Source organism: Streptomyces sp. NPDC088097, from assembly GCF_044741845.1.
Lineage (GTDB): Bacteria > Actinomycetota > Actinomycetes > Streptomycetales > Streptomycetaceae > Streptomyces.
Genome location: NZ_JBIUTJ010000013.1, coordinates 1 through 178,909, shown reverse-complemented (window position 1 = coordinate 178,909; position 178,909 = coordinate 1). Strand labels below are relative to the sequence as shown.

Here is a 178,909-nt window from a genome sequence, read left to right as displayed (position 1 = left end):
TTGATTTTTGGCACGCTGTTGAGTTCTCAAGGAACGGACGCTTCCTTTGTACTCACCCTCAGTAACACTTACTGGGGCTTTCCTCCGGGCTTTTCGTTCTGTTCTTGCGTTTCCGACTCTATCAGACTCTTTCGTGTCCGACTTCCTCGGTGCTTTCCAGGTTATTCGCTTTCGCGTTTTCCCTTTCCGGCGATTCCGACTCTATCAGATTCTTTTTCCCTGCCGTTCCCGGCTGGATTGGAATTCCGACGGCCTTCGGAGGGCCTTTCCCTTTCGGGCGAATCAAACTTTATCAGGTCTCCCTGAGTGCTGATTCCCGCCCGCTCGCACGCGCCAAGGGACACACATGTGTGCCCGGGTCTGTGCGAGGTGGAGACGTAAACGTACTGGAGCGGGGCCCCCGGATGCAAATCCGGTTGCCCCGCTCCGGTGTGGTCGCTACGGGAGTCGAGGTCAGACCTCGACGACGACCGGGAGGATCATCGGGCGGCGACGGTAGCCGTCCGAGACCCACTTGCCCATCGTGCGACGGATGAGCTGCTGGATCTGGTGCGGCTCGGCCACGCCGTCCGCGCCGGCGCGGGCGATGGCTTCCTCGATCTTCGGCAGGATCGCGGAGAACGCCGAGTCCTCGATGCCGGAGCCGCGGGCCTGGATGTTCGGGCCGCTGACGACCTTGCCCGTGGTGCTGTCGACCACGACGAAGACCGAGATGATGCCCTCGTCACCGAGGATCCGGCGGTCCTTGAGGGAGGCCTCGGTGACGTCGCCGACCGAGAGGCCGTCCACGTACACGTAGCCGGCCTGGACCTTGCCGGAGATCCGGGCCTTGCCGTCGATGAGGTCGACGACGACGCCGTCCTCCGCGATGACGATGCGGTCCTTCGGAACACCCGTCAGGGCGCCCAGCTCGGCGTTGGCACGCAGGTGGCGCCATTCGCCGTGGACCGGCATCAGGTTCCGCGGCTTGCAGATGTTGTAGAAGTACAGCAGCTCGCCTGCGGAGGCGTGGCCGGAGACGTGCACCTTGGCGTTGCCCTTGTGCACGACGTTGGCGCCCCAGCGGGTCAGGCCGTTGATCACGCGGTAAACCGCGTTCTCGTTGCCCGGGATCAGGGACGACGCCAGGATCACGGTGTCGCCGGGGACGATCCGGATCTGGTGGTCGCGGTTGGCCATGCGCGACAGGGCCGCCATCGGCTCGCCCTGGGAACCCGTGCAAACCAGGACGACCTCGTGGGCCGGCAGGTCGTCGAGGGTCTTCACGTCCACGACGAGACCCGCGGGGACCTTCAGGTAGCCCAGGTCACGGGCGATGCCCATGTTGCGGACCATGGAGCGGCCGACGAAGGCGACCCGACGGCCGTACTCGTGGGCGGCGTCCAGGATCTGCTGGATGCGGTGCACGTGGCTGGCGAAGCTCGCCACGATGATCCGGTTGTTGGCGTTCGCGAAAACCGTGCGCAGGACGCCCGAGATCTCGCGCTCGGGCGGAACGAACCCCGGGACCTCGGCGTTCGTCGAGTCCGAGAGGAGGAGGTCGATGCCCTCTTCACTCAGACGCGCGAAGGCGTGCAGGTCGGTGAGGCGGTTGTCCAGCGGCAGCTGGTCCATCTTGAAGTCGCCGGTGCAGACCACCATGCCGGCGCCGGTGCGGATGGCCACGGCCAAGGCGTCCGGGATGGAGTGGTTGACGGCGATGAACTCGCAGTCGAAGGGGCCCAGGGCCTCGCGCTCGCCCTCCTTCACCTCAAGGGTGTAGGGGCGGATGCGGTGCTCCTGGAGCTTCGCCTCGATGAGGGCCAGGGTCAGCTTGGAGCCGATCAGCGGGATGTCCGGCTTCTCCCGCAGGAGGTACGGAACGGCGCCGATGTGGTCCTCGTGCCCGTGGGTGAGGACGATGCCCTCGATGTCGTCGAGCCGATCCCGGATGGACGTGAAGTCCGGCAGGATCAGGTCGATGCCCGGCTGCTCCTCCTCGGGGAAGAGGACGCCGCAGTCGACGATCAGCAGACGACCGTCGAACTCGAAGACGGTCATGTTTCGGCCGATCTCTCCGAGACCGCCCAGGGGGGTGACCCGGAGGCCGCCCTTGGGGAGCTTCGGCGGCGGGCCCAGTTCAGGGTGCGGATGGCTCAAAAGTATCTCCTTCACCACGCGCGCCACGTGCCGTGAGGGCACGTGGCGGGCGTGTCAATCGTGCACTTGCCGTTGTCTGTTTTTACGCTCTTTTGTGCTTGTTCAGTTGTGAAGTCTGTTGTCAGAGCTGTACCCCGCCGGCGGCAAGATCGCTCTTGAGCCGTGCCGTCTCTTCGTCGGAAAGACCGACGAGGGGGAGGCGGAGCGGTCCGGCGGGCAGGCCCTGGAGGTTCAGCGCGCCCTTGGTGGTCATGACGCCCTGCGTGCGGAACATGCCGGTGAAGACCGGGAGGAGCTTCTGGTGGATCTCGGTGGCCTTCTGCACGTCGCCGCCGAGGTGGGCCTCCAGCATGGCGCGCAGCTCGGGGGTGACCACGTGGCCCACCACCGAGACGAAGCCGACCGCGCCGACCGACAGGAGCGGCAGGTTCAGCATGTCGTCACCGGAGTACCAGGCCAGACCGCTCTGCGCGATGGCCCAGCTGGCGCGGCCGAGGTCGCCCTTCGCGTCCTTGTTGGCCACGATACGGGGGTGCTCGGCCAGGCGGACGAGGGTTTCGGTGTTGATCGGGACGCCGCTCCGGCCGGGGATGTCATAGAGCATGACCGGCAGCTCGGTGGCGTCCGCGATGGCCGTGAAGTGCTGGAAGAGGCCTTCCTGCGGCGGCTTGCTGTAGTACGGGGTCACCGCGAGCAGGCCGTGGGCACCCGTGCGCTCGGCCTGGCGGGCGAGCTCAAGGGTGTGTCGGGTGTCGTTGGTGCCGATGCCGGCCACGACGTGGGCGCGGTCGCCGACCGCTTCGAGTACGGCTCGTACGAGGTCGTTTTTCTCCGCGTCGGTGGTCGTCGGGGACTCACCGGTGGTGCCGTTGATGATCAGGCCGTCGTTGCCTGCGTCCACCAGGTGGACGGCGAGCCGCTGCGCGCCGTCGAGGTCGAGTGCGCCATCAGCCGCGAAGGGCGTGATCATGGCGGTGAGGACCCGCCCGAAGGGGGTCTGCGGAGTCGAGATCGGAGCCATGGGTAACACGCTACTCGCTGCCACGCTCGTGGTGTCCCCTCGGGGGACGTCAACGGGTGATCCTCCCGGCGGCGGCCGGGAGGGGGTGTGGAGCCCGGCACTGCCTGCTCGGGGGTTCAGGCAGTGCCGGGTCCGTTTGATCAGCCTAGATGAACTTTACGAAACGCCGCAATACGGACACTTGGGACTTGTTCCCGTACATCTGTACGCCGCGCGTGCATCGGGCCTTACGGGGCAACGCGACCGTTGCCGTTGAAGGCCGAGTAGGTCAGCGGCATGAGCTGCGCCCAGTGCTGCTCCATCTTCTCGCCGACCATCTCGATCTCCCGCTGCGGGAAGGACGGAACCGTCGCCAGCTCGTGCTGGGTGCGCAGGCCGAGGAAGTGCATCAGCGAGCGCGCGTTGCAGGTGGCGTACATCGAGGAGAACGTGCCGACCGGCAGGACCGCGCGCGCCACCTCGCGGGCGACACCCGCCGCGAGCATCTCCTGGTAGGACTCGTAGGCCTGACGGTAGGAGTCCTCCATGACCCGGCCCGTCAGCTCCCGCTGGGCGTCGGTGCCCTCGACGAAGACGTACTTGCCGGGGCGGCCCTGCTGGACGAGCTTGCGCTCGGCGTCGGGGACGTAGAAGACCGGCTGCAGCTCCCTGTAGCGACCCGATTCCTCGTTGTAGGACCAGCCCACCCGGTGACGCATGAACTCGCGGAACACGAAGATCGGGGCGCTGATGAAGAAGGTCATCGAGTTGTGCTCGAAGGGGCTGCCGTGGCGGTCGCGCATCAGGTAGTTGATGAGGCCCTTGGAGCGCTCGGGGTCCTTCTGGAGCTCCTCCAGGGACTGCTCGCCGGCCGTGGAGACCCGGGCGGCCCACAGGACGTCGGAGTCGGTGGCGGCGTGCTTCACCAGCTCCACCGTCACGTCACTGCGGAAGCTGGGTTTCAGGTCTGATGCGGCGGTGTCGCTCACACGGGGTCCTTCCGAACGGTCTTACCTGGGGCGCGCCCACTCTACGGCGCGGGCGGGTACGCGCCCGACAGGTCCCGGCGCCGGCGCGGGGGCGCGCATCTCACCCGAACAGCTGACGGACAGCCACGAAAATTGGTCGATTCCCCGGATTTCGGCACCGATCGGCGGCTCCGTTCGTCCTAACCGGTAGAGCATCGTCCATTCCACCGCCACCGCTCGGGTGGCCCCACCGTGAGGAGAGTCGCTCCCATGTTTCGCCGACGCGAACCCGTACCGTTCGCCTTCGTCGCCGAGGCCGACCGATTTCGCAGTAACGTCACTCCGCCGCCGCGCGAGAGTCTGAGCAAGACTCAGATCGCCGCCCGTAGTCTGGTCGGACTGACCGTGGTGGCGGGGCTCGTCGGCTCGCTGCTCTTCGGGATGCCCGCACTGCAGCCGCACAAGGCGACCGACAAGGCGCAGCAGTCGGAGGCCTCCGAGGGGCGGTAACCTCACGGCACCGCCCAACCGAACGTGCATGTGAGTGAGGTCCAGCCGTGCCCCTGCCCTTCTTGACGGCCGACGGCGTTTTCGACGCGGACGAGGACGAAGCCCTCCCGCACGGGGACCCCGAGCGCTGGCGGCGCCCCTACCGGCCCGGGCCCTGGCGGGTGGCCGCCGCGGCGATCCTGCTGCTGCTGGCCGCCTTCATGTTGCTCGCCACCGTGATCATCGCCTTCGCCGGTACGTGGGCCGGAGCCGCCGCGGCCCTCGTGCCCTCCCTCGCCGTGATCGGCGCGGCCCTCCAGATCCTGCGTGCGGGCGTCTGGGTGAGCCCGTCGGGGCTGCGGAGGGTCGGGTTCTTCCGGACCCGGTCGATCCCCTGGAGCGAGGTCGACGGGATCCGTACCGTCCAGCAGCCCGTGCGCTGGCTCGGGCTGCCGAGGACCGTGCAGGGCCAGGCGCTGACCGTCGCCGCGCGCGGCGGGGCCCCGCTGCCTGTGCTGCTGACCGACCACAGCGCCGACTTCCTGGCGCGCGGTGAGGCCTTCGACCGGGCCGCCGGTGTGGTGGAGGCCTGGGCCGAGGAGTACCGGGCCGTACCGGCCTAGAAAGAGCCGGCCCGGGCCGGGCGTGTCGCGGGCGGGGCCCGTACGGGATCAGACCCGTACGGGCCCTTCCTGCTATCCGGGGGTGGCCGTGTGCAGGGCGATGGCCCGCTGCATGGCCTTGCGGGCCCTCGGGGTGTCGCGGGCGTCGTGGTAGGCGACGGCGAGACGGAACCAGCTGCGCCAGTCCCCCGGCGCGTCCTCGGTCTCGGCCTTGCGGCGCGCGAAGACCTCGTCGGCGGAATCCCGCAGGATCCGGCCGTGCGCGTCCCGTTCCAGTTCGTCGACGGGCAGGCCGCCCTCGGCCTCCAGCTCGTTCGCCAGCCGGTTGGCCCGGGTGACGAAGCGGGTGTTCATCCAGAGGAACCAGATGCCGATGACCGGCAGGATCAGCACGGCCACGCCGAAGCTGACGGTCAGCCAGGTGCCCTGCTGGAGCAGCATCAGGCCGCGGCTGCCGACGAGGACGAAGTACACGACCAGGACGGCGGCCGTGAGGAAGTAGGTGATCTTCGCGCGCATGGGACTACTGCCTGCTCATCAGCCGAGTTCGAGGAAGTTTTCCAGGCCGAACGTGAGGCCCGGGGTCTGCGACACGCGGCGTGCGCCGAGCAGGATGCCCGGCATGAAGCTGCTGTGGTGCAGGGAGTCGTGACGGATGGTCAGGGTCTCGCCCTCACCGCCGAGCAGCACCTCCTGGTGGGCCAGGAGGCCGCGCAGGCGGATGGCGTGCACCGGGACGCCGTCGACGTCGGCGCCGCGGGCGCCGTCCAGGGCCGTGGCGGTGGCGTCGGGCTGGGCGCCGAGGCCGGCCTCGGCGCGGGCGGCGGCGATGAGCTGCGCCGTACGGGTGGCCGTGCCGGAGGGGGCGTCGACCTTGTTCGGGTGGTGCAGCTCGACGACCTCGACGGACTCGAAGTAGCGCGCGGCCTGGGCCGCGAACTTCATGGTGAGGACGGCGCCGATGGAGAAGTTCGGGGCGATGAGCACCCCGGTCTCCGGGGAGGCGGCCAGCCAGGTGTCGAGCCGGGCGAGGCGGTCCTCGGTCCAACCGGTGGTGCCGACCACTCCGTGGATGCCGTGGCGGACGAGGAACTCCAGGTTCTCCATCACCGAGGCGGGGGTGGTCAGCTCCACGGCGACCTGGGCGCCGGCCTCGGCCAGCGTGTCCAGCTTGTCGCCGCGGCCGAGGGCGGCCACCAGTTCCAAGTCCTCGGCGGCCTGGACGGCCTTGACCGCTTCGGAGCCGATGCGGCCCTGGGCGCCGAGGACGGCCACGCGCAGCTTGCTCATGTCGCTTCCTTACGTGCAGACGGGCGGGGTTGCGGATGGGGCTATGCGACCGCTTCGTCGAGGCGGGCGGCCTGCTTCTCCTTGAGCGGGCCGATCACCGCGAGCGAAGGGCGCTGGGCCAGTACATCGCGGGCGACTTCGCGGACCTCGTCCGGGGTCACCCGGGAGATGCGGCCCAGCATGTCGTCGACCGACATCTGGTCGCCCCAGCACAGCTCGCTCTTGCCGATGCGGTTCATGATCGCGCCGGTGTCCTCCAGGCCGAGGACCGTGGAGCCGGAGAGCTGGCCGATGGCGCGCCGGATCTCGTCGTCGGTGAGCCCGTCCGCGGCGACCTTGTCCAGTTCGTCGCGGCAGATCCGCAGCACGTCGTGGACCTGGCTGGGCCGGCAGCCCGCGTACACGCCGAAGAGGCCGGTGTCGGCGAACCCGGAGGTGTACGAGTACACGCTGTAGGCCAGGCCGCGCTTCTCGCGGACCTCCTGGAAGAGCCGGGAGGACATGCCGCCGCCCAGGGCGGTGTTCAGTACGCCCAGTGCCCAGCGGCGCTCGTCGGTGCGGGCCAGGCCGGGCATGCCGAGGACCACGTGGGCCTGCTCGGTCTTGCGGTTGACCAGCTCGACGCGGCCGGCGGTGCGCAGGCGCTTGGTGCCGGTGCGCGGGCCGACGGGGACGGCGTCGGTGTGCCCGAGGGCGCCGGCCTTCTCGAAGGCCGCGCGGACCTGGCGTACGACCTTGTTGTGGTCGACGTTGCCCGCGGCCGCCACGACCAGGCGGGTGGGGTCGTAGTGCTTCTTCCAGAAGCGGCGGATCCGATCGGCGCCGAGGGCGTTGATCGTCTCGACGGTGCCGAGGACGGGGCGGCCCAGCGGGGAGTCGCCGTACATGGTCTGCGCGAACAGGTCGTGCACCATGTCGCCCGGGTCGTCCTCGGTCATCGCGATCTCTTCGAGGATGACGCCGCGCTCGGCGTCGACGTCCTCCTCGCGGATCAGCGAGCCGGTGAGCATGTCGCAGACCACGTCGATGGCGAGCGGCAGGTCGGTGTCGAGCACCCGGGCGTAGTAGCAGGTGTACTCCTTCGCCGTGAAGGCGTTCATCTCTCCGCCGACCGCGTCGATCGCGGAGGAGATGTCGAGGGCGCTGCGCGTGGCGGTGCCCTTGAAGAGGAGGTGCTCCAGGTAGTGGGTGGCGCCGTTGAGAGCGGGCGTCTCGTCGCGCGAGCCCACGTTGGCCCAGATGCCGAAGGTGGCGGAGCGTACGGAGGGCAGCGTCTCGGTGACGACGCGCAGCCCTCCGGGCAGGACCGTGCGGCGGACGGTGCCGACGCCGTCCTGGCCCTTGAGCAGTGTTTGGGTACGGGCGACGGCCCGCCCCTCCGAAGAGGGGCGGGCCGTCACACGCGAACTACGCGACGTCACTTGTCGGAGTCGTCCTTGTCGGTGTCGGAGTCGGCGCCGGCCGCTTCACCGTCGATCACGGGGATCAGGGAGAGCTTGCCGCGCTGGTCGATCTCGGCGATCTCGACCTGCACCTTGGTGCCGACCGCGAGCACGTCCTCGACGTTCTCCACACGCTTGCCACCGGCGAGCTTGCGGATCTGCGAGATGTGCAGCAGACCGTCCTTGCCGGGCATGAGGGAGACGAAGGCACCGAAGGTGGTGGTCTTGACGACCGTACCCAGGTACCGCTCGCCGACCTCCGGCATGGTCGGGTTGGCGATCGCGTTGATCGTGGCACGGGCGGCCTCGGCGGCCGGACCGTCGGAGGCACCGATGTAGATGGTGCCGTCGTCCTCGATCGTGATCTCGGCGCCGGTGTCCTCCTGGATCTGGTTGATCATCTTGCCCTTGGGGCCGATGACCTCACCGATCTTGTCCACCGGGATCTTGACGGTGATGATCCGGGGGGCGTTCGGGGACATCTCGTCCGGCGTGTCGATCGCTTCCATCATCACGTCGAGGATGTGGAGGCGGGCGTCGCGGGCCTGCGTCAGGGCCGCGGCCAGGACGGAGGCCGGGATGCCGTCGAGCTTGGTGTCGAGCTGGAGCGCGGTGACGAACTCCTTGGTGCCGGCGACCTTGAAGTCCATGTCACCGAACGCGTCCTCCGCACCGAGGATGTCGGTGAGGGCGACGTAGTGGGTCTTGCCGTCGATCTCCTGGGAGATCAGGCCCATGGCGATACCGGCGACGGGGGCCTTGAGGGGCACACCGGCGTTCAGCAGCGACATGGTCGAGGCGCAGACCGAGCCCATGGAGGTCGAGCCGTTGGAGCCGAGGGCCTCGGACACCTGACGGATCGCGTAGGGGAACTCCTCGCGCGTCGGGAGGACTGGCACGATCGCGCGCTCGGCGAGCGCGCCGTGGCCGATCTCGCGGCGCTTGGGGGAGCCCACGCGGCCGGTCTCGCCGACGGAGTACGGCGGGAAGTTGTAGTTGTGCATGTAGCGCTTGCGGGTCACCGGGGAGAGGGTGTCCAGCTGCTGCTCCATGCGGAGCATGTTGAGGGTGGTGACGCCCAGGATCTGGGTCTCGCCACGCTCGAACAGCGCCGAGCCGTGCACGCGCGGGATGGCCTCGACCTCGGCGGCGAGGGTACGGATGTCCGTGAGCCCGCGGCCGTCGATGCGGACCTTGTCCTTGATCACGCGCTCGCGGACCACGGCCTTGGTCAGGCTGCGGTAGGCGGCGGAGATCTCCTTCTCGCGGCCTTCGAAGGCCGGGAGGAGCTTCGCGGCGGCGATCTCCTTGACGCGGTCCAGCTCGGCCTCGCGCTCCTGCTTGCCCGCGATGGTCAGCGCCTTGGTGAGCTCGCCCTTGACCGCGGCCGAGAGGGCCTCGAACACGTCGTCCTGGTAGTCCAGGAAGACCGGGAACTCGCCCTCGGGCTTGGCGGCCTTCGCGGCCAGGTCGGCCTGGGCCTTGCAGAGGGCCCTGATGAAGGGCTTCGCGGCGTCCAGACCGGCGGCGACGACCTCTTCGGTCGGCGCCTCGGCGCCGCCCTTGACGAGGGCGATGGTCTTCTCGGTGGCCTCGGCCTCGACCATCATGATCGCGACGTCGCCGTCTTCGAGGGTGCGACCCGCGACGACCATGTCGAAGACGGCGTCTTCGAGCTCGGTGTGCGTCGGGAAGGCCACCCACTGGCCGCGGATCAGCGCGACGCGGACGCCGCCGATCGGGCCGGAGAAGGGCAGACCGGCCAGCTGGGTGGACGCGGACGCGGCGTTGATCGCGACGACGTCGTACAGGTGGTCCGGGTTGAGCGCCATGATCGTCGCGACGACCTGGATCTCGTTGCGCAGGCCCTTCTTGAAGGACGGGCGCAGCGGGCGGTCGATCAGACGGCAGGTGAGGATCGCGTCCTCGGAGGGGCGACCCTCGCGGCGGAAGAAGGAACCGGGGATCTTGCCGGCCGCGTACTGGCGCTCCTCGACGTCCACCGTCAGGGGGAAGAAGTCGAGCTGGTCCTTGGGCTTCTTCGACGCGGTGGTCGCGGAGAGCACCATCGTGTCGTCGTCCAGGTAGGCAACGGCGGAGCCGGCGGCCTGGCGGGCCAGACGGCCCGTCTCGAAGCGGATGGTGCGGGTGCCGAAGGAACCGTTGTCAATGACGGCCTCGGCGTAGTGGGTCTCGTTCTCCACTAGCGTTTTCTCCATTTTCGTCGTCTCCGTCCGCCACCCGTGTGGTGGTGGACGGTTGCGGAGAAGCGCTCCTGGCGTGCGGGCCGGTCTTCGATCGAAGCACCCGGTTTCTGGGCCCCGTCGCGGGGCTTTCCGGATGCCACTACCGAGGACCGGCGGCATAGGGAGGGCGCTCCTCCTCTTCGGTCGTGCGGTTCCCAGACTACAAAGCGTCGGGTACGTCGCGCACGTACAGCAAAGGGAGCGGCCCCATCGGTGTGGGAACCGCTCCCTTCACAGCGTCTTTACTTGGCGCCGGCCGCACCGCGGCGGATGCCGAGGCGCTCGACCAGGGCGCGGAAGCGCTGGATGTCCTTCTTGGCCAGGTACTGCAGAAGGCGGCGACGCTGGCCGACCAGGATCAGCAGACCACGACGGGAGTGGTGGTCGTGCTTGTGGAGCTTCAGGTGCTCGGTCAGGTCCGAGATGCGGCGGGACAGCATGGCGACCTGGACCTCGGGGGAGCCGGTGTCGCCCTCCTTGGCACCAAACTCTGCGATGAGCTGCTTCTTCGTTGCGGCGTCGAGCGGCACGCGTACTCCTCGTAATAGGTCTTCGTTGCCACCGAGTGCCCCAGGTCGAATTCTCTGGGGAGCTTCCGTTACTCGGGAGGCGGGGTCCGCTGAGCGCAGTCCACAGACCCTCTGTCGAGGAGTCCGGGGGACGCGTACACAAACGGCCGTCACACAGCGTACCAGGCTGCCGGGTCGCGGATCTCAGCTGGTGAGAGAGCGGGCGCGGCCGTAGACGTCCAGCACGGCGAGGGCCAGCGGGACCAGGCTGAGCAGGACCGCGGCCTCGGTGAGGTCGAGGAGCCTTCCCCAGAAGGGTGACAGGCCCTTGCGGGGAATGACAAGCGAGATTCCCACGAGGAGGGCCGCGCCGGCGATCACGGCGGCCGAGAGCCAGATCGTACGGAGGTCCAGGCCGCCGCGGTCGTGGTAGCGGACCAGCTCGAACAGGAGGTCGGCCGGCGGGTTCAGGGCCAGGCCCAGGATCAGCAGGCCGACGGAGGCCAGGCCCGCGGCCAGGGCGCAGACCACCTGCGAGGTGTAGCGGAAGAGCCGGGAGCGCAACAGCATCGCCAGCCCGGTGGCCAGGGCCAGCAGCCGGCCCCAGGTGTCGTCGGAGAAACCGAGGACGGCGGCGGAGCCCACGGCGACCGCCGCGCAGCCGCCGACGAGCCCGAGCAGCATCTCGTGGCCGCGGCGGGCCTGGGCGGCGATCCGGTCGGCGTCCAGGGGGGTGCCCGCCTCCGGGGCCTCGGCGTGCTCCGGGTCGAGGGCGCCGTCGTGGCGGTCCGGGGTCTCGTAGCCCTCCACGGCGCTCTGCGGGGCGGCGTACCCGATGGGGAGCCGGGCGAAGCGGGCGGAGAGGCCGGGCAGGAAGGCGACGAGCCCGATGGCGACGGGGGCGCAGACGGCGGCGGTGGCCGTGGCGGAGCCCCCTGAGGCGATGGCCGCGAAGGTGGCCAGGGTCCCGGTGGCGGCGAGGAAGGTGGCGGCGACGAAGGGGGCGTCGCCCTGCGGGGTGAGCGCGACCAGGGCGACGGAGGCGACGAGGACGCAGGCGCAGCCCAGCAGGAACTGGAGCTTGCCCGGTCCCTGGCCCGCCCCGGCGGCGACGAGCCCGGAGCCGGCGATCAGCAGGTGCGGGAGCGCGGCGAGGCCGAGGGCGACGGCGGAGCCCCGGTCGCGGTAGACCCGGGCGCGCACCCCGGCGGCGGCGGTGAGCAGGACGCCGACGGCGCCGGCGATGACGCCGGGCAGGCCGTGCATGTCGTGGTGGACGGGGTCGGCGTACCAGAGGACGAAGCCCAGCAGGACCAGCAGGACGGCTGCGCCGGCCAGGCCCGCCCCGCGGAGCATGTCGTCGCTCCAGCGGTGGCGGTCGCGGACCACGGCGGAGGCGACCGCGTCGGAGACGTCGTCGAAGACGGCCGGCGGCAGGGACTCGGCGAAGGGGCGCAGGCTGAGCACCTCGCCGTCGAGGACCCGCTGGGCGGCCAGGGTGCGGGCGCCGTCGAGGACGGTGCCGGAGCGGCGTACGAGGTGGAAGCCGGTGGGGGCGCCGACGGGCTGGGTCTGGCCGGTGAGGCGCAGCAGTTCGGGGTAGACGTCGGCGACGGCGATGTCCTCGGGGAGCGCCACGTCGATGCGGCTGTCGGGAGCCACGACGGTGACCCTGCAGAACCCCGTCGCCTCGGCCGTACTCACCTGTGTGACTCCCCTGGTTGGCGCCCGTGGCGGCGGCCGATTCGCGGATGCGCATGCTGCGCGCGCCACCCTACCGGGCATATGGCGGACTGTCGGCAAGTAGGATCACCGTCGCGCGGTGGAGACCCCCTCCGCGCCCGGGACTTGGGGGCGCCGGTTGCGACGTCCCGTCCGCTTTCGAGGGATTGATGCTCCGGTGAGCCAGATCGTCGTCAAACGCCCGCCCCGGTCCCTGCCGCCCGAAGTGCCCTCGGACGAGCTGAGGCTGGAGGCACCGCCCGAGCTGCCGCGCGGTCAGCAGGAGGGCATGTTGATGCAGCTCCTGCCGATGCTCGGCATGGGCTCATCGGTCGTCTTCTTCTTCATGCCGGGCGCGCATCCGTTCATGCGCATCATGGGCGTGCTGATGCTGGTCTCCACGGTGGGCATGGTGATCGCGCAGTTGGTGCGCCACCGGCGCGGTACGCAGGGGCAAATGGGCGATGCCCGGCGCGACTACCTCAAGTACCTCGCGCAGACGCGCCGTCAGGTCCGCAGGACCGCGCGGGCGCAGCGCGACGCCCAGTTGTACCTGCACCCGGCGCCGGAGCAGTTGTGGTCCGTGGTCGCGGAGGGCTCGCGGCTGTGGGAACGGCGGGTCGGCGATCCGGACTTCGGCCAGGCCCGACTGGGCTTGGGGGCGCAGCGTCTCGCGACCGCGCTGGTGGCGCCGGACACGGCCCCGGTGGACGAGTTGGAGCCGTTGTCGGCCGGTGCGATGCAGCGGTTCCTGAAGGTGCACTCCTCGCTCGACGGGCTGCCGGTGGCGGTGTCGATCCGCGCCTTCTACCACGTGACGGTGTCCGGGGAGGCGGAGTCGGCGCGTTCCGCGGCGCGGGCGCTGGTGGCGCAGCTGGTGACGCTGCACTCCCCCGAGGACCTGGCGGTGGCGGTGGTGGCCGCGCCGGGCGCCGTACCGGCGTGGGACTGGGTCAAGTGGCTTCCGCACGCGCAGCTCTCGGGTGTGGCCGACGCCTACGACGGCGCGGGCACGAAGCGGCTCTTCGGCGATGACCTGGGTGAGCTGGAGGGGCTGCTGGGGCCCCGGCTGGAGGGGCGGCCGCGGTTCGGTCGGGAGTCCTCGCCGGTGTTGGACCAGCCGCACCTGGTGGTCGTCCTCGACGGGGGGATGGTGCCGCCGGACTCCGCCTTCGCGGCGGCCGAGGGCCTCCAGGGGGTGACCATCGTCGAGGTGGTCCCGGGCGAGCTCGACGAGCGGCGCGGTGGGCTGTCGGTCGTGGTGCGGCCAGGCCGGCTGCGGTTGGAATCGGGCTCGGGCGTCGCGTACGAGGGCGTCCCGGACACCCTGTCGCTGCCGGCGGCGGAGGCCCTGGCCCGGCAGTTGGCGCCGTTGCGCACGGGCGGCGGGGACGACGACGAGCCGCTGTTGGCGAACCTCGACTTCACGGACCTGTTGAACCTGGGCGACGCGGCCCAGGTGGACGTCTCGCGCACCTGGCGGCCCCGGTCGGCCGGCGAGCGGCTGCGCGTGCCCATCGGGGTGGGCGAGGACGGCGCCCCCGTGATGCTGGACCTCAAGGAGGCCGCCCAGGAGGGCATGGGCCCGCACGGGCTGTGCGTCGGCGCGACCGGCTCGGGCAAGTCGGAGCTGCTGCGGACGCTGGTGCTGGGGCTGGCCGTCACGCACACCTCGGAGACGTTGAACTTCGTGCTCGCCGACTTCAAGGGCGGCGCGACCTTCACCGGCATGGGGCAGTTGCCGCACGTGGCGGCGGTCATCACCAACCTGGCCGACGACCTCACGCTCGTCGACCGCATGGGCGACTCGATCCGCGGCGAACTCCAGCGCCGTCAGGAGCTGCTGCGCTCGGCGGGCAACTACGCCAACATGCACGACTACGAGAAGGCCCGCGCGGCGGGCGCCCCGCTGGAGCCGTTGGCCTCGCTGGTGCTGGTCATCGACGAATTCTCCGAACTGCTCACCGCGAAGCCCGACTTCATCGACATGTTCATCCAGATCGGCCGCATCGGCCGTTCGCTGGGCGTGCACCTGCTGCTGGCCTCGCAGCGGCTGGAGGAGGGCAAGCTGCGCGGCCTGGACACCTACCTGTCGTACCGGGTCGGTCTGCGGACCTTCTCGGCGGCGGAGTCCCGCACGGCGATCGGCGTGCCGGACGCCTACCACCTGCCCTCGGTGCCCGGCTCGGGCTACCTGAAGTTCGGTACGGACGAGATGACCCGCTTCAAGGCGGCGTACGTCTCGGGGACCTACCGCTCGGGCGGGCGGGACCTGTCGGTGGGGGTGTTCCCGGTCGAGCGGCGACCCGCGCTGTTCACGGCGCTCCCGGTGCCGGTGGTGTACGCGGCCCCGGACCCGGCGTACCTGGCGGCGGCGCAGGAGGCACGGGGGGACGACGCGCTCGCGGACACGGTCCTCGACGTGATCGTGGGCCGACTGGAGGGGCAGGGCGTGCCCGCGCACCAGGTGTGGCTGCCGCCCCTGGACCAGGCCCCGCCGCTGGACCAGCTGCTGCCCGCGCTCGCGCCGAGCGAGGCGCGGGGTCTGCACGCCGAGGGGTACACGCGGCCCGGCGGGCTCGTCGTCCCGCTCGGTCTGATCGACAAGCCCTTCGAGCAGCGCCGGGAGGTGCTCTACCGGGACTTCTCGGGTGCGGCGGGCCACATGATGGTGGTCGGCGGTCCGCAGTCGGGCAAGTCGACGCTGATGCGGACGCTGATCTCCTCCTTCGCGCTGACGCACACCCCGCGCGAGGTGCAGTTCTACGCGCTGGACTTCGGTGGTGGCAGCCTGTCGTCGCTGTCGGAGCTGCCGCACGTGGGCGGGATCGCCTCGCGCCTGGACCCCGAGCGGGTCCGGCGCGCGGTCGCCGAGGTGGCGGGCATCCTCAACCGCCGCGAGGAGTTCTTCCGGGCGAACGGCGTCGACTCCGTCGGCACCTACCGGCGGCGGCGGGCGGCGGGCGACCTGCCCGGCGAGGCCTGGGGCGACGTGTTCCTGATCGTCGACGGCTGGGGCGGTTTCCGCGCCGAGTACGAGGGCCTGGAGCCGGTGGTCAACGACATCGCGGCCCGCGGCCTGGGCTACGGCATCCACGTGGTGGTCACCGCGGCCCGGTACATGGAGGTCCGCTCCTCGCTCAAGGACCAGATGCTGAGCCGGCTGGAGCTGCGCCTGGGCGACGTCATGGACTCCGAGTTCGACCGCAAGGTCGCGGCGAACGTGCCCACGGGCATGCCTGGGCGCGGCCAGGTCCCGGAGAAGCTGCACTTCCTGGGCGCGCTGCCGCGGATCGACGGCTCGCACGACCCGGAGACCCTCTCGGAGGCGACGGCGGAGTTCGTCGCGGCGGTCCGCGCGGGATGGTCGGGGCCCGCGGCTCCGGGCGTACGGCTGCTGCCGCGGCTGCTGCACGCGGACCGGTTGCCCAAGGGCGGGGAGTTCCCGGAGCGGGGGATCTCGATCGGCATCGACGAGACGGCCCTGGAGCCGGTGTTCGTGGACTTCGAGACCGACCCCTTCTTCGTGGTGTTCGGCGAGAGCGAGTCGGGCAAGACGAACCTGCTGCGGCTCATCGCCCAGCAGATCGCACAGCGGTACACCCCCGACCAGGCCAAGCTGGTCGTCGGCGACTACCGGCGCGGGCTGCTGGGGGCGCTGCCCGAGGAGTACCTGCTGGAGTACGCGCCGATGGCGAACTCGCTCCAGACGCACATGGAGGCCCTGGGCGGGGTGTTCTCGCGGCGCCAGCCGCCCGACGACGTGACCCCACAGCAGTTGCGGGACCGCAGTTGGTGGACGGGCCCGGACGTGTTCATCATGATCGACGACTACGACCTGGTCGCCACCAGCCAGGGCAATCCGCTGGCGCAACTGGTGGAGTTCCTGCCCTTTGCCCGGGACACGGGCGTGCGGTTCGTCATCGCGCGCAGCTCGGCGGGTGCCTCCCGGGCGCTGTACGAGCCCTTCATGCAGCGGATCAAGGAGCTGGGCGCGCAGGGCGTGGTGCTGTCGGGCGATCCGTCCGAAGGCGATCTGCTGGGCAACGTCCGGCCGCGGCCGATGCCGCCGGGCCGGGGCTCCTACGTGTCCCGCAAGCGCGGTACGTCGCTGGTCCAGCTGGGCCGGATGCCGGGGCTGTGAGGCGGAGGCTGTGAGGCGGAGGCCGGCGCCGGGCGGTCCCCGGTGGCGGTGTCGGGAAACCCTCCCGGCGGCGGCGCGCAGCATCGATAATCGTCGGGGAAGATCGCGGGAGCACCGCACCGCCGAGGGAAGGGCCGCACATGGGCACCCAGCAGGAGAAGGACGAGCTGTACGCGCTGGACATCAGCGGCGTCGAATGGCAGGGCCCGCCCGGGACCAGCCCGGACGAGGAGCGCGTCGAGATCGCCAAGCTGCCCGAGGGCGCGGTGGCGATGCGGTCCTCGCTCGACCGCGAGACGGTCCTGCGCTACACGGCGGCCGAGTGGGAGGCGTTCGTACTCGGCGCCAGGGACGGGGAGTTCGACCTCACCTGAGGCGGTCGGACGAGGCAGTCGTCGGACGGGGCCGTCGTACGCGTAAGGGGGCGCGCCCGGTGCGGGCGCGCCCCCTTCGTGCGCGGTGCGCGGTGCGGGCTCAGTAGGCCTCGGTGAACAGGCGCGAGGCCTTCACGTCGGTGGCGCGGTAGGAGCCCTTGCCCTGCTCGATCTTCACCGCGGTGTCGGAGAGCTGGCGCTGCATGGTGTCGGCGCTCGCGTGGTACTTGCGCTGGAGGTCGACGTACGCGAGGTGCGCCTCACCGTCCCAGGTGTCGGTGACCACCTTCACCGCCGCCTCCATCTCCTCCAGGTCCTTCTGGATGTTGTTGGAGACGATGCGGATGCGGTCCGCCATCTGCTGGACGCTGTCGTACCGAACCCGGGTGCCGCCGTCGTTGCCCGACATGCTCTTCTCCTTCGCGCTGGGGTGGTGGGGGTGTGGGTCGGACGGGATCAGATGCCGTCGAGGCCCGAGACGCCGCGCGAGAACGTCGCGTTGACCTCGTCGTCCTGGGCGTTGGTGAGGTTCTTGGTCTGCACGACCGCGTTGTGCAGGACGCCGAGAAGCCGGCGGATGTTGTCGTGGTTCTCGTTGAGCTGGGTCTGGGCGACGGCGAAGCCGTTGGCGCCCACACCGGTCCAACCCGCGCTCGCGGTGGCCAGGATGTCGGCCAGCTCACGGGCCTGGGTGGTCACCGCCTCCGAGGTCTCGGAGATCTTGTTGGCCGCCTTGACGACCGGATCGTCCGCAAGTCCGAAATTGTTAGTCATCCGAAGCTCCTCACTTCTCAATTCCCCGTCAGAGCCGGTGGATTGGGTAGCGGAGCGGATGTTCCGGGGGCGGAAACGAGCCACGCCCCCCGGGAGTTCCCCCTCCGCCTCACGCCCATCCCCGATCACAGTCGTGAAGCCTGCCGCCACTCTAGCCAGTTCGTCTGACAGGCCCAACACCGGTCAGGCGCCACTGCGGACGGAGCCCGCCCGTTCACTGCAAACGGCGCCGGCGGGAACGGGCCTCGCGGACCACCGTGGCCGTCCCCGCGATGACCGCGATCAGTACGCCCGCGATGCCGAGGGCGTACGTCCCGAGCCGCTCCTCGCGCTCCTGCGCGCTCTCGGTCAGCGCGAGCCGCGCCACCTCCGGGGCGGCCGCCGGCGGCGGGCCCGGGTCCGGGGTGGGGGGCCTGGGCTTCTCACGGTCCTGGGTGACGGCCCGCACCGGGTCGACGACGCCCCAACCCACATAGTCGTCACGACCGTTGACCGACCGCTCGGCGGTGTTCTGGATCTGCCAGACGACCTCCTGCGGGGACCACTCGGGGTGCTCCGCGCGCAGCAGGGCCGCGACCCCGGCGACGTAGGGGGCCGAGAAGCTGGTCCCGTTGTCCACGCACTGGCCGAAGCCCGGGACGGTGGAGACCATGTCGACGCCGGGGGCGGCGATCCCGATGAAGTCCCCGGGCTGGGAGAAGGCGGCACGCTCGTTGTTGCGGTCGGAGGAGGCGACCGCGAGCACGCCGGGGAACGCGGCCGGGTAGGTCCGGCGCTTCTGGCCGCCCAGACCGTCGTTGCCGGCGGAGGCGACGACCACGGCCTTGGCGTCCAGGGCCCGCCGCACGGCCTTGCCGAGGTCGGAGTCGGGGGCCAGCGGGACGTCGGTGTCCTGGGAGATGTTGATGACCTGGGCACCCTTGGCCACGGCGTGGTCGATGGCCTGGATCAGCGTGTCGACCTTGCCGTTGCCCTGCCCGTCGTTCTGCCGGACGGGGATGATCGTGGCTTCGGGGGCGAGGCCGACGAAGCCCGTGCCCTCCTGGGGTCGCGCCGCGATCAGCCCGGCGACCTTGGTGCCGTGCCCGACGGTGTCGTTGGTGCCGTCGCCGCCCTTGGGATCGAGGAAGTCCCGGCCCGCGCCGATGTCGAGGGCCCCGGACAACTGCGGGTTGGCGCGGTCGACGCCGGTGTCGATGACGGCGACCCGTACGCCCTTGCCCTTGGTCCGCGCCCACAGGGCGTCGAGCATCAGCCGCTGGAGGGCCCAGGGCCGGTCGGCGATCTGCTTCTTCATCGGAAAGGTGCACTCGCCCGCGCCGTCGAGACCGAGGGCGTACGGGGACGGGTGCGCCGGCTGTCCCGCGGCCGCCGCCGGGGAGGCGCCGGCGCACAGCGCGGCGAGGGCGAGGGCGGCGCCGAGCCGGGCGGGGGCCCGGAGGATCCGTACGGGTTCCATCGGCGGCCTCCTCACGAACCCTGCGGCTGCCGGGCCGCGTTGGTGTCCAGCCGGGGGCCCTTGGAGAGGAACTCCGACCAGGCGATCGGCACCATGGCGGGGACCACTTCCCCGTAGCCGAGCCGGATCTGTGCCTGGCTGGCCTCGGGCCGGCCGTCGCCGGCGCCCTGCGCCTGCGGGTCGGACGCCCCGATCTTCGACTGCTGCGCGTCGCTGTCCCCGTTGGCCTGGACGGCGTAGCGCAGTCCCGTGTCGGTGACGAGGAACAGGGCGCCGCCGGCGGTGGTCTGGCGGCCTTGGACCTGGGTGTAGAGCAGGCCCGAGCCGGGGGTGACGTAGGAGCTGGTGCCGCTGGCGGTGATGTCGACGGGGAATCCGGTGCCGGCCCACGTGCTCAGCGTCTGGCCCCCCTGGCCGTCGACGGAGCGCAGCACGTTGCAGACGGTGTCGCGGCGTTCGGCGCCCTGTGCGGCGCCGGGGGTGTCCGCGACCCGGTTGACCTGGGCTCCGCGCCGGCGCGGCCACTTGGCCTCGTCCTTGAAGGGGGTGGCGTCGGGGTTCAGGGCCTGGAGGTCGACCTGGCGGGCCTTGCCGTGCATGTTCAGGGTGTCGGTGGCGGGCGCGGAGATCAGCAGCCAGGCGACGAACTCCGAGACGGGGGCGACCCGTCCGGGCAGCACCACGTAGTGCTGGGTGCCGGAGCCGGTCTCGGCGGTGAGCACCATGCCGACCTTGTTGTCGGCGCTGCCCAGGCCCTGGACGTCGGCGTTCGCGCCCGCGGCGCCGGGCAATTGCGGGAAGGCCAGGTCGTCACCCCGGTTGAGGGTCGCGAGCCACTCCTCGGTGACGGGCTGCGGGGTGGCGCCCGTGCCGACGAGCGCCGTGGTGAGGGTCCCGGAGTCCGGCTTGCCCTCGGGGAACCGGTACTTCCTGCCGGCCGCGTCGACCAGGTAGCGCTCCTTGGCCCCGCCGGTGCTCTGGACGTACAGCACCTGGGTGTCGGAGGTGCGCCGCGCCTTGTCGTCCATCAGACCGGCTTCGCGGTCGGCGAGGACGAAGGCGGCCGTCTGCACACCGCGTCCGTTGCCGCCGGGCTGCTGGCAGACCGCCCAACGCTTGGCCTTCGCCGCGTCCTTCGGGGTGGGGAGGCGGTCGGGGGCGTACGGGATGCCGATGATGGGACCGCGCGGGGGGTTGCCCCCGTCCAGGACCTTGTCGTCGATCTGGACGACCTTGAACTTCTTCGGGTCGAGCAGGAGCCGCGCCGAGGCCAGGTTCAGCACGGGGTGCAGCCGCTTCTGGTCCTTGCCGTTGACCTTCGTCGACAGGACCACGTAACGGGTCGTCGACTGCTTGCCGACGATGACGGCGGTCCCGGGCTCGGACCAGCCCTTGGGCGCCTGCGGCTTGAACATCCCCAGGGCCCCGAAGCCCGCCAGCACCAGCGCGCCCGTCACCAGGCTCGGCAGGACGGCGCGCAGCGGTCTGGGGGCGCCTTCCTCGGACCCCGTGGCGGACGGCTGGAGGAACGCGGCCACGGTGCGCCGCTTCGCAAAGGTGTACGCGTTGAGTTCATCACGTCGTGATGCCATGACCGCCTGCTTCTCCCCGCACGGCCCGGTCGGTGGGGCCGCTCCCCGGGCCTTGGATGTCGGACCGGGGACCTACTATGCCTCTTGACGGACGGTCGACAGGGGGCGGGTAGGCTGCGGTTGCCTGCCGGCGTCTCCTCAGTTCCTTCCGGACCGGGGTAATCAGGGCTTGTCGGGGTGGATCGGGGGACCTTCCGGGGCCGGGCGGCGGTCGCCGCGCGGTGGCGGGACCGGCCCGAACCACCCCCCAGAAGGGGAGGTGCGCGAGTGAGTGCCACCGAGACGGAGCAGCGGGCGACCGAGGCCCCCGCGCCACCCGCGCGGGGCGGGGTGACGCCGCATCCGCAGTCGAGCCCGGGGCGGTTCGGCCCGTTCCGATTGCAACAGCTCGTCCTCCTCCAGTTGGCCGCCGCCGCGCTGCTCGTGGCCTGGGTCGTGGACCGGATGCTGTTGGTGCCGGCCGCCGTACTGGCCGTGCCGCTGGTGCTGTTCGCCGTCGTACGCCGCCACCGGCGCTCGCTGCCCGAGTGGGTCGGCGGTGTCCTGGCCCTGCGCTCCCGCAGGCGCCGGGCCGCGTCCGCGACCCTTCCGGTCGGCACCGAGCCGGGCCTCGCCCCGCTGGTCGAGGCCGAGCCGGCGCTGCGGACCCTCACCTTCGGCGACCGCGATCGGCGGCCCGTCGGCATGGTGGGCGACGGGACCTTCCTGACGGTGGTGGTCCAGGTGGACACGGACGCCACGGCGCTGAGGCCGGACCGCGGGGCGCGACCGCTGCCGCTGGGCCTGATACGGGACGTCCTGGAAGTGGACGGGATCCGAATGGAGTCGGCGCAGTTGGTGCAGCACACGCAGCCCGCTCCGGCGCCGCACCTGCCGGCCCGCTCGATGGCCACCCTCAACTACGCGCCGCTCCAAGCCCGGACGGGCACCCCCGCGGTACGACTGACCTGGATCGCCCTCAAGCTCGACCCCGAGCTGTGCCCGGAGGCGGTCACCGCGCGCGGTGGCGGCCTGGCCGGGGCGCAACGCTGTGTGGTGCGGGTGGCGGACCAGTTGGCGAGCCGGCTGACGGGGGCCGGGTTCAGGGCCACCGTGCTGACCGAGCAGGAGTTGACGGGCGCGCTGGCGACCTCCTCCTGTGCGAACCCGATGGCCATCACGCAGGCCGGGCGCTCGGCGAGCACCGGGCGGCGGACCGAGGAGACCGCGCGGGCCTGGCGCTGTGACGACCGGCGGCACACCACGTACTGGATCGGGCGCTGGCCGCAGTTGGGCGGCTCCGGGGCGGCCGGGCTCCCCCAGTTCGTGGCGCTGCTGACCTCGCTGCCGACCCTGGCCACGAACTTCAGCCTGACGATGGCCCCCGCCGAGCGGCAGGGGGTGACGCTGACCGGGCACGTCCGGGTGACCGGGCGCAGCGACGAGGAACTGGTTTTGGCGCGCCGGGAGTTGGAGCGCACCGCGCGCGGCGTGCGGGCCGGGCTGGTCCGGCTCGACCGGGAACAGGTGCCGGGGCTGCTGGCCTCACTGCCGCTGGGAGGAACGCGATGAGGAACTCTGCCCGGGAGACGGCGCGGGGACCCGCGCGGGGCACGGCGCGCGCCTCGGTGCGGGGTGGTTTCGGCCTGATCGGGCCGCGGCGGGAGCGGCACGTGGTGCCGGCCGCGGACCTGGGCGAGCTGGCGCTGCCCGTCGGCGACGACGGGGTGGTCATCGGCGTGGACGCGCAGGGCGCCCCGGCCGTGCTCGGTGTGAACCGGCCGACGCCGTACGAGATCACCTTGATCGGCGGTCTGTGGACGGCGCAGGTGCTGGCGTTGCGCACGGCGGCGACCGGGGCCCGGATCGCGGTGGAGACCGGACGCGGGGCCGTCTGGTCGGGACTGGCCCAGGCGGCCGGTGGCGGCCAGCAGTGCGTGACCCTGCACGACGTGGGCCGGGTGCCGCCGCAGGGCGCGTCGGCGGGCAGTCCGGTGCTGGTGGTCCGCGACTGCGGGATGCGGCCGCCCCGCGGTCGGGTCGTGGCGGGACCCTGGCAGTCGGTGCTGACCCTGCTGCCGTACCTGAGCCCGGCGGCGCCGCGGCTGGTGCGGAACTCCGCGTTGGTCGGGGTGCAGCGGGTGTCCCCCGACGAGGCGGAGCGGATCGGCGCGCTGATGCGGCTGCCGAGGGCGGCGGTGGACTCGTTGCCGACGCTGGGCGACGGGGTGACCCTGTGGTGCACGCCCCGGGACCGTACGTTCGTGATGACGCAGGGCACGGAGACGGAGACGGGCCTGTTGGGCGCGGCACGGCGCATCGACTGAGACGTGACGGCCTGGCGGGCGGTCGGTTGAGGTGCGGCGCGAACGGGGCGGCGTGACCTCGGGAGCCGTGGCCGGCCGGGCGCGATTAGGCTGAGTGAGGGCGCGGCGCCGAGGTGGGCGCCTGACCGGTGTTCGACGAACCAGGAGGACCAGTGAGCGGCGATCGGAACGAGAGGCGCGGCGGGACGTGGGACGTCCCGACGGACGATCAGTCCGACGCGGAGTCCGATGTGACGGGCGAGTTCACCATCGACTACACCCCGCCGGCCTGGTACACCCAGGGCGCTCCGGCGCAGGCCGGGCCCGTTCCGGGGGTGCCCGGGCTGCCCGAGGGCAGCGGCTTCGAGCCGCACCGTGCCTCGGACGTGGAGTCGCCCCCGACCATGCGGATCACCCCGCCGGCCTCGCAGGCTCCCCGCCCGCCGGCCGCGCCGTATGCCGCCCCCCAGGCCCCGACCCCGATCCCGGCGCTCCCGCACCAGGCCGCCGCGCCGTACGAGGCGCACGAGCCTGTGACGGGCTCCGGCGCGGCCCCGGCCGCCCCGGAGCGGACCCAGGACCCTTACGCGGCGCAGGAGCCCGCGGCGGGCCCCGGGCCCGTCCCGGCCGCACCGGACTCGGCGCGTGCGCCGTACGCGGCGCAGGAGCCCGCGGCGGACCCGGGTCCGGCCCCGGCCGCACCGGAGCAGGTTCAGGACTCTTACGCGCGGCCCGCCGCCCCGGCGGAGGTGCCCGCGCCCTTCGGGGAGCAGCACCGGGCCGCCGAGGCCCCGTTCGCCGGGAGTGCGCGGGCGGAGGCATCGGCGGAGGCCCCGGAGCCGGTTCCGGTTCCGGGCCCCGTGCAGGCTCCGGTTTCGGGCCCCGTGCAGGCTCCGGTTTCGGCTCCGGTCGAGGTGGCCGCTCCGTACGCCGCCCGGGAGTCGACCGAGGACCCGTACGTGGGTACGGCCCCGGCGGAGGCCGAGGCGCCCCCGGTACCCCACCCCTTCGAGGGACGCGAGCCCGCCGGGGCCCCGTTCGCGGTACCGGTCGTCGCGCCGATCAGCGCGCCCGCGTTCCCGGTGGAGGACGCCCCGCCGGCGGCCGAAGCCGTACGCACGCCGACGCCGCCGCAGGGCGTTCCCCTGCCGGAGCGGCCGCCGGCGGCAACGCCCTTCGCGGCCGCCGACTCCGCCGAGCTGCCGTTCGGCGAGGTCCCGCCGCCGGCCGCCCCCGTGGCGCCGCCCGCGCCCCACCCCTTCGAGGGACACGACCCCCGCGCGGGGGAACCCGTCCGGACTCCCCCGCAGGACTCCCCCGCCGCGGAGCCGGCGCCCGAACTGCCGCCGCCTCCGTACGCGTTCCCCGCCTCGACCCCGCCCCAGGGGTACGGCTTCCCGCCCGTCGACCCGGGTGCGCCGCAGCCCCCGCAGGGGTACGGCTTCCCGCCGGTCGGCCCGGACCAGGCTCCGCAGCCCCCGCAGGGCTACGGGCAGGGATACGGGCTCCCCCAGCACCCGCCGGCGCAGCAGCAACCGCAGGCCCCCGCGCAGCCCGGCCCGGGACAGCCCCCTCAGGGCTACGGGTTTCCGCCCGTCGGCCCCGGCGCACCGCAGCCCCCGCAGGGCCACGACTTCCCGCAACACCAGCCGCCGCCGCAACACCAGCCGACGCAGCAGCAACAACCGCAGCCCCCCGCGCCGGCCCAGTGGCAGCAGCAGGCCCCCCACGCGCAACAGCCCGGCCAGGGCCCCGGCGCGCCGCTCGGGTACACCGCCGCCGTCGAGCTGTCCTCCGATCGCCTGCTGCGCAACAAGCAGAAGCCCAAGCCGACCCGTTCGGGCTTCCGCTTCGGCGGCAAGGCGGCCGAGGCCGACCGGCAGCGCAAGCTGGAGCTGATCCGCACCCCGGTGATGTCCTGCTACCGGATCGCCGTCATCAGCCTCAAGGGCGGCGTCGGCAAGACCACGACCACCACCGCCCTCGGCGCCACCCTCGCCACCGAGCGCCAGGACAAGATCCTGGCCATCGACGCGAACCCCGACGCCGGCACCCTCGGTCGTCGTGTGCGCCGCGAGACGGGGGCGACGATCCGGGACCTGGTCCAGGCGATCCCGTACCTGCACTCGTACATGGACATCCGGCGGTTCACCTCACAGGCGCCCTCCGGGCTGGAGATCATCGCCAACGACGTGGACCCGGCGGTCTCGACCACCTTCAACGACGAGGACTACCGCCGCGTCATCGAGACGCTGGGCCGCCAGTACCCGATCATCCTCACCGACTCGGGCACCGGTCTCCTCTACTCCGCCATGCGCGGGGTCCTGGACCTGGCCGATCAGCTGATCATCATCTCGACCCCGTCCGTGGACGGCGCGAGCAGCGCGAGCACCACCCTCGACTGGCTCTCCGCCCACGGGTACGCCGATCTCGTCTCGCGCTCCCTCACCGTCATCTCCGGGGTCCGCGAGACCGCAAAGATGATCAAGGTCGAGGACATCGTGCAGCACTTCGAGACCCGCTGCCGCGGAGTCGTCGTGGTCCCGTTCGACGAGCACCTCGCGGCCGGCGCCGAGGTGGACCTCGACCTCCTGCGCCCCAAGACGCGCGAGGCGTACTTCAACCTCTCCGCCCTGGTCGCGGAGGACTTCGTACGGGCCCAGCAGCAGTCCGCCCAGGCCCACTGGGGCGCCCCGCAGCAGCCGCACGCACCTCAGCAGCCGCAACAGCCCCACCAGGCACCCCCGGCACCCCCGGCGCCGCACCAGCCGCAGCCGCCGGCCGGTCCGTACCAGCAGCAGCCCCCGCCGCCGTACGGACAGTCCTACCCCCAGCCGGGACAGCCCTGGCAGCAGCCGCAGCAACCGCAGCAGCCCCCGTACGACCCTCGCCTCGGCTGAGCCGGGGAACGCCGAAGGGCCCGTACCGTCCGGAGACGGTACGGGCCCTTCGCGCGAGCGGTCCTGCCTCCTGCCGAGGCTTCGGCGCCGGCGGCGGCGGGTCAGCGCTGCGCGTCGTAGGACTCGGTCAGCGTCCGCGCCTGCTTCACGTCGTCGGCGATGGCCTCCAGCAGCCCGTCCAGCGACTCGAACTTCGCCATGCCCCGCACGTACGCGAGGAAGTCCACGGCCACGTGCATCCCGTACAGGTCCAGACCGACCCGGTCGATGGCGTACGCCTCCAGCGTCCGCTCGGTCGCGTCGAACTGCACGTTCGTGCCGACCGAGATGGCCGCCGGCATGCGCTCGCCGTCCGCCGTCAGCCAGCCCGCGTACACCCCGTCGGCCGGGATGGCGGTGTGCGGCTGCGTCTCGACGTTCGCCGTGGGGTAGCCGAGCTCGCGCCCGCGCTGGGCCCCGCGCACCACGACGCCCTCGACCCGGTGCGGCCGGCCCAGGATCTCGGCGGCGCCGTCCATGTCGCCCTCGGCGACGAGCCGGCGGGCGAGGGTGGACGAGAACGGCACTCCGCCGCCCGCCTCCCCGCGCTCGACCAGGTCCACGACCTCGACCTCGTAGTCGTAGGTGGCGCCCAGCTCGGACAGGAACGCGACGTTACCGGCGGCGCGGTGGCCGAAGCGGAAGTTGGGGCCCTCGATGACGGCGCGCGCGTGCAGCTTGTCGACGAGCACCTTCACGATGAAGTCGGCCGGGGACAGCTGCGAGAACTCCGCCGTGAAGGGGAGGATCAGCAGCGCGTCCACTCCGAGACCGGCCATCAGTTCGGCCCGGCGGTCGTACGGGGCCAGGATCGGCGGGTGGCTGCCGGGGCGCACGACCTCGCTCGGGTGCGGACTGAAGGTCACGACCACCGACGGGACGCCCAGCTCACGGGCCTTCGCCACGGCGCGCCCGATGATCAGCTGATGACCCCGGTGCACGCCGTCGTAGGAGCCGATGGTGACGACGCTGCGTCCCCAGTCCTGGGGGATGTCCTCCAAGCCACGCCAGCGCTGCACTCTGACCGCTCCTCGCCCGAACCCTTGTAGGCCTTGTACCGATTGCCGATTGCCCATTGCAGGTCTAAGACTGCCATGCCCGCGGCCGGGGCCCCGCATCGGCTCCGGCTCGCCTCCGCCCCGCCTCAGGTCACGTCCGGGGCGGCCCTGCTGAGGGTCTCCACCGTACGACGGGCCCCCGGTCCGAGGAGGGCCGCCGCCTCCGCCCGCGACCCGGCCAGCCAGCGGGCGACCAGGGCCCCGAAGACCGGATCGGCCCGGCTCAGCTCCACCGTGCGGTGCTCGAAGACGGCCGGCCCGCCGGGGACGCGCAACAGTTGGCGGCCGGTACGCCGCAGCAGCTCGCGGGTGCGCTCCTCCGGGCGGGTCGGCGTGGCGGCTGCGAGCGCGTCGAGGAAGGCCCCGAGGACGGCCGGGTCGCCCTCCTCGCGCAGCAGTACGCCGGCCAGCTCGCCCCGCAGCGGCTGCGAGGACTCCGCGCCGGGCAGGGCCAGTACGCCGGCCAGCGCGGCCCGAACCCCGACCGGGGCGCCACGCAAAAGGTCCAGGACCAGCGGGCGCAGCACGGGCCCGGCGGCGGGGCCCTGATCGAGGCGCCGGTCCACGAACGCGGCGGCGTGCGCGGCGTCCTCGGGGCGACCCGCCAGGTGGTCCCGTACGAGGTCGGCGGCGCGGCGGGCCAGCCCGGGGGTGGTCAGCGCGGCCAGTGCCCGGAGCACCTCGGCGCCGGCGCGGGCCCGCAGGGCGTCGAACACCGGTTCCGGCTCCGGCAGTACGGGCAGCGCCGCGACCAACGCGGAGGCGGGCGGCGGGGAGCCGCGCCCCGGGTCGCGGAAGCAGGCCAACGCCTCGGGCAGGCAGCGGGCCCGCTCCTGGGGGTCGCGGAGCAGGATCCCGAGGGCGCTGCCGTGCAGGGTGGAGTCCCCCGGGCGGGCCAGCAGGGCCCGGGCGGCGAAGCGCAGCAGCTCCCGGTCGGCGGGGGTGCGCACGTGGGGCGCGGTGGCGAGCCCGTACGCGGCGGCGGCCACCCGACGTCCGGGCCGCTCGTCGTGGGCCCAGCGGTCCACGGCCCGGGCCAGGGCCGAGGGCTCGTCCTCCGCGAGCACGCCGAGCAGTTCGTCGGCGCGCGGGTGGGCGGCGGAGACCAACGCCTCCGTGAGGTCGTCCACGGCGAGGGCCCGGTGGGTGTGCAGGAGGGCCTGGGCGGCGGTGGCCACGGTGGCTCCGGGGCGCCCGCGCAGTCGGCGCTCGTCGGCGAACCAGGCGCAGAGCAGCGGCTGGACGCGCTGCGGGGCCCGGGCGAGGCGGCGGCCGGCGGCTTCGAGGTAGAGGTGGTCGCAGGGCAGGAGCCGGCGCAGCAGGTCGAGGCGGTCGGACTCGGGCAGCCGCAGCCTGTTCCAGAACCAGCCGCCGAAGTCCTGGGAGCCGGCCCGTGTCACGTGCTCGGCGAGGGCGTGCAGGACAGGCAGGTGGGGGCGGGCGTCGGGAGCCGCGAGGAGGGTGGAGCGCAGCAGCCGGGAGGCCCACCAGACCCGGTCGGGGTCCAGGGGGCCTACGGGGCCCGCGGGTTGCGCGGCGGCTCTGCTTTCGACAGCCCCGGTTCCGGCAGCTCTGCTTTCGGAACCGGGGCTGTCGGCAGCTCCCCCTGGCTGCTCGGCGAACTCGTTCAGGGCGTCGACGAGCCGGGTCAGCCGGGTCCGGGTCTCGTCCGTAGGGAGCCGGCGCACCGCCTCCGTGACGGGGCCCGCGCGGTGCCGGGGCACGGGTGGGCCGGGGGCGGCCCGGCCGGAGTGGACCAGGGCGTCCAGGGCGGTCGGGACGTCGAGATGGCCGGCCTGGAGCCAGTCGGACAGCTCCTCGTGGGCGAAGCAGTAGCCGTCTCCGGCGGGGACGAGCAGCCCCTCGGCGAGCACGGCGGAGCCCCAGCCGGCACGCCGGGGGAACAGTTCCTCGAAGGCGGCCCGGTCGAGCCGGCCCTGGCCGGGGCCCAGACACTGCCGGGCGGCCCGGTGCACCCGCCCGGCCACCCGTGCGGCGAGCCTGCGCACACCGGGGCCGTGCAGGGTGCGGCGGCTCGGAGCGGGGTCGAGGGCGTGGGCGGGGTCGAGGGCGGGAGCTGCGGCGGGGGCGCTGGCCGCGATGCGGACGGCCACGCGCAGGGTCACCAGGTCCAGGTGCGCCGAGAACACCTCGTCACGGCCGGGGCGGCCGGCGGTGACCCCGGCGGCGCGGATCCCGGCGAGCAGGGTGAGGGTGAGGGGATGGCGCGCGTCGGCCTCCCTCACAGCGCCTTCGGGGATGCCGAGGCGGGCCCGGGCCGTCTCGGCCTCGGCCGGTGTCAGGTCCCCGATCGGCAGCGCGGGCGGGAGTCGGCGGGCCGGGTGGGCCGGGGTGTGCAGGGCCCCGGGCGGGTACAGGGCCCCGGCCCCCTCCCAGAACTCGGGGCGGGCGGCGACGACCAACCGGGCCCCGGTCGCGCGCAGCCAGCCGACGGTGGCCGTGGTCCAGGGCCCGAGGTGCCGCGCGAGCCGGGGCGGCATCGCCTCGGGGTCGTCCAGCACCACGAGGAGGCCCCGCCCGACGCCGCCCGCGAGCCGGGCCACCCGGTCCGCGGTCCCCTCTCCCGACCCCGCCGACGCCGACCCGCCGACGCCGGACGCCTCGGGCGCCGGGCGCGGGCCCGGGACCACGAGCCCGGCAGCTCCGTACGCCGCTTCGCGCACCGCCGCTTCCCGCACGGAGCCGTACCCCGCCGAGGTCCCCGAGCCGTACCCCGTCGAGCCCGCCAACGAGCCCGCCAGCGCGATGCGCTCCGCCTCCACGAGGGCCCGCTCGGCGGCGTCGGCCAGCGAGTGGTCCCCGTCGCGCAGGTCGGCCCCGCGCAGCCACAGCGTGGGCGCGGGGCGGGGGCCGCGCGCCCGGTCGGCGGCCAGGACGGCCAAGGCGGTGGTCCGCCCGGTACCGGGGTTGCCGACCAGCCCGAGCACGGGCCGCTCCCCGGCGGTGAAGACGGCCAACGCGGCGGCGAGCCCGAGACGCTCAACGGGCTCCGGGCCACCCCCGCGCCCCGAACCCCCGACAGGCTCCGAGCCCGCCACTCGCTCCGGGCGCTCAACAGGCGCGGAGGCCCCCATAGACTCCAGCCGCCCTCCAGGATCCGAGGCCCCTACGCGCCCGGAACCCCCGACAGGATCCGAGCCCGCCACTCGCTCCGAGCGCTCGACAGGCTCCGGCCCACCGACACGCCCCGGAGACCCGACGGGCGGCAGGGGCCCCACGGTCTGGGAGGGTCCGACGGGCCTCGGCGCCACAACAGACCTCGACGGCTCAACAGGACCGGGCAGCCCAACAGCCCCCGACCGTTCACCAGGCCCGGAGGGCCCACCATCCCTCGACGGATCACCAGGCTCAGAGGGCCCATCAGCCCTCGACGGATCACCAGGCCCTAGGGGTTTAGCCGACGTCGACGGATCAACCGGTCGCACGGCCCCGGCAGCCGCCGGATGCCCGACGCGCCCCAGCGGGTCCTCTCGCTCCCCCAGCCCGACGCGCTCCGACGCGCCGTCGGCGCCCCGCGATCCGACCGAACCCCGCCGCCCGACGGATCCCCACGGCTCGCCGGCCCCCTCCGACCCACTGGACCCACCAGACCCACCGGACCCCCCAGAACCCCCGGACCCCCCCGACCCACCCGACCCCCGAGCCCCACCCCGCAACGCCGCCCCACCGGGCGTGGGCTCCGACGGCGGCGCAAGCGCGGGAACGGCGGATTCGACGGTGATGCCGGTCAGTTCCAGCGCGCCCGCGAGGTTGAGGTCGACCCCGTGGCCCGGGACCGTGGCGCCGTTGAGTTCCAGCAGGGCGGCGAGGGGGCCGCCGGGGGACGCGGCAGCGGCCGCGCGCAGGGGTACGGCGAAGCTTCCGCGACGGTGCTCCGTCTCCAGAGCGGTGCCCAGGACCGCGAGCACCGCTCCGGTCTCCGCGTCCAGGACCGGCCCGCCGCAGGCTTCCCCGCCGAGCCTGAGGGCGTCCCGGCCGTCCGTGCCGATGGCCAGCTCGACCGTGGCCGGCAGGACGTGGAGGTGTCCGCCCGTGGTGTGGCCGACCTCCGCCCCCGCCCCGAGCACCCGCGCCTGGCGCCAGCCCCGCGCGGGGAGCCGGACGTACGTCCCCGGAGGGATCACCTCCGCCATCGCGACGGGCAGCGGTCGTACCCCGAGGCCTTCGGTCCGCACGAGTGCCAGACCCAGCTCGGGAAGGGCGGTCACCGCGTCGGCCCCCGCCGACCAGGTCCGCTCCCCGGGGGCGTGCAGCACCACCCGGGTCAGCCCGTCGACGGCCTCGTGGCTGGTGATCACCGTGCCGCGGTGGTCGGCGACGAAGCCGCTGCCGCGCGGCCGGCCGGCCGCGTCGCAGATCCTCACGAGCTGCGGCGCCCGCAGTACGCCCAACGCACCCGGCGCGCCCGGCTCACCCGGCACGCCAGGCGGCCCGGGCACGGCGTCCGCCATGCCCGCGGTACCCGTCCCGCTCCTGACCTCGTACGTGACTCCGAAGCCGACCTCGTTCACCATCGCCGCACCCACTCCCCCGTCGAGGGACCCGTGGTCACGACGTTAGGCAAGTGAAGATCGGCAGGAGAAGCACGCGAGGCGAACGCGCCCCCTTACGCTCCCTCCATTCACTCCGAGCGCCTGCTCGGACGGGTGAATAAGGGGCTGCGGGTGGATAGAGACCTACCCGAGGGGGGTCGTGGAGCGGTGAGCAGCAGACTTCGTGCGCTCACCGCTCCACGTCAATGCCGTTCGACGTCCGCCACCCGCCGCCCGCCGCCCGCGAGGCGGAACGACGCGAGGCGGAACCGGGCGGGCGCAACGACGCCGACGGAACCGGTTCAGACGAAGACCGCCAGGGACTTCGCCTTGCCGCCCTTGCTCTCCACGAGCCCGAGCAGTTGGCCCTGCGGGCCGTACACGGCGACCGTGCGCCCGTCCGGGTACTCGGCCGGCATCTCGATCCGGACGCCGTTGGCGAGCAGCGACGCCCGCCGGGTGTCGAGGTCCCAGCGCGGGAACGCCGCCGCGGCCGCCTCGCCGATCGGCATGACGGTCAGCTCCTCCTGGAGCTGGTCGAGCGTGCGCGCCTTGTCGATCTTGTACGGGCCCACCCGCGTGCGCCGCAGCGCCGTGAGGTGGCCGCCCACGCCCAGGTCGGCGCCCAGGTCGCGGGCGAGGGCGCGGATGTACGTACCGCTGGAGCAGACGACGGAGACGACGAGGTCGACGACCTTGGTGCCGTTCTCGGCCTCTGCTTCGCGCATGTCGTACACCTGGAACGACGAGATGGTCACCGGTCGGGCCGGGATCTCGAAGTCCTCGCCGTCGCGGGCGCGCTTGTAGGACCGCACGCCCTTGATCTTGATGGCGCTGACCTTGGACGGGACCTGCATGATCGCGCCGCTCAGCTTGGCGATCCCCGCGTCCACGCCCTCGCGGGTCACCGCGGAGGCGTCGGTGGACGAGGTGATCTCGCCCTCGGCGTCGTCCGTGAGGGTGTACTGCCCGAGACGGATGGTCCCGAGGTACTCCTTCTCCGTCAGCGCGAGATGGCCGAGGAGCTTGGTGGCCTTCTCCACGCCGAGGACGAGGACGCCCGTCGCCATCGGGTCGAGCGTGCCTGCGTGGCCGACGCGGCGGGTCTTGGCGATCCCGCGCATCTTGGCGACCACGTCGTGCGAAGTGAAACCGGACGGCTTGTCGACAATGACAAGGCCGTCCGGAGTCTTCCCTGCTTCGGTGCTCATTCCGCGGTTGCGTCCTCGTCGTCGTCCTCGTCGCCCGGCTTCTTGTACGGGTCGGCCTCGCCGGCGTACTGGGCGCCCGAGGAGACCTCGCGCACCTGGGCGTCGGAGGAGCGCGCCTTGTCGAGGAGGTCCTCGATGGTCTTGGCGTTCTCCGGGAGGGCGTCCGCGACGAAGGTCAGGGTGGGCGTGAACTTGGTTCCCGCCGCCCGGCCGACCGCGGAACGCAGTACGCCCTTGGCGCTCTCCAGGCCCGCTGCGGCGCTGGCCCGGTCCTCGTCGTCACCGTAGACCGTGTAGAAGACCGTGGCCTCCCGCAGGTCGCCGGTGACCCGGGTGTCCGTGATGGTCACGTGCGTACCGAGGCGGGGGTCCTTGACTCCGCGCAGCAGCTTCTCGGCCACCACCTCCCGGATGAGGTCCGCCAGCTTCTTCGCCCGCGCATTGTCGGCCACTGGTCCTTCTCCTTCTTCCTTGCAGACAAGCAATCAGTCTTCATCACCGTGCAGCCGTCGTCTCACGGACAACAGCTCCACTTCCGGACGCGCCGCGACCAGCCGCTCACAGCGGTCGAGCACGTCCGATACGAACCCCGCGTCCCCACTCACCAGGGCGATCCCTATACGGGCCCTGCGGTGCAGGTCCTGGTCTCCCACTTCGGCCGCGCTCACGCTGAACTTGCGTTGGAGCTCGGCGACGATGGGCCGGACGACGGAGCGTTTCTCCTTCAGCGAGTGAACGTCGCCGAGGAGGAGATCGAAGGACAGAGTCCCCACGTACATGCAGTTCCGGATGTCCCGCCGGTTCGGGTTAGGTGGCCCGCCGGGCCCTCGCCCGGAAGGTTCACCCGACCGTGTGCGGCCGGGTCACCAGAACCGTACACGCAACGGCCGGGGCCGATCGACGGATATTCCGCCGACCGGCCCCGGTACTACGAGTTACGACACGGTGCGAACCGCCTCGCGCTTACGCGCGGGGCTTCTCGCGCATCTCGTACGTCGCGATGACGTCGTCGATCTTGATGTCGTTGAAGGAACCGAGGTTGATACCGCCCTCGAACCCTTCGCGGATCTCGGTGACGTCGTCCTTGAAGCGGCGCAGACCGGAGATGGTGAGGCTCTCGGCGATGACCTTGCCATCGCGCAGGAGCCGCGCCTTGGTGTTGCGCTTGACCTCGCCGGAACGGATGAGAACACCCGCGATGTTGCCCAGCTTGGACGAGCGGAAGATCTCGCGGACCTCCGCCGTACCGAGCTCGACCTCTTCGTACTCCGGCTTGAGCAGACCCTTGAGGGCCGCCTCGATCTCCTCGATGGCCTGGTAGATCACCGAGTAGTAGCGGACGTCGACACCCTCGCGGTCCGCCATCTGCGCGGCGCGACCGGCCGCACGGACGTTGTAACCGATGACGATGGCGTCGGAGCCCATTGCCAGCGAGATGTCGGACTCGGTGACCGCACCCACACCGCGGTGCAGGACGCGGATGTCGACCTCTTCGCCGACGTCGAGCTGGAGCAGCGAGGACTCGAGGGCCTCGACCGCACCGGACGCGTCGCCCTTGATGATGAGGTTGAGTTCCTGGACCAGACCGGCCTTGAGGACCGAGTCGAGGTCTTCCAGGGACACCCGGCGAACGCGCTTGGCGAAGTTGGCGTTGCGCTCACGCGCAGCACGCTTCTCGGCGATCTGACGGGCGGTGCGGTCCTCGTCGACGACGAGGAAGTTGTCGCCGGCGCCGGGGACGTTGGTGAGACCCAGGACCAGGACGGGGGTCGAGGGACCCGCTTCCTCGACGTTGTTGCCCTTGTCGTCGAGCATGGCGCGCACTCGGCCGTAGGCGTCGCCCACGACCATCGTGTCGCCGACGCGGAGGGTACCGCGCTGGACGAGGACGGTGGCGACGGCACCGCGGCCGCGGTCGAGGTGGGACTCGATCGCAATACCCTGAGCGTCCTGCTCCGGGTTGGCACGCAGGTCGAGCGAGGCGTCGGCGGTGAGGACGACGGCCTCCAGCAGGGAGTCGATGTGCAGACCCTGCTTGGCGGAGATGTCGACGAACATCGTGTCGCCGCCGTACTCCTCGGCGACCAGACCGAACTCGGTGAGCTGACCGCGCACCTTGACCGGGTCGGCACCCTCGACGTCGATCTTGTTGACCGCGACGACGATCGGGACGCCGGCGGCCTTGGCGTGGTTGAGCGCCTCGATCGTCTGCGGCATGACGCCGTCGTTGGCCGCGACCACGAGGATCGCGATGTCGGTCGACTTGGCACCACGGGCACGCATGGCGGTGAACGCCTCGTGACCGGGGGTGTCGATGAAGGTGATCTTGCGCTCTTCACCGTTGACCTCGGTGCCCACCTGGTAGGCACCGATGTGCTGGGTGATGCCACCGGCTTCGCCCGCGACGACGTTCGTCTTGCGGATGGCGTCGAGGAGGCGGGTCTTACCGTGGTCGACGTGACCCATGACGGTGACGACCGGCGGACGCGGCATGAGGTATTCCTCGCCGCCCTCGTCCTCGCCGAACTCGATGTCGAAGCCCTCGAGGAGCTCGCGGTCCTCTTCCTCCGGGCTGACGATCTGAACGATGTAGTTCATCTCGCCGGCCAGCATTTCGAGGGTCTCGTCGGAGACGGACTGCGTGGCGGTGACCATCTCGCCGAGGTTCATCATCACGGCGACGAGCGACGCCGGGTTGGCGTTGATCTTCTCCGCGAAGTCGGTGAGGGAGGCACCGCGCGACAGGCGCACGGTCTCGCCGCCACCGCGCGGCAGCATCACGCCGCCGACGGACGGGGCCTGCATGGCCTCGTACTCCTGGCGCCTCTGACGCTTGGACTTGCGACCACGACGGGCCGGACCACCGGGGCGACCGAAGGCACCCTGCGTGCCACCACGGGCACCGGGACCACCGGGACGACCACCGAAGCCGGGACGACCGCCGCCACCGGCACCGGCCGGACCGCCGCCGAAGCCGCCGCCACCCGGACGCGGGCCGCCGAAGCCGCCGCCGCCCGGACGCGAGCCCGGACCGGCCGGACGACCGGCGAAGCCGCCGCCCGCGGGACGACCGGCGCCACCGGGACGGGCACCGCCCGCACCGGGACCACGGCCACCGGGGCCGCCACCAGGACGGGGACCGGGACCACCGGCAGCGGGACGCTGCGGCATCATGCCCGGGTTGGGACGGTTACCACCGGGAGCACCACCGGGACGCGGGGCGCCGCCCTGCGGACGGGGCATGCCGCCCGGGGTCGGACGACCCGCACCGGCACCCTGCGGACGCGGAGCGCCACCGGGGCCACCCTGCGGACGCGGAGCGCCACCCTGGCCGCGGTCGGCGCCGGGGGCGCCGGGGCGGGGAGCGCCGGCCGGACGGGGCGCCTGCGGGCGCGCCATGCCGGTGGAGCCACCAGAGGTGAAGGGGTTGTTGCCCGGACGGGGACCGGCCGGACGGGCGCCCTGGGGGCGCGCGGACTGGGCACCACCGGCGGCGGGACGCTGTCCCTGGCCACCGGGGGCGTTGCCGGCCGGACGCGGGGCGCCGGGACGGGCACCGCCCTGGCCACCCTGACCCTGGGCCGGACGCTGCTGCTGCGCCGGACGCGGGCCGGGAGCGGCCGCGGCGGGACGCTCGGTGCGCGCCGGGGCGGGGGCGGCCGGAGCCGCCGCCTGCGCGGCCGGAGCCGCCGGAGGCGCGGAGAACTCGGTCGCCACGGGAGCCGCCGGAGCGGGCTTCGGGGCGGCCGGGGCCTTCGGGCCGGGACGCGGGCCGGATGCGGCCGGAGTCACCGGTGCGGGCGCCGCGGGGGCGGCCGGAGCCTCGGCGACGACCGGCTTGGGGGCCGGTGCGCCGGGCTTCGGGGCACCGGGGCGGGCACCCGGGGTGGGAGCCCCGGGCTTTGCCGGCGCGGCGCTACGGGGCGCGCCCGGCTTCGCAGCGGACTTGCCGGCGTTGCCGCCGGGCCCCTGCAGTGCGTCGGTCAACTTGCGTACGACCGGCGCCTCGATGGTCGAGGACGCCGAACGGACGAACTCACCGAGTTCCTGGAGCTTGGCCATGACGACCTTGCTCTCAACTCCGAACTCCTTGGCGAGTTCATATACCCGGACCTTAGCCACTTCGCTCCTTTTAGGTCCGGGTTACGCCGGACCGTCGCTACTTCATGGGCGTACTCATCGCGTACTCATCGAGTGCTCATCGCAATCTCGACCTACTTCCAACTCGCGAGGTACCTGACCGCACGGGAACCCGTGCCGTTCTTCTTGCTGCTTACGGTGCCGCCTCGGCCGGTACGGCCAATGCGCTGCGCAGTCCCGCCGTGTCGAGCGCTCCGGCGGACCGGAGGGCCCGGGGGAACGCGCGGCGGCGGACCGCCTGGTCGAGGCAGACCTCGGCGGGGTGCACGTAGGCACCCCGGCCGGGCAGCGTACCGCGTGGATCAGGGACGCATTCGTCCTCGATCGCCACGATGCGCAGCAGATCGCTCTTGGCCGCTCGCTCCCGACACCCCACACAGGTTCGTTCGGGGCATGCGCGGGCTTGCGTCCGGCCAGACACGCTTAAGTCTACCTCCCCGTAGCGACCTCACCCCTTCAGGTGAAAAATCGAACGGATGTCGTTGTGATCCTGCGGGGACTCCGGTGTTTCGGAGCCCCTGTCTACCGGCCGGCAACCACCGGCCGGTACCGGTTTATTCCCGACCGCGGCCGTGGTCGCGGCCGCCATCACGCCCCGCGTCGCGGTCGGAACCGCGCCCCGCGTCGCGTTCGGCGGGACGTTCGGCGCCGCGTTCGGCACCTCGGTCGGAGCCGCGGTCACGGTTGCCGGCCCCGTCGGCCCCGTCGGCGTCCGGCTCGGTGTCGGGCCGGATGTCGATGCGCCAGCCGGTGAGGCGGGCGGCGAGGCGGGCGTTCTGGCCCTCCTTGCCGATGGCCAGCGACAGCTGGTAGTCGGGCACGGTCACCCGCGCGGAGCGGGTGTCCCAGTCCACGACGTCGACCGCGCTCACCCGTGCGGGCGACAGGGCGTTCGCGACCATCTCCGCCGCGTCGTCCGACCAGTCGACGATGTCGATCTTCTCGCCGTGCAGCTCGGCCATGACGTTGCGCACGCGGCTGCCCATCGGGCCGATGCAGGCGCCCTTCGGGTTCAGGCCGGAGCGGGTGGACCGGACGGCGATCTTGGTGCGGTGGCCGGCCTCGCGGGCGATGGCCGAGATCTCGACGCTGCCGTCGGCGATCTCGGGAACCTCCAGCGCGAAGAGCTTCTTCACCAGGTTGGGGTGGGTGCGCGACAGGGTCACGGACGGACCGCGAACACCCTTCGCCACCCGCACGACGTACGCCTTGAGGCGCAGGCCGTGGGTGTACTCCTCGCCGGGAACCTGCTCCTGCACCGGCAGGATGGCCTCCAGCTTGCCGATGTCGACGAGGACGTTCTTGGGGTCCTTGCCCTGCTGGACGACGCCGGTGATGACGTCGCCCTCGCGGCCGGCGAACTCACCGAAGGTCAGGTCGTCCTCGGCGTCGCGCAGACGCTGGAGGATCACCTGCTTGGCGGTGGTCGCGGCGATCCGCCCGAAGTCCGACGGGGTGTCGTCGAACTCCTTGGGCTCCTGTCCCTCTTCGAGGTCCCTCGGGTCCTCGGTCGCCCACACGATCACGTGACCGTTGGCACGGTCGAGCACGACGCGGGCGCGCCGGAAGCTTCCCTCGGTGCGGTGGTACGCGATGAGGAGGGCCGACTCGATCGCCTCGACGAGGAGGTCGAAGGAAATCTCCTTCTCCCGGACCAGACCCCGCAGGGCACTCATGTCGATGTCCACGATTACGCCTCCTCTTCTTCCTGAATGCCGTCGTTGATGCCGTCGTTCTTGTCTTTGCGGTTGAACTCGATCTCGACACGCGCCTTGGCGATGTCGGTGAAAGCGATGCGGCGGGCGGTGGCCTTGCGGCCCTTCACGCCCGGGACTTCGAGGTCGAGCCCCTCGTCGTCCACGTCGAGGACGCGGGCGATGAGTTCCCCGGCGTCGGTCAGCTGGAACTTCACGAGACGGCCGATCGCCCGAACGTAGTGACGGTGCTCGGTGAGCGGGCGGTCGGCGCCCGGGGAGCCGACTTCGAGGACGTACTCGTCCTCACCCATCACATCGGACGCGTCGAGCAGGTCGGAGACCTCACGGCTCAGCTCGGCGCAGACGTCCAGCTCGACACCCTCGTCGGAATCCACGACGATCCGCAGCATCCGGCGCTTGCCCGCCTTGGACAGCTCGATCTCTTCGAGGTCCAGGCCCTTGCCGGCGGCGAGCGGCTCCAGCAGTACGCGCAGCCTGTCGCTCTGGGTCGTGCTCATCCGGGTGACTCCTCGGCCGCGTGTGCTGTTGTGATGTCCGCTGTGTGTTTCAAAGGGTATCCGGTCGCGGAGGGTGTTGGCGCCCATGCCCCGGTCAGGACCCCCGGGTACCGTGATCACACCTGCCCCGACATCACCCCCGAGGACGTCGCCGTGCCCTGGACCCAGCCCTTGAGGCCCTCGCGAAGGAGCCTGCTCACCGGAGCGGCCGCAGTGGCGGGGGGCACGCTGCTCACCGGGTGCACCGGTGGGGGCGATCCGGCCGACGCAGGCCGCGGGATTCCACTCGAACGGCGGATGCGGGAGGCGGCCGTTCGTGACAGCGAACGACTGCTGGAACGTTACGACGCCACCCTCGCCGTCCATCCCGGCCTCGCCGGGCGCCTCGCGCCGCTGCGCGCCGCCGTCGCCGCCCACACCGCCGCCCTCGCCCTCCCGGCCCCCTCCGGCTCCGGCGGGCCCTCCGGCTCGCCCGGTCCGGCCGCGCCGTCCGCCGGCCCGAGCGGTACGCCGTCAGGCGCGCCCGCGGCCGGTCGCGACGCCGTACCGCCGAAGCCGGAGGAGGCACTGACCGACCTGGCCGACTCCGAGCGGAGCCTGTCCGAGGCCCGGAACGCCTCCCTGGCCGGGGCGCCGGGCGAGCTGGCCCGAATGTTGGCCTCGGTGGCGGCCTGCGGCGCCGTCCACGTGTACCTGCTGACCACGAACCCGGGAGCCCCCTCGTGAAGCCCGAACCGTCCGCCGCCGGCAACCCGCTCCAGGCCGCCCAGGCCGCCCTGGCCGCCGAGCACGCGGCGGCTTACGCCTACGGGGTGATCGGCGCCCGGACCGCGACCGCCCGGACGGGCGAGGCCCGCGAGGCGTACGGCGCGCACCTGGCCCGGCGTGACGCCCTCACCCGTACGGTCCGGGAACTGGGTGGCGCGCCCCGGCCTTCGGAGGCCGCGTACGCCCTGCCCTTCGAGCTGCGCACCCCGGGCGACGTGGAGCGACTGGCAGCCGAGGTCGAGGACCGGGTGGCGGGCGCGTACTCGGACCTCGTCCGGGCGGCGGACGGCCGCTTGCGCCGCGAGGCGGCCGACGCGTTGGGCGCCGCCGCCGTGCGCGCGGCGCGCTGGCGCGGGGGCGGCGTAGCCTTCCCTGGGCTCGCGGAACGCGCCGAGCGGGCCCGGACCAGCTGAAAGGGATCACCCACGCATGGCTTTCGAACCGCCGCAGCGGCTCGTACGGGCGCTCGGCGAACTGCCGGAGACGGCCCGCGACGACGCGTGGCTCGGGCGGTTGCCCGGGCTCGCCGAGGAGGCGCTCGCCCGGCGGGACGTGGTGGCCCAGCGGGTCCAGGCCCCGGGCGGCCGCAGCAGTCTGGTGGTCCTCGTCCGGTACGCCGACGGCACCCCGGCCGCCCTCAAGCTGGCCCCGCCCGCCACCCGGCCCGACCGGGAGCTGGCCGCACTGGCCCACTGGGGCGGCTTCGGGGCCGTACGGGTCCTCGACTCGCGCCACCACGAGGAGGACGGGGCGCTGCTGTTGGAGCGCCTCCACCCCGAAGTGTCGCTGCGCTCGCTGCCGGAGGCGAAGGCCCTCCTGGAGGCGAGCGGAACGCTGCGGCGGCTGTGGGTGGAGCCGCCGGCCGGGCACGGCTTCGAGACGGTGGCCCAGCGCACGGCGCGCGAGGGCGAGGCCATGGGCGCGGCGCCCGAGGAGCTGCGGCCGCTCGTCGACACCGCGCTGGCGCTGCGCGCCGAGCTGACGGCCGCCCCCGCCGAGGAGCTGCTGCTGCACGGGAACTTCCGGCAGGGCAAGGTCCTGGCCGGGGAGCGGGCCCCGTGGCTGACGGTGGGGCCGGAGCCGCTGGTCGGCGAGCGGGCCTACGACCTGGCCCGACTGGTGCGGGACCGGCTGGAGGACCAGGTGGCCACCTCGGCGGGGGCGGCCGGGGCCAGGCGCCGGGTGAACAAGCTGGCCGACTCCCTGGAGGTGGACCGCGACCGGTTGCGCGGCTGGACGGTCTTCCGGGCCGTGGAATCGGGTCGGCGCGCCCTCGCCGCCGGACGGCGCCGGGACGCGGAGCTGCTGTTGGAGTTCGCGGCCTGGCTGTAGGGGCATAACCCCACCAGGACGAAAAACTCCGGCAGGGGGTGGCCGTCATGATCGAGGAACTCCTGACCGCGGGCGCCGCGGCGGCCGCGGGCATCACGGTGTACCTGGGCGCCGCGTCCCGGGTGGTCAAGCAGTACGAGCGGGGCCTGGTCTTCCGCTTCGGCCGGCTGCGCACGGGGGTGCGCGGGCCCGGTTACACGACGGTGGTGCCGTTCGTGGACCGGTTGTACAAGGTGAACATGCAGATCGTGACGATGCCGATCCCCGCGCAGGAGGGCATCACCCGGGACAACGTCACCGTGCGGGTGGACGCGGTGGTCTACTTCAAGGTCGTGGACCCGGCCGCCGCGGTCATCGAGGTGGAGGACTACCGCTTCGCGGTCTCCCAGATGGCGCAGACCTCGCTGCGGTCGATCATCGGCAAGAGCGATCTGGACGACCTGCTGTCCAATCGGGAGCAGCTCAACCAGGGGCTGGAGCTGATGATCGACAGCCCCGCGGTGGGGTGGGGCGTACAGATCGACCGGGTCGAGATCAAGGACGTGTCCCTCCCCGAGACGATGAAGCGCTCGATGGCCCGCCAGGCGGAGGCGGACCGGGAGCGCCGCGCCCGGGTGATCAACGCGGACGCGGAACTCCAGGCCTCGAAGAAGCTGGCCGAGGCGGCGGAAGTGATGTCGGAGCAGCCGGCGGCGCTCCAACTGCGGCTGCTCCAGACGGTGGTGGCGGTGGCCGCGGAGAAGAACTCCACGCTGGTGCTGCCGTTCCCGGTGGAGCTGCTGCGCTTCCTGGAACGGTCCACACCGGCCGCTCCGGCTCCGGCGGGCGCCCCGACGGCGCCCGCTCCCGGGGTCGTTGCCCGGGCGGGCCCCCCGCCGGAATCCCTGCCGGAGCCCCCGGCGGACACGGCGCCGGAGCTCGCGCCCGAACCGCCGCCCGAGCGCTTGCCCGGTCCTCCGCCGGTCCCGCCGCTGCCGCCCGGTCCGGACGGGTAGCCCCGACGGTCAGACCAGTCGGCTCAGGGCCTCCTCCAGCGGGAGTTCCTCGCGGGCCCCGGTGGCGCGGTGTTGGAGTTCGACGATCCCGTCGGCGGAGCGGCGACCCGCCACCAGGATCCAGGGCACTCCGATGAGTTCGGCGTCGGTGAGCTTGACGCCCGGGGACAGTCCGGGCCGGTCGTCGAGCAGGACCCGGCGGCCGGCCTCGGCCAGTGCCCCGGCGGCCCGCTCGGCCAGCGCGAGCGGTACGGCCTTGCCCGCCGCCACCACGTGGACGTCGGCCGGGGCCACGGCGGCGGGCCAGCACAGGCCCCGCTCGTCGGCGCTCTGTTCGGCGAGGGCGGCCACGGCGCGGGAGACGCCGATGCCGTAGGAGCCCATCGTGACGCGGACCGGCTTGCCCTCCCTGCCGAGGACGTCGAGGCCGAAGGCGTCCGCGTACTTGCGGCCGAGCTGGAAGATGTGGCCGATCTCGATGGCCCGGTCCAGGCGCAGTCCGGCCCCGCAGTTGGGGCAGGGGTCGCCGGGCCGGACGACGACCACGTCGAGGTGGCGGTCGACCTCGAAGTCCCGGCCGCAGACCACGTTGCGGGCGTGGGTGTCGGGCCGGTTGGCGCCGGTGACCCAGGAGGTGCCGGGGGCGACGCGGGGGTCGGCGATGTAGGTGACCTTGTCCAGGCCCTGCGGGCCCACGTAGCCGCGTACGAGGTCGGGGCGGTCGGCGAAGTCCTCGGCGGTGACCAACTCGACCACGGCCGGGGCCAGGTGCTCGCCCAGCTTGCCGAGGTCCACCTCGCGGTCGCCGGGCACGCCGACGGCCGTGATCTCCCCGTCGACCTTGACCAGGAGGTTCTTCAGGGTGGCGGAGGCCGGTACGTCCAGGAGGGCGGCCAGCGACTCGATGGTGGGGGTGTCGGGGGTGTCGAGTTCCTCGACGGGCGGGTGTTCCCCGGCGACGGGGGTCAGGGCGAAGGTGACGGCCTCGGTGTTGGCCGCGTAGTCGCAGGAGGGGCAGTCCACGAAGGTGTCCTCGCCCGCCGCGGCCGGGGCGAGGAACTCCTCCGAGGCGGAGCCGCCCATGGCTCCGGAGACGGCGGACACGATCCGGTGGTCGAGGCCGAGCCGCTCGAAGATCCGTACGTAGGCCGCGCGGTGGAGCCGGTAGGACTCGGCCAGGCCCTCGTCGGACACGTCGAAGGAGTACGAGTCCTTCATCTGGAACTCGCGCCCGCGCAGCACCCCGGAGCGGGGTCGGGCCTCGTCGCGGTACTTGGTCTGGATCTGGTAGAGCATCACCGGCAGGTCCTTGTAGGACGTGCACTGGTCCTTGACGACGAGGGTGAAGACCTCCTCGTGGGTGGGGCCGAGGAGGTAGTCGGCGCCCTTGCGGTCCTTGAGCCGGAACAGCAGGTCGCCGTACTCCGTCCAGCGGCCGCTGACCTCGTACGGCTCCTTGGGCAGCAGCGCCGGCAGCAGCACCTCCTGGGCGCCGATGGCGTCCATCTCCTCGCGGACCACGCGCGAGACGTTGTCCAGGACCCGCTTGCCGAGCGGCAGCCAGCTCCACACGCCGGCGGAGCTGCGCCGGACGTAGCCGGCCCGGACGAGGAGGCGGTGGCTGAGGGTCTCGGCGTCGGCCGGGTCCTCGCGGAGGGTCTTGGCCATGAGCCGGGACATGCGCTGGACGTGTTGCGTAGACATGCCGGGAGGCTACCGGGACCCGCCGGGCCGCCGGAAACCGTTTCAGCGGCGGCGGCGCAGCGGCAGCTGCGCGCCCATCACGGCGTACGGGAGGCTCGCGCTCGGGAAGAGGACGCGGCGGGCCAGGTCCCGGTAGCCGAGGGCGGCGTAGAGCCCGCGGGCCGGGCTGTCGGTGTCGATGGCGGAGAGGATGGAGCGGGTCTCCTCGGCGCCGTCGGTGATCTCGGTGATGAGGGTGCGGCCGACCCCGCGGCCCTGGAAGCCGGGGTGGACGTGCAGTTCGGTGATGACGAAGGAGCCGTCGAGCCACTGGTCCTCGCCGCCCGCGCGCAGGTGGGGCTCGACGATGGTGGACCACCAGTGGGAGCGGTCGTTGGGCATCCCGTAGACGAAGCCGGCCAGGGCGCCGTCGTCGGTGTAGGCACCGAGCGCGCGGGCGCCGGGGCAGGTCATGTGGCGCTGGACGATGTAGCGCCGGATGCCGACCTCCTCCTCGCCGAGCCCGAAGGCCACCGCCTGCACGCGCAGGGCCTCGTCCACGCGGGCGGCGAGGTCGAGGGGCCCGATGCGGAGTCCGGCGGGCCGTTCGGGGTCGTCTCCCCCGGGAGTGGGCAGCAGCATGCCGTGACCTTACTTCGGGGTAGGGCCGGGGCGGTACGCCCCGTGGGACGGAAGCCGGACGCGGATCCGGGCTGACCGCCGCGATCCGGAAGGGACGCCCTAGAAGAGCACGCTCATGAAGGCGCCGACCTCACGGAAGCCGACGCGGCGGTAGGAGGCGCGGGCGGCGGTGTTGAAGTCGTTGACGTAGAGGCTGACCACGGGGGCCACGTCGCGCAGGGCGTACTCGACGACGGCGGCCATGCCGGTCTCGGAGTGCCCGCGGCCGCGGAACTCGGGGTCCACCCAGACTCCCTGGATCTGGCAGGCCCGGTGGGTGGCGGCGCCGATCTCGGCCTTGAAGACGACCCTGCCGTCCTCGACGCGGGCGAAGGAGCGGCCGCCGCCGACCAGCTCGGTGACGCGGGCCTGGTAGAGCATCCCGCCGTCCCCGGCGAGCGGGGAGATGCCGACCTCCTCGGTGAACATGGCCACGCAGGCGGGCATGATCAGTTCCACCTCGTCCCGGCGGATGCGCCGGACCAGGGGGTCCGGCCTGACCGTGGCGGACGGTGCCTCGATGGTCATCAGCGGCTGGCGGGAGCGCACGTCGCGGGCGGGTCCCCAGGAGGGTTCCAGGAGCTGCCACAGCAGCCGGGTGGCGTCGGCGGGGCCGACGATGGAGGAGCAGCGGCGGCCGGTGCGACGGGCCCGGTCCGCGAAGGCCCGTACGGCGTCGCGGTCGGCGCAGACCGGCACCAGGTTGGCGCCCGCGTAGCAGAGGGACCGGAGCTCGCCGTCGGCGTAGAAGCCCCACATCTCGCCGCCCAGGCGCCAGGGGTCGAGCCCGGCGATCTGGACCCGGGAGGTGACGAAGGCGTTCTGCACCGGCTCGCGTCCGAGGATGTCGAGCGCGGCGTCGAGATCACTGGGTTCAAGGACCCGGGTGGTGGTCTGCGTCAACACTGGGGCCTCACCATGCAAGTCTGCTGATCTCCGCACTGTACCCGGCGGCGCCGGAGGATGCCTCGTCCCCGGGTCGGGCAAAACCGCAGGCCCCGCCCCCCAGCTGGGGGAACGGGGCCCGGGCGGGTGGAGGGAGTCCTCAGACGCCGATGGCGACGGTGGGCTCGCCGGACGGGATGCCGTCCTTCTCCATCTGCTCGGCGATCTTCATGGCCTCTTCGATGAGGGTCTCCACGATCTTCGACTCGGGGACGGTCTTGATGACCTCGCCCTTCACGAAGATCTGACCCTTGCCGTTGCCGGAGGCGACGCCGAGGTCGGCCTCGCGGGCCTCGCCGGGGCCGTTGACCACGCAGCCCATGACCGCGACGCGCAGCGGGACCTCCATGCCCTCCAGGCCCGCCGTGACCTCCTCGGCCAGCTTGTAGACGTCGACCTGGGCGCGCCCGCAGGAGGGGCAGGAGACGATCTCCAGGCGGCGCGGCTTGAGGTTCAGCGACTCCAGGATCTGGATGCCGACCTTGATCTCCTCCACCGGCGGGGCCGACAGCGAGACGCGGATGGTGTCGCCGATGCCCTCGGAGAGCAGCGCGCCGAAGGCGACGGCGGACTTGATGGTGCCCTGGAAGGCGGGGCCGGCCTCGGTGACGCCGAGGTGCAGCGGGTAGTCGCAGGCGGCGGCGAGCTGGCGGTAGGCGTTGACCATCACGACCGGGTCGTTGTGCTTGACCGAGATCTTGATGTCGCCGAAGCCGTGCTCCTCGAAGAGGGAGGCCTCCCACAGCGCGGACTCGACCAGCGCCTCGGGGGTGGCCTTGCCGTACTTCTTGAGCAGGCGCGCGTCCAAGGAGCCGGCGTTCACGCCGATGCGGATCGGGGTGCCGGTGTCCTTCGCGGCGCGCGCGATCTCCTTGACCTTGTCGTCGAACTGCTTGATGTTGCCAGGGTTCACGCGGACGGCGGCGCAGCCGGCGTCGATGGCGGCGAACACGTACTTCGGCTGGAAGTGGATGTCGGCGATGACGGGGATCTGCGACTTCTTCGCGATCACGGCGAGCGCGTCGGCGTCGTCCTGCGTCGGACAGGCCACACGGACGATGTCGCAGCCGGAGGCGGTCAGCTCGGCGATCTGCTGGAGCGTCGCCCCGATGTCGGACGTCCTGGTGGTGGTCATCGACTGCACGGAGATCTGTGCGTCGCCGCCGACGGCCACCTTGCCGACCTGGATCTTGCGGCTGACCCTGCGGTCGGCAAGCTTCGTCGGCACGGGCGGAATTCCGAGAGAGATGGCAGTCATCTGCGGTGCAACCCCAAGGTGTGGATCAAGGTCCCGAGATCGGCGGGCTCCAGGCTTCGAGATTACGCCAACCCACGCGTGCCCCTCGCATCCGAGGGGGTGTGCCACCCGAACGTAGGGAGCCGGACACGATGTGTGTCCGGCTCCGCATCCCGTGGTGTAGCGGCCCGCGGGGGCCGCCGGACACTAGGTGATCTTGATCGGGTTGACCACGTCGGCCACGAAAACCAGCAGCGTGAAGCAGACGAAGACACCGGCCACCACGTACGCGGCGGGCATCAGCTTGGCCACGTCGAAGGGGCCGGGGTCGGCGCGCCGGAAGAGCCGGGCCACCCGGCGCCGCAGGGACTCCCACAGCGCGCCCGCGATGTGCCCGCCGTCCAGGGGCAGCAGGGGCAGCATGTTGAACAGGAACAACGAGAGGTTGAACATGCCCAGCACGTTCAGCAGGATCGCCATCTTCTGCTCGCTCGGCAGTTCCAGGGCGGCGATGTCGCCGCTGATCCTGGCCGCTCCGACGATGCCCATCGGGGAGTCGGGCTCGCGCTCTGCGCCGCTGAAGGCCGCGTTCCACAGGGCGGGGACCTTCGCGGGGAGCTTGACCAGACCCTGGACGCTGCTCTCGACGATCTCGCCCATGTGGTCGACGGACTCGCCGAAGGAGAGCGCCGCGATCTCGTTCTTGGGGCTGAAGCCGAGCCAGCCGGCCGTCACGTACTCGCCCTTGACGTAGCCGCCGTGCCCGTCGCTCTTGGCGACCTGGTTGCCGATGAGGGTCACCGGCACGGTCACCTGCCGGCCGTCGCGCACGACGGTGACGGTGGCCGGTCCGAGGGTGTCGCGGATGTGCTGCTGGAGGGAGGCCCAGTCGGCGATCTTCTTGCCGTTGAAGGCGACGATCCGGTCGTCGGCCAGCAGGCCCGCGGCCTTCGAGGGAGCGACCGGGTCACCGGGCTTGCAGACGTCGCGCTTGTCGGTCTGCTTGATGACGCAGGGCGAGACGCTGGCGATCTCGGTGGTGGTCCGGTTGATCCCGAAGGTCATCCAGACACCGAAGAAGAGCGCCAGCGCGAGCACCAGGTTCATGAAGGGGCCCGCGAACATCACGATGACGCGCTTCCAGGGCTTGCGCGTGTAGAAGAGCCGCGACTCGTCGCCGGGCTGGAGCTCCTCGTAGGCCGCCGAGCGGGCGTCCTCGATCATCGACCGGAAGGGCGAGGTGGAACGGGCGGTGACCTTCCCGTCCTCGCCGGGCGGGAACATCCCGATCATGCGGATGTAGCCGCCCATGGGGATCGCCTTGATCCCGTACTCGGTGTCGCCCTTCTTCCGCGACCAGACCGTCCGGCCGAAGCCGACCATGTACTGGGGCACGCGGATGCCGAAGAGCTTGGCCGTGGAGAGGTGGCCCAGCTCGTGCCAGGCGATGGAGAAGAGCAGCCCGACGACGAAGACGAGTACGCCGATCAGGGTCAGCAGCAGGGTCATGCGCTCGCCTCCACGGCGGCACGCGCCGCCAGCTCCCGTGCCCGGGCCCGGGCCCAGGTCTCCGCTTCGAGGACGTCCTCGACCGTCAGCGGGGTTCCCGCTTCCGGTGTGCCGTGTTCGTCCACCACGGCAGAGACCGTATCCATGATTGCTGTGAACGGCATCCGACCGGCCAAAAACGCCTCCACGCACTCCTCGTTCGCCGCATTGAACACGGCGGGCGCGGTCCCGCCCAGGGTGCCCACGTGGCGGGCCAGGCCGACGGCCGGGAAGGCCTCGGTGTCCAGCGGGAAGAACTCCCAGCTCGACGCCTTGGTCCAGTCGAAGGCCGGCGCCGCGTCCGGGACCCGCTGGGGCCAGCCCAGGCCGATGGCGATGGGTCCGCGCATGTCCGGCGGGGTGGCCTGGGCGAGGGTGGAGCCGTCGGTGAACTCGACCATCGAGTGGACGTAGGACTGCGGGTGGACGACGACCTCGATGCGGTCGAAGGGGATGTCGTAGAGCAGGTGCGCCTCGATGACCTCCAGCCCCTTGTTGACCAGGGTCGCGCTGTTGACCGAGATGACCGGGCCCATGGCCCAGGTGGGGTGGGCGAGGGCGTCCGCGACGGTGACCGCGGCCAGCTCCGCGCGGGTACGGCCGCGGAAGGGCCCGCCGGAGGCGGTGACGACCAGCTTGCGGACGTCGGCGCGGGTACCGGCGGCCAGCGCCTGGAAGAGCGCGGCGTGCTCGGAGTCGACCGGGATGATCTGGCCGGGCTTCGCCAGGGCCTTCACCAGCGGACCGCCGACGATCAGCGACTCCTTGTTGGCGAGGGCCAGGGTGCGGCCGGCGCGCAGCGCGGCGAGGGTGGGCGCGAGGCCGATGGAGCCGGTGATGCCGTTGAGGACGGTGTGACAGGGGGAGGCGGCGAGTGCGGTGGCCGCGTCCGGTCCGGCCAGGATCTCCGGCAGCGCCTCGGACGGCCCGTACCGCTCGCTCAGCGCCTCCTTGAGGGCCGGTACGACGTCCTCGCGCGCGACGGCCACGGTGTTCACCCGCAGCAGCCGGGCCTGCTCGGCCAGCAGCCCGACGCGCCCGCCCGCGGCGGACAGGGCGGTGACCCGGAACCGGTCCGGGTTGCGCACGGCCAGGTCGATGGCCTGGGTGCCGATGGATCCGGTCGACCCGAGGATGACGATGTCCCGGCGGCCGGCCGCGGCGTCGAAGAGGAGGTGCGGGTCGGCGAGGGGGGCTGGACTGTCGCTCATGCCCCCCATTGTTGCCGCAACTCAGGGGCGCGTGGACACGGAGTCCCCGTCGGTGACCCGCAGGAGGAGGTGCGGGAGCGTACCGGCGAAGTCGGGGAGCGTACGGACCACCCGCCACCAGGCCTCAGGGTCCTCGCGCAGGGCCAGCGCGAACAGCCGGTCCGCCTCCGCCCGGGCGGCCAGCACGGGGCCGGCCCAGTCGTGGCGGTCCGCGGCGTTGCTCGCGCCGTGGTCCCCGAGCCACTGGTCCTCGTCCAGCGCCCAGCAGGCGGGCACCTTGTGCCGGATCACGTCCACGCCGCTGATCAGCCGGTTTCCGAGGCAGCCCCGTATCCAGCGGATGTCCTCCGCGACGCTTTCCATCGGCACCCCGAGGCTCACCAGGGCCAGCTCGCGCTCCACGTCGTCCGGCGGCGCGGGATCGTAGCCCGGGGCCAGCGAACGAACCGCCGCCTCCAGACCGGGGGGCTCCAGACCGGGGGGCTCCGGGCTCTCCGCCGGCTCGGGCAGGGTGGCGGCGCCGGCCGGGGTGGCGCCGGTCAGGGCCGCCACGAGCCGCGGCAGGGAGAGCGGGGAGGTCCGGGCCCGGCGGAGCAGCTCGGCCCAGAGCCGGGGGTCGTCGCCGAGGGGGCGCAGCGCCCGGGCGACGGCCGTGCGCATGCCCGTCCACTCAGGCAGGTTCCAGCGCAGGCCCCTGCGGAACTCGGGCGGGTAGGCGAGGGTCAGGGTCCGGTGCGCGGGGGCGACGTGGGCGACGAGCTCGTCGAAGGTGAGCAGCCCCATGCGGACGGCCCGTACGGCGGGGCGGTGCCAGGAGCGCCGGTGGTGCTCCTGTCGGCCGGTGTCGAGCAGCGCCCGCCCGGTCTGCGGCGTCAGCCCGCCGACGAGCAACAGGGCCTCGACGGCCCCGGGCGGCAGCGGCGAGCGGGCGTGCTCGCGCAGCACGGTCTCGGGGTCGAGGGGCTCGTGCGGCATGCGCAGCAGGGTGAGGGGGATCCGGGGACGGCCTCCGAAGCGCCGCAGGAGCGCGAGCAGTTCGTCGGGGTCGAAGGGGCCGGGGCCGATGTCCGCCAGCAGCTCGGGCGAGGGGCCGGGGCGGGCGGCGTAGCGCGCCGGACCGGGCAGGCCGGGCAGCGGCCGGCCGAGGACCCGGGGGTTGCGCGCGACGTAGTGCCGGTCCTGATCGGTGCCGTGGCGCAGCAGGAGCGTCACGGTCGAGGCGGGCAGCCATTCGTCGCGGCAGAGGTACTTGCGGGTGGGGCCGTCGAGCCGGCCCAGGAGGTCGAGGGCGATGTGGTCCGGTGCGTGGCGCAGGACCAGCGCCACGCACGGGGCCAGACGCCGGCTCGCACGGTCTTCCATGGCCGTAGACATCGCAGCCCACCTCGCGTTCGTACCCGTACCCGTGCTCGTACATCCATCCGACTGCTGCCGATGATCGCAGGTCAGCGCAGCGGACGGTGCACGTTTTCGTGCGTGGAGGGGCCGGGGGCGGCGTCCGCGATCCAGGGGCCGTCGCCCGAGGGGTCGAGGATGCCCTCCTCCAGCCAGGTGTAGGTGCCGGACATGACTCCGGCGACGACCTTGCGGTCGAGGTCGTCGGTGTTGTCCCAGAGCCGGCCGAAGAGCTCCTCGACGCGCAGCCGGGACTGCCGGCAGAAGGCGTCGGCGAGCTGGTAGGCCTCGCGTCCGTGCTCGCCCGCGGCCCGCAGGTGTTCGGCGCGCACGCAGGCGGCGCTCATCGCGAACAGTTCGGCGCCGATGTCGACCACACGGCCGAGGAAGCCCTGTTTGGTCTCCATGCGGCCCTGCCAGCGGGACATCGCGTAGAAGGTCGACCGGGCGAGTTTGCGGGAGCCGCGCTCGACGTAGCGCAGGTGGGTGGCGAGGTCGGGGTGGTCGTCGGGGTGGAACGCCCGGTAGGTGCCGGGGACCTGGCCGGCGCCGGTGGCGAGCTTGGGCAGCCAGCGGGCGTAGAAACCGGCGGCGCGGGCGCCGGCCTTGGCCTTGTCGCCCAGTGCCTTGTCGGGGTCGATGAGGTCGCCGGCCACCGCCAGGTGGGCGTCGACGGCCTCGCGGGCGATCAGCAGGTGCATGATCTCCGTCGAGCCCTCGAAGATCCTGTTGATGCGCAGGTCGCGGAGCATCTGCTCGGCGGGGACGGCCCGTTCTCCCCGGGCGGCGAGGGACTCGGCGGTCTCGAAGCCGCGTCCGCCGCGGATCTGGACCAGCTCGTCGGCCATGAGGCAGGCCATCTCGGAGCCGTAGAGCTTGGCGAGGGCGGCCTCGATGCGGATGTCGTTGCGTTCCTCGTCGGCCATCTGGGAGGCCAGGTCGACCACGGCCTCCAGGGCGAAGGTGGTGGCGGCGATGAAGGAGATCTTGGCGCCGACGGCCTCGTGCCGCGCGACCGGTCGGCCCCACTGCTCGCGTGCGCCGGACCATTCTCGGGCGATCTTCAGGCACCACTTCCCGGCGCCGACGCACATCGCGGGCAGCGACAGCCGGCCGGTGTTGAGGGTGGTCAGCGCGATCTTGAGCCCGGCGCCCTCGGCGCCGATGCGCTGGTCGGCGGGGACACGGACCCGGTGGAAGCGGGTGACGCCGTTCTCCAGGCCGCGCAGGCCCATGAAGGCGTTGCGGTGCTCGACGGTGATCCCCGGCGAGTCGGCCTCGACGACGAACGCGGTGATCCCGCCGCGGTGGTTCTCGCTCTTGGGGACCCGGGCCATCACCACGAGGAGGTCGGCGACGACCCCGTTGGTGGTCCAGAGCTTCACCCCGTCGAGGACGTAGGCGTCGTCGCCGTCGGGGACCGCGGTGGTGGCCAGGCGCGCCGGGTCGGAGCCCACGTCGGGCTCGGTCAGCAGGAAGGCGCTGATGGCGGTGGTGGCGCAGCGCGGGAGGTAGGCGTCCTTCTGTTCCTGGGTGCCGAACATCTTCAGCGGCTGCGGGACGCCGATCGACTGGTGCGCCGAGAGCAGGGCGCCGATGGCGGGGCTGACGGAGCCGACGAGGGCGAGCGCCTTGTTGTAGTAGACCTGGGTCAGCCCGAGGCCGCCGTACTTGGGGTCGATCTTCATCCCGAGGGCGCCCAGTTCCTTGAGCCCGCGCACGGTCTCGTCGGGGATCTTGGCCTCGCGCTCGATGCGCCGCCCGTCGATCTCGTTCTCGCAGAACTCCCGCAGCCGGGCGAGGAAGGCCTCGCCGCGCCGGACGTCCTCGGGGGCGGGGAGGGGATGGGGGTGGATCAGGTCGAGCCGGAACCGCCCGAGGAAGAGCTCCTTGGCGAAGCTGGGCCTGCCCCAGTCCTGTTCCCGGGCCGCTTCCGCGACCTGGCGCGCCTCGCGCTCGCTGACCTTGGGCCGCACGGGCTGTGTCGCTGACATCCGGGTGCTCACCTCGCCGTATCGGGGGACTGCCGATCGGTGCTACCAGTGAGTCGTACCCGCTCGGGGCCCCCGGGAAAAGGGGCCACGCGGGAAGCGTCCGGGAAATGGGGGACGGCCGGAGCCCCCGCACAGTAGGCTCCGGCCGTCGGTCTGGGACCGTACGAGCAGGTCAGATGGCGAGGCCCGTGAGGACCAGGACGCGCTCGTAGGTGTAGTCGTCCATCGCGTAGCGGACGCCCTCGCGGCCGACACCGGACTGCTTGACGCCGCCGTAGGGCATCTGGTCGGCGCGGTAGGAGGGGGCGTCGCCGATGATCACGCCGCCGACCTCCAGCTCGCGGTGGGCGCGGAAGGCGACCTGGATGTCACGGGTGAAGACGCCGGTCTGCAGGCCGAACTTCGAGTCGTTGACGGCGGCGAAGGCCTCGTCGGTGTTCTCGACGCGCAGCAGGGTCAGGACCGGGCCGAAGACCTCTTCGGTGGCGAGCTTCACGCCGGCCGGAACGTCCGCGAGGACGGTCGGCTCCACAGTGGCGCCTTCGCGCTTGCCGCCCGTGAGCAGCTTGGCGCCGGCGGAGACGGCTTCCTCGACCCAGGTCTCCACGCGCCGGGCGGCGACCTCGGAGACGAGGGGGCCGACGTCGGTGGCGTCGTCGGACGGGTCGCCGGTGACCTGGGCGCGGACCTTCTCGACGATCTTCTCGGCGAGGCGGTCGTAGACGGAGGCGTCGGCGATCACGCGCTGCACGGAGATGCAGGACTGACCGGCCTGGTAGTTCGAGAAGGTCGCGATACGGGTCGCGGCCCAGTCGAGGTCGGCCTCGGAGGACCAGTCGGCGAGGACCACGGCCGCGGCGTTGCCGCCGAGCTCCAGGGTGCAGTGCTTGTGGGGCACCGACTGCTGGATGGCGTAGCCGACGGTGTCGGAGCCGGTGAAGGAGATGACGGGCAGGCGGTCGTCCTTGACCAGGGCCGGCATCTTCTCGTTGGCGACCGGCAGGACCGACCAGGAACCGGCCGGGAGGTCGGTCTCGGCGAGCAGCTCGCCGAGGATCAGGCCGGAGAGCGGGGTGGCCGGGGCCGGCTTCAGGATGATCGGCGCGCCGACGGCGATGGCGGGGGCCACCTTGTGGGCGCACAGGTTCAGCGGGAAGTTGAACGGCGCGATGCCGAGGACCGGGCCCTTGACGAAGCGGCGGGTCAGGGCCAGGCGGCCGACGCCACCGGCGTCGGTGTCCAGGCGCTGGGCGTCTCCGCCGTTGAAGCGGCGGGCCTCTTCGGCGGCGAAGCGGAACACGGACACCGCACGGCCGACCTCACCGCGGGCCCACTTGACGGGCTTGCCGTTCTCCGCGGAGATCAGCAGGGCGATCTCCTCGGTGCGCTCGGCGAGCCGCTTCGACACGTGGTCCAGGGCGGCGGCACGCACGTGCGCGGGGGTCGCGGAGAACTCCGCCGTCACGGCGTGCGCCGCGGCCACGGCCTCTTCGACCTGGGCGTCGGTGGGGACGCTGACGGCGGCGACCAGCCGGCCGTCCCACGGGTTGTGGACGTCGAAGCTGTCCTCGCCGGTGGCCTGGCGGCCGGCGAGCCAGAAGGCGTGGGTGGAAGTCATGCGAATCCCGGCCCTTCGGGTTGTGCGGTGGGGTCCTTGTCCCCACCACCGTAGGACTCCGCGGGGGTTTCGACGTTTGTCCGGCATGGAGCGACACGGGCCGGCGGTTCGCCGCTTTGTCAGTGTCGCGACTCCCGCCGCACGTGCGGGAGCGCCGGTGCGGGCCCCGGCCGAACGTGCGGGAGCGCCGGTGCGGGGCTCAGGGCGTCTCGGGCGGGCTGGCCTTGAGGGCGAGCCACAGCTCCATGCGGACGTCCGGGTCGTCCAGGGAGCGGCCGAGGATCTCCTCGACGCGCTTCATCCGGTAGCGCAGGGTGTGCCGGTGGACGCCCAGGTCGGCGGCGGCGGCGTCCCACTGGCCGTGGCGGGAGAGCCAGGCGTGCAGGGAGGCCACGAGGTCCCCGCGTCCGGTCGCGTCGTGGTCCCGCAGGGCCCGCAGGGTGCCGTCCGCGAAGGCGCGTACGGCGTCGTCGGCGAGCAGCGGGAGCACGGATCCGGCCGCGAGGTCCTCGTGCTCGACCAACGGGCGCCCCCGGCGCCGGGCCACCGCGAGTGCCTGGTCGGCCTGTTTGAGGGCCGCCGCCACCCCGGTGGGGACGGCGGGCGCCGAGAGGCCGATCACCAGCTCGTCCGGTTCGGGCCCCGTGGAGTCCCTGCCGCGCCGGGACTCCAGCGCCTCGGCGTGGTCGGCGCAGGCCTGGACGGCGGCTCCGCCGTCGGCGGCCAAGACCACGAGCCGTCCGGGCTCCGGCACCACGAGGAGGGTCTCCCCGGTGCGGGCCGCCGCCGACTCCACCGCGTCGGCCAGCAGCGCGAGGCCCTCCGGCTGGGCCGTCCCGGGCAGGGCCGGTTCGGCGACGACGATCCGGAACGGCGCCTCCAGCAGGGCCCCGTACAGGTCACCGGCGACGGCCCGGGCGTGCTCGGCCTGCCCCTCCAGCAGCATGCGCAGCACGGCCGCCCCGAGGCGGGACTCGGCGTCGTGCAGGGAGCGGGAGCGTTCCGTGGTCAGGGTGAGCAGGGCGACGGCGGAGTGCACGGCGTAGCGCTCGGCGGTGCCCAGCGGGGCTCCCGTGCCCACGGCCAGCGCGCCCCGGGGCCGCCGGCCGGTGCCGAGGGACTGCAGCTCGACCCGGTCCTCGGAACCGCCGACCACGGCGCTGGCCGGGGCGGGCCGCTCCCGCAGCCGCTCCACGTCGGGGGTGAGCCGGGCGGCCCGGCGGGCCGCCCAGTCGGGGGCGGCGGCGACCACGGCCCCGGAGGTGTCGTAGAGGGCCGCCCAGCCGTGCACGTGCGCGGCCAGCTTCGTCAGCAGCTCGGCGGGCCCGTCGGCGGAGAGGGCGGCCCGGGTCAGTTCCCGCTGGGCCTCGAAGCCGGCGGTGACGGCCCGGTACTGGTCGGCGGCGAGGGCGGCGGAGACGGCCTTGCTGATCGCGAGGAACGGGGTGCGCCGGGGCACCTCCAGCAGCGGCAGGTCCTCCTCCCGGGCGGCGGCCAGGAGGGCCTCCGGGACGGCCTCGTAGTTCACGCCGATCGCGAAGCCGATCCCGACGACGCCCGCGGCCGCGAGGCGACGGACGTAGCGGCGCATCTCCTCGGGGTCGTCCGCGTCCAGCTTCATGGCGGTGACGAGCAGCAGCTCGCCGCCCTCCATGTAGGGGACGGGGTCGGCGAGCTCGCTGACGTGGGCCCAGCGCACGGGGGTGTCGAGACGGCCCTCCCCCGCCCGGACGCTGAGCTTCAGCGCCGAGTGCTGGACGAGCGAGGCGAGGGTGAGCGGCATCGGGTACCAGCGGCCTTAGACGGGAGGAAGGGGCAGGGCTTACGGGACCACGGGGGCCCCGGGGGTTTTTCGCCGTGTCGTATGAACGGCCCCTCTCGATTCTGCCACCCCGTACGGGTCCGCTCAGCCCGTTCCGGCCAGTCGGACCAGCAGCGGGGCCGCCCGCTCCCCGCGTACCGAGGTCAAGGACAGCACCGCGCAGCCCGCCGGCACCGCGTGCGCCAGCTCGGAGGCCGACCACCGCTCGCGCTCGACCTGCCGTACGGTCACCGCGTCCGTGGTCACCGCCTTGCCCGTGACGAGCTTGCGGAAGGCGTGGATCGCCCGGGTCAGCGGTTGGTCGGCGAAGACGGTGCGGTGGGTGACGTCGCGGGTCTCCACCCATTCGGTGCCCCAGGCCTCGGCGAAGCGCTTGCCGTCCCAGGTGGTGACCCCGGCGAAGGCCATCCGGCAGCCCACGGCGCCGAGCAGCGGGGTGCGCAGGGCCTCCGGTACGTCGTCCAGCGTGCGCAGCGTGAGCAGCACCCCGGCATGCGCCGAGCGCAGCCGCTGGACCCCGCGCACCGTCTCTGGGGTGAGGGTGTGGGAGGCGTCGTCGAAGGCGAGGAAGGCGAAGAGCGAGCGGTCCGCGCGGGCCGCGGTGGCGGCGTTGAACTGGGCCAGGAGCAGCCGGGCCAGCATCCGGGAGGCGTCGGCGTGGCCGCGTTCGGGGAGGTCGACGCGGACCCGGATGGGGTGTTCCAGGGCCCGCATGGAGAAGGGGCGCCCCTGGCCGGTGGGGTCGAAGAAGCCGGCGAAGGCGGGCCGGTCGAGCAGGGCGACCCGGTCGGCGAGCATCGGGCCGGGGTCGCCGGGGGCTCCCTGCTGGCGCAGGCGCGCGTCCAGCTCGCGGAGCATCGACTGCCGGCCGGTGCCGTCGAGGGCCTGGCGGAGCGTGGTGAGGGCGGAGGGGACCTCGTCGAGCAGCTCGCGCAGCTCGGGCACGGCGGGGAAGCGGCCGTAGGCGGCGCGGAAGGGTCCGAGCAGCTGGGCGAGGGCGGTGGTGGCCCGGCGGAGGTCGAGGCCGGGGACGTCGCCGACGAAGGCCTCCGCGAGGAGGGCGGCGGCCTCGTCCGCGTCGGCGGTGCCGCCGTAGAGGTCGAGGTCGTGGACGGACTCGGGGTCGCCGACCCTGACGACCACGTCGAAGCCGGCGTCGGGGCCGAGCCCGGCCCCGGCGGCGCCGACGGCGATGACGGCGGCCTGACCGGCGAGGGCCTGCAGCGCGAGGGACTCGACGACGGGCCGCACCAGGCGGGCGGTCTTCCCGGTCCCGGAGGGCCCGACGGCCAACAGGGAGGTCCCGAGGACCTCGGGGTCGAGGGCGAGGTCGGTGCCGCGACGGGCGTAGGGGTTGCGCTCGCCGTCCTCGACGGTGCCGAGGAGCACCTGCCGGGCGAGCAGATCGTGCCGGGCGGCCCGCACGGGCAGGTCCCGGTCCCCGGAGGGGTGCACGCAGGCCCCGCCCCCCTTGGCCCGCACCGCCTCCCCGAAGGCCTCCCGCCGGGAGGGATCGGCCTGCACGGACTCCCAGGCCCGCCGGATCCGCGCGTAGTCGACGTCGTTCATCCGCCCGCCGAAAACCTCCCCTTCCAACCGGTCGGCAACACCCCCCATCCCCACGGCCCGCACCTCGGACCACGCGACGGGGTCGGGCCCCGCGGGCTCCTGCGCGGCGCGCGGGATCCTCGGCTTCTCCGCGGAGGCGGGCTTGCGCGCGAGACGGACGAAGAAGAGGAGGACGGGAATGGTGACGACCAGGTACACGAGGTACGTGACGAGGTTGCGCGTCTCCACTCCCATGTCCTCGTAGGGCAGGTGGTCCCCGACGAGGCCGAGGAGGGTCAGCGTGTTCGTGAAGATCAGCATCATGACGAAGAGTGCGCCCACCATCGCCCCCAAGGCCCGGGCCCCCGGACCGCGCGCGGCGACGAGCCGGTCGAAAGCCTGTCCCCAGGATCCGAGCCGGCTGAACCACACCACCAGCGCCACGGTCACCAGCAGCATGTAGGCCTGCAGGGCTGCGGCCCCCCGTCCGTCCACCGGGTCGCCCAGCTTCCACCAGTCGTTCGGTGTGAAGAGCTTGAGGGGCACGTCGATGTAAGGGATGTAGCGATTGGTGACCAGCGACCACAGCAGCACGCACGCCAGGAACGAGATCGCCGCCCCGGTCAGCAGGGAACGGGCTGTGGCCGGGTCGGCCTCGTCGGCGCGGCGCGGCCGGTAGCCCAGGCGCCAGATCCCCGGGTCCGCCCGCGGTCGCGGGGTCCGCACCCAGTCGGCCAGCGGGGACGCCGCCCCCTGGGCCGGGACGTGGGGTGCGGTCGTCGGCATCGGGGGGGCCGTCGGTGGCATCGGCGGAGGGCCCGCCGGTCGCGGGACGTGACCCGCTCGGGTCGGTTGTCCGTCGTACGTGCCCTCGGTGTCCATGAACCCCTGCCCCCTGCCCGTGCGAAGCCCTGCGGCGCTCAATGTAGTGCCCGACCCCGCCCACGACCCCGCACCCCGTCGTGATCCACGAGACACGCCGCCCTCCCTTCCTATGGCCGTCACGGACAAGGACGCGCGGGGACCACTCCCGAACGGCGCATGCCCTACCCCCTCCCCCGGGCCTAGCCTGCGGACAAAGACACAAGTGCGTCCGAAAACACCCCCCAGGAGCCCCCTATGACCTCTGTCCCGCAGGAGCGCCGCATCGTCACCGCGATCCCCGGCCCCAAGTCGCAGGAGCTGCAGGCCCGCCGCCTCGGTGTGGTGGCCGGCGGCGTGGGCTCCGTGCTCCCCGTCTTCACGGCCCGCGCGGGCGGCGGCATCATCGAGGACGTCGACGGCAACCGCCTGATCGACTTCGGCTCCGGCATCGCCGTGACCTCGGTCGGCGCCTCCGCCGAGGCCGTCGTGCGCCGCGCCTCCGCGCAGCTCGCCGACTTCACGCACACCTGCTTCATGGTCACCCCCTACGAGGGCTACGTCGAGGTGTGCGAGGCCCTCGCGGAGCTGACCCCTGGCGACCACGCCAAGAAGTCGGCCCTGTTCAACTCGGGCGCCGAGGCCGTCGAGAACGCCGTCAAGATCGCCCGTTCGTACACCAAGCGCCAGGCGGTCGTCGTCTTCGACCACGGCTACCACGGCCGTACGAACCTGACGATGGCGCTGACCTCGAAGAACATGCCGTACAAGCAGGGCTTCGGTCCGTTCGCCCCCGAGGTCTACCGCGTCCCGGTCGCCTACGGCTACCGCTGGCCCACCGGCGCCGAGAACTGTGGCCCCGAGGCCGCCGCGCAGGCGATCGACCAGATCAGCAAGCAGATCGGCGCCGACAACGTCGCCGCGATCATCATCGAGCCGGTGCTCGGCGAGGGCGGCTTCATCGAGCCGGCCAAGGGCTTCCTGCCGGCCCTCGTGAAGTTCGCCAACGACAACGGCATCGTCTTCGTCGCCGACGAGATCCAGTCCGGCTTCTGCCGCACCGGCCAGTGGTTCGCGTGTGAGGACGAGGGCATCGTCCCGGACCTGATCACCACCGCCAAGGGCATCGCCGGCGGCCTCCCCCTCGCCGCGGTGACCGGCCGCGCCGAGATGATGGACGCGGTCCACGGCGGCGGCCTGGGCGGCACCTACGGCGGCAACCCGGTGGCCTGCGCCGGTGCGCTCGGTTCCATCGAGACCATGAAGGAGCTCGACCTCAACGCCGCGGCGAAGAAGATCGAGTCCGTCATGAAGACCCGCCTGACGGCCATGCAGGAGAAGTACGACATCATCGGCGACATCCGCGGCCGCGGCGCCATGATCGCGATCGAGCTCGTGAAGGACCCGGTCTCCAAGACCCCCTTCCCGGAGGCGGCCGGCGCGCTCGCCAAGGCCTGCCACGCCGAGGGCGTCCTCGTCCTCACCTGTGGCACCTACGGCAACGTGCTCCGCTTCCTCCCCCCGATCGTCATCGGCGAGGACCTCCTCAACGAGGGCCTGGACGTCATCGAGGCCGCCTTCGCGGCCCTCTGAGCCGACCCCGGCTCGACGCCCGGCTCGGGCCCACGAGTCGACGTACGGAGCGACGTTCGAAACGACTCCGGACCGACGTCCGGTTCGAACGACGGGAACAGGTGCTCGCGGCACGCTCGATCGCTACCAGCGGTAACGGTCGGGCGCTGTGAAGAAGCTGTGGGGGGCCGATGGCGGGAGCGCGTTCCCGCTGTCGGCCCCCCGCCCGTTGGCGTACGGTTTCTGCAGATGAGTGAAACAGACCGCTCCCGGGAAACCGTGAGCGATTCCGGTACCGGGCTTCCCCAGCGCCGCACTGGGCATGCGTTCGCGCACACTCTTCTCCGATCGGACGGCCGTTCGCCCCAAACCCCCCGGGGCGCACGGCAACCCGATCCGGGCGGCCGTCCCGGAACCACCCCCCCTGTTCCGGGACGGCCGGCCACTCTCTCCCGCCTCGTGGGCGTCGCCTCCCTCTGCTGGGGCCTCTTCGCGCTGATCACCTGGCAGGTCCTGGCGTCCGGCCCGCTGTTGACGCCCGATCACGCCCTTAGCCGGATCCTGGTGCGCACGGTCCCGGACTCCGTCACCGAGCGCCTCGCGGACCTGGGCAACATCCCGATCGCCGTGCCCGTCCTCGCCGTGGCCATGGCGTACGCGGCCCGACGCGGCCGGTGGCGCGCCGCCCTCGCGGCAGGGGCGGCCCTGGCCCTCGTGCCCGCGCTGATCGTCCCCCTCAAGGAGTGGACGGGCCGCCCGGGCCCCCTGGAACCCTGGGCCGCCGGCTACTACCCCTCGGGCCACACCGCGACGGCCCTGGTGGCCTACACGGCCGCGGCGCTGCTGGTACGCCCGTACGCCCGCCGCCCCTGGCCTCTGTGGCTCGCGGCCGCCCTCACCACCCTCACCGCGAGCGGCCTGGTCCTGCGCGGCTTCCACTGGCCCCTGGACGTCCTGGCCAGCCTCCTGCTGTGCGCCCCCCTGCTGCTCGCCGTCGGCCGGGCCACCGGTCACCGTCGCCCTGCCGGACCGTAGGAGGGCCGCGTCGGCGACCCCGGTGACCTCGCGCGCCGACCCGGTGCCCGCCGCACGCGGGCCGCGGCCGGGAGGCGGCGGCCCGCGTGCGGCGGGCGGTGGTCAATCAGCCGCCGAAGTAGCCGTCGAAGTTCCGGCTGAACTCCCAGCCGCCGAAGCGGTCCCAGTTGATCGACCAGGTCATCAGGCCGCGCAGGGCGGGCCAGGTGCCGTGGGTCTGGTAGGTGCCGCAGTTCTGCTTCTTCGTCAGGCAGTCCAGGGCCTTGTTCACCTCGGCGGGCGCGGTGTGGCCGTTGCCCGCGTTGGTGGTGGCGGGCAGGCCGATGGCCACCTGCTCCGGGCGCAGCGGCGGGAAGACCCGCGAGGTGTTGCCCGCGACGGGGAAGCCGGTGAGCAGCATGTCGGTCATGGCGATGTGGAAGTCGGCGCCGCCCATGGAGTGGTACTGGTTGTCCAGGCCCATGATGGAGCCGGAGTTGTAGTCCTGGACGTGGATCAGGGTGAGGTCGTCGCGCAGGGCGTGGATGACCGGGAGGTACGCGCCCGCGCGCGGGTCCTGGCCGCCCCAGGGGCCGGAGCCGTAGTACTGGTAGCCGAGCTGGACGAAGAACGTCTCGGGGGCCATGGTCAGGACGAAGCCCGCGCCGTACTTGGCCTTGAGGGTCTTCACGGCGGAGATCAGGTTGACGATGACCGGGGTGGTGGGGGCGCGGAAGTCGGTGTCGCCGGTGGCCAGGGAGAGGGAGTGGCCCTCGAAGTCGATGTCGAGGCCGTTGAGCCCGTACTCGTCGATGATCTTACTGACGGAGCTGACGAACGTGTCGCGGGCGGCGGTGGTGGCGAGTTGGACCTGGCCGTTCTGGCCGCCGATGGAGATCAGCACCTTCTTGCCGGCCGCCTGCTTGGCCTTGATGGCCGCCTTGAACTCGGCCGGGGTCTCCACGCCGGGGCATTCGGAGACCGGGCAGAGCTGGAAGCGGATGTCGCCCGAGGTCACCGAGGTGGGTTCGCCGAAGGCGAGGTTGATGACGTCCCAGGAGGCGGGGACGTCGGCCATCCGGAGGTAGCCGGAGCCGTTGGCGAAGCTGCTGTGGAGGTAGCCGACGAGGGCGTGCGGGGGCAGTTGGCCGCCCCCGTCCCCCGGGCCTCCGGGGTCGGTGGGCCCGGTGGTGGCTGTGACGACGGCCGACTTCGGGGACTCCCCCGCGGCGTTGGTGGCGCTGACCTGGAAGCCGTAGGTGGTGGCGGGGGTCAGTCCGGTCACGGTGGTCGAGGTCCCGGTGACCGAGGCGACCAGGGTGTCGCCCCGGTAGACGCGGTAGCCGGTGGCGCCCGCGCCGGGCTGCCAGCTCAGCGGGACGGAGGTGGAGGTGGGGGTGGCCGCGGTCAGGCCGGTGGGGGCGGCGGGCAGTTGGACCGAGCCGCCGGGGTCGGGGCCGACGAGGCTGACGTCGTCGGTGAGGTGGGCGGGCTGTCCGTACCAGCCGTTGGTGTAGACGGTGACGGAGGTGGTGGCGGCGCCGGTGCGGAAGCTCGTGGTGAGCTGCTTCCAGGCGCCGGGGGTTTGGGCCCAGGTGGACACGTCGGTGGTGCCGGTGCCGGTCGCGCCGAGGTAGACGTACGCGCCCTGCACCCAGGCGGTGAGGGTGTACGTCGAGTCGGGCTTGACGGTGACGGCCTGGGAGCAGCGGCCGTTGTCCTGGCCGGCCGGGGTGGCCTTGAGGGCGGACGTCCCGCCGTGGACGGGGGTGGTGACGACGGCTCCGCTGCCGGCGGAGCAGCTCCAGCCGGTGAGGCCGGCCTCGAAGCCGCCGTTGCGTACGAGGTCGGCGTCGGCCGCCGCGGCGGGCGGTCCGGCGGCGAGGAAGCCGGCCGTCGCCAGGGCGGCGGCGGTAAGGATGGACCAGGCTCTGCGCACAACTGCCTCCGGGGCATGGGGGGATGGAGGGGGTCAGCGGCGCCAAAGATGGTCCAGACCAATGCTCTTGTCAAGGCTTCCGACCCTCCTGCGCCACCACGTGCGCCGCCGCCTCGTGCATCGCGAGCTCCAACACGACCGGGTCGGTGAGCGTGCCCAGACCGTCCGGGGTGACCAGCCAGCGCACCCCGCCCGTCGCCCGGCCGGGGTACGGGACCACGATCCAGCTGCCGCGCCCGGCTCCCCGTACGCCCGTGCCGATCCACCGGGACGCGGTGCCCGCCGGGACGAAGAAGCCCAGCCGGGAGTCGCCGAAGTCGGCGAGCACCGGCCCCGGCCGGTCCAGGAGCAGATGCAGTACCTCGAGGGTGGCGTGCCCCAGCCCGCCCGGCAGGATCAGCACGTCCCAACTCCGGCCGGCGGGCAACAGGGTGACCCCGAGGGGATTGCGCTCCCACTCCCACCGGCAGGCCTCCGGGTCCGGCGCCACCGACACCAGCCATTCCACTGCCGTTTTACTGCCCGGGTACGTCATCGCCCGGCCTCCGTTCGTCTCGTGTGCGGTGAGGAGTCCTCACCGGGAGAGAGCGGGGCCGGGCGCGGTTATGACGCGGGTTTCGTTACTCCATGGTAGTGAATCGGGTCACGCGGTGATCACGGGCGTGCGCCGGGCGCACCCGGCCGCCGGGGCTCCTCAGCTGTCGAAGCCGAGCCCGAGGCGGTCCAACGTCCGCAGCCAGATGTTGCGGTGTCCGCCGCGTGCGTCGGCGCGGGCCAGCGACCACTTGGTGAGGGTGATCCCGGTCCAGGCGAAGGGCTCGGGCGGGAAGGGCAACGGCTTGGAGCGCACCATCTCCAGGCGCGTGCGCTCGGTCTCGACCCCGTCGAGCAGGTCCAGCATCACGTCCGCGCCGAAGCGGGTCGCGCCCACGCCGAGGCCGGTGTAGCCGGCGGCGTAGGCGACCTTGCCGGCGTGCGCGGTGCCGAAGAAGGCCGAGAAGCGCGAGCAAGTGTCGATGGCCCCGCCCCAGGCGTGGGTGAAGTTCAGGCCCTCCAGCTGCGGGAAGGCGGTGAAGAAGTGCTCGGCGAGCTTGAGGTAGGTCTCGGGGCGGTGGTCGTACTCCGCGTCGAGCCGGCCCCGGTAGGGGTAGATGGCGTCGTAGCCGCCCCACAGGATCCGGTGGTCCTTGGTGATGCGGAAGTAGTGGAACTGGTTGGCGCTGTCGCCGAGCCCCTGCCGGTTCTTCCAGCCGATGGCGGCGAGCTGCTCCTCGTCGAGCGGCTCGGTCATCAGCGCGTAGTCGTACACCGGGACGGTGAACGGGCGGATCCGCTTGACCAGCGACGGGAAGATGTTGGTGCCGAGCGCGACCCGACGGGCGCGGATCACCCCGTACGGGGTCCGTACCGCCATCCCGGGCCCGGACGGGGCCATCTTCAGGCCGGGGGTGTTCTCGTAGATCCGTACACCCAGCTCCAGGCAGGCCCGCTTGAGGCCCCAGGCCAGCCTGGCCGGGTTCAGCATGGCGACGCCGCCCCGGTCCCACAGGCCCGCGAGGAAGGTCGGGGAGTCCACCTCGGCGCGCAGGGCCTCGCCGTCCAGCCATTCGGAGCCGTCGGCCAGGCCGAGGCGGAGCGCCTCCTCGTGGAGTTCGCGCAGCTCCTCGACCTGGTGGGGTTCGGTGGCCACGTCGATCTCGCCGGTGCGCTCGAAGTCGCAGTCGATGCCGTAGCGCTCGACGGCCGCCTCGATGGCGTCGAGGTTGCGGGCGCCCATCTCCTCCAGCTTCTCCAGCTCGTCGGGCCAGCGGGACAGCCCGTTGGAGAGGCCGTGGGTGAGGGAGGCCGCGCAGAAGCCGCCGTTGCGGCCGGAGGCGGCCCAGCCCGCCTCCTTGCCCTCGATCAGGACGACGTCCCGTGCGGGGTCGCGCTCCTTGGCCAGGAGCGCGGTCCACAGGCCGCTGTACCCGCCGCCGACGACCAGCAGGTCGCAGCGCTCGTCCCCGGTGAGCGCGGGCTGCGCGGCGGGCTTGCCGGGGTCGTCCAGCCAGTACGAGACCGGCTTCGCTTCGGAAAGGGATTTCGCGACACTACGCATGGCGACTGGGGCCATGTCTTCCAACTCCCTACGGAACTGAACTGATTACTTCGGTTGTGCCTTCTTGCGGCGGTTGCCGACCCACTGGCCGGCGAGGACCACCAGCACCGCGATGACGAACATCGCCGTGCCGATGACGTTGATCTGCACGGGCGTCCCGCGCTGGGCCGAGCCCCACACGAACATGGGGAAGGTGACGGTGTTGCCCGAGTTGAAGTTGGTGATGATGAAGTCGTCGAAGGAGAGCGCGAAGGAGAGCAGCGCGCCCGCCGCGATGCCCGGGGCCGCGATCGGCAGGGTGACCCGCACGAAGGTCTGCACCGGTCCGGCGTACAGGTCGCGGGCGGCCTCCTCCAGCCTCGGGTCCATCGACAGGACCCGCGCCTTGACGGCGGCGACGACGAAGCTGAGGCAGAACATGACGTGCGCGATGAGGATGGTCCAGAAGCCGAGCTGGATGCCCATGTTCAGGAACAGCGCGAGCAGGGAGGCGGCCATGACGATCTCGGGCATGGCCATCGGCAGGAAGATCAACGAGTTGACCGCGCCGCGCCCCCGGAACCGGTAGCGGACCATCGCGAAGGCTATGGCCGTGCCCAGCACGGTCGCTCCGATGGTGGCCCACAGGGCGATCTGGAGGGAGAGCGAGAGGGAGCCGCACAGGTCGGCGACCCCGCAGGGGTCCTTCCACGCGTCGAGGGAGAACTCCTGCCAGGCGTAGTTGAACCGGCCGGTGGGGTTGTTGAAGGAGAAGACCGTCACGACGACGTTCGGCAGGATCAGGTACGCGAGCGTGCCCAGTCCCGCGATGACGACGAAGTTGCGGCGAAGCCAGGCAAGGGGCTTGTTCATCAGACCAGGTCCTCCGTCCCCGCTCGGCGGATGTAGATGGTGACCATGATCAGCACGATGGCCATGAGGATGAACGACAGCGCGGCCGCCGTCGGGTAGTCGAGGATCCGCAGGTACTGCGACTGGATGACGTTTCCGATCATCCGGGTGTCCGTCGAGCCGAGCAGTTCGGCGTTGACGTAGTCGCCGCTCGCCGGGATGAAGGTGAGCAGGGTCCCGGAGACCACGCCCGGCATCGAGAGCGGGAAGGTCACCTTGCGGAACACCGTGGCGGGGCGGGCGTACAGGTCGCCGGCCGCCTCGTGGAGGCGGGTGTCGATGCGCTCCAGCGAGGTGTAGAGCGGCAGGACCATGAAGGGGAGGAAGTTGTACGTCAGACCGCACACCACCGCGAGCGGTGTGGCGAGGACGCGGTTCCCCTCGGTCATCCCGAGCCAGCTGGTGACGTCGAGGAAGCCGACCGCGTCGAGGGCGCCGACCACCGGGCCGCCGTCGGCCAGGATCGTCTTCCAGGCCAGGGTGCGGATCAGGAAGCTGGTGAAGAACGGGGCGATGACGAGGACCAGCACGAGGTTGCGCCAACGGCCCGCCTTGAAGGCGATCAGGTACGCCAACGGGTACCCGAGCAACAGGCAGAGCGCGGTGGCGGTACCCGCGTAGAGCAGGGAGCGCAGGAACTGGGGGTAGTAGTCGGTGAAGGCGTCCCAGTAGGTCTGGAAGTGCCAGGTGACCTTGAATCCCTCTTCGAGGGAGCCGGTCTGCACCGAGGTGGAGGCCTGGTAGACCATCGGCAGCACGAAGAAGACGAGCAGCCACAGGATGCCGGGGAGCAGCAGCCAGTACGGGATCAGGCGCTTGCGCAGGGACGGCTTGTGCACCGGCGGTTCGGCGGGGGCGACGGCGGCGGGCGCCCCGGTCGGCGCCGCGGTGGCGCTCACGCGCCCTCCTCGACCGTCTCGATCCCCGCGTCGATGTCCTGGGCGGCGTCGAGGCCGAAGGTGTGGTCCGGGTTCCAGTGGAGTACGACCTCGGCGCCGGGCACGAGGCGGGCGTCGCGCTCGATGTTCTGCGCGTACACCTCCAGCTCCGGGCAGACCGGGCTGTCGATGACGTACTGGGTGGAGACTCCGATGAAGGAGGAGTCGGCTATCCGGCCCGCGATCTTGTTCCGGCCGGCCGCGATCGTGTGCTCCTCTTCGACGTGGACCAGGGAGATCTTCTCGGGGCGCACGCCGACCAGCAGCTTCCCGCCCGCACGGGGTGTGGTCGAACATCGCTGGGCCGGCAGCCTGAGCCGCGTCCCCGCGGAGCTGACGGTGACCTCCGCGCCGGTGGCCTCCACGACCTGCGCCTCGATGAGGTTGGAGGTGCCGAGGAAGTTGGCGACGAAGGTGGTCCCCGGGTTCTCGTACAGCTCGGCGGGGGCGCCCAGTTGCTCGACGCGACCGCCGTTCATCACGGCGACCGTGTCGGCCATGGTCATGGCCTCCTCCTGGTCGTGGGTGACGTGCACGAAGGTGATGCCGACCTCGGTCTGGATCCGCTTGAGCTCCAGCTGCATCTGCCGGCGCAGCTTGAGGTCCAGGGCGCCGAGCGGCTCGTCGAGGAGCAGCACCTGCGGGTGGTTGATCAGGGCGCGGCCCACGGCGACGCGCTGCTGCTGGCCGCCGGAGAGCTGGTGGGGCTTGCGCCGGGCGAACTGCCCGAGCTGGACCAGCTCCAGCATGTCGTCGACCTGCTTCTTGACGGACTTGACGCCGCGACGGCGCAGTCCGAAGGCGACGTTCTCGTAGATGTCGAGGTGCGGGAACAGGGCGTAGCTCTGGAAGACGGTGTTGACCGGGCGCTTGTACGGCGGCAGGTGGGTCACCTCGCGCTCGCCCAGGCTGACCGTGCCGGTGGAGGGCTCCTCCAACCCGGCGATCATGCGCAGGGTGGTGGTCTTCCCGCAGCCCGAGGCGCCGAGCAGGGCGAAGAAGGAACCTTGGGGAATGGTGAGGTCCAGCGGGTGCACGGCGGTGAAGGAGCCGTAGTGCTTGCTGATCCCGGCGAGCCGGACGTCGCCGCTCGCGGTCTTGTCAGTCATGGGCCTGGGCCTTCGGTGGTGTGTCGTCGGAAGGGGGAACGGGGCGCGGGTGCGGGACCGGGCGCCGTGCGACGCGGGGAGGGCGTCAGGCTCCGATGAGCTTGGCGAACTTCTCCTCGTACGCCGTCTCTTCCTCGCTGGTGAGGGAGCGGAAGGCGTGGGACTTGGCCGTCATCGCCTTGTCCGGGACGATCAGGGTGTTCTCCGCGAGGGCGGGGTCGATCTTGGCCAGCTCGTCCTTGACCCCCTCGACGGGGCAGACGTAGCTGATGAAGGCGGCCAGCTGCGCGGCGACGGGGAGTTCGTAGTAGTAGTCGATGAGCTTCTCGGCGTTGGCCTTGTGGCGCGCCTGGACGGGGACCAGGAGGTTGTCGCTGGAGGTGATGTAACCGGCCGCCGGGATCGCGTACTTGATGTCCGGGTTGCCGGCCTGGAGCTGGATCACGTCGCCCGCCCAGGCGAGGCAGGCCGCCAGGTCCCCCTTGTCGAGGTCGGCGGTGTAGTCGTTGCCGGTGAAGCGGCGGATCTGCTTGGTGTCGACGCCCTTCTGGAGGCGGCCGACGGCTCCGTCGTAGTCCGCGTCGGTGAAGTTCGCCGGGTCCTTGCCCTGGTCGAGGAGGGTCATGCCGACGCTGTCGCGCATCTCGGTGAGGAAGCCGACCCGGCCCTTGAGGGTGGGGTCGTCCAACAGCTGGGTGACGGAGTCGACCTTCCTGCCGCCGGTGGCCTTGGAGTTGTAGGCGATGACGGTGGAGATGCCGGTCCAGGGGTAGCTGTGGGCGCGCCCCGGGTCCCAGTCGGGGGTGCGGAACTGCGGGGAGAGGTTCGCGTAGGCGTGCGGGAGGCGGGCGGGGTCCAGCTTCTGGGCCCAGCCGAGGCGGATGATGCGGGCGGCGAGCCAGTCGGTGACGACGAACAGGTCGCGGCCGGTGTCCTGGCCGGCCGCGAGCTGCGGACGTATCTTCCCGAAGAACTCGACGTTGTCGTTGATGTCCTCGGTGTACTTGACCTTGATCCCGGTCCGTTTGGTGAACTCCTCCAGCGTCGGACGGGACTTCTCGTCGTCGCTGGTGTCCATGTACTCGGTCCAGTTGGAGAAGTTGATCTCCTTCTCCCGGTCCGAGTGGTCGTCGGACGCCTCCGCCTGCCCACCCTCGCGCTTGGCGGGCGGGATGCCACAGGCGGTGAGGGCGGAGAGGCCGCCCAGGGTGAGCGCCCCGACTCCGGAGGCCCGCAGCAGCGAGCGGCGGGTGAGGGCGCCGCGCCCGCTGGTGAGGCTGCGCCGCATCGCGGCGAGTTGCGCCGCCGAGAGGTGGTCGGGCTCGAACTGCTCCATGCGCGTTGCCCTTTCGGGATGGGTGTGCCGCCGGTCGAGCGGACTGTTCTATCGGTCCCCGAAGATCGTGCGGTGCCAGTCCTTCGCGGCTACCGCCGTGTTGTCGAACATCACGTGCTTGACCTGCGTGTACTCCTCGAAGGAGTAGGAGCTCATGTCCTTTCCGAAGCCGCTCGCCTTGTAGCCGCCGTGGGGCATCTCGCTGATGATCGGAATGTGGTCGTTGACCCAGACGCAGCCCGCCTTGAGCTCGCGGGTGGCGCGGTGGGCGCGGTAGAGGTCGCGGGTCCAGGCGGAGGCGGCGAGCCCGTAGGGGGTGTCGTTGGCCAGCGCCAGGCCCTCGTCGTCGGAGTCGAAGGGCAGCACGACCAGGACCGGGCCGAAGATCTCCGACTGGACGACCTCGCTGTCCTGGGCGGCGCCGGAGATCAGGGTCGGCCGGTAGTAGGCGCCCGCCTCCAACTCGCCGCCGGGGATCTCGCCGCCGGTGACCACCGTGGCGTACGCGCGGGCGCGCTCGACGAAGGCGGCGACCCGGTCGCGCTGGGCGTGCGAGACCAGCGGGCCGAGGTCGGTGCCGGGCGCGAAGGGGTCGCCCAGGCGGACGGTGTCCATCAGCTCGGCGACCCGGGCGACGAAGGCGTCGTGCAGGGGGCGCTGGACGTAGGCGCGGGTGGCCGCCGTGCAGTCCTGGCCGGTGTTGATCAGCGAGGCGGCGACCGCGCCGTGGGCGGCGGCCTCCAGGTCGGCGTCGTCGAAGACCACGAAGGGGGCCTTGCCGCCCAGTTCCAGGTGGAGCCGCTTGACGGTGGCGGTGGCGATCTCCGCGACCCGCTTGCCGACGGCGGTGGAACCAGTGAAGGAGGTCATGACCACGTCCGGGTGGCCGACCAGGTGCTCGCCCGCGTCGCGGCCGGCGCCGGTGACGATGTTGACCACGCCGTCGGGCAGGCCCGCCTCCTTGGCCGCCTGGGCGAACATCAGGGAGGTCAGCGGGGTCAGCTCGGCGGGCTTGAGGACGATCGTGTTGCCCGCGGCGATGGCCGGGAGGATCTTCCAGGCGGCCATCTGGAGCGGATAGTTCCAGGGGGCGATGGAGCCGACGACGCCGATGGCCTCGCGGCGTACGTACGAGGTGTGGTCCCCCGAGTACTCGCCGGCGGCCTGGCCCTGGAGGTGGCGGGCCGCGCCCGCGAAGAAGGCGGTGTTGTCGATGGTCCCCGGTACGTCGAACTCGGTGGACAGCTTGAGCGGCTTGCCGCACTGCAGGGACTCGGCGTACGCGAAGTCCTCCGCCTGCTCGGCCAGTACGGCCGCCAGCCGGTGCAGGGCGTCGGAACGCTCGCCGGGGGTGGCCGCCGACCAGGCCGGGAAGGCCCGTCGGGCGGCGGCGACGGCTTCGTCCACGTCCGCGGTGCTCGCCAGTTCGTAGGTGAGCACCTCCTGTCCGGTGGCGGGATCGACGACGGTGTGCGACCGTCCCGAGGTACCGGACCGAAGCCGGCCGTCGATGTACTGCGCGCCGTCTGCGAAGCGGTCCTTGACCTGGAAGCGGTTACCCATCACGCTCTCACGCTCTCCGTAGCTACAGCTCGAATTGAGTGCCGATCCTGGCAGAGGCATAGGCCCCAGCCAAGGGATTCCGTTGTTGCCTTTTGATTACGCGACGGAATCGGTCGACCATGTGTCGAGGCTCGCACGAAATCCCGTACGAAGTGTCAGTGGTGGCTGCCAGACTCGCGTGCATGGAGCTGATCGAGGCGTTGATCGGGCAGGTCAACCGTGGTGAACGGGTGAAGTACCTGCCCTTCTGGGGGCACCGGCCGAAGGCCGACGGGACGCTCGGACCGAGCTGCATGAGCCAGTGGTGGCCGTCCGCGTTCACTGTGGGTGACGACCGCTACGCGACGGCCGAGCACTGGATGATGGCCGGCAAGGCACGACTGTTCGGGGACCCGGAGGCCGAGCGCGCGGCCCTGGAGGCGCCGAGTCCGGCGCAGGCGAAGCGGGCCGGGCGGCTCGTGCGCGGCTTCCGGGACGAGGTGTGGGAGCGGGAGCGGTTCGCGCTGGTCGTGGAGGGCAGCGTGCACAAGTTCGGCTCGGATCCGGCCCTGCGGTCCTACCTGCTCGGTACGGGCTCGCGGGTGCTGGTCGAGGCGAGCCCCCTGGACCGGATCTGGGGCATAGGCCTCGCCGCCGACGACGAGCGCGCCCTGGACCCGGCGCGCTGGCAAGGGCTGAACCTGTTGGGCTTCGCCCTGATGGAGGCCCGCGAGCGGCTGCGCGAGCAGACCGCGTGAGCCCCGGGGGCGGGGAGGGCGCCGGAGGTCCGGACGACTCCGGGTCGCGGCCCCGGGAGCGGCGCCGGCGCGTGGCGGCCGTCATCGTGCGCGAGGGGCGGGTCCTGATGGTCCGCGAGCGCGGCAGGGGCCCCTCCGGGCTCCACGACGGGGCCTCGTACTGGACCCTGCCGGGCGGAGGGGTGGAGCCCGGGGAGGACCTGGAGGCCGCGGTGCGGCGGGAGGTCGCCGAGGAGACCGGGCTGCGGGCCCTGGAGGTGCGCTTCGCCTACGAGGCGCCCTATCCCTCGGGGTGGACCTCCTGCTTCCGGGTGGAGGTCGCGCCCGGGGAGCCGCGGCTCGGGGTGGACCCGGAGTTGGAGTGCGACTGTCCGCGGATGGTGGGGCTCGTCTGGGTGCCGGTGGCGCGCGACGCGGTGGACGGGTCGTACATGGTGGCGACCCTCTTGTCGGCCGTCCCCGCCTGATCCGATCCGTCGGGCCGGGCCCGGGCCCGGCCCTCGCCGGGCTGGGCGGGCCGGCGCGGCGCCCGGTTCCGGGTCGTGGGTGAGCGCCGGGTCAGACCCTTTCGCGGGGCTGGTCGTCGACCCGGGAGATCGAGGGCGGGCCGTCGTCGTCGTGGGTGTCGTCGAGCGAGGAGCCGTAGAACACGAGCAGCGTCGTGACGGCGCCCAGCATCAGTCCGACCGAGCCGACGATCATGCCGGCCACGGCCATGCCACCGTTCGTCGCCTCGCCGCGGTTGACCCGGCGTTGGCCCAGGGCGCCGAAGACGATCGCCGCGATGCCGAGGGCGACGGAGCCGACCATCAGGACGCAGCCGACCACCGAGATGATGCCGAGCACGAGGGCGGTGATCCCGAAGCCGTTGCGGGCGGGGTACGGGGACGCCGGGTGGCCGGGGTAGCCCGGATAGCCCGGGTACCCCACGAAGCCGGGATGGCCTCCGGTCTGGAACCCGGGCGGTACCCCGGGACCGCCCGGGTACCCGTACCCGGCCGGATCGGGCTGCGCGGGGTAGCCGTAGGCGGGGGTTCCCGCCGGGCCGGGCGCGGGCGCCGGTATCGGGGGCGGCCCGTACGGCGGGGCGGCGGGAGCGGGGCCCGGGGCGGGCTGCGCGGCCGGGAGGCCCGTGACCGTCTGCTGCTCGTGCGCGGGCGCGGCGCCCGGCGGCCCCCACGTGCCGGGCGCGGCCGGGGCGGGTCCGGTCTTGCCCAGGTCCACCGCCGGCTGCTCGGGCGGCGCCCACGGGTCCCTCGGCTCGGGGCTCTGGTCGGTCATACGGCGCCCCCCTCTCGTACGGCCATGCTAAGCGGTGCCACCGACAGGCTCCGGGCTCTGCCTACGATGAAGCCGACCTGACCGCACCCGTGTCCCACCGGAGGCAATCCATGCCCGACCTGCACCCCTTCATCGCGGGGCTGCCCAAGGCCGAACTGCACGTCCACCACGTCGGCTCCGCCTCCCCCCGCATCGTGGCCGAACTCGCCTCCCGCCACCCCGACTCGAAGGTCCCCACCGACCCCGAGGCGCTGGCCGACTACTTCACCTTCACCGACTTCGCGCACTTCATCGACGTCTACCTCTCGGTCGTCGACCTGGTCCGCACCCCCGACGACGTGCGCACCCTCACCTACGAAGTGGCCCGCGACATGGCGCGGCAGAACATCCGCTACGCCGAACTCACCATCACCCCCTACTCCTCCACCCGCCGGGGCATCGAGGAGAAGGCCTTCATGGCCGCCATCGAGGACGCCCGCCTGGCCGCCGAGTCCGAACTCGGCGTGATCCTGCGCTGGTGCTTCGACATCCCCGGCGAGGCCGGCCTGGAAGCCGCCGCCGAGACCGCCCGCCTCGCCGTGGACCTGCGTCCGGCGGGCCTGGTCTCCTTCGGTCTGGGCGGCCCCGAGATCGGTGTCCCGCGCCCCCAGTTCAAGCCCTACTTCGACGCGGCCCGCGCCGCCGGCCTGCACAGCGTGCCGCACGCCGGCGAGACGACCGGCCCGGAGACGGTCTGGGACGCCATCCGGGAGCTGGGCGCCGAGCGCATCGGCCACGGCACCAGCTCCACCCGGGATCCTGAGCTCCTGGCCTACCTCGCCGAGCACCGCATCGCGCTGGAGGTCTGCCCGACCTCCAACCTGGCCACCCGCGCGGTCGCGAACCTCGACGAGCACCCCGTCAAGGAGATGGTGGCGGCCGGCGTGCTCGTCACCATCAACAGCGACGACCCGCCGATGTTCGGCTCGGACCTCAACAACGAGTACGCGGTCGCCGCCCGCCTCCTCGACCTCGACGAGCGCGGGCTCGCGCAGCTGGCCAAGAACGCGGTCGAGGCCTCCTTCCTGGACCCGGCCGGCAAGGCGGCGCTCACCGCCGAGATCGACGCCTACACCGAGGGCTGGTTGGCGCGCTGATCACCCGTCGGTGACCTCGTCCCCCGAGAATGGGGGCATGAGCACCCTTACCGTCGTCGGCCACCGCGGCGACGCCTACCGAGTCCGTGAGAACACCCTCGCCTCCGTCCGCTCCGCCTTCGCCCTCGGGGCGGACGCGGTGGAGGTCGACGTCCGGTTGACCCGCGACGGAGTGCCGGTCCTGCTCCACGACGAGGACCTCCGGCGCCTGTGGGGCTACGACGTGCGCCTGGACGAGGTCACCGCCGCGCAGCTCAAGGAGCTGACGGAGGGCGGTGTCCCGACCCTGCGGCAGGCGCTGGCGGAGGCCGGGGCCGGTCGGCTGATGCTCGACCTGCCGGGGGCGACGACCGAGTCCGCGCGCGCCGTCGTCGGCCTCGTGCGGGAGTGCGGGGCCCGCGAGCGCACGTACTACTGCGCCGGGCCGAGCGCCATGCTCGCGGTCCGCGCCGCCGACCCGGGCGCCGAGATCGCGCTGACCTGGACCACGCTGAACCCGCCGCGCCGGGTGCTCGTCGACGCGCTGGGGCCGCGCTGGCTCAACTACCGCTTCGGGCTGGTCACCCGCGAGTTGACGGACGCCCTGCACGACGAGGGGCTGCTGGTGTCGGCCTGGACCGCGGACACCAAGCGCTCGATGCGGGCGATGATCGCCGCGGGGGCGGACGCCGTGACCACCAACCGCGTCGACACGCTGGTGGCGGTGCGGGCCGAGGCCGGACGGTGATACGCGCCCTGGCCGGGCGCGTCCGCGGGGCGGACCCGCGGTGGCGGGACCTCGGGCTGACCCTGCTGGTGCAGCTTGCCGTCACCATGCCGTTCGTCGTGCCCCGGCCCGCCGACCTGCCCGCCGCCACCTGGGCCTCGTACGGGATGACCACCCTCGCCGTGCTCCCGCTCGTCTGGCGGCGCCGGGCCCCGGTGCTGACCCTGGCCGCGGTGCTCGCCGCGGGCGGGGCTTACCAGGTGGCCTTCGAGGGTCCGGGGCAGCCCCTTCCGTACGCGGGGCTCATCGCCTTCTACACCGTCGCCCTGTCGTGCCCCGCCCGGATCCGCGTCGGGGTGGGCATCGCCGCGTCGGGGGTGGTCGCCCTGTCGGTGGCATGGGACACCGGGACACCGCGGGAGCTGCTCTTCGTCCTCTTCGTCTCGGGCGCGGCCTACGCCCTGGGCCGGCTCCAACACACCCGGCAGGCCTACACCGAGGCCGTCGAGGCGCGGGCGGCGCAACTGGAGCGGGCGAACCGGTTCGAGGCCGAGCAGGCGGCGGCGCGGGAGCGGGCCCGCATCGCGCGGGAGATGCACGACGTCCTCTCGCACGCCGTCAGCATCATGATCGTGCAGGCCGAGGCCGGTCCGGTGGCGGTGCGCCGGGCCCCCGCGCGGGCCGAGGCCGCCTTCGAGGCGATCGCGGAGACGGGTCGGGACGCGATGGCGCAGTTGCGCACGATGCTGGGGGTGCTGCGCACGGACGAGGAGCCGGCCCCCCGGACGCCGCAGCCCGGGATCGCGGGGGTGCCGGCGCTCCTGGACCGGGTGCGGGCGAGCGGGACGCGCGTGTCGTACGCGCGGGCGGGCGAGGTGCGCGAACTGCCGGCCGCGTTGGAGGCGACGGTGCACCGGGTGGTGCAGGAGGCGTTGACGAACATGGTGCGGCACGCGGGAGCCTCGCGGGTGGCGGTACGTCTGGAGTACGGGCCGGACGCGCTCACGGTGACAGTGACGGACGACGGGCGGGGGCCCGCGCCGGGGCGGGGGCCGGCGTCGGGGCGGGGGCCGGCGTCGGGCGGACACGGGCTGATCGGGATCCGCGAGCGGGCGGCGGCGCACAACGGGACGGCGCTGACCGGCCCGGGGCCGGGCGGGGTCGGCTACGCGTTGCGGGTGGTCCTTGTAACCTCGCCGCTGGAGGTGGGGAGTTGACGATCCGTGTGGTGGTGGCCGACGACCAGGAACTGGTGCGCAGCGGGTTCGCGATGATCCTGGACGCCCAGGAGGACATCGAGGTCGTGGCGGAGGTCGGGGACGGGGCGGCGGCGGTGGAGGCCGTGGCCCGGCTGGCTCCGGACGTGGCGCTGCTGGACGTGCGGATGCCGGTGCTGGACGGGATCGAGGCCTGCCGGAGGATCGCGGCGGGCGGCGGCTGTCGGACGGTGATGCTGACGACCTTCGACTCGGACGAGTACGTGTACGAGGCGCTGCACGCGGGGGCGAGCGGGTTCCTGCTGAAGGACGTGCGGCGGGACGACCTGGTGCACGCGGTACGGGTGGTGGCGGAGGGCGAGTCCCTGTTGGCGCCTTCGGTGACACGGCGGCTGATCGAGGAGTACACGGCGGCCACGGCCGGGCCGCCCGCGGCGGCGCGGGAGCTGTCGGCGCGCCGGCTGGAGGTGCTGACGGTCCGGGAGCGGGAGACGTTGCTGCACTTGGGACGGGGGTCGTCGAACGCGGAGATCGCGGTCGCTCTGACGGTCAGCGAGCACACGGTGAAGTCGCACGTGGGCAACGTGCTGGCGAAGCTGGGGCTGCGGGACCGGATCCAGGCGGTGATCTGCGCGTACGAGACGGGTCTGATCGCCGCGGGTACTCCCTCTGGAAAGTGAGGGGGCGGCGTGTCGCCTCCCCCGCGCCGGCGAGTTGTCGTACCGGTAAAGACCCCTCTTGACGGTGATCCGCAAGCACCCCTGTGACCGGCAACATTGCGGTCATCGGGGCGGTGGGCCCCGCGGACCGCACACAGGGGGATCACCACCATGAAGGCTCGCACCCGCACGTGGATCGCCGCCGCCGCTCTGGTTCTGGGAGTCGTCACCGGACCGGTGGCGGTCGCCGCGGCCGCTCCGTCGCCGGCGCCCGTCTCGATCGGCGTCGCCCCGCCCGTCTTCTCCTCCCCACCCGACGCCCGGGCCCTGCGCGACGCGATCGCGGGCGTGGGGGCTCACGACGAGCGCGCCACGGCGGCTCTGGTCCGGGTCGGCGGGACGAGCGGCGGGTGGCACGGCCATGCCGGTGTCACGGACATCCGCAAGGGACGCGAGGCGATCGAGGACGGCCGGTTCCGGGCCGGTTCGGTGACGAAGACCTTCACGGCGGCGGTGGTGCTCCAGCTGGCCGACGAGGGCCGGCTGGACCTGGACCGGCCGGTGCAGGAGTACCTGCCGGGGCTGTTGCCCGGTGGCGAGGGAGGCTTCCTGCCCATCAAGGTAAAGGAGTTGCTGAACTACACGAGCGGCTTGCGGTCCCCCGACGGGCCGGGTGACGCCGCCTCGGGGGACGCGTCGGGTGATGCCTTCTCCGACGCGTACGCCCACCGCTTCGACGTGGTGGACCCGCACGCCTTGATCGCCGACGCGGCGGCCCAAGGGCCCGCCTTCGACCCCGGCACAATGCAGGACTACGGCAACATCCATTACACGGTCCTGGGCCTGTTGATCGAGAAGGTGACGGGCACGACGTACGAGAAGGCCGTGGCCGCGCGGATCCTCAAGCCGCTGGGCCTGCGCCACACCTCGTTCCCGGCGCGGACCCAGACCTGGATCGCGGGTCCGCACAACCGCGGCTACCAGGCGGTGCGTCAGGCCGACGGGAGCAGCTCGCCGGTCGACGTGACGGAGTGGAACTCGACACCCAACTGGGCGTCCGGGGACCTCATATCGACGACGGCCGATCTGGAGCGTTTCACCGTGGCGCTGTTCGGCGGGGAGGTGGTGCCGAAGCCCCTGCTGGAGGAGATGTTCACCGTGCCCGAGGTGTCGATCTACCAGCCGAACGTCCCTTTGGACCAGCAGGACGGACCTCCGGCGGACCAGACGGCCGGCTTGAAGAGGTTCGTGCTGCCCGGGGGGAAGGTGGCCTGGGGGAAGACCGGTGGGCGTTACGGCTACAACACCGTCATCGGCGCCACCCGCGACCTGTCCCGAACCCTCGTCTACTCGGTGAACTCCACCGATGCCAAGGGGCGGGAGATGAACGAGGTGGCCCAGGCCATTGTCCTGGCGGCCTTCGCCGAGTAGCGGGGCACTCCCCGAGGAGCGGGGCCGACTCAGGCCGGCAGGGCTTCCAGGCGCTTGATCATGCGTCGCAGGATCAGCAGCGGGATCACTCCGAAGACGCCGAATGAGATGTCGATCAGCGACCACCCGACGGGGATGCCCCGGAGGGGGCCGCAGATGAGGGCCAGCGGGACGATCCCGGCGCAGGCGACCATGCCGGCTTCGACGATCCAGATGTTGCGTACCGGGTCGCGGTGGACGCCGTAGAAGAAGACGGCGATCACCAGGTGGGCGAAGGCGAGCCAGTCGGTGCCGTAGAGGAGGAAGGGGTACTCGGCGTCGGCCCGGTCGAGCCCGTCGCCCACCCGCCGCAACCAGTCGTTGGAGACCAGCGTGTTGAGCCAGTGCACTTCGCCGACCAGGGGAAAGGCGGTGAGTCCGCTCAGTACGAGGCAGACGAGGAACAGGGCAAGCCAGGCACGGATCCGCCGCAGGAGGGCGCTTCTCTCGCTCATGGAGGGAAGCGTACGCCGAGGAACTGAACACGTTCAGCCAATTCTCTGAACATGTTCAGTTCTGTGTCCGGACCGTGATCACAACCCGACGATGGCGTTCCAACGCTTGGCGAAGGACTGCCGCTCGGCCGAGGAGATGTCCCGGGCCACGACGAGGTGCTCGCGCATGTCGTCGTCGGGGAAGATCAGGGGGTTCTCCGCCAGTTCGGCGGTCTCCTTGTCCGGGGAGGCGGCCAAGACCTCGCGGGCGGCCGGCACCGGGCAGACGTAGTTGACGGCGGCGGCCAGCTCGGCGGCGACGGCGGGGTCGTAGTAGTAGTCGACGAGGGCCTCGGCATTCGCCTTGTGACGGGCCAGGTTGGGGATGAGCAGGCTCTCCGCCCAGAGTTCCGCGCCCTCTTCGGGAACGACGAACTCGATGTCGGGATTGTCGGCCTGGAGCTGGATGACGTCGCCCGAGTAGGCCTGGCAGGCCAGGACGTCGCCCTTGCTGAGGTCGGAGGTGTAGTCGTTCCCGGTGAAGCGGCGGATGTGCCTCTTCCTCACCATGCTCTCGACCTGGTCGCACATCCGGTGGAAGTCGGATTCGGTCCAGCGCGTGACGTCGACGCCGTTGCCCTGCATCAGCAGGGCGAAGGACTCGTCGAGCCCGGAGAAGAGGGTCACCTTCCCCGCGAGGTCCGGCTGCCACAGGTCCTTGACGGACTTGATCTCCCGGCCCAGGGCCTTGCGGTTGTAGGCGATGCCGGTGATGCCCGACTGCCAGGGCACGGTGTGCAGGCGGCCCTCGTCGAAGGCGGGGGAACGCAGCTGCGGGTCGAGGTTCCCGGCCACGTTGGACTGCTTCGAGCGGTCCATCTTCTGGGCCCAGCCCAGGTGGACGAAGCGGGCCGCCATCCAGTCGCTGACCACCACGAGGTCGTGACCCGTCGTCTGGTGGTTCATCAACGCCGGGCTGATCTTGCCGAAGAACTCGTCGTTGTCGTTGATCTCCTCGGTGTAGCGGACCTCGATGCCGGTCCGCTCGGTGAACGCCGCCAGCGTCGGCCGGCGCTCCTCGTCCTCCTCGTCGGTGTCGATGTAGAGCGGCCAGTTGGAGAAGGCGAGGCTTCGGTCCCGGCCGGAGAGGTCCTGGCCCTGGCGGCGCTCCTCCGGGACGTAGGCGGCGGGGACACCACAGCCGGCGAGGGCGGCCAGCAGGCCCGCGGCACCGAGGCCGCGCAGCGCCGCGCGGCGGGAGAAGGCGAGTTCAGGCATGGGCACAGCCTCGGACAACGCGAAGGGGCGGGCAATAGACAAGGTGTCTACTGCCCGCCCCTTCAAGGCCCTGCGGTGGTCAGTGCGCGGAGCACCTCACCGCCGCCGCCCGCTCAGCCGTCGAGCGAGGTCATCACGTGCTTGATGCGGGTGTAGTCCTCGAAGCCGTAGGCGGAGAGGTCCTTGCCGTAGCCGGACTTCTTGAAGCCGCCGTGGGGCATCTCGGCGACGAGCGGGATGTGGGTGTTGATCCACACGCAGCCGAAGTCGAGGTTCTTGGACATCCGCATGGCGCGGCCGTGGTTCTTGGTCCACACGGAGGAGGCGAGGGCGAACTCGACACCGTTCGCGTACTCCAGGGCCTGGGCCTCGTCGGTGAAGGACTGGACGGTGATGACGGGGCCGAAGACCTCGTTCTGGATGATCTCGTCGTCCTGCTTCAGGCCGGAGACCACGGTCGGGGCGTAGAAGTACCCCTTCTCACCGACCCGGTGGCCGCCCGCCTCGACCTTGGCGTGGGCGGGGAGGCGCTCGATGAAGCCCGCGACCTGCTTGAGCTGGTTGGGGTTGTTCAGCGGGCCGTACAGCACGTCCTCGTCGTCCGGCTGCCCGGTCTTGGTGTCCGTGGCGGCCTTGGCGAGCGCGGCCACGAACTCGTCGTGGATCGACTCGTGCACCAGCACACGGGTGGCGGCGGTGCAGTCCTGGCCGGCGTTGAAGTAGCCGGCGACCGCGATGTCCTCCACGGCCTTGGCCAGGTCGGCGTCCTCGAAGACCACGACGGGGGCCTTGCCGCCGAGCTCCAGGTGGACGCGCTTGACGTCCTTGGAGGCGCTCTCGGCGACCTGCATGCCCGCGCGCACCGAGCCGGTGATGGAGGCCATCGCCGGGGTGGAGTGCTCGACCATGGCCCTGCCGGTCTCGCGGTCGCCGCACACGACGTTGAAGACGCCCTTGGGCAGGATCGAGTCGATGATCTCGGCCATCAGCACGGTGGAGGCCGGGGTCGTGTCCGAGGGCTTCAGGACGACGGTGTTGCCCGCGGCGATCGCCGGGGCGAACTTCCAGACGGCCATCATCATCGGGTAGTTCCACGGCGCGACCTGGGCGCAGACGCCGACCGGCTCACGGCGGACGATCGAGGTCATGCCGTCCATGTACTCGCCGGCCGAGCGGCCCTCCAGCAGGCGGGCGGCGCCGGCGAAGAAGCGGATCTGGTCCACCATCGGCGGCAGCTCCTCGCTGGCCGTCAGGCCCAGCGGCTTGCCGGTGTTCTCCGACTCGGCGGCCACCAGCTCCTCCGCGCGCGCCTCGAAGGCGTCCGCGATCTTGAGCAGGGCCTTCTGCCGCTCGGAGGGGGTGGTGTCGCGCCAGCCCGGGAAGGCCGCGGCGGCCGCGGCCATGGCGGCGTCGACATCGGCCTGGCCGGACAGCGGGGCGGTCGCGTAGACCTCGCCGAGGGCGGGGTTGACCACGTCGGTGGTCCGCCCGTCGGCGGCGTCCTTGAACTCTCCGCCGATGTAGTTGCGCAGACGACGCAGTTCGGTGGTCACTACAGCCACTCTCCTGATCACATGTCCAACGATTGAGACAACCACTCAAGCCTAGCCCCTCGGCCGACGCTTTCGACAGAGCGGGACAGCCTGAACTACGAAATCCGTTCTCCCGGATCCCTCGAACAACGGATTTCATCGCTCAAGGGTTGCGGAACAGACGACTCCTCGTGCACAGTGAGGTCGTGGTCAGTCGAAGCGCAGATTCCAGGAACAGACAACCGTCCCCTTCGGTCGATGCTGTGTCCCTGGCGATCATCGAGCAACTGCAGGAGGACGGTCGCCGTCCCTATGCGTCGATCGGCAAGGCCGTCGGCCTGTCCGAGGCAGCCGTACGTCAGCGCGTCCAGAAGCTCCTCGACCAGGGCGTGATGCAGATCGTCGCCGTCACCGACCCGCTCACCGTGGGCCTGCGACGCCAGGCCATGGTCGGCATCAACGTCGAGGGCGACCTCGACCCGGTCGCCGACGCACTGACCAACATGGCCGAGTGCGAGTACGTCGTGATGACCGCGGGGTCCTTCGACCTCATGGTGGAGATCGTCTGCGAGGACGACGACCACCTGCTGGAGACGATCAACAAGAAGATCCGCACGCTCCCCGGCGTGCGATCAACCGAAAGCTTCGTTTACCTGAAGCTGAAGAAGCAGACCTACATGTGGGGAACCAGATAACCGTGAGCCAGGACCTCTCCAAGACCGCGTACGACCACCTGTGGATGCACTTCACCCGCATGTCGTCCTACGAGAACTCGCCCGTCCCCACCATCGTCCGGGGTGAGGGCACCTACATCTGGGACGACAAGGGCAAGCGCTACCTGGACGGCCTCGCGGGCCTGTTCGTGGTCAACGCCGGTCACGGCCGCAAGGAACTGGCCGAGGTCGCCTACAAGCAGGCGCAGCAACTCGCGTTCTTCCCCATCTGGTCGTACGCGCACCCCAAGGCCGTCGAGCTCGCCGAGCGCCTCGCCCACTACGCCCCCGGCGACCTGAACAAGGTCTTCTTCACCACGGGTGGCGGCGAGGCCGTCGAGACCGCCTGGAAGCTCGCCAAGCAGTACTTCAAGCTCCAGGGCAAGCACACCAAGTACAAGGTGATCTCCCGCGCGGTGGCCTACCACGGCACCCCGCAGGGCGCCCTGTCCATCACCGGTCTGCCGGCCCTGAAGGCCCCCTTCGAGCCGCTGGTCCCCGGCGCGCACAAGGTGGTCAACACCAACATCTACCGCGCCCCGATCCACGGAGACGACCCGGAGGCCTACGGCCGCTGGTGCGCCGACCAGATCGAGCAGGAGATCCTGTTCGAGGGCGCCGACACCGTCGCCGCCGTCTTCCTGGAGCCCGTACAGAACGCCGGTGGCTGCTTCCCGCCGCCGCCCGGGTACTTCCAGCGGGTGCGCGAGATCTGCGACGAGTACGACGTGCTCCTCGTCTCCGACGAGACGATCTGCGCCTTCGGCCGTCTGGGCACGATGTTCGCCTGTGACAAGTTCGACTACATCCCGGACATGATCACCTGCGCCAAGGGCATGACCTCGGGCTACTCCCCGATCGGTGCCTGCATCATCTCGGACCGCCTCGCGGAGCCCTTCTACAAGGGCGACAACACCTTCCTGCACGGCTACACCTTCGGCGGACACCCGGTGTCCTCCGCGGTGGCGCTGGCCAACCTCGACATCTTCGACAAGGAAGGCCTGAACCAGCACGTGCTGGATCAGGAGGGCAACTTCTTCAACACCCTGAAGAAGCTGCACGACCTTCCGATCGTCGGCGACGTCCGCGGCAACGGCTTCTTCTACGGCATCGAGCTCGTGAAGGACAAGGTCACCAAGGAGTCCTTCACGGACGAGGAGACGGAGCGCGTGCTCTACGGCTTCCTCTCCAAGGCGCTCTTCGAGAACGGCCTGTACTGCCGCGCCGACGACCGTGGCGACCCGGTCATCCAGCTGGCCCCGCCGCTGATCGCGGACCAGGGCACCTTCGACGAGATCGAGGGGATCCTGCGCTCGGTGCTCACCGAGGCGTGGACCAAGCTGTAGGCACAGCACTGAACGAGGCCCTTCCAGGCCTCGCGCACGTCCGACCAGACGGCCCGGATCCTCCGTTCGAGTGAGAACGTGGGGGTCCGGGCCGCGTGCTGTCACCATCCAAGACGTTCATCTCTTTACATCTCATTGCGGCGCCAGTGACCGAAAGGGCTCCGCTTCGTTCCCCCGGACGGAGGTGTACGCCATGGTGGCTCCGGACATTGCCCCACCCGACAGCGACGATGTCCTGTGGGCGCGGTCCCTTCACTACTCCCACAACGGTTCACCCGGCCTCATCGGAGTCTCAGCAGGAGTCCGCAAGGGCGAGATCGTGGCCGTCACCGGCCCGCGCGGCAGCGGGAAGACGACCCTGCTGCGCTGCCTCAACGGACAGCTCGTCCCCGAACAGGGCGAGGTCTCCTTCGCCGGCATCCCCGTCCACACCCTGAGCGCGGTGGCCCGCGATCGCCTGCGACGCGACCGCTTCGCCTGGATCGGGCCCGAGCCGCAGCTGCTGCCCGAACTCAAGGTCTGGGAGAACGCCGCCCTGCCCCTGCTGATCGCCGGGGTCCCCCACCGGGCCGCCCGCAACGCCGCCTGCGAATGGCTGGAGCGCCTCGACATCGGCGCCTTCGCCCGCAAGCGCCCCGGCGCCCTCACCCGCGGCGAGTCCCAGCGGGTCGCCCTCGCCCGGGCCCTGGCCGGACAGCCCGCGGTGCTCTTCGCCGACGAGCCCACGGCCCCGCTGCACCGCGCCGAGCGCGCGCTGCTGCTCCGTACGCTCACCACGGCCGCCCGCTCCCACGAGATCACCGTGCTCCTCGCCACCCACGACGAGGAGACCGCGGCCGCGGCCGACCGCAGCCTGCCCCTGCTCGACGGGCGCCCGGACACCTCCGAGGCCGCCGTTTCCCCCCGGACCACGGAGGACCAGGCAGCGTGCTCGCTCTCCGCCTAGCCCGCGGCTCCCGGCCCCTGGTCCAGGTGCGCCGGCTGCTCGTCGCCGCCGCCGCGGCCGGTACCGGATTCCTGCTGCTGTACGTCCTCGCGGAGGCGACGGCCCGGCCCGCCGGATCGTTCCCCCGCCTGTTGTGGGCCCTGGTGCCGCTGGCCGCCACCATCCACCTCGCCGTGGCGGTGGCCCGGACCGACCCGGCGACCCGCCCCCGCGAGGGGATGGACGCCGTCGGGCTCGGGCCCGTGGGCCTCGGTCTGGTCGCGGCCGTCTCCACCGCCGTGGCCTGCGCCCTCGGGGCCGCCCTGGCCCTGGCGGCGTTCCTGCACCTGCGCGGCGACCTCGCCGGGCTTCCCTTCGACGGCGCAGGAGCCCGGCTCCTGCACGCCGACCAGCCCCTTCCGGTGGCCGGCGCCCTCACCCTGCTGACCCTGATCCCCCTCACCGCCTCCGCGGCGACGGCCTTCGCGGTACGCCCCCGGCCCGCCCCCCGCACCGCCCCGTCCCCCCAGACGGGCGTGCCGTGGGGGGTGGCGCTCACCGCCAGCGGGCTCACCGTCGAGGCGTACGCCGGACCGGACGGCGCCGCCATGCCGGCCGGCTGGGCCCTGATCGTGGCCGGCCTCGCCCTCGCCGGTCCCGGACTGGCCTACGCCTGCGGAGCCCTGGTCCAGGCCGTCCGCCCGGGCGCGCTGCGGCTGCTGGCCGGGCGGGCCCTCCAGGAGGAGGCGCCCCGGCTCGGCCGGCCGCTCGGGGTGCTCTGCGCCATCGGCGCGGCGGCCCTGACCGCCGTGGCCCTGCGCGAGCGGGTCGGACCCCTCTCACCGCTGGGCCCGCTCACCGGGCCGGCCGCCGTCCTGGTGGCCCTGTGCGCGGCCGCGACGTTGCTCACATCCGCGGTCGAGGCCCGGCAGGAACGCTCCTCCGCCCGGGCCATGCTGCTTGACCTCGGCGCACCCGGAACGGTGCTGCGTACGGCGGCAACTCTGCGTGCTTCTGCCCTGCTCGCCGTGTGCGTACCCCTCAGCTGGGGTGTGGCGCAGCTGACGTCGCTGGCGCTGACCCGCTGACCGGATGAGCCCTTAGTGTGGGCCGAATGGTCAACGCAGACATCGAGATCGAGACGCTCGCCGAATTCGACCGCGTGGTCGCACGCGGTTCGCTGAGCGGCTACCGCGTCCAGTCCCTCAACCTGCTGGAGCGGACCTTCGCCCTGCTGTCCGCGGACACCTCCGCGGCGGTGTTCCTCGGCTGCGCCATGGAGCCGGACGCCTCGGTGAAGGTCCGCGCGGACGGCGCCCTCGTCTTCCCGCCGGTCCCCGACCTGCCGTTCGACCCCTACCGGGGACTGCTCTACTCGCCCGAGGACCTGTTCGCGGGCCTGGCCGACGGCTACGAGGCCACCCCGGACGCCCAGGCGTACGCCTGGTTCCAGGAGACTCAGGCCGACGGGGACGTCTACTCCTCGATGCTGCGCTCCCTCCACGACGACTCCGTCTCCGACGCCCTCGACGAGCACCTCGTCGGCGCCCGTGTGGTGGGGGTCATGGGCGGCCACGCCATGGTCCGGGGCCACGCCGACTACCGGGGCGCGGCCGAGCTGGGGCGGAGCCTGTCCCGGTCCGGGCTGACGGTGGCCACCGGTGGCGGCCCGGGCGCGATGGAGGCCGCCAACCTGGGCGCCTACCTGGCGCCCGCCCCGGACGAGGCCCTCGGCGAAGCCCTGGAGACACTGGCGAAGGCCCCCTCCTTCAGACCCTCGGTGTCCGAGTGGGCCCGCGCGGCCTTCGCCGTACGGGAGCGTTTCCCCGCCGGCGGGAACTCGGTCGGCATCCCGACCTGGTTCTACGGACACGAGCCGCCGAACGCCTTCGCCGGCTCGATCGCGAAGTACTTCGCGAACGCCACCCGCGAGGACGGGCTGCTGGCCCGGTGCGACGCGGGTGTGGTGTTCCTGCCGGGCGCCGCCGGCACGGTGCAGGAGATCTTCGACTGCGCGACGCCCAACTACTACTCCTCCCGGGGCGAGCCCAGGCCGATGGTCCTCGTCGACCGGGCGCACTGGACCGAGGAACTGCCCGCCTGGCCCCTCCTGCGGGCCCTGGCCCGGGGCCGGTCGATGGAGTCGCGCATCGCCCTGGTGGACTCCGTGGACGAGGTGCCCGCCGCGCTCGCGGCGATGGCCGCGGCAACCGGCTGACGCCGCGAGGCAACTTCGGGCCGCGTTCGCGCGTCTGGCAGAGGTACGCAGAACCTGCCAGACGTGAACGGAGCCCTCTGTGCTCATAGGCTTGCTGACCGCTGTCGCGGCGTCGATCTGCTACGGCACGGGATCCGTCCTGCAAGCCGTGGGATCACGTCGGGCCGCCCGGATGTCGCCGGCCGCCGCCGGGGTCACCGCGCACGGCGGACCGAATCTCACATCCACCGCCAAAGCCGCGATGACCTGGGAGTTCATCGTCGGCACCATCCTCGACTTCATCGGCTTCGGGCTCGGGGCGCTCGCCGCCCGGATGCTGCCGCTGTTCCTTTCCCAGACCGTCATCAGCGCCAACCTGGTCATCACGGCAGTGCTGAGCGTGAAGATGCTCGGCATCCGGCTGACGCGCAAGGAGTGGACCTCCATCGGGGTCGTCTGTGCGGCGCTGGTGCTGCTCGCCACGGCCGCCGGGCACGAGGGCGGCCACCACGCGCCGATGGCCACGCACTGGTGGCTGCTGGCCGTGACGGCGCTGATCATCTTCGGCGGCACCGTCGCCGTGCGCCTCCTCGGCGGCCGCGCCGCGATCCTGGCCGGTCTGCTGTCCGGCCTGGCCTTCGGCGCGCTCGGCGTCGGGGTGCGGATCCTCAACGGCGTAGAGCCCTTCGAGTTCGGCTCGCTGCTGGGCGACCCCGCCCTCTACGCGATCGTGCTCGCCGGCGCGGGCGGCATGTACCTGCACACCATCGCCCTCCAGATCGGCTCGGTCAACGGGGCCACCGCCGCCCTCGTGGTCGGCGAGACCGTCCTGCCCGGGGCGATCGGCGTGCTGTGGCTCGGCGACGCCTCCCGGCCGGGCCTGGCGTGGTTGGCCGTACTCGGCTTCGTGCTGGCCGTGACCGGCGCGGTGGCGGTGGCCTCGTTCGGCAACCACGAGGGCGCCGAAGCGGAGCGTTCCGAACCGGTCCCGGAGCCGGTGGGCTGACCTCCGGCCCGGCGGCGGCCGCGGGCCCGCTCCCGGTTCACCCCCACGGGTGCGCCGGGTGGCGGGGCCGCGGCCGCTGCCGCTTGCTGGATGGATGGAGACCACGACCGCTCGGATGGGTACGCCCCGCGCCGCCGGAGCGGCCGGGATCCTGTTCGCGCTGCTGCTGGCCGCGTCGATCGTCCTGATCCGCTACGCCGTCCCCGCCTCGGACCCGGCCCACGGCCCGGTGCCGTCCGACCGGCGGTGGGCCGTGCGCACGGCGTTGGAGATCGTGCCGTTCGCGGGGATCTTCTTCCTCTGGTTCATGGGCGCCCTGCGCGAGCACACCGGGGACGCCGAGGACCGGTTCTTCGCGACCGTCTTCCTGGGCAGCGGGTTCGTCTTCACCGCCACCATGTTCGTCGCGGGGGCCGCGGCCGGCACCGTCCTTCAGGAGGCCTCGCCGCCCACCGACTTCGGCCGTTCCTTCGCGTACACGATGCTGACGACGTACGCGATGCGCATGGCGGCCGTGTTCGTCCTGGCCACCTCGACCATCGGACGGCGCCTGGGCGTCTTCCCGCGCCCGCTCACCCTGCTCGGCTACGCGGTGGGGCTCGTCCTGATCCTGACCGGGTCCGCGGTTCCGTGGACCGAGCTGGTCTTCCCCGCCTGGGCTCTCGTCGTCAGCCTCTACATCCTGCGCGCGAGCAGGCACTGACCCTCCCGGCAGGCGGCCCCCGTCCGGCACGTGCATGCTGGAAATCGGGGGATCACGGGGGTGATCGGGCCACGGAAGGGCTGATGCCTCATGAGGCTTGTCGTCGACCTCAACCGCTGTCAGGGGTACGCGCAGTGCGCGTTCCTCGCACCCGAAGTGTTCGCCATGCACGGCGACGAGTCGCTGCTCTACGATCCGCAGGCCGATGACAGTCAGCGGGAGGACGTGGAACGCGCCGTCCACGCGTGCCCGGTCCGGGCCATCCTCGTGGACACCATGAACGGGTCGCTGTCGGGGCCGGGGGCCCCGGTCCTGTCCACACCGGAGGCGAGCCGTGAGCGGTGACACCTCCCTGGACCGGCTCAAGCGTGAGGGGCGCATCGTCGTCGTCGGGGCCTCCCTGGCGGGCCTGCGGGCCGCCGAGACCATGCGCGACGAGGGCTTCGCCGGGTCCCTGACGATGATCGGCGACGAGCCGTACGAACCGTACGACCGGCCTCCGCTGTCCAAGCAGGTGCTCCTTGGGAAGGCGACCGCCGAGCACACCCTGCTCCCCCGCCGTCGGGACATCGACGCGAAGTGGCGCCTGGGCGTGGCGGCGAACGGCCTCGACATGGCCGGGCGCAAGGTGCTCCTCGCCGACGGCGACGCGGTCGAGTACGACCGGCTCCTGATCGCCACCGGGGTCCGCGCCCGGCCCTGGCCGCACGAGGACCAGGCCGCCCTGGGCGGGGTCTTCATCCTGCGCACGCGCGACGACGCCGTGGGGCTGGAGCGCGCCTTGGCGGCCGGCCCGCGCCGGGTGTTGGTGATCGGGGCCGGATTCACCGGCTCGGAGATCGCCTCCGCCTGCCGCGAGCGCGACCTGGAGGTCACCGTGGCCGAACGCGGCGCGGCGCCCTTGGTCGGCGCCCTCGGCGGGGTGATCGGCGAGGTCGCGGCCGACATGCACCGCGAGCACGGGGTGGACCTGCGTACCGGGATCATGGTGACCGCCCTGGAGGGCGACTCCACCGGCCGGGTCCGCGCAGCCCAGTTGTCGGACGGCACCACGCTGGAGACGGACGTGGTCGTCGTCTCCCTCGGCGCGATGCGCAACACCGAATGGCTGGCCGGGTCCGGACTCGGCGCGGGTCCGCGCGGCATCGCCTGCGACGCGGGCTGCCGGGCCTTCGACGTCCGGGGCATCGTCACCGACGACATCTACGTGGCGGGTGACGTGGCACGTTCCCCGCACGCCCTGTTCGGCTACCAGTTCCTCTCCCTGGAGCACTGGGGCAACGCGGTCGCCCAGGCCGAGACGGCCGCGCACAACATGCTCAGCGAGAGCGTGGACCGGCGCCCCCACCTGTGGGTTCCGGCGTTCTGGTCGTCGCAGTTCGGCGTGAACATCAAATCGGTCGGGGTGCCCTCGATGGGCACCGAGATCCTCATCGCCCAGGGCTCGCGCGACGAGCGCAGGTTCACCGGCGTCTACGGCTATCAGGGCCGGGTCATCGGGGCGGTCACCTTCGACAACTGCCGCTGGCTGCAGTTCTACCAGCAGCAGATCGAGGAGACCGCGCCCTTCCCGCCGCCGTTCCCCACCATGGACCGGCGACCGGAGGGGAACAAGCCGCTGCCGGCGGACTTCCCGGACCCGTCGGTGCCCACGCACGGGCCGACCATCACGCTGAGCGGCTACTCACCCGCCGACCGGCGCATGACGTTCACCCCCGCGCGGCACTGAAATCCCGCGCCCGCCCACGCCCCGCCCCCGAGCCGCACGAGGACACGCCATGTCTCAAGACATCCTCCGGCAGATCATCGACTACTCCAGCCGGGCCGATCCGTACCCGCTGTACGAGGAGCTCCGCAAGAACCCGGTCTCGCAGGACGCGGACGGACCGTTCGTCGTCAGCACGTACTACGAGATCCGGAGCCTGCTGCACGACCCCCGGATCAGCTCCGACGCCCGCAACCTGGGCTCCACCGCCGGCGACCCGCTCGCCGAGGACTCCGGCGACGGGGAAGCGGCCCTGCCGCCGTCGTTCCTGCGGCTGGACCCGCCCGACCACGACCGGCTGCGCCGGATGACCAACCGCCCCTTCGGGCCGCCGCACGCCCCCCACCGGGTCTACGACATGCGCGGTGAGCTGGGCGGCATCGTGTCCGGCCTGATCGACGGGATCGTCGAGAACGGCGACCCGAACCACATCGACCTCGTCGAGGAGTTCTCGTACCCGTTCCCGGTGACGGTGATCTGCCGGCTGCTCGGGATACCGAGCGAGGACGAGCCCCGCTTCCATGTCTGGGCGGACGCCATCGCCGCGAGCCTGGACCCCGACCCGGACCGGGAGGCCGGCGCCGGTCGGAAGAACTCGCAGGACGCCCGGATGGAGCTCGGCATGTACCTGGCCGGGCTGATCGAGGAGCGCCGCAAGCACCCGGGCGAGGACATGCTCTCGCAACTGGCGACGGGCGACGGCCCGGACGGCGCCATGACCACCATGGAGGTGCTCAGCACGGCCGCGCTGCTGCTGATCGCCGGCCACGAGACCACCGTCAACCTGATCACCAACGGCATGCTCACGCTCATGCGCCACCCGGAGGTCCTGGAACGGCTGCGCAGCGAGCCGCGGCTGGCGGTGCCGCTGGTCGAGGAGCTGCTGCGCTACGAGCCCCCGGTGCAGTTGCTGCCACAGCGCACCACCCTCGCCGACATCGAGGTCCGCGGGGTGACCATCCCCAAGGGCGCCTCGATGTGGCTGATCCTGGCCTCGGGCAACCGGGACCCGAACCGCTTCGAGAACCCGGACCGCTTCGACCCCGACCGCCCCGACATCCAGCACCTGGGCCTGGGCACGGGGATCCACAGCTGCTTCGGCGCCCCGTTGGCCCGGCAGGAGGCACACATCGCGCTGAGCGAGCTGGCCCGCAGGCTGGAGAACCCGCGCCTGCTGGAGGACCCGCCCCCGTACCGGCAGAACGCGGTCCTGCGCGGCCCCCGCCACCTGCCGATCGCCGTGGACGGGATCCGCGCCGCCTGACCGCCCCGCGGTCGCCGTCCGACCGCCGCCCGACCGCCGCCGAGTTCAGGCGGCGGTGGGCAGCACCACCACCTCGGACGGGGCGAAGGCCACCGCCACCCGGTCCCCGACCGCCGGGGCGCCGGCCAACTCGCACTCGGCCTCCAGCTGCGGCCCCGACTCGGGCCGCAGCCGGAGCGCGACATGGGTGCCCCGGAAGGTGCGCGCGGTCACCTCGCAGCGCAGGCCGCCCTCCCCCGCCCCCAGCACGACCCCGGCCGGGCGGATCAACAGCCGCCGCTCCCCCGCGGGGGCGCCGGCCGGAACCGGGACCTTCCCCCACGGGGTGTCGGCGGCCCCGCCGGTCACCGTCGCCGGGACGACGTTCTCGAAACCGAGGAAGCGCGCCACGAACTCGGAGGCCGGCTTCTGCCACACCTCCAGCGGGGTCCCGGCCTGCGCGATCCGGCCGTCCCGCATGACCACGACCCGGTCGGCCAGCGCGAAGGCCTCGCCCTGGTCGTGGGTGACGGCCAGCACGGTGGTGCCGAGGCGGGTGAACAGCCCCTTCAGCTCGACCACCAGACGCTCGCGCAGGCCCCGGTCCAGCTGACCGAGGGGTTCGTCCAGCATGAGCAGCCGGGGCGAGGGGGCCAGGGCCCGGGCGAGGGCGACGCGCTGTTGCTCGCCGCCCGACAGGGAGGCCACGGCCCGGCCCCGGGCGCCCGGGAGCCCGACCAGCTCCAGCAGCTCGGCGACCCGGGCCTCGCGGACTGCCTTCCCGGGGGCCTTGCCGGAGCCGGATGAGCCCCGCATGCGCAGGCCGAAGGCGACGTTCCCGCCGACGTCCCGGTGCGGGAACAGCTGGTGGTCCTGGAACATCAGGCCGAGGCCCCGCCGGTGCACCGGCACCCCGGTCTGGTCGGCCCCGCCGAGCAGGACCCGCCCGGCGGACACCGGCTGGAGCCCGGCCACCACCCGCAGCAGGGTGGACTTGCCGCTGCCGCTGGGGCCCAGTACGCAGACGGTCTCGTGCTCGGCGACCTCCAGGTCGACCGCGTCCACGACCGCGCGGTCACCGAAGCGGACGGTGACCCCTTCGAGCTGGAGCAGGGTCATCAGAACTCTCCGGAGGTCTTGTCGGGGCGCAGGCGCTCCAGCACCAGCAGGGACGCCGCGCACACCAGCATCAGGATCGTGCTCAGGGCCATGGCCTGCCCGTAGTTCATCTCGCCGGCGCGCCCCAGCAGCCGGGCCACGGCCACCGGCAGCGTCGGACGGTCCGGCCGGGCGATGAACACGGTCGCGCCGAACTCGCCCAACGACACCGCGAAGGCGAAGCCGGCCGCGATCAGCACCGCCCTGCGCACCATCGGCAGGTCCACCTCGCGCCAGGCCCGCAGCGGGGAGGCGCCCAACACGGCGGCGGCCTCCCGCAGCCGTCCGTCCACCGCCCGCAGCACCGGCAGCATGGTCCGTACGACGAACGGCACCCCGACCAGCGCCTGGGCCAGCGGCACCAGGATCCAGGAGGTCCGCAGGTCCAACGGGGGCTTGTCCAGGGTGATCAGGAAGCCGAAGCCCACCGTCACGGCGGACACCCCGAGCGGCAGCATCAGCAGCGCGTCGAAGCCCCGGACGAAGCGGCCCGCGCGCCGGGTCAGCGCGGCGGCGGCGAGGCCGCCGATCAGCAGGGCGATGGCGGTGGCCACCAGCGCGTACCGCAGGGAGTTCCAGATGGCCTCCAGCGGCGGCACCAGGAAGGTTCCGCCCCCGGCGCCCGCGTCCTGGAGCGCCCGGTAGAAGCCGAGCCCGTACCCTCCGGGCGCGTCGAAGGAGCGCTCCACCAGCACCGCGAGGGGCGCCACGATCAGCAGGAGCACGGTGAGCAGGACCCCGCCGAGCAGCGTGCGCTGTGCCCACCCGCGCGGCCGGTGGGCGGTGTGCGCCGGGTCGACGAGCCGCAGGGCCCTCTCGCGCTTGCGGACGGTCCAGGCGTGGACGGCGAGGATCAGGCCCACGGCGGCGAACTGGATCATGGTCAGCACGGCGGCGGTCGGCAGGTCCAGCAGTTGCGCGGTCTGCCGGTAGACCTCCACCTCCAAGGTGGAGTACGCGGGCCCGCCGAGGATCTGCACGACGCCGAAGGAGGTGAAGGTGAACAGGAACACCATCAGCGAGGCGGCGGCCACGGCCGGTCCCAGCGCGGGCAGCGTCACCCGCCGCCAGGCCTCGAAGCGGCCGGCGCCCAGCACCCGGGCGGCCTCCTCCTGGCGCGGGTCGAGCTGCGCCCAGAGTCCCCCGACCGTCCTCACGACGACGGCGTAGTTGAAGAACACGTGCGCGAGCAGGATCGCCCAGACGGTGGTGTCCAGCCGGACGCCCCACAGCTCGTCGAGCAACCCGCCCCGCCCGACGAGGGCCAGGAAGGCCGTGCCGACGACCACGGTCGGCAGCACGAAGGGCACCGTGACCAGGGCGCGCAGCAGTTGCCTGCCCGGGAACTCGAAGCGGGCGAAGACGTACGCGCCCGGGAGGGCGATCAGCAGGGTCAGCACGGTGGAGGCGACCGCCTGCCAGGTCGTGAACCAGAGCACGTCGCCGATGTCGGGCCGGGCGAGGACCTCACCGATCCGGCCGAACTGCCAGCCCTCGTCGGTCTTCAGCCCGCGGCCGACAATGGCGGCCACAGGATAGGCGAAGAACAGCCCGAAGAAGGCGAGCGGCACGGCCATCAGGGCCAACCTGACGGCCGTGGCGCGCCCGCTCTCCTTCGGGGTGGTGTCGCGCACTACTTCACGACGAGCGGGGACCATGCCTTGACCCACTGCTCACGGTTCTTCGCGATGGTGTCGGGAGCGACCGTCTCCGGCTTCTCGATGACCACGCCGTGCTTCGTGAAGAGTTCCGGCAGCTTCGCGTCCTTCAGGACCGGGTTCACGAACATCTGGAGCGGCATGTCCTCCTGGAACTTCTTGCTCACCAGGAAGTCGAGCAGCGCCTTGCCGCCCTCCTCGTTCTTCGCGCCCTTGAGCAGGCCCGCGAACTCGACCTGGCGGAAGCAGGTCCCGGTGGAGACGCCCGTGGGGGCCTCGGCCGGCTGCGGCTCGCCGTAGAGGACCTCGACCGGCGGGCTGGAGGCGTAGGAGACGACCAGCGGGCGGTCGCCCTTGGCCTTCTTGCCGCCGGCGGAGCCGGAGAAGCGCTCGTTGTAGGCCTGCTCCCAGCCGTCGACGACCTCGACGCCGTTGGCCTTGAGCTTGGTCCAGTAGTCCTTCCAACCGTCCTCGCCGTACTTGCCGACGGAGGCGAGGAGGAAACCGAGGCCGGGCGAGGAGGTCGCCGCGTTCTCGGTGACGAGGAGGTTCTTGTACTCGGGCTTCAGCAGGTCGTCCAGCGTCTGCGGCGGGGCCAGCTTCTTGTCGGCGAAGTAGGCCTTGTCGTAGTTGACGCAGATGTCACCGGAGTCGATCGGGGTGACCCGGTGCTCCTTGTCGAGGACGTACTCGGGCTTGACGTCGGCCAGGCCCTTGGCCTCGTACGGGGTGAAGATCCCGTTGTCGAGGGCCCGCGAGAGCAGGGTGTTGTCCACGCCGAAGAAGACGTCGCCGCGCGGGGAGCCCTTGGTGAGGATCTCCTGGTTGAGCGCGGCGCCGGCGTCCCCGGACTTCAGCACCTTGACCGTGTAGCCGCTCTGCTTCTCGAAGTCCTTGAGGACCGCGTCGGTCACGTTGAAGGAGTCGTGCGAGACCAGCGTGATCGTCTTCGACTTCGGGGCGTCACTCGCCCCGGCCGCCTTGTCCTTGGCGTCCGTGCCGCCACATGCGCCGAGCGTGGTGACGCCGAGCGCGGCCGCGAGCACGGCGCCCGCGATCTTCTTGGTGGTGCTCACTGGTGAATTCCTCCTGGGATGACCAGGAGAAGACGCGGCCCCGCCCGGCGCTCTGTGGGAGCGGACGCCGGGCAGGGCGCAACAGCTTGAGTGAATGACCGAACTTCCTACCCCGAATGACCGGGGCGAGGTTCAGAGGGTCTGCGGTGACGGACCGCACTCTCAGCGCTGTGGCGCTCCCCTGTCGGAATATGAAATTGGTTCGGCCACAGGGTACCCCGTGGCCGAATGCGATCGGTCTTGACCGAAAGTCCGAGATCAGCGCCGGTGGCCCAGGTCGTCCCGTCCGGGTCTTGGCGGGCCCGGCTCACCCACCAAGATCCGAAAGAGACGGCCTAGCGCTCCGAGGCGGCGAGCTGGCCGCACGCCCCGTCGATCTCCTGGCCGCGGGTGTCGCGGACGGTGACCGGCACGCCGTGCCGGGCGATGGCCTCGACGAAGGCCTTCTCGTCCTCCGGGCGCGAGGCCGTCCACTTGGAGCCGGGCGTCGGGTTCAGCGGGATCAGGTTGACGTGTACGCGCTTGCCCTTGAGCAGCCGGCCGAGGAGGTCGCCGCGCCAGGCCTGGTCGTTGATGTCGCGGATCAGGGCGTACTCGATGGAGATCCGTCGGCCGGACTTCTCCGCGTACTCCCAGGCCGCGTCCAGCACCTCGCGGACGTTCCAGCGGGTGTTCACCGGGACGAGGGTGTCGCGCAGCTCGTCGTCCGGGGCGTGCAGCGAGACGGCGAGGCGGCACTTGAAGCCCTCGTCGGCGAAGCGCAGCATGGCCGGGACCAGGCCGACCGTGGAGACGGTGATGCCGCGCTGCGACAGACCGAGGCCGTCGGGCTCCGGGTCGGTGAGCCGGCGGATGGAGCCGACCACGCGGTTGTAGTTGGCGAGCGGCTCGCCCATGCCCATGAAGACGATGTTGGACAGTCGCGCCGGACCGCCGGGGACCTCGCCGTCGCGCAGGGCGCGCATGCCGTCGACGATCTGGTGGACGATCTCGGCGGTGGAGAGGTTGCGGTCCAGACCCGCCTGGCCGGTGGCGCAGAAGGGGCAGTTCATGCCGCAGCCGGCCTGCGAGGAGATGCACATGGTCACCCGGTCCGGGTAGCGCATCAGCACGGACTCGACGAGCGTGCCGTCGTGCAGCTTCCACAGGGTCTTGCGGGTGGTGTCGTCGTCGCAGCTGATGTGCCGCACGACGTTCATCAGGTCCGGCAGCAGCTCCTGCTGGAGCTTCTCGCGCGAGGCCGCGGGGATGTCGGTCCACTGCGCCGGGTCGTGCGTGTAGCGGGCGAAGTAGTGCTGGGAGAGCTGCTTGGCCCGGAAGGGCTTCTCACCGATCGCGGCCACCGCCTCGCGGCGCTCGGCCGGGGTCATGTCGGCGAGGTGCCGGGGCGGCTTCTTGGCTCCGCGAGGGGCGACGAAGGTGAGCTCTCCCGGAACGGGGCGGGCCATGGCAGGTACTCCTTGTAAGACGAAAGGCGCGCCGCAGAAGCAGCGCGCCTTTCAAGAGTAACCGCCCGGCGTCTTACGGCGCCTTCCCGCAGGTCAGCCGGTGCCCACGAAGGCCGCCAGCAGCAGCCAGACCACCGGAGCGGTCGGCAGCAGCGAGTCGAGCCGGTCCATGATGCCGCCGTGGCCCGGGAGCAGGGTGCCCATGTCCTTGATGCCGAGGTCCCGCTTGATCATCGACTCGCCCAGGTCGCCCAGGGTGGCGCTGACGGCGACGGCGAGGCCCAGCAGGAGTCCCTGCCACCAGGCGCCCCCGTCGATCAGGAACTCCATGCACAGCGCGCCGGCCACCATCGCGAAGGCCACCGCCCCGAGGAGCCCCTCGCGGGTCTTGCCGGGGCTGATGCGCGGCGCGAGCTTGGTCTTGCCGAAGCGCCAGCCCACCGCGTAGGCCCCCGTGTCGCTGACCACGGTCAGCGCCAGGAAGGTCGTGACCCGCTGGGGGCCGTCGTCGGCGGTGAGCAGCATCGCGACGAACGTGGCCAGGAACGGCACGTAGAACGCCGCGAAGACGCCCGCGGTGACGTCCTTGAGGTAGTCCTCGGGCGGCTCCGTCATCCGCCACACGAGGACGGCGAGCGCGGTGAGCGCCATGGCGACCCAGGCGCCCTCGGCGCCCCGGACGTAGCCGGCGATGACCATCGCCGCGCCGCCGACCGCGAGCGGTACCAGCGGCGCCTTGATGCCCTTCTTCTCCTGGAGCCGGGAGGTCAGCTCCCACAGGCCCACGACGACGGCGACGACGACCACGCCGACGAAGACGGCCTTGACGACGAAGAGCGAGGCGAAGATCACCGCTCCGAGGCCGACACCGACCCCTATGGCGGCACGCAGATCCCGCCCCGCGCGCTTCTTCTGCGGCGGGGGCGACGCGTCCTGCGGGGCCTGTGAGGGCGGAGGGCTGGGCATGGGCTCCTGCGGCGGCGTCTCGGCGCGGAAGGGGGGACCGCCGACCACGGCGGCCCCCCGATCGCGTGCTTCCCGGTCGTCGAAGTCACGGCCGGCGGCATCGGTCACGATGGGCATGGGCCGAGTGTGCGGGCCCACCAGCGCATCGTATGCGGGACCCGCCGCTGCCGGCTCCGTGGCCCAGGGAGAGTCGTTCATCAGACCTCGAGGAGCTCGGCTTCCTTGTGCTTGAGCAGCTCGTCCACCTGCGCGACGTACTTCGCGGTGGTGTCGTCGAGCTCCTTCTCGGCGCGACGCACCTCGTCCTCGCCGGCTTCCTTGTCCTTGACGAGCTTGTCGAGGGCGTCCTTCGCCTTGCGGCGGACGGCGCGGATGGAAACCTTGGAGTCCTCGGCCTTGGTGCGCGCGACCTTGATGTACTCCTTGCGGCGGTCCTGCGTCAGCTCGGGGAAGGTCACCCGGATGATGCGGCCGTCGTTGCTCGGGTTGACACCGAGGTCGGAGTCGCGGATGGCCTGCTCGATGTTGCGCAGGGCCGAGGAGTCGAACGGCGTCACGATCGCCATGCGCGGCTCGGGCACCGCGAAGGACGCGAGCTGGTTGATGGGCGTGATGGCACCGTAGTAGTCGGCGACGATCTTGTTGAACATCGCCGGGTGCGCACGACCCGTGCGAATCGCGCCGAAGTCTTCCTTGGCGACGATGACGGCCTTCTCCATCTTCTCCTCGGCCTCGAGGAGGATTTCTTCGATCACCACGTGCTCCTGCATGTCAGATGTGGATGGTTCAGGCGGGCGGGGCGGCCCGGGCCGCCCTGACCGGGCCCCGCGGGGGCCCGGTCGGCGGGGCTCAGACCCGGGTTCCCTGGGCACTCACGAGCGTGCCGATCTTCTCACCCTTGACGGCGCGCGCGATATTGCCCTCGGCGAGCAGTTCGAAGACGAGGATCGGCAGCTGGTTGTCGCGGCACAGCGTGATGGCCGTGGCGTCGGCGACCTTGAGGTCCCGGGACAGCACCTCGCTGTACTCCAGCGCGTCGAACTTCACCGCGTCCGGGTTGGTCTTCGGGTCGGAGTCGTAGACCCCGTCGACGCCGTTCTTGCCCATGAGCAGGGCCTCGGCGTCGATCTCCAGGGCGCGCTGGGCGGCCGTGGTGTCGGTGGAGAAGTAGGGCATGCCCATGCCGGCGCCGAAGATGACGACGCGACCCTTCTCCAGGTGGCGCACGGCGCGGAGCGGGATGTACGGCTCCGCGACCTGGCCCATGGTGATGGCGGTCTGGACGCGGCTGTCGATGCCTTCCTTCTCCAGGAAGTCCTGGAGGGCGAGGCAGTTCATGACGGTGCCGAGCATGCCCATGTAGTCGGACCGCGCGCGGTCCATGCCGCGCTGCTGGAGCTCGGCGCCGCGGAAGAAGTTTCCGCCGCCGATCACGATCGCGATCTCGGCGCCGTCACGGACCACGGCCGCGATCTCGCGGGCGATGGCGTGCACGACGTCAGGGTCGACGCCCAGCCCGCCGCCGCCCGAGAAGGCTTCGCCGGACAGCTTGAGCATGAAGCGGCGACCCTTCTTCTCGTGGTCGCTCTTGTCGTCGGAAGCGGTGTGGGGGTCCACGCCCTGATTCATGGAGATCTCCTCGTGCACATACGAAGGAGGCCATTGCCGGTGGGTCCTCGCGGTTCCCTCTACGGCAATGGCCTCCTCGTCAGATCTGCGGTCGTCCTGCGCGAACGCGGGCGACTGCTTCAGACCCTACCGGGGTCCGGTGTCCGTCGCGTACGGACGGACTCAGATGCCGACCTTGATGCGGGTGAAGCGCTTCAGGGTGACACCGGCCTCGTCCAGAACCTTCTGGACGGACTTCTTGTTGTCCAGCGCGTACGGCTGGCCGAGCAGCGTGGCGTCCTTGAAGAAGCCGTTGACGCGACCCTCGACGATCTTGGCGATCGCGGCCTCGGGCTTGCCCTCGGCGCGGGTGGTCTCCTCGGCGACGCGGCGCTCGGACTCGACGATCTCGGCCGGGATCTCCTCGGAGGTGAGGTACTTCGGCGCGAAGGCGGCGATGTGCTGGGCGATGCCCTTCGCCAGTTCGGCGTCGGCCTTGTCCAGCTCGACCAGGACACCGATCTGCGGGGGCAGGTCGGGCATGGTGCGGTGCATGTAGGAGGCCACGAAGGCACCCTGGTACGCCGCGAAGCGCTCCAGGACGATCTTCTCGCCGAGGTTGGCGTTGGCCTCGTCCACGAACGCCTGGACGGTCTTGCCGGCCTCGATCTCGGACGCCAGCAGCGCCGCGATGTCGGCGGGGACGGTCGCGGCCACGTGGGCGGCGAGCTGGTCGGCGACGGCCAGGAACTTCGGGCTCTTGGCCACGAAGTCGGTCTCGCACTTGAGCTCGACGATCACGCCGGAGGTGGCGTCGGCGGCGATCAGGGAGGTGACGGCACCGTTCTCGGCGGAACGGCCCTCGCGCTTGGCGACACCCTTCAGGCCCTTGACGCGCAGGATCTCGTTGGCCTTGGTGACGTCACCGTCGGCCTCCACGAGCGCGTTCTTGCAGTCCAGCATGCCGGCGCCGGTGAGCTCGCGGAGCTTCTTGACGTCAGCGGCGGTGTAGTTCGCCATGAGTCTGTGATTCTCTCTCGAAGTCGTAGATCTACGGGTGAACGGCGGAGGAGTCGCGCTCGTGGCGCGGCTCCCCCGCCGTCATCGTCCGTGCTGCGAGTGCCCGGCGGATGAACGCCGGGCTCTCTCAGTGGGTCAGGCCTGCTCGGCGGCGTCGGCGGCCGGAGCCTCGACGACGGCCTCGGCCTCGGCCGCGGGGGCCTCGGTTTCGGCAGGAGCCTCGGTCTCGGCGGCGGCCTCGGTCTCGGCAGCGGCCTCGACGACCGGAGCGTCAGCCGCGGGGGCCTCGGTCTCGTCGGCCTTCTTCTCGCCCTCGAGCAGGTCGCGCTCCCACTCGGCGAGCGGCTCGGCGGCGGCCTTCTCGCCCGGCTTGGAGTCACCGGTCGCGGCACCGGAACGGGCGATGAGGCCCTCGGCGACGGCGTCGGCGATCACGCGGGTGAGCAGGGTGACGGAGCGGATCGCGTCGTCGTTGCCCGGGATCTTGTAGTCGACCTCGTCGGGGTCACAGTTGGTGTCGAGGATCGCGACGACGGGGATGTGCAGCTTGCGCGCCTCACCGACCGCGATGTGCTCCTTCTTGGTGTCGACGATCCAGACGGCGCTGGGAACCTTCGACATCTCGCGGATACCACCGAGGGTCTTCTCCAGCTTGATCTTCTCGCGAGAGAGGACCAGGAGCTCCTTCTTGGTGAGACCCGAGGCGGCGACGTCGGCGAAGTCGATCGCCTCAAGCTCCTTCAGACGCTGAAGGCGCTTGTAGACGGTGGAGAAGTTGGTGAGCATGCCACCCAGCCACCGCTGGTTGACGTACGGCATGCCGACGCGCGTCGCCTGCTCGGCGATGGCTTCCTGCGCCTGCTTCTTGGTACCGACGAACATGATGGAACCGCCGTGGGCGACGGTCTCCTTCACGAACTCGTAGGCGCGGTCGATGTACGACAGCGACTGCAGCAGGTCGATGATGTAGATGCCGTTGCGCTCCGTGAAGATGAAGCGCTTCATCTTCGGGTTCCAACGGCGGGTCTGGTGACCGAAGTGGACGCCGCTTTCCAGCAGCTCCCGCATCGTGACGACGGCCATGGCCATCTCCTTGTTTTCTCGGTTTGGTTCCTGACGCCCCGACGCGCCCTGCCCCGTGAAGGGACCGAGAGACGCTTTCACCAGGCCGTTTCGGGCCGGTGCTGGGGCGTGCGAAGTCGACCCGGTGACCCGGATCGCCACAAGAAGTGTACGGGACCCGGCACGTGCCGGGTGACGCGCTTGTCCACACCCCCGCCGCCGTCCACAGGCACCGACCAGCCGTGGTCGCGACGCGGGAACCTGTGGGACATGACGACCTTGCTGCTCACCTTGTTGCTGGCGCTGTCCCAGGCCTTCTTCCCCACGGCGGCGCCCGCCGCCGCCCGGCACGCCGCCCACGACCCGCGCGCCCCGGACCCGGCCGTGCGGGTCAGGCCGCTGCCCGCGCCCCTGACCGTGGCCCGTTGGTGGGATCCGCCGCCTACCCCCTACGCGGCCGGGCACCGCGGGGTGGACCTGTCGGCCCCGGTGGGGGCGCCGCTGCGGGCGGTGGGGCCGGGTCGGGTGCACCACGCGGGGCCGGTGGCGGGCCGCGGGGTGCTCTCGCTGACCCTGCCCGGCGGGCTGCGCACGACCTACGAGCCGGTGCGACCCCTGGTCGCGGAGGGGGAGGAGGTCGTCGCCGGCCAGGTGGTGGCGGAACTCGCGGCGGGCTCCCACTGCGCGGGGCCCTGCCTGCACTGGGGACTGATCGCAGGCGAGCGGACCTACCTCGACCCGCTGACCCTGCTCCCCCGCCCCACCCCCCGGCTCCTGCCCACGGCGGCGGCGACCGACAGCTCTCAGCCCCGCACGCCCCGCAGGGCCATGGCGACGGCGGCCTCGGTGACCACGACGGGATCCTCCGCGGCGCCCAGCTCGATGCGGCGGACCGCCGCGTCGACGACGCCTTGGAGCAGCATCGCGGAGAGGCGCGGCTCCGCCTGGCCCAGGGCGGCGAGGGCTTCGACGATCATCGCCACCAGGCCACCGTGCGCGGCGCGGATCTTCTCCCGCGCCCCCGCGTCCAACTCGCCGGCCGAGATCGCCACCACCGCGCGGTGGCGGCGGTCGCCGACGAGACCGAGCTGGCTGCGGACGTAGGCCTCGATCTTCTCCTCCGGGGTCGGCGCGGCCTCCATGGCCGCCTCGATCTCGGCGGCCCAGACCGGGAAGTCCACGACGCACAACTCTTCGACGACGGCCGCGCGCGACCGGAAGTACTCGTACACGGAGGACCGGGCGAGGCCGGTCCGCTCCGCGAGGGCGGGGAAGGTCAGGGCATCGGTCCCGCCTTCCGACAGCAGGGAGCGCGCCGCGTCCAAGAGGGCGCCGCGCTGCATCGACCGGTGCTCGGCCACGGAGGCCGCTCGAATCCTGGGCACACGACCACTGTACGGAGCCCGCGCAAGGCTCGGCGCCCGTCACCGGCCACCGCGTCGGGGACCGGAGCCTCAGCGGCCGACGTCCGCCAGCTTCGCGCGCAGCTGGAGCACCGATTTGGTGTGGATCTGGCTGACGCGGCTCTCGGTGACGCCCAGGACGTTCCCGATCTCGGCGAGCGTGAGCCCCTCGTAGTAGTAGAGGGTCACCACGGTCTTCTCCCGTTCGGGGAGCGTGTTGATGGCCCGCGCGAGCAGCCGGCGCAGCTCGCGGTCCTCGGCCACCTCCACCGGATCGTCGGCGGCGTGGTCCTCCAGGGTGTCCATCAGCGAGAGGCGGTCGCCGCCCTCCCCGCCGGCGTGCAGCAGTTCCTCCAGCGCGACCACGTTGGCCAGGGACAACTGGCTGAACACGGTGTGGAGTTCCTCCACCCCGATGCCCATCTCGCCCGCGACCTCGTGCTCGGTCGGGGTGCGTCGCAGTTGGGCCTCCAGCGTGGCGTAGGCCCGTTCGACGGCCCGGGCCTTCTGCCGCACGGAGCGCGGGATCCAGTCCAGCGCCCGCAGTTCGTCGATCATCGCGCCGCGGATGCGGGTGATCGCGTACGTCTCGAACTTGATGGAGCGTTCGATGTCGAACTTCTCGATCGCGTCGATGAGTCCGAAGACCCCGGACGAGACGAAGTCGGCCTGCTCGACGTTGGGCGGCAGACCGACACTGACCCGGCCCGCCACGTACTTCACCAGGGGCGAGTAGTGCAGGATCAACTGCTCCCGCAGCCGCTCGTCACCCGAGTCCTTGTATGAGCGCCAGAGCACCTCCAGGGACGAGGGCGCGGTGGACCGCACGCTGCCACGGGCAGCGGGGGGCACCGCAGCGCGGTCGGACCCTGAGGTGTGCTGGGGCATGCTTCGCCTTTGCCGGAGCGGGATTCCTTGGGAGCGTAGCGTGACGGAAGTGTCGCGGTGCGCGAAGAGTACGGGATGGCACGGGGGCCCGAAGGCGTCCGTACTCGCGCGGGAGGTCCGGAACCGGCGCCTGGCGCACGGTCCCGGCGACCGCCACCGGGAAGACCGCGTCTCTCATCGCCGTCACTCTTTCACCGGAACGCCCCAGGTCAACGACCGCCTCGCCGGGTCGCTCCGGATTCGACCTCCCCTCCTCGGGTGTACCTGGTCAACTGCCAGCCGTCGCCCTGCCGTTCGACGAACCCCAGAGAGTGAAGTTCGTACAGTCTGCCGATGACTTCATCGGTACCGGTGCCCGCGGCCAGGGAGATCTCGTCCGGGTGCGCCGGGCGGCCCGCCGGAAGTGCTTCGAGCACCCGCGCGGAATCGGGCCTCAGGAGGTCCCGGGCCAAGACGGGACCGCGCCGCTCGGGGGCGAGTTCGCCCATGTCCCCGACCAGCTCGATCACCTCGGCCGCGTCGCTGACGAGCACGGCCTCGCCGCGCAGCAGTTCGTGGACTCCGGACGACAGGCCGCTCGTCGCGGGACCGGGCACGCCCATGGTCAGGCGCCCCAGTTCCCTGGCGTACCGGGCCGTGACCAGGGAGCCGCTGCGGTGCGCGGCCTCGACGACCACCGTGCCCCTGGTGAGGGCGGCGATGACCCGGTTGCGGAGCACGAACCGGCTGGGCGTGGGGTGACTGCCGGGCGGCAGCTCGCCCAACACCAACCCCGAGCCGGCGATCCGCCCGAGAAGGCCGGCGTGCCCCCGGGGGTAGGCCACCTCCACCCCGCAGGCCAGGACGGCGGCGGTGGCCCCGCCCGAGGCGAGGGCGCCCCGGTGGGCGGCGCCGTCGATCCCGTACGCGGCGCCCGACACGACCACCCAGCCGCGCTCGGCGAGCCCGGCGGCCAGGGTCTGCGCCATGTGGGCCCCGTACGGGGTGCACGCCCGCGCCCCGACCACGGCGACCGAACGCAGGGCCCAGGTCCGCAGGTCCGGCCCGCCCCGCAGCCACAGTCCGACGGGACGCGCGTCGCCCAGGTCGTCCAGCTGGGTGGGCCACTCCGCGGTACCGGGGCAGACGAACCGGCCGCCCGACCCGGCGGCGAGCGCCAGGTCCCGGCGGGGATCGGCGAGGGCCGCCCGTCTGCGGTATCCGGCGAGCCGCTCGGCGCGGACCCCGCTCAGCGCACCCGACTCCGCCTCGGGGCCGGTCAGCAGCCGCATCACCCCGGCGGCCCCGAACCGCTCCAGCCAGCGCCCGCCGTGCTCGTCCCCGGGCTCCAGCACCCGGGTCAACGCGGCCCGCGCCACCACCTCCGGCCCGTGCTCCGACGGCGCCTGCTCCGACGGCCCGTGCTCCGGCGGGCTCACGGCCCCTCCCCCACGGCCAGGGCCGCCCCGCGGGCGATCCCGGTGCGCAGTTCCAGCGCGACGGCCACGTCCAGCGGGTCCGGCCGGTCGTTGCCCCGCAGGTCGGCGACGGTCCAGGCGACGCGGAGCACCCGGTCCAGCCCCCGGGCGGTGAGCAGCCCGCGCTCCATGTCCCGCTCGGCCACGCCCAGCGCCCCGGGACCGGCCGGCCAGCGGGTGCGCAGCTCGTGCCCGGGCACCTCGGAGTTGAGCCGCCATGGGGTCCCGACGAGCCGGGCGGCGGCCCGCTCCCGGGCCTCCCGCACCCGGCCCGCGACGGCCTCGCTGCTCTCGCCCCGACCACCGCGCCCGAGCAGGTCGGAACGGGTGACGGGAGCCACCGTGACCCGCAGGTCGACCCGGTCGAGCAGCGGCCCCGAGAGTCGGGCCTGGTAGCGCCGGACCACCGACGCGGGGCATTCGCATCCGGCGCCGAGCAACGTGTGCCGCCCGCACGGACAGGGGTTGGCGGCGAGCACCATCAGGAAGCGGGCCGGGAGCCGCACCACTCCGGCGGCCCGGGCGATGACCACGTGCCCGGATTCGAGGGGCTGGCGCAGCGCGTCCAAGGCCTTCGAGCCGAACTCGGGGGCCTCGTCCAGAAAAAGCACCCCGCGGTGAGCCAGGGACACCGCGCCCGGCCGGGGGATCCCGGCACCACCCCCGACCAGGGACTGCATGGTGGCGGAGTGGTGCGGAGCGCAGTAGGGGGCCCTGCCGACCAGGGGTTCGCCGGGAGGGAGGATCCCCGCGACGGAGTGGACGGCCGTCACCTCCACGGAGTCCTGCCGACTCAGCGGGGGCAGGATCCACGGCAGTCGCTCGGCCAGCATCGTCTTGCCCGCCCCCGGGGGCCCGCTGAGGAAGAGGTGGTGCCCCCCGGCGGCGGCCACCTCCAGGGCCCTGCGGGCGCCGTGCTGGCCGGCCACGTCGGCGAGGTCGGGGAAGTCCGACGCCTCTTCCCCGACCCGGGACAGCCCCGTCCCGAGCCCGGCTCCCGGCACGACGAGCCCGGCCAGCATCGGGTCGGGCCGCCCGTCCCGCCCGACCGGCTCCTCCTCGGGCACCTCGGCGCCGGTCAGCACCGCGATGAGCTGGCGCAGGCTGCGCACTCCGAGCACCGACACGTCCGGGACCAAGGCGGCCTCGGCGGCGCACTGTTGCGGGACGACCACCTGTCGGTACCCGGCGTCCGCGGCGGCCAGCACCGCCGGCAGGATCCCGCGGACCGGGCGCACCCGGCCGTCGAGCCCCAACTCGCCGATCAGCACGAGGTCGGCGATGGCGGCGGGGTCCACCACCTCGGCGGCCCCCAGGACGGCGGCCGCGACGGCCAGGTCGAAATGCGCCCCGGCCTTCGGGACGGAGGCCGGGCTGAGCCCGACCGTGAGCTTCTTCTGCGGCCACTGGGCACCGGAGTTGACCACGGCGGCCCGCACCCGGTCCCGGCTTTCGACCAGCGTCTTGTCGGGCAGCCCCACGAGCGTGAAGGCGGCGACCCCCGGCTCCAGGTCGGCCTGGACCTCGACGAGGACGCCCTCGACGCCCACCAGGGCCACCGAGCAGGCCCGCGCGAACCCCATCAGGCCACCCCCCTGACGTGCTCCACCACGGGCGCCCCGCGCCGCGGCAGCGAGACGGCGACCAGGTCGATGCGCACCCCGCCCGGCGGTGGTCCCCCGTGGTCGGCCAGCCAGCGCTCGGCGAGGCGCCGCAGACGCTGCGCCTTGGCCGTGCGGACGGCCTCCATGGGGTGCTCGAAGCCCCCGACCCGGCGCGTCTTGACCTCGCACACGACGAGGGCGTCCCCGTCCCGCGCGACGATGTCGACCTCACCGGCGCGGCAGCGCCAGTTCCGGGCGATCACCGTCATCCCCGATTCGGTCAGCCGTCGCGCCGCGAGGTCCTCGCCGTACCGCCCCAATGCCTGCTGTGCCACGCCCTTGGCGTTCATCGGGCACCACCTCCGGCACCGACGATCCCGCTTCGCCGCCCACCTCGTGGATCTTGGTGGACAACCCGGGCGCTGTGGAAAACCCGCTCACTCCCAGGGGTGAGCGGGCCACGCGCGAAGGGCGATCAGCCCGCCGGCAGTTCGAGGTCGCTCTTGTTCAGCTCCTCGATGTTCACGTCCTTGAAGGTCAGCACCCGCACCTGCTTGACGAACCGGGCGGGCCGATACATGTCCCAGACCCAGGCATCGGCCATCGTGACCTCGAAGAACACCTCCCCCTGGACCGAGTGCACCTGCATCTCGTAGTCGTTGGTGAGGTAGAAACGACGTTCCGTCTCGATCACGTACTTGAACAGCCCGACGACGTCGCGGTACTCGCGATAGAGCTTCAGCTCCATCTCGGTCTCGTACTTCTCGAGGTCCTCGGCGCTCATGGCATGTTCCCCTTCAGCCGTGCGTCCCCCTATTGTGCGCCAGTGCCGTGCGCCCCTAAACGATTTCCGGGGGCAGCGCCACCGGAGCACCCGGAGGGCCGTCGTCGAGCAGCGTACGGAGCAGCTCGGCGAGTCTGGTCGGGTACACCGTCTCACGCGCCGCGAGGAGTTCCTCGGAAGTCCACCACCTCGCGCCCGTGACGCTGCGCCGCTCCAGCTCGGTGAGCCCGCCCATCTCGGTCGCCGTCCGGTCGGTGCGGGCCAGGAAGTACCACTCGTCCTGCTCCCAGCGCCGCCCGTCGAAGGGGAAGGCGCACTGCCGGTGCCACAGCACCGGACCCAGTTCCACCTCGGTGATCCCGGTCTCCTCGGCGAGTTCGCGCAGCGCCGCCTCCTCCCGGGTCTCGGCGCCCTCCAGGCCGCCGCCGGGGGTGAACCACCAGTCGTCGGCGGGATCGGCCGGCTCGCAGCCGTGGAGCAGCAGGATCCGGTCCCGGGGGTCCAGAAGGATCACCCGGGACACCTTCCTCCGCTCCAAGCCCGACGGCTCAGCGGGCACCGGCGGGCCCCCTGCGCCGTCCGCGCCCCAGGACCCGCGCCACCGGCCCGTAAGCCGCCCCCAGGACCACCAGGGCCGCTCCGGCCACCACCGCGGCCACCTGGAGCCGCAGCGGGCCGGGAGCGGAGGTCCCGCCGGGCAGGGCGGAGAAGTTCCCCGGCCGGTCCACCATCCGCATCGACGGCCACGCCAGCGCGTCGACCCGCCCCTCAACCGCCGAGCGGGGTACCGTCCCCTGTCCTGCGTCCTGGAGGTGCGCCCGGGAGTCGAGCGAGGCCCCGCGCCGGTCGCCCATCAGGAAGAGGTTGCCCTCGGGCACCTTCACCTCGAAGGTCGTCCCGGTACCCACCGCCTCGACGCCCGCGCGGTCAAGGTACGGCTCGTCCAGCTCCTTGCCGTTCACGGTCAACCGGCCTCCCTGGCCGCAGCAGGACACGGTGTCCCCGCCGATGGCCACGACCCGCTTGACCATGGGCGAGTTGCTCCACGCGGTGTCGGTGAAGACGACCACGTCCCCGCGCCGCACTTCGGCGCCGTCGATCCGCTGCGCCAGCACGCGGTCGCCGGGCTTCACCGTCGGCACCATCGAGTCGGTCGGCACCGTGTACGGCTGGTAGACGAGCGCGCCCCAGACGAAGCCGCCGAGGAACAGCGCAAAACCGATGGCCACGGCGATGCCCGACAACACGTTGCCGAGCCCGCCGCGGCCATCTCTGCCACTCGTGCCACGTCGTATGGAATTGGTACCGCCTGCTTGCGTCCTCTGCGTGCCGCCCATAGCAGCGCCCCCACACCTCGGAGATCGTCGACCTGGGCGGCACCCTACCCGGCGGTACGCCCCCGGGTCAGCTTCCGCCGGCGCCACAGTACGACGGGCACCGCGCCGACGAGCCCGAGGGCGGCCGGACCGAGCCCGACCGGGGCCAGTCCGGAGGCTCCGAGCCCGAGCGCGGTCGCCTTGGCCTGGTTGCCGATGCCCGGCTGGTCGAAGGTCTCCGGGATCGGCAGGGTCGACCAGCGGGTCACGGGCCAGGCGACCACGAAGGCCCGCCCGACGACGTCCTTGACCGGCACGAAGCCCTGGGTGGAGTCCTGCATGTGGTAGCGGGAGTCCTGCGAGTTCTGGCGGTGGTCGCCCATCACCCAGATCTTGCCCTTGGGCACGGTGATCGGGCCGAACGGGGCGTCGTCGCAAGGGGTGTTGCCGGGGAAGATGTACGGCTCGTCCAGGGCCTTGCCGTTGACGACGACCGGCCCGCCCTTCTTGCACTCCACGGTGTCCCCGCCGATGGCGATCGTCCGCTTGATCAGGTCCTTCTCGTCGGCCGAGGGCATCAGGCCGATCTTGCTGAGGATCTGCTGGGCAAAGTTGGGATCGGGGGTGGGCTCCCCGGCCAGCCAGTTCGCCGGGTCGTGGAAGACCACGACCTCACCGCGATCGGGCTCGGACCCGAACCACGGGGTCAGCTTGTCCACCAACACCCGGTCTCCGCGCTGCAGGGTGTTCTGCATGGAGTCGGAAGGAATCGAGAAGGCCTGCACCAGGAAGGTCTTGATCAGCAGGGCCAGCAGCAGGGCGATGCCGATCAGGAGCGGCAGCTCCTTCCAGAACGAACGGGGCTTGTGCGTCTCCGCGCCCTCGTCCTCGTCCTGCGCCTCGGCCTCGCGCTCGACGCCCTCGTCCGGCCGCTCCTCGCCCTCGTCGCGTCCGGATCGCGCGCCTACCGCCACGTCCCCCACATCCACTCCTCACTCGGAAAACCACCGCCCGCGCCGGACACGGCACGGGCCCTCCCCTCCCTTAACGAGCGGGAGTTCCCGAAGGCGCGGGAGACGGAGGCCACACTATGCGAACGGCACGCCCCGTCGACGCCCACCGGGCCCGCGCCGCCGCCCGCGGCGCACGGGATCCGGTACGGCGAGGAAGGTGGCCGGCTGCTCCAGCCTGCGCCAGTGGTCGTACGGCCAGGCGATCACCACGGCCTGCCCGACCACGCCCTCTTCGTCGATGGTGCCCTCGAAGGCCTCGTCGAGGTGGTAGCGGGAATCGGCCGAGTTCGCCCGGTGGTCGCCCATCACGAAGATCCGCCCCTGTGGCACGTGCACCTCGAAGCGGATCTCGGAGGGCGCGTTCCCCGGTGACACGTAAGGCTCATCTAGAGGCGTCCCGTTGACGGTGACCCGCCCCCGGTCGTCGCAGCACTTGACGGTGTCGCCGCCCACGCCGATGACCCGCTTGATCAGATCCTGTTCGTCCGCGGAGGGCAGCAGGCCGATGAAGGTCAGGGTTTCCTTGACCTGTTTGACGACCACCGGGTCCGGGGCGGAGCGGGCCGTCTCGGCCTTGAGCCAGCCTCCAGGGTCCCGGAACACCACGACCTGGCCCCGCTCGACCTTGGAGCCGAACCACGGCGTGAACTTGTCGACCAGCACCCGGTCGCCGATCCGGATGGTCTGCTCCATCGAGCCGGACGGGATGAAGAAGGCCTGCACCAGGAAGGTCTTGAGCACGAGGGCTATGCACAGGGCCACCACCACGAGGAGCGGCAGCTCGCCGGCACGGCGGGTGCGCCGGCGACGCCGGACCTTACGGGCCAGCCTGCGCCGCTCGGCCCGTCCACCACCCTCCGCCGGAGCCGCCACTTCCGGCTCCGACCCGGATTCCCCCACCGGGAACGCCGACGCCGACCCGGGCGCCGACCCGGACCCGGACGGAGACGCCGGCCCGGACGGGGCCGGCGGCAGGGGCTCGGGATCCTGATCCAGCCAGGACAACGGCTCCGGTTCGGGCTCGCGCCCCCGGCCGCCGTCGCCCCGGCGTCGTCCCCGGCTACCCATGGGACCCGCCCCCGGCCACGGATTGCCAGCGCGAGACCGGCCAACCGATCCAGTCGGCCCGCCCGATCACCTTCTCCACCGGCACCATCCCCCCGCCGGGCTCCCCGAGGTGGTCCCGCGAGTCGCGGGACTGGGACCGGTGGTCGCCCATCACCCACAGGGTCCCCAGCGGGACGACGATCCGGAAGGGCACCTTCGAGGGAGCGTCACCGGGCTTGAGGTAAGGCTCCTCCACCGCGACCCCGTTGACCGCGATCCGTCCGCCGGCGTCGCAGCACACCACGTCGTCGCCGCCGACGCCCACGACCCGCTTCACGAAGTCGGTGTCGGACGGTTCCGCCAGCCCCAGGGCGGAGACCGCTCCGTGCAGGGCGTCCCCGATCGGGTTCCCGCCGCCGGAACTCTCCCGTACGAAGGAGCCCGTCCCGTCGAAGACCACCACGTCCCCGCGTCGCGGCACGTCGCCGAAACGGTACGCCAGCTTGTTCACCAGGACCCGGTCGCCGACCCGCAGGGTCGGCTCCATCGACCGGCTCGGGATCTGGAAGGGCTGGAGCACGAAATTGCTGAGCAGCAGCAGGAAGACGGTGCAGGCCACCCCGAGCAGCCCGGCACGCCGCCAGGAGCAGCTCGACAGGGACACCCAACCGAACGGGGGCCTCCGCCCGGAGCCGGACCTCCCGCCGGACCCGGGCCTCCCCGCAGACCCGGGCCTACCCGCAGACCCGGAAAACGCGAAACGCGGCCTCCCCTCTCCCTGCTCGGGAGAGGAGTGGCCGCGCTGCGTGAGCTCTGCTTCGGTGTCCATCGGGGGCGAGCCTATCCGGCCGTCCCCTGGAGCCGGAGAGGAGATCAGCGGTCGCGCTTCTCCTTGATCTTCGCGGCCTTGCCGCGGAGCTCACGGAGGAAGTACAGCTTGGCGCGACGCACGTCACCGCGGGTGACGAGCTCGATCTTCTCGAAGATCGGGGAGTGGACCGGGAAGGTACGCTCCACGCCGACGCTGAAGGAGACCTTGCGAACGGTGAAGGTCTCGGAGACGCCGGCGCCCTGGCGACGGATGACTACGCCCTTGAACTGCTGGATACGGGAGCGGTTGCCCTCGATCACGCGGACGTGGACGTTGATGGTGTCACCGGGGCGGAACGCCGGGACATCCGTGCGCTTGGAGGCGGCGTTGACGCCATCGAGCAGGTGAGACATGTTCTTCGTCTGCTTTCTTCGCACGACGCCACAGGTCGCCGGTGCGGATTTCCGTAGAGTATTCGGGAGCCGGGTCACTTCGCCTGCGACGGTCCCCCTGTGGCAGGGGCGCACGCGAGCACACAGCAGCCGCCTATTCTTCCACGGCAGCGGGCCGACGCCAAAATCGGCCGTCGGAGGTGGGCTTCCAGCCGAGGATGCTGAGGATCTCCCGGTCCTTCTTGTCGAAGGAGGACGCCTCGCAACGCTCGATCAGGTCGGGGCGGTTGGCCGCCGTACGACGGAACGCCTCGTCCCGACGCCAGCGGGCGATCTTGCCGTGGTGGCCGCTCACCAGCACCTCGGGAATGCCGCGCCCGCGCCACTGCGGGGGCTTGGTGTAGACGGGGCCCTCCAGCAGGTTGGCCATGTCCCCCGGCGCGAAGGAGTCGTCGCGGTGCGATTCGGCGTTGCCCAGGACACCGGGCAACAGTCGGGCCACGGCCTCGGTGACGACCAGGACGGCCGCCTCGCCGCCCGCCAGGACGTAGTCGCCGATGGAGACCTCGTACACCGGCATCCGCGTCGCGTACTCGTCGATGACGCGCCGGTCGATGCCCTCGTAGCGGGCGGGCGTGAAGATCAGCCAGGGGCGCTCGGAGAGCTCCACGGCGAGTTCCTGGGTGAAGGGCCGGCCGCTGGGGGTGGGGACGACGAGGACCGGGCCGTGGGCGCCGCTCTCGTAGCCGTCGGCCAGCGCCGAGTCCAGGGCCTCGCCCCACGGGTCGGTCTTCATGACCATGCCGGGGCCGCCGCCGTACGGGGTGTCGTCGACCGTGTTGTGCCGGTCGTACGTCCACTCGCGCAGGTCGTGCACGTGGACGTCGAGCTGCCCGCGCGCCCGCGCCTTGCCGACGAGGGAGACGTTCAGCGGCTCCAGGTACTCGGGGAAGATCGTGACGACGTCCAGCCGCATCAGGCGTCGCCCTCGGTCTTCTCCGGCCCAGCCTCGGACTGCTCGGCGTCGGCGGCGACATCGGCGTCCGTGTCGGCCTTCGCGTCCGTGTCGGCGTCCGTCTCCGCGTCCGTCTCCGCGTCCGCGTCACGCGTGGAGGCGATCACCGCACGGTCGTCGATCAGCCCGGGCGGCGGGGTGATGACGCAGCGCTGCTCGTCCAGGTCGATCTCGGCGACGATCTCCTCGACGAAGGGGATCATCACCTCGGTGCCGTCCGGGCGCTCCACGATGAAGAGGTCCTGCGAGGGCAGGTGGGAGATCTCGGTGATCCGACCGATCTCGGTGCCGTCCTCCAGGAGGACGTCGAGGTCCATCAGCTGGTGGTCGTAGTACTCGTCGGGCTCCGCCGGCAGCTCCGAGGGATCCACCTCGGCGATGAGCAGGGTGTTGCGCAGGGCCTCGGCCCCGGTGCGGTCCTTGCAGCCCGCGAAGCGGAGCAGCAGCCGGCCGCTGTGGACCCGGCCCGTCTCGATGGTCAGCGGTCCCACCGACGCGGGCTCCGTTGCCAGCACGGCGCCGGGCCCGAGCCGCAGCTCCGGCTCGTCGGTCCGCACCTCTACGGTGACCTCACCCTTGATCCCGTGGGCGCGGCCGATCCGCGCGACTACCAGCTGCACTGTGTCTCTCTCCGTCTTCGCGGCCGGACCGCCGCCGCTCGCGCGGGGTGGTCCCCCGTCGTGGTCTCTGCCGTCAATGGTCGCCCCGCCCAGGGCGGAAACGACTCGGGCCGGGGTGGGCGTGATCGCCCTCCCCGGCCCGTGCCGGTACTTCAACTTCTCAGCGAACCTGGTCCACGTCGACGAGGTCGACGCGGATCCCCCGGCCGCCGATGGCGCCCACGACGGTACGCAGTGCACGTGCGGTGCGGCCGTTGCGGCCGATCACCTTCCCGAGGTCGTCCGGGTGGACCCGGACCTCGAGCACCTGACCGCGGCGCAGGTCGCGCGAGGCGACCTGCACTTCGTCGGGGTTGTCCACAATGCCCTTCACGAGGTGCTCAAGAGCCTCCTCGAGCATGCTCAGGCCTCGGTCGACTCGGCGGTGGCCTCAGCCTCGTCCGCCTTCTTGTCGGCCTTCTTCGCCTTCTGCGTAATGGCCTCGCCCTTGGTCTCGCCGATGCCCTCAAGGGCCTTGGCGAACTCGTCGAAGGTGCGACGCTTGCTCTCCTTCGTCGCCGGCTGCAGCAGCGGCGCGGGGGCCGGAAGGCCCTTGTGCGCCTGCCAGTCACCGGTCAGCTTCAGGATGGCGAGGACGGCCTCGGTGGGCTGGGCGCCCACGGACAGCCAGTACTGCGCACGCTCGGCGTTGACCTCGATGCGCGACGGGTTGTACGTCGGGTGGTAGATACCGATCTCTTCGATCGCGCGACCGTCACGGCGGGTGCGGGCGTCGGCGACGACGATGCGGTAGTGCGGCTGGCGAATCTTGCCGAGGCGCTTGAGCTTGATCTTGACTGCCACTGGAGTGGTGTCTCCTGAACTTGACGTGGTTGGGCACATGAGATGCCACGTGGGGTTGCGGTACTCGGGTGCCCGATGGACGCGTCAGCCGGAGGAGAGAGGGGTCCTATGCGACTGTCGAGTACAGCTGTCCATTGTGCCATACGCCCGCGACACGCTCGGCCGCGGAGGGCCCACCCGACGTCGGGGCCGCGTACGGCCCCGCCGCGGGGTCAGGAAGCCGCCGCGATGGCGACCTCCGGGATGCGGAACGGCTTCATGCAGCCGCCGCACACGATCGGGGCCTGGGCCAGTACGGAGGGGACCACCCGGACGTTGCGGCCGCAGTCGCAGACCGCCTTGACCCGGACGCCCCCGCCCGAGGAGCCGTGCCGGGCGGCCGGCCCCCGGAAGCTGCGCTTGGTGTCGGCCGCCGTGGCGACCGTGTGGGCCTTGAGGGCGCGCTGGAGCCGCTCCATGGTGGGGCGGTAGCGCTTCTTGGCCTCGGGGTTGAGGGTGACCAGGGAGAAGCCGCTGCTGGCGTGCGGTTCCTCGGAGTGGTCCAGCCCCATCTCCTCGGCGATCGCGAGGAATCTACGGTTGTGGTAGCGGCCCGCTCGCGAGGTGTCACGGACTCCGCGGGCGGCGGCGATGCCGTGGACTGCCTCGTGGAGCAGACGCTCGAAGGAGAGTTCCCCGCCACAGGCGGACGAGGACTCTCCGATCAGGGACTCGGGCGCGGCAAGGTCAGGCAGCTCGGGGTGGTACCGCTGAATATCGGCCCACGCCTGCGCCAGCTCTGCGGCGAGAACAGGTGGTGTCGTGCTCACGTCGTGACAACGAGCCGGGGTGCCCCGGTGTTCCGATTCCGGGCCATTCCAAATTTTTTGCACGTACCAGTCAGTTCACTCTGATGCGTCCTGACGAGGACGGGTGCGTCCATCTCCGGAGGAGTCGGTACGTAAGGACGAGTACGCCCCCGGTACGCGGCCGGTGGCCGCGCGCCGGGGGCGTGTCGGTGGATCAGTACGAGCGCGCGACGACGGCGAGCGTGCCGGGGGCGTCGTCCGCCTCCGGGACCGACCCGTCCGCGGCGATCAGGCAGCGCACGGAGACGGCCTGCTCGGCCAGCTTGGCCTCGCCCTCGGGGCCCAGGTCGGCCCACGGGATGCGCGCCCAGCCACCGGCGATGGCGGCCTCGGCGGCCTCCTCGATGGTCGCGACGTCGCTGGTGCGGGACTCGCGGCGTTCGCGGGACTCGCGCAGCAGCTGCGCCTGGTCCTCTTCCAGCACCTTGGGCAGCAGGTCGGCGAGGGCGTCGATCTGCACGGGGGTCTTCCCGCCCGGGATCCGGCGGGCCAGCATCGCGGTGCCGGCCTCCAGGTCGCGGGGGCCGATCTCGATGCGGACCGGTACGCCCTTGAGCTCCCAGTCCACGGCGCGGCGGCCGAAGGGGGTGTCGATGCGGTCGTCGATGTGCACGCGGATGCCCGCGGCCTTCAGCCGCGCGCCCAGCTCGCGGACCTTCGCCACGGCCTCGTCGCCCTTGATCGCCATGACGACGACCTGGACGGCGGCCAGCCGCGGCGGCACCCGCAGGCCGTTGTCGTCGCCGTGGGACATGATCAGGCCGCCGACCATGCGGGTCGAGACGCCCCACGAGGTCTGCCAGACGAGTTCCTGCTTGCCCTCGTTGGACAGGTACTGCGTGTTGAAGGCCTTGGCGAAGTTGGTGCCCAGCTCGTGGCTGGTGCCCAGCTGGAGGGCCTTGCCGTCGCCCATCATGCCCTCCAGGGTGAGGGTGTTGATGGCGCCCGCGAAGCGCTCCTTGGCGGTCTTGCGGCCGAGCACGACGTCGATGCCGAGCACGTTCGTCATGAAGTCGCCGTAGACGTCGCGGTGGATCCGGGCGGCGTACTCGCGGGCCTCCTCGTACGTGGCGTGGGCGGTGTGGCCCTCCTGCCAGAGGAACTCGCTCGTACGGAGGAAGATGCGCGGACGCATCTCCCAGCGGACCACGTTCGCCCACTGGTTGATCAGCAGGGGCAGGTCGCGGTAGCTCTGGACCCACTTGGAGAAGTAGTCGTTGATGATCGTCTCGGAGGTGGGACGGACCACGATCGGCTCGTCCAGCTCCTTGCCGCCGCCGTGCGTGACGACCGCCAGCTCGGGGGCGAAGCCCTCTACGTGCTCGGCTTCCTTCGTCAGGTACGACTGCGGGATGAACAGCGGGAAGTACGCGTTCTGGGCGCCCGCGTCCTTGATGCGCGCGTCCATCTCCTGCTGCATCCGCTCCCACAGGCCGTAGCCGTACGGCCGGATGACCATCGTGCCGCGGACCGGACCGTTGTCGGCCAGCTCGGCCTTGTTGATCAGATCCTGGTACCAGCGGGGGAAATCCTCCGCCTGGGGGGTGAGAACGGGTGCCTTTGCCATGGCGCGAATGGTACGGCGCCACGGGGGCGATGCGTGAATCGGGTGCCGCGCTCCTCTGGACGCGGGGGCGAATGGGGAGTTCCCTGGCAACGGGGGCAAGGGGGCGAAACGGAATCAGGAGCGCTCTTTCGATGACATCGACGCCGACGGCGACGCTCGTCGCACGGGACTGGGCGGAGATCCAGGAACGGATGCTGGTACCGCTGTACGAGGCGGTCTACGACCGGCTGGAGGTCGGACCGGGCGACCGGTTGCTCGGCCTCGAATGCGGGGCCGGGTTGCCCCTCCTGCTGGCCTCGGGCCGCGGCGCGGCCGCCACCGGGGTGGAGGCGGATCCGGCCCGGCGGGAGCTGGCCCGCCAACGGCTGCTGGAGGTGCTCGCGGCGCCCCCGGCGGCTCCGGTGGCGCCCGCGCGGCCCTACGACGTCCTGCTGGCCTTCTCGCCCGGCCCGGGCGCCCTGGAGGCGGCCCTGCCGGCGGTCCGGCGGGGCGGGGCGGTGGTGTTGGCCGACTGGGGCCCGGCGGAGCGCTGCACCGTTCCGGCCGTGCTGGGCGGCGGCCCGGCGGCCCGGGACCTGGACGCGTTGGTGACCCGGGCCGGGCTGGTTCCGGACGGGTCGGGGCGGGTGTTCTGCCCCTTCGGGTACGCGGACGCGGACAGCGCCCTGCGGGGCCTGCTGTCCACCGGGCTCTACGACGCGGCGGCCGATCCGGCGCTGGCGGAGAAGGAGCTGAGCGAGGCGCTCCACCCGTTCGAGCGTCCCGACGGAGCCGTGTGGCTGCCGAACATCTTCCGGTACGTGATCGCCCGGGTGGCCTAACGGGGCCCGGCGAACCGGGCCCCCGCCGGCGGCTACTTCGTCAGGCGGGGGACGCCGGCGGCCGCGTACGCCGCCTTCTCGTCCAGGGTCTCGTTGGCCAGGAGGGCCTCGGCCAGGGCGTCGAGCTGCGGGCGGTGCTCGCGCAGCAGACGGCAGGCCTCCTCGTAGCACTCGTCGACGATGCGCCGCATCTCGTGGTCGACGGCGTCGAGGGTGGCGGGGGCCGCGGAGAGCCCGTAGGCGCCCTGGGGGTCGGAGGGGATGGCGGTCAGGCGCCCGACGCGCTCACTCATGCCCCAGCGGCCGACCATGCCGCGGGCGATGCTCGTGACCTGTTCGAGGTCGCTCTCGGCGCCCGTGGTGACGACGTCGTAGACCACGTGCTCGGCCGCCATGCCGCCGAGCGCGCCGATGATGCGGCCGCGGAGGTACGGCTCGGTGTAGGCGTAGCGGTCGGCGTCGGGGGTGGAGAGGGTCACCCCCAAGGCCCGGCCCCGCGGCACGATCGTGATCTTGCGTACGGGGTCGGCGCCCGGTTGGAGCATGCCGAGCAGGGCGTGGCCGCCCTCGTGGTAGGCGGTGCGGCGGCGTTCCTCCTCGGGAATGACCAGGGGGCGCTCGGCGCCCAACTGGACCTTCTCCAGGGCGTCGGAGAGGTCGGCCTGGGTGACGGCCCGCTGGTCGCGCTTGACGGCCAGCAGGGCGGCCTCGTTGGCCAGGTTCGCGAGGTCGGCGCCGGTCATTCCGGGGGTGGTGCGGGCGACCTGGGCGAGGTCCACGCCGGTGGCGAGGGGGATCTCGCGGGTGTGGATGCGCAGGATCGCCTCGCGGCCGCCCTTGTCGGGCGGGGAGACGGAGACGGTCCGGTCGAAGCGGCCGGGCCGGGTCAGGGCGGGGTCCAGGACGTCGGCCCGGTTGGTGGCGGCGATGACGACCACGCCCTCCGAGCCGGAGAAGCCGTCCATCTCGGTGAGGATCTGGTTCAGGGTCTGTTCGCGCTCGTCGTGGCCGCCCATGGCGTTGCCGCCACCGCGGGCCCGGCCGATGGTGTCGATCTCGTCGATGAAGATGATCGCCGGGGCCACCTTGCGGGCCTCGGAGAAGAGTTCGCGCACCCGGGAGGCGCCGACGCCGACGATCATCTCGATGAACTCGGAGGCGGAGGCCGAGAAGAAGGGCACGCCGGCCTCCCCCGCGACCGCGCGGGCGAGCAGGGTCTTGCCCGTTCCCGGCGGGCCGGCCAGCAGGACGCCGCCGGGCATCCGGGCGCCCATGCGGTGGTAGGGCTCGGGGTTCTTCAGGAAGTCGACGACCTCGCTCAGCTCGCCCTCCACCTCGTCGATGCCGGCGACGTCCTGGAAGGTGGTGCGCTGGGCGCCGTCCAGTTCCACCGGCTTGGGCGGGGCCTTGCGTCCGAGGCCTCCGGCGCCGCCCATCGCGGAGCCCATCCGGCGGGCTACGAGCACCCACAGGCCGACCAGGAGCAGCATCGGGGCCAGCGAGATCAGCAGGTTGGAGAGGAAGCTGCGCTGCACGACGACCGGGGAGGCGGTGACGGTGACGCCCTTGGCGGTGAGGTTGGCCCAGAGCTGGTCGTCGGCGAAGGCGGGACGCTGGGTGACGAACTTGGTGTAGTGGTCCTTGCCGCCGGTCAGGGGCTGTTCGGCCTTCAGCTGGCCCTGGATGGCGTCGCCCTTGGAGTAGATCTTCTCGACGTTGCCGTCGGTGACCTGCTTGCTGAACTCCGTGTACGAGATCGTCGGCTCGTCGCCCTCGTTGAAGAACGAGAGCACCACGTTCGTCACCAGGTAGACGATCAGCGCGGCGAGGATCAGCCCGCGCCAGCCGCCGGGCATCTTCTTCTTCGGCGGCTGGCTGGGCGGAGCGCCTTCCGAGCGCCAGGGGGTGTCGGCCCGATCGCGCGGCGGTACGGGGGTGGGGCTGGGCACGGGGGCCTCCTTATGCCGTCCTCCCGGCCGACCATAAGCGACAAACCGACCAGCTGCCCCGGGTACGCGGAGGGGCCCCGGCCGCGTGGTCGCGTCCGGGGCCCCTCCGTGTGCCCTGCGGCGTGTACTCCCGTGCCTACTTCATGAACTTCTTGAACTCGTCCGGCAGGTCGAAGTCCTGACCCGGCCGGCCGCCGCCGGTCGGGAGGCCGAACGGGTTGCCACCGCCGGCCGGGGCGTCGTCCTGGGGCCCGGCCTCGCGCTTGGCGGCCGCTGCCGCCTCGTCTTCCTTGCGCTTCATCGGGTTGCCGCTCTTGCGCTTGCCCTTGGCCTGCTTGATCTGCTTCTTCTGCCGGCCGGGGCCGCCACCCATGCCCGGGATGCCGGGCATGCCGGGCATCCCGCCACCCTGCGCCATGCGGGACATCATCTTGCGGGCGTCGAAGAAGCGCTCGACCAGCGACTTGACGGCGCTGACCTCGGTGCCGGAACCCTTGGCGATGCGGGCGCGGCGCGAGCCGTTGATGATCGTCGGATCCTGGCGCTCGGCCGGGGTCATCGACTTGATGATCGCGGCGGTGCGGTCCACGTCGCGCTCGTCGATGTTGTTGATCTGGTCCTTGATCTGACCCATGCCCGGCAGCATGCCGAGGAGCTTGGAGATGGAGCCCATCTTGCGGACCTGCTCCATCTGGGCCAGGAAGTCGTCGAGCGTGAACTCCTTCGGCCCCTTCGCCAGCTTGGCCGCCATCTTCTCGGCCTCGGCCTGGCTGAAGGTCTTCTCGGCCTGCTCGATCAGGGTGAGCACGTCACCCATGTCGAGGATCCGGCCCGCCATGCGGTCCGGGTGGAAGGCGTCGAACTCGTCGAGCTTCTCACCGTTCGAGGCGAACATGATCTGCTTGCCGGTGACGTGCGCGATGGAGAGCGCCGCGCCACCGCGGGCGTCGCCGTCGAGCTTGGAGAGCACGACGCCGTCGAAGCCGACTCCGTCACGGAAGGCCTCGGCGGTGTTGACCGCGTCCTGGCCGATCATGGCGTCGACGACGAACAGGATCTCGTCGGGGCTGACGGCGTCGCGGATGTCCGCGGCCTGCCGCATCAGCTCCTGGTCGATGCCGAGGCGACCGGCGGTGTCGACGACGACCACGTCGTACTGCTTCGTACGGGCGTACTCGATCGAGTCCTTGGCGACCTGGACCGGGTCGCCGACGCCGTTGCCCGGCTGGGGCGCGTAGACCGCGACGCCCGCGCGCTCGGCGACCACGGAGAGCTGGTTGACGGCGTTGGGGCGCTGGAGGTCACAGGCGACGAGCAGCGGGGCGTGTCCCTGGCCCTTGAGCCAGAGGCCGAGCTTTCCGGCGAGAGTGGTCTTACCGGCACCCTGGAGGCCCGCGAGCATGATCACGGTGGGCGCGGTCTTGGCGAAGCGCAGGCGGCGGGTCTCACCGCCGAGGATCGAGACCAGCTCGTCGTTGACGATCTTCAGGACCTGCTGGCCGGGGTTGAGGGCCTTGGAGACCTCTTCGCCCCGGGCGCGCTCCTTGACGTTCGCGATGAAGGAACGGACGACGGGGAGCGCGACGTCGGCCTCAAGGAGGGCGATACGGATTTCCCGCGCCGCAGCGTCGATGTCCTGCTCGGAGAGGCGGCCTTTGCCCCGGAGGGACTTGAAGGTCGCGCTGAGGCGGTCGGAAAGCGTATCGAACACGGTGGTCGCGATTCCTCGGGTCGGGGGCGTGGTGGTCGTCCCCCAGGGTATCGGGCCACGCCGCCTGCCCGACCCTGCGGGCGGATTTCCCTTGACGTGGGGCGCTCCCCCTACCGCAGGCCCCCCTCCAGCCGTGCCGCCAGGGCCACCGCGTCCGGCGCGTCCAGGGGTTTGCCGTCGGGGGTGGTCACGTAGAGGGTGTCCACCGCGTTGGCGCCCAGGGTGGAGACGTGGGCGCTGCGCACCCGGACGCCGGCGCTCTCCAGGGCCCTTCCGATGCGGTGCAGCAGGCCCACCGCGTCGGGCGCCCGCACCTCCAGGACGGTGGCCAGGGAGGAGACCTCGGGGACGGCGGTGACCCGGGGCGGCGGCGGGACGACCCCGCGCCTGCGCGGGTACGCCGCCTCGCGGTCGGCGAGCTTCGCCGGGACGTCGAGCGAACCGTCCAGGGCCCGGATCAGGTCGGTCCGCAGCCGGGCGGCCTGGGGCAGCGCCCCGAACTCGGCGGCCACCCGCCAGCGCAGCACGAGCACCTCGCCGAGGTGGTCGGGCAGCTCCAGGGAGCGCAGGTCGGCGGCGCGCACGGTCAGCCGGTGCAGGGCCAGCACCCCGGCGACCGCCGGGAGCACCCCGGGCTGGTCGGGAACGGCGACGACCAGCTCGACCCCCACCGCGTCGTCCTCCTCCTGGCGGGCGTGCAGCGCGAGCACCGGCTCGCCCGTGCGCAGGGCCTCCACGGCGAGGCGTTCCTGCGCGGTGCTCGGGATCTCCGGTGCGCCGGCGGCCGGCGGGGCTCCGCTCAGCACGGCGGCCACCCGGGTCACGAGGTCGGCGACGAGGGAGCCCCGCCAGGTGCTCCAGGCGGCGGGGCCGGTCGCGAGGGCGTCGGCCTCGGTCAGGGCGTGCAGCACCTCCAGGGTCCCGGTCGAGCCGACGGCGTCGGCGACGGCCTTGACGGTGGCGGGGTCGTCGAGGTCGCGCCGGGTCGCGGTGTCGACCAGCAGGAGGTGGTGGCGCACGAGGGTGCCGAGCACGGCGGTGTCCTCGGCGTCGAAGCCGATCCGGGCGGCCACGTCGCGGGCGATGGTCTCGCCGGCGACGGAGTGGTCCCCGGGCCACCCCTTGCCGATGTCGTGCAGCAGGGCGGCCACGAGCAGCAGGTCGGGGCGACCGACGCGCCGGGTCAGTTCCGAGGCGCGCACGGCGGTCTCGACGAGGTGCCGGTCCACCGTCCAGGTGTGCACGGGGTTGCGCTGGGGCCGGCAGCGCACCCGGTCCCAGTCGGGGAGCAGCCGGGTGATGATCCCCTCGGCCTCCAGCGCCTCCCAGACCCCCACCATGGGCTCCCCCGCGCCGAGCAGGGTGATCAGCTGTTCCCGGGCCTCGGCCGGCCAGGGCACCGGCAGCGGCCGGGCCTGCGCGGCGAGGCGGCGCACGGCGTGCAGGGAGACGGGCAGGCCCGCCTGCGCGGCCGCGGCGGCGAACCGCAGGGGCAGGACGGGGTCCCGGTCGGGGCGTGCGGCCAGGGCCAGGACGGCCTCGCCCTCGGACTCCACGACCCCCTCGGCCAGCGGTGCCCGCTCGGCGGCCTGGGCGCCCCGGGCCCCCAGCAGACCGCGCAGCCGGGGGCGCGAGGAGCGTGCCCGCAGGACCCGGCCGACTTCGCGCCAGGTGACGTCACCGGCGTACGAGATCACCCGCGCGGCCCCGTACACCTCCCTGAGCAGGGCGTCCGGGTCGAGCAGTCCCAGTCGGGCGGCGACCTGGGGCTGTTCCTGGAGGGCGAGCCGGTCGGTGGCCCGGCCCGTGGCGAGGTGGAGGGCGTCGCGGGTGTCGAGCAGGGTCCGCCGGGCCTCGGCGAGCCCCTCGCGCGGGGCGTCGGCCAGCCAGGACGCGGCGACGGCCCGCAGGGCGGTGGCGTCGCGGAGCCCGCCGCGGGCCTCCTTGAGGTCGGGTTCCAGCAGGAAGCGGAGCTCTCCCGCGCGGTCGGCCCGCTCCCGGCACAGGGCGTCCAGCTGCGGGAGCCGTTTGACGGCCTGGTTGCGCCAGTCGGCCAGGACGGATGTGCGCAGCCCGGCCAGCGTTCCGGCGTCTCCGGCGACGACGCGCGCGTCCAGCAGTCCGAGGTGGACCTTGAGGTCCTCGGCGGCGGTCTTGCGGGCCTCGGCGGGGGTGCGCACGGAGTGGTCGAGGGCGAGGCCGAGGTCCCAGACGGGGTACCAGAGCCGGTCGGCGAGGGCGGCGAGGGCGCGGGGTTCGGCCTTGCCGTCGTGCAGGAGGACCAGGTCGAGGTCGCTGCGGGGGGAGAGCTCGGCGCGCCCGTAGCCGCCGACGGCGACGAGGGTGGCGCCGCGGACGCCGGTTTCCCGGACGGCGAGGGTGAACAGGGAGTTCAGCCACCCGTCGGTCAGCGCGGCCAGCGCGGAACGGCGCGAAGGCCCGGACCGCGTCTCCTCCTGGAGGAGTCGCAGCCGGGCCGCGGCGTAGCCGCCGGCTCCCGGGCCGGCGGGCTCGCGCCCGCCGTCGTTGGTCTCTTCGACGCTCGTCAACCCAGGGGCTCCCGTCGGCTGTGGGGTGTCCGTGATGTGGAGCCGGGCGCCGGGAGGGGTGGTGCGGCGGCCGGGGGTGGCGGGGTGCCCGGGTACGGGGTCGTACGCGGGCGCCCCGGGTGGACCTACAGCGCGTCGGCGCCGCGTTCGCCGGTGCGGACCCGGACGACCGAGTCCACGGGGACGCTCCACACCTTGCCGTCTCCGATCTTCTCGGTGCGGGCGGCGCGAACGATGACGGCGATGAGTTCCTCGGCCTCGTCGTCCTCGACCAACACCTCGATGCGGATCTTCGGTACGAGGTCGACGGTGTACTCGGCGCCCCGGTAGACCTCGGTGTGTCCGCGCTGGCGGCCGTAGCCGCTGGCCTCGGAGACGGTCAGGCCCTGGACCCCGAAGGTGTGGAGGGCCTCCTTGACGTCGTCCAGCTTGAACGGCTTGACGATCGCGGTGATCAGCTTCATGCGTCGACCTTCTTGCTCGCGGCTACGGGTGCGGGGGCGGCGGGCCGTGCGGAGATGCCGCCGCCGGCGCCGCTGAAGTCGTAGGCGGTCTCGGCGTGCTCGACCTGGTCGATGCCGGAGACCTCCACGTCCTCGGGGACGCGCATCCCGATGGTCTTGTCCAGCAGGAAGGCCAGGATGGCGGACGCGACCAGTGAGTAGGCCAGGACGGCGAAGACTCCGACGGCCTGCTTGCCGAGCTGGGTGAGGCCGCCGCCGTAGAAGAGTCCGGCCACGTCGGACTGGACGCCGCCGGTGGCGAAGAGGCCGATCAGCAGGGAGCCGGTGACGCCGCCGACGAGGTGGACGCCGACCACGTCGAGGGAGTCGTCGTAGCCGAACCTGTACTTGAGGCCGACGGCCATGGCGCACAGCACACCGGCGATGACGCCGACGGCGATGGCGCCGAGCGGGCTGACGGCGCCGCCCGCCGGGGTGATGGCGACGAGGCCGGCGACCGCGCCGGAGGCGGCGCCCAGGGTGGTGAAGGAGCCGTGGCGCAGCTTCTCGTAGCCGAGCCAGGCCAGCATGGCGGCGGCGGTGGCGACCTGGGTGTTGACGAACATGACCGCGCCGACGCCGTCGTCGTTGCCGAGCCAGGAGCCCGCGTTGAAGCCGAACCAGCCGAACCAGAGCAGACCGGCGCCGAGCATCACCAGGGGGAGGCTGTGGGGGCGCATCGGGTCCTTCTTGAAGCCGACGCGCTTGCCGATGACCAGGATGACGCCGAGGGCGGCGGCGCCGGCGTTGATGTGGACGGCGGTGCCGCCCGCGAAGTCGATGACGCCCAGCTCGAAGAGCCAGCCGCCGGCGCCCCAGACCCAGTGGGCGACGGGGAAGTAGACGACGGTGACCCAGAGCGCGGAGAAGAGGACCCACGCGCTGAACTTGACGCGGTCGGCGAGGGCGCCGCTGATCAGGGCGGGGGTGATGACGGCGAACATCAGCTGGAAGACGGCGAAGACGTAGACCGGGATGGTGTAGCCGTCCCAGAGCTCGGTGATGCCGATGCCGCTGAGGCCGACGTAGTCGGAGTTCCAGCCGATGAGGGAGCCGGAGTCGGTGCCGAAGGCGAGGCTGAAGCCGTAGAGCACCCACAGGATCGTGACGATCCCGAGGCTGACGAAGCTCATCATCAGCATGTTGAGGCTGCTCTTGACGCGGACCATGCCTCCGTAGAAGAAGGCGAGTCCCGGGGTCATCAGCATGACCAGGGCGGAGCAGATGAGCATGAACCCGGTGTTCGCGGCAGACAGCGTCGGGGCGTCTGCAGCGAGGGTCGTGATGGCTGATGCCATCGGCGTCTCCTCGTCGTCGGTACGGTCGCGTGCGGGCGATCGTGAAAACCTGAGCGGCGCAAGGCGTAGGCCCGGGGGGCTGGCCTGGGGACTGGCCGGTTATTGGCCCTGAGATTCGCGCAGGCCGGTTTCCGGCGGCGCCGCTGGGTGTTTCGCGCCGATGACGAAGAGGTCGGACGTGTTACGCGCCCATGAACAGGCGGGTGGGGACGGGTGGGCCGATCCGTCGGTCCGGCCCCCTCAGACGGCCTCGGCGGCCTCGGGGAGCCTGGAGGCGAGGAGGTCGGTCAGTCGGACCACCTCGGCGACGTCGCCGTATTCACGGGCGGCGGTGTCGACGGTCTTGCGCAGCCGGGTGTTCACCCGTTCGGAGCGCACCTTTCGCGCCACGTCGAGGGCCTGGTCCACGAGGACGGTGGCCTGCTCGGGTTCGCGCTGGAGGAGGTGCACGGTGGCCATGCCGATGAGGTTGAGGGCGTACGAGCGCTGGTGCACCTCGTCCTTGGCGAACAGCTCGACGGCGCGTTCCATGACGGGCTCGGCAAGGGAGGCGTAGGTGGGGCTCCGGCCGGCCACATAGGCCAGGTCACGGTAGGAGTGGGAGTTCTCGCCGTTCAGCTCGGCCTCGGAGAAGAACCGGATCCAGTCGGGCTCCGGCTCGGCGCCGCCGAAGCCGACGTCGGAGAAGGTGTCCTCGGCCATCCGGACGGCGCGCTTGCACCGGCTGGGCTGGCCCATGTTGGCGTAGGCGCGGGCCTCCATCGCATACAGCATGGCCTGGGTGCGCGGGCCGGCGCAGTCGCGGCTGCCGTACTGGGCGAGGTGGATCAGTTCGAGGGCGTCCTCGGGCCGGCCGAGGTGGATCATCTGGCGGCTCATGCTGGAGAGGATGTACGAGCCGAGGGGCTTGTCGCCGCCCTCCTTGGCGGCGTGCAGGGCGAGGACGAAGTACTTCTGGGCGGTGGGGTGCAGTCCGATGTCGTAGCTCATCCAGCCGGCGAGTTCGGCGAGCTCCGCGGCCACCTTGAAGAGGCGCTTCATGACGGGGGCCGGGTGGTGCTCCTGGAGCAGGTCGGTGACCTCGTGGAGCTGGCCCACCACGGCCTTGCGGCGCAGTCCGCCGCCACACTGGGCGTCCCACTGCCGGAACATCGCGGTGGTGGCTTCCAGGAGGTCCAGTTCCGGTTCGGAGAGCCGGGGCGGGCGGTATCCGCCGCGGACGGCCGCCGGCCCGCCCTCGGTGCGCGATCCGGGGTCGGCGGCCGGGACCGGGACGAGCCAGCGCTGCATGGGCTCGATGAGGGCGGGGCCGGCGGAGAGGGCGAGCGAGGTCCCGAGGAAGCCCCGGCGGGCGAGCATGAGGTCGCTGCGGGAGAACTCGCTGAGCAGTTCCACGGTCTGCGGTCCGGCCCAGGGCAGGTCCACGCCGGAGACGGACGGGGTCTGGTGGGCGGTGCGCAGGCCGAGCTGTTCGATGGCGACGACGGAGCCGAAGCGTTCGGAGAACAGTTCGGAAAGGATCCGCGGGACGGGCTCGCGGGGCTGTTCGCCGTCGAGCCAGCGGCGCACGCGCGAGGTGTCGGTGCTGATGTGGTGGGCGCCCATCTGGCGGGCCCGCCGGTTGACCTGCCGGGCCAGCTCGCCCTTGGACCAGCCGCTGCGGACGAACCACGAGGTCAGCTGGTCGTTGCGGTCGGTGGACTCCCCACTCGTTCCGCTTGCGCCGTTGCCGCCCACTGGAACGCCCCCATCCGCGTCGCTTCTCCACACGAACCCTGGCCTCAGTGGCCGTTCCCGCCGGGGACCTTCACAGGTCCTGCACGGATTGCCTCCGGCATAACCACGGCCGGTGCGTTCTCAGGGTTCGTGAACCGAAAGTAATCCTACGATCACCCCTCGGGCGAGGTCGATCCCGGAAACGCCACCATTCGCCACCCCTTCGAATGAACTCGCCACCGGCCAGGCGCGATTCACTTGACACGACGGCGAAACAGAACGGTTGGACGGGAGTGCGCACGGGGCGCGCGCGGCGAGGAGTGCGCCGGGTGGCTCCGGTGGACGCGGCGCGACCCCCCGGCCCGTGACAGGTCTCGCCGACGTCGTAACCACCGGCGCGTCCGACCCGTTGGAGGGGACATGGTCATGGGCTTCACGATCGGCGGCAGCCGCGGCACCAAGGAGTTCCGTTCCGGCGTCCGGCGCCGCGGCCGGACGTCGGAGTGCACGACGGTGGCGGAGTACACGGGGCTGTGGGGCTGGGACGCGGTCCCCGGGGCCCGCGCCGCGGCTCCGTCCCGCGACTGCTCCTGCGGTCATACGAACTGCGGTGCGCCGGGGGCGCACCCGCTGGACTTCGCTCCCACCGTCCCCGGGGGCGCCACCCTGGACGAGGTCACCGAAGTCTGGGGCGATTACCCCGGCGCGGCGATCCTGCTCCCGGTCGGCCGCTCCTTCGACGTGATCGAGGTCTCCGAGGAGGCCGGGCGGCGCGCCTTGGTCCGCCTGGAGCGGATGGGCCTGCCGCTCGGCCCGGTCACCGCCACCCCGGACGGCCGCGCCCAGTTCTTCGTGGCCCCGGGCGCGGCGGCCGAGCTGCCGCAGCTGCTGTACCGGATGGGCTGGGACGACGCCGATCTGGACCTGCGCGCCCTGGGCCCCGGCGCCTTCCTGACGGCCCCGCCCTCGGACCACGCCGGCCTGGGCCCGGCCGCCTGGCTGCGCGGCCCGGCGCTGGACTGCGCGGGCGGACCGCCGCAGGCCCGGTTGCTACTGGGGACCCTGGCCTACATCTGCCACCGCTTCCGCCGCTGAGGCCAGGCGGGCCCCACCTCCCCCGCGCCGGAGACGACCGTGCCCCCGCGTCCGGTGGGGGAGGCGGGGGCACGGGTGCGCGGGGGCGGAGCCGCGACTCAGTCGCCGATCAGGGCGTCGACGAACGCCTCCGGCTCGAAGGGGGCCAGGTCGTCGGCGCCCTCGCCCAGGCCGATGAGCTTGACCGGGACGCCCAGCTCGCGCTGGACGGCGATGACGATGCCGCCCTTGGCGGTGCCGTCGAGCTTGGTCAGCACGATGCCGGTGATGTCCACGACCTCGGCGAAGACGCGGGCCTGGGTCAGGCCGTTCTGGCCGGTGGTGGCGTCGAGGACGAGGAGGATCTCGTCGAGCGGGCCGTGCTTCTCGACGACCCGCTTGACCTTGCCGAGCTCGTCCATGAGGCCGGTCTTGGTGTGCAGGCGGCCGGCGGTGTCGATGAGGACCACGTCCGCGCCTTCGGCGATGCCCTCCTTGACCGCGTCGTAGGCGATGGAGGCGGGGTCGCCGCCCTCGGGTCCGCGCACGGTGCGCGCCCCGACCCGGTCGCCCCAGGTCTGGAGCTGGTCGGCGGCGGCCGCGCGGAAGGTGTCGGCGGCGCCGAGGACGACGCTGCGGCCGTCGGCGACGAGGACCCGGGCGAGCTTGCCCGTGGTGGTGGTCTTGCCGGTGCCGTTGACGCCGACGACCATCACGACGGCCGGGGTGTCGACGCCGCTCTCCGTCTTCACGGCGCGGTCGAAGTCGGTACCGAGCAGGGCGACCAGTTCCTCCTTGAGGAGGGCGCGCAGGTCGGCGGGGGTGCGGGTGCCGAGCACCCGGACGCGCTCGCGGAGCCGGTCCACCAGCTCCTGGGTCGGCGCGACACCCACGTCGGCGATGAGGAGCGTCTCCTCGATCTCCTCCCAGGTGTCCTCGTCGAGGTGCTCGCGCGAAAGCAGCGTGAGCAGCCCCTTGCCGAGGGAGTTCTGGGAGCGGGCCAGGCGGGTGCGCAGGCGGACCAGGCGACCGGCGGTGGGCTCGGGCACCTCGATCGCGGGCGCTTCCGGGGCCTCGACCACAGGGTCTTCGACGGCAACGGGGGAATCGGTGGCGGTGGCCGCGTCGGGGAGGGTGACCTCCTCGATCGTGCGGCGCGGCTCGTCCGTCGTGGGGGCGGCGTCCTCCCCCACCCGCGGTTCGGCGGGCGGGGCTGTGATGGTCGGCGTGCTCGACGGTGCCGTGGGGGGCAGCTGCTTCTTCTTGCGGCTGCTGACCACGAGCCCGCTGATCGCGCCGACCGCGACCAGGGCGATGACTACGGCAAGAATCAGGATTTCCATAACCCACCCAGTATCGGTCACGCCGGCGGACCGGGAACGGAACCGACGGGGCGGACCTTCAGAGCTTCACACGGAGCACTAAGCCTCTATTTGTGCTTTTCGTGGCGAATCTACGATGATGGGCGACTCCCCCTTCTTCTCCCCCCACGGAGCAGCGCATGCCCGCCGAGCCCGCCGAAGGCGCGATAGCAGCCCCGGCCGAGACCGCCGTCGAGACCCGCGGCCTGGAGCCCGTTCCCGACGGCGAGCGCCACGGGCGGGTCCGCGAGCTGGTCCCGACCTGGGTGGCCGCCAACATCAGCGTGTTGCTGCTCACCATGGGCGCCGGCCTGGTGATCTTCAACAAGCTCAACATCTGGCAGGTGCTCGTCGTGGCGGTGGCCGCGCCGGTGCTCTCGTACGGGATCGTCGGCCTGATCTCCATCGCCGGCAAGCGCGGCGGAGCCCCCGGGATGGCGCTCTCGCGGGCCGTCTTCGGCCAGCGCGGCAACCTCTTCCCCGGCGCCCTGATCTGGGTGGCCCGGTGGGGCTGGGAGACCATCAACGCGGTCAGCGGGGCCTACGCCGTGCTCACCGTGCTCGACCTGCTCTTCGGCATCAAGAGCAACACGGCCCTGATCGTCGTCACGCTGCTCTTCTTCGTGGGCTGCACCTTCGTGGTCTCCGGGCTCGGGATCAACGCGCTGCGGGTCTGCTCGAAGTGGTCGACGTACCTCTTCGGCGCCTTCAGCGTGCTCGTCCTGGGCTACCTGCTCGTCACCACCGACTGGTCCACCGTCCTCGGCAAGCCGGCCGGCTCGACCGCGATGATGGTCGCGGGCATCGGCACCATCGCCGCCGGCGGCATCAGCTGGGTCCCCTCGGGCCCGGACTTCACCCGCTACCTGCCGCGCACCGCCTCCTCCAGGGGCATGGTCGGCGCGACCATCGGCGGCGCGAGCGTGGTGGTCCTGCCGATGGTCCTGATGGGCGCCGTGATGGCCGTCGGCGCCCCGGACCTGGCCACCGCCCAGGATCCGGTCTCCTTCATCGGCGAACTGCTGCCGACCTGGATCGCGGTCCCGTACCTGCTGGTCGCCCTCGTCGGCATGCTGCTGATCAACTCGATGTCCATGTACTCCGCCGGGTTCACCGCGCAGACCCTGGGCATCAAGGTCCCGCGCGCCTGGGCCGTCAGCGTCAACGCGGTCATCAGCCTCGTCTTCGGCTTCCTGCTGATGGTGGTGGCCACCAGCTTCTTCGGCTCCTTCATCTCCTTCCTGACCCTGCTGGCCGTGGCCTTCTCCGCCTGGATCGGGGTCTTCGGCGTGGACATGCTCCGCCGCCGGACCTACGACGGCCCCGCGCTGCTGGACACCACCCCGAGCAGCGCCTACTGGTACCGGGGCGGCTTCGCCTGGCAGGCGATGACGGCCTGGGGCGCGGCCCTGCTGGTCGGCCTGCTCTTCACCGAGGTGGACTGGTTCGCGGGCCCCCTGTCCGACACCTGGATCGGGCGGAACGGTCTGGGCTGGGCGGCCGGCATCGTGACCTCCGGCCTGCTGTACGCCGTACTGCCGCGCACGCCGGACCCCGCCGCCCCCGCCGGGCAGCAGCCGCCCGCCGCGGAGCGCGAGCGCGCCGGATCCCTGTCCAACTGACGTTCCGTCAGCTAACGTCCCCCTTCGCCCGCCCACCCACCCCAGGCGAAGGGGGACTTCTCCATGCCCATCACCGTGGCCCGGTTCAATCTCGTCGACCCCAACGGCACCCCCGAGTCCCTCTCCGCCCGCTACCAGGCCGCGCTGGAGATGGCGAGGTACGCCGACGAGCAGGGGATCGACACCCTCCAGACCGAGGAGCACCACGGCGCCGCGAACAACTGGATGCCCTCGCCCTTCGCCTTCGCCGGCGCGGTCTTCGGCGCCACCCGGCGGATCGCGGTCACCGTCTCGGCGATCATCGGCCCGCTCCACGATCCGCTCAAAGTCGCCGAGGACATCGCGGTCCTGGACCTGCTGAGCGGAGGCCGGCTTGTCACGGTGGCGGGCATCGGCTACCGGCCCGAGGAGTACGAGCAGCACGGCGTGGAGTGGGGCCGGCGCGGCCGGCTCCAGGACGAGCTGCTGGAGACCCTGTTGAAGGCGTGGACCGGTGAGCCGTTCGAGTTCCGCGGCCGGACCGTACGGGTCACCCCGCGCCCCTTCACGCAGCCGCACCCGCTCCTGCTGGTCGGCGGCAGCTCCGAGGCGGCTGCCCGGCGCGCGGCCCGGCTCGGGCTGCCGTTCTTCCCCAGCGCGCACCTGCCCGAGCTGGAGGCGTACTACCAGGCGAAGCTCGCGGAGTACGGCACCGAGGGCTTCTGCATGATGCCGGCGGCCGAGACCCCGCTGCTGCACATCGCCGAGGACCCGGACCGGGCGTGGGCCGCGTACGGCGGGCACTTCCTGCACGAGGCCGGGATGTACGCCTCCTGGCAGTCCAAGGACATCCGCAGCGCGGTCCGTTCGGGCGCCCGGACGGTGGAGGAGCTGCGCGCGGAGGGCGTGTACCGGATCCTGACCCCGGACCAGGCCGTGGAGTACGCGCGCGGCGCGGGCGAGGCGGGGAACCTTGTGCTGCACCCGCTGTGCGGCGGGATGCCGTTGGACGAGGGCTGGCGCAGCCTGCGGCTGCTCTGTGAAAAGGTGCTGCCCCGACTCAGGGACTGAGCCGGGGCAGCACCCGCGAAGGAGAGGGGGTGTTGGCGGGGGTGGTTACCCCATCTCCTCCAACGCCTTGCCCTTGGTCTCCGGCACCCACTTGAGGATGAACGGGATCGAGAGCAGGGCGAAGACCGCGTAGATGACGTACGTGCCGGACAGGTTCCAGTCCGAGAGCGTCGGGAACGAGACCGTGATGACCCAGTTGGCGATCCACTGGGCGGCGGCGGCCACGCCGAGGGCCGCGGCGCGGATGCGGCCCGGGAACATCTCGCCGAGCAGCACCCAGACCACGACGCCCCAGGACAGGGCGAAGAAGAGGACGAAGCAGTTCGCGGCGATCAGGGCCACGAGCGCCTGGGTGTGCGGCAGGGCGATGTCGCCGCCGCTGGTGTCCTTGTAGGAGAAGGCCCACGCGGCGAGCGCGAGGGAGATCGTCATGCCCACGGAACCGATCAGGGCCAGCGGCTTGCGACCGATCCGGTCCACGAACACCATCGCGATCACCGTACCGATGATGTTCACGACCGAGGTCTCGAAGGAGTACAGGAACGAGGAGCTCGGGTCGATGCCGACCGACTGCCACAGCGAGGAGCTGTAGTAGAAGATCACGTTGATGCCGACGAGCTGCTGGAAGACGGAGAGGCCGATGCCGATCCAGACGATCGGCAGGAAGCCGAAGCGGCCTCCGAGGAGGTCCTTGAAGGTGGACTTCTGCTCCGAATGGATGGCGCTGTCGATCTCCCGGACCCGGGCGTCGGCGTCGATGCCGTCGCCCTCGACCTCGCGCAGGACCGTCTTGGCCTTCTCCATGCGGCCGGCCGAGATGAGGAAGCGCGGGGATTCGGGGATCACGAAGGACAGCAGGCCGTAGAGCACGGCCGGGACGACCATGACTCCGAGCATCCACTGCCAGGCTTCCAGGCCGCCGATCTCGCCGCGCTGGTCGCCGTCGGCGAGGTTGAGGATGCCCCAGTTGACCAGCTGTGAGATGGCGATGCCGACGACGATGGCGGCCTGCTGGAAGGAGGCGAGCCGGCCGCGGTAGGCGGGCGGGGAGACCTCGGCGATGTAGGCCGGGCCGATCACCGAGGCCATGCCGATGCCGAAGCCGCCCACGACGCGCCAGAAGGCGAGGTCCCAGAGGGCGAACGGCAGGGCCGAGCCGATGGCGCTCGCCGTGAAGAGGACGGCGGCGATCTGCATGCAGCGGATCCGCCCGATCCGGTCGGCGATGCGGCCGGCCGTGGCCGCGCCGAAGGCGCAGCCGATCAGTGCGGCGGCGATCACCTGGGCCAGGGCGGCCGAGCCGACGTCGAAGCGGTCCCGGATGGCCTCGACGGCGCCGTTGATGACGGAGCTGTCGTATCCGAAGAGGAATCCGCCCATGGCCGCGGCCGCGGTGATGAAGATGACGTGCCCGAGGTGGTCGGGGTGCGGCGCGCCCGCGCCTCCTGCCGGTACCTGCGCTGTGCTGCTGGTCAAGGTGTGCTCCGTGGGGGTTTCGTCCGTTCTCCCAGTGGCGCACAGGTCAAGATCGGGCACCACCCGAAGGCAGGGGGACAGCGGAGTGAGCCTATGCGTTCAACTCTTGAAGTCAAGAGGTGGGGTCAGGATGTGTTCAACGCCAACCGGGTACCCCGAGATTCACTTCTTGAACGGCCTGGGCCAAGACTCTCGGACCGGGGTCCACCGGTGGGCTAACGGAGCCGCTGGCTGATGACCTTCGAGACGCCGTCGCCCTGCATGGAGACCCCGTAAAGCGCGTCCGCGACCTCCATCGTGCGCTTCTGATGGGTGATCACGATCAGCTGCGAACTCTCCTGGAGTTCCTCCATGATCCGGATCAGCCGCTGGAGGTTGGTGTCGTCGAGAGCCGCCTCCACCTCGTCCATGACGTAGAAGGGGCTGGGGCGCGCCTTGAAGATGGAGACCAGGAACGCCACGGCCGTCAGCGAGCGCTCGCCGCCGGAGAGCAGCGAGAGCCGCTTGACCCGCTTGCCCGGCGGACGGGCCTCGACGTCCACCCCGGTGGCCAGCATGTCCTCGGGATTCGTGAGGACCAGCCGACCCTCGCCGCCGGGGAAGAGCCGCGAGAAGACCCCCTCGAACTCCCGCGCCGTATCCCGGTAGGCCTCGGTGAAGACCTCCTCGACGCGCTGGTCGACCTCCTTCACCACTTGAAGGAGGTCCGCCCGCGTCTTGCGCAGATCGTCGAGCTGTTCGCTGAGGAATTTGTGGCGCTCTTCCAGCGCCGCGAACTCCTCCAGCGCCAGCGGATTGACCTTGCCGAGCTGCTGGTGGGCACGCTCGGCCGCCTTGAGCCGCTTCTCCTGTCGGTCCCGTACGAAGGGCCCCGGCCGGTTGCGCGGGTGCTCCGGATCCTCGGGCAGCTCCTCGCCCTCGGCCGGCGGGGACGGCGGAACCAATTGGTCGGGGCCGTACTCCGCCAGCAGGGCGACGGGCTCCACCCCCAGCTCCTCCAGGGCCCGCGTCTCCAGCTGCTCGATCCGCATCCGCTTCTCGGCCCCGAGAACCTCGCCCCGGTGGACCGAATCGGTGAGCTTGTCGAGTTCGCCCTTGACGTCACGGCCGCTGCCGCGGGCTTCGGCGAGTTCGCCCTCGCGCAGCACCTTGGCCCGGTCGGCCTCCGTACGCTCCCGCTCGGCCCGGCCGATCGACACCTCCAGGTGCGCCAGGAGCTGCCTCGCCCCCTCGGCGACCGCCCCGGCCACCTCGGCCTCGTGGCGCGCGCGCAGCCGACGCCGCTCGGCGCGCGCCCGGGCCTCCCGTTCCGCGCGGGCGGCGCGGTCGAGGGAGTCGGCCCGGCCGGCCAGGCCCCTGACCCGCTCCTCGTGGGTGCGCAGTTGGAGGCGGGCCTCCATCTCGGTCTGGCGGGCGTTGGCCCCGTCGGCGGCGAGCCGGTCGCGCGCCGAGGTGTCGGGCTCCTCGGCGGTCGGCATGTCCTCCACCGCGGCGAGCCGCTCCGCACACTCCTCCACGTCGATCCGCGCCCGTTCCAGGGCGTCCCGCGCGGTGGCCACCGCCGAGGCGGTGCGCTCGGCTTCGCCGAGGGCCCCCTTGGCCTGCCCGGCGAGCCGGCCGAGCTGCTGCGCGACCCCGGCCCGGGCCCGCTCCCCGGCGCGGCGGCGGTCGGCCAGTTCCTCGGCCCGGGCGGCGGCCTCGGCACGGGCCTCGCGGGCGTCCTCCAGGGCTCCGGCCAGCTGCTCGCAGAGCGCGTCCAGGGTCACGTGTTCCGCCGCCGCCTCGTCCACGGCGGCCCGCACCTCGATCAGGCTGGGCGCGCCGGCGGAGCCCCCTTGCGCCAAGTGGGCGCCGAGCACGTCCCCGTCGGTGGTCACCGCGACCAGGCCGGTGTGGCGCGCGACCACGGCCTCGGCCTCCGTCAGGGTCGCCACCACCACGTGGTCCCGCAGCACCCACTCCACGGCCCGGCGCACCTCGGGGTCACCGCCGACGAAGCGGGCCGCCGCCGGCAGGGCGGGCTCGGAGCCGGCGGGTGCGGGTACCGAAGACGCGGTCGGGGTCGCCGCCGCGGCCGGGGTCGGGGTCGTCGCCGCGGCCGGGGCCGCCGCCGGGAGGGGTTCCTGGTGCGGGGTGCGTGCCTGCCCGGGCAGGACCGCCGCGCCCGCGCCCCCCGCCGGGACCGACTCCCGCCCCGGTACCCCGTCGTCGGGGGCGGGCCCGGGTCCGGGCACCGCCACCGGGGCCACCAGGAAGGCGGCCCGCCCCCCGTCGGTGTCCCGCAGGTGCCGGATCGCGGCCGCGGCCGCCCCCGGGGAGGCCACGGCCACCGCGTCGGCGGCGGCTCCCAGCGCCGCCGCCACCGCCGTCTCGTAGCCCGGGGCCACCGTGACCCGCTCCGCCGCCGGCCCGAGCAACCCGGCGAGCCTCTCCCGCGCCGCGAGCAGCGCCCCGGTGCCGTCCTTGCGCCGCAGCCCCAGCGCGAGCGCGTCCCGTCGGGCCGCGGCCGCGGCCCGGGACCGTTCCGCCGAGGCCAGAGCCTCCCGGGCGGCGCCCAGCGCGGCCTCCGCCCCGGTGAGCCCGGCCCGCGCCGCCTCGTACTCCCCCTCCACCTCGGGGTCCTCCAGGCCGCCGACCTCCTCGGCCAGCGCCTCGTACTCCTCCCGCGCGGCCTTCGCCCGCTCCCCCGCACCGTCCCGGGCGGCGGTCAGCCGGTCGATCTCCGCCTGCGCCGCCCCGGCCCGCGAACGGGCCGCGCCGAGGCGCCCCGTCAGCCGGGCCAGCTCCTCGCGCCGATCGGCGATGGCCCGTGCGGCGTCCCGCAGCCGGCGCTCCTCCTCGGCGAGGGCCCGCTCCAGTCCGGCCCGGTGCTCGGAGGTGTCCTCCAGCGCCCGCCCGGCGGCCTCCAGCGCGGCCGCCAGCTCCGCCTCCTGCTCCCGGATCCGGGCGGCCTCCCGCTCCAGGTCCTCGGGATCGCGCCCGCGCCGCTCCTCCTCCACCGGGGCCAGTGCGCTCTTGACCCGGGCCCGCGCGAGGGACTCGGTCCCCCGCACCCGTTCGGCCAGCTGCGACAGCTCGTACCAGGTCTGCTGGGCCCGCTGGAGCCGGGGCGTCAGCCCCCGTACGGCCTCCTCCAGTTCGGCCTCGCGCCGCAGCGCCCCGGCGAGGCGTCGCTCTGCGGACTCCTTGCGTTCCTTGAGCGCGGCCTCGTCGGCGATCTCGGCGTCCAGAGCCGACCGCAGCGTCACGAGGTCGTCGGCGAGCAGCCGCAGCCGGGAGTCACGGAGGTCGGCCTGGATCACCGCGGCCCGCCGGGCCACCGCCGCCTGCCGGCCGAGCGGTTTGAGCTGCCGGCGCAGCTCGTCGGTGAGGTCCTGGACGCGAGCGAGATTGGCCTGCATCGCATCGAGTTTGCGCAGCGCCTTCTCTTTGCGTTTGCGGTGCTTGAGCACTCCTGCGGCCTCCTCGATGAAGGCTCGGCGGCCCATCGGGTCGGCGTGGAGGACCGAGTCGAGCTGTCCCTGCCCGACGATGACGTGCATCTCGCGGCCGATGCCGGAGTCGGAGAGCAGCTCCTGGATGTCGAGGAGCCGGCAGGTGTCCCCGTTGATCTGGTACTCGCTGCTGCCGCCCCGGAACATGATCCGCGTGAGGGTGACCTCGGCGTACTCGATCGGCAGGGCGCCGTCGGAGTTGTCGATGGTGAGGGAGACCTCGGCCCGTCCCAGGGGCGGGCGGCCCGTGGTGCCGGCGAAGATGACGTCTTCCATCTTTCCGCCGCGCAGGGTTTTGGCGCCCTGCTCGCCCATGACCCAGGACAGCGCGTCCACCACGTTGGACTTGCCCGATCCGTTCGGGCCGACGACACAGGTGATGCCCGGCTCGAAGCGGAGCGTGGTCGCGGAGGCGAAGGACTTGAAGCCGCGCAGGGTCAGGGACTTGAGGTGCACGCCGCCGGACTCTACCTTTCACGTTCGGTTTCGCCCGTGAAGGTGCGGGGCACTCCGGACGTGGAGGGAATCCCCGGGTGGATCGGTCCCCCACCTGGCCCAATGCCCGTCGCGGCGGGTCGAGGGGGCAGGCGGCGGCCGGCCGGGGACGAGGAGCGGAAAGAAAGAAGGGACGCCGGAGCGTCCCTTGCAGATCATGCGGGTCTGGGTTCGACTGACGGGTGAGCGCGGATCAGGTGAGCGCAGGCTCCGCCTGGGGTACGTCGAGGTCGATGCTGTCGAGCAGCGAGTCTCCGTGCTGTGCGGCGGCGGCGTTGAGCGCGTCGTTCTCGGACTGGATCCGTCCGAGTTCGGACTCGAGGTCCTGAACGCGCTGCTGAAGCCGTCGCATCTCGGCGAGGAGTCGCGGGTCGGAACCGCCGACGTAACCGAGAAGCGCCTTTGCCATGATGGATGGTCCTCCACACTGAGTGACCGACCGGAAGCGGTGTGGGTCGTGAGGGAATCGCACCCGCGGATGTCCGACAGCGACTGTCAGTCACTGCACTTACTACTGCCAACACTGCCAAACAGCTCAGGTGCGCGGGGCTTCCAGCGTCTCACCAAAAAGTTTGACGGTCAACACGATCACGCCCCGTATCGGCGGGCAGCCCGATCCGCGCAAGGGGCGGAGAGATCATCCTCGTCTCCGAGCCTTCCACGGATCACCCGCGAAGGCAACGCGCCGGCGACGAATGCGCAGATCCGACGCCTGCCGACCATCCAGAGATCTGATCAGTTCATGATCAGTCGATCGCTCACCGGATCTCGAACGCGTCGTAGCCACCGCGCGGTGTGCCCCAGATCTCTGTCACCCCGTCCACCCTCCCGGGCGTGTCGGCGGAGCGCAGCCACTCCAGGAGCCGGTGGCAATTCTCACGTTGACCTTCGGCCACGACCTGTACTCGACCGTCGTCCAAGTTGAGGGCGAAGCCGAGCATGCCGCCGATCTCCAGAGCGTTCGCCCTGGTGAACCAACGGAAGCCCACTCCCTGTACACGGCCGCGCACCCACGCGGTCATGCGGACATCTTCATTCATGCATGAACGCTAACCGGGCAAACACTTTCGGAGCACATCGCCCCCCTCCGCCCATGGACTACAGTCCCCCACCAATGCCTCATCCGTTCGGGTGAGAGCGTGCGATCAGCGTTTGATCTCGCAAGGGAAGGCAGGCCGTCGATGGGACGCCACCGACTCCACGCCGCCCCGCGGCCCGGCGCCAGGCGCCGCACCGTCGTGCGCAACGGCCTGCTCGGCGTGTCCGTCGCCGTGGCCCTCGGCACGGCGGCCGTCACCACGGGGTTCGTCCCGGTCGGCGGCTCCTTCCCCTACGTGGGCACGGACGCGGGGACCAAGACCGAGGCGGGTGGGGAGAAGTCCTCGCCCGGCTCCTCCTCGATGGAGCAGCAGGGCGGTCTCGCCAACCTGTCCGGCCGGGCCTCCTCCGTCCCCGACCCCGCCGCCTCGAAGCGCGCCCCCTCGGCCTCCCCGAGCGCTTCCGCCACTCCCTCCCCTTCGGCATCCCCCTCGACGACCCCGTCGCCCTCGGCCTCCGTCAAGGAGCCCGAGAAGACCGAGCCGGCGACACCTGACAAGACGGCGGAGAAGGAGACGCGGAAGGCCGAGGCGCCGGCGAAGCCCGCTGCCCCACAGCCCCCGAAGCCCGCCGCTCCGAAGCCCGTCGCCCCCAAGCCCGTGACCCCGAAGCCCGTCGTCCCCAAGCCCCCGGCCGCCAAGCCCTCGACCCCGGCGCCCGACGGCGGCCGCGCCGCCGAGGAGGCGGCCGTCCTCACCCTGGTGAACCAGGCGCGGGCGCAGGCGGGCTGCGTCCCGGTCCGGGCGAACCCTCCGCTGGCCGCGCTGGCCGGAGCGTTCAGCAAGGACATGGCCGTACGGGGCTTCTTCGACCACACGGACCCGGACGGGAACACTCCCTGGACCCGGGCCGACAAGGCGGGGCTCTCCGGCCTCGGCGGTGAGAACATCGCCCGCGGCCAAGGCGACGCCGCTTCCGTGATGCAGGCCTGGATGAACAGCCCGGGCCACAAGGCGAACATCCTCAACTGCGAGTTCCGCACCCTGGGCGTCGGCGTGTACCTCGGCTCCGGCGGCCCCTGGTGGACCCAGGACTTCGGCTTCTAGGACCGGCTCAGACGCTCGCGACGGCCAGGGCGGCGCGACCGGCGAGGACCACGCGGGTGTGGTCGGCGACGCGGCGTCCGAGGTGCTCGGCGGTCGCGACGTCGGCCTTGTGGACGCCCTCGGGACCCTCGTCGGAGTTGGTCTGGGCGGCCGCGCCGGCGAAGAAGCCCAGGCGGTTGAGGTCGTTCTCGCTGCCGGTGGTGGAGTTCCAGCCCGGCTTCAGGCCCAGGTTGACCCAGCTCATGCCGTGCTGCGCGGCCAGGATCTGGAAGAACTGCAGGGTGTGCAGCTTGTCGCCGCTCTTGGATCCGGAGTTGGTGAAGCCGGCGGCGACCTTGTCCTGCCAGACGTCGCCGAACCAGCGCTTCGAGGTGGCCTCGGCGAAGACGTGGAAGGCGCCGGAGGCCGTGCCCATGTAGGTCGGGGAGCCGAAGACGATGGCGTCGGAGCCGTCGAGCAGCTCCCAGGCGGCCTCGTCGATCTCGTCCACCTTCACCAGGTGCACGGTCGCCCCGGCGTCGGCGGCGCCGGCCGCGACGGCCTCGGCGACGACCGCCGTGTGCCCGTAGCCGGAGTGGTAGGCGATCGAGACGACAGGGGTCGAAACGGCGGGGGCGGACGGGACTGCGGACATGGCTGATCTCCCTGGAGGCGTTCCAAATGTGCCGCGGTGCGACGAGAGAAAGAAAAGCACTAACTTTTCGAAAGTGCAAGCTCCTCGTTAGCGCTGTGAATTTGTAAGCGCAGGCAGACAGGGTGCGCCACCCGGGAGTACGCTCTCCTCATGGACACTTCCGCCCGCACCGAAGCCACCGCGCCGGCCGGCACCGACGCCCCGACCCCGTCGTGCGGGCTGTCCGACCTGCCCTTCGACGTGTTCGCCCGGTCCTGCCCCTCGCGGGAGACCCTGGAACACGTCACGGGCCGCTGGGGCAGCCTGACGGTCGGCGCCCTGCGCGAGGGCCCCGTTCGGTTCAACGAGCTGCGCCGCCGGGTCGAGGGCGTGAGCGAGAAGATGCTCTCCCAGACCCTGCACGCGCTGGAACGGGACGGTATCGTCCTGCGCGAGGCGCAGACGACCAACCCGCCCCGCGTCGACTACGAGTTGACCGCGTTGGGCCGCGAGGTCGCCGACCGCCTGCTCTCCCTGATCCACTTCGTGGAGGGCAACATGGACCAGGTCCTGGTCTCCCGGCAGTCCTACGACGCCTCGCGCGGCTGCCGCTGACAGCGCGGGCAGAAGTAGCTGGAGCGGTTCATCCACGCCCGACGCCGCATGGGCGTGCCGCAACGGTGGCAGGGCTCGCCCTCCCGCCCGTAGGCGTCCAGGGTCCGATCGAAGTACCCGGATTCGCCGTTCACGTTGACGTACAGGCTGTCGAAGCTGGTGCCGCCGGCGGCGAGGGCCGCGTTCATGACCTCCCGGACGTGCCCGAGGAGTTCCACGCTGCGGGGGCGGGGGAGGCCGGCGGTGGGACGTTCGTAGTGCAGCTTCGCCCGCCACAGCGCCTCGTCGGCGTAGATGTTGCCGACGCCGCTGATCAGCGACTGGTCCAACAGGGCCCGCTTGATGGTGGTGCGCTTGGCGCGGAGCGCCAGGTGATAGGCGCCCTCCTCGAACAGCGGGTCGAGCGGATCGCGGGCGATGTGCGCGATGACGTCGGGCAACCCCTCGGCGCTGTCGGGCACGGTCTCGTGGAGGGAGAGCCCGCCGAAGGTGCGTTGGTCGACGAAGCGCAGCTCGCGCCCCCCGTCGGCGAAGCGGACCCGGATGCGCAGGTGCTTCTCGTCGGGGGCGTCGGCCGGCTGCACCAGCAACTGCCCGCTCATCCCGAGGTGCCCGAGGACGGAGAGCTCGCGCCCCTCCAGCGGAAGCCACAGGTACTTGCCCCGCCGCCGCGGCACCCCGATGGTCTGCCCGGTCAGCCGCGCGGCGAAGTCGGCGCCGCCCGCGAGGTGGCGGCGTACGGCGCGCGGATGCAGCACCTCGACCTCGGCGACGGTCCGCCCGGCCACCCACCGCTCCAGTCCCCGCCGCACCACTTCGACTTCGGGCAGCTCGGGCACGGTGTTCCTCCGGAGGAGTGAGGTGAGGGGCGTAGACGTGAACGGGGACGTGGGACGAGACGCGGGACGTGAATGCCGACGTGGACCTGGACGTGGAACAGAAAACCCCGCCGCACCGAGGTGCGACGGGGTCACTGTAAAAGAAAGCGGTCAGGCGTCCGGCGCCGGGTCGACGGGCGTCGACGGCCCGTCGCCCGTCACCGTGACGACGCCGGAAGCCGCAGCCGCTGCTGCCGCGATCCGCTCGTCCGCGGCGGCGCGGATCCCGCGCCACGCGGACTCCGCCGCCTGCTGTTCCGCTTCCTTCTTGCTGCGTCCGGTGCCGATGCCGTACGAGACACCACCGACGCGGGCCGCAGCTGTGAAGGTCTTCTCGTGGTCCGGTCCGGCCTCGGTGACCAGGTATTCCGGTACACCGAGCCCTTCGGCCGCCGTGAGCTCCTGGAGACTGGTCTTCCAGTCCAGGCCGGCCCCGAGATTGGAGGACTTCTCGATGAGCGGGTCGAAGAGCCGGTGAACCAGCTCCGAGGCCGCGTCGAGGCCCTGATCGAGGTAGACCGCGCCGATCACCGCTTCAAGGGTGTCGGCGAGGATGGAGGCCTTGTCCCGGCCACCCGTGCCCTCTTCGCCCCGGCCGAGCCGGATGAAGAGACCGAGTTCGAGGCCGCGGCTGACCTCCGCAAGTGCACGCGAGTTGACTACCGCGGCCCGCAGTTTGGCCAGTTGGCCTTCCGGCAGGTCGGGGTGGGTCGTGTACAGCGTGTCCGTGACCACCAGGCCCAGCACGGAGTCCCCGAGGAACTCCAGCCGTTCGTTGGTGGGCAGACCGCCGTTCTCGTACGCGTACGAGCGGTGGGTCAACGCACGCACCAGAAGGGCGGACTCGAGTCGATACCCGAGCCGCCCTTCCAGAAGCACGTGGGACGAGGCCGCGTTGTTACTGACTGCCTGCTTCTCAGCGTTGGACAGCTCAGACATTGCGCCTCTCACCAGCCGCTCAGACCTCGAGGACCTGGCGCTTGTTGTAGGTGCCGCAGCTCGGGCACGCAATGTGCTGGAGCTTCGGCTCCTGGCAACGCTCGCACGAAACCAGGGTGGGGACCGCAGCCTTCCACTGCGACCGGCGGTGGCGCGTGTTGCTGCGCGACATCTTCCGCTTCGGAACAGCCACGGCTACTTCTCCTGCTTCTCGGCGGCGCTCTGAACTCCGTCAGACGCAGTGCCGCTCATGTTGTCCTTCTCGACGCCCTGATCGGTGACGAGTCCCTGCAGTGCCGCCCAACGGATGTCGACGGCGTCATGGTGGTGGTCCGGATCGTCGTTCAGGCTGAGCCCGCAATCGGGGCACAGTCCGAGACAGTCCTCCCGGCACACCGGCTGCATGGGCAGTGCGAGCACCACCACATCGCGCAGCACGGGTTCGAGGTCGAACAAGCCGTCCTCGAGGAAGAGCGTGTCCTCGTCGTCCTCGGCGTCGTCGGCCGGCTCCGCCTGAGAGCGGTTCCGGTCGTCGGCGTCATGGTACGAGAACATCTCCTGGAAGTCCGCCTTGAGCTCACGCTCGACGGCCTCCAGACACCTTACGCACTCCCCCACGGCACGGCCACGAGCGGTGCCTGTGACAAGCACCCCTTCCATGACCGACTCCAGGCGGAGGCTGAGCTTCAGCGGGGCGCCTTCCGGTACCCCGATGACGCCGGCGAGACCGAAGTCCGCCGGAGTCGCGATCTCACGGGACAGCCGCTGCATGGCACCAGGACGCCGACCCAGCTCGTGCGTGTCGAACACGAGGGGGTTGCGGTGGTCGAGGCGGGTATTCAGGGCCGTTCCTGCTTTCACAATCGCTGAAGATCAAAACCTGCCCCGTAATAATGTTCACTTACGGGCAGCATGGATCGCGGTGCATACGCGCGACCGAAGAGCCAGGATACCCGCCACGGGGCCCTGCGCCCAATCCGGCCTTAGCGCCCTTGTTCGTACTGGCGCAACTGCTCCACGTTGATCATGCTCGTGTCGAAGAAGCTGGTCTCGTCCAGGGCCGCCTGCTGCTGCGCCTGGGGGTGGACCTGCCCCTGGACCTGCCCCTGGGTCTGCGGCTGCTGCTGGTAGGCGCCGTACGGGTCGGTCTGCTGCTGGTACGCCCCGTACGGATCCTGCTGACCGCCCCCGTAGCCCTGGCTTACGTACGGGTCCGCGTAGGGCTCCGCGTAGGCCGCGGGGGCGTAGGCGTCCTGGTGCGCGACGGGCTGCTGGTAGGGGTACGCGTCGTACTGCGGCTGGGGCTGCGCCTGCGCGGGGATCGGGGCGCGCACCGCCTCGGGGCCCGGTTCGGCGAGGCCGGCCAGGAAGTCCGCGTCGCTCGACGGGCGCCCGCCCTGGGCCTCGGCGGCGTCCTGGGCGGCCATGTGCGCGCCGAGGTCGTCCGTGGGGGCCCGGCCCAGCAGCTTCTGGCGGCCCCGGCCGACGGCCTCCAGGGTCTTGGCGAGGACGGCCTCGAAGGTGGCCAGCTTGGTGTCCACGTACGCGTCCGCCTGCCCGCGCCGGACCTGGGGGTCGGGGCTCGGCTCGGGGGCGTCCGTGTCGGCGAAGCCCTGTTCGTCCAGGCCGGGCCCGCGGCCCAGCAGCTTCTCGCGGCCGCGGTCCACCGCCCCGATGGTCTTGGCGAGGACCACCTCGAAGTTGGCGAGCTTGCTGTCGACGTAGTCGTCCGCCTCGGCCCGGATCTCATCGGCCTCGCGGCGGGCGTCGTGCAGGATCCGGTCCGCCTCGGCCTGCGCGCGGCGGGCGATCTCGGTGTCGGAGATCAGCGAACCCCGCTGGGCCTGTGCGGACTCGATGATCCGGTCCGCCTCCCGCCGGGCCTCCTCGACCATGTGGTCGCGTCCGCCGATGAGCTCTCGCGCCTGGGCGAGGGAGCCGGGCAGCGCCTCGCGCACCTCTGCGAGCCGATCCAGGAGTTCCGCGCGGTTGATCACGCAGGAGGCCGACATCGGCATGGAACGGGCGCCGCCGACGGCCGCGACGATCTCGTCGAGCTTCTTCTGTACGTCCATGGGGGCTCGCACTCTCTCTGCCCCGGGCGTTTCCCGAGACGGACGGCACGACTGTAAGCCCCCGGGACCGGTGAGCGGCAAGGACCGCTCGACCCCGGCCCGGCCGGCGCCCGGCCGGGCCGCGCGCGGTCACTTCGCGCGCAGTCGCTCCAGCAGGGCGGCGTGGACGTGCGCCGGAAGCAGGTGGGCGACGTCGCCGCCCCAGGTGGCGACTTCCTTGACCAGGGAGGAGGACAGGAAGCTGTAGGTGGGGTTGGTCGGCACGAACAGGGTCTCGACGCCCGACAGCCCCATGTTCATCTGGGCCATCTGCAGCTCGTAGTCGAAGTCGCTGACGGCGCGCAGGCCCTTGACGATGGCCGGGATGTCACGCTGCTTGCAGAAGTCGACGAGCAGCCCGTGGAAGGACTCCACCTCGATGTTGCCGTAGTCGGCCGTGGCCTCGCGGATCAGCTCGATGCGCTCTTCGACGGTGAACAGGCCCTGCTTGGACTGGTTGATCATCACGGCGACGTGGACGACGTCGTAGAGCCTGGAGGCCCGGCCGATGATGTCGAGGTGTCCGTTGGTGATGGGGTCGAACGACCCCGGACAGACGGCGCGGCGCAACTGAACTCCCTCGCTATCCCGTACGGGCTTCATGAATCTTCGCCGGCGGCGGCGCGACCGTACCAAAGGGTGCCCTCGCCGTACTTGCGCGAGCGCAACGCCTCGAAGCCCTCGGGCCACGGGAACGCGCCGCTCCTGGTTCTGCGCTCCACGGTGACGAGTGCGTCGTCGGTGAGCCAGCCATTGGACCGGAGTGTGAGCAGGATCTCGCCAAGATCACCGTGCTCGACCTCGTACGGCGGGTCCAGGAAGACGATGTCGTACGGCTCGGCGTGCGCGGCGCCCGCCGCGATCTGCTCGGCCTTGCCGGCCCGGAATTCGGCGCCGGGCAGGCCGACCGCCTCGATGTTCTCGCGGATCGCCTTGGCGGCCTTGGCGTCGGGCTCGACGAGCAGGGTGTGGGCGGCGCCCCGGGAGAGCGCTTCCAGGCCGACGGCGCCGGAGCCCGCGTACAGGTCCAGGACCCGGGCCCCTTCGAATCCGTGCAGCGACTCCCAGGTGGAGAAGAGCCCCTCGCGCATCCGGTCGGAGGTGGGGCGGGTACCGGTGCCGGGCGGCACGGCCAGCCGCCGCCCGCCGGCGGTGCCGGCGATCACGCGGGTCATCTGGGGTCCTTCGCTGGGAGGTGAGGGGGACGGGCGCGTTGCGGCGCCCTGGCCCACGATAGGTCGTCGCGCGCGGGGGCCGCCGCTCAGCCCTTTTCCAGGTACTGCTCCCGCTCGGTGTCGAGGAGGGCGTCGAGCGCGGTGCGCAGTCCGGGGAGGTGCTCCAGCTCCGGGTCCTCGGCGACCACGCGGGTGGCCTCCTCGCGGGCCTGGGCGATGACTTCCTCGTCCTCGATCACCTCCAGCATGCGCAGGGAGGACCGCACGCCGGACTGGGCCTGGCCGAGCACGTCGCCCTCGCGGCGTTGTTCGAGGTCGATCCGGGAGAGCTCGAAGCCGTCGAGGGTGGCCGCGACGGCGGCGAGCCGGGCCCGGGCGGGGGCGGCCTCGTGCATCTCGCTGACCAGCAGGCACAGCCCCGGTGCGGAGCCGCGCCCGACGCGGCCGCGCAGCTGGTGGAGCTGGGAGACGCCGAAGCGGTCCGCGTCCATGATCACCATGACGGTGGAGTTGGGCACGTTCACGCCGACCTCGATGACGGTGGTGGCGACCAGGACCTTGACCTCGCCGGCGGTGAACCGGCGCATCACGTCGTCCTTGTCGGCCGGGTCCATCCGTCCGTGCAGCACCTCGACGGACAGTCCGGCGAGGGGCCCGCGGCGCAGCTGTTCGGCGATCTCCAGGACGGCGAGCGGCGGGCGCCTGTCCCCGTCCTCCTCGGCCTTCTTCTTCTTGGGGTCGTCCTCGTCGTCTCCGATCCGCGGGCAGACCACGTACGCCTGGTGGCCGTTCTCCACCTCCTCGCGGACCCGTTCCCAGGCCCGGGTGAGGAAGTGCGGCTTGTCCTTGGCCGGCACCACGTGGGTGGCGATCGGGGAGCGGCCGGCGGGCAGCTGGTCCAGGACGGAGGTCTCCAGGTCGCCGAAGACGGTCATGGCGACGGTCCGCGGGATCGGGGTCGCGGTCATCACCAGCAGGTGGGGCGGCTGCTTGCCCTTGGACCGCAGCGCGTCGCGCTGTTCGACGCCGAAGCGGTGCTGTTCGTCGACCACGACCAGGCCGAGGTCGTGGAAGCGCACCTTGTCCTCGATCAGCGCGTGGGTGCCGATGACGATCCCGGCCTCGCCGGTGATCAGGTCGAGCAGTGCCTTGCGGCGGGCGGGCACGCCCATGGAGCCGGTGAGCAGCACCACCTTGGTGCCCCGGTCGGAGCCGCCCAGCATGCCCCCCTCGGCCAGCTCGCCCATCATCTCGGTGATGGACCGGTGGTGCTGCTGCGCGAGCACCTCGGTGGGCGCGAGCATGGCGGCCTGCCCGCCGGAGTCGACGACGGCGAGCATGGCCCGCAGCGCCACCATCGTCTTTCCCGAACCGACCTCGCCCTGGAGGAGGCGGTGCATCGGGTGGCTGGTGGCGAGGTCGTCGAAGATCTCGCGCGAGACCGTCACCTGGCCTTCGGTGAGGGTGAAGGGCAGTTTCGCGTCGAAGGCGTCGAGGAGGCCGCCGGGGGTGGGGCGGCGGGGGACCGAGGGGAGCTGGGAGTCCGCGTGGCGGCGGCGGGCCAGGGCGACCTGGAGGACGAAGGCCTCGTCCCACTTGAGGCGTTGGCGGGCGTCCTCGATGTCGGCCTTGGTCGTCGGGCGGTGGATCTTGAGGAGGGCCTCGGTGAGCGGGACCAAGGCCCGGCCCTCGCGCAGGGCGGCCGGCAGGGGGTCCACGGTCTCCGCGGCGGCGGGCAGGACCGCGTCGACCGCCTTGGAGATCTTCCAGGACTCCAGCTTGGCGCAGGCCGGGTAGATCGGGATGAGTTGGCTCGCGAAGGCGGCGGCCGCGTCCCGGTCGGAGGCGTCCGCGCTCAGCAGCTCGTAGGCGGGGTGCGCGAGCTGGAACTTGCGGTTGAAGACGCCGACCTTGCCCGCGAACATGGCCCGGGTGCCGGGCAGCAGGTCCTTGTGGGGCTTGTGGACACCGGCGCCGAAGAAGACGAGCTGGAGCCGGCCGCTGCCGTCGGTGATGGTGACTTCGAGGCGTTTGCCGCGCCCGCCGTTGAAGGTCAGGACGCGGGCGTCGGCGACCTGGGCGACGACGGTCACGTGCTCGTCGAGCTGGTCGGCGAGGTCGGTCAGCGGGCTCAGCTCGCCGCGTTCCGCGTACCGGCGGGGGTAGTGGTGGAGCAGGTCGAGGGCCGTGTGCAGGCCGAGCTGCTCGGCCAGCACCTTCGCGGTGGCGGGGCCGAGGGTCTTCTTGAGGTCTTCGTCGAGCGCGGGCACGTCTTCCATTGCACACCATGGCGCCGACAAAGCCCGCCCCGCGACGCCTATTCGACCCCGATGAGCAGCGGCGCCGAGTGGCGTCCGCCCCGGTAGACGACGGTGTCCACGGCCAGGTGCGCGTGTTGGACGTAGGTCTCCAGGCGGCCTGCGAGGGCGTCGGGCACCTCGGGGCCGAGGACGAGGGTGACGAGTTCCCCGCCGGAGCCGAGCATCCGCTCCAGGACCGCCTCGGCGGTCGCGGCCAGTTCGGTTCCTATGAGGGCGACGTCTCCGTCGATGAGGCCGAGCACGTCGCCCGCCTGGCAGATGCCGGCGGAGGTGAAGGACTGCCGTTCGGCGACGGCGAGTTCCCCGTAGCGGGTCGCGCCGGCCGCGGCGGTCATGGCGACGACGTCCTCGTCGAAGCTGCCCTCGGGGTCGTGCACGGCGAGGGCGGCGAGTCCTTGGACCGCGGAGCGGGTGGGGATGACGGCCACGCGCACCCCGTCGGCGCGGGCCCGTTCGGCGGCGGCGGACGCGGCGGTGCGCAGTTCGGCGCTGCCGGGGAGCAGGACCACCTCGCGGGCGTGCGCCCGGTGGACGGCCTCGACGAGTTCGGCGGTGGTGGGCGGCTCCCCCGGGCGGGCGGCGACGGTGGTGGCCCCGGCCTCCTCGCACAGGCCGGCCAGCCCTTCGCCCGCCACCACGGCGACGACGGCCCGCTGGGCGCGCGGGGCCCGGGCCCGGCGGCGTTCGTCGCCGAAGTGGGTGATCCGGATCCGGTACGGCCGCCCGGCGACCACGCCGGCCTCCACGGCCGCGCCGGGGTCGTCGACGTGGACGTGGACGTTCCAGAGCCCGTCGCCGCCGACCACCACCAGGGAGTCGCCGAGCCCGTCGAGACCGTCGCGCAGGGTCTCGACGGCCTCCTCGGTGGCCTCCAGGAGGTAGACCACCTCGTAGGCGGGGCCGCCCTGCTCCTCGGCGCAGGGCTCGTCGGTACGGGGTACGGGCACGGCCCGGCCGCGCACCGGCTCGGGGGCGGGGGCCTGCCCGGACAGGGCCTGCCACAGCGCGCCGAGTACGGCGACGAGCCCGCAGCCCCCGGCGTCGACCACTCCGGCCCGGCCCAGCACGGCCAGTTGTCCCGGGGTCTCGGCGAGGGCGGCGCGGGCCCCGTCGTAGGCGGCGCGGGCCACCTCGACGGCGGTCCCGGCGGCCGTTCCGGCGGCGGCCTCGACGGCGGATCCGGCCCGGGCGGCGGCTCCGGCGACGCTGAGCATGGTGCCCTCGACAGGGTGCGCGACGGCCCGGTAGGCCTCCTCGGCGGCCCGGGTCAGGGCCTGGGCCAGGAGGGGGCCGGGGGCGCCGGTGCGGGACGGTTCGGCCCCGAGCACGTCGGCCACCCCGCGCAGGAGCTGCGCCAGGATCGTCCCGGAGTTGCCCCGGGCGCCTATGAGGGCGCCGTGGGCGTAGGCCCGTACCGCCTCGGCGAGGGACACCGGAGCCGTTGTGCCCTTGGTCACGGGGGCGGCGAAGGTCTCGGCGAGCGCGCGGTCCGCGGACTCGGCGGTCAGGTAGAGGTTCGTACCGGTGTCGGCGTCGGCGACCGGGTAGACGTTGATCGCGTCGATGTCCTCGCGGGCCCGGCCCAGTGCGGCCAGGGCCAGCGAACTCCAGGTGCGCACCGCTTCGGCGTCGAGGGTGTGCGGTCCGGACTCGTGCGCCACCGGGCGTTCCTCCTTGTGCGGGCCAGGGTTCACCGCAGGGTAACGAAGGGTGGTCCGGGCGACGGGACCCCGGGGCCGGGGCCGGCCCGGTCATGGTAGTTTTCTTGGACCGAAGCAGTCGTTGTATGCTGCTCAGGTTGCCCGGCGAGAGTCGGGCTCATTCGTCCGGCAAGCCACTTCAGATCTCTGATTCCGGTGCGCCGGATTTCACTGTAAGTGCATCTGAAGTCTTTGGAGTGACCTGTGGCTGCCAACTGCGACGTTTGCGCCAAGGGGCCGAGCTTCGGCAACAGCATCTCCCACTCGCACCGCCGTACCTCGCGTCGCTGGAACCCGAACATCCAGCGCGTGCGTGCCGTGGTCAATGGGACGCCGAAGCGCCTCAACGCCTGCACCTCGTGCATCAAGGCCGGCAAGGTCTCGCGCTGACGCCTCATCGTCGTCGTAGCGCAGCCCTTCCGGTTGCCCAAAAGTCCGGTCCACCTCTGGTGGTCCGGACTTTTGCTTTCCCCGAACGGTTTCCCCGAACGGTTTTCCCGGACGCCTCCCCGTAAGCCTTACGCGGGCCGTCCGGTACGGGGCCCGGTGACCGGGCCCCGTCGGGATCAGCGTGAGCGCCAGGCGTGGTCCACCGGGCCGATGCCCCCGCCGAGCGCGAAGCCGGCGGCGATGGCGCCGGTGACGTACTCCTTGGCGGCCGTGACCGCCTCCGGTACGGGCAGGCCCTTGGCCAGGCCCGCCGCGATGGCGCTCGCCAGGGTGCAGCCGGTGCCGTGGGTGTGCCGGTTGTCGTAGCGGGGGGCGCGCAGCCACCGTTCCTCGGCGCCGTCGGTCAGCAGGTCCACCGCCTCGCCCCCGTGCGCGGCCAGGTGGCCGCCCTTGATCAGGGCCCAGCGCGGTCCGAAGTCGAGGATCGCCCCGGCGGCCCGGCGCATGCCGTCCTCGTCGGTCACCTCGATCCCCGTGAGCTGCGCCACCTCGTCCAGGTTCGGGGTGGCGACCGTGGCCCGGGGCAGCAGTTCCGCGCGTACGGCGTCCAGGGCCGAGGCGGCGAGCAACGCGTCGCCGTGCTTGGAGACGCCCACGGGGTCCACCACCGCCGGCGCTTCCGTGCCGGCCAGCAGTTCCGCGACGGTCTCCACGAGGACGGCGGAGGACAGCATCCCGGTCTTGACGGCCCGGACGCCGATGTCGTCCACGACGGCCCGGTACTGGGCGGTCACGGCCTCGGGCGGCAGCTCCCAGACGCCGTGCACGCCGAGGGAGTTCTGGGCGGTCACGGCGGTGACGACGCTCATGCCGTGCACGCCGAGCGCCAGCATCGTCTTGAGGTCGGCCTGGATGCCCGCGCCGCCGCCGGAATCGGATCCGGCGACGGTCAGGCACAGCGGCGGGGCGGTGCTCATCGCGGGGCGTCCTCGTCGGCCGGGTCGGGGCCGAAGTGGTCCCAGCCGCCGGTGCTGGTCCAGGGGGCCCCGTCGACGGTCACCTGGGGCAGCGCGGAGCGGTTGAGCACCTCCCCGATGACCTTCCAGCGGGCCGGGAGCTTCACGTCGGGCGGGAAGGTGGCCACGATGGCGTGGTCCTCTCCCCCGGTGAGCACCCACTGGAGCGGGTCCACGCCGACGGCCTGGCCGATGTCGTGCATCTGGGTCGGGATGTCCACCGCGCCCGAACGCACGTCGATCCGCACCTTGCTGGCCTCGGCGATGTGGCCGAGGTCGGCGATCAGCCCGTCGCTGACGTCGGTCATGGCGGTGGCGCCGAGTCCGGCCGCCGCCGGGCCCGCGTGGTAGGGCGGCTCGGGGCGCCGGTGGGCCTCGACGAAGGCCCGCGGGGAGCGGAAGCCGCGCGAGAGGACCGCGAAACCGGCCGCGGACCAGCCCAGCCAGCCCGTGACGGCGACGACGTCACCGGGCCGGGCTCCGGAGCGCAGCACGGGCTCGTGGTTGCGCAGGTCGCCGAGGGCGGTGATGGCGACGGTGATGGTGTCGCCGCGGACCACGTCCCCGCCGACCACGGCCGCGCCGGCGACCTGGCACTCGTCACGGATGCCGTCCATCAGCTCGGTGGGCCAGGTGACCGGCAGTTCCGCCGGGACCACGAGGCCGAGGAGGAGGGCGGTCGGCACGGCGCCCATGGCGGCGATGTCGGCCAGGTTCTGCGCGGCGGCCTTGCGGCCCACGTCGTAGGCCGTGGACCAGTCGCGGCGGAAGTGCCTGCCCTCCAGGAGGATGTCCGTGCTCGCCACGACCCGCCGGTCGGGAGCCGACACCACCGCGGCGTCGTCACCGGGTCCGAGCCGGACCGCCGGGGTGGTGGTGAGCCGTGAGGTGAGCTCTCGAATGAGCCCGAACTCCCCCAGCTCGCCCACAGTGCCCTTCATCGCTGTGCCCCTTCTAGGCAGGTCCGCTTGCGGTCGCGAGCCGTCACAGCTCTGGGTACCGTCAACAGATACGTCAACTTCTTCTGTACGTACGCCCCGCCAAGCGTGGCGCCGGAGCCGTGGGTTATGCCCACGGCACGTAGGGGAAGGGTCTCCCCGTGGTGTGCGGGGACGCGGTACCGTGGCGTCCCTTCTTCCCCGGGCCCGCCCGATCTCCCTGGGCCCATCCGAAGGTTAGGGGAAATGATCCTCGTGGCCGCCCTGGAGGTTCCGTGGTACAGGCGTACATCCTCATTCAGACAGAGGTGGGCAAGGCGTCGTTCGTCGCCGAGTCCATCGGGAAGATCGCGGGGGTGATCCAGGCCGAGGACGTGACGGGGCCGTACGACGTGATCGTGCGGGCCCAGGCGGAAACCGTCGACGAACTCGGCCGCATGGTGGTCGCCAAGGTCCAGCAGGTGGAGGGGATCACCCGCACCCTGACCTGCCCGGTGGTCCATCTGTAGCCCCCGTCTACTCTTGGCCGGTGATGTCTTCGCACCCCCGGCCGCTGCGTCTGCTGGTCCTGCCCGCCGCCTCGGCCGTCCTGGCCCTCGCCGGCTGCTCCCCGAGCGGCTCCGGGGTGCGGGCGGATCCTCCCCCGGCCCCGCCCGCCGAGGTGGCGTCGCTCTGTGCGGCGCTGCACGAGGAGCTGCCCGACACGGTGGCCGGGCTGGCACGGACCACCACCGAGCCGGTGTCGGATCTGACCGCCGCGTGGGGCGGCTCGGCGATCGTACTGCGGTGCGGTATCCCCAAGCCCCCCGAGATGGCGGATCCGAAGCAGGAGGGCGTGGAGGTGAACGGCGTCGGCTGGTTGTTGGCGAAGACGTCCGACGGCGGGTTCCGGTTCATCACCGGGGCGCGGTTGGCCTACACCGAGGTCCGGGTCGACAAGGAGCATGCCACGGACGCGGGGATGCTGGTCGGTCTGTCCACGGCCGTGGCCAAGGCCGTTCCCGTCGGCATCTCCTCCTACTGAGCCGCTCCCCCACCCGCTCCGGCTCCCCGCGCACACCGCCGCCCGCCGGCCTCGCCTTTGACGGCGGGCCGGCGGGCGGTCGGCTGTACGGGGCCCCGTGCGACCTAGCGCAGCCCGGTGGAGCGACGCAGGGCGGCCTGGATCAGGAGGTCGACCAGTTCGGGGTACTCGACGCCCGACTCCTGCCACATGCGCGGGTACATCGAGATCGGGGTGAAGCCCGGCATGGTGTTGATCTCGTTGATGACGAACTCGCCGTCCTCGGTGAGGAAGAAGTCGGCGCGCACCAGGCCCTCGCAGGAGGCGGCGTCGAAGGCCTCGATCGCGAGGCGCCGGACCTCCTCGGTCTGCTCCGGGGTCAACGGGGCGGGCACGAGTCCGGAGGCGGAGTCGATGTACTTCGCCTCGAAGTCGTAGAAGTCGTGGCTGGAGACCGGGGGGATCTCGGCCGGGACGCTGGCGCGCGGGCCGTCCTCGAACTCCAGGACCCCGCACTCGATCTCGCGGCCGCGCAGCAGCGCCTCCACGATGACCTTCGGGTCGTGGCGGCGGGCCTCGCGGATCGCCGCGTCCAGGCCGGAGGGGTCGTCGACCTTGGTGATGCCGATGGAGGATCCGGCGCGGGCGGGCTTGATGAACAGCGGCCAGCCGTGCTCCTCGGCGAAGTCCATGACCTTCGCCGTGGCGGCGGCCGCGTCGGCCTCCCACTCGCGGGGGCGGATGGTCACGTACGGGCCGACCTTCAGCCCGAAGGAGGTGAACACCCGCTTCATGTAGTCCTTGTCCTGGCCGACGGCCGAGGCGAGGACGCCCGAGCCGACGTACGGGATCCCGGACAGCTCCAGGAGGCCCTGGAGGGTGCCGTCCTCGCCGTAGGGGCCGTGGATCACGGGGAAGACCACGTCGACCTCGCCCAGGGCCTTGGGAACGGATCCCGGCTCGCTGTAGACGACCTCGCGGCTGGCGGGGTCGACGGAGAGGACCACGCTGCCTTCCGCGGACTCCGCGAGCGCGGCGACGTCCGGGAGGGTGCGGTCGGCGATGGCCATCCGCTCGGGTTCATCGGCCGTCAGGGCCCATCGGCCGTCCGTGGTGATGCCGATGGGCAGCACCTCGTACTTGGTGCGGTCGATGGAGCGCAGGACGGCGCCGGCGGTGACGACCGAAATGGCGTGCTCCGAGCTGCGGCCGCCGAACACGACGGCCACGCGGGGCTTGCGGCCCTGCTGCTCAGGGGTCTGGGGGAGGTTCTCGCTGCTCATATCGCCACGAGGGTACCCGCTCAAGCGTCCGGATCGCGCTCAGCGACGTTCCGGTTTGGCGCTGCGGCCCATCAACTCCTTGAGGGCGACCAGCGGGGGCTTCCCGTCGTGGACGATGTCGACCACGGTGTCGGTGATGGGCATGTCGACCCCGTGGCGGCGGGCGAGATCGGCCACGGACTGGCAGGACTTGACGCCCTCGGCGGTCTGCCGGGTGACCGCGATGGTCTCCTCCAGGGTCATCCCGCGGCCCAGGTTGGTGCCGAAGGTGTGGTTCCGGGAGAGCGGCGAGGAGCAGGTGGCGACGAGGTCGCCGAGGCCCGCGAGGCCGGAGAAGGTCAGCGGGTCGGCGCCCATCGCCAGGCCCAGCCGGGTGGCTTCGGCCAACCCGCGGGTGATGAGCGATCCCTTGGTGTTGTCTCCGAGCCCCATGCCGTCGGCGATGCCGACGGCCAGGCCGATGACGTTCTTGACGGCGCCGCCGAGTTCGCAGCCGATGACGTCGGTGCTGGTGTACGGGCGGAAGTACGGGGTGTGGCAGGCGGCCTGGAGGCGCCGGGCCACGTCCTCGTCCACACAGGCGACGACGGAGGCCGCGGGCTGGCGGGCGACGATCTCGCGCGCCAGGTTGGGGCCGGTGACCACGGCGACGCGCTCGGCGGGGACCTTGGCCACCTCTTCGATGACCTCGCTCATCCGCTTGGCGGTGCCGAGTTCGATGCCCTTCATCAGGGAGACGAGCACGGCCTCGGGCGGCAGCAGCGGGGCCCACGCGGCCAGGTTCTCGCGCAGCGTCTGGGAGGGGATGGCGAGGACCGCGAAGTCGGCGCCCCGTGCGGCCTCGGCGACGTCCGTGGTGGCGCGCAGGTTCGCGGGCAGCTCGACGCCGGGGAAGTAGTCCGGGTTGCTCCGGCCGGTGTTGATGGCGTCGACGACCTCGGCGCGGCGGCCCCACAGGACCACCTCGCAGCCGGCGTCGGCGAGCACCATGCCGAAGGCCGTGCCCCACGAGCCGGTTCCGAACACGACCGCCTTGACGGGCTGTGTCACTTGTAGTCCTCCCCCGCGGCGTCCCGCCGCTGCTGCGCCCTGGCCCGGCGGTGGTCGTACGGCTGCGCGGGGGCCTTCTCCCCGCGCAGTTCCTCCAGGAGGTCGGTGACGGCCGCCATGATGACCTCCGTGACCTCCTTGAGGACGTCCGGGGTCGGTTCCCGGTCGTAGTAGGCGGAGAGGTCCACGGGCGGCCCGGCAAGCACCTGGAGGGTCTTGCGCGGGAACAGTCGGACCTTGTTCTCCTTGGCGTAGGGGGGCATCGCGAGGTTCGCGCCCCATTGGGCCACGGGAATGACGGGGGCCCTGGTGATCAGTGCCACTCGGGCCGCGCCGGTCTTGCCCGCCATCGGCCACATCTCCGGATCGCGGGTCAGGGTGCCTTCCGGGTAAAAGGCCACGCATTCACCGCGCTCGATCGCCGCCACGGCGGCCCGGAATGCGTCCAGGGCGTTGGTGGTCTCGCGGTAGACGGGGATCTGGCCGGAGCCGCGCAGGATCATGCCCACGAATGGCACCTTGAAGAGTCCGGCCTTGGCGAGCAATCGGGGCACCCGGCCGGTGTTGTACTGGAAGTGCGCGTACGAGAGCGGGTCCAGATACGAGTTGTGATTGACGGCGGTGATAAAACCGCCGTCGCCCGGAATGTGCTCCATTCCCCGCCAGTCCCGCTTGAAGAGCACTACCAGCGGCGGTTTTGCGATGACCGCCGCCAGGCGGTACCAGAAGCCGATTCTGCGGCGGGACACTCGGACACCTTCCTCTACGACCGGTGCGTGGCTCGGGCACCTTGTGGGCCGGACAAGTGTCGCCCCGGGGCCGGTCTCTGTCGAGGACACCGTACGCCCCGCTCGCACCACGGGGGCCCTCCGTGAGCGGTCCGGGGCGACAATGGGCCGACTGATGACCGGGCCTTGGCCCGTCGGTGACCGGAGCGGGTGCGGGAGCGCACCGGAGGGAAGGGGTCCGTCACGAACGCCGTCTGGAGTCTGGTGGTCCCCCTCAAGCCCTTGGCGCAGGCCAAGAGCCGTTTGGCGGTGGCCGTCGGGGCCTCCCGGCAGGGGCTCGCGCTGGCGTTCGCGCAGGACACCGTGGCGGGGGCGCTGGCCTGTCCGGCGGTCGCCGATGTGGTGGTCGTCACGGACGACGCCGTGGCCCGTCGGGAGCTGTCGCGACTGGGCGCGCGGGTCCTGCCCGATCTGCCGGGGGCCGGGCTCAACGCGGCTCTGGACCACGGGGCGAGGGCGGTCCGGGCCGGGCGTCCGGGGGCGAGGGTGGCCGCCATGAACGCGGATCTGCCCGCTCTGCGGGCGCCGGAATTGCTACGCGTGCTCGAAAGTGCCGCCGATTTTCCCCGGGCATTTCTGGCGGATGCGGCAGGAATCGGTACGACCCTGCTTTCCGCCGGTCCGGACCGGGAATTGGCACCCTCGTTCGGAGGCCCGTCCCGAGCCCGCCATTCGGCGTCGGGGGCGGTGGAAATCGCCCTGGCGGACGTGGAGAGCGTACGCAGGGACGTGGACACGGGGGCGGACCTGAGGACCGCCCTCTCCCTCGGCGTGGGGTGGCACACGGCCCGATACAGTGCGCGTATGCAGGCGACCGCGTACACGTACGACCCCGAGACCCACAGCGGCAGCGTGCTGCTGGACGACGGCACCCCGGTGCCCTTCGCCCCCGCGGCCTTCGACGCGGGCGGTCTGCGGCTGTTGCGGCCCGGCCAGCGGGTGCGCATCGAGACGGACGGCGAGGGCGCCGCCCTGCGCATCACCCTGGTGACCCTGCAGACCTTCTGAGGGTCCCGCCCGTCTCTCCCGCGCCTTTCTCGCACCTCCGCCACCTGCGGCGAAGCACCGCGGGCCGGCTTCCCCCGAGGGGGAAGCCGGCCCGGCGTGTGTGACTCGTGCCCCTACTTCTTGCGGGCGGTGGTCTTCTTCGCGGTGGCCTTGCGCACAGCCGTCTTCTTGGCGGGCGCCTTCGTCGCGGTGGCCTTCTTGGCCGCCGGGGCGGTCTTCTTCGCGGTGGCGGTGGCCTTCTTGGCCGTCGCGGTCGTCTTCTTGGCCGGAGCCGCCTTCTTGGCGGTGGCGGTGGCCTTCTTCGCGACCGCGCTCTTCGCGGCCGTCTTCTTGACGGTCGCCGTGGTCTTGCGCGCCGCGGTCTTCTTCACCGTGGGCGTGGCCTTCTTGGCCACCGCGGTCTTCGCGGCGGCCTTCTTGGCCGTGGTGGCCCTCTTGGCGACGGCCTTCTTGACCGTGGCGGAAGCTCCGCCGGTCAGGCTGCCCTTGGGGGCCTTCTTGACGGCCACCTCGTCGCCCTTGGGGAGCTTCTTGGTGCCGCTGACCAGGTCCTTGAAGCCCTGGCCGGCACGGAAACGGGGAACGGAGGTCTTCTTGACCCGGACGCGCTCACCCGTCTGCGGGTTGCGGGCGTAACGGGCCGGCCGGTCGACCTTCTCGAACGAGCCGAAGCCCGTGACCGAGACCCGGTCGCCCGCGACGACCGCGCGCACCATGGCGTCCAGTACCGCGTCGACAGCGTCCGCGGCCTGCTGGCGGCCGCCCAGCTTGTCGGCAATCGCTTCTACGAGCTGCGCCTTGTTCACGTCTTCCCCTTCGGAGACTTCGCCAGAACGAATGTGTTCAAGCTTATTTCGCACGTTAGGCGGATATATACCGCAAATCAAACACGAAACGGGCTAATCACCCTAGTGCCGCAACGATGTAGGCCGTTACGGAGTTCCTTCGCATCAGTCGCCTTCAGGGAATCGACCCTCGTCGAGGTCCTTCATCAACCTGTCCAGGCGTCTTGCCGCATCCCCGAGATCATGCTTCGCGACGGCAGTGACGACCAACAGCTTCCGGGACAGCGCCATCCTTACGCCCTCCGGGACTTGCAGTGAGCGCACCGTTGTGTGTGCTTCTTTCAACCGGTCGGCGACGAGTTCGTAGAGCTTGAGTTGACTGTCGCGTTCCATGCACAGATTGTGCCATCTGGGGCGAGTTGTCGCCTCACGGGGCCTCAACAAACGGCTGTGCCCCCCGCCGGAAGGCGGGGGGCACAGGGTTGCCGATGCGATCACCCGGGGGTGAATAAGCGCTGATCAGGCAGGAATCACGCCTGAATCGTGCGCGGCTTGTAGGAGGGCCGGGTGCTTTCGTAAGCGTCGATGTCCCCTTCGTTCTGAAGGGTGAGCGAGATGTCGTCCAGCCCCTCCAGAAGACGCCAGCGGGCGTTGTCGTCGAGTTCGAACTCCGCCTCGATGCCCTCGGCTCGGACCTTGCGGTCGACCAGGTCGACGGTGACCTCCGCCGTGGGGTCGGCCTCGGTCAGCGCCCAGAGGCGGTCGACCGTCTCCTGGGGCAGGACCACGGTCAGCAGACCGTTCTTCAGGGAGTTGCCCCGGAAGATGTCGGCGAAGCGGGCGGAGACGACCGTCTTGAAGCCGAAGTTCTGCAGGGCCCATACGGCGTGCTCGCGCGAGGATCCGGTGCCGAAGTCGGGGCCGGCGACCAGGACGGTCGCGCCGGCGCGCTCCGGGCGGTTCGTGATGAACTCCGGGTCCTTGCGCCAGGCCTCGAAGAGGCCGTCCTCGAACCCGTCACGGGTGATCTTCTTGAGCCAGTGGGCCGGGATGATCTGGTCGGTGTCGACGTTGCTGCGGCGCAGCGGGACGGCCCGGCCGGTGTGGGTGGTGAAGGCTTCCATGGTTCAGACTCCGGCGGTCGCGGGGGCGTCGGACAGGTCGGCGGGCGAGGCCAGATGGCCCAGTACCGCGGTGGCGGCGGCCACCTGCGGGGAGACCAGGTGCGTACGACCGCCCTTGCCCTGCCGGCCCTCGAAGTTGCGGTTGGAGGTGGACGCGGAGCGCTCACCCGGCGCCAACTGGTCGGGGTTCATGCCCAGGCACATCGAACAGCCCGCGTGCCGCCATTCGGCGCCGGCCTCCTTGAAGACCTTGTCCAGGCCCTCGGCCACGGCCTGGAGGGCGACGCGGACCGAGCCGGGAACGACCAGCATCCGTACGCCGTCGGCGACTTTGCGGCCCTCGACGATGCCCGCGACCGCGCGCAGGTCCTCGATGCGGCCGTTGGTGCAGGAACCTACGAAGACGGTGTCGACACGGATGTCGCGCAGCGGCTGTCCGGCGGTCAACCCCATGTACTCCAGGGCCTTTTCGGCGGCGTGGCGCTCCGAAGCGTCCTCGTACGAAGCAGGGTCGGGGACGTTGGCCGACAGGGGCGCGCCCTGGCCCGGGTTGGTGCCCCAGGTGACGAACGGGGACAGCGCCGCGGCGTCGATGACGACCTCGGCGTCGAAGACGGCGTCGTCGTCGGTGCGCAGGGTCTTCCAGTACGCGACCGCCGCGTCCCAGTCCTCGCCCACCGGGGCGTGGTCACGGCCCTGGAGGTAGTCGAAGGTGGTCTGGTCGGGAGCGATCATGCCCGCGCGGGCGCCGGCCTCGATCGACATGTTGCAGATGGTCATGCGGGCTTCCATCGACAGCTGCTCGACGGCCTCGCCGCGGTACTCCAGGATGTAACCCTGGCCGCCACCGGTGCCGATCTTGGCGATGATCGCCAAGATCAGGTCCTTCGCGGTGACGCCCTCGCCCAGCGCGCCGGTGACGGTGATCGCCATCGTCTTCGGGCGGGCCAGCGGCAGCGTCTGGGTGGCCAGCACGTGCTCGACCTGGCTGGTGCCGATGCCGAAGGCCAGCGCGCCGAAGGCGCCGTGCGTGGAGGTGTGGGAGTCGCCGCAGACCACGGTGGTGCCGGGCTGGGTCAGACCCAGCTGCGGTCCCACGACGTGGACGACGCCCTGCTCGACGTCGCCCAGCGAGTGCAGGCGCACGCCGAACTCGGCGCAGTTCTTGCGCAGCGTCTCCAGCTGGGTCCGGGAGACCGGGTCCGCGATCGGCTTGTCGATGTCGATGGTGGGGGTGTTGTGGTCCTCGGTCGCGATGGTGAGGTCCAGACGACGGACCTTGCGGCCGGCCTGGCGCAGACCCTCGAAGGCCTGCGGGCTGGTCACCTCGTGCAGCAGGTGCAGATCGATGAAGAGGAGATCGGGCTCGCCTTCGGCGCGCCGGACGACGTGGTCGTCCCAGACCTTCTCCGCGAGTGTCCTACCCATCGCTTTCCCTCCGGCCGGCCGGTTGTGCCGGCGCTTATTAGAGATCTGGTGCGCCCGACCGTCCGCTACCCCACGCGGCGGACGAAGGCTCGGACCCAGTGGTTCGTGGACCCGCACATACAGACTCGCTTGTTCTTGGAAAAATTGAACTTGCGTTTCACAGTGTGAGACGCGAATATCGTTTCATGGACAACTCTAGCGGCGTCGGCGTTCTCGACAAGGCAGCTCTGGTACTGAGCGCACTGGAGTCCGGTCCGGCCACCCTCGCCGGGCTGGTCGCGGCGACAGGGCTCGCACGACCCACGGCACATCGCCTTGCCGTGGCACTGGAACACCACCGGATGGTGGCGAGGGACATGCAGGGCCGGTTCATCCTCGGTCCGCGGTTGGCAGAGCTTGCCGCCGCGGCCGGCGAGGACCGCCTGCTGGCCACGGCCGGACCGGTGCTCACGCACCTCCGTGACGTGACGGGCGAGAGCGCGCAGCTCTACCGCCGTCAGGGCGACATGCGCATCTGCGTGGCTGCGGCCGAGCGGCTGTCGGGCCTCAGGGACACCGTCCCGGTGGGCTCGACGCTGCCGATGAAGGCCGGTTCGGCCGCGCAGATCCTGATGGCCTGGGAGGAGCCCGAGCGGCTCCACCGCGGGCTGCAGGGCGCGCGTTTCACGGCCACGGCCCTGTCCGGCGTCCGTCGCCGGGGCTGGGCCCAGTCGATAGGCGAGCGGGAGCCCGGCGTGGCCTCCGTCTCGGCGCCGGTGCGCGGGCCCTCGAACCGCGTGGTGGCCTCCGTATCGGTCTCCGGGCCGATCGAGCGCCTGACCCGACACCCGGGGCGCATGCACGCCCAGGCCGTCATCGACGCGGCCGCCCGCCTGTCGGAGGCCCTGCGCCGCACCGGCTGACCCCACACCTCTCCTCCCCCACCCACCCCCGGGTCCGGGGGCGCGTACGACGCCGCACACGTCCTGACTCGCGCCTCCGGGCCCGCACTTGTACCCGGGCACCACACGAACACCACGGGCACCGGCCCCACGCCGGAAACGACGAAGAGGCCCTCCGCGATGATCGCGGAGGGCCTCTTCCTCTTGTACCCCCGACCGGATTCGAACCGGCGCTACCGCCTTGAGAGGGCGGCGTGCTAGGCCGCTACACAACGGGGGCCTGCCTGCTTGTACTGCGCTGGGCTACCAGGACTCGAACCTAGAATAAGAGAACCAGAAACTCTCGTGTTGCCAATTACACTATAGCCCAATGGTCTAGACCAGCTAGACACCGTACCCCCGACCGGATTCGAACCGGCGCTACCGCCTTGAGAGGGCGGCGTGCTAGGCCGCTACACAACGGGGGCCCTAGCGATCCTGCATCAAGAGTCCGGGTGCGACCCTGGAGATCTCGCGGGAAGGATCTGTACCCCCGACCGGATTCGAACCGGCGCTACCGCCTTGAGAGGGCGGCGTGCTAGGCCGCTACACAACGGGGGCAAAGCACTGCGTTACTTCTGCACTGCGCTGGGCTACCAGGACTCGAACCTAGAATAAGGGAACCAGAAACCCTCGTGTTGCCAATTACACTATAGCCCACCAAAACTCAAGCCCCTGAGGGACTTTCGTTTGGTTAGCGCCTCCGACTCCGGCCTTTCGGCCCGCTCGGCGGCGACAGAAAGAACATTACCGGATGCCTGACCGTGCTCCAAAACGGGTATCCCCGGCCAGCAGCTCGGGCAGGCCGTCCAGTCCGACGATGCGGTGCACCCCGCTCGGCCCCTCCCCTCGTCCGCCGGCCCGGTCGAGCCAGACCGCCGTCAGGCCGGCGTCGCGGGCCCCGCGGGCGTCGATCTCCGGCTCGTCCCCGACGTACGCGACCTCCGCGGGCTCCAGGCCCATGGCCTCGCAGGCGGCGAGGAAGGCGCCGGCCTCGGGCTTGCTGATGCCCAGCTCGGCGGCGCAGACCAACACCTCGAAGCGGTCGCGGACCCCGAGGGTCCGCAGCTTGGACTCCTGATTGGCGACGGAGGAGTTGGAGAGCAGCCCGTGCCGGTGGGAGAGCGCCAGGAGGTCCAGGACGGGGATCACGTCCGGGAACAGGACCCAGGCCGCCTTGTAGTGCTCCACGTACCGGTCGAACCAGGCGTCGGCCTGCGCGGCGGTCAGGGCCGGCTCCTCCAGGAACTCGCGGACCCGGTCCCGGCGCTGCTCGCGGAAGGACACCTCACCGGCCGAGAAGCGGTCCCAGTGCCGGTGCGTGAGACGGCGCCACAGGGCGAGGGCCTCGAACGGGGTCCCGTATCGGCCGTCCGTCCCCTCGTCCGCGAGGTGGCGGGAGAGACCTGCCGCGTCGGCGCCCGTGTAGTCGAAGATGGTGTCGTCGATGTCCCACAGCACGGCTCTGATCGGCATGCGGCCGAGCCTACGCCGGGTCGCCCCCGACCGGAGGCACGACGAAGAAGTCCGTCACGAAGCAGGTGATCTCGCCCCGGGCGTCCCGGCCGACCCAGGTCGGATAGGAGCCGTCGCCCCAGCCGGAGCCGAAGGCCGTGAGGGTGTGGCCCGACTCACCGGTGATGAGGTAGGGGCCGGGGCCGTGGTCGTTCGCCTCGAAGGCGTCCCACAACGGGCCCTCGTCGCCCTGGCACTCGGAGAAGGCCTCGTCGGCGGCCGGATCGTAGAAGCAGCCGGCGCCGGCGTCGACCCCGTAGCCGAAGTACTCGTCCTCGTCGAGTTCGGCGGGGTCCTGGCCGGCCACCAGGGCCAACTCCCACGTGACCGTGAGGGCGTCGCCGACCACCACGCGGGCGGCCGCCGTGCGCAGGTGCGGGGCCTCGTCGGCGGGTTCGTCGGGGGTGGTGAGGGTGGCTATCGCCGTCTCCACCCGGTAGCGGCCCGGGGCCACGGCGGCGGTGAAGGGCTCCGCCTCGCCCGCGCCGAGCCCGATGAACGGGTCGCAGGCGGTGACGCGCCCCGAGGGCAGCCACAGTTCGCCGGCGACGGCCACGTGGAGCGTGCCGGTCTGCCCGCTCTCGTAGGCGAAGGCGAGGCCCGGGGTGAAGTACCGGTCGTAGTCGGGGGCGGTCATGGGCATGGCGCTGGCCTTCCGAGGGGCATGGTGATCGACTGGAGCACCTTAGGGCCTCAACCCGACAACGCCGGAGGGGCGGCGGCCGGATCGGCCGCCGCCCCTCCGGGGGTGCGGGTCAGGCGGCGAGCTTCGCCAGGGTCGCGTCGATGCGGGACAGCGAGCGCTCCTTGCCCAGGATCTCCAGGGACTCGAAGAGCGGCAGGCCGACCGTACGGCCGGTGACGGCCACGCGGACGGGGGCCTGGGCCTTGCCGAGCTTGAGGCCGTGGGCCTCGCCGGCGGTCAGGACGGCCTGCTTGAGGGACTCCGGGTCCGACCAGTCGGCGGCGGCCAGGTTCTCGCGGGCGGTGGTCAGCAGGGCCGCGGGCTCGCCCTTCATGGCCTTGTCCCAGGACGGCTGGTCCTCGACGGGCTCCTTCAGGAACAGGAAGTCCACGTTTGCGGTGATGTCCGACAGGACGGTGACGCGGGTCTGGGCGTACGGGGCGATCCGCTCCCAGGCCTCGGCGTCGAAGTCCTCCGGCGCCCAGTTGGCGTGCGGGGCCGTGAGCCAGGGGGCGCAAGCGTCCGCGAAGGCCTTGGGGTCCAGCTGCCGGATGTGGTCGGCGTTGATGGCCTCGGCCTTCTTCAGGTCGAAGCGGGCCGGGTTCGCGTTGACGTCCGGGATGTCGAACTTCGCGACCATCTCCTCGATGGAGAAGATGTCCTGGTCCTTGGAGAAGGACCAGCCCAGCAGCGAGAGGTAGTTCAGCAGCCCCTCGGGCAGGAAGCCGCGCTCGCGGTAGAGGTTGAGCGAGGACTCCGGGTCGCGCTTGGAGAGCTTCTTGTTGCCCTCGCCCATGACATACGGCAGGTGGCCGAACTCCGGGACGCCCTTGGCGACGCCCAGCTCGATCAGCGCCCGGTAGAGCGCGATCTGGCGGGGGGTGGAGGAGAGCAGGTCCTCGCCGCGGAGCACGTGCGTGATCTCCATCAGCGCGTCGTCCACCGGGTTGACCAGCGTGTACAGCGGGGCGCCGTTCGCGCGGACGATGCCGAAGTCCGGCACGTTCTCGGGGGTGACCGAGATCTCGCCGCGGACCAGGTCCGTGAAGGTGATCGTCTCGTCGGGCATCCGGAAGCGGACGATCGAGGAGCGGCCCTCGGTCTCGTACGCGGCCACCTGCTCGGCGGTCAGCTCGCGGCAGTGGCCGTCGTAGCCCGAGGGCCTGCCGGCCGCGCGGGCGGCGTCGCGGCGCGCGTCGAGTTCCTCGGTCGTGCAGTAGCAGGAGTAGGCGTACCCGCCGTCCTGGAGCCTGCGCGCGACGTCCTTGTAGATGTCCATGCGCTCGGACTGGCGGTAGGGGGCGTGGGGGCCGCCGACCTCGGGGCCCTCGTCCCAGGTGAAGCCGAGCCAGCGCAGCGAGTCGAGCAGCTGGACGTACGACTCCTCGGAGTCGCGCGCCGCGTCGGTGTCCTCGATGCGGAAGACGAACGTGCCGCCGTGGTGGCGGGCGAACGCCCAGTTGAAGAGGGCCGTGCGGACCAGGCCCACGTGGGGGTTGCCGGTCGGGGACGGACAGAAACGTACGCGGGGGGTCGCGTTAGCCACGCTTGATCACCTTGTTGGTGAGAGTGCCGATGCCTTCGATGGTGACGGCGACCTCGTCGCCGACGTTCAGGGGTCCGACTCCGGCCGGGGTCCCCGTGAGGATGACGTCGCCCGGGAGCAGCGTCATGGCCTCGCTGATGTGCACGATCAGGTCCTCGATGGAGCGGACCATCTCGCTGGTGCGGCCGAGCTGGCGCTGTTCGCCGTTCACGGTGCACTGGATGGTCAGGTCGCTCGGGTCGAGGTCGGTCTCGATCCAGGGGCCCAGGGGGCAGGAGCTGTCGAAGCCCTTGGCTCGGGCCCACTGCTGCTCGCGGCGCTGGACGTCGCGCGCGGTGACGTCGTTGGCGCAGGTGTAGCCGAGGATCACGTCCTTGACGCGCTCCCTGGGAACCTCCCGGCACATGCGGCCGATGACGACGGCGAGCTCCGCCTCGTGGTGGAGCTCCTGGGAGAAGGAGGGGTACGCGATCGGGTCGCCCGGGCCGACCACCGAGGTGGAGGGCTTGAAGAAGGTGATCGGGGCCTCGGGGACCTCGTGCCCGAGCTCCGCCGCGTGCTCCGCGTAGTTGCGGCCGATGGCCACGACCTTGTTGGGGAGCACGGGCGGCAGCAGGCGGACCTTGTCCAGCGGGACCTTCGTGCCCGAGAGCTCGAAGTCCGCGAACGGGATGCCCTTGATGATGTCGAGGACGAGTCCGCCCTCGGCGCCGGGGGCTGCGTCGCCCTCGACCGCGCCGAAGGCGACGTTGCCGTCGATCGAGAACCTGGCGATGCGCACGTGTTGCGTCTGCCCCTCTGTCTGTCCGTCGGCCGGCCGACGGCCGGAGTCTGTGGACTCCAGGCTAACGCGACGGACGGTGACGCTCCGCGTTCTTCTACGCGGCGGCTCCGGCCGGGGGCGTTCGGGGCTACGGAACGGGAACGGCCACCGGGGCGTCCATGAGGATGGTGCGGCGCGGGTTCGCGGTCTGACCCGGAAGGTCGACGGAGTGCTCCGGAGTGGCCGGGGCCGCCTGCAGCTCCTCGGCGTCCTTGAGGTGCGCCAGGGTGGTGCGACGGGGGTTGGCTATGTTGCGGAACATCATCGTCGTCTTCATCGGAGTCTCGGGCCCTCGGCTCGCTCGTGGGGTGGGGGTCGTCGGATGCGCCGGCCGTGGCGCCGACCCTTCAAAAGGCAAGGCTAAACATCTGAATCCCCGGCCCGGTCGGGAAGTAATGGCCACGGCTGTGTGAGTTTGCTCACCAAGGGCCCGACATTGCGGTCATAACGGTCAGTCAATTACCCCCGACCAAACGGACATTGCGCCACTGAATGCGGCATTCCGCTCCTGATCATCAGGACTGGGACACCTTGCCAGACGCAAGCTTTGGTTGGCGTAAGTCCGATTCCTCCCGATAGCGCCTCCACGTCGCGTAGCCCGTCCGTCACGACCCGTGACCGGCTCGCCGGGCCGACACGCGCACCTTGTTGGAGATCCCCCACTGTGCTGGAATTCGCGGGACCGCCGCGGGTATCAGCCGGCGCGCAGGTGGCGCGACACAGCGCCGAGCGCGGCGGCAAGGAGAGGGAGACGCGCCGGTCACCGACGACCACCATGGGGCCGTCAGTGCCCCACGACTCGACACCGTCCCACCGCTCACCCGGGGGGACGCCTGGTCCAGAGGTTGCGACGCTAGTGCAGGGACGATTCAAGAGGGATGGCAAGGGGTCTCCCCAGGCCCGCCAGGGCCGTGGGGACGCTGCGGCGGAGCAGGAGCCGCGCGGCGGGACCGACCGTGGCGCCTCGCCCCAGCACGCCCAGAACCGCGGGCCGGCTGTCGAAGGAGCGGGACCCGACACCTCCGCGGCCGGCAAGGCCGTGAAGGGGCGCGGGAAGGGCGGCAAGCCCGCCCGGGCCAAGGGCAAGGGCGAAACGCCCGAACCGCCCGGCGGAGCGATACCCAAGGCCCCCAGTGGGTCCGGTTCCCGTCTCGCCCTGCAGAACTGGCGCATCAGCACGCGACTCGTGTCGCTGCTGACCCTTCCGGTCGTCGCCGCCACCACGCTCGGTGGCTTCCGCATCAACGACTCGCTCAACGACATCGCGCAGCTGGAGCACATGCAGCTGCTGACGACGATGACCCGGCAGGCCACCAACCTGGCCGCCATGCTCCAGGAGGAGCGGGACAAGTCGGCGGGCCCCCTCTCGGCCGCCGATCAGAAGGCGTCTCCCAAGCCGAACACCCTCGTCCAGGGCGTCCGCGACCAGACCGACGGCGCCGCGAAGGCCTTCGGCGCCGCGGCCGACAAGGTCGACAGCACGCAGGACACGGACGACACCCTCAAGTCGATCCGCAACAACACCCTGCAGATCGCCCGCCAGCTGACGGGCATCGACGACATCCGCAAGAACGCGTACCGCAACGGCGCCCAGCAGACCGTCACCGAGTACAACGCGCTGATCGTCTCGCTGCTCTCGCTCTCCCAGGACATGGCGCAGGCCACCTCCAGCCCCGAGATGATCAAGCGCACGCGCGCCCTGGCGGCGTTCTCGTCCGCCAAGGAGTACGCGTCCATCCAGCGCGCGATCATCGCGGCCTCGCTCTCCGACGGCAGCGGTCCGCAGGGCAAGCTCGGCGAGAACGACCGTCTCTACGGCCTCTCCGCGCTGCGCGGAGAGAGCCAGGCGAAGAAGACCTTCGAACTCGTCTACCAGGGCTCCTCCGACGACCTGCTCTCCTCGCTCGGCGACGGCAACCCCGAGATCGGCAAGGCGGACCACTTCACCCGCCGCGTCCTCAGCACCGAGGGGCAGTTCTCCAAGGAGCAGCAGTACCGCTCCTGGATGGACTGGTACGACGCCGACGACACCAAGCTCCAGGCCATGGAGGTCATCGAGCTGACCCTGCTCCAGGACATGGAGCAGAAGGCCCGCGAGCTGAAGAACTCCTCGCAGCAGGACGCCATCATCAACGGTGCGCTGATCCTGCTCGTCCTCGGTGTCTCGCTCGTCGGCGCCTTCGTCATGGCCCGCTCGATGATCCGCTCGCTGCGCCGCCTCCAGGACACCGCGACGCGCGTGGCCCAGGACCGTCTGCCCGAGCTCGTCAAGCAGCTCTCCGAGTCGGACCCGCAGGACGTGGACACCTCCGTGGAGTCCGTCGGTCTGCACACCCGCGACGAGATCGGCCAGGTGGCCGCGGCCTTCGACGACGTGCACCGCGAGGCCGTCCGTCTCGCCGCCGAGCAGGCCCTCCTCCGGGGCAACGTCAACGCGATGTTCACCAACCTCTCGCGCCGCTCCCAGGGCCTCATCCAGCGCCAGCTCTCGCTCATCTCCGAACTGGAGTCGCGCGAGGCCGACCCGGACCAGCTGTCCTCGCTCTTCAAGCTCGACCACCTCGCGACCCGCATGCGCCGTAACGGCGAGAACCTCCTCGTCCTCGCGGGCGAGGAGCCGGGCCGCCGGTGGACCCGCCCCGTCCCGCTCGTCGACGTGCTCCGTGCCGCGGCGTCCGAGGTGGAGCAGTACGAGCGCATCGAACTCTCGGCGGTGCCCGGCACCGACGTCGCCGGCCGCGTCGTCAACGACCTCGTGCACCTCCTCGCCGAGCTGCTGGAGAACGCCACCTCGTTCTCCTCCCCGCAGACCAAGGTCAAGGTCACCGGTCACGCGCTGCCCGACGGGCGCGTGCTCGTCGAGATCCACGACACCGGCATCGGCCTCTCCCCCGAGGACCTCGCCGCGATCAACGAGCGGCTCGCGTCGCCGCCGACCGTGGACGTCTCCGTCTCCCGTCGCATGGGCCTGTTCGTGGTCGGCCGCCTGTCCCTGCGACACGGCATCCGCATCCAGCTGCGCCCCTCCGACTCGGGTGGTACGACCGCCCTCGTCATGCTGCCGGTGGACGTCGCCCAGGGCGGCAAGAAGCCGGCTCCCATGCCGGGTCAGGGCGGCCCCGGTGCCCCCTCGGCCGGCGGCCAGGGCGGTCCCGGCGGCCAGGGCGCGATCCCCGGTGCGGCCCAGCGTCCCCCCGTGGGCGCCGGTCCGCAGCGCGGGCAGGTTGCCGGCGGGGCCCAGCGCCCCGCGCTGCCGGGCCGCGACAGCGGTCCGGGCCAGCAGGGTCCCGGTCAGCGTCCGCAGGGCGGTCCGGGCGCGCCCGGCGGCCAGGGCGCCTTCGGCGGCGGTGCTCCGCTGCCGACGCGCGGCCAGAGCGGCACGCTCGCCTCGGGCCTGAGCGCCGGTCCCGGCAACGGTCCGACCGGCCCGCAGGCCCGTCCCGCGGGCGGCCCGACGGGCTCCGGCCCGGGTGGGTTCCCCCAGCAGCAGGGCAACGGCTTCCCGCAGGGCAACGGCTTCGAGCGGCCCCAGCAGCCGCAGTCGCAGCAGTCCCAGCAGCCGCAGCAGTCCCAGCAGCAGCCGGGTCTCCAGCAGCAGCCCCAGCAACCTCAGCAGTCCCACGGATCACAGGGATCGGCCCAGGCTCCCGTCCAGCGCAAGCGGCCCCAGCTGCCCCCGCGCGGCGGCGCCGCACGGCCGGAGCTCCCGGGCGCGGGCACTTCGCCCACCGGGATCCCGCAGGCCACCAGCTGGGGTACCGGTCAGGCCGGCCCCGAGGTCCCGCGCGGCCACGACGAACTGTCGGGCCCCGGCTCCACGGCCGGTTTCCCCCGCCCGGACTTCAACGCCCCGCGCCCCCAGACCGGCGGGCACCCGGGCAACAGCACGACGGGCCAGTTCGAGCGTCCGGACGTACGGGGTTCCATGGACCCCTCCACCACCGGGCAGTTCGAGCGTCCGCAGCTGGGCGGTCCCCTGGACCCGGCTTCGACCGGCCAGTTCGCCCGCCCGGACCTCAACGCCCCCCGCGCGGGGGGCCCCGGTGTCGGCGGCTACGCCCCGCAGCCCCAGCAGCCGCAGCAGTACCAGCAGCCGCAGGCACCGCAGCAGCAGGGCGGCTACGCCCCGGCTCCGCTGCCCGCCACGCGCGCCGAGGCTCCGCAGCTGCCCCAGGCCCACCAGCCCGAGGCCCTGCCGGCGGTCCCGTCCTCGCAGACGGGCGAGTTCCGCAGCCCGATCTTCGACGACATGGAGTCGAACTGGTTCCGCGAGGAGGCCGAGCAGGCCCCCGCGCAGGGTCAGGGCGTACCCCACCAGCCCCACCAGCCGCAGCAGTCCGCCCCGCAACGGCCGGCGCCGCAGCAGGACCGTCTCCAGCAGCGGGGCCAGGAGTTCGCGGTCGAACCCGCCGCGGCGGTGACCGGCACCACTCCCACCGTCAGCTGGAAGTCGTCCCCGAACGACGAGCTGATGCGGCAGGCCGAGCGCGTGCGCCAGCCCGCCGCGGGCGGCATCACGACCTCGGGGCTGCCCCGTCGGGTCCCGCGGGCGAACCTCGTGGCCGGCACGGCGCAGCAGCAGGCCGAAGCGCAGGCGGGTCCGCAGGTCTCGCGTGCGCCGGACGACGTCCGCGGGCGTCTCACCAACCTCCGACGCGGTATCCAGCAGGGGCGTCAGGCCGGCACCACCGGCCCCGCGACCGGCAGTTACCACGTCGACCCCACTTACCAGCAGGAGCGATAGTTGAGTTCGATGAGCCAGGCGGCCCAGAACCTGAACTGGTTGATCACCAACTTCGTGGACAACACCCCCGGGGTGTCCCACACGGTGGTGGTCTCCGCCGACGGACTCCTTCTGGCGATGTCCGAAGGATTCCCCCGTGACCGCGCCGACCAGCTGGCGGCCGTCGCCTCCGGTCTGACCTCGTTGACCGCCGGGGCCTCCCGGATCTTCGAGGGCGGCGCCGTCAACCAGACCGTCGTGGAGATGGACCGCGGGTTCCTCTTCCTGATGTCCGTCTCCGACGGGTCCTCGCTGGCCGTACTCGCCCACCCCGAGTGCGACATCGGCCTCGTGGGCTACGAAATGGCCCTCCTCGTGGACCGCGCCGGCAGCGTCCTCACCCCGGACCTGCGCGCGGAGCTGCAGGGAAGCCTGCTCATCTGACTCCCACCCTCCCGGCCGGACGGTACTTCCGGCCGGGGGGCCGGGGCGCGTACCCGGAACCCCAGTACCCCCGCCAGGCCGTCATGTCCCCCCACCGGCCGCCCCGTCAGACGGCACGCTGACCACTGCTGTCCAGCCCGGAGGATCAATGACCCCGCCCCCCGCCTATCCCGACGCGTACGGAGACTCGTACTCGGAAGGCGACCAGCCTTTGGTACGTCCGTACGCGATGACCGGCGGCCGGACCCGACCCCGCTACCAGCTCGCCATAGAGGCACTGGTCAGCACCACGGCCGATCCGATGCACCTGTCCGGCCTGCTGCCGGAGCACCAGCGCATCTGCACGCTCTGCCGCGAGGTGAAGTCGGTCGCGGAGGTCTCCGCACTGTTGTCGATGCCGCTCGGTGTCGCCCGGATCCTCGTCGCCGACCTGGCGGAGGCCGGAATGGTGGCCATCCACCAGCCGGGCAATGGAGAGGCCGGCGGAACGCCGGATGTAACGCTGCTCGAGAGGGTTCTCAGTGGACTTCGCAAGCTCTGACGGCGGAGCGGCTCCTCGCTCCACCACCTCCGCGAAGATCGTGGTGGCGGGCGGCTTCGGCGTGGGCAAGACCACGTTCGTCGGCGCGGTCTCCGAGATCAACCCGCTGCGGACCGAGGCCGTCATGACGTCCGCGAGCGCGGGCATCGACGACCTCACGCACACCGGTGACAAGACGACCACGACGGTCGCCATGGACTTCGGCCGCATCACCCTGGACCAGGACCTGATCCTGTACCTCTTCGGTACGCCGGGTCAGGACCGCTTCTGGTTCATGTGGGACGACCTGGTCCGCGGCGCCATCGGCGCCATCGTGCTGGTCGACACGCGCCGTCTCGCGGACTGTTTCCCGGCCGTGGACTACTTCGAGAACAGTGGTCTGCCGTTCGTCGTGGCCCTCAACGGCTTCGAGGGGTACCAGCCCTACACGCCGGAGGAGGTCCGCGAGGCCCTCCAGATCGGACCGGACGCGCCGATCATCACCACCGACGCCCGCCACCGCGGGGACGCGAAGAGCGCGCTCATCACGCTCGTCGAGCACGCGCTGATGGCACGGCTCAAATAACACGGTTCCCGTGGCGATGTGGAGGGGCGGGCTGTGTCATCCGACACGGCCCGCCCCTGTCGTTCATAACGTTTCGACAGAGAATTGCCGCCAGTTGGACACAGCGTGCGTTCACCTGGTGTCACTGTGCGCACAACTGACCCCATTTTTGGCGCCCCTCGGTCCCTATGTCCGATTTATGTGGGGCATAAGGCTCTTGGAATGGCCGATTCCAACTGTTTGGAACACGGCCGTCAACCGTGCTGGAATTCAACGAACTAGCTAGTAGCACCGCCGAGAGGTTGTTGGTCGAGTGAGGCGAAGCAACTCCAGCCCCGCGGATGAACCCGCGCGCGGCAACTTCACCCCGCCGCCACGCGCGGCCATGTCGTCCGTCGACGTGCCCGTCGAACCCGCCGCGAACGGCGGCAGCACCAGCAAGCTCTCGCCCCGCAACTGGCGCGTGCCGACCCGTCTGAACGCCATCCTCCTGGTACCCGTCCTCGTCGGACTGGTCATGGGCGGCTTCCAGGTGAAGGGTTCGGTCGACAGCTGGAACGAGGCCAAGGACGCCGAGAAGACCGCCCGCATCGTCCAGGCGGCGGCCGAATACGGTCAGGCCCTCCTCAACGAGCGCGACCTGACGGCGGAGCCCCTCCTCCAGAACCAGCGCAACAGCGAGGCCGTCTCCAAGGCGTACGCGGCGACCGACGCGGCCAAGGCCAAGTTCGCCCAGGCCGCGAAGTCGCTGCCGCAGAAGCAGGGCCTCGAACGCCGCCTGGAGCTCTTCCGCCAGGAGGAGCCGAAGCTGGAGCAGGTCCGCAAGACGGCCTACGCGCTTCCCGAGACGGCGAAGAAGAACCTGCCGACGGCCGCGGGCCCCATCCCGACCGAAGAGGGGTACGTGCTGGTCCAGCACTACCTCATGCAGTTCTCCAACGAACTGGGTCTGGGCACCGGGAACGTCACCAGCTACGGCCGCATGGTCTACGCGGTCGAGCTGGCCAAGGCCGCCAACTCGCTCCAGCGCTCGGTCGGCACCCACCTCCTGGTGCGTCCGAACGAGGACGACAACGTCCGCAAGGCCCAGCTCGTCGCCTTCTCCTCCTACGCCTACCTCGAAGAGATAGCCATCGGCGAGTACGTCGCCGCCGGCACCGACGAGGACACCAACAGGCTCAAGGAGGTCATGGGCGCGAAGTCGACCGAGGGCGCCGCCAAGCTGGCCAAGGCCAAGGGCGACGCCGAGCAGGCGGGGACCCCGTTCAAGGCCCCGCCCGTGGTCAACGGCTCCGCGCTCACCGGCATGACCGAGGCGATAGCCGGCGGCGACAAGCCGTCCAAGCTCGCCCTGGGCGGCACCACCGCCACGGCCTGGCAGGCCGCGGCCACCGCCAAGTTCGACGGTTACGCCGAGATCGAGAAGGAACTCCTCGACAAGGCCGTCCAAGACGCCGTCGCGGTCTCCGACAAGTCCCGCGGCGACGCCATCCTGACCGGTGCCATCGTGGTCGTGGCCCTGCTGGCCGCCTTCATCCTGGCCGGCATGATGGCCCGCCAGATGGGCCGCGCCATGCGCCGCCTGCGCAGCTCGGCCTTCGACATCGCCGAGCAGCGCCTGCCCGCGCTCGTCGACCAGCTCTCGCGCACCGACCCGGGCAAGGTCGACACCCGCGTCCAGCCGATCCCGATCAACTCCCAGGACGAGATCGGCGAGGTCGCCCGCGCCTTCGACCAGGTCCACCGGGAAGCGGTACGGCTCGCCGCCGAACAGGCGCTCCTGCGAGGGAACGTCAACGCGATCTTCACGAACCTCTCCATGCGCAACCAGTCGCTGATCGAGGGCCAACTGAGCCTGATCACCGAACTGGAGAACAACGAGGCCGACCCGGACCAGCTGGAGAACCTCTTCCGCCTGGACCACCTGGCCACCCGTATGCGCCGCAACGGCGAGAACCTGCTCATCCTCGCGGGTGAGAACCCGGGTCGCCGCTGGGACCAGCCCGTCCCGCTCGTCGACGTGCTGCGGGCCGCCTCCTCCGAGGTGGAGCAGTACGAGCGCATCGAGCTGTCGGGCGTCTCCGAGGCCGAGATCCACGGCCAGGCCGTGACCGACCTCGTGCACCTGCTCGCCGAGCTGCTGGAGAACGCCACCACGTTCTCCTCCCCCCAGACCAAGGTCCGTGTCAACGCCACGCGTCTGCCCGACGGCCGCGTGATGATCGAGATCCACGACAAGGGAATCGGCCTCACCGCCGAGGACTTCGCGGACATCAACCACAAGCTGGCCAACCCGCCGACCGTGGACGCCGCGATCTCGCAGCGCATGGGTCTGTTCGTGGTCGGCCGGCTGGCGGACCGCCACAGCATCCGCGTCCAGCTGCGCCCCTCCGGCGAGGCGGCCGGTACGACCTCGCTGGTCATGCTCCCCGACGCCATCACCCACGGTGGCGGTGGCGAGGGCGTCCCGGACGACGACTTCACCGTCTCCCAGATGATCCCGCAGCAGCAGTCCCAGCTGGCCGCCCCGCTGCGGACCGCCGCCGAGCTCGGCTTCGACGACTCGCGCTACGACGCCCAGGGCGAGCAGGTCGGCCAGAACGCCGACGGCACCCCGCTCGACCCGGTCGTCCGCTCGCTGGGCCGCGAGGAGCGTCGGGCCGCGCTGGAAGCGCAGCTCACCTTCCCGCAGGAGCAGCAGCCCGGGCACCCCTCCCAGGAGTATCCGGAACCTCAGCCGGAGCACGGGTACCAGCCGTACCAGGGCTACGAGCAGCCGGCGGCTCCGGGGTACGAACCCCCGTACGAGCCCCAGCAGCAGCCGCAACTGCAGCCGCCGCAGCCGCAGGCCTACGAGCCGTTCCCGGACCAGGGCTACACCTATCCGGAGTCCGGCTACGAGAACGACGGCCGGCCCGCTCAGGCGTACGACGGCGGCTACCAGGAGCAGGCCCAGCAGGGTGCGTGGCCCGAGCAGAACACCTATTCGGCCCCCTACCAGCAGGACTACGGGACCGAATCGGAATCCAGGCCCGCTCCCGAACTCCCCCAGGAACGCGTAGGCTTCGACCGTCCGGGTGCCGCTGCAGACGCCGGTCACGAAATGACCGGAGCGGGTCTGCCCAAGCGTGGCAGCCAGCAGCAGTGGCAGCCGGCACAGCAGGAAGCGGAGTCCAGAGGATCCCTCTTCGAGCAGCGGTCGCCGCGTCAGCAGCAGCCCGCCGCGCCGAAGCAGGAGCCCGAGGAGACCGAGGGCGACGCCAGCTGGCGTTCGCGCAACGACGACCGCTGGCAGCAGGCCGGCAAGCTCCGTGAGCCGAAGGCGGGCGGGGTCACCCCGTCCGGTCTCCCTCGGCGGGTGCCCAAGGCCAACCTGGTCGAGGGCGCAGCGGAGACGACCCCGCAGGGCGGCCCCCAGGTCTCCCGCGCCCCGGAGGACGTCCGTGGCAGGTTGAGCAACTTGCGACGCGGTGTCCAGCAGGGACGCAACGCGGGTTCCGAGCAGTCAGGTAACAGCTATGACCAGGAGCGTTAGTGTGAGCCCGATGAGCCAGGCGGCACAGAACCTGAACTGGTTGATCACCAATTTCGTGGACAACACCCCCGGGGTGTCCCACACGGTGGTGGTCTCCGCCGACGGACTCCTTCTGGCGATGTCCGACGGGTTCCCGCGTGACCGCGCCGACCAGTTGTCGGCCGTCGCCTCGGGTCTGACCTCGTTGACCGCCGGGGCCTCCCGGATCTTCGAGGGCGGCGCCGTCAACCAGACCGTCGTGGAGATGGACCGCGGGTTCCTCTTCCTGATGTCCGTCTCCGACGGGTCCTCGCTCGCGGTGCTCGCGCACCCCGAGTGCGACATCGGCCTCGTGGGTTACGAGATGGCCCTCCTCGTGGACCGAGCGGGCAGTGTCCTCACTCCGGACCTGCGCGCGGAGCTGCAGGGAAGTCTGCTCAACTGACAGACAGGCAGTGTGTTTCGCGTCATCGCACCGTAGGGTGCGGTGGCGCGGTGCCACAGGGAGTACTGCGTTCTTGGAGTCGGAGGAGGAAACGTGACAACACCCGGAGGACATCCTTATGGCGGCCAGCAGCCGCAGGGTGGACACGACCAGAACCGCTTCAACTTCCCCTCCTCCCCCAGCCGGCCCGGGCCGGAGCACAACCCCTACCAGCAGCAGCCGTACGGACAGCCCCAGCCGCCCCAGCAGTCCCAGCGTCCTTCACAGCAGCCCTTGCGCGGTACGCACCCGCAGGCTCCGAAGGCGCACAACCCGCTGGTGCGTCCGTACGCGATGACCGGTGGCCGTACCCGGCCGCGCTACCAGCTCGCCATTGAGGCGCTGGTCAGTACCACGGCGGATCCCGCGCGTCTGCAAGGGCAGTTGCCCGAGCACCAGCGCATCTGCCGCCTGTGCCAAGAGATCAAATCCGTCGCGGAGATCTCGGCACTCCTCTCCATTCCTCTTGGTGTCGCCCGCATCCTCGTCGCCGACCTGGCGGAGGCGGGCCTTGTCGCCATTCATCAGCCCGGCGGCGACGAGTCTGCCGGCGGCCAGCCAGATGTGACACTGCTCGAAAGGGTGCTCAGTGGACTTCGCAAGCTCTAACGGCGGAGCGGCTCCTCGCTCCACCACCTCCGCGAAGATCGTGGTGGCGGGCGGCTTCGGCGTGGGCAAGACCACGTTCGTCGGCGCGGTCTCCGAGATCAACCCGCTGCGCACCGAAGCCGTCATGACCAGCGCTTCCGCCGGGATCGACGACCTCACCCACACCGGTGACAAGACGACCACCACGGTCGCCATGGACTTCGGCCGCATCACCCTGGACCAGGACCTGATCCTGTACCTCTTCGGTACCCCGGGTCAGGACCGCTTCTGGTTCATGTGGGACGACCTGGTCCGCGGCGCCATCGGCGCGGTGGTCCTCGTCGACACGCGGCGGCTCGCGGACTGCTTCCCCGCCGTGGACTACTTCGAGAACAGCGGTCTGCCGTTCGTGATCGCCCTCAACGGCTTCGACGGGCACCAGCCCTACACGCCGGAGGAAGTCCGCGAGGCCCTTCAGATCGGCCCGGACGCCCCGATCATCACCACCGACGCCCGCCACCGCGGGGACGCGAAGAGCGCGCTCATCACGCTCGTCGAGCACGCCCTCATGGCCCGCCTGCGCTGACGGCGGCGTCACCCCAGCACTTCCGAAGGCCCCCGTGTCACCGACGCGGGGGCCTTCGCCGTACGCACGCCCCCGGCGCCGGGGGCGACGACGGGTACGCGGAAGGCCCCGCACCCTTGACGGGTGCGGGGCCTTCGGTGCTGCTCTGCTCAGCCCTGCCAGCTGTGCGGGGCCTGGAAGCCGCGGCTGCGTTCCAGCCGGCGCCAGCCGGCCGTGGAGGGGGCGGTGGCGACGGCCTCGGGGGTGGTGGCGGCGCGGGCGAGGAGGATCGCGGTGATCGCGGCCAGTTCCTCGGGCTCGGCGTGGCCCTTCTCGACCTTCAGCAGGGTGCCGTTGGCGTTGC

At 71.8% G+C, this 178,909-nt stretch carries 155 protein-coding genes, 5 tRNA genes, 3 pseudogenes and 1 riboswitch; of the genes and pseudogenes, 50 read left to right on the top strand and 113 right to left on the bottom strand.

Translation table 11 applies throughout. The features are described 5' to 3' along the window. Nucleotides 1-453: 453 nt before the first annotated feature. The 3 genes from ACIOD1_RS28485 to thyX form a co-directional block, all read right to left on the bottom strand. Nucleotides 454-2,139, bottom strand: coding sequence for a ribonuclease J (locus ACIOD1_RS28485; RefSeq protein WP_365622996.1), 1,686 nt, complete (start codon nucleotides 2,137-2,139; stop codon nucleotides 454-456). 121 nt (nucleotides 2,140-2,260) lie between these two features. Next, nucleotides 2,261-3,160, bottom strand: coding sequence for a 4-hydroxy-tetrahydrodipicolinate synthase (gene dapA, locus ACIOD1_RS28480; protein WP_365622998.1), 900 nt, complete (start codon nucleotides 3,158-3,160; stop codon nucleotides 2,261-2,263). A 227-nt stretch (nucleotides 3,161-3,387) separates the two neighbouring features. Next, nucleotides 3,388-4,128 (bottom strand): FAD-dependent thymidylate synthase, encoded by a 741-nt coding sequence (gene thyX / locus ACIOD1_RS28475; protein WP_365623000.1) that lies wholly within the window; start codon nucleotides 4,126-4,128, stop codon nucleotides 3,388-3,390. A 249-nt stretch (nucleotides 4,129-4,377) separates the two neighbouring features. Here thyX and ACIOD1_RS28470 point away from each other — a divergent pair, with 249 nt between their 5' ends. Together ACIOD1_RS28470 and ACIOD1_RS28465 are read left to right on the top strand one after the other, a co-directional pair. After that, nucleotides 4,378-4,617 (top strand): hypothetical protein, encoded by a 240-nt coding sequence (locus ACIOD1_RS28470; RefSeq protein ID WP_365623002.1) that lies wholly within the window; start codon nucleotides 4,378-4,380, stop codon nucleotides 4,615-4,617. A 47-nt stretch (nucleotides 4,618-4,664) separates the two neighbouring features. Further along, a complete protein-coding gene (locus tag ACIOD1_RS28465) occupies nucleotides 4,665-5,219 on the top strand; it encodes a PH domain-containing protein (protein ID WP_365623004.1) in 555 nt (184 codons plus the stop codon). 72 nt (nucleotides 5,220-5,291) lie between these two features. Here the strand turns inward: ACIOD1_RS28465 and ACIOD1_RS28460 are convergent, their stop codons facing one another. The 6 genes from ACIOD1_RS28460 to eccD form a co-directional block, all read right to left on the bottom strand. Further along, nucleotides 5,292-5,738, bottom strand: coding sequence for a hypothetical protein (locus ACIOD1_RS28460; protein WP_401905436.1), 447 nt, complete (start codon nucleotides 5,736-5,738; stop codon nucleotides 5,292-5,294). Between the two features lie 18 nt (nucleotides 5,739-5,756). Next, on the bottom strand, nucleotides 5,757-6,509 hold the full coding sequence (gene dapB / locus ACIOD1_RS28455) for a 4-hydroxy-tetrahydrodipicolinate reductase (RefSeq protein WP_401905433.1): 753 nt from the start codon (nucleotides 6,507-6,509) through the stop codon (nucleotides 5,757-5,759). Between the two features lie 41 nt (nucleotides 6,510-6,550). Further along, nucleotides 6,551-7,930, bottom strand: coding sequence for a pitrilysin family protein (locus ACIOD1_RS28450; RefSeq protein WP_365623010.1), 1,380 nt, complete (start codon nucleotides 7,928-7,930; stop codon nucleotides 6,551-6,553). Next, nucleotides 7,927-10,155: a polyribonucleotide nucleotidyltransferase gene (locus ACIOD1_RS28445; protein ID WP_365623244.1), complete on the bottom strand. Its 2,229-nt coding sequence runs from the start codon at nucleotides 10,153-10,155 to the stop codon at nucleotides 7,927-7,929. Before ACIOD1_RS28445 ends, ACIOD1_RS28450 begins: the two co-directional genes overlap by 4 nt. Nucleotides 10,156-10,439: 284 nt before the next feature. Next, nucleotides 10,440-10,727, bottom strand: coding sequence for a 30S ribosomal protein S15 (gene rpsO, locus ACIOD1_RS28440; RefSeq protein WP_215032153.1), 288 nt, complete (start codon nucleotides 10,725-10,727; stop codon nucleotides 10,440-10,442). 183 nt (nucleotides 10,728-10,910) lie between these two features. After that, on the bottom strand, nucleotides 10,911-12,410 hold the full coding sequence (gene eccD / locus ACIOD1_RS28435; RefSeq protein ID WP_401905429.1) for a type VII secretion integral membrane protein EccD: 1,500 nt from the start codon (nucleotides 12,408-12,410) through the stop codon (nucleotides 10,911-10,913). Between the two features lie 196 nt (nucleotides 12,411-12,606). Between eccD and eccCa the strand changes: the two genes are divergently transcribed. Continuing rightward, the gene (gene eccCa, locus ACIOD1_RS28430) at nucleotides 12,607-16,572 is read left to right on the top strand and encodes a type VII secretion protein EccCa (protein ID WP_365623014.1); all 3,966 of its coding nucleotides are present in this window, start codon (nucleotides 12,607-12,609) and stop codon (nucleotides 16,570-16,572) included. Between the two features lie 140 nt (nucleotides 16,573-16,712). Then, nucleotides 16,713-16,946 carry a DUF397 domain-containing protein gene (locus ACIOD1_RS28425; RefSeq protein ID WP_266573624.1) on the top strand — a complete coding sequence of 78 codons (234 nt, stop codon included), beginning with the start codon at nucleotides 16,713-16,715 and terminating at the stop codon, nucleotides 16,944-16,946. Nucleotides 16,947-17,046: 100 nt separating this feature from the next. Here the strand turns inward: ACIOD1_RS28425 and ACIOD1_RS28420 are convergent, their stop codons facing one another. The 4 genes from ACIOD1_RS28420 to eccB all read right to left on the bottom strand — a co-directional run bounded on the left by ACIOD1_RS28420 (nucleotide 17,047) and on the right by eccB (nucleotide 20,771). Further along, nucleotides 17,047-17,355: a WXG100 family type VII secretion target gene (locus ACIOD1_RS28420; protein ID WP_365623018.1), complete on the bottom strand. Its 309-nt coding sequence runs from the start codon at nucleotides 17,353-17,355 to the stop codon at nucleotides 17,047-17,049. A gap of 47 nt (nucleotides 17,356-17,402) precedes the next feature. Continuing rightward, nucleotides 17,403-17,720 (bottom strand): WXG100 family type VII secretion target, encoded by a 318-nt coding sequence (locus ACIOD1_RS28415; RefSeq protein WP_365623020.1) that lies wholly within the window; start codon nucleotides 17,718-17,720, stop codon nucleotides 17,403-17,405. Between the two features lie 214 nt (nucleotides 17,721-17,934). Further along, nucleotides 17,935-19,179, bottom strand: coding sequence for a type VII secretion-associated serine protease mycosin (mycP, locus tag ACIOD1_RS28410; protein WP_401905424.1), 1,245 nt, complete (start codon nucleotides 19,177-19,179; stop codon nucleotides 17,935-17,937). A gap of 11 nt (nucleotides 19,180-19,190) precedes the next feature. Next, nucleotides 19,191-20,771 carry a type VII secretion protein EccB gene (gene eccB / locus ACIOD1_RS28405; protein ID WP_365623024.1) on the bottom strand — a complete coding sequence of 527 codons (1,581 nt, stop codon included), beginning with the start codon at nucleotides 20,769-20,771 and terminating at the stop codon, nucleotides 19,191-19,193. Between the two features lie 267 nt (nucleotides 20,772-21,038). On the opposite strand from eccB, the gene eccE reads away from it, so the two are divergent. The 3 genes from eccE (at nucleotide 21,039) to ACIOD1_RS28390 (ending at nucleotide 25,956) form a co-directional block, all read left to right on the top strand. After that, nucleotides 21,039-22,322 (top strand): type VII secretion protein EccE, encoded by a 1,284-nt coding sequence (gene eccE, locus ACIOD1_RS28400; protein ID WP_365623026.1) that lies wholly within the window; start codon nucleotides 21,039-21,041, stop codon nucleotides 22,320-22,322. Then, entirely contained in the window at nucleotides 22,319-23,077 is a 759-nt protein-coding gene (locus ACIOD1_RS28395; RefSeq protein WP_365623028.1) for a hypothetical protein, read from the top strand. Before eccE ends, ACIOD1_RS28395 begins: the two co-directional genes overlap by 4 nt. Before the next feature lie 152 nt (nucleotides 23,078-23,229). Next, complete coding sequence (locus ACIOD1_RS28390; protein ID WP_401905420.1) at nucleotides 23,230-25,956, top strand: SCO5717 family growth-regulating ATPase; 2,727 nt, start codon at nucleotides 23,230-23,232, stop codon at nucleotides 25,954-25,956. A gap of 101 nt (nucleotides 25,957-26,057) precedes the next feature. Here ACIOD1_RS28390 and ACIOD1_RS28385 read toward each other — a convergent pair whose 3' ends face one another. From ACIOD1_RS28385 to rimP, 9 genes and pseudogenes are all read right to left on the bottom strand, one after another. Beyond that, nucleotides 26,058-27,014: a bifunctional riboflavin kinase/FAD synthetase gene (locus ACIOD1_RS28385; RefSeq protein ID WP_365623032.1), complete on the bottom strand. Its 957-nt coding sequence runs from the start codon at nucleotides 27,012-27,014 to the stop codon at nucleotides 26,058-26,060. Nucleotides 27,015-29,467: 2,453 nt separating this feature from the next. Next, nucleotides 29,468-30,082 (bottom strand): annotated as a pseudogene (locus ACIOD1_RS28380) (serine protease); the annotation flags it as partial. Nucleotides 30,083-31,908: 1,826 nt separating this feature from the next. Further along, a complete protein-coding gene (gene truB / locus ACIOD1_RS28375; protein WP_365623036.1) occupies nucleotides 31,909-32,817 on the bottom strand; it encodes a tRNA pseudouridine(55) synthase TruB in 909 nt (302 codons plus the stop codon). Next, nucleotides 32,814-33,269 carry a 30S ribosome-binding factor RbfA gene (rbfA, locus tag ACIOD1_RS28370; RefSeq protein ID WP_365623038.1) on the bottom strand — a complete coding sequence of 152 codons (456 nt, stop codon included), beginning with the start codon at nucleotides 33,267-33,269 and terminating at the stop codon, nucleotides 32,814-32,816. Before rbfA ends, truB begins: the two co-directional genes overlap by 4 nt. Nucleotides 33,270-33,302: 33 nt before the next feature. Beyond that, nucleotides 33,303-33,596, bottom strand: coding sequence for a DUF503 domain-containing protein (locus ACIOD1_RS28365; RefSeq protein WP_365623040.1), 294 nt, complete (start codon nucleotides 33,594-33,596; stop codon nucleotides 33,303-33,305). Nucleotides 33,597-33,780: 184 nt separating this feature from the next. Continuing rightward, on the bottom strand, nucleotides 33,781-36,939 hold the full coding sequence (infB, locus tag ACIOD1_RS28360) for a translation initiation factor IF-2 (protein ID WP_365623042.1): 3,159 nt from the start codon (nucleotides 36,937-36,939) through the stop codon (nucleotides 33,781-33,783). 151 nt (nucleotides 36,940-37,090) lie between these two features. Then, entirely contained in the window at nucleotides 37,091-37,378 is a 288-nt protein-coding gene (locus tag ACIOD1_RS28355; protein WP_365623044.1) for a YlxR family protein, read from the bottom strand. A gap of 133 nt (nucleotides 37,379-37,511) precedes the next feature. Further along, on the bottom strand, nucleotides 37,512-38,645 hold the full coding sequence (gene nusA, locus ACIOD1_RS28350; RefSeq protein WP_401905414.1) for a transcription termination factor NusA: 1,134 nt from the start codon (nucleotides 38,643-38,645) through the stop codon (nucleotides 37,512-37,514). 2 nt (nucleotides 38,646-38,647) lie between these two features. Beyond that, on the bottom strand, nucleotides 38,648-39,172 hold the full coding sequence (gene rimP / locus ACIOD1_RS28345; RefSeq protein ID WP_365623046.1) for a ribosome maturation factor RimP: 525 nt from the start codon (nucleotides 39,170-39,172) through the stop codon (nucleotides 38,648-38,650). Between the two features lie 297 nt (nucleotides 39,173-39,469). Here rimP and ACIOD1_RS28340 point away from each other — a divergent pair, with 297 nt between their 5' ends. From ACIOD1_RS28340 to ACIOD1_RS28325, 4 genes are read left to right on the top strand one after another with little or no spacing between them, the layout of a single operon-like run. Next, a complete protein-coding gene (locus tag ACIOD1_RS28340; RefSeq protein ID WP_401905411.1) occupies nucleotides 39,470-39,898 on the top strand; it encodes a hypothetical protein in 429 nt (142 codons plus the stop codon). Next, complete coding sequence (locus tag ACIOD1_RS28335) at nucleotides 39,895-40,353, top strand: DUF4439 domain-containing protein (protein WP_365623050.1); 459 nt, start codon at nucleotides 39,895-39,897, stop codon at nucleotides 40,351-40,353. Before ACIOD1_RS28340 ends, ACIOD1_RS28335 begins: the two co-directional genes overlap by 4 nt. 16 nt (nucleotides 40,354-40,369) lie before the next feature. Next, complete coding sequence (locus ACIOD1_RS28330) at nucleotides 40,370-41,272, top strand: aminoglycoside phosphotransferase family protein (protein WP_365623052.1); 903 nt, start codon at nucleotides 40,370-40,372, stop codon at nucleotides 41,270-41,272. A gap of 47 nt (nucleotides 41,273-41,319) precedes the next feature. Next, nucleotides 41,320-42,267, top strand: a complete 948-nt coding sequence (locus ACIOD1_RS28325; RefSeq protein WP_365623053.1) for a slipin family protein — start codon at nucleotides 41,320-41,322, stop codon at nucleotides 42,265-42,267. Between the two features lie 9 nt (nucleotides 42,268-42,276). On the opposite strand, the gene ACIOD1_RS28320 is transcribed toward ACIOD1_RS28325, so the two are convergent. From ACIOD1_RS28320 to ACIOD1_RS28270, 11 genes are all read right to left on the bottom strand, one after another. After that, nucleotides 42,277-43,971: a proline--tRNA ligase gene (locus ACIOD1_RS28320; RefSeq protein WP_401905406.1), complete on the bottom strand. Its 1,695-nt coding sequence runs from the start codon at nucleotides 43,969-43,971 to the stop codon at nucleotides 42,277-42,279. A gap of 42 nt (nucleotides 43,972-44,013) precedes the next feature. After that, a complete protein-coding gene (locus tag ACIOD1_RS28315) occupies nucleotides 44,014-44,592 on the bottom strand; it encodes a GNAT family N-acetyltransferase (protein WP_365623057.1) in 579 nt (192 codons plus the stop codon). A gap of 99 nt (nucleotides 44,593-44,691) precedes the next feature. Next, nucleotides 44,692-45,534 carry a GNAT family N-acetyltransferase gene (locus ACIOD1_RS28310; protein WP_365623246.1) on the bottom strand — a complete coding sequence of 281 codons (843 nt, stop codon included), beginning with the start codon at nucleotides 45,532-45,534 and terminating at the stop codon, nucleotides 44,692-44,694. 142 nt (nucleotides 45,535-45,676) lie between these two features. Next, complete coding sequence (ispG, locus tag ACIOD1_RS28305; RefSeq protein ID WP_365623059.1) at nucleotides 45,677-46,834, bottom strand: flavodoxin-dependent (E)-4-hydroxy-3-methylbut-2-enyl-diphosphate synthase; 1,158 nt, start codon at nucleotides 46,832-46,834, stop codon at nucleotides 45,677-45,679. 186 nt (nucleotides 46,835-47,020) lie between these two features. Then, nucleotides 47,021-48,322 (bottom strand): site-2 protease family protein, encoded by a 1,302-nt coding sequence (locus ACIOD1_RS28300; RefSeq protein WP_365623061.1) that lies wholly within the window; start codon nucleotides 48,320-48,322, stop codon nucleotides 47,021-47,023. Beyond that, a complete protein-coding gene (gene dxr / locus ACIOD1_RS28295; RefSeq protein ID WP_401905401.1) occupies nucleotides 48,319-49,572 on the bottom strand; it encodes a 1-deoxy-D-xylulose-5-phosphate reductoisomerase in 1,254 nt (417 codons plus the stop codon). Before dxr ends, ACIOD1_RS28300 begins: the two co-directional genes overlap by 4 nt. Nucleotides 49,573-49,593: 21 nt before the next feature. Beyond that, nucleotides 49,594-50,946 (bottom strand): hypothetical protein, encoded by a 1,353-nt coding sequence (locus tag ACIOD1_RS28290; RefSeq protein WP_401905398.1) that lies wholly within the window; start codon nucleotides 50,944-50,946, stop codon nucleotides 49,594-49,596. Nucleotides 50,947-51,017: 71 nt separating this feature from the next. Further along, the gene (locus tag ACIOD1_RS28285; RefSeq protein WP_401905396.1) at nucleotides 51,018-52,961 is read right to left on the bottom strand and encodes an acyl-CoA dehydrogenase family protein; all 1,944 of its coding nucleotides are present in this window, start codon (nucleotides 52,959-52,961) and stop codon (nucleotides 51,018-51,020) included. 172 nt (nucleotides 52,962-53,133) lie between these two features. Next, on the bottom strand, nucleotides 53,134-54,579 hold the full coding sequence (locus tag ACIOD1_RS28280) for an aldehyde dehydrogenase family protein (RefSeq protein ID WP_365623069.1): 1,446 nt from the start codon (nucleotides 54,577-54,579) through the stop codon (nucleotides 53,134-53,136). 199 nt (nucleotides 54,580-54,778) lie between these two features. Continuing rightward, nucleotides 54,779-56,362: a PucR family transcriptional regulator gene (locus ACIOD1_RS28275; RefSeq protein ID WP_401905393.1), complete on the bottom strand. Its 1,584-nt coding sequence runs from the start codon at nucleotides 56,360-56,362 to the stop codon at nucleotides 54,779-54,781. A 123-nt stretch (nucleotides 56,363-56,485) separates the two neighbouring features. Continuing rightward, entirely contained in the window at nucleotides 56,486-58,831 is a 2,346-nt protein-coding gene (locus ACIOD1_RS28270) for an ATP/GTP-binding protein (protein ID WP_401905390.1), read from the bottom strand. 237 nt (nucleotides 58,832-59,068) lie between these two features. Between ACIOD1_RS28270 and gabT the strand changes: the two genes are divergently transcribed. Next, complete coding sequence (gene gabT, locus ACIOD1_RS28265; RefSeq protein ID WP_401905387.1) at nucleotides 59,069-60,403, top strand: 4-aminobutyrate--2-oxoglutarate transaminase; 1,335 nt, start codon at nucleotides 59,069-59,071, stop codon at nucleotides 60,401-60,403. Between the two features lie 438 nt (nucleotides 60,404-60,841). Next, a complete protein-coding gene (locus tag ACIOD1_RS28260) occupies nucleotides 60,842-61,417 on the top strand; it encodes a phosphatase PAP2 family protein (RefSeq protein ID WP_401905384.1) in 576 nt (191 codons plus the stop codon). A 106-nt stretch (nucleotides 61,418-61,523) separates the two neighbouring features. On the opposite strand, the gene ACIOD1_RS28255 is transcribed toward ACIOD1_RS28260, so the two are convergent. The 8 genes from ACIOD1_RS28255 to ACIOD1_RS28220 form a co-directional block, all read right to left on the bottom strand. Next, nucleotides 61,524-63,335: a chitinase gene (locus ACIOD1_RS28255; protein ID WP_401905382.1), complete on the bottom strand. Its 1,812-nt coding sequence runs from the start codon at nucleotides 63,333-63,335 to the stop codon at nucleotides 61,524-61,526. Nucleotides 63,336-63,405: 70 nt separating this feature from the next. Further along, complete coding sequence (locus ACIOD1_RS28250) at nucleotides 63,406-63,870, bottom strand: hypothetical protein (protein WP_365623081.1); 465 nt, start codon at nucleotides 63,868-63,870, stop codon at nucleotides 63,406-63,408. A gap of 159 nt (nucleotides 63,871-64,029) precedes the next feature. Further along, entirely contained in the window at nucleotides 64,030-65,448 is a 1,419-nt protein-coding gene (locus ACIOD1_RS28245; protein WP_401905379.1) for an NAD(P)/FAD-dependent oxidoreductase, read from the bottom strand. Between the two features lie 30 nt (nucleotides 65,449-65,478). Then, nucleotides 65,479-66,285 (bottom strand): ABC transporter permease, encoded by an 807-nt coding sequence (locus tag ACIOD1_RS28240; protein WP_365623085.1) that lies wholly within the window; start codon nucleotides 66,283-66,285, stop codon nucleotides 65,479-65,481. Continuing rightward, on the bottom strand, nucleotides 66,285-67,223 hold the full coding sequence (locus tag ACIOD1_RS28235) for an ABC transporter permease (RefSeq protein WP_365623087.1): 939 nt from the start codon (nucleotides 67,221-67,223) through the stop codon (nucleotides 66,285-66,287). Before ACIOD1_RS28235 ends, ACIOD1_RS28240 begins: the two co-directional genes overlap by 1 nt. After that, nucleotides 67,220-68,371, bottom strand: a complete 1,152-nt coding sequence (locus tag ACIOD1_RS28230) for an ABC transporter ATP-binding protein (RefSeq protein ID WP_365623089.1) — start codon at nucleotides 68,369-68,371, stop codon at nucleotides 67,220-67,222. The genes ACIOD1_RS28235 and ACIOD1_RS28230 overlap by 4 nt, the downstream gene beginning before the upstream one ends. Nucleotides 68,372-68,456: 85 nt before the next feature. Further along, nucleotides 68,457-69,707, bottom strand: coding sequence for a spermidine/putrescine ABC transporter substrate-binding protein (locus ACIOD1_RS28225; RefSeq protein WP_401905375.1), 1,251 nt, complete (start codon nucleotides 69,705-69,707; stop codon nucleotides 68,457-68,459). A 48-nt stretch (nucleotides 69,708-69,755) separates the two neighbouring features. Continuing rightward, a complete protein-coding gene (locus tag ACIOD1_RS28220) occupies nucleotides 69,756-71,270 on the bottom strand; it encodes a gamma-aminobutyraldehyde dehydrogenase (RefSeq protein WP_365623248.1) in 1,515 nt (504 codons plus the stop codon). A gap of 182 nt (nucleotides 71,271-71,452) precedes the next feature. Between ACIOD1_RS28220 and ACIOD1_RS28215 the strand changes: the two genes are divergently transcribed. Both ACIOD1_RS28215 and ACIOD1_RS28210 read left to right on the top strand, forming a co-directional pair. Then, nucleotides 71,453-72,007, top strand: a complete 555-nt coding sequence (locus ACIOD1_RS28215; RefSeq protein ID WP_365623093.1) for an NADAR family protein — start codon at nucleotides 71,453-71,455, stop codon at nucleotides 72,005-72,007. A 71-nt stretch (nucleotides 72,008-72,078) separates the two neighbouring features. Beyond that, on the top strand, nucleotides 72,079-72,474 hold the full coding sequence (locus ACIOD1_RS28210) for an NUDIX hydrolase (protein WP_401905372.1): 396 nt from the start codon (nucleotides 72,079-72,081) through the stop codon (nucleotides 72,472-72,474). A 91-nt stretch (nucleotides 72,475-72,565) separates the two neighbouring features. Here ACIOD1_RS28210 and ACIOD1_RS28205 read toward each other — a convergent pair whose 3' ends face one another. After that, nucleotides 72,566-73,288, bottom strand: a complete 723-nt coding sequence (locus ACIOD1_RS28205) for a DUF4190 domain-containing protein (RefSeq protein WP_365623097.1) — start codon at nucleotides 73,286-73,288, stop codon at nucleotides 72,566-72,568. A 110-nt stretch (nucleotides 73,289-73,398) separates the two neighbouring features. Between ACIOD1_RS28205 and ACIOD1_RS28200 the strand changes: the two genes are divergently transcribed. The 5 genes from ACIOD1_RS28200 to ACIOD1_RS28180 all read left to right on the top strand — a co-directional run bounded on the left by ACIOD1_RS28200 (nucleotide 73,399) and on the right by ACIOD1_RS28180 (nucleotide 78,437). After that, nucleotides 73,399-74,424, top strand: a complete 1,026-nt coding sequence (locus tag ACIOD1_RS28200) for an adenosine deaminase (RefSeq protein ID WP_365623099.1) — start codon at nucleotides 73,399-73,401, stop codon at nucleotides 74,422-74,424. A gap of 37 nt (nucleotides 74,425-74,461) precedes the next feature. Then, the gene (locus ACIOD1_RS28195) at nucleotides 74,462-75,151 is read left to right on the top strand and encodes a glycerophosphodiester phosphodiesterase (protein ID WP_365623100.1); all 690 of its coding nucleotides are present in this window, start codon (nucleotides 74,462-74,464) and stop codon (nucleotides 75,149-75,151) included. An 86-nt stretch (nucleotides 75,152-75,237) separates the two neighbouring features. Next, nucleotides 75,238-76,347, top strand: coding sequence for a sensor histidine kinase (locus ACIOD1_RS28190; protein WP_401905445.1), 1,110 nt, complete (start codon nucleotides 75,238-75,240; stop codon nucleotides 76,345-76,347). Then, nucleotides 76,344-77,027 (top strand): response regulator, encoded by a 684-nt coding sequence (locus tag ACIOD1_RS28185; RefSeq protein ID WP_401905367.1) that lies wholly within the window; start codon nucleotides 76,344-76,346, stop codon nucleotides 77,025-77,027. The genes ACIOD1_RS28190 and ACIOD1_RS28185 overlap by 4 nt, the downstream gene beginning before the upstream one ends. A gap of 150 nt (nucleotides 77,028-77,177) precedes the next feature. Further along, nucleotides 77,178-78,437: a serine hydrolase domain-containing protein gene (locus ACIOD1_RS28180; RefSeq protein ID WP_401905364.1), complete on the top strand. Its 1,260-nt coding sequence runs from the start codon at nucleotides 77,178-77,180 to the stop codon at nucleotides 78,435-78,437. A 29-nt stretch (nucleotides 78,438-78,466) separates the two neighbouring features. Here the strand turns inward: ACIOD1_RS28180 and ACIOD1_RS28175 are convergent, their stop codons facing one another. The 3 genes from ACIOD1_RS28175 to ACIOD1_RS28165 form a co-directional block, all read right to left on the bottom strand. After that, complete coding sequence (locus ACIOD1_RS28175; RefSeq protein ID WP_365623102.1) at nucleotides 78,467-78,931, bottom strand: hypothetical protein; 465 nt, start codon at nucleotides 78,929-78,931, stop codon at nucleotides 78,467-78,469. Nucleotides 78,932-79,009: 78 nt separating this feature from the next. Further along, entirely contained in the window at nucleotides 79,010-80,188 is a 1,179-nt protein-coding gene (locus ACIOD1_RS28170; RefSeq protein WP_401905361.1) for a spermidine/putrescine ABC transporter substrate-binding protein, read from the bottom strand. A gap of 113 nt (nucleotides 80,189-80,301) precedes the next feature. Beyond that, nucleotides 80,302-81,741, bottom strand: coding sequence for a gamma-aminobutyraldehyde dehydrogenase (locus ACIOD1_RS28165; protein ID WP_365623250.1), 1,440 nt, complete (start codon nucleotides 81,739-81,741; stop codon nucleotides 80,302-80,304). Nucleotides 81,742-81,911: 170 nt separating this feature from the next. Here ACIOD1_RS28165 and ACIOD1_RS28160 point away from each other — a divergent pair, with 170 nt between their 5' ends. From ACIOD1_RS28160 to ACIOD1_RS28115, 10 genes are all read left to right on the top strand, one after another. Further along, nucleotides 81,912-82,415 carry an Lrp/AsnC family transcriptional regulator gene (locus ACIOD1_RS28160; RefSeq protein WP_365623252.1) on the top strand — a complete coding sequence of 168 codons (504 nt, stop codon included), beginning with the start codon at nucleotides 81,912-81,914 and terminating at the stop codon, nucleotides 82,413-82,415. Beyond that, on the top strand, nucleotides 82,400-83,779 hold the full coding sequence (locus ACIOD1_RS28155; protein WP_365623104.1) for an aspartate aminotransferase family protein: 1,380 nt from the start codon (nucleotides 82,400-82,402) through the stop codon (nucleotides 83,777-83,779). Before ACIOD1_RS28160 ends, ACIOD1_RS28155 begins: the two co-directional genes overlap by 16 nt. A gap of 193 nt (nucleotides 83,780-83,972) precedes the next feature. Continuing rightward, nucleotides 83,973-84,725, top strand: coding sequence for an ATP-binding cassette domain-containing protein (locus tag ACIOD1_RS28150; protein WP_365623105.1), 753 nt, complete (start codon nucleotides 83,973-83,975; stop codon nucleotides 84,723-84,725). Then, the gene (locus tag ACIOD1_RS28145; protein WP_365623106.1) at nucleotides 84,707-85,792 is read left to right on the top strand and encodes a hypothetical protein; all 1,086 of its coding nucleotides are present in this window, start codon (nucleotides 84,707-84,709) and stop codon (nucleotides 85,790-85,792) included. Before ACIOD1_RS28150 ends, ACIOD1_RS28145 begins: the two co-directional genes overlap by 19 nt. A gap of 26 nt (nucleotides 85,793-85,818) precedes the next feature. Further along, complete coding sequence (locus tag ACIOD1_RS28140; RefSeq protein ID WP_365623107.1) at nucleotides 85,819-86,922, top strand: LOG family protein; 1,104 nt, start codon at nucleotides 85,819-85,821, stop codon at nucleotides 86,920-86,922. A gap of 79 nt (nucleotides 86,923-87,001) precedes the next feature. Further along, nucleotides 87,002-87,907, top strand: coding sequence for a hypothetical protein (locus tag ACIOD1_RS28135; protein ID WP_401905356.1), 906 nt, complete (start codon nucleotides 87,002-87,004; stop codon nucleotides 87,905-87,907). Between the two features lie 94 nt (nucleotides 87,908-88,001). Further along, nucleotides 88,002-88,610, top strand: a complete 609-nt coding sequence (locus tag ACIOD1_RS28130) for a hypothetical protein (RefSeq protein WP_365623109.1) — start codon at nucleotides 88,002-88,004, stop codon at nucleotides 88,608-88,610. A gap of 90 nt (nucleotides 88,611-88,700) precedes the next feature. Continuing rightward, complete coding sequence (locus ACIOD1_RS28125) at nucleotides 88,701-88,955, top strand: ferredoxin (protein ID WP_365623110.1); 255 nt, start codon at nucleotides 88,701-88,703, stop codon at nucleotides 88,953-88,955. Beyond that, nucleotides 88,945-90,339: an FAD-dependent oxidoreductase gene (locus ACIOD1_RS28120; RefSeq protein ID WP_365623111.1), complete on the top strand. Its 1,395-nt coding sequence runs from the start codon at nucleotides 88,945-88,947 to the stop codon at nucleotides 90,337-90,339. The genes ACIOD1_RS28125 and ACIOD1_RS28120 overlap by 11 nt, the downstream gene beginning before the upstream one ends. Nucleotides 90,340-90,388: 49 nt before the next feature. Then, entirely contained in the window at nucleotides 90,389-91,639 is a 1,251-nt protein-coding gene (locus ACIOD1_RS28115; protein ID WP_365623112.1) for a cytochrome P450, read from the top strand. Between the two features lie 45 nt (nucleotides 91,640-91,684). Here the strand turns inward: ACIOD1_RS28115 and ACIOD1_RS28110 are convergent, their stop codons facing one another. The 9 genes from ACIOD1_RS28110 to rpsB all read right to left on the bottom strand — a co-directional run bounded on the left by ACIOD1_RS28110 (nucleotide 91,685) and on the right by rpsB (nucleotide 101,635). After that, a complete protein-coding gene (locus ACIOD1_RS28110) occupies nucleotides 91,685-92,737 on the bottom strand; it encodes an ABC transporter ATP-binding protein (RefSeq protein WP_365623113.1) in 1,053 nt (350 codons plus the stop codon). After that, nucleotides 92,737-94,353 carry an iron ABC transporter permease gene (locus tag ACIOD1_RS28105; protein ID WP_365623254.1) on the bottom strand — a complete coding sequence of 539 codons (1,617 nt, stop codon included), beginning with the start codon at nucleotides 94,351-94,353 and terminating at the stop codon, nucleotides 92,737-92,739. Before ACIOD1_RS28105 ends, ACIOD1_RS28110 begins: the two co-directional genes overlap by 1 nt. A 56-nt stretch (nucleotides 94,354-94,409) precedes the next feature. Then, the gene (locus ACIOD1_RS28100; RefSeq protein WP_401905351.1) at nucleotides 94,410-95,510 is read right to left on the bottom strand and encodes a thiamine ABC transporter substrate binding subunit; all 1,101 of its coding nucleotides are present in this window, start codon (nucleotides 95,508-95,510) and stop codon (nucleotides 94,410-94,412) included. Between the two features lie 86 nt (nucleotides 95,511-95,596). Beyond that, nucleotides 95,597-95,703: riboswitch (TPP riboswitch) on the bottom strand. Nucleotides 95,704-95,845: 142 nt separating this feature from the next. After that, nucleotides 95,846-96,958, bottom strand: a complete 1,113-nt coding sequence (gene rlmN / locus ACIOD1_RS28095) for a 23S rRNA (adenine(2503)-C(2))-methyltransferase RlmN (protein ID WP_365623116.1) — start codon at nucleotides 96,956-96,958, stop codon at nucleotides 95,846-95,848. 93 nt (nucleotides 96,959-97,051) lie between these two features. Continuing rightward, the gene (locus tag ACIOD1_RS28090) at nucleotides 97,052-98,122 is read right to left on the bottom strand and encodes a phosphatidate cytidylyltransferase (RefSeq protein WP_365623118.1); all 1,071 of its coding nucleotides are present in this window, start codon (nucleotides 98,120-98,122) and stop codon (nucleotides 97,052-97,054) included. Further along, on the bottom strand, nucleotides 98,122-98,679 hold the full coding sequence (gene frr / locus ACIOD1_RS28085; protein WP_365623120.1) for a ribosome recycling factor: 558 nt from the start codon (nucleotides 98,677-98,679) through the stop codon (nucleotides 98,122-98,124). The genes ACIOD1_RS28090 and frr overlap by 1 nt, the downstream gene beginning before the upstream one ends. A 94-nt stretch (nucleotides 98,680-98,773) precedes the next feature. Continuing rightward, nucleotides 98,774-99,553 (bottom strand): UMP kinase, encoded by a 780-nt coding sequence (gene pyrH, locus ACIOD1_RS28080; RefSeq protein ID WP_365623122.1) that lies wholly within the window; start codon nucleotides 99,551-99,553, stop codon nucleotides 98,774-98,776. 162 nt (nucleotides 99,554-99,715) lie between these two features. Beyond that, nucleotides 99,716-100,552, bottom strand: a complete 837-nt coding sequence (gene tsf / locus ACIOD1_RS28075) for a translation elongation factor Ts (RefSeq protein ID WP_365623124.1) — start codon at nucleotides 100,550-100,552, stop codon at nucleotides 99,716-99,718. Nucleotides 100,553-100,687: 135 nt separating this feature from the next. Then, the gene (gene rpsB, locus ACIOD1_RS28070; protein WP_365623126.1) at nucleotides 100,688-101,635 is read right to left on the bottom strand and encodes a 30S ribosomal protein S2; all 948 of its coding nucleotides are present in this window, start codon (nucleotides 101,633-101,635) and stop codon (nucleotides 100,688-100,690) included. A 249-nt stretch (nucleotides 101,636-101,884) separates the two neighbouring features. Here rpsB and ACIOD1_RS28065 point away from each other — a divergent pair. After that, a pseudogene (locus tag ACIOD1_RS28065) lies at nucleotides 101,885-102,277 on the top strand (M23 family metallopeptidase); the annotation flags it as partial. A 140-nt stretch (nucleotides 102,278-102,417) separates the two neighbouring features. Here ACIOD1_RS28065 and ACIOD1_RS28060 read toward each other — a convergent pair. The 18 genes from ACIOD1_RS28060 to proS form a co-directional block, all read right to left on the bottom strand. Beyond that, a complete protein-coding gene (locus tag ACIOD1_RS28060) occupies nucleotides 102,418-102,957 on the bottom strand; it encodes a helix-turn-helix domain-containing protein (RefSeq protein ID WP_365623256.1) in 540 nt (179 codons plus the stop codon). 111 nt (nucleotides 102,958-103,068) lie between these two features. Next, a complete protein-coding gene (gene whiG, locus ACIOD1_RS28055) occupies nucleotides 103,069-103,905 on the bottom strand; it encodes an RNA polymerase sigma factor WhiG (protein ID WP_365623128.1) in 837 nt (278 codons plus the stop codon). 209 nt (nucleotides 103,906-104,114) lie between these two features. Next, the gene (dprA, locus tag ACIOD1_RS28050; protein WP_401905345.1) at nucleotides 104,115-105,323 is read right to left on the bottom strand and encodes a DNA-processing protein DprA; all 1,209 of its coding nucleotides are present in this window, start codon (nucleotides 105,321-105,323) and stop codon (nucleotides 104,115-104,117) included. After that, nucleotides 105,320-106,945 carry a YifB family Mg chelatase-like AAA ATPase gene (locus tag ACIOD1_RS28045; RefSeq protein ID WP_401905342.1) on the bottom strand — a complete coding sequence of 542 codons (1,626 nt, stop codon included), beginning with the start codon at nucleotides 106,943-106,945 and terminating at the stop codon, nucleotides 105,320-105,322. Before ACIOD1_RS28045 ends, dprA begins: the two co-directional genes overlap by 4 nt. Further along, nucleotides 106,945-107,316 (bottom strand): YraN family protein, encoded by a 372-nt coding sequence (locus tag ACIOD1_RS28040; RefSeq protein WP_365623134.1) that lies wholly within the window; start codon nucleotides 107,314-107,316, stop codon nucleotides 106,945-106,947. Before ACIOD1_RS28040 ends, ACIOD1_RS28045 begins: the two co-directional genes overlap by 1 nt. A 125-nt stretch (nucleotides 107,317-107,441) precedes the next feature. Further along, nucleotides 107,442-107,750, bottom strand: coding sequence for a DUF2469 domain-containing protein (locus ACIOD1_RS28035; protein WP_365623136.1), 309 nt, complete (start codon nucleotides 107,748-107,750; stop codon nucleotides 107,442-107,444). A 55-nt stretch (nucleotides 107,751-107,805) separates the two neighbouring features. Further along, nucleotides 107,806-108,309 (bottom strand): NUDIX hydrolase, encoded by a 504-nt coding sequence (locus ACIOD1_RS28030; protein WP_401905340.1) that lies wholly within the window; start codon nucleotides 108,307-108,309, stop codon nucleotides 107,806-107,808. Further along, complete coding sequence (gene lepB, locus ACIOD1_RS28025) at nucleotides 108,299-109,087, bottom strand: signal peptidase I (RefSeq protein WP_401905338.1); 789 nt, start codon at nucleotides 109,085-109,087, stop codon at nucleotides 108,299-108,301. The genes ACIOD1_RS28030 and lepB (ACIOD1_RS28025) overlap by 11 nt, the downstream gene beginning before the upstream one ends. A 44-nt stretch (nucleotides 109,088-109,131) precedes the next feature. After that, a complete protein-coding gene (gene lepB / locus ACIOD1_RS28020; protein WP_401905335.1) occupies nucleotides 109,132-110,040 on the bottom strand; it encodes a signal peptidase I in 909 nt (302 codons plus the stop codon). A gap of 114 nt (nucleotides 110,041-110,154) precedes the next feature. Further along, nucleotides 110,155-110,952 carry a signal peptidase I gene (gene lepB / locus ACIOD1_RS28015; RefSeq protein WP_401905332.1) on the bottom strand — a complete coding sequence of 266 codons (798 nt, stop codon included), beginning with the start codon at nucleotides 110,950-110,952 and terminating at the stop codon, nucleotides 110,155-110,157. A gap of 187 nt (nucleotides 110,953-111,139) precedes the next feature. Beyond that, nucleotides 111,140-111,955 carry a signal peptidase I gene (gene lepB / locus ACIOD1_RS28010; protein ID WP_365623144.1) on the bottom strand — a complete coding sequence of 272 codons (816 nt, stop codon included), beginning with the start codon at nucleotides 111,953-111,955 and terminating at the stop codon, nucleotides 111,140-111,142. A 44-nt stretch (nucleotides 111,956-111,999) separates the two neighbouring features. Then, nucleotides 112,000-112,350 (bottom strand): 50S ribosomal protein L19, encoded by a 351-nt coding sequence (rplS, locus tag ACIOD1_RS28005; protein ID WP_365623145.1) that lies wholly within the window; start codon nucleotides 112,348-112,350, stop codon nucleotides 112,000-112,002. A gap of 133 nt (nucleotides 112,351-112,483) precedes the next feature. Then, a complete protein-coding gene (gene trmD, locus ACIOD1_RS28000; RefSeq protein ID WP_365623147.1) occupies nucleotides 112,484-113,305 on the bottom strand; it encodes a tRNA (guanosine(37)-N1)-methyltransferase TrmD in 822 nt (273 codons plus the stop codon). Continuing rightward, nucleotides 113,305-113,964, bottom strand: a complete 660-nt coding sequence (gene rimM, locus ACIOD1_RS27995; RefSeq protein WP_401905328.1) for a ribosome maturation factor RimM — start codon at nucleotides 113,962-113,964, stop codon at nucleotides 113,305-113,307. The genes trmD and rimM overlap by 1 nt, the downstream gene beginning before the upstream one ends. A gap of 160 nt (nucleotides 113,965-114,124) precedes the next feature. Beyond that, entirely contained in the window at nucleotides 114,125-114,364 is a 240-nt protein-coding gene (locus ACIOD1_RS27990; RefSeq protein WP_030708535.1) for an RNA-binding protein, read from the bottom strand. Between the two features lie 2 nt (nucleotides 114,365-114,366). Beyond that, nucleotides 114,367-114,807, bottom strand: coding sequence for a 30S ribosomal protein S16 (gene rpsP / locus ACIOD1_RS27985; protein WP_365623152.1), 441 nt, complete (start codon nucleotides 114,805-114,807; stop codon nucleotides 114,367-114,369). A 212-nt stretch (nucleotides 114,808-115,019) separates the two neighbouring features. After that, a complete protein-coding gene (locus ACIOD1_RS27980; RefSeq protein ID WP_365623154.1) occupies nucleotides 115,020-115,616 on the bottom strand; it encodes a hypothetical protein in 597 nt (198 codons plus the stop codon). Between the two features lie 193 nt (nucleotides 115,617-115,809). Then, nucleotides 115,810-117,222, bottom strand: a complete 1,413-nt coding sequence (proS, locus tag ACIOD1_RS27975; protein WP_365623156.1) for a proline--tRNA ligase — start codon at nucleotides 117,220-117,222, stop codon at nucleotides 115,810-115,812. A gap of 131 nt (nucleotides 117,223-117,353) precedes the next feature. On the opposite strand from proS, the gene ACIOD1_RS27970 reads away from it, so the two are divergent. After that, complete coding sequence (locus tag ACIOD1_RS27970; protein ID WP_365623158.1) at nucleotides 117,354-118,043, top strand: methyltransferase type 11; 690 nt, start codon at nucleotides 117,354-117,356, stop codon at nucleotides 118,041-118,043. A 32-nt stretch (nucleotides 118,044-118,075) separates the two neighbouring features. Here the strand turns inward: ACIOD1_RS27970 and ftsH are convergent, their stop codons facing one another. The 6 genes from ftsH to ACIOD1_RS27940 form a co-directional block, all read right to left on the bottom strand. Continuing rightward, nucleotides 118,076-119,992 (bottom strand): ATP-dependent zinc metalloprotease FtsH, encoded by a 1,917-nt coding sequence (gene ftsH / locus ACIOD1_RS27965; protein WP_365623160.1) that lies wholly within the window; start codon nucleotides 119,990-119,992, stop codon nucleotides 118,076-118,078. Between the two features lie 136 nt (nucleotides 119,993-120,128). Continuing rightward, complete coding sequence (ffh, locus tag ACIOD1_RS27960; protein ID WP_365623162.1) at nucleotides 120,129-121,703, bottom strand: signal recognition particle protein; 1,575 nt, start codon at nucleotides 121,701-121,703, stop codon at nucleotides 120,129-120,131. A gap of 110 nt (nucleotides 121,704-121,813) precedes the next feature. Further along, a complete protein-coding gene (locus ACIOD1_RS27955) occupies nucleotides 121,814-124,252 on the bottom strand; it encodes a [protein-PII] uridylyltransferase (protein ID WP_365623164.1) in 2,439 nt (812 codons plus the stop codon). 125 nt (nucleotides 124,253-124,377) lie between these two features. Further along, complete coding sequence (locus ACIOD1_RS27950; protein ID WP_365623166.1) at nucleotides 124,378-124,716, bottom strand: P-II family nitrogen regulator; 339 nt, start codon at nucleotides 124,714-124,716, stop codon at nucleotides 124,378-124,380. Continuing rightward, on the bottom strand, nucleotides 124,713-126,053 hold the full coding sequence (locus tag ACIOD1_RS27945; RefSeq protein WP_365623168.1) for an ammonium transporter: 1,341 nt from the start codon (nucleotides 126,051-126,053) through the stop codon (nucleotides 124,713-124,715). The genes ACIOD1_RS27950 and ACIOD1_RS27945 overlap by 4 nt, the downstream gene beginning before the upstream one ends. Nucleotides 126,054-126,293: 240 nt before the next feature. Beyond that, nucleotides 126,294-127,790 carry a hypothetical protein gene (locus ACIOD1_RS27940; RefSeq protein ID WP_401905321.1) on the bottom strand — a complete coding sequence of 499 codons (1,497 nt, stop codon included), beginning with the start codon at nucleotides 127,788-127,790 and terminating at the stop codon, nucleotides 126,294-126,296. A gap of 405 nt (nucleotides 127,791-128,195) precedes the next feature. Here ACIOD1_RS27940 and ACIOD1_RS27935 point away from each other — a divergent pair, with 405 nt between their 5' ends. Continuing rightward, nucleotides 128,196-128,864: a bifunctional DNA primase/polymerase gene (locus tag ACIOD1_RS27935; protein WP_401905318.1), complete on the top strand. Its 669-nt coding sequence runs from the start codon at nucleotides 128,196-128,198 to the stop codon at nucleotides 128,862-128,864. Between the two features lie 98 nt (nucleotides 128,865-128,962). On the opposite strand, the gene ftsY is transcribed toward ACIOD1_RS27935, so the two are convergent. Then, a complete protein-coding gene (gene ftsY, locus ACIOD1_RS27930; protein WP_401905315.1) occupies nucleotides 128,963-130,186 on the bottom strand; it encodes a signal recognition particle-docking protein FtsY in 1,224 nt (407 codons plus the stop codon). 158 nt (nucleotides 130,187-130,344) lie between these two features. On the opposite strand from ftsY, the gene ACIOD1_RS27925 reads away from it, so the two are divergent. After that, nucleotides 130,345-131,826, top strand: coding sequence for a cytosine permease (locus tag ACIOD1_RS27925; protein ID WP_401905313.1), 1,482 nt, complete (start codon nucleotides 130,345-130,347; stop codon nucleotides 131,824-131,826). Between the two features lie 63 nt (nucleotides 131,827-131,889). Further along, nucleotides 131,890-132,876 carry an LLM class flavin-dependent oxidoreductase gene (locus ACIOD1_RS27920; RefSeq protein WP_365623176.1) on the top strand — a complete coding sequence of 329 codons (987 nt, stop codon included), beginning with the start codon at nucleotides 131,890-131,892 and terminating at the stop codon, nucleotides 132,874-132,876. Nucleotides 132,877-132,921: 45 nt separating this feature from the next. Here the strand turns inward: ACIOD1_RS27920 and ACIOD1_RS27915 are convergent, their stop codons facing one another. The 4 genes from ACIOD1_RS27915 to ACIOD1_RS27900 form a co-directional block, all read right to left on the bottom strand. Continuing rightward, on the bottom strand, nucleotides 132,922-134,352 hold the full coding sequence (locus ACIOD1_RS27915) for a sugar porter family MFS transporter (RefSeq protein ID WP_401905310.1): 1,431 nt from the start codon (nucleotides 134,350-134,352) through the stop codon (nucleotides 132,922-132,924). A 215-nt stretch (nucleotides 134,353-134,567) separates the two neighbouring features. Further along, the gene (locus ACIOD1_RS27910; protein ID WP_401905307.1) at nucleotides 134,568-138,302 is read right to left on the bottom strand and encodes an AAA family ATPase; all 3,735 of its coding nucleotides are present in this window, start codon (nucleotides 138,300-138,302) and stop codon (nucleotides 134,568-134,570) included. Between the two features lie 232 nt (nucleotides 138,303-138,534). Continuing rightward, the gene (locus tag ACIOD1_RS27905; protein WP_030227372.1) at nucleotides 138,535-138,750 is read right to left on the bottom strand and encodes a hypothetical protein; all 216 of its coding nucleotides are present in this window, start codon (nucleotides 138,748-138,750) and stop codon (nucleotides 138,535-138,537) included. A gap of 349 nt (nucleotides 138,751-139,099) precedes the next feature. After that, nucleotides 139,100-139,381 carry an acylphosphatase gene (locus ACIOD1_RS27900; RefSeq protein ID WP_365623182.1) on the bottom strand — a complete coding sequence of 94 codons (282 nt, stop codon included), beginning with the start codon at nucleotides 139,379-139,381 and terminating at the stop codon, nucleotides 139,100-139,102. A gap of 141 nt (nucleotides 139,382-139,522) precedes the next feature. On the opposite strand from ACIOD1_RS27900, the gene ACIOD1_RS27895 reads away from it, so the two are divergent. Further along, nucleotides 139,523-140,485 (top strand): CAP domain-containing protein, encoded by a 963-nt coding sequence (locus tag ACIOD1_RS27895; protein WP_365623184.1) that lies wholly within the window; start codon nucleotides 139,523-139,525, stop codon nucleotides 140,483-140,485. A 7-nt stretch (nucleotides 140,486-140,492) separates the two neighbouring features. Here ACIOD1_RS27895 and ACIOD1_RS27890 read toward each other — a convergent pair whose 3' ends face one another. Continuing rightward, nucleotides 140,493-141,119 carry a flavodoxin family protein gene (locus tag ACIOD1_RS27890; protein ID WP_401905303.1) on the bottom strand — a complete coding sequence of 209 codons (627 nt, stop codon included), beginning with the start codon at nucleotides 141,117-141,119 and terminating at the stop codon, nucleotides 140,493-140,495. 150 nt (nucleotides 141,120-141,269) lie between these two features. On the opposite strand from ACIOD1_RS27890, the gene ACIOD1_RS27885 reads away from it, so the two are divergent. Beyond that, a complete protein-coding gene (locus ACIOD1_RS27885; RefSeq protein ID WP_365623188.1) occupies nucleotides 141,270-141,713 on the top strand; it encodes a helix-turn-helix domain-containing protein in 444 nt (147 codons plus the stop codon). On the opposite strand, the gene mutM is transcribed toward ACIOD1_RS27885, so the two are convergent. The 9 genes from mutM to ACIOD1_RS27840 form a co-directional block, all read right to left on the bottom strand. Beyond that, nucleotides 141,686-142,552: a bifunctional DNA-formamidopyrimidine glycosylase/DNA-(apurinic or apyrimidinic site) lyase gene (gene mutM / locus ACIOD1_RS27880; protein ID WP_365623190.1), complete on the bottom strand. Its 867-nt coding sequence runs from the start codon at nucleotides 142,550-142,552 to the stop codon at nucleotides 141,686-141,688. The genes ACIOD1_RS27885 and mutM overlap by 28 nt on opposite strands. A gap of 150 nt (nucleotides 142,553-142,702) precedes the next feature. Then, nucleotides 142,703-143,530, bottom strand: a complete 828-nt coding sequence (gene rnc, locus ACIOD1_RS27875) for a ribonuclease III (RefSeq protein WP_365623192.1) — start codon at nucleotides 143,528-143,530, stop codon at nucleotides 142,703-142,705. A 19-nt stretch (nucleotides 143,531-143,549) separates the two neighbouring features. After that, on the bottom strand, nucleotides 143,550-143,723 hold the full coding sequence (rpmF, locus tag ACIOD1_RS27870) for a 50S ribosomal protein L32 (protein WP_003965982.1): 174 nt from the start codon (nucleotides 143,721-143,723) through the stop codon (nucleotides 143,550-143,552). Nucleotides 143,724-143,725: 2 nt separating this feature from the next. Beyond that, nucleotides 143,726-144,373, bottom strand: coding sequence for a DUF177 domain-containing protein (locus ACIOD1_RS27865; RefSeq protein WP_365623260.1), 648 nt, complete (start codon nucleotides 144,371-144,373; stop codon nucleotides 143,726-143,728). Between the two features lie 140 nt (nucleotides 144,374-144,513). Continuing rightward, nucleotides 144,514-145,605, bottom strand: a complete 1,092-nt coding sequence (locus ACIOD1_RS27860) for a cell division initiation protein (protein ID WP_365623194.1) — start codon at nucleotides 145,603-145,605, stop codon at nucleotides 144,514-144,516. A 129-nt stretch (nucleotides 145,606-145,734) separates the two neighbouring features. Then, nucleotides 145,735-146,214 (bottom strand): pantetheine-phosphate adenylyltransferase, encoded by a 480-nt coding sequence (gene coaD, locus ACIOD1_RS27855; RefSeq protein ID WP_365623196.1) that lies wholly within the window; start codon nucleotides 146,212-146,214, stop codon nucleotides 145,735-145,737. Nucleotides 146,215-146,243: 29 nt separating this feature from the next. Next, on the bottom strand, nucleotides 146,244-146,819 hold the full coding sequence (gene rsmD, locus ACIOD1_RS27850) for a 16S rRNA (guanine(966)-N(2))-methyltransferase RsmD (protein WP_401905297.1): 576 nt from the start codon (nucleotides 146,817-146,819) through the stop codon (nucleotides 146,244-146,246). An 86-nt stretch (nucleotides 146,820-146,905) separates the two neighbouring features. Beyond that, nucleotides 146,906-149,098, bottom strand: a complete 2,193-nt coding sequence (gene recG, locus ACIOD1_RS27845; protein ID WP_401905294.1) for an ATP-dependent DNA helicase RecG — start codon at nucleotides 149,096-149,098, stop codon at nucleotides 146,906-146,908. A 38-nt stretch (nucleotides 149,099-149,136) separates the two neighbouring features. Next, nucleotides 149,137-150,801: a DAK2 domain-containing protein gene (locus ACIOD1_RS27840; protein WP_401905291.1), complete on the bottom strand. Its 1,665-nt coding sequence runs from the start codon at nucleotides 150,799-150,801 to the stop codon at nucleotides 149,137-149,139. Nucleotides 150,802-151,044: 243 nt separating this feature from the next. Here ACIOD1_RS27840 and rpmB point away from each other — a divergent pair, with 243 nt between their 5' ends. Next, on the top strand, nucleotides 151,045-151,230 hold the full coding sequence (gene rpmB / locus ACIOD1_RS27835; protein WP_073911113.1) for a 50S ribosomal protein L28: 186 nt from the start codon (nucleotides 151,045-151,047) through the stop codon (nucleotides 151,228-151,230). A gap of 176 nt (nucleotides 151,231-151,406) precedes the next feature. Here the strand turns inward: rpmB and thiD are convergent, their stop codons facing one another. Both thiD and ACIOD1_RS27825 read right to left on the bottom strand, forming a co-directional pair. Further along, nucleotides 151,407-152,207: a bifunctional hydroxymethylpyrimidine kinase/phosphomethylpyrimidine kinase gene (gene thiD / locus ACIOD1_RS27830; protein ID WP_365623204.1), complete on the bottom strand. Its 801-nt coding sequence runs from the start codon at nucleotides 152,205-152,207 to the stop codon at nucleotides 151,407-151,409. After that, on the bottom strand, nucleotides 152,204-153,187 hold the full coding sequence (locus ACIOD1_RS27825; protein WP_365623206.1) for a thiamine-phosphate kinase: 984 nt from the start codon (nucleotides 153,185-153,187) through the stop codon (nucleotides 152,204-152,206). The genes thiD and ACIOD1_RS27825 overlap by 4 nt, the downstream gene beginning before the upstream one ends. A 272-nt stretch (nucleotides 153,188-153,459) precedes the next feature. Here ACIOD1_RS27825 and ACIOD1_RS27820 point away from each other — a divergent pair, with 272 nt between their 5' ends. Together ACIOD1_RS27820 and ACIOD1_RS27815 are read left to right on the top strand one after the other, a co-directional pair. Then, nucleotides 153,460-153,693: an Lrp/AsnC ligand binding domain-containing protein gene (locus ACIOD1_RS27820; RefSeq protein WP_365623208.1), complete on the top strand. Its 234-nt coding sequence runs from the start codon at nucleotides 153,460-153,462 to the stop codon at nucleotides 153,691-153,693. 23 nt (nucleotides 153,694-153,716) lie between these two features. Beyond that, nucleotides 153,717-154,208: a DUF3515 domain-containing protein gene (locus tag ACIOD1_RS27815; RefSeq protein ID WP_365623210.1), complete on the top strand. Its 492-nt coding sequence runs from the start codon at nucleotides 153,717-153,719 to the stop codon at nucleotides 154,206-154,208. 104 nt (nucleotides 154,209-154,312) lie between these two features. Here the strand turns inward: ACIOD1_RS27815 and ACIOD1_RS27810 are convergent, their stop codons facing one another. Genes ACIOD1_RS27810 through ACIOD1_RS27800 form a run of 3 tightly spaced genes read right to left on the bottom strand, consistent with a single transcriptional unit; the run spans nucleotide 154,313 to nucleotide 157,269 of the window. Then, nucleotides 154,313-155,470, bottom strand: a complete 1,158-nt coding sequence (locus ACIOD1_RS27810) for a D-alanine--D-alanine ligase family protein (protein ID WP_365623212.1) — start codon at nucleotides 155,468-155,470, stop codon at nucleotides 154,313-154,315. A 39-nt stretch (nucleotides 155,471-155,509) separates the two neighbouring features. Then, nucleotides 155,510-156,520: an NAD(P)H-dependent glycerol-3-phosphate dehydrogenase gene (locus ACIOD1_RS27805; protein ID WP_365623214.1), complete on the bottom strand. Its 1,011-nt coding sequence runs from the start codon at nucleotides 156,518-156,520 to the stop codon at nucleotides 155,510-155,512. After that, nucleotides 156,517-157,269 (bottom strand): lysophospholipid acyltransferase family protein, encoded by a 753-nt coding sequence (locus ACIOD1_RS27800; RefSeq protein WP_365623216.1) that lies wholly within the window; start codon nucleotides 157,267-157,269, stop codon nucleotides 156,517-156,519. The genes ACIOD1_RS27805 and ACIOD1_RS27800 overlap by 4 nt, the downstream gene beginning before the upstream one ends. Before the next feature lie 189 nt (nucleotides 157,270-157,458). Between ACIOD1_RS27800 and cofC the strand changes: the two are divergent. Beyond that, nucleotides 157,459-158,115, top strand: a pseudogene (gene cofC / locus ACIOD1_RS27795) (2-phospho-L-lactate guanylyltransferase); the annotation flags it as partial. A 314-nt stretch (nucleotides 158,116-158,429) separates the two neighbouring features. Here cofC and ACIOD1_RS27790 read toward each other — a convergent pair. From ACIOD1_RS27790 to leuC, 4 genes are all read right to left on the bottom strand, one after another. Then, the gene (locus ACIOD1_RS27790) at nucleotides 158,430-159,122 is read right to left on the bottom strand and encodes an HU family DNA-binding protein (protein WP_365623217.1); all 693 of its coding nucleotides are present in this window, start codon (nucleotides 159,120-159,122) and stop codon (nucleotides 158,430-158,432) included. A 144-nt stretch (nucleotides 159,123-159,266) separates the two neighbouring features. Beyond that, nucleotides 159,267-159,494 (bottom strand): hypothetical protein, encoded by a 228-nt coding sequence (locus tag ACIOD1_RS27785; protein ID WP_365623219.1) that lies wholly within the window; start codon nucleotides 159,492-159,494, stop codon nucleotides 159,267-159,269. 137 nt (nucleotides 159,495-159,631) lie between these two features. Further along, the gene (gene leuD / locus ACIOD1_RS27780; protein ID WP_401905283.1) at nucleotides 159,632-160,225 is read right to left on the bottom strand and encodes a 3-isopropylmalate dehydratase small subunit; all 594 of its coding nucleotides are present in this window, start codon (nucleotides 160,223-160,225) and stop codon (nucleotides 159,632-159,634) included. A gap of 3 nt (nucleotides 160,226-160,228) precedes the next feature. Next, nucleotides 160,229-161,653 (bottom strand): 3-isopropylmalate dehydratase large subunit, encoded by a 1,425-nt coding sequence (leuC, locus tag ACIOD1_RS27775; RefSeq protein WP_365623223.1) that lies wholly within the window; start codon nucleotides 161,651-161,653, stop codon nucleotides 160,229-160,231. Nucleotides 161,654-161,838: 185 nt separating this feature from the next. Between leuC and ndgR the strand changes: the two genes are divergently transcribed. Next, nucleotides 161,839-162,555, top strand: coding sequence for an IclR family transcriptional regulator NdgR (gene ndgR, locus ACIOD1_RS27770; RefSeq protein WP_053675064.1), 717 nt, complete (start codon nucleotides 161,839-161,841; stop codon nucleotides 162,553-162,555). Nucleotides 162,556-162,741: 186 nt separating this feature from the next. On the opposite strand, the gene ACIOD1_RS27765 is transcribed toward ndgR, so the two are convergent. The 10 genes from ACIOD1_RS27765 to ACIOD1_RS27720 all read right to left on the bottom strand — a co-directional run bounded on the left by ACIOD1_RS27765 (nucleotide 162,742) and on the right by ACIOD1_RS27720 (nucleotide 167,419). Beyond that, nucleotides 162,742-162,814 (bottom strand) — tRNA-Glu (locus ACIOD1_RS27765). Nucleotides 162,815-162,832: 18 nt separating this feature from the next. Further along, nucleotides 162,833-162,904 (bottom strand) — tRNA-Gln (locus ACIOD1_RS27760). A gap of 24 nt (nucleotides 162,905-162,928) precedes the next feature. Continuing rightward, nucleotides 162,929-163,001 (bottom strand) — tRNA-Glu (locus ACIOD1_RS27755). Nucleotides 163,002-163,061: 60 nt separating this feature from the next. Then, nucleotides 163,062-163,134, bottom strand: a tRNA-Glu gene (locus tag ACIOD1_RS27750). 27 nt (nucleotides 163,135-163,161) lie between these two features. Further along, nucleotides 163,162-163,233: transfer RNA gene (locus tag ACIOD1_RS27745), tRNA-Gln, on the bottom strand. A gap of 87 nt (nucleotides 163,234-163,320) precedes the next feature. Next, complete coding sequence (locus ACIOD1_RS27740) at nucleotides 163,321-164,049, bottom strand: HAD family hydrolase (protein WP_365623225.1); 729 nt, start codon at nucleotides 164,047-164,049, stop codon at nucleotides 163,321-163,323. A gap of 10 nt (nucleotides 164,050-164,059) precedes the next feature. Continuing rightward, on the bottom strand, nucleotides 164,060-164,731 hold the full coding sequence (locus tag ACIOD1_RS27735) for a DUF4241 domain-containing protein (RefSeq protein ID WP_401905279.1): 672 nt from the start codon (nucleotides 164,729-164,731) through the stop codon (nucleotides 164,060-164,062). 112 nt (nucleotides 164,732-164,843) lie between these two features. Beyond that, nucleotides 164,844-166,319, bottom strand: coding sequence for a glutamate--tRNA ligase (gene gltX, locus ACIOD1_RS27730; RefSeq protein ID WP_401905276.1), 1,476 nt, complete (start codon nucleotides 166,317-166,319; stop codon nucleotides 164,844-164,846). Next, on the bottom strand, nucleotides 166,312-167,100 hold the full coding sequence (locus ACIOD1_RS27725; RefSeq protein WP_365623231.1) for a fumarylacetoacetate hydrolase family protein: 789 nt from the start codon (nucleotides 167,098-167,100) through the stop codon (nucleotides 166,312-166,314). The genes gltX and ACIOD1_RS27725 overlap by 8 nt, the downstream gene beginning before the upstream one ends. Nucleotides 167,101-167,230: 130 nt before the next feature. Further along, complete coding sequence (locus tag ACIOD1_RS27720) at nucleotides 167,231-167,419, bottom strand: hypothetical protein (protein WP_365623233.1); 189 nt, start codon at nucleotides 167,417-167,419, stop codon at nucleotides 167,231-167,233. A 579-nt stretch (nucleotides 167,420-167,998) separates the two neighbouring features. On the opposite strand from ACIOD1_RS27720, the gene ACIOD1_RS27715 reads away from it, so the two are divergent. The 8 genes from ACIOD1_RS27715 (at nucleotide 167,999) to ACIOD1_RS27680 (ending at nucleotide 178,566) form a co-directional block, all read left to right on the top strand. Beyond that, nucleotides 167,999-171,886, top strand: coding sequence for a nitrate- and nitrite sensing domain-containing protein (locus tag ACIOD1_RS27715; protein WP_401905273.1), 3,888 nt, complete (start codon nucleotides 167,999-168,001; stop codon nucleotides 171,884-171,886). A gap of 9 nt (nucleotides 171,887-171,895) precedes the next feature. Further along, on the top strand, nucleotides 171,896-172,309 hold the full coding sequence (locus tag ACIOD1_RS27710; protein ID WP_008739864.1) for a roadblock/LC7 domain-containing protein: 414 nt from the start codon (nucleotides 171,896-171,898) through the stop codon (nucleotides 172,307-172,309). Between the two features lie 148 nt (nucleotides 172,310-172,457). Beyond that, nucleotides 172,458-172,850 carry a DUF742 domain-containing protein gene (locus ACIOD1_RS27705; RefSeq protein WP_007266775.1) on the top strand — a complete coding sequence of 131 codons (393 nt, stop codon included), beginning with the start codon at nucleotides 172,458-172,460 and terminating at the stop codon, nucleotides 172,848-172,850. Next, on the top strand, nucleotides 172,831-173,415 hold the full coding sequence (locus ACIOD1_RS27700) for an ATP/GTP-binding protein (protein WP_365623237.1): 585 nt from the start codon (nucleotides 172,831-172,833) through the stop codon (nucleotides 173,413-173,415). The genes ACIOD1_RS27705 and ACIOD1_RS27700 overlap by 20 nt, the downstream gene beginning before the upstream one ends. 292 nt (nucleotides 173,416-173,707) lie before the next feature. Then, the gene (locus tag ACIOD1_RS27695) at nucleotides 173,708-176,929 is read left to right on the top strand and encodes a nitrate- and nitrite sensing domain-containing protein (protein ID WP_365623239.1); all 3,222 of its coding nucleotides are present in this window, start codon (nucleotides 173,708-173,710) and stop codon (nucleotides 176,927-176,929) included. 10 nt (nucleotides 176,930-176,939) lie between these two features. Next, nucleotides 176,940-177,353 (top strand): roadblock/LC7 domain-containing protein, encoded by a 414-nt coding sequence (locus ACIOD1_RS27690; RefSeq protein ID WP_267717653.1) that lies wholly within the window; start codon nucleotides 176,940-176,942, stop codon nucleotides 177,351-177,353. 93 nt (nucleotides 177,354-177,446) lie between these two features. Next, a complete protein-coding gene (locus tag ACIOD1_RS27685; RefSeq protein ID WP_365623242.1) occupies nucleotides 177,447-178,001 on the top strand; it encodes a DUF742 domain-containing protein in 555 nt (184 codons plus the stop codon). Beyond that, nucleotides 177,982-178,566: an ATP/GTP-binding protein gene (locus tag ACIOD1_RS27680; RefSeq protein ID WP_136214583.1), complete on the top strand. Its 585-nt coding sequence runs from the start codon at nucleotides 177,982-177,984 to the stop codon at nucleotides 178,564-178,566. Before ACIOD1_RS27685 ends, ACIOD1_RS27680 begins: the two co-directional genes overlap by 20 nt. A 149-nt stretch (nucleotides 178,567-178,715) precedes the next feature. Here ACIOD1_RS27680 and ACIOD1_RS27675 read toward each other — a convergent pair whose 3' ends face one another. After that, nucleotides 178,716-178,892: an acyl-CoA carboxylase subunit epsilon gene (locus ACIOD1_RS27675; RefSeq protein WP_401905440.1), complete on the bottom strand. Its 177-nt coding sequence runs from the start codon at nucleotides 178,890-178,892 to the stop codon at nucleotides 178,716-178,718. Between the last annotated feature and the right edge of the window lie 17 nt (nucleotides 178,893-178,909).

Coding starts and splice junctions, on each gene's coding strand:
- ACIOD1_RS27810 (WP_365623212.1), bottom strand. CDS start 155,470: ATGAGCAGCGAGAACCTCCCCCAGACCCCTGAGCAGCAGGGCCGCAAG.
- leuD (WP_401905283.1), bottom strand. CDS start 160,225: ATGGAAGCCTTCACCACCCACACCGGCCGGGCCGTCCCGCTGCGCCGC.
- ACIOD1_RS28130 (WP_365623109.1), top strand. CDS start 88,002: ATGGAGACCACGACCGCTCGGATGGGTACGCCCCGCGCCGCCGGAGCG.
- ACIOD1_RS28140 (WP_365623107.1), top strand. CDS start 85,819: ATGGTCAACGCAGACATCGAGATCGAGACGCTCGCCGAATTCGACCGC.
- ACIOD1_RS28150 (WP_365623105.1), top strand. CDS start 83,973: ATGGTGGCTCCGGACATTGCCCCACCCGACAGCGACGATGTCCTGTGG.
- ACIOD1_RS28220 (WP_365623248.1), bottom strand. CDS start 71,270: ATGGGTAACCGCTTCCAGGTCAAGGACCGCTTCGCAGACGGCGCGCAG.
- lepB (WP_401905338.1), bottom strand. CDS start 109,087: ATGGGCGGCACGCAGAGGACGCAAGCAGGCGGTACCAATTCCATACGA.
- ACIOD1_RS28340 (WP_401905411.1), top strand. CDS start 39,470: ATGCGGGAGGCGGCCGTTCGTGACAGCGAACGACTGCTGGAACGTTAC.
- whiG (WP_365623128.1), bottom strand. CDS start 103,905: ATGCCCCAGCACACCTCAGGGTCCGACCGCGCTGCGGTGCCCCCCGCT.
- ACIOD1_RS27950 (WP_365623166.1), bottom strand. CDS start 124,716: ATGAAGCTGATCACCGCGATCGTCAAGCCGTTCAAGCTGGACGACGTC.
- dapA (WP_365622998.1), bottom strand. CDS start 3,160: ATGGCTCCGATCTCGACTCCGCAGACCCCCTTCGGGCGGGTCCTCACC.
- ACIOD1_RS27815 (WP_365623210.1), top strand. CDS start 153,717: ATGTCTTCGCACCCCCGGCCGCTGCGTCTGCTGGTCCTGCCCGCCGCC.
- ACIOD1_RS28245 (WP_401905379.1), bottom strand. CDS start 65,448: ATGGCCCCAGTCGCCATGCGTAGTGTCGCGAAATCCCTTTCCGAAGCG.
- ACIOD1_RS28270 (WP_401905390.1), bottom strand. CDS start 58,831: ATGGACACCGAGGGCACGTACGACGGACAACCGACCCGAGCGGGTCAC.
- lepB (WP_365623144.1), bottom strand. CDS start 111,955: ATGGACACCGAAGCAGAGCTCACGCAGCGCGGCCACTCCTCTCCCGAG.
- dapB (WP_401905433.1), bottom strand. CDS start 6,509: ATGAGCAAGCTGCGCGTGGCCGTCCTCGGCGCCCAGGGCCGCATCGGC.
- eccB (WP_365623024.1), bottom strand. CDS start 20,771: ATGGCATCACGACGTGATGAACTCAACGCGTACACCTTTGCGAAGCGG.
- ACIOD1_RS27735 (WP_401905279.1), bottom strand. CDS start 164,731: ATGCCCATGACCGCCCCCGACTACGACCGGTACTTCACCCCGGGCCTC.
- gabT (WP_401905387.1), top strand. CDS start 59,069: ATGACCTCTGTCCCGCAGGAGCGCCGCATCGTCACCGCGATCCCCGGC.
- rimP (WP_365623046.1), bottom strand. CDS start 39,172: ATGAGCACGACCCAGAGCGACAGGCTGCGCGTACTGCTGGAGCCGCTC.
- ACIOD1_RS27935 (WP_401905318.1), top strand. CDS start 128,196: ATGGGCTTCACGATCGGCGGCAGCCGCGGCACCAAGGAGTTCCGTTCC.
- ACIOD1_RS27825 (WP_365623206.1), bottom strand. CDS start 153,187: ATGAAGGGCACTGTGGGCGAGCTGGGGGAGTTCGGGCTCATTCGAGAG.
- dxr (WP_401905401.1), bottom strand. CDS start 49,572: ATGAGCGACAGTCCAGCCCCCCTCGCCGACCCGCACCTCCTCTTCGAC.
- ACIOD1_RS28230 (WP_365623089.1), bottom strand. CDS start 68,371: ATGACTGACAAGACCGCGAGCGGCGACGTCCGGCTCGCCGGGATCAGC.
- ACIOD1_RS28225 (WP_401905375.1), bottom strand. CDS start 69,707: ATGGAGCAGTTCGAGCCCGACCACCTCTCGGCGGCGCAACTCGCCGCG.
- ACIOD1_RS27905 (WP_030227372.1), bottom strand. CDS start 138,750: ATGGCAAAGGCGCTTCTCGGTTACGTCGGCGGTTCCGACCCGCGACTC.
- ACIOD1_RS27785 (WP_365623219.1), bottom strand. CDS start 159,494: ATGGAACGCGACAGTCAACTCAAGCTCTACGAACTCGTCGCCGACCGG.
- ACIOD1_RS27740 (WP_365623225.1), bottom strand. CDS start 164,049: ATGCCGATCAGAGCCGTGCTGTGGGACATCGACGACACCATCTTCGAC.
- proS (WP_365623156.1), bottom strand. CDS start 117,222: ATGGCAAAGGCACCCGTTCTCACCCCCCAGGCGGAGGATTTCCCCCGC.
- ACIOD1_RS28420 (WP_365623018.1), bottom strand. CDS start 17,355: ATGTCGGGCAACGACGGCGGCACCCGGGTTCGGTACGACAGCGTCCAG.
- ACIOD1_RS28125 (WP_365623110.1), top strand. CDS start 88,701: ATGAGGCTTGTCGTCGACCTCAACCGCTGTCAGGGGTACGCGCAGTGC.
- ACIOD1_RS27720 (WP_365623233.1), bottom strand. CDS start 167,419: ATGAAGACGACGATGATGTTCCGCAACATAGCCAACCCCCGTCGCACC.
- ACIOD1_RS27890 (WP_401905303.1), bottom strand. CDS start 141,119: ATGTCCGCAGTCCCGTCCGCCCCCGCCGTTTCGACCCCTGTCGTCTCG.
- ACIOD1_RS28105 (WP_365623254.1), bottom strand. CDS start 94,353: ATGGCCGTGCCGCTCGCCTTCTTCGGGCTGTTCTTCGCCTATCCTGTG.
- ACIOD1_RS28205 (WP_365623097.1), bottom strand. CDS start 73,288: ATGACCGACCAGAGCCCCGAGCCGAGGGACCCGTGGGCGCCGCCCGAG.
- ACIOD1_RS27925 (WP_401905313.1), top strand. CDS start 130,345: ATGCCCGCCGAGCCCGCCGAAGGCGCGATAGCAGCCCCGGCCGAGACC.
- ACIOD1_RS28045 (WP_401905342.1), bottom strand. CDS start 106,945: ATGGGGTTCGCGCGGGCCTGCTCGGTGGCCCTGGTGGGCGTCGAGGGC.
- rnc (WP_365623192.1), bottom strand. CDS start 143,530: ATGTCTGAGCTGTCCAACGCTGAGAAGCAGGCAGTCAGTAACAACGCG.
- ndgR (WP_053675064.1), top strand. CDS start 161,839: ATGGACAACTCTAGCGGCGTCGGCGTTCTCGACAAGGCAGCTCTGGTA.
- pyrH (WP_365623122.1), bottom strand. CDS start 99,553: ATGAATCAGGGCGTGGACCCCCACACCGCTTCCGACGACAAGAGCGAC.
- ACIOD1_RS28315 (WP_365623057.1), bottom strand. CDS start 44,592: ATGCTGCTGCCCACTCCCGGGGGAGACGACCCCGAACGGCCCGCCGGA.
- ACIOD1_RS28180 (WP_401905364.1), top strand. CDS start 77,178: ATGAAGGCTCGCACCCGCACGTGGATCGCCGCCGCCGCTCTGGTTCTG.
- ACIOD1_RS28215 (WP_365623093.1), top strand. CDS start 71,453: ATGGAGCTGATCGAGGCGTTGATCGGGCAGGTCAACCGTGGTGAACGG.
- ACIOD1_RS27970 (WP_365623158.1), top strand. CDS start 117,354: ATGACATCGACGCCGACGGCGACGCTCGTCGCACGGGACTGGGCGGAG.
- mycP (WP_401905424.1), bottom strand. CDS start 19,179: ATGGAACCCGTACGGATCCTCCGGGCCCCCGCCCGGCTCGGCGCCGCC.
- ACIOD1_RS28240 (WP_365623085.1), bottom strand. CDS start 66,285: ATGAACAAGCCCCTTGCCTGGCTTCGCCGCAACTTCGTCGTCATCGCG.
- ACIOD1_RS28090 (WP_365623118.1), bottom strand. CDS start 98,122: ATGAACGACTCTCCCTGGGCCACGGAGCCGGCAGCGGCGGGTCCCGCA.
- ACIOD1_RS28425 (WP_266573624.1), top strand. CDS start 16,713: ATGGGCACCCAGCAGGAGAAGGACGAGCTGTACGCGCTGGACATCAGC.
- ACIOD1_RS28470 (WP_365623002.1), top strand. CDS start 4,378: ATGTTTCGCCGACGCGAACCCGTACCGTTCGCCTTCGTCGCCGAGGCC.
- ACIOD1_RS28415 (WP_365623020.1), bottom strand. CDS start 17,720: ATGACTAACAATTTCGGACTTGCGGACGATCCGGTCGTCAAGGCGGCC.
- ACIOD1_RS27690 (WP_267717653.1), top strand. CDS start 176,940: ATGAGCCAGGCGGCACAGAACCTGAACTGGTTGATCACCAATTTCGTG.
- ACIOD1_RS27920 (WP_365623176.1), top strand. CDS start 131,890: ATGCCCATCACCGTGGCCCGGTTCAATCTCGTCGACCCCAACGGCACC.
- ACIOD1_RS27885 (WP_365623188.1), top strand. CDS start 141,270: ATGGACACTTCCGCCCGCACCGAAGCCACCGCGCCGGCCGGCACCGAC.
- ACIOD1_RS28115 (WP_365623112.1), top strand. CDS start 90,389: ATGTCTCAAGACATCCTCCGGCAGATCATCGACTACTCCAGCCGGGCC.
- ACIOD1_RS28395 (WP_365623028.1), top strand. CDS start 22,319: ATGAGGAACTCTGCCCGGGAGACGGCGCGGGGACCCGCGCGGGGCACG.
- ACIOD1_RS28325 (WP_365623053.1), top strand. CDS start 41,320: ATGATCGAGGAACTCCTGACCGCGGGCGCCGCGGCGGCCGCGGGCATC.
- ACIOD1_RS27900 (WP_365623182.1), bottom strand. CDS start 139,381: ATGAATGAAGATGTCCGCATGACCGCGTGGGTGCGCGGCCGTGTACAG.
- ACIOD1_RS27990 (WP_030708535.1), bottom strand. CDS start 114,364: ATGCTCGAGGAGGCTCTTGAGCACCTCGTGAAGGGCATTGTGGACAAC.
- ACIOD1_RS28035 (WP_365623136.1), bottom strand. CDS start 107,750: ATGAGCGCCGAGGACCTCGAGAAGTACGAGACCGAGATGGAGCTGAAG.
- ACIOD1_RS28040 (WP_365623134.1), bottom strand. CDS start 107,316: ATGAACGCCAAGGGCGTGGCACAGCAGGCATTGGGGCGGTACGGCGAG.
- ACIOD1_RS28250 (WP_365623081.1), bottom strand. CDS start 63,870: ATGACGTACCCGGGCAGTAAAACGGCAGTGGAATGGCTGGTGTCGGTG.
- rplS (WP_365623145.1), bottom strand. CDS start 112,350: ATGTCTCACCTGCTCGATGGCGTCAACGCCGCCTCCAAGCGCACGGAT.
- ACIOD1_RS28190 (WP_401905445.1), top strand. CDS start 75,238: ATGCCGTTCGTCGTGCCCCGGCCCGCCGACCTGCCCGCCGCCACCTGG.
- leuC (WP_365623223.1), bottom strand. CDS start 161,653: ATGGGTAGGACACTCGCGGAGAAGGTCTGGGACGACCACGTCGTCCGG.
- rsmD (WP_401905297.1), bottom strand. CDS start 146,819: ATGACCCGCGTGATCGCCGGCACCGCCGGCGGGCGGCGGCTGGCCGTG.
- ACIOD1_RS28280 (WP_365623069.1), bottom strand. CDS start 54,579: ATGACTTCCACCCACGCCTTCTGGCTCGCCGGCCGCCAGGCCACCGGC.
- ACIOD1_RS27945 (WP_365623168.1), bottom strand. CDS start 126,053: ATGGCATCAGCCATCACGACCCTCGCTGCAGACGCCCCGACGCTGTCT.
- ftsY (WP_401905315.1), bottom strand. CDS start 130,186: ATGGAAATCCTGATTCTTGCCGTAGTCATCGCCCTGGTCGCGGTCGGC.
- ACIOD1_RS28285 (WP_401905396.1), bottom strand. CDS start 52,961: ATGTCAGCGACACAGCCCGTGCGGCCCAAGGTCAGCGAGCGCGAGGCG.
- ACIOD1_RS28460 (WP_401905436.1), bottom strand. CDS start 5,738: ATGCGCGCGAAGATCACCTACTTCCTCACGGCCGCCGTCCTGGTCGTG.
- ACIOD1_RS27895 (WP_365623184.1), top strand. CDS start 139,523: ATGGGACGCCACCGACTCCACGCCGCCCCGCGGCCCGGCGCCAGGCGC.
- ACIOD1_RS28300 (WP_365623061.1), bottom strand. CDS start 48,322: ATGACCCTGCTGCTGACCCTGATCGGCGTACTCGTCTTCGTCGTCGGG.
- ACIOD1_RS28175 (WP_365623102.1), bottom strand. CDS start 78,931: ATGAGCGAGAGAAGCGCCCTCCTGCGGCGGATCCGTGCCTGGCTTGCC.
- ACIOD1_RS28170 (WP_401905361.1), bottom strand. CDS start 80,188: ATGCCTGAACTCGCCTTCTCCCGCCGCGCGGCGCTGCGCGGCCTCGGT.
- ACIOD1_RS28060 (WP_365623256.1), bottom strand. CDS start 102,957: ATGCAGCGCGGCGCCCTCTTGGACGCGGCGCGCTCCCTGCTGTCGGAA.
- rlmN (WP_365623116.1), bottom strand. CDS start 96,958: ATGGCCCGCCCCGTTCCGGGAGAGCTCACCTTCGTCGCCCCTCGCGGA.
- ACIOD1_RS27710 (WP_008739864.1), top strand. CDS start 171,896: ATGAGCCAGGCGGCCCAGAACCTGAACTGGTTGATCACCAACTTCGTG.
- ACIOD1_RS28320 (WP_401905406.1), bottom strand. CDS start 43,971: ATGTCTACGCAACACGTCCAGCGCATGTCCCGGCTCATGGCCAAGACC.
- ACIOD1_RS28275 (WP_401905393.1), bottom strand. CDS start 56,362: ATGCCGCTCACCCTCGCCTCGCTCGTCCAGCACTCGGCGCTGAAGCTC.
- thiD (WP_365623204.1), bottom strand. CDS start 152,207: ATGAGCACCGCCCCGCCGCTGTGCCTGACCGTCGCCGGATCCGATTCC.
- ACIOD1_RS28365 (WP_365623040.1), bottom strand. CDS start 33,596: ATGTACGTGGGGACTCTGTCCTTCGATCTCCTCCTCGGCGACGTTCAC.
- ACIOD1_RS28290 (WP_401905398.1), bottom strand. CDS start 50,946: ATGTCTACGGCCATGGAAGACCGTGCGAGCCGGCGTCTGGCCCCGTGC.
- ACIOD1_RS28110 (WP_365623113.1), bottom strand. CDS start 92,737: ATGACCCTGCTCCAGCTCGAAGGGGTCACCGTCCGCTTCGGTGACCGC.
- recG (WP_401905294.1), bottom strand. CDS start 149,098: ATGGAAGACGTGCCCGCGCTCGACGAAGACCTCAAGAAGACCCTCGGC.
- ACIOD1_RS27705 (WP_007266775.1), top strand. CDS start 172,458: ATGACCCCGCCCCCCGCCTATCCCGACGCGTACGGAGACTCGTACTCG.
- ACIOD1_RS27860 (WP_365623194.1), bottom strand. CDS start 145,605: ATGGACGTACAGAAGAAGCTCGACGAGATCGTCGCGGCCGTCGGCGGC.
- ACIOD1_RS28200 (WP_365623099.1), top strand. CDS start 73,399: ATGCCCGACCTGCACCCCTTCATCGCGGGGCTGCCCAAGGCCGAACTG.
- ispG (WP_365623059.1), bottom strand. CDS start 46,834: ATGACTGCCATCTCTCTCGGAATTCCGCCCGTGCCGACGAAGCTTGCC.
- ACIOD1_RS28195 (WP_365623100.1), top strand. CDS start 74,462: ATGAGCACCCTTACCGTCGTCGGCCACCGCGGCGACGCCTACCGAGTC.
- truB (WP_365623036.1), bottom strand. CDS start 32,817: ATGAGCACCGAAGCAGGGAAGACTCCGGACGGCCTTGTCATTGTCGAC.
- ACIOD1_RS28330 (WP_365623052.1), top strand. CDS start 40,370: ATGGCTTTCGAACCGCCGCAGCGGCTCGTACGGGCGCTCGGCGAACTG.
- rpsB (WP_365623126.1), bottom strand. CDS start 101,635: ATGGCCGTCGTCACGATGCGGGAGCTGCTGGAAAGCGGCGTCCACTTC.
- tsf (WP_365623124.1), bottom strand. CDS start 100,552: ATGGCGAACTACACCGCCGCTGACGTCAAGAAGCTCCGCGAGCTCACC.
- trmD (WP_365623147.1), bottom strand. CDS start 113,305: ATGCGGCTGGACGTCGTCACGATCTTCCCCGAGTACCTGGAGCCGCTG.